A 230,686-nucleotide genomic window follows, 5' to 3' on the forward strand; every position below is an offset into this window, starting at 1 on the left:
CAAACCCTGCTATGGTAGCTCAACTTGGTCCTTTAGCGGGTGCAGGTGCAATCGGAGTAACTATTGTTTATTTACTTTTAGCGTTAATGTATTTCTATCCAAGTTTGCTGCTTTTTAGGTTTTCAAATAAAGGCAAACAGGGAGTTTTATATGGCGATCAAGAAAGTTTAAACGATGCTATGATGAATATGAAATCATTATTTAAATTTTGGGGTATTTTCACCATCGCTATAATGATTTGCTATTTCCTTTTTATGTTGCTTTTTGCAGCAAGTATGGTTAAAGCATAGCTGAGATTGCTTCATACTTCAGTAATTTAGGGAGTTATATCGTCTTTGCGAGGTATGAAGCTATCTCATAAATAATATCAAAAACTATTTAAAATATTTCTTCATACCATCTGGTTGTTTCCATCCAAAATTTGGTTCGTAATGGTTCCATAACAGGTTGCTAAGTTTTCTTATTATTACCCAACCTTCGTTACCATAATTCCAAGAGGTATCTTTTTGATTTTTTGTGGTAATACAAAAAACATAATCGCCATGTGGCGCATTAACCAGCAACACTTCTGATCGGGCAGCATCAACAGCACCCGATTTTGATGCAACCTGAACTGTTGGTGGAATTTGAGATAGCGCTTCAGTATCCCAATAAATGCGAATTAAATTTCTGTAAATCCTTTCTGATGCCGCTGGATTTATCATTTTACCATCTCTAATCAATGTAAGCAAGGTTGCCATTTCTCTAGGTGTTGTTTGTCCCCAACCGTATTTTTTTTGATATTGGCTTCTGCCCGGCGTACGAGAATTTACTTTTGTGTTTTTTAAACCATTAACATCCATAATAGCATTAATCGCAGTTCCTGTTCCGGCTAAAAGTTGCGACCATAAACTGGCTGTATTATCGCTTGTGGTAATCATCAGCATTAAAACCTTACTTAAAGCGATTTTTTCGCTGTCTTTAAAAGATCCTAAAATATCTTCACCAGCATAAAGCAAGCTATCACAATACATTAGTGTGCTATGATAATCAAGCTCACCTTGCTCAATTTTATCAAATATACCACAGGTAATGGGTACCTTAATCATGCTAGCTGTTGGAAAAATAGTATCGGCATTTATATAAGCTATTTTGCCGCTCTTTAAATTTTTAACATAAATACCAACGTCACCATTAAAGCCTTTAACCAATTCATTTAATTTTGACTGAAGTTTTTTATCAATCTTTTCTTGACTAAATGAATACAGAGATGTAATTATAATACATGTTACCAGAACAATTTTCTTCATAAAAAAATGATTTAATATTTTTTGAAAATAAAAAAGTCTCGATTTTCATCGAGACTTTGATTATTGAAATTGTATATACTTAAAAAGAAAAATCGTCGTTTGGTTTGGTGCTATGTTCTCCATTTTCTGAATATTCATAACGTTTTTCAACAACATCCTGGTGAGTTTTAATGTATTCAACAGTTTCGGTTAGGCCTTCTGCAAATTTTTCAAAATCTTCTTTATACAAAAAGATTTTATGTTTTACAAATACTCCGTCTTCTAATCTTTTCTTGCTCTCGGTAACTGTTAAATAATAATCACCTGAACGAGTAGCCTTCACGTCGAAAAAATAAGTTCTCTTACCTGCTCTTACTTTCTTTGAAAAAACTTCTTCTCTCTCTTTATTGTCGAATTCTCCCATGGTTGGTATTGATGTTGGTTTTTGGTTTCGGTAAATATAAAGCAAATATTTAAAGTTCAAAATAGAATTTAACACAAATTAACTACTTCGGGTTTCTTCTTCTAAAAGTTGGTTATGGTATAATTCTGCATAACTACCATTTAAGCTAAGCAATTCATTATGTGTTCCTTGTTCTATAATTTTTCCATTATCTAGCACCAGAATTTTGTCAGCATTTTTAATTGTTGATATTCTGTGTGCAATTAAGATACTGGTTTTGCCATTCATTATTTTACCCAAATTTTGCAAAATTTCTTCTTCAGTACGGGTATCAACGGCCGAGAGACAATCATCAAAAATTAAAATTTTAGGCGATTTAATTAAAGCCCTTGCAATCGAAACACGTTGTTTTTGGCCACCAGAGAGTGTTATTCCCCTTTCGCCAAGCATGGTTTCAAATTTTTCGTCAAAATCGATAATGTTGTGGTAAACCGATGCGTTCTTTGCTGCATCATATACTTCATCATCTGTAACGGTATCTAAACCGAATGCAATATTATTCTTTATCGTATCAGAAAAAAGAAAAACTTCTTGAGGTACAAAACCAATCTGACCGCGGTAGTTTTTTAAATTCAACGATTTTAAATTTTCGCCATCAATGGTAATCGAACCATTTTCCACATCATACATCCGCATAATTAAATTGGCTAATGTTGATTTTCCTGAACCAGTTTTACCGATGATGGCTACAAATTCACCATTTTTAATTTCGAAACTAACATTTTTTAATGCTTCAATACCAGTATCAGGATATGTAAAACTGACATTTTTAAAGCTAATGTTTCCATTTAAAGTTATTTCTTCTGAGTTAGTTGATTGAATATCAGAAGGGATATCTAAAAACTCATTAATCCTTCTCTGCGATGCTGCAGCCCGTTGAATAAGTGATGTAACCCATCCGAGCATCGTTACCGGAAATGTTAATTGGTTGATATAAATTATAAACTCTGCAATGTTTCCAGCCGTTATACTGCCGTTCATTACTTGGATACCACCAATATATATGGTTAAAATAGTGCTTAAACCAATTAATAAAAGCATTGTAGGGTAAAATAATGCTGAAACCTTTACCAAGCCCATCGAATCTTTTTTATACCTGTTACTTTGAGCTTCGAACATATTTCTGGTATAATCCTCACGAACGTAGGATTTAATAATTCTAATGCCCGAAAATCGTTCTTGAACAAAACTTGAAAGATCTGATAAGCGTTCCTGAATTCTACCGCTTTTCTTAAAAATTAACGTATTTACATAATAGATAATAATCACCAAAAATGGAAGCGGTAGCAGGCAATAAATAGCAAGTTTTGCGTTTACATCAAACATCGACCAAATAATTAGCACCGATAAAACAAAAGTATTTATGGTGTACATTATTGCCGGCCCAACATACATTCTAACTCGATTTACATCCTCAGTAGCTCTATTCATTAAATCGCCAGTGTTGTTTCTACGATAAAAGCCTAAACTCAACTTTTGATAGTGTTGATAAATATCGTTTTTCATGTCAAATTCTATATGCCTCGACATAAGAATAATGGTTTGGCGCATGAAAAATAAAAACAAGCCACGTAGTATGTACAATATGATTACTAAAAGCCCGAAGTACAAAAGGCTGTTACTGAAAATGTCATAAATTACTTGCTGGCGATTAAAGCCGTTAAATAGATTGTATATCTGAATGTTTTCTGTAATTAAATCAAACGCATAACCGATAACCTGAGCAGGTACAACACCAAAAACGTTAGATATCACAACGAAAATGCTTCCAGGAATAATCCACCATTTGTATTTAAGGAAGTATTTATTTAAGCGACTCAGATGTTTCATACTCCACAAACTTAGCCAATGCGCAACAAATTTTGTTATAGTTTAGTTAAAATCATGTAATAATGGTTTTTTATTTTATTTTTGCAGCAGGTTAGCCGAACGTTCATTATGCCAGCAAATTCTTCGTCAGATTCATCAATACTAGAGCAATTAAGTGCTTATGGGCATAAAAAATTGGTTTATTGTAATGATCCCGATTCAGGTTTAAAAGCTATTATCGCTATTCACGATACCACTTTAGGTCCGGCTTTAGGCGGAACCCGCATGTGGAGTTATGCCACCGAAGGCGAAGCCTTAGAAGATGCATTGCGTTTATCAAGGGGAATGACCTACAAATCTGCCATTACAGGCTTAAATTTAGGTGGTGGAAAAGGCGTTATCATTGGCGATTCGAGGAAAGACAAAACAGAAACTTTAATGCGTAGCTATGGCAGGTTTATCAAAAATCTGAATGGCGAATTTATAACTGCTGAAGAAATGGGTACCAATACTCGTGATATGGAATTCATTCGGATGGAAACCAATTACGTAACAGGTGTTCCAGAATCTATTGGTGGTGCCGGAAATCCTGCTCCATTTACTGCTCAAGGTGTATATTTAGGTATAAAAGCAAGTGTTAAAGAGGTCTTCGGTACCGATATGCTTGCAGGTCGAACAATAGTTGTACAAGGAATTGGAAATGTAGGCGAACACCTAGTTGCTTTACTAAGAAAAGAAAATGCTGAAGTTTTAATTAGTGATATTAACCAAGAGCAGTTGACTTACGTTGCCCGAAAATATAAAGCTAAACCCATTGAAGCAGATAAAATTTTTGGGATTGATGCTGATGTTTATGCGCCTTGTGCGATGGGAGCAACGGTTAACAATAAAACCATCGAACGGATGAAATTCGCGATTATAGCGGGTTCAGCAAACAATCAATTAAAAGATGAAGTTTTAGATAGCGAGCTGTTAATGAAAAAGGGAATACTATTTGCACCAGATTATTTAATCAACGCAGGTGGCTTAATTTCTTGTTATTCGGAACTAACAGGCTTTGGTAAAAAGCGCACCGTACAGCTAACGGAGAATATTTACGAGGCTACAAGAAATGTTATTAAACTAAGTAAAGCAGAACAAATACCAACAAATATTGCTGTAAATCGAATTGCTGAAAAGCGCATTGCAGATATAAAGAAAATCAAATCAACATATTAAATATTTTATTAATCGGTTACAAAAACCAAACTCGTTCTTACATTCATGTTAAACAGAAGGCACTTAAGAATTAAAGCTTTGCAAAACATTTTTGCATGGCACATGGCAGATAAAAAAGACATCAAAGGTGATCTTAAAATTTTAATGCAAAGCATAGATAGCGTTTACGAAATGTATATCTGGATGCTTTCTTTAATGGTAGAAGTTACCGAATTTACTGCCAATGATGCTGCAGAACGTGCTAACAAGCACATTAAAACTGCAGATGATATCAATCCAAACATGAAATTGCTGCACAACAAGTTTAGTGTATTAATGCAGCAAAATCCTGAATACGTTGCTTCTGTAAAAAAATACAAGGTAGATTGGGGTTTCGATCCAGAAATCCGTAAAACAGTTTACAACTCACTAAAAGCATCAAAGGAATATGCAGAATATCTTGCTAACCCTGATGAAAGTTTAGAATCATCAAAAGACATTATCAAATACATTTTCAGAAAAATTATTTTAAAGAACCAGGCTATTATTCAGGTTTTTGAAGAGAAATTTATCAATTGGCAGGTTGACCATGAAGTGATGAAAGGTATGGTGGCTAAAACGCTGAAAAATTTCGTTTATGATGATCCATTCAAAAATAAGCTTACGGAGATAAGTGCAGATTGGATTGAAGATAGCCAGTTTGTACAGGATCTATTTGTACATACTTTGCAAAATGATGCTAAATATCAAGAAATGATAGCTGAAAGAACTAAAAATTGGGAATCGGAGCGTATCGCTTTAATGGATACAATTTTAATGAAAATGGCAATTTGCGAGCTTCTAAATTTTCCATCAATTCCTGTAAAAGTTACCATTAATGAGTATTTAGAATTATCAAAAGATTACAGTACACCGAAAAGTAATTCGTTTATAAACGGTATTTTAGATAAAATTTTAGGCGATTTAAAGAAAACCAATACCATTAAAAAAATCGGTCGCGGATTAATTGAAGAATAAAATGAAAAGAGTATTTATCCTTTTTATAGCTGCAATATCTTTTGCAGCTTGTCGTAATTCAAACACAAATGCTTCAGAAGGTTCAAGTGTTTCTGTTGGTAACGATACATCTAATGTATCTAAAATTGCTCCGGCAGATGCTGCGGTAATAACTTTTGAACGTGAGATTTTTGATTTTGAAAAAATACAGCAGGGAGAAAAGGTTCAGCATGATTTTAAGTTTAAAAATACAGGTAAAAGCCCTTTAATCATTTCGAATGCTACGGCCACTTGTGGTTGTACTATTCCTGAAACGCCAAAAGAGCCAATATTGCCAGGTAAAGAAGGTGTAATTAAGGTAGTTTTTAATAGCGAAGGAAAAATGGGTATGCAAGATAAAGTTGTTACTGTAACTTCAAATGCTAACCCTAACGTAAGCACGGTTCATTTAGTTGGTGAAGTGTTAGAAAAAAAGTAATCAAAAGTAAATCATCCAATATCAATAGCCATATTAAATCAATTGGCTAATTAATAAATTTAAATAACAAATAAAGACAAATGATATCAACAGTAATTTTGCAAGCAGCAGGTGGCGGTATGTTAGGTACAATTGTACCAATGGTACTAATCATGGTAGTGTTCTACTTTTTTATGATTCGCCCGCAAATTAAAAAAGCTAAAGACCATAAAAAATTAGTTGCCGAACTCGGCATCGGAGATAAAATCATAACAACAGCTGGTATTCACGGTAAAATTGTTGGTGCAAATGATACAACTTTTTTAATCGAAACTGAAGGCGGTGGTAAAATCAGATTTGATAAATCTGCGATTTCGTTAGATGCTACAAAAGCTTCTACAACTCCGCCAAAAGCTTAATCAAACTCATAAAAATTAATGTGCAGTTCCGAATGTTTTCGGGACTGTTTTTGTTTTACTACATTTGGTAAAATGGATTTCGGGCTGTAAAAAGGTCTGCATCATATTTTTAAATTAATTATTTATGCCTTTTATCAAATTAACTAAAATAGAAAGAAGACGTGTTTTTAGCCTTTTAGCTTGTTTGCTACTAGCTATAGCTTCATGGCTTTTTATGGCATTAAATAATAAATATGTTTACACTGCTAAAACAGTTTTAATTTATAAAAATTTCCCTCAAAATCGTGCCTTTCACCCTTTACAATCAGATACAGTTGATTTGCAAGTAGAAGGAACGGGTTGGCAATTGCTTTTTGCAAGGTTAAGAATCAACCCTCAATCTATTGCGGTAAGTTTAAATCAACTGAGCACTCGAGATTTTGTGGTATTTTCAGCTCAATTGTATAACGTAAATAAGCAACTAGAAACTTCGCAAAAGGTAATTTCTGTAAAACCTGATACCTTATATTTCGATTTTACAAAACGAACTGTAAAGAAGGTTCCTGTGAGGTTAATTCAAAAAATTGAGTTTTTAAAACAGTACGGCGTTGCTAGTGAAATTAAATTGAATCCAAAGTCTGTTACTGTTACGGGGCCGATTGAGGAATTGCTTAAAATTAATGAATGGTCAACCGATACGCTTAAACTAGATAGAGTACAGAATAGTGCAACGTTTAGGGTAAATATGCAGCATAGCACACATAAAAATGTAAGTATATTTCCATCATCTGTTGAAGTTCGTTTACCTGTTGATGAATTTACAGAAAAGACGGTTGAAGTTCCTTTAAAAATTATTAATAACAGAAATTTTTATGGCGTGAGGCTTTATCCTAAAAGAGTTAAAATTACGTTTTTAGTTGCGCTAAGTTATTTTGAACAGGTTGATGAAAGTTTTATAACAGCTGTAGTTGATTTAGATGAATGGTCTGTATTACACCATAATCAATTTACGGTAAAGCTTACTGAATTTCCTGAATATTGTAAACTGATAAAGATAAGTCCATCGAAGGTTGATTTCATAGTAGAGAGATAATGTATAAAATTGGTATAACAGGTGGCATTGGCAGCGGAAAAACTACCGTATGCAAGGTTTTTGAAGTTCTGGGTATTCCAGTGTTTTATGCAGACACAGAAGCCAAAAACATCATGATTAAAGATGCCGAACTTATTGAAGGTGTAAAATCTACATTTGGTAAAAACAGTTATTTCGATGATGGAATATTAAACAATAAACATATTGCTGCTATAGTTTTTAATAGTGAAATAGAATTGGCAAAATTAAATGCATTGGTTCATCCAGCAGTTTTCCGAGCCTTCGATGCTTGGGCAAATGAGGTTAAAAATAATGTTCCATATACGCTTAAAGAAGCTGCATTGCTTTTTGAAAGTGATTCATATAAAATGTGTGACACCTCAATTTTAGTTACAGCACCAATGGAAACTAAAATCAATCGTGTTATACAGCGTGATAATGTTTCAACAGAACAGGTAAAAGCCAGAATGAGCAAGCAAATGACTGATGAGGATAAAGCTAAAATGGCCGAACATTTTATTGTTAACGATGAAGAACATTCGATTATCAAACAAGTTTTAAGTCTTCACAAGCATTTTTTGCAGCTTGCTTCAAAAGTTCAAACCATTTAAAAACGTTTTCAAAAAACCTCGTCTTTTTAATGTTTCAATCTTTCCTTATTCTTAAATCTTATTAATCCTGGTAAATGATTCTAAACGATTTTATTACCCTTACTTCAACAGGATTATACTGTGCTTACGGCGATTTTTATTTAGATCCTCAGCAACCTGTTACCGAAGCCGTTGTATCTCATGCCCATGGCGACCATGCAATTGGTGGAAGCCATAACGTATATTGTACAGCTGCTACAGAAAGTTTTATGAAACACCGCTACCGCAAATTTGCTGCTGAAGATTTCCATATAAAACAATATCATGAAACTTTTAAAATTAAAGATGTAGCTATAACTTTTTATTCTGCAGGACATATTTTAGGGTCAGCACAGGTTTTAATGGAATATCAAGGTGCAAAATATCTATATACTGGAGATTACAAAATCGAACCCGATGCCACTTGCGAGGCTTTCGAATTTATAAAAGCTGATGTATTAATTACTGAAAGTACATTCGCTAACCCTGAAACAAAACATCCGTCTGCAATTGAGGAAATTAAAAAACTTAATGATACGCGTGCTAACATTATGTTAGGTGCTTATGCTTTAGGTAAAAGCCAAAGGATTATTCAGTTGCTGAATGCACATTGCCCATTAAAAAATATAATGGTGCACCATAGCATTATGCCTTTTGTAAAAATTTATGAAAATTATGGAATAAAAATTGGCAACTATAAAATTTATGATAGAAAAGTGATGAAGAACATTCAGGAAAATCAAGTTTATATAGTACCACCGATGGTGTTTCACAGTTACCATAAGGCCATAAATGTAGTTCGCGTTTTCGCTTCAGGCTGGAAAAATTTACAACAACAAAATGGTATTTCACTATACATTTCCGACCACGCCGATTGGGACGCAATTTTAGAAACCATCGAAAAAGTACAGCCAAAACAAGTTTGGACTTTACACGGCGATGGGAAACATTTAAAAGAATATTTTGAGGGTAAGTTGGAAGTGAAAATCCTTAACAATAAAATGATTGATTAAGAGCATGATAGAATTATTGAATGCAGAAGCCGCATTCTTTTCTTCAAAACTTACTATTTTCAAATGAAAGAAGGCGAAGATTTTTACTTTAACGAAGATGGACTGATGGTATTTACTTCAGCATATCATTTAAAAAGAGGCTATTGCTGTAAAAATAAGTGCAAGCATTGTCCGTGGGGATACGGCAAGAAGAAAGGTAAAAAGTAGTTTATTCTTTATTTAATTTAACTCTACTGTAAATATCAATTAAAGCTACTTCAAAACCCATTGAAATAAATTGTAAAGTATGGCTAATTTCTTTATGCTTTTTCAATGCCCATTGCTGTTTATCATTTAAGTAGAACGCTTCAACCATTACTGATTCAGAGTCAATTAGAATGTATTCTTTTAAAGTCGGGATATCTTTGTAAAGCTCAAATTTATGACCTCTATCATAATTTTTAGTAGATGGTGATAAAATTTCTATAATAACGGTGGGTTCAATAAAACTTTCGCTATCAGCTTCACTTTGTTTTGCATTATTGCAGTATATCGAAATATCTGGGTAAGTAAATAAGCCATTTGTAGGGATCTGCATCCGCATATCGCTGCCAAAAGGTCGACACTTCTTTCCTCTTAAATTATTGCCTATTTCTACAAATAAATTAGTGAAGATTTCATTGTGATTTGTGCTAGCACCAGACATAGCAAATATTTCTCCCTGAAAATATTCATGTTTTTCTTGTGAAGCTTTTTCCATTTCAAGATATTCCTCAACAGAAAAATGCCTTTTTTTATATGCTACAGTGGGCTCATTTACAATCAAATCCATACTCTAATTTAACTAAAAATCTCCAATTCCAATAACATTACGTTTTAAGTAATTGAATAGGAATTTTATTTAATGCGCATGCCCGGCAAAAAATCCTATCAGTGCAACACCAATACCCAATAAAACGGCAATCATTTTTCGGGTATTAATTTTATGGTCGGCGCTCGATTCGAATAAAATTGTAGTAGAAATGTGTAAGAAAATACCAATTACAATACCCATTATTTTGTTAAAGTAAGCATCTATGCCTCCAATTGTGCCATTGCTTAAACCAATACTTACGTAAAAGCCTAATGGAGCCATTACTGCAAAAATTAACAGATAAATAATAATGCTGCCTTTTTTAAAATGGTTTTGCATTAAAATACTTGCTAAAGCAAATGCAGCAGGGATATGATGTAAAGAAATGCCAAAAATTAACTCATTATGTTGGTCTTTGGCTAATGGCATTCCCTCTAAAAATGCATGCAAACAAAGGCTAATCATAATTCCGAAAGGAAAAAGATTGCCATCTTGATGTTTGTGGATATGACCATGTTCTACACCCTCCGAAAATTGCTCTAAGAAAATTTGCAGCAAGAAACCAATTAAGATAAAAATCCCAATCTCTCCCTTATCTGTTCCACTATAAGCATCAGGAATTAAATGTAGAACGGTTATAGCAAAAAGGTAAGCACCACTGAAGGATAGTATCAACTTCAATAATTTGGATTTATCGCTTTTAACTAGAAATATAGCGGTGCCTCCTAAAAAAGCACAGAAAAAAAGTACGGCAAATTTCCAAGCTTCCATTAAAATTCGGGTTGTAGTTTTTTAAATATTAAAGAGCATATAAAACCAATCATCGTTCCAAGCAATGCACCAGCGGTAACATCAATAGGGTAGTGCACACCAACATAAACCTGTGCAAAGCTAACACTTGCTGCCCAAAATATCCCAGTGGGTAAAATTGGTTTCCAGCGGCTGTAAAAAACGCAAATTAGAAATGCGGCAATACCAAAATGATTGGTTGCATGGGCAGACGGAAAACTTAGTCCACTTCCGCATGGTACACGATGAATTATAAAATTAGCTAAACCAAAATCATTACAAGGCCTAACTCTACTTACAAAGGGCTTTACCAATTTCGAAGCTGTAAAATCGCTTAAGGCAAAAGTTAAAATTATCATTCCGATAATGTATAAACCTTGTTTTTTGTATTGCTTAATGCAAAAAACTACAATAAAAATATAAACTGGCGACCAAAAAAATCGGTTGCGCAATAGCGGCATCAGCCAATCGAAAAAGTTGTTTGAAAGTCCTCTGTGGATTCTCAAAAACAACTCAATATCAAATTGCTGTATGCTTTCTATCATGCTTTTTTGCAGATTAAAATCAATCGGTCTGAATTTACTTCATCAAAGTCTTCAAGCATATAGCTGCCAAATCTTTTCTGTATCACCATTCCCGCTTTAATTAACATCCTTTCAAAATCACTGAAACTAAATGCCTGAACTCGCTCTTCGAAGTTGTAAATCTTAGCATTATCTTCAAAATTTATTTTTTTGATGATTTTACCATCCGCCACACTTTTAGTTATTTTAAAAGCGATGCCATTAAGCGACTTAATTTCGCATGAATTTAAGTTCCTGATAATTTTCTCGGTATTAAAATAATCTAAAACCAGTATTCCATCTGTTTTCAAACACTTTCTAAAAGTTTTAAGGGCATTTACATGTTCTTGTTCGGTATCAAAATAACCAAAACTGGTAAATAAATTAACAGCAACATCAAAGTAATTAATGTAGAAAAGCTTGCGCATATCGTGCACCAAAAAATGCAGTTTGCTGTTTTCGAAAGATTTGGCGTATTTTATGCTTTGTTCCGATAAATCTATTCCGGTTACATCAAAGCCCTTTTTGTTAAGATAAATCGAGTGTCTACCTTTACCGCAGGCAATATCAAGCATTTTCGATTCGGCTGCAGGTTGTATAAATTCTGTAATGTTATCAATAAAAAGTTCGGCTTCTGCGTCGTTTCTTTGTTGGTAAAGTATATGATAATATGGAGAATTAAACCAATATTGAAACCACTTGCGCTGCATAAAAAAAGCCTTTTGTTTTCGAATTTGCAAACTTAGATAAATTTGGGTTAATCGTTACACATTAATCTCATGGCTACGCAATTTTATTAGTTTCAAGTATTTAATTCAAAATTTACCTTATTTCTATTTTTTGGAAATTACCGTCAGCATTTCATGGGTGCTTGCAGCCCTGCCAACCGCTGTAGCACTGGTAGAAAAACTCGGGGCTGCCGCTATTGTCAGGTTTAGAAACAGCGGTTGGTTAGGAAAGTTGGCTAAATAATTTATCGTTTTAGTTTTTTATTTTGGAAATTATCGTAAGCATTTCATTGGGGATTGCAGCCCTGCCATTCGCTTTATACCGATGAAAAATCGGTATGCTCGCTGCTGTCAGGTTTAGAAACGGCGGTTGGTTATGCAGGTGGCTAAATAATTTTATCATTTTAGTTTTTTATTGTGGATATTACCGTCAGCATTTCATCGGGATTTGTAGCCTGCCAACCGCTGTAGCCCTCGTCGAAAAACTCGGGGCTGCCGCTATTGTCAGGTTTAGAAAAAACGGTTGGTTATGCAAGTAGGGAAATATCCATATTCGTCATTTTGAGCGAAGCCGAGAATTTCAATACTCTAGTTTCAACTTTAAGAGGCTACAATTTTTAAAAACAAATTTTCAGAAGTTAAAAACTAATCAAACGTTTTACTTTACCAGTTGACTCAATTTCTACCAAATATATCGTGTAAATAGATATAAATACAATGTAAATTAACTAGGCAACCGTTGCTTAAATGCCCGCTATCTTGATTTTTTTCTTATTTTTGAAGTTCATACAAAATACACAAAGTGACTTTAATAAAATCAATTTCAGGAATAAGAGGAACTATTGGCGGACAAGCAGGAAATGGCTTAACACCAATTGATATAGTAAAATTTACAGCAGCTTTTGGAAGTTGGGTAGTGCAAAAAACCGGTAATAAAAGAATCGTTTTAGGTCGCGATGCCCGAATTTCTGGCGAAATGGTGAATAATTTAGTTATCGGTACCTTACAGGGTTTAGGTATTGAAGTTATCGATTTAGGTCTTTCTACTACACCAACTGTGGAAGTTGCAGTTCCAGATGAACAAGCTGGTGGAGGTATTATTTTAACGGCAAGCCATAATCCTAAACAATGGAATGCGTTAAAGTTACTAAACCAAAACGGTGAGTTTATTAGCGATTTAGATGGGAAAGATGTTTTGGATATCGCAGAAAATGCCGCTTTTGAATTTGCTGAAGTTGATAAATTAGGTAAGGTTATTAAAAATGATACCTATCTGCAAAAGCATATTGATAAAGTTTTAGCATTGCCATTAGTTGATGTTGAAGCAATTAAAAATGCTGATTTTAAAGTTGTTATCGATTGTGTAAATTCTACAGGCGGAATTTTTATCCCAGCATTATTAAAAGCTTTAGGTGTAACCAGAGTTACAGAATTATATTGTGAGCCAAACGGCCAATTTCCGCATAACCCTGAGCCACTACCAGAAAATTTAACGGCAATTTCGAAAGAAGTACAAAAACAAAATGCGGATTTAGGTATTGTTGTTGACCCCGATGTAGACCGTTTGTGTTTCGTTAACGAAGATGGAAGCATGTTTGGCGAAGAATACACTTTGGTTGCGGTTGCAGATTACGTTCTAAAAAATACGCCAGGAAATACCGTTTCTAATCTATCATCAACCAGAGCCTTACGCGATGTGACAGAAAAAGCAGGTTCTGAATATAATGCTTCGGCGGTTGGCGAAGTTAATGTAGTTAACAAAATGAAAGAAACTAATGCCATAATCGGCGGTGAAGGAAATGGTGGTATCATCTATCCCGAATCTCATTACGGTAGAGATGCTTTGGTTGGAATTGCTTTGTTTTTAACGCATTTGGCAAAGTTTGGTAAATCAATTTCGCTATTAAGAAGCAGTTATCCGCAATATCATATCTCTAAGAATAAAATTACACTTACGCCAGAAATGGATATCGATAATTTATTAAAAAAGGTAGAAGAAAAATATAAAAATCAGCCTTACAGTACAATAGATGGTTTAAAAATCGAGTTTGATAAAACATGGGTACATTTACGTCGTTCTAATACCGAGCCGATTATTCGCATTTATAGTGAGGCAGAAAACGAAACGGTTGCAGAGAGTCTGGCTAACAAAATCATATCTGATATCAAAGAAATCCTAAAACTAAACTAGCACATGAAAAGAGTTTATTTAGATAATGCAGCTACAACGCCTTTAGATGCAGCTGTAATTGCAGAAATGACGAATGTGATGGAAAACTACTTTGGTAATCCATCGGCTATTCATGCGCTTGGCAGAGAGGTAAGAACTTTAGTAGAAAAGGCACGTAAAACAGTTGCAAATCTTCTAGGTGCTTCTCCATCCGAAATCTTTTTTACATCTGGCGGTACCGAAGCCGATAATACAGCAATTCGTTGCGGTATTTCTGCTTATGGAATTAAACACGCCATAACTTCCAAAATTGAGCATCATGCGGTAGAGCAAACGCTAAACATCATGCTAAAGAATGGCGAAATTGATAAATTAAGCTTTGTAAATATCGATGAAAAGGGAAATGTAGATTATGCTCATTTAGAAGAATTGTTACAGCAAAATGAGCGTACATTTGTATCATTAATGCATGCAAATAACGAATTAGGTACCTTAACAGATATGGTTAAAGTGGGCGATATTTGCGAAAAATATAACGCAATTTATCACGCCGATACCGTTCAAACCATGGGGCATTACACCCATAACGTTCGCGAATTAAAGGCACATTTTATAGTTTGCGCTGCACATAAATTGCATGGACCAAAAGGCGTTGGTTTTTTATACGTTAATAGCAATGTAAAAATTCCACCGATGATTTATGGTGGTGCACAAGAGCGTAATATGCGTGGCGGAACAGAGAATGTTTATGGTATTGTGGGCTTGGCAAAAGCGTTAGAAATCGCCTATGCCGAAATGGAACAGCATCAAAACCAGATTCAAAGTTTAAAAGATTACTTAAAAAATGCTTTAATTGCTGAAATTCCTGGTATAGCATTTAATGGTGAAACTGATGCAGATAAAAGCCTTTATACGGTGTTAAACGTTTCATTTCCTGAAATGGATATGGCTGATATGTTATTGTTTAATTTAGATATCAATGGTATATGCGCATCAGGTGGAAGTGCTTGTTCATCAGGCTCTAACATTGGCTCACACGTATTAAATGGTATAAACGCTGATCCAAATCGTCCATCTGTACGCTTTTCTTTTAGTAAGTTTACTACAAAAGAAGAATTGGATTATGTAATCGAAAAAGTAAAAATGGTGGTTAAGCAGAATGCATTAGCCTAAAATATCAATAACCAAATAGGAACAGTCTCGGAGCAATTCGGGACTTTTTTATTTGGATTTTTTTTTATCCCTTCGAAACTTTTCAAAGAACTCATCCATGATAGCAAATATTTTTTTTGGAAAGCAATTGCATCACATCTTTTTAAGTTAGTCCTGCTTTTCGTTCCAAGTCCGCTCCCGACGAAAAATCGGGATTGCGGGCTTTACACTTCAATCAGGTTTAAATTACGCAGGCTTTGTAATTCTTGGGCTGGGAAATCTTTCTTTTCTAAAATCTAAAGTATTTAAAATTATAAAGGAGACAAACATTCAAACTCCTACCAATATTCCTAAGAACGCATCTGGCATAGCTAATGATTTATCGCCAACCTAAAAGTTGTTTATTTGCATAAAGTACAAATGAATAAATTCTTAAAATATCATTATTCTCATTCCTAAAACAGCTATCAAAAACAATATTATTTTTCAAATGTTCTATCATTACATCAAATCAAAATACCATGGAAAATAATAAAGAAAAAGGTAAAGTTGTTGAGAATGAATTGCTTGATAAAACAGCAGAAGACATTAAACAAGATAGAAAATTGGATGAAAATAAATCATCAAAAGTTGGTACTAACTTGTTTGAAAAAGATAAAGGACGTAAAAACAATTCATTTGGTCCGGGACATGAGCCAGGAACAACTCCTGGTTCAGGTATTTAATACCGAACTAAATTAAAATATTACTAAATTTAAGCCACAACATTTGTTGTGGCTTTTTAAGTTAACCCTAAAATGGAAAGAAGAAATTTTATCAAGAATTCGGCATTAGCGATGGCACTACTATCAGTTTACAAAACTGATGTGTTTGCACAAAAAGAACTATTAAGAGCATATAATTTTAAAGCACTTCGAAATAATGTTGGTGTTTTTACCGAGCAAGGCGGAACGATAGGATGGTTAAATTCATCGAGTGGATTCGTAGTAGTTGATTCACAGTTTCCAACATCCGCACCTCACGTTATCGATGAATTAAAAAAACTAGGTGAGAAACCTTTTAAATACCTCATTAATACTCATCATCATGGCGATCACACTGGCGGAAACATTGCTTTTAAAGGCTTAGCGGAGAAAGTTGTTGCTCATCAAAATTCCCTTGTGAATCAAAAAAGAGGAGCGGAGAAAGCAAATAATTTAGATGAACAACTTTTGCCAGATACTACATTTGGAACAGGTTGGAAGGCACCAGCTGGTGATGAAAAAATCAGTGCTTATTATTACGGCTCAGCTCATACCAATGGCGATGCTGTTTATCACTTCGAAAATGCAAACATCGTTCATGTAGGCGATCTGGTTTCGAATAGAAAATACCCTTACATTGATAGAGAGAATGGTGCCCATATTGAAAATTGGATTACCGCTTTGGAGAAAATTCACAATCAGTTCGATAACGATACGATGTTCATTTATGGCCACAGTCGCGAGCCAGAAAAGATAACAGGAAACAAAGCCGACATTAAAGCTTTCCAAAATTATCTTCAAAATTTACTGGCTTTTGTTGGCACAGAAATAAAAGCAGGAAAAAATAAAGAAGATATTTTAAAAGCAACTTCAATACCTAACGCACCAGAATGGCAAGGAGAAGGAATACAAAGAAGCTTAACAGCTGCTTATGATGAATTAAAAGGAGCTTAATAACTGACTCAAGTTTCGCAGATTGTGATTAGCACAATTTGCGAAATTAACTCTTCACGGTTACCTAAATGTTTTGTTAATTTATAAACATTCTATATTCTAAATAATTCCGCTAGTGCTTTATAAATCAGCAAGAAGGTAAACCTTAACTGCTATCTTTGTGTTACACAAAATCCAAATCAGATATGGATGATTTTTTAGCAGCTCGCTCCCAAATGGCCTTATCTTTAGGCTTTCACATTATATTTTCTTGCATTGGTATGGTTATGCCATTCTTTATGGCTGTATCTCATTACAAGTGGTTAAAAACCAATGATGAAGGGTATAAAAACTTAACGAAGGCCTGGAGCAAAGGTGTAGCCATCTTTTTTGCAACCGGGGCAGTTTCAGGTACCATGTTATCCTTTGAATTAGGTTTATTATGGCCAAAGTTTATGGAACATGCAGGGCCAATTTTCGGAATGCCATTTTCGTTAGAAGGAACGGCATTTTTTATCGAAGCCATTGCATTAGGTTTTTTTCTATACGGTTGGAACAAATTAAACAAGTGGTTCCACTGGTTTACCGGAATGGTTGTGGGTGTAAGTGGTTTAGCTTCAGGTATTCTAGTTGTTGCCGCAAATGCATGGATGAATGCACCAACTGGTTTCGACTTTGTAAATGGAAAATATTTAAATATCGACCCAATACAAGCCATGTTGAATAAAGCGTGGTTTTCGCAAGCTTTACACATGTGTTTAGCCGCTTTTACGGCTACAGGCTTCGCGGTTGCCGGTGTACATGCATTAATGATATTAAGAAATCAAAACAAAGACTTCCATTTAAAAGCATTTAAAATCGCTGCTGTATTTGCTTGTATCGGGGCATTGTTACAGCCTTTAAGTGGCGATATATCTGCAAAAGATGTTGCTAAAAGGCAGCCAGCTAAGCTTGCCGCAATGGAAGCACTTTATAAAACCGAAAAGCCTGCGCCATTATTAATTGGTGGCATCGTAAATGAAAAAGATAAAACCGTTAAAGGTGCAATTAAAATTCCTGGTGCGCTAAGTTTTCTGGCTCATGGCGATTTTAAAGCAGAGGTTAAGGGTTTAGATCAAATCCATGCGAACGAGCAGCCACCGGTTGCCATTACCCATTATGCCTTTCAAATAATGGTCGGGATAGGTACATTGCTCATGTTTATTTCATTAATTTATTTCTTCAATTTAATAAGAAAGAAACCTCTTTTAGAAAAACGCTGGTTGCTTAAGCTATTTGTATTGGCAATACCGCTTGGATACCTCGCTTTAGAGGCCGGCTGGGTAGTAACCGAAGTAGGTAGGCAGCCTTGGATAATTTATGGTATTATGCGTACAAAAGACGCAGTAACACCAATGCCCGGAATTGCATATTCATTTTATATATTCTCTGCAATTTATTTTTCGTTAAGCATTATCGTTACATTTTTGCTTTACCGACAAATAAAAATGGTTCCTGTGTTGTACAACGATAAATCAATTGTTAAACATTAATACACACAGATGAAAAGAATGAACACAGATGAACATTTTTTAGGAGATATACTAAGCCAAATCAGTGTTAATGTGTGGCAAAAAGATAATTTATGGAATACGTTGTAATCACTTTCTTGTGTTTGGGAATTTTGCTTTACTTTCTTTTAGGCGGGGCAGATTTCGGCGCTGGTATTATTGAATTATTTACTTCTGCTAACAACCGGAGTAAAACCCGTAAAACCATGTATCAAGCCATTGGACCGGTTTGGGAAGCAAACCACATGTGGCTAATCATCGCAATTGTAATACTATTCGTCGGCTTTCCCCACATTTACACAACTATGTCGGTTTATCTTCACATCCCGCTTTTAATCATGCTTATTGGTATCATTGCTCGCGGTACGGCATTTGTTTTTCGGCATTACGATGCAATTAAAGATGATATGCATTGGATTTACAACCGAATTTTCAGGTACTCTAGCTTTATCACACCTCTATTCTTAGGTATTATTGCCGGGAGTTTAATTTCTGGTCACATTGATACTAATGCTAAAGATTTTTCTTCTGCTTATATTTACAGCTGGTTAAACTGGTTTTCAATATCAGTTGGGCTATTTACAGTTGCACTTTGTGGGTTTCTTGCAGCCATTTATTTAATTGGTGAAACTTCTGAAGCCTATGATAAACGCCGTTTTATTAAGAAGGCCGAATACATGAATATCGCTGCGGTAGTTTTCGGAGCTATGGTTTTTATCGCTGCACAATTAGATAATATACCATTAACAGATTGGGTTTTCAAAAACCCGGTAGGACTTTCTGCTATCATTTTAGCAAGTATTTCGCTTATTCTACTTTGGTATTTGTTGATAAAAGGGAAAACACAAGTGCTTAGAATTCTTGCCGGTTTTCAAGTTACCATGATTTTACTTGCAATAAGTTATGCCCATTTTCCAAACTTTATTCGCTTAAAAAATGGCGATGCAATTTCTCTTTTCGAAGCGATTGGTCCGGAGAAAACGATTTATAGTTTAGGCATGGCCTTGTTGCTTGGAAGCATTTTAATTTTGCCTTTTTTAGGTTATTTATTTTACAAGTTTCAGAAGAAAGAAGAATAGAATACATTTTTGTCGTTCTCAAACTTTCGAAGAGGGTAATCACAATTCTGATTCGCTAAAATTATTTGAAAAGCAAATGCAGTAATTCTTCGGTTCCGATAGTCCCGCTATCGTTCCAATCTTTTTGTCTATGCAATGCTTAGCTTGTCGAAACAATGCAACAAAAAGTATTTCCACTTTATCGGGTTTATCGAACATAAGTCTGTACAAGAAAATTAATAGCATAAAAATGGAGCATCTGTTTCCAAATGCTCCGTTTAAAAAAATGTTTAGATGATTTATCTATAATCCACCTTTTCTATTCGATTTTGTTTGAACTGGCCAAGTAACTTGTTTGCCTGTACGTTCGTTAATTGGTAAATCTGTTGCTTTCTCTGTCGATGTTTTTTCAGGGTCTTCACAAGCCATGTAAACCATAATCGCTGCTAAAATTACATTGCTTCGTATTTCATCAAAAACTAATTTATCATAACTATCGCGGTTGGTATGCCATGTGTAAGTTCCATAATCCCAACTGGTAGAACTCAATGAGTACCCCAATGCTCCAGCCGCAACGAAAGATGCAAAATCAGAACCTCCTGCACCTGGCATTCCAGGAAAACTGGTTTTAATTTGATTTTTGATGGTATCTGGTACTGCAGCTAGCCAACGCGTAATGTAATCTTTGGATTTTGCAAATCCTTGTCCGCCAATGTTAACTACTCTACCGGTTCCATTATCCTGGTTAAATAAAGCCTGTAAGTTGCTAACAATTTCCGGGTGGTCTTCTACAAATGCTCTTGAACCATTCAAACCTTGCTCTTCACTTCCCCAATGGCCAACCAAAATTGTGCGTTTCGGGTTAGGATAAAATTTCTTTAAAATCCGCATGGCTTCCATCATTAAAATTGTACCAGAACCGTTATCTGTTGCCCCACTTGCAGCATCCCACGAATCAAAATGCGCAGAAAGCATTACATATTCTTTTGGCTTCTGTTTGCCTTTTATTTCTGCAATCGTATTAAAAGTGGGCACAACACCCAATTCTTTCGATTCTGATTCTATTTTTAGCATTGGCTTATTCCCATTTACTGCTAAACGATAAACCAAACCATAATCCTCAACCGATAAATCAACTGTAGGGATTTTAGTTGTATTTGCACCAAAAACTTTATCTACACCAAAACCTTGCGACCAATTATTGATAATGATACCAGCTGCTCCTGCGTTTTCAATAGCTAAAGCTAAATTTTTGGCATTTAAACCAGTTTTAGAAACCCCTGCAGCCCAAGCTTTTGCTGCATCTGCTTTTTCTTTCTTGTATTTATCGAATAAATCTTTTGTTGCAAATTCTTCCCAATTTTTTTCTGGTCGGCCAGAAATTTGATTCATTGAAATTAAAACTAGCTTTCCTTTAGCATTTGGCAACCATTTTTGAAAAGAAATGGAATCGGTAATTGCAGGTAAAACAATTGCCTCAGCGTTTATGGGCTTTCCATTGGTTGATGGACTCCAAGCCAATTGTGTGCCCTCTAATGTTCTTAATCTTGGACTAACCAAATCTATATGAGTTACGCCTCTTTCCCAGCCACGCCATTCGCCCCATTTTTCATTTTTAGCAGAGATTCCCCAATCGCTGTATTTTTTAACTGCCCAATCGTTTGCCTGTTTCATTTGCGGCGAACCAACCAATCGCGGACCAACAACATCGAGAAGTTCGTGAGCTAATTTTTCTAATTGTGAGTTTTCGTTTACCTCTTTAACGATATTATCGATTACTTTTTTGTCTTGCGCAAAAGCAAAAGACGAGGTAAATAGCAGTAAAGTTGGAAATAGTAATTTTTTATTCATTTCAGTTTGCTTAATTGATAGGCTAATTTAAGGAATAAGCTTTTGGTAGTAGTGATGTTAATGGAAATGTTGCAGATTGATCTATTTTCTTTCCGCCGGAATGGCTCTTTCTTTTTTCCTTATAAAAAAAGGGCGTTTTTTCGAGCTTATCTTCTACCAGATGCGTTTATGAAAGTTTGTGGTGTTGTTAAAGTTTGTTTAAAACATCCGCCATAAAAACATAGCTTATATTTTCGTGACTTCAGTGTTTCCGTGGCAAATCTTAGGAAAGCGTATTAGCACTATAGTTTTTGCGGTTGAATTCCCCTATTGAGGGGGTGTCAAAAGGGTGGGGTATTTTTTTTTTGCCAATCCCAAGAATCACAAAGCCTGTGTAATTTAAACCTGATTGAAGTGGAAAGCCCGCAATCCCGATTTTTCATCGGGAGCGGACTTGAAACAAAAAGCAGGGCTGAATTAACCGAAGCCAAATCGAATCCTGCTTTTCGTATTATATTTTTAACATTAATTAGTCGATTTGCACAAATTAACCAATGACTAATGAACTAATGACTATTTATCCAATGATTATGAGTCTACCTAATTATTCATCATTTTGATAAAAGCGCCTAATTTAGCTTTCATAGCTCTTCTATCCACGATAAAATCAAGGAAACCATGTTCTAAAACAAATTCTGATGTTTGGAAACCTTTAGGCAAATCCTTTTTAATAGTTTCTTTTATAACACGTGGACCTGCAAAACCAATTAAGGCGCCCGGTTCGGCAATATTAATATCGCCTAACATAGCGTAAGAAGCTGTTACACCGCCTGTTGTAGGGTCTGTTAATAAAGAAATGTAAGGTATTTTGGCCTGACTTAATAGAGCAAGTTTAGCTGATGTTTTAGCCATTTGCATTAGTGAAAATGCGGCTTCCATCATTCGTGCTCCACCAGATTTTGAAATCATTAAGAAAGGAATTTTATGTTTGATGCTGTAATCTATAGAGCGGGCAATTTTTTCACCAACTACCGAACCCATCGAACCGCCGATGAAAGCAAAATCCATACAGGCAATAACCAAATCCTGACCTTCTATTTTACCAACACCAGCACGAATTGCATCTTTCAAACCAGTTTTAGCCTGACTTTCGAGAATTCTTTCGGTGTATGGTTTATTATCGTTAAAATTTAATGGGTCGCCAGATGTTAAATTGGCGAAAAGTTCTTTAAAGTCGTTATTGTCGAATAAAACTTCGAAATATTCTTTAGAACCTACGCGAAGGTGATAATCGCAATAATGGCAAACGTATTTGTTTTCCTGAAGTTCGGTTTGATGAAGCGGTTTTTTGCAATTCGGACATTTATTCCATACGCCATCAGGTGCTTCTTTCTTCTCTTCAGTTTTGGTAATAATACCTTTATTCTCTCTCTTAAACCAAGCCATATTTTATTTTAAAGAATTGGATTGCAAAGAAACGAAAAATATAATCAAGTTTATAAATTAGCAGGAATCAAATTTCAATAATCAAACCTAGTAGGAGGGAATAACCAAAAATCAAACTGAAATTAAGAGTAAACCAAAAATCAAGTTTTAATTATCAAGCTACCATTGAGATTTGTAATGTTTGAAAATTGTTTATTGAAAATTGATAACTCACCTTAATTGTTTATTGCCTATTGAAATTGTTCATATTTGATTATTTAGCCCAAAGTGTTTCTTTTACACTAAGGATAATGTGTTTTTTACACTAAACACGCCCTAGTTGGTTGTAAGGCAAATAATTCTGTTGTTACAAAAGCTACATAATGTTAATTTTTTTTATAACTTCGGACTTAATAAAATTAACAAGAGATGAGTTTAAAAGGCTACAAAGGCGTAATTTACGGAGATGCCGTTCAAGAATTATTTGAACAGGCTAAAAAACATCAGTTTGCTTTACCTGCAGTAAACGTAACCGGTACAAACACGGTTAACGCGGTATTGGAAACTGCTAAGGCAGTAAATTCGCCTGTTATGATTCAATTATCTAATGGTGGTGCGCAGTTTTATGCTGGTAAAACTTTAGATAACGAGAAATTGCAAGCATGTATTTTAGGTGCAGTATCTGCAGCTAAACATGTACATTTATTGGCAGAGCATTATGGTGTTGCCGTGGTTTTACATACAGACCACGCCGCTAAAAAGTTATTGCCTTGGATTGATGGCCTTTTAGACCACGGCGAAAAATTCTTCGCTGAAACTGGAAAACCTTTGTTTTCATCTCACATGTTAGATTTATCAGAAGAATCGATAGAAGAAAACATGGAAATCTCTGCGAAGTATCTGGCTCGCATGGCAAAAATGAATATGACTATTGAAATCGAACTTGGTGTTACAGGTGGTGAAGAAGATGGTGTAGATAACAGCGATGTTGATAGCTCGAAGTTATATACTCAACCAAGTGAAGTTGCTTATGCTTATGAAGAATTAAGCAAAGTTTCTCCTCGCTTTACGGTTGCAGCAGCTTTTGGTAATGTTCATGGTGTTTATAAGCCAGGAAATGTAAAATTGCAACCAGTTATTCTTAAAAATTCTCAGGATTTTGTAAAAGAGAAATTTAGCTTAAGCGCTGAAAAACCAATCAACTTTGTTTTTCATGGTGGTTCCGGTTCATCGCAAGAAGAAATTAGAGAAGCAATTTCTTACGGTGCTATTAAAATGAACATTGATACAGATATGCAATGGGCATTTTGGGAGGGTATTTTAGAATATTATAAAAAGAACGAAGCTTATCTACAAGGTCAGATTGGTAACCCTGATGGAGATGATAAACCAAACAAAAAATATTACGACCCACGTGTATGGTTGCGTAAAGGCGAAGAAACTTTTGTTAAGCGTTTAACAAGTGCTTTCGAAGATTTAAATTGCATTAACGTTAACGATAAGCTATAATGTTTTTGGTTGATTCTGATGCTTGATTAATTATACAATCATTCAAAAATCATTCATCCAATAATTAAACAAAAGCGCCATTGGTTTAAAAACTTATGGCGCTTTTGTTTGTTTTATGGTATATTTAATCAAATAATTTGTGATGAAAAAATCCAAGAGTGATTCTAAAAAAAATAATTTTTTTGAGAGGTTTGCTAACGCTGCAACAAAATTCACCGGGAGTTCATTCGCTTTTATTGCTGCAGCAGCTATAGTATTAATCTGGGCAGTAACTGGTCCGTTGTTTAATTATTCTGAAACCTGGCAGCTTGTAATAAATACTGGTACCACAATCATTACCTTTTTAATGGTTTTTTTAATTCAAAAAGCGCAGAATAAGGATGGTAAGGCCATTCAATTAAAATTAAATGAGTTGATTGCAGCACAACAAGGTGCAAGTAACCGTATGGTTGATATAGAAGATTTAAGTGAGCGGGAATTAGATCAGTTGCATAAATTTTACGTTACGATTGCTACACTTGCCAAAAAAGAGGCCGATATTCATTGTTCACATTCAATTGATGTAGCAAAAGAGCTAAATGAAATGAAGTTGAAAACAAATAAAAATCTTAAACCACATAAATAATGAGTTTACTAGTTCAAAAAGTTAATCATCCCGAAGATTTAGATAAAGTATTTGCTATACGTAAAGTTGTATTTGTTGATGAACAAAATTGTCCGCCAGAACTGGAATGGGAACATGAGGATGAATCGACGCATTTTTTGGCCACACAAAACGGTAAACCTTGTGGCGCTTGTAGATGGAGAAAAACTGAAAATGGCTATAAATTAGAGCGTTTTGCGGTTTTAAAGGAATTTAGAGGACAGGGTGTAGGTAGAGCCTTAATTGCAGAAGCATTATCTGATTTACCACCTGATGCACATTATGTTTACTTAAACTCACAATTAAATGCAATGAGTTTATACGCAAAGTTTGGTTTTGTTGCAGAAGGCGAGCAATTTGAAGAGGCTGGAATACAGCATTTTAAAATGGTTAAAAAGATTTAGTATTGATGTTTGCCTTAAAACTTTAAATTATTTACAACTCTGCTAATTTTAATTTATCCCATAAAAATGGTTGTAAGTATTGCCAATATTCCCCTCCCAGAGATAGATTTACTGTGTGCGTCATGTTCGGCTGGGGAATTAAAGTACAAGTGTTACCTGAGTTAATGATAGCTTGCTGCGTTGGTATTGCGTTTTGCGTCCAAGTGTATCCATCTGCGCCAGAGTCATATTCTTTGGCATGAACCATTAATATCGGAGAATCATAGGAATTAAAATTTACAAGTCCGGGCTGGTTAGCAGGATCATTGTTAACAATGGAGGATCCCGTTGAAATAGAGCCGTTTGTTTTGCTTGAAATTCCTGGAAAATCATTACTTCCAAAATTTAAATCATATTCAGTTGCATTTAAAAGGGAAAGCACACCGCCGGCAGAACCCCCAAAAACCACAATTCTATTTGTATCAATAAAATATGTGTTAGCATTGGATTTTAAATATCTTATCCCATTTTGAATATCTTCTAAAGCACATTGAACAGCAAATAACCTTAGTTGTGGACTTTGATTGCCGCCTGATTTAGTTAGTCTGTAATTGAGTGATGCACAAATGTAACCCGCTTTTGAATATGTGTAAGCTTCAGCCTTCCATGCATCCTTATCTCCGCCGGAGAAGCCACCTCCATGTATCATAACTAACAAAGGTTGTTTTTTTGTACTATTGGCGTTTGGTGGAAGATAAACATCCATTATTAAGGATAGTTTACTAATATTTACTTCTGTTTGTTTAGTTTTTTCAGAGGTATATTGTAAGTTTTGAAAATTATTCCTTGTGCCAAAGCTTACTTCTTTAATTTGTATTTGAGATTCTTGATAAACGTTTGTTAAGTATAAACCATCAGGTGCTATCAGCTTGATATCATCATTTTTGCTACAACTTAATAAAGATATTGAAAGCAAGAGATATAATGCAAGAATCCTCATAACTGTGTAGTTTCACATTATGACGTTATAATTTGCTAAAAGTTTAAAAGCACATTTTAAGAAAGCTATTACTTTTACTAATATTTAAACAGAAATTGATTATTCGATTTTAGAAAAAGTAGTTTTAGAACTATAAAGAAACTTCATTTCAAAATGATACTAACTTCATCTAGTTTGATAAAAACGGTATAAATTGAAGATTAATTAAATATTCTTCCAGAGAAATTTAATGCCTCATTCCATTTATCCATGTTCAAATTTAGATTTTCCCCTTTAGAGGTTAAATATTCGAGTACATCTTCCGTAGCGATATTACCGGTTAAGTCATCAGCAGCCATTGGGCAACCGCCAAAACCTTTTAAAGCAGAATCTATTCTTTTTACGCCTGAGTTATAAGCAGCATCAATTTTCTCAAAACGTTCGGCAGGAGTGGAGTGTAAGTGTATTCCAATTTCGGTGTTGCTGAATTTTGTAATAAGTTTAGGTAGAATATCAGTGATGCTTTCTGGAGTTGAAACGCCAACCGTATCGGCAATAGAAATAATCTCAACACCTTTTGATACCAAAACATCAGCCCATTTTTCTACAATTTCATAGTTCCACACGTCACTGTAGGGGTTCCCAAAACCCATTGACAAGTACACAACAGCCTTTTTATTATTAAGGGCACAAAGCGAAAGCATTTCTTCAACAGTATTTAAAGATTGCTCTATGCTAGAATTGGTATTACGTTGCTGAAAGGTTTCAGAAATTGAAAAAGGAAATCCTAGATAACTAATCTCATTATGTTTAACAGCACCTTCAACACCCTTTAAATTGGCTACAATGGCCAAAAGCTTAGTAGATGAGCTGCTCAAATCTAAGTTCGCCAAAACTTCGCTCGTATCAGCCATTTGAGGAATGGCTTTAGGTGATACGAAACTCCCGAAATCCAAAGTGTCAAAACCAACCTGAAGTAAAAGATTTAAATATTCGGCCTTTAATGCTGTCGGAACGAATTCGTGCAAACCTTGCATGGCATCACGTGGGCATTCTACTAATTTAAACTGGTTTAGGCTCATATCGATTTGGTTTCAACTGCAAATTGCTCAAAGTTTTTCACAACGAAAAGATTAAAACAACTATTTAATGGTAAATGAACGATGGTTAATGGGAAATCGAAAGTGGTCAATTAACCATTAATAACTAATAATGGACAATGAATTAATGACAATGAACCAATAAACTAATAACCAATGAACCAATAAACTAGTGAACTTCCTTCGTTTCTTCTCTATAATCGATGCTTCGGTCTTTAGCAAATGTTCTGATAATCAGTCTTGTTCCCCTGTCGTAACTGAAATAACTCCAAAGCCAGTTTATAAAAACAATAATTTTATTTCTAAATCCAACTAATGTCATTAAGTGCACAAACATCCATGTAAACCATGCAAATATTCCCTGAAAATGAATCTTACCTATATCAACAACGGCTTTGTTCCTACCTACAGTCGCCATTGAACCCTTATCGAAATATTTAAATTTTTCAAGTGGTTTTTTTTCTACGATATTCATCAGGTTTTTTGCCAAGTGATGTCCTTGTTGTATGGCTGCTGGAGCAACGCCTGGATGTCCGTTTGGTGTTTCTTCATCAACAATAGCAGCAACATCGCCAATGGCATAAACATTCGGGTAACCAACAACTAAGTTCTGAGTATCTGTCTTCAATCTTCCGCCACGAACAACTTCCGCTTTATCTAAACCAGCTAAAACTTCTCCTTTTACTCCGGCACTCCAAATAACTGTAGAGCTTAAAATTGGCGACTTATCCTGTAAGGTTAACGTATGTCCATCGTAACCCAATACGCGGGTTTCATTCATAACATGAACGCCCATTTGCAATAAAAAATCTTTTGATTTCTGTTGAGCCTGTGGAGACATTGGGCCTAACAGCTCAGGAGAATTTTCAACAAGATATATGTTTACTTTTTTCAAATCCATTTCTGGATAATCATTAGGAATAACATGTTTTTTCAGCTCAGCAATTGCACCGGCTGTTTCGACACCTGTAGGTCCACCGCCAACAACAACAAAGTTTAATAGTGCGCTTTTTTTATCTTTATCTTTTTCTATGAGTGATTTTTCGAAGTTTTGTAAAATTAAGCTCCTTAAATCTAGGGCTTCTGGAATAGATTTCATTGGCATTGAATTGGCTTCAATTTCTTTATTGCCAAAAAAATTACTTGTAGAACCCGTTGCAATTACTAAATAATTATAACTAACTTTTCCAATATCAGTTAGCAAGCAGTTTTCTGAAGCAATAACTTCTTTAACTTTTGTAACCCTAAAAATTAGATTTTTTTGTCCTTTAAAAATTTTACGAAGCGGAAAAGCGATAGAATCTGCTTCCAATCCACCTGTAGCTACCTGATATAATAAAGGTTGAAAGGTATGGTAATTATGTTTATCTAACATAACTACTTGAAATGGCTTGTTTTTTAATCTTTTTGCTAATTCGATTCCACCAAACCCACCACCAACTATAACTACTCTCGGGTATTCACTTTTAGGAAGTTGTAAATCCATTTTTATCTGATTGTTTAATGCTAATGTAACAAAAAGATAGCCAAAAGGTTTAAGATTTGACATTCCGTAATAATCACTCCCTTATATAACTTTGGTATGACGATATGGGTTTTATGGAAGTTTTTAGCATAGGCTTAAGTGACTAAACCTGATGGAAACGAGCATGAAGCGCAGCGAAATAAAGTGTACAGCAGGACTGGTTTAACCCAAGAATTGCTGGTTTTGATTTTCAAAATATGTTTTAGAGCTATTACTTAAACCGTTTGGATGCAAATAGTAATTTTTCGCGGCAAAAAAAACGCCCCGATTAAATCGAGGCGTTCAAATATGTTCTATAAAAATCTTAGTTTTTCTTCTCTGCAGAACTTCCCAAATCGATTACGATAGGAGTAGAGATGCATAAAGATGAGTACGTACCAATAATACGACCAATTAATAATGCAAAGATAAATCCGCGGATACTATCGCCACCAAAGATGAAGATTACCAATAGCACGAAGAAGACAGTTAGTGATGTTAAAATGGTACGACTTAATGTGCTATTTAAAGCAAAGTTAATTAAGTTATTACGTGCTTCACCATGTAAATCTTCCTTGCCCGATTCTTTTAATTTCTCACGAATACGGTCGAACACAACAACAGTTTCTGTCATGGTGTAACCCATAACGGTTAAAATTGCTGCAATAAAATCTTGACCAATTTCTAATGAGAATGGCATAACACCATCTAAAATTGTGTAGAATGATAATACCATTAGCACATCATGGAACAATGCAATTACGGCACCTAAACCATATTGCCATTTTTTGAAACGTACTACGATATAAATAAACATGAACAAACATGATAATAACACCGCGTAAAAAGCACCATTTACAATATCGCTAGCGATAATTGGTGTTACTTTTTGCGAGCTTACGATTTCATATTTAGAACCTGCTAAACCTTTATTTAAAGCGTCTTCTACAACTTTATCCGTTTTTGGATTTTGATCTTCAATGTGGAAAGTGGTTGTAATTTTTACCTGACTATCTTCACCTGCAGTTTTCACTTCAGGTGTTTCGTTCCCAAAAACAGGATTTAATTTTACTTTTAAATCTTCAGTATTAACGGCTTTATCGAAATGAACCAAATAAGTTCTACCACCTTTAAAATCTACACCTAGGTTTAAACCATCGTTTTTAAAGTAGAATACAAAACCTAAAACAATTATTACGGTTGATATAACATAGTATATCTTACGGCGACCAACAAAGTTGAAAGCTACATTTTTGAAGGCATTACGAGTAAAGTTGTTATCAAAGTTGATTTCAATTTTACGGTTAAGCAATGAATCAAAAACAACTCTTGAGATTGCAACAGCTGCAAATAATGACGAAAGAATACCAATACATAAAGTAGTTGCAAAACCTTGAACTGGTCCGCTACCGAAGAACCAAAGAATTGCTCCTAAGATAAATAAAGTAACGTTTGAGTCGATAATTGAAGGCATTGCATGTTTAAAACCTTCTTTAATTGCAGTTGCAACATTCTTTCCTTGAGCAAGTTCTTCACGTATCCTTTCAAAAATTAGGATGTTCGCATCAACAGATAAACCAATTACCAAAACGATACCAGCAATACCAGGTAAAGTTAACACCGCTCCAAGTGAAACTAATATCCCCATAATGAAGAATAAGTTTAACAATAAAGCAAAGTTAGCTACCCAACCAGCACGGTGGTAATACAAAGCCATAAAGACTAAGATTACGATAAATGCAATAATGAAAGATATTAAACCATCGTGAATGGCTTGAGCTCCTAAAGTAGGACCAACGATATAGCTACCAGCAATACGAGCAGGAGCAGGCAATTTACCAGCCTTTAAAATGTTCGATAAATCTTTAGTATCTTCTTGTGTAAAGTTTCCTGAAATAGATGAAACACCATTTGGAATTTCGTTTTGAACGGTAGGAGCAGAGTAAACTGCATTATCTAAAACAATTGCAATAGATTTTTTATTTTGAGGATCGGCAGCGGCTTCAGCAGTAATTTTTTTCCATTTTGCAGCACCTTCGCTGGTCATGTACATGGTTACTTCAGGCTTACCTTTTTGGTCAAAGTCATTACGAGAATCACTAACAGCATCGCCACCCAAATCTGGTTTGCCATCAGCACTTGTAACTTTAATCGCGTAAAGTTCAAAAACTTTAGAGCCTTCCATAGGTTTAACGCCCCACATAAACTTCATTGTAGAAGGTATTGAAGCTGCAACTTCAGGCATTTTGAAATATGCATTTACTTTAGCGGTATCTTTTTGAGCAACCCAACCAACAATTGGTCCTGGGCGTAAAGCCGGCTGACCATTTTCTCCCTGATAAGTAGGAATACTTAAAATTGAAAATAATGGGTTCGATTTTGCTACAGCAGCTTTTGCCGCGGTAGAATCTTTTTTGCCTAAACCAGCTAACTTGCCACCTTTTGTAGTATCTATAGCAGCCTTTTCTAAACCTGCTAATTTTCCGCCTGTAGCCGGAGTAGCTTTTGTTGTATCGGCTGTTGCTGTAGTTGTAGTTTCTTTTAAAGTAGAAGCTAAGGTTTTATTGATGTTTTCTAATAAAGAAACCACTTCCTGCACTTCGTAAACTTGCCAGAATTGTAATTCGGCAGAACCTTGTAATAATTTAGAAACACGCTCTTTATCTTGCACACCCGGCATCTCAATCAAAATACGATTGCTGCCTTCTTGCTTTTGCATGTTTGGACTAACAACGCCAAAACCATCAATACGCGAACGTAAAATGATAAATGAACGGTCGATAGCGCTTGTTGCTTCTTTCTCTAAAAACGTTTGAACTTCGCCATTACTAGCGCTCGATTTTAATTGAGTTGCATTATCCTGGTTAGAAAAATAATCTGCAAGTTTTACACCTGGACTTAGTTTTTCAAACTCATTAACAAACAATTTGATGTAATCTTTACCACCTGCGTTTAATTGAACTTGTGCGTTTTGTAAAGCTTTGTTAAAATTAGCATCAGTTGTATTATCTGCTAACGATTTAACCAATTCTGCTAACGATATTTCCATCGTTACATTCATTCCACCTTTTAAATCTAAGCCTAAATTAATTTCTTTAGATTTAACAGACTGATAAGTAAAACCCAAAAGAGGATAAACTTTCTCGGTACTCATCGAATCTAAATAAGCCTTCTCTTTGGCTAAATCACCTTTCGCATAGTTTTTTGCGTCTTTTTCTACGCTGGATGCTACCAGAGTAAAAGAAAGTGCATACGCACAAACGATAGCTAATACTATCGCTATAAACTTAATAAAACCTTTTCCTTGCATTGTTTGTTTAAAATAATTTGTCTTTCGCTGTTTTTTAACAAGTCGGCAAATCTAATTAAATTTTTAAATTATAGAACCCCTTAATTGATAATTTATTAACATAAATTTTTACGGGGCAATAAAGCCACTTTTGTTACACAGAACTTATTGAAGCTTTTGATTTTGAAGCTGAAATTTATTTGGAAAGCAATTGCAGTAGCTTTTCGCTTTGGTTCGGTCCCGCTAAAGTTCCTGCCGATGAAAAATCGGCATCCACTAATATCGGGCTTAGGTGGCACGGATAGGATAACTATTTCTGGCTGAGAGCAATTATCACCGCTATTTAAAATTGCTTTCACTAATCATAGTTTCTTTTTGTCCTCCGTGAAAATCTCTTTTTCTCTGTGGTTAACAATGATTTATTTCCGTTTTAATACCTCAAAAGTATAATCATACTTGTTCTTTTCATCTGCTTTGTGAGGTTCAGAACTTATCGTTTCCCATTCATTTCTATCTATCGCAGGAAAAAAAGTATCTGCATCGAAAGTATGCTGGATAGTTGTTAAATAAAGTGTATCCGTTTTGGGTAGAGCCTGGCGATAAATTTCTGAACCGCCAACAATGAATACTGGTTTTTCTTCACTTTTGGTTATTTCCAAAGCTTCATCTAAGCTATTTACTACTTCTACGCCATCAATCTGCAATGATGTATCCCTAGTGATTACAATATTTCTACGGTTTGGCAAAGGTTTGCCAACAGAATCAAATGTCTTACGCCCCATAATAACGGTATGGCCAGAAGTAGTTTGTTTGAAAAACTTTAAATCAGCAGGCATATGCCATAAAAGCTTGTTGTTTTTGCCAATTTCGCCATTCTCTCCTATGGCAACAGCTATAGAGATAGATTTTTGTTCATTAGTCATTAGTCATTCGTTAATTAGTCATTGGACATTAGTTCATTAGTTTGCAGGGATTTTAAACACAGTGCAAATTTAACTTGTAATTACTTCGGTTATTGTATTTCGGGCTTTTTTCCGATGTATTTTATATATGCATTCAATTTTAAGTGAATAGTTTGCAAGTCCAAATAAGTGCCTGATAAATCTCGTCTGAGATGAGTTTTCGATTTTTTGATTTCCTTAAAAAAGATTTCACCTCTAAAGTTGAGCCTCGGCTGTAATAACAAAAGTTCTTATTTTCTTAGAAATGATAGCGGCCATATCCCTCAGCAATATTTGCGCTAATTGAATTGGCAGCTCTGCATAATTGTTTTCCGATGGTATCTTTCGAAAAATAATCCCAAGTAATTACAATGTTCCATATCTTATCTCAAATTACTTCAGAAAGATTATAAACTTCTAAGTCTTCTAATTTATAATTCATGTTTTTATTTTTTAAAATGAATTATAAGGATGATTTTTCTTAAGTTTTATTAGACATCCAAACAAATGACTAATGTACTAATGAACTACACCGCCACCACACCTTTAATGTGCGGATGCGCTTCGTAATTCTCTAATGTAAAATCCTCAAACTTAAAATCAAAGATGCTTTTCACTTCAGGATTGATTTTCATTGTAGGCAGTGGTTTTGGTTCTCTGCTTAACTGTAGATGCGCTTGCTCGATGTGGTTGTTATATAAATGTGCATCGCCTAAAGTATGTACAAAATCTCCTGCTTGTAAGTCACAAACCTGGGCAACCATCATCGTTAATAAAGCATACGATGCAATATTAAAAGGTACGCCTAAGAAAATATCAGCACTGCGTTGATATAACTGGCAACTTAATTTTCCATCAGCAACATAAAATTGAAAGAAAGCATGGCAAGGTGGTAAAGCCATATTTTCAATTTCAGCAACATTCCAGGCAGAAACAATAATTCTACGCGAATCTGGATTATTTTTTATGGTATTTATGATGTTGGTAATCTGGTCAATATGTTTGCCATCAGGTGTTGGCCAACTTCTCCATTGAGAACCATAAACAGGTCCTAAATCTCCATTTTCATCTGCCCATTCATCCCAAATACGAACGCCATTATCCTTTAAATATTTAATGTTGGTATCGCCAGTTAAAAACCAAATTAATTCATGAATGATAGATTTTAAATGCAGTTTCTTTGTTGTAACCATCGGGAAGCCTTCCTGCAAATTAAATCGCATTTGGTGACCAAAAACACTAATGGTTCCGGTGCCGGTACGGTCATGTTTTTGTGAGCCATTATCCAGCACATGCTGCATTAAATCTAAATATTGTTTCATATATCCCTAATCCCGATTAATCGGAACTTCCAAAATCTTAAGTAAATAATTAAATACAAATATCTAAAATTTATCATTTGTTGATGCGCATTTTTATGCACACTTACCATTTACTAACATTGAAATGATTTTAGGCGTAACGGTTTTAAAAACTTCGATAGTTGTACAAATTCGCGGTTTAGCCCTGGGTGCAGCGATTACCCTGCAGCGAGGAGGCACGACGAAGCGAAGCGTAAAAGCGAAATACAGGAACAAACTTAAATAGATTTACAGGTTATGCGCTTCAAATTCGGTTTGAGAAAGTAGAAAGAAACATAAATCACTGAGAACACTTTTGTATGTTTGCGCTAAGTTGAAACGGTAGAAAGAAAATCTTGATACTCGATACTAAATACTTGATACTAAAATGCTTTCTTTTCCAAACGCAAAAATAAATCTGGGTTTAAATATCACCGAAAAAAGGGCGGATGGCTATCATAACCTCGAAACTGTTTTTTATCCAATAAATATAAAAGACGCTGTAGAAATTACAGATGCCGAACATACTTCCTGCAAAATTCACGGTATTGATATCCCTGGCGATGCAGAAGATAATCTTTGTATAAAGGCTTATCACCTCATCAAAGCTGATTTTGATATTCCTGCTCAAGAAATAAATCTTTTAAAAAACATTCCGGTAGGTGCAGGTTTAGGCGGTGGTTCTGCAGATTGTGCTTTTGTAATTAAACTGATTAATGAGAAATTCAATTTGGGTTTATCGGTAGAAAAAATGGAAAATTATGCTCGTCAGCTAGGTGCAGATTGTGCTTTTTTTATCGAAAACAAGCCAGTTTATGCTTTCAATAAAGGTGATGAGTTCGAACAATGCGAAATTGATTTGTCAGCCTGGTTTAAAATTTTGGTAAAACCGCCTGTACATGTTAGCACAGCTGATGCATACGCTTTGGTAAAACCCCAAAAGCCTTTGCAATCGTTAAAAGAAATCATACATTTGTCGCCAACAACATGGAAAAATAAGGTTATCAACGATTTCGAAATTTCGGTTTTCGCAAAATATCCCCAAATTCATCAAATAAAAGCCAGTTTATACGATGCAGGCGCAACATTCGCTTTAATGAGTGGTAGCGGTTCGTCGGTATTTGCAATTTTTAACGAACCTGTTAAACTGCCCGAATTGGAAAAAGATAATTTAGTTTATTATAATATTTAAAAAAGGAAGAAGGTTTAGGGTAGAAGGCTTAAGGTCCTGATACTCGATACTGATACTCTATACTAAGAGAATGAATATAAATCTGATCCGCAAGAGCGGAAAATTTAATTTTGAGGCAGTGAATGAAAGTGGCTATACTGTAGAATTGGATGCTAAAGCTGCTATTGGTGGCGAAGGTAAAGGTTTCAGACCAATGGAGATGCTTTTGGTAGGGCTTGGGGGTTGTAGTGGCATTGATATGGTTAATGTTTTAACGAAACAAAAAGAACCTTTAGATGATATTAAAATAGCCATTAATGCTACACGAAAAGACGAAGAGATGCCGCCAATTTTCAATGAAATTGAAATTCATTTTGATTTATTTGGCGATTTAAGCAATGCAAAAGTAGAACGTGCTTTAGCCATGACTTTCGATAAATATTGCTCTGTTTCAAACATCTTAGGTCGCTCTGCAAAAATAAACTTTACTTACAAAATAAATAAGGTTTAGGGTAAATGGTTTAAGGCTTAAAGTCTGAAATCTCATATCACAAATCTTGATACTCAAATCTCGATACTTTAAAATGAAATCCGAAAATTTTGAAACCATAGCGATACGCACTCAAACCGAACGCAGTTCGCACAAAGAACATTCTGCACCAATTTACTTAACATCAAGCTATAAATTTGATGATGCAGAAGAAATGCGGGCTTTGTTTGCGAATGAAAAGGAGGGAAATGTTTACAGTCGCTATTCAAACCCAAACACATCAGAATTTATAGAAAAAATGTGCCTTTTAGAAGGTGCTGAAGATGGTTTCGCTACAGCAACTGGTATGGCAGCTATTTTTACTACGTTTGGTGCTTTTTTAAAAAGTGGCGATCATATTATTTCTAGTCGCTCCGTTTTTGGTTCTACACACCAATTGCTAACCAATGTTTTCTCTAAATGGGGAGTCACTTTTGATTATGCTGATTTAGACAAACCTGAAGATTGGGAAGGTTTAATTAAGCCGAACACTAAAATGATTTTTGTTGAAACGCCATCAAATCCTGGTATCGACATTATTGATTTAGAGTTTCTAGGCGATTTGGCAAAAAAACACAATCAACTTTTAGTCGTTGATAATTGTTTCGCTACTCCATACTTACAACAGCCAATAAAACTGGGTGCTCATATTTCTATTCATTCGGCTACAAAATATATCGACGGACAAGGCCGTGTTTTAGGTGGCGTAATTTTAGGCACCAAAGAATTAATTGCAGAAGTGATAGCTTTTGCCCGCCACAGTGGCCCAGCTTTATCGCCTTTTAATGCTTGGGTTTTATCAAAAAGTTTAGAAACCTTAGCCATACGCATGGATCGTCATTGCGAAAATGCATTAAAAGTGGCTGAGTACCTTGAAAAGCATCCTAGAATTAAGTTGGTGAAATATCCTTTCCTGCCATCGCACCCACAATATGAGATTGCCAAAAAACAAATGAAACAAGGAGGTGGTGTTGTTACCATTGTTGTTGATGGTGGCGTACAAGGGGCAAGCAAATTTATGGATGGATTGAAAATGTTTTCTATTTCCGCCAATCTTGCAGATACACGTTCAATTGCAACGCATCCAGCAACCAGCACACACAGCAAATTAACCGAAGAAGAACGAAACATTGTAGGTATAGAACAGGGTTCCGTTCGCTTATCAATTGGTTTGGAACATATAAATGATATTATTGCAGATATTGAGCAGGCGTTGACCCTGTAGAAAAGCTAAGAGGTGAACTAAAGGCGAGATGGAAAAACAGGTTGGTTTTTCCATCTCGCCTTTTTTAATTTCTAATTTTACATCTCAAAACTTTGAAATGATAGGGCGCTTTAATCTTAAAATCCTATAATCCTAGTCATTACTTACCCTACATCAATGCCTACAAACCAAACGCTCTGTAAATTTGTATCATAAACAAGAAAGGAAATTTATGTCACAGTTTATTTTGCACAAAGAAAACACCAGAGGTCATGCCAATCATGGCTGGTTAAACGCTCATCATTCATTCAGTTTTGCAAACTATTACAATCCTGATAGAATGCATTTTGGAGTTTTAAGAGTTTTAAATGACGACTTAATTGATGGTGGAATGGGTTTTGGTGCGCATCCACACGATAATATGGAAATCATTACGATTCCATTGGCTGGAGCTATTGCACACAAAGATAGCATGGGCAACTCAGCTGTAATTAATGCTGGCGAAATTCAGGTTATGAGTGCGGGTACTGGTGTAAGCCATAGTGAATTTAATGCATTGGAAGATGTTCAGCTAAACTTATTGCAAATCTGGTTGTTTCCAAATAAAAAGAACGTTACTCCACGTTACGACCAAAGAGCTTTAAATGTTGATGCTCGTCACAATAATTTTCAGCAAATTTTATCGCCAAATGCAGATGATGATAACGTTTGGATTCATCAGGATGCTTGGTTCTCACTTGGTAAATTTGATGAAGCATTTGAAACTGAATACAAAATTAAAAAAGCTGGAAATGGAGTGTATGCCTTCGTAATTAGTGGAGAAGTTATCATTGATGGACAAACCCTAAGCAAAAGAGATGCGATTGGTATTTGGGATACTGAAAACATCAGCTTTAAAGCAATTTCTGCTGATGCAGAGGTTCTGTTAATGGATATTCCGATGGAATTTTAAACTCAGTTAAATGTTAAAAGTTGCAGGCTATTGGATTTAAACTTGCAACTTTTAATATTTAGCTTTTAACTCAATTTATATGCAAACTACCATACTTTATATTGGCAGAGATACAGAAATTACCACTGTGATGAATCGCTTACTTAATGCCAGAGCAGAGTGGAAAGGCATTTGCGTTTGTACAGATGAAGAGGCGATTTCAATTTTAGAAACCCAAGATGTTGATTTGATTCTTTTAGGTAATGGTATTGACCAAGATGCAGAGGAAATACTAAAGAAAAATATCTTGTCTATCCAACCGAAGGCTAAAATTATACAACATTATGGTGGTGGAAGTGGATTGCTTTATGGAGAAATTATGACTGCACTGGGCTAACTATAGTTTACCAGGATTACAGGATTTTAGGATGAAGTGAGAAAAATAAAGAAGTCAAGTTAGTCCTGTCATTAAGTAATTCTACCATTCAAGATAATTATTTCTTTTAATTTTTAAACTTATAAAATCCTTTATCAATGCTTATTTTCAATAATTTAATTCTGGATTAATAATTCCACTAACCCTGATTTTTATTGAAAATTAATCCTACAATCCAACAATCCTAAAAATCCTTGTTTAGCTAATATAAGCCCTGTCTTCGTCACTCAAGTCTTTTTTATTTGCGTTAGGATTGTTTTTTTGAATCTCGTCATCATAACTGCTAACTGTTTTCCTAGGTCGGCCGGCAATAAAACCGATTATAAAACCAATAATAATACAAACACCTATTACCAAAAGCTTCGATACTGCAACGGTTGTTACTAAGAAATTGAAATCTACAGGTTCAATATTAAGCATTAAAAATATGGTTAATAATGCGGTTAGGATGATGATAAAAATGGTTTTTCCGTTCATGGTTTTAAAAGCTATAATTAAATGAAAACTCTAATATCGGATTTTGATTGTAAATCTTATTAACAAAAACCAATCTCGCTCCCACATCTACAACAGGTTGATAGCGCAAAATGTTTAAACTACTATTTATTTCTACTCCATAAGTTTTCGGCTGACTAATATCGGTATCTATCCCAATGTTTTCGTAATGACTAAACAAACCTGCTCTGAAATTTCTGATGTAGGCAAGCGAACCCAACTCCCAATCTGGAAATGCAAATGGGAAACGGTAATTGAAAAGCAAAGTATTTTGCAATTTACTCTTCGCTAAAATATTGTTGTAACCATAAACAGTAGAAATTTCTGTAGCATATTGATTTACTCCACTTGCTTTTTGGTAGTTAAAACTTGCAAGGAAGGAATGGTTTTTAGCCAGGCCTGGGAAATAAAAAAAACTTTCTATTGCCATAATTTCGCCACCTAAATTTTTATCAAAAGGCTGGTGATTGTATGTTGCTCTCAGCACCTGTGCCCACTTTGGAGCAATATCTCTCTCAGTTGTACGAACGCTATGGTTGAAGGTGAAATTATATTCCATCGGGAATTTAAGCTCACGAACAAAATTCGCGGGCATGTTTTCGAGTAAGTACCTTTTGGTAAAACTTGTTGCCGCATTTAGTGTAAATGCATAATTGTGGTTTCTCGCGTTAAAAGAAAGTGGAAGTGCTGCATTTAATTTTACATAATTCTCTCGCCAATCGCCTTGCTGTGTAATGTTTTTAGCTCGATAGAACGTTCGTCTGGGTCGGTTGCGATATAGCAAGCTAAAAATCGGATAAAGTGCTTTATAGCTAATGTCTGCCGTGTACTCAAATCTTTTTAAATCGCGGTGGTATTTTGCTCCTGTGTAAAAATCCATCGTGTTCATTAAATTATTTGATTGAAGTTCTAAACCAAAAACATATTCATTATCAATTACCGGAATTATGCTGTGAAAACTGAAAAGATTTAAGGTCTGATTAAATCGTTTTGATTGGAAGGTACTATCCGGTATGTTCTCAAAAACATTGCCTACATTTTCTTGCTTTTCTGCTGCAGATGAAAAATCGGCGAATGAGTATGCACCAACTGATTTTTCGCTAATGGTTTTTTCTGCAATCTCATATCCATTCATTTTATAATCGTTAAAAATGATGTTGCCATCATCAGTTTCTGTCGGATTAAAAGCCCCATATTTAGCACTGCTTATTGCACTTATTTTTTTTGATTTGATGTTTATGCTGTAAATATTATCGATGCCATTGAAGTGAGCATTAAACACAATTTTATCTCCGATAAAAATTGGTCTATTCAGTTGCTGCCTGCTGCCAGAAATGATGTTAATCTTTTTACCATTTTCCAACAGCCACAAACTTTTTCCTTTTTCGCTCACGCTGATGTAGGTAATCCGATTTCCAGTTTTATCAAAACTTGGTGTCTGTAAAATTTCGTTCTCTAGATTCGGATATGTTTTTAAAATCTCTCCAGAATTAGCGTCGATTTCTACGAGATTAAATTGATTGTTCAAGTTAACTTTTGCCGCTATAATTTTTCTTCCATCTTCAGATAGGCTAGGGGAGAAGAGGCGACTTTTACTGCTCAGTTTTTTAAATTTTTTAGTCTTTAAATTATAGCTACAAATCACACTATAACTTCGTTGTTTGTACCTCGGGTCGTAGCGGATTTCATCCCAAACCAAAAGCCCAGTTTTGTAACTAAACCAAGGCTGCTCCTGATAACCAATTCCAAATAATTTTTGTTCGGTTTTATCTTCGTTTATGATGACAAAATAGCGAGCCTGTTGCTTACTTTCTTTGAGTGCCAAAACCTGATTTTTATTAAAGCGAACCGGTAGAAAGTAGTTGGTAGCTAAGAAGGTTTTTTGATTCAGGCTTTCGTACTTTTCAAATGGAATTTTTTGCTCTTGTTCTTTCCATTTCTCAACTAATTTTTCTTGAGTATTTGTGAAATAATTTTTTGTGTTTTTCCCTGTAAATTTTTTTAAGCTTTGCGAAAATGGATAAAGTCTTAAAGGTCTTTTTCTGATGTCGCCAAGTAAACTGTCTGAAATATATTTTCCATATTTTTCTTTCATGTCTGCAACCATTAAATATCCAGTTTGGTAGTAACCTGGAGTTACATCTTTATTCGAACCAAAATATGCCTTACTGTACGAGAACTTTTCTCCTTCAAGTAATGAGGTTCGATAAGGCATAATCCATCTTGGTTGTCTCCCGCGACCCGAGTTGGTTAAGGCAGTTTCTGTTAGTACTGCATCTCCTTCAAAAAACCAAATCGGAATGCCCGCACCCATGTAAGCAAAGTAAACCAATTCTGGAAATGGATGAGTTTGAGTTCCTGTCAATTTGTCAAATTGGGCTACGTGCCTAAGCTCATGTACAGCAAGGTTATTTAGCCAGTCCTGGCTATCAAAATATTGAGGCGGTGTTGCATAGAACTCCGACTTCTTCGGGCCGAGTTGAACAAAGCCATTTGCAATCGTTCCTTGGTTCTGTAGTAGGATGGGAATAGATGTTTTTTGTTGACGTAAACTCAATCCAATTTTTGGGTAAATGAAGGGTAGGGTATTGGCCATTCTTTGAGCATCTTTTTCCAAATCTTTTGGATAGATAATTTTAAAGCCACCTATGTTTATATAGTTCCATTTTACACTAAGTGGGTTTTGATCAGAACTAAAAATCTGTCCAAAAACCGATTGTGAAATAAAACTTAATATAAGTACACTTAAGTAGTTGATAAATAATGTATTGTTGTTTTGATTCAATTTCATTTATATTGATTACTAAAATATTTAGTTTTTCAGTTTTTGTAAATTATAATTTAATTAATTTAAAGTTTGATGTAAATATTATATAAATATGATTAACAGTATCTTATGTATTTTTATTAAACCTTGTAAATCGATATAATTTAGAATTCATTACAGTTGTATTTAGGACTTTTTCGATGCTGTAGGAACAATATGATTTAATAAAATTGTGGTGCTTAAATTACACTAATTAATCGATTTAAAATGAAAATTTCTACAACAAATATGAATGATGTATGCAATAATTGCTGAGTTTACAAGAAATTTTAAACCATTTTCGTCTTTAAAAATTAAGTTATTGCTCACAATTTTTAGTTAGATATTTCCAATTGTTGAATGCGATCCCGGGAGGTATTCAAAATTGAAAAATATGGTTAGGCCTGAATCATTGAGCATATCAAAAACTACATAATCAAAAAGAAGTTTTAATTAGGTGATATTGCTGTAAAGAAGACTAAAATAATTAAATCTAAGTAGTGACGAATTGTCATTTTTTTTGAAGAGACCAATTGTAATTGTCCATTAGAAAATAGAAAACATTCGGATTTTATTTAATTTCTTAGAGCAGTGATGGTTTACAAATGCTGAAATTTTCTTGTATTAAAATAGATTTATGATGGTTGGAATTTGTAATTTCTTAAAGATACATTATTGAATTTTTTTAAATCCAAATTAGAAATTTACGTAAATAAAGGACAATTGCAGTAAGCAAAAATGAATGATAAGTGTGAAAAGCACTACTCAAAACAAGATATTTATCTAATACGAATAGGTTAATCAGCATTAAATTTTACTACTATTTGCCTCAAAATCATCGATACTTTTAGCTTTTAATGGCATTTCTTAAGGATATATGGATACGATAGCTTTAAAATTATTTTTATTCAATAATTTAATCTTTAAAGCGAAAACCTCGTTTAAAGGTCATTCAAGGCGTTATTTGTTGTAAAATATTAAGCTTAATTAAATTCATCACGCTTTCATAAGAATTGGTTTAAAGCACTTAAAATCTCTTATAACTATCGTGTGAAACCTAAATTATTACCAATTCATTCTATGTTTTATTGTCGGGTAATTGGTTTGTATCAAGCTTATTCTAACAATAAAATTAGGGTTGACTTTGCTTGTTTTTATAGATAGGATATAGAAAGATTGAAGTCAAAATAATAGCAGAGCCAATGTAAAATCCAGTAGTCATTTGTTCTTTATCCTTAAAGAAAATGAAGGCTAAAAGGATGCCATAAACTGGCTCTAAATTGGTAACTAATGCAGTGCGAAAAGCTGATAAAGTCCGCATAACAGATACACCAGCAACATAAGCAACTGATGTACAAAGCGTGCCTAAAATTGTTAAATAAATCCAATCGTTTGTACTTAAATTAAAAGGCATATTTACAAATGAGCCATCGTAAAGACGATATAAAGTTATCCAAAATAAACCACCAGAAAGTTCGTAAAATCCTATAATAGAAGGCTCAATTTTTTGTACAAATGTTGAATTAATCGTGGAGAAAATACTAGCTGCAAATGCTGCCGAAAGTCCGAAAATTATGCCTAATGTATATTGACTTTCGAACTTAAATATCATGTAAATACCTGCAATAATTAGTAAACCAACTATAATATCTCCTTTATGTATTGGATGCTTTTTAATTAATGGTTCTAGTATTGCCGTAAATAATGTGAAAGATGATAGGCAGACTAAGGTAACTGAAACTGTAGAAACCTTTATCGCGTGGAAGAAAAATATCCAATGAATGGCTACAACTCCACCCGTTAAAAATAGTTGAATGAATTGTTTTTTTGTAATTTTTATATTGGTTTTAGTAATAGTAAACCAAGCAAATAATGTTAACGAAGCAATCAAAACTCTGTACCAAACCATTGGTACAGCATCAATCGAAATCATTTTACCAAGCACTCCGGTAAAGCCCCAAACGAAAACGGTAAGATGAAGGATTAGTAAGTTTTTTTTATTCGCATCCATTACTTAGGGGCACGTTTTAGTAGGTAAAAACCTAACAATCCAAACACAATTGTTGGTGATAAAACGGCAATAAAAGGAGGTAAGCCTCCCTTGGTAGAAAACATTTGTGTGAATTGATTAAATACGATGTATGCGAAGCTGATAAATATCCCAATACCTAACGAAACACCAACGCCACCACGTACTTTTCTTGAAGATAATGCAACACCAATTAAGGTAAGTACAAAGGCTGATAATGGATGTATGTAACGTTTATATTGTTCGAACATTAAATCGTTCATAATCCCCGTTCCACGTATTTTTTCTTTTCTGATTTTCTCTGCCAGTTCGTGGGTTGAAAGGTTTTGTACTACGTTATCATAAGCCGAAAAATCATCAGGACGCATATCTAAAATGGTATCTTTTAACTTACCATTCCCATAAATCATCGTTTCTTTAAGCCCATCAATTTTTCTGATGGAGTAGTTGCTCAGCTGCCATTTTCGTTTTGTAGAATCCCATTTAATGTTATCAGCAATTATTTTTTTTGTAAGCACATCACCATCAAAATTATCCAGTGAAAAGCGATATCCATAATTGGTTTTGTTATCAAAACTTTGAATGTAGATATAGGTTTTATTATCCAACTTCATATGAATGTTTGATTTTGTTGATGGATCGTTCCGTTTAACAAAATTATTTTCGAAGCTGTTTTTTAAAGTATTTGTATAAGGAAGAATGTAAAGGTTCGAAACTAAATTGGCCGAAAAGATTATTGTTGCGGAGATAAAGTAGGGCCACAAAAATCTGTTAAAACTTACTCCGCCACTTAAAATTGGAACAATCTCCGTTTGATCGGCCATTTTCGCAGTAAAAAATATAACCGCAATAAAGTTAATTAAAGGAGAAAGCATGTTGATGTAAAATGGGATGGATCCGGCATAGTATTTAGACAAAACACCCCAAAAGCCCAAACCACTTTTTAAAAAGTCATCAAGCTTTTCTGATAAATCGAAAACGATAATTATAATAACAAAAATAGCTAGGGTATAAATAAAAGTGCCCAGGTATTTGCCAATAATATATCGGTCGATAATTTTTATTCTGCTTGTTATGAAATTCATGTTATAGCTTATTGCCTAGTACTTTAACCATTTGGTTTTTCCATTCGTAAAACTCGCCGCTTATAATTTTTTCTCTGGCTTGCTTAACCAACCACAGATAAAAATGCAGATTATGTAAGGTAGCAATTTGTGCGCCAAGCATTTCTTTGCTATGTACCAAGTGTCTAAGGTAAGCTTTGCTTGTTACCAAATCAACATGCAAATCGCTATCAGGTTCAATTGGCGAAAAATCATTTTCCCACTTTTTATTGCGAATGTTAATAATACCATTTTTTGTGAATAACATACCATTTCGGGCATTTCTGGTTGGCATTACACAATCAAACATATCAATACCCAAGGCAATGTTTTCCAAAATATTAATTGGCGTACCAACGCCCATTAAATAACGCGGTTTTTCGTAGGGCAATATGTCGCAGACTACTTCAGTCATGGCATACATTTCTTCGGCAGGTTCGCCTACTGACAAACCACCAATCGCATTGCCCTCACGATCCATACTTGCAATAAATTCTGCTGATTTTACCCTTAAATCTTTATATACAGAACCTTGTACAATAGGGAAAAGGGTTTGGTCAAATCCATATTTTGGTTGGGTATTATCAAAACGAGTACAGCAACGCTTTAACCAGCGATGCGTCATTTTGATGGATTCAGCCGCATATTTATAGTCGCAAGGATATGGTGTGCATTCATCAAAAGCCATAATAATATCAGCTCCTATGGTTCGTTGGATATCCATTGCATACTCGGGGGTAAAAAGGTGTTTGGAGCCATCAATATGAGAATTAAAAGTAACGCCTTCCTCTTTAATTTTACGTACTTTACTTAAAGAATAAACTTGGTAACCACCACTATCTGTTAAAATTGGTCTGTCCCAACCTATAAATTTATGCAAGCCGCCTGCTTTTTCCAACGTATCTAAACCCGGTCTTAAATAAAGGTGATACGTATTGCCTAAAATTATTTGTGCATTAATATCTTGTTCTAATTCTCGCTGATGAACCGCCTTAACTGTTCCTGCAGTACCAACGGGCATAAAAATTGGGGTTTGTATTTCGCCATGAGCAGTAGTAACTGTTCCGGCTCTGGCTTTGGAAAGTGGATCTTTAGCCTGTAAAGTAAATTTCATCTGTAGTGTATAAATTGTTGATGGAAAGACGAATCCCTATAAATAAAACGATCACAGAGCGTTATTAGGCATTATCTATCGTCGAAAAATCTGCCAAAAATAACAAAATTTGAGGGTTTATTTTTGTTTAATTTTTTATCAACATAAAAGTGTATTACAGATTAAAAATGAGAAATTTGCGCCTATTTATTTTGATACTGTGATATTAACCTTAACCGAGATTTGTTTACTTTCTGCATTAGCTGTTTGTTTGATTGTACAATTGTATTTTGTTCTGTTTGTACATTTAAAACTTGCTAAAGTTGCTGTAGAAGATTTACCACAATCGGCTAAATTTCCAGTAAGCGTTATTATTTGTGGAAGAAATGAAATTGACAATCTTAAACAATATTTACCATCGATATTAAATCAAAACTATCCGGATTTTGAGGTGGTGGTTGTTAATGATAGATCTTGGGATGGCACGGAAGAATATTTAGAACAACTAGAAACTCAGCATCCTAATCTTAAAATTGTAAAGATTTTAGACAATGATAAATTCATCGCAGGGAAAAAATTTGCAGTAACAATGGGAATTAAAGCTGCAAAAAACGAGTGGCTGGTTTTTACAGATGCAGACTGTGTACCCGAAAGCGATAATTGGTTAATGTACATGCAGCAACCCGTAGATGAACAAACGGAGATTGTTTTAGGTTATTCGCCATATTTAAAAAAGCGAAGCTTATTAAATTCACTTATCCGTTTCGAAACATTTTTTACTGCGGTAAATTATCTTTCTTTTGCTTTAAAAGGCATGCCATATATGGGCGTAGGTAGAAATTTGGCGTATAAAAAATCTCTTTTTTTTAAAAATAAAGGCTTTGCAGCTCACATGCATATACCATCTGGCGATGATGATTTATTTGTAAACGCCCATGCTACTGCTCGCAACACAGCAATCAGAATAAATAAAGAAAGCCAAATGTGGAGCGAACCCAACAAAACCTGGGCAGGCTATCTACGACAAAAGAAACGTCATTTTGGTGCCGGTAAGTTTTATAAGCCAAAGCATAAGTTTATTCTTAGCCTGCAAATTATAATCCAATTTTTATTTTACGCTATTTTTGCAGCATGTATGTTTTTAAGTAACGAAGCAAGATATATAGCAGTCGGCACATTATTTTTTAGCATAATTATAAGATGCATGATTTATCCAAAACTCCTGAAACGTTTAAATTATAGTGATTTACGTTGGTGGTTCCCAATTTTAGATATACTTTTGTTCTTCTTTTTGATGCTTAACGGCTTTTTATCCATGTTTGGAAAAAAGAAAGTAAGCTGGAAATAATTTTAAATTATACACAATAACAACATGTCCGAAATAAAGCCTGATATAATTTTTGAATATTTCCCTGATTTAACGGAAAAACAAAAAGAGCAATTTTCGCAATTATTTGATTTATATAGTTACTGGAATGCCCAAATAAATGTTATTTCTAGAAAGGATATTGAAGAGTTGTATGAGCGCCATGTACTGCATTCGTTAGCAATTGCAAAAGTTTGCAACTTTAAAGCAGGAGAAAGTATATTAGATGTTGGTACAGGAGGCGGTTTTCCTGGAATTCCACTGGCCATCTTATTTCCCGAAACACAATTCTATTTGGTAGATTCCATCGGCAAAAAGATAAAGGTAGTTAAAGAGGTAGCTTCTGCTTTGGGTTTAGATAATCTAAAGGCCGAACATTTAAGAGCTGAACAGGTTAAAGAAAAGTTTAATTTTATAATTTCCAGAGCGGTAACTCGTTTAGGAGATTTTTATCCATGGATACAAGGTAAGTTCAAAAAAGATTCTTTAAATGCCATTCCGAATGGGATATTATATTTGAAAGGTGGCGATTTGGCCGAAGAGATAAAAGAATCAAAATTGAAGGCAGAGTTATATCCGCTATCCGATTATTTTGAAGAAGATTTTTTCGATACCAAATATGTGGTATATGTACCGCAATAAATAGGTTTAATTGCTTATTATCATGCTCTATTATCTCCTAAAATATTTCTAAAAACCACTGCAACTTATAGATCTTTTATTAATTACAACCTTTTGTATTGCTTGTTGTTATTAAAACAAAAATAAATATATGTGGGTTTTATGGGCAGTGCTAGCGGCAATATCGGCGGCACTCGTAATTGTATTAACTAAGGCTGGCTTAAAGAATGTAGATTCTAGTCTTGCATTTGCAATACAAGCGGTGTTGATTTTATTGATTACATGGGCTGTAGTAATTTACCAGGGCAATTTTAACGAATGGAAAAACATCGAAAAAAATGCCTGGATTTTTTTATTGGCAGCTGGTGTTTTCACGTCGCTTTCCACATTATTTTCATATAAAGCTTTATCATTAGGCTCCGCATCTGCAGTGGCAACAATAGAACGTTCCTCGTTGGTAATTGCCATTGTTTTATCTGTTATATTTTTAAAAGAAAAACTAACCTGGCAGATTGTAATTGGAGGTACGGCTATGGTTGCCGGTGCTTTGCTAATCGCTCTATCAGATAATGGCGAATAACCTAACCTGAATTTAGTTTTCTGAACTAATACAATTTTGAAGGCATCCCGTTTTCTGTATCAGGGTCGTTTTCTCCGTTTTCTTGCATTTTATTTAAGGACAATTCATGGCTTAAATTCTCAGGCTGTGTTGTATTTCTGTGAAACATACCTCTATCGAAGTTATGGTGATTATAAAACGTATTCCTGTCGAATGCTACAGTTGCCTGCTCCATTCTTAGCGCTGCAGGGCTGCCAACTACATCTCTAATTAAAACCTCTATTTCTTCACCAAAGCTTTCCTTATTATATTTCGGCCAAGCTCTGAATTGCTCCGTGTGAATATCTGGTAGTGTAACTTGATCATTTTCAGTATGTAATCTGGCTAAACCAATCGGAACCGCAACACTGGTTTCTTCATTCAATACGCCAGTTCCTTCGAGTTCAACAATAATGTATCGTACGGCCTGACTAGACGGGTCGAACAACAGTTCTCTTACTGATCCAATATGAGCGTTGCTCTCATTTTTTACTTCCCAACCAATAATATTCGGCTCGTTTCCTACAATTTGAAAATCGCTTTTAGAAAGTTCTTGTAAGTTATTGTGGTTATATTCTTTATCAGACATATTTAATATTTAGAAATTATAAATACAGTAGGAAGCGTTGTTATTGTTGAAGATTTATCTAAACTCATTTTACTGAAATTGATATTTGAAGTATTCAATTTGGCGTTGGAGATAGAATCTGCAGATGATGTTTCACCATTACTATTGTATCTGTTAAATATTAAAACAGCTAATGCGATAAGTAATAAAATTATTAATAACCAAACCCACCAAGGGCGTTGTGGTTTTCGTTCAACTTCAAGATGTGCCATATTTTAGTTATAAATCTCATTTACATTTATGAGACATGTGTAGAACATTAAGCTAAAAGAAAGGTTTGCGAAAAAATAGCTTTAGGTTTTAATGATGGTATAAGAAAATCGATAAAACTTTAGCTGAAAAAATATGTTGGAGGTGTATAAATAATAATTATGGAAAGCTTTAACATCACAGTAAACAATACAGAATATTTAATTGAACCTCAGGATAATGGTACCTACAGAATAATGGATGGTGAAGAAAAGATCGGTGTAATATACGCTGAACCTGTAGATGAAGGATCAGAATGGAGAACTTTAGATGATCTTGATTCTGAATTTGTATCAGCTATTGGAGAACTAATCAAAAGCCACAATAATTAATCTTTGCGCTCAACAAAAAATTATCATTAATACAAGTATTATCTTTTAAATCGAAAAAAGTCTGCTAAACAATAAAGATAGCAGACTTTTTTTTATCAATATATTTCTGACGTAGGACTATGAATCTAATCCTCTTCCAGTTTTGTGCTGTAATTCATCAATTCGTTTTGAAGCTTCGGATTTCGAAAGCTTTTCGTTAAATTCTTCTCCAGCTTCATCAGAGAGTGTTTTTAAATATGATTCTTGTGCACCTGTCATAGGTTCATCTCCTGTTGTCCACTCATCAGGATCTTTAATCGCATTAGAACCTTTAATGTCCGTACTTTTTTGGTTGTTATCCTCTTGCTCATCGAACAAGCCTTGCTCATCTTTATTTATCATGATCTTATAATTTAGTTTCTATAAATAAACACCAGGTAACATACCATTGTTTTAATGTGCAATGCTTGTTCCTAACCATTAAAGTTGTATAAGAAATTTATTTGCGCTATTTAATATTCTATTATGTTTATCTGAAGATTAATAATACAACGAGCAAATTACATTGTAATCGATAAACTATTTTTAGCTCATGGTGTTAGTATTAAAAAAAAGCACTTTGGAAAATTCACACCCTCAAGATCTTGCTGCATTGGTTTACAATAAGTTAAAAATCAATAAGGACATGGCTTCTTTACCTGGTTTAAAGGTATTGGAAGAACTGTTCGATTGCCTTTTTTATGCAAGTATGTGTAAGGAAGAGAGTGAATTGGTTAAGGTTACAATTACTTTTATCGATCCTAAAAATCCAGATCCTAATCCTCCCGTTTACATTGTTCCAGAGCGATGGAGCTTCATTGCATTCGATAAGCCTGTTGCAATGACGACAAAAGCTTTAGCGAAGCTATCCAAAGCTGCCGATCCTTCGTCTTCTACGTTAGCGGTTTATTTTGGTGATGACAATAAACTCTATGTTTGGGGTATGATAGATCAAGCGATGCACTATCAAAACTTCCTTAATTATGAGTCTGAAACAGATTCTGAGCAACCAGGACTTTTTCAGGTTTCGGTTAGCGATATAGGTACGCTCCATGTTCTTTTTGATTACGAATTACTAGCCACATTGAAGCAAAATGTCTTAGTAAAAAGATATCCGGATGTTTTAACAATCGGTCCGATTTCTAAAATATTGAAAAAGAATGCCGAGTTTTTAAAAACTGCAATAAAGGATTATTTATTAGCGAAACATCCATTAGAGCCTTATACAGAATGGGAAAATTTTTTAGATAATCTTTGGATTCAAACATTTTCAAGGATGCTGATAAAAATACAAGATTATCAACATGGAGGTGCGATTTTGATTGCCGATGATAGTATCGATTTAGATGTTAAATACCGAATTCATTATGAAAGATTAACATTAGCTATGATTGCCCATGCGAAAGCAGCAATTGATAATTACATTTCTGAATCGGAAATTCAAAATAATTTTAAAGCAGGAAGGCGTTCAGTTAGTAAGCAATCTTACGTTGCCGAACTACAATCTACACATCAAAAAAAGGGAACAAATGATTAAATTAAAGGCGCAATAAGTTTCATTTCATCACAAAGTTGCGTGGATGGAGTTGTGTTATTTAATAGAAATATGGTAGCTAACGGATTTGGAGGTGTACTTCGTGCTAAAAAAATGCCAGGCAAAATTTATATTTCACAAACTGCAACTGCAAATTCAAAATCACTTATTCCTCATGACCCTAAGCATTATGGAACCCGACACCGCTCTATGATTGCTTATTGTTGGAATCATCCAACGGCACTTGGGTTAGTTATTTCGCAAGATGGAGATATTCGAGTATTTACAAGGGTAGAGGATAAGCTAATTATGTGGGAGAATATTAAAACACAACAGTATTTAAGAAATAAATCTCAACGTAAAATGCAGGTTTAAAACTTCATAAAGTGCTAGACGTGCCCAGGAGTTGCTAAATGCATCAAAATACTTGTTAATCAAACATTTATATGAGTTGTTCGTTAATCATACATAACCTCAACTATAAATGATTCACGTTTCCAAAAATACCAATGCAGCTATACTTGACCGTGTAAAAAAAGGAGATGTGATAAGTTTTGCTAATGGTAAATCAGGAGAAGTCTTAGCCGTGCAGATACTAGAACATAGCACTCAAAAAGAATACTACTACAAAATTAAAAATGACGGAATTGTATTAGTCATTAAATAAAAATAATAAAAATCGATTTGTGTTTTAAACAAATCCGACCTCGTCAAATAAAATTTATCTATAACTTTTCATAGTCTCTAGGCATTGGTTCTGCCGAGTAATAACCATAAAGCATAATACAGAGAGAGATAATATAGAAGGAACCAACAATTGAAAGGAATGTGCTCATAAAAATAATTATTTGGTTAATATTACTATAACGTTAAGGTAATGAGAATTATTTTAACATCAAGAATTATTTTCTAATGTATTGGAATGATTACAAAATTCTATAAACAGAACTTAATAAAATCTTCCTTAAATAACTCAATATACGCTTTGTGTAGATTGAAGATATGGAAATTTGAATACAAAAAGAAACTATGTAACTTTAATTATTACAACTAACAATTATAATAGGAAAACATTGATTTACTTTAACCAAATAAATGATTACTAATGGCTACAATTCACACATATTTAAATTTTAATGGGAACACAGAAGCAGCATTTAACTTTTATAAATCTGTTTTTGGAGGAGATTTTATAATTATTCAGCGCTTTAAAGATGCTCCTGGTTGCGAAGGAATGAAAACTGACGACCTGGATAAAATTATGCATGTTGCATTATCCGTTGGCGGAAGCATCTTAATGGGTACAGATATTACCGACCCAATGCCTCCAGCAACTTATGGTACGGGTATTTCATTATCTATAGATGCCCATAGCGAAGAAGAAGCACATAAAATATTCAATAGCTTGGCAGAAGGTGGCCTTACTACAATGGTACTTGAAAAAACTTTCTGGGGAGCATTATTTGGAATGTTAACCGATAAATTTGGTATCCACTGGATGGTAAATTATGATTATAAAGAAATTTAGAATAGTAACCTTCATCACTTAACTAAACATATTATGAAAATTGCCGTAATTATTATCCGCGTTTTGCTAGGAGCAATGTATTTGTTTGCATCAATAAGTTATTTTGCTAAATACATGCCCGAACCACCTGAAATGTCTGCCGAACAAACAACCTTTATGGCTGGTGTTGCGGCTTCGGTATATTTAATGCCTTTGGTAAAAATAACAGAATTAATTGCTGGCGCTTTACTTCTTATTGGAAGAACTGCACCTTTAGCTGCATTAATTATTTTTCCTATTACTTTAAACATTTTCTTATACCATTCTTTTTTAGGTCCGAAGGAATTGCCAATAGTAGCCGTTATGCTAATTTTTAACTTATTTCTTTTTTACGCTTATCGCCAAAAGTACCTGCCCATTCTTTCTAAGTAGTTTATTTGCAAAACATTTTAGTAGTTTTTATCTTTATTATGTTTGCATAGGAAATGCAAATTACTATCTTTAAAAACACTAAATAGAAATCAATTATGAGAAAATTCCAAGTTTTGGTGCTGCTATTTGCAGCAATAAGTTTTAATGCAATTGCACAAAATAAAGATGCTGTTGTTGGTAAATGGTTAAACCCATCAGGAGAGGGACAAATAGAAATTTATAAAAAAGGTGCAAAATACTATGGTAAATTAGCTTGGTTGAAGGAACCCAATATAAATGGAAAACCAAAAACTGATGTTAACAATCCTTCATCATCATTGCAAAGCAGACCATTATTAAATTTAGAAATTTTGAAAGATTTTGTTTATGAGGATGGAAAATGGACCGACGGAACAATTTACGATCCCAAAAGTGGCAAAACGTACAGTTGTAACATATCGCTTAAAGGCAATGATGTAATGAATGTTAGAGGCTATATCGGTATTTCACTGCTTGGCCGTTCTGAAACTTTTAAAAGGGTAAAATAAAAATTAAATATGATGAAATTAATATGGTGCCTAATTATGGCACCTTTTTTTTGCTTTGCGCAAACCTATTCACTAAAGCCCCTTAACAAGAATACCAAAACTAGCTTAAGAGGTTTGAGTGTTGTGAACGATAAAATAATTTGGGTAAGTGGAAGTAGTGGATCGATAGGCAAAACTGTTAATGGTGGAGAAACCTGGACTTGGATAAAACCTGTAGGTTATGAAAAATTAGATTTCCGAGATATTGAAGCTTTTAATGAGAAAGAAGCAATCGTGGTAAATGCTGGTTCGCCTGCTTATATTTTGAAAACCATAGATGGTGGTTTGAATTGGGTTGAAACATATAAAAATACCGATACTGCAATATTTTTAGATGGTTTGGGCTTTTGGGATAAAACCAAAGCAATTATTTTTGGAGACCCCATTAACAATAAATTGCAACTACTTAAAACCAATGATGCAGGTCAAAATTGGGTAGATATATCTTCTAACCTAAAACTTTCATTGGCAAGAGGCGAAGCGGGTTTTGCTGCCAGCGGTACTACTATAAAAACCTTGCCTGGAGGAAAAGTTTGGATAGCAAGCGGTGGAACAGTGTCAAACATTTACTATTCTGCTGATTATGGTTTAAACTGGCAAACTTATAAATTGCCCATTTGGCAAGGTGAAAATAGCACTGGTCCGTTTTCTATAGATTTTTATAATACAAAAACTGGTGTAACCGTTGGAGGAAATTATGTTAAAGATAAAGATAACAGTAACAATATTTTATTAACTAATGATGGTGGTAAAACCTGGCGAAAACCTCAAACACCAGTTTTTGGCTACCGTTCGGGTGTAGCGTATATTAATAAAAATACTTTATTCGCTACCGGAACATCAGGTACAGATGTTTCTATTGATGGTGGAGCAAACTGGAAACATATTTCAGATTTAAGTTTTAATTCTGTTCAAAAAGCAAAAAAGGGTAGTGGGGTTATTTTGGCTGGAAATAATGGGCTTATTTATAAATTGGAGGTTAATCCTTAATTTACAACGCATTAGGCAGTTCCGCCGTGCTCAGCTTGACTCGGCATCTTAATGCATTTTAAAAGAAATAATTCTAAAAATTTATTGTACTACAATTCCTTTTTTAATGAGGATGACGCCTGCCCAAAGGATTATCTGTTTTTAGTCTTAAAGATTAATTCGTTTAACTCATCGTTAGAGGTATAATTTATTTTTCGGTCTGTGGAGACACAGACCGAGGTTATTAGGATTTTTCGTCACGCTCAATTTGACTGAGCATCTAATTATTTTGAAAAAAATAATCTTCAATATTTATTGCATATTCAAACCTCAAATCTTTTCAATAAATATTGGTGTTTCACTTACCTCAATTTTAAGTTTTCCATCTTTTGTGTCGGTGGTTTTTGCAAGCATTTGCTGTTTGCCAATCTGCAAAGAGTGTATTATGGCTTGTTTCGAAGTTCCTAAATCTAATTCGTAGGTAACTTTTAATCCTTTTTGGCTTGGTAGCGTTAATACATAAATTTCTTTATTATTGAGTTTGTATAAATCAACTATTGGTTGATTACTTAAGGTTTTAATGTAGAAATAGTTTCCAAGTAACTTTTTTGCCTGAAGCATGTAATCGGCCGAGGGACGTTTGGTTCCATTTTCGTTCACAAAACCCGATGAACTGTATTGCACAGGATTATTTACACCACCAGCATCGTCAAGCATATAGAACATGCATCTTGCAATTCCATGCCTTGCGTATAAAAGTGAGGTTCTTAAATTCCAATCTGCTTGAGTAATGAGCGATGATTTCGACCCAATTGAAATTGCCGATTGAGGTGTTTTGCCCACATCGTAACCAGTTTCAGTTACCCAAACCGGTATATCCGGTGCATTTTTATCTCTCATTTTAATAAAATTATCGGCCATTTCACCAAGCTCGGATAGTTCAGGAGCGATACCGCTGGTTGCTTTTCCGCTGTTTACAAATGCATCGTTGGCATATATGTGATAATTAATAACATCGAAGCATAAATCTACTTTACCATCAGGTTTAAAACCTCTATTTTTTTTACACCATTCAATCATTTGTGCTACAAACTCTGGTTTTGGGTCGCCTAAACCGCCCATAACTACCATAATATTTTTATCAGCTGTTTTAACACCAGCGTTTTTACCTAATTTACCTTTATGTCCATCATAAAATGCAGATAAATTTGCTGCATACTCCTCTGCAGTTTGCTGTGCTTTTTTGCCTGCCCACCACTTATCAGGTTCGTTATTGCATTCTATATATTTAATTAAACCCATTCCGATTTTTAGCTGGTTAACATCATCGCCTGTCCATCTTTTGCTCGTATCAATAGATACTAAACTGGGATTAATATTTTGATTTGAGCCATATCTGGCTGCAAACTGAAAAGCCATTTGTGCTTGAGCCAGATAAGATGTTGGGTCATTCTTGGCAGCATTAAAGGGCACAGGTGTATTATCGCCACCTCGTTCATTTTCTGGGTAGCCTTCTACAAACCACTTAGGAACATTTTTTAAGCAAACTAAAACATCTATATTTTCTTCTTTTAACTTTTGATACATAATATCATAATAAGCGCCTCCCGCATGTGTAGGGTTAAAGGTGTACTTACCTTGGTTAGATTCCATTCTTTCCCAATCCAAGTAATGCCGAATGGCACCGAACGAGCGTATTACTTCTATTTTTTTATTACTGATTATGTTGGCTTGCTTTTCTTCAACAAAATCCCATTCAAATGCATTAACACCTAAATAATCTCGAAAGGGAAATGGTGATGGCTTGCTCAATTGACTGCTTAAATCAATTTCTTCAGGTTTTAAACTTTTTTTACAGTTGCAAAAGAACAGTAATACTGCTAAAGCAATAATTGCATTTTTCATAACCCTAAACAATTAACTCAACTTTTGCTTAAATAATTCTATTGTTCTACTCCAGGCCAATTTTGCAGCAGCTTCATTGTATCTTGTTGGCGATGTATTGTTGTTAAATGCATGGTTTACGCCATCGTAAATAAAGATTTTATAATCTATATCAGCGGCTTTTAACGCAGCTTCGTACGCAGGAATACCAGCATTAATACGCTCATCTAAACCCCCGTAATGCATCATTACACTTGCTTTAATTTTTGCAACATCATCAGGATTTGGCTGAGCGCCATAATAAGCTACGGCAGCTTGTAAATTCGGATCGTTCACAGCAAGTTTATTTGACATGCCGCCGCCCCAACAAAAACCAACACAGCCAACTTTACCATTTCCACCTTTAATTTTGCGTAGGTATTCCAAACCTTTTAAATAATTCTGAAGATTTTTCTCTGGGTCTAACTTTCCAATCAATTCACGTCCTTTATCTTCATCGGCAGGTGTGCCGCCTAATGGCGATAATGCATCAACGCCTAAAGCTATAAATCCTTCTGCTGCAACTCTTTTGGTTACATCAATAATTATGTGGATTTAATCCTCTGTTTTCATGAATAACCAATACTGCACCGAAATTCTTTTTGCCTTTAGGTTTTGCCAAAACAGCTTTCATTTCACCATCAACACCTGTAAAAGTTATTTCCTCTGATGTTATCTCATCGCTTGTAAATTCGGCTGCGGCAACATAGTTGTTTTCTAATAAGGTTAAAATTGTTGCAGCTAAAGCAGTACTACCGGCAAGGATAGCAAGCTTTTTCATAAATTCTTTTCGGTTGATTTGACTGTGCGTGTATTTATCGTACAGATTGATGATTTTTTGGTTCATGAGGATGATTTAAAAAAGTGATTTAGCTAAGATAACATTCTGATAATTAATAAACTGTGTTATACCAATAAATTATTTGCGATTAGAAATGGGACCAGTTTGAAATTTTATTTAACTGATAACAGTTGATAATAGTTAATGAAACAAATTTGTAAAATTGTGAAACGCCATCCAATCTCTATGCTGTTTAAGGAATTACCAGGAGATAAAAATAATGCGTTCAATTAGAATTGTTGAACGCATTATTTTTGATAAAAGAACTGAATTAGGAACCCTGATGAAACTAATTTGCCTCTGTGTAATTTTTAAAATTATCTAGAATAGCTTGCCATCCACCTTTCTGCATTTCTACAGGGTTTTGCGTTTCAGGGTCAAAAGTTTCTATAATTTTAGTAGTTTGTTCATCACCATCGAAAATGATTTTTACATTCCTGCCATCTTCCAAAACATATTCTATTAATTTGTTTTCTTCAACAGTTGTATATGTTCCAACAAAATCAAAACTCATACTGCCATCTTTTGCCGCCATGGTTGTGGTAAATTTACCATCAACTTGTAAATCATTTTCAGCGTGAGGTGCATGCCAATCTGGAGTAGCAAATGCCCAGTTTTTTATGTGTTCAGGGTTATTCCAAAATTCCCAGACTTTTTCAATTGGGGCATTTACAGTTGATTCTATTGTAATTGGTTGTAGTTTTTCAGTAGCCATATTTGGTTAAGATTGATGGCATAAATATAATAGAGATTTTATGATATAGAAATCCTTAAATAAATTAGCTGAAAATAGGGGGTTGATGGTTAATTTTCTGACAGCGGAATTTCAAAATAGAATGTAGAACCTTTATCAACTTCGCTATCTACACCAATTATTCCATTATGGCGTTGGATAATTTCTGCACTTAGGTACAATCCAATACCAAAGCCAGAAACGGTATGGTGTTTACCAACACGATAATACCTGTCGAAAAGTTTTTCTAAATCTACCTTATCAATACCAATTCCATTATCGCTAACGCTCACAAAAGCTTTGTTATTTAAGATTTTGCAATTAACATCTATTCTGGTCCCTGCAGGTGAATATTTTACCGCATTACTTAATAAATTGGATACAACACTTCCAATTTTATCGCGGTCGGCATTTACTTCTATTGGTTCATCAACCGTTAAAACAATTTGATGTGAAAATTGAACAACATCACTTTCTTCAATCAGTTCAACAAGTAATTCATCTAACCTAAATGTGTTTTTTTCTATTAAAAGCTTACCTGATTCTAGTCGGGAAACATTAAGGAAGCCATTAATCATGGTTGTCATTTTCCTTATTTGATTATATGCTCGGTTTAAGGCGTTTAATGCATAAGTATCTTCACTTTTTCTGGCTCTAGATTGCAATACCTGAACAAATCCACTTATGGCGGTTAATGGAGTTTTAAGCTCGTGACTTACCATTCCGATAAAGTCATTTTTTCTTAATTCATCTTTCTTAAGCTCGGTAATATCTACACTAGAGCTAATGTAGCCCATAAAAATCCCATCATTATTAAATCGAGGAGTTCCTTTTGCCAAAAGCCATCTGTATTCGCCATCCAAACCCATTAATCTAAATTCGCCGGTAAATGGGGCTTTTTTATCGAACGATTTATTGTAAGCATCCATATAAATATTTCTATCCTCTGGATGGACCAAATCTAAATAGCCAGACTCTACCAGATCTTTCATAGAGCGACCAGTTAGTTTTACCCAGGCGTTATTAAAGTATGTTGCATTTCGAGATAAATCACCTACTGAAATGTAAACATCTGTAGCTTCGGCCATATTTCTAAACCGATCTTCACTCTCTTCAATTACCAATCTGTGTTCAACCTCTTTGGTAATATCAATTATAACACCTAAAAAACGAGCGGCTTTAAATTTAGTTTTCGGAATACTTTTGCCTACAACCCTAATCCATTTTTTAATTCCTGTAGAACCTTGAATAATAGGATATTGTACATCAAAAGGTATGTGTTTAGCTAAAGCTTCTGCACGGGCCTTCTCAATTACCGGTAAGTATTCTGGCACAACCGTTTTTATTACATCGGTCCACAAAATATCAGCAAGAAGAGGTAAACCATAAAATTCTCTTGCTTTTGTAGAAATATCAAATTTACCTGTTGATGGGTCGATACTGTAAATTCCTAAATTTCCTGATGCTAATGCAAGATTTAAGTTTTCTTCAGTTTCAGCTAGCTCTTCATTTTTGATGAGTAAGCTTTCTTGTGCTTCTTGTAATTCTTCATTTGTAGTAGCCAACTCTTCATTTGTGGCCGATAATTCTTCATTAGAAGCAGCCAATTCTTCGGTTATGGCCTGTAATTCTGATTTTTTTTGCTCTAGTTTGGTTAAACTTTCAACCTGTTTGGTTACATCAATAACAGTTGCCATGATGTATTCTACATTTCCGTTCGAATCAAATATTGGGTCGTAAGAAAAATCAACATAAATTTCATTGCTTTTACCTTTCGTATCTACAACAACGGCCGGAATTTGGTTCATTGCAACACGATTGCCAGTTTCGAATGCATCAGTCAAAAGCTTTGGGAAACGCTGAAATTCCAACTCCGGGAAAACATCAACCAACTTTCTGCCTACAACATCTTCTAAATTGCGTTGCCAAATGGCGAGCATTTTTGGGTTAGGCATTTCAATAACCAGATCTTTACCTTTTAAAAGTGTTATGGCAACATTAGCAGTTGCTATAATATTTTCTAATAAAAGTCTGCTAGATTGTAGATCTTTTGTGCGTCTTTCGATGCGATTCTCCAATTCAGTATTTAACAGTAACAGCTCATCTTTCGAATTGGCTAAAGCATCATTAGTAGCTAGCAAATCTTCAAGGTTTGCCTGTAATTCCTCATTCGATGCAGCTAATTCCTCGTGTGTATTAGATAGTTCGCGGCTTAAGGTTTCTTCGCGTTCTTTATATTTATTTAAAATTTTATTACCAGAAATTTGCTCAGTTACGTTTTTGCTTTTCAGATGTACAAATTCAGCCTTACCATTCGCATCTAAAATAGGCTCAATTTCAACCTGCCACCAAACCATCTCTATCGAATTTAAATCCGACGAAGGAACACTATATTGAAAAGGAGATAATTTAATTGGTTTAAGTGTGTTTATGGCTTCAAGCAGACCTTTCTCAAGCGAATCTGCACCTTCAACATTATCTTCCCTGGGGTAAGCTAACCACAGAGACATGCCTTTTATATCTCTATTAATGGTAAAGGTTGCCTCTTTATGAGCCTCATTGTAGGTTACGATTGTAAAATCAGGAGTATTTGCTTCAAGAATAATTCTTGGAACATCATCATTAAAAAGTGTGTTAAAAATAGAGGACTCTAAAAAACTCATTAAAAAAATTACTCTTTAGAAATTAGAATTGTGCGAATATAACAAGATGTTGCAAATTATTATTTTAATAGCAATCTTTTATACAAAAATATGCCTGAAGGTTGTGATTTTCCGCATTTCCGCCTTTAGTATTTAATATAAAATAGTTACAATCCAGGCTTTATAAAAATTAGTAATTATGCTTTTTGAACATTTTTAATTGTTTGATGTTAGTTTCTACAATAAATTGTAATGGCACAACATACACAACAATGTGTTCTATTTATAATTCGGGTAAAGGGATAAACTAATATAATATGAATAAACGTGGCTTAGTTTGGTTCAAAAATGATTTAAGATTGCATGATAATGAAGCCCTAAGCAGGGCCCAAGTGGAATGTAAGGAGTTGGTATTTTGTTATTGCGTTGAAAAAAGTGATTTTAAGAAGTTGGATATTGGTTTCCGCAGAGCAGATGTAATTAGATTTAAATTCCTTGAACAATCTGTACTTAACTTGAAAACTAACCTTGAATCTTTGGGCGGCAATCTATATGTTGGAGATGATTCAGCACTTCTTACTTTGCCCCAGTTGGTTAAAGAATATAACATTACGGATATATATGCGGAAGAGGAATATGCGAGTTATGAATTGAGTTTAGTTAATGAGGTAAGGAAAGCTTTGCCAGATATTAAATTTCATTTTTATTGGGGTAAAACTCTTTATCACAAAGATGATATCCCTTTTGAAATTGCAAAAATTCCATTAACAAGCAAGGCTTACCGAATTCCTGCGGGACGAGAATCTGAACCACGACTAACGTTTCCAGAACTCAAGCAATTAAACTGCATTCCCGGTATCAAAATAAAGGAATTTCCTTCCTACAAAATATATGGCTTTACTAAAAAGGAGTATGATACCGCAAAGCCACTTGTAGAAGGTGGAGAAACTGCAGCTTTAGAAAGGTTAGAATATTATACCTTCAAATCTGAACTTTTAACGGGATATAGATGGAGCAGAAACAAATCAGACGGTTTGGATTATAGCTCAAAATTTTCCCCATGTCTAGCATTGGGCTGTATATCTGCCAGGGAAATATATCATAAGGTAAAAGACTACGAAGAAAAGGTTAAGAAAAATCAAAGTACTTGGTGGCTCGTTTTTGAACTGGTTTGGAGAGATTTTTTCACCTTCAAAGCAATGCGTATCGGTAACTCAATATATAAAACCGATGGTTATAAAAATAAACACATCGATTGGGAAAATGATACGAAGAAGTTTCAACGATGGTGTGAGGGAAATACAGGAATACCTTTTATTGATGCGCACATGAGGCAACTGAACGAAACAGGGTACATGAGCAATCGTGGTAGGGTAAATTGTGCGAGCTACTTTGTGCATGATTTAAAAATAGATTGGACTTGGGGAGCATCGTATTTTGAAGCAAAATTAATTGATTACGACGTAAGCTCAAATTGGATGAATTGGCATATGCAAGCATTTGAAATTTGGTACACCAATCCGGTTCATCAGTCTAACAAATACAAAGCGCAGGATTTTATTCGTAAATGGATACCTGAACTTTCTGATAGGAATGATATCGAGGTTTTGGTTCCGTGGGAATACGATATTCCTAGATACCCGAAGCCCATTGAAGTGTATAAAAAGTGGAGTAGAGCTATTAATTTAATTCAGAAATCTGATAAGTAAAAATTAACCTTTGGCCTTTTATATGCAACAAAACGTAAACATATCAACCACCATTTTAGCTGTTGCAACAAAGCGTGGTTTGGAGAAAAGCACTTGTCCATCCGAAATCGCTCGAATGCTGTTTCCAAAAGACTGGCGTAAACACATGAAAGATATAGTTGACGTTGCTATAGATTTGAATAATCAAGGTAAAGTTGCCATCACACAAAAGGGGATACCTATTGATGTAAATCATATAAAAGGGCCAATACGAATTAAGATTGTATGAAGTGATGTAGTTCTTACCGTTAGTTTCAAAACCATCATATACTAAAAAAGCCATCATTTCTGATGGCTTTTAATTCGATTTTTTTTTGAAGTACTCGGGGCGGGAATCGAACCCGCACGCCTTTGAAAGCACAGGATTTTAAGTCCTGCGTGTCTACCAGTTCCACCACCCGAGCAGGCGATTAACCTTTAAAATAAATGCCTTCCGGTAGGAAAGGCATTTAGAGCGAAAGACGAGATTCGAACTCGCGACCCCGACCTTGGCAAGGTCGTGCTCTACCAACTGAGCTACTTTCGCAAAATGTGTTACCGTTTGTTTTTGGTGATGCAAATATAGTGAGATTTGTAATTCTGTCAAGAACTTTTTGATAATATTTTTTTAAAACCTTATAAATGGCTGTTTATCATAGAAATAAATTTTATAAATTTAATTAAGATATCATTAAATGTTGGTTAATTTAATAGAATGGCACAAAATCTATTCTGATTTTAACACTTCATAAATTAAATCTCGCTCAAAACCTCTTCCTTGGAGATATGCAATCAACTTATATTTTCGTTTTATTTTATCTTTTTCTGTTAAGCTTTCTTCTTTTTTGATAGCAAGCTGGCGTAAGGTCCGTTCATAATCGTCATCATCTAAACTATATAGAGCTTTTTGCAAAATTCTTTCTGGCACACCTTTTAGCTTTAAGCCTTGTTTAATTTTTACACGTCCCCATTTTTTAATGTTAAATTTACCAGAGGCGTAAGATTTGGCAAAACGTTCTTCATTAAGGAAATTATTAACTATTAAATCACTTAAAATTTCTTCCAGTTCATCGCCACGAATTCCCCATTCTACTAATTTATATCGAACTTCTTTTTGAGAGCGCTCTTGATAAACGCAAAAACTTTCAGCTTTTGCCAAAGCTTGCTTTTTATCTAATATTCTTGGTTCACCGTTACCGCTTTTCATAATTAATTACTGAAATTCGTAAAAATAAAAACGATTACCGTATTTATCTGAAACTAATACAATGCTGAAACCAATCTATACCATTTCCAGAATTGCAGAAATATTAAAAGCCGATACGAAATTAGTTGAAGAACAAAACGTTATCGAATATTTGGTTATCGATAGCCGCTCAGTTTTGGTGCCAGAAAATTCTTTGTTTTTTGCTTTGGATTCGCATCGCGATGGACATGAGTTTATAAAAGATGCTTACGCAAGGGGCATCAAAAATTTCGTAATGACAGAAAAAAAATACGTAGCCAACCATCCTGATTGTAATTTTTTATTGGTGGATGATGTGTTGAAAGCGTTACAAAGTTTAGCCACTTATCACCGCAATCAGTTAGATTTAAAAACCATCGGAATAACAGGGAGTAATGGTAAAACGATTGTGAAAGAATGGCTCTATCAGCTTTTAGCAACTGATTTTGATATAGTGCGAAGTCCGAAAAGTTACAACTCTCAAATCGGTGTACCGCTATCTGTTTGGCAAATTGATGCAGATAATACGCTCGGGATTTTCGAGGCTGGTATTTCTGCAGTTAATGAAATGGAAACTATTGCAACCATTATACAACCTGAAATTGGTATTTTAACTAACATTGGCGAGGCACATGCAGAAGGTTTCGGTTCTAAAAGGGAAAAATTAATAGAAAAGTTAAAGCTTTTTAAAAATTCAGAACTGTTTATTTATGCTCCAGATTACGTAAGTGAAATCGAACTCAAAGATTTACCAGGCAATAAAAAGTTTAGCTGGAGTGGGATACAAGCAGCCGATTTACGTATTATTGAGGTTGAAAATATTCATGAACATTGCCATATAAAGGCGATTTATCTTGATAAGGAAATCGAATGTTTGTTGCCTTTTGTTGATAAAGCATCTATCGAAGATGGCATTATTTGCTGGGCCACTTTGCTGGCTTTAGGCTACTCGCCAGAAGAAGTGGCTTTGCGAATTAAAAAATTAAGTCACGTTACGATGCGCTTGGAACTCAAAAACGGCATTAATCAGTGCTCTGTTATTGATGATTCTTACAGTGCAGATATTTCTTCGTTAGCTATAGCTTTGGATTTTTTAAATCAGCAAAACCAACATCCTAAAAAAACGGTTATCCTATCTGAATTATTTGAAACTGGCAAAAATGATGCGGATTTATATGCCGAAATAGCAGGTTTGCTAAGGCAAAAGAACGTAAATCGATTAATAGGTATCGGAACACATATTTCGAAGTTTTCAAACTTATTTAAGTTAGAAACGCAATTTTTTAACGATACAGATGCGTTTATTGAAGCTTTTGGTGATCTATCCTTTAGCCATGAAACAATATTAGTGAAAGGTGCCAGGCGTTTTGAATTTGGCAGAATCAGCAAATTATTGACTCAAAAAATTCATGATACGGTTTTAGAAATCGACTTAAATGCCATGGTTGGCAACCTACAATTCTATCGTTCTAAAGTTAAACCAGGCGTTAAAATTATGGCCATGGTAAAGGCTTTTTCTTATGGTAGCGGAAGTTTTGAAATCGCCAATTTGTTGCAATTTCATAAGGTTGATTATTTGGCAGTAGCTTACGCAGATGAAGGCATCGCATTACGAAAAGCAGGAATAACCTTGCCGATAATGGTAATGAGCCCTGAAGAATCTGCTTTTGATGCCATTATTGAGCATCATTTAGAACCTGAAATTTACAGCATCGAAATTTTAAATAGCTTTTTAAATGTGGTTTGCAATTATGATTTCATCTATCCAATCCACATTAAAATTGATAGCGGAATGCATCGTTTGGGATTTGATAGGTCAGAAATCGATACCCTTTCTGCTATTCTAAAAGACAACCAACACATAAAAGTTCAAAGTATATTTTCGCATTTGGTTGCCAGTAGTGAGTCGGAACATGATAACTTCACAAAACATCAAATTGATGAATTTAACCATATTACAGTTGAATTAATCGAAGTTTTAGGATATAAACCGCTGCTGCATATTGCAAATACGTCGGGCATTAGCAGGTGGGCAGAAGGCCAAATGGATATGGTTCGTTTAGGAATTGGTTTGTACGGTTTCGATTCGACTTTGATAAATAACCGCGGATTACAAACCACAATGGTGCTTAAAACTACTGTAACGCAAGTTAAAACATTAAATGCTGGCGAAACTGTTGGCTACAGCAGGCGAGGTGTTATGCCGAATGGCGGTAAAATTGCGACTGTAAAAATCGGTTACGCCGATGGTTACAGTCGGGCTTTTGGAAATGGAGTAGGGAAAATGCTCATCAACGGAAATTTAGTTCCAACAATCGGCTCTATTTGTATGGATATGACCATGCTTGATGTAAGCGGAATCGAAGTAAAAGCTGGCGATGAGGCAATCGTTTTCAACCAGGAACATAACATCATGGAGCTTGCAAAACAAATCAACACCATTCCCTATGAAATTCTAACCAATATTTCGCAAAGGGTTAAGCGGGTTTATTTTTATGAATAAATTGGTTTATTAGTCATTTGTCATTAGTTCATTTGTCTGGGTGCAGATACGCCACGCGAAATAACAACTCGTAAATAATGAACTAATAAACATATTCAATTTGGACACTAGACACATATAGACCATGCTAACTAATTACTAGTGAACCAATGGCTAATGAACCATTAAGCTAATGAACCAATAAACGAATGAACCAACAAACTACCAACTATTGAACATTTTTGAATAAATTCGCAGCATGAATAAAGTCGGGAAAGCTATTTTAAACTATTTGATTAAAGGTTTATTACTCGTTGTGCCCATTGCTGTGAGTATTTTTATTGTGGTTTGGGCAGTTACAACTGTTGATAGCTGGTTGAACGTTAATAATATTTTAGGAGTTAATCCACGTACAGGCGAAAGCAGAAACATACCTGGTTTTGGTTTGCTTACAGTTTTGACGATTATTTTGTTAGCCGGAATCTTCGTAACCAATTTGGTTACCGAACCAATGTACAATTGGTTTCAGCGAATGATGCAACGCTTACCGTTGCTCAATTTCATTTATACATCAATTAAAGATTTAACAGAGGCCTTTGTTGGCGATGAGAAAAAATTTAATCATCCTGTTATTGTCGAAGTAGAAGGAGGGATGAAAAAAATTGGTTTTCTTACACAAAATGATTTGCACAAACTCGATTTGCCAGATGAAGTTGCTGTTTATTTTCCTTTGTCGTATTCCTTTGCAGGTCAGCTATGTATTGTAAAAAGGGATAAAGTTAAAGATTTAAAAATGAGCGCTGCCGAGGCGATGAAACTGGTGGTAAGTGGTGGAGTTAGTGGCTTGTAAGGAATTGAATCACATTAAAAAAAGCTTCTTCCTGTAAATAAAATGAATGTTAGAATCACGAATGCAAAAAGTATTCTGGTATAATATTCTCTGATAAAAAGTCCAGTCAATATCAGTAAATCATCATCTACATTGCTATGAGTCAAACCATTTCCTGTAGAAGAGTTGTAAATAACTTGTTTGTCTTTGTGGTTATTTATTGTCCATCTGCTTAACCAGCTATTTTGAAAGCTCCAATCAAATTTTTCGCCTGAGGTAAAAAATATTTGTGCTTTGAAGCCTAACCAATCATAACGAATCACAGCCAAAACCTCATTTTTATTGTTCAGTATTTTTGTTTCCGGATTAGAATATCCTTCACTTTTTAAAAGATAAATGCCTTGCTGAGTAGTTGCAATTGCAGAATTTTTAAGCGAGCTAAAATTGATAGAAAATTTCAGCAACGCATTGCCAAATACCTGATAATTGCTATCAAATAAGCCTTTTCTCCAATTTAATGTTTGCTCCATATTTTAAAAATTATCTTTTAGTTCCCTTTGAACTTGTAATAAACAAAAAAGAGCGGTTTTGTTTTGTAAAGGTTAGAGTTAAGGATTGGTAACATGTTACAACGAATAACTACGCAACAAAAAAAGCACCTGTGTAAACAAGCGCTCTCTCTAAAGGTTATAAAATTTTGAATGATTGAATCTTCAAATAAATCTTAAATGCTGGTAAAAATCCTATTCATCCTGTAATCCTTAAATCCTGATCAAAAATCCTGGTAAAAATCCCTGTTAAAAGTTAGGTTTAAGCACATACTTATCATAGAACCTGAAAATATGCTCTGCAGCTTCTTCGGCGGTATCTACTAAACGGAATAAGTTTAAATCTTCTTCGTGGATGTTGTGTTCTTTCTGCAGCATTGTTCCTTTAATCCAATCGATTAATCCGCTCCAATAATCTTTACCTAATAACACAATCGGGAAACGGGCAATTTTACCAGTCTGAATTAATGTCAAAGCCTCAAAAAGCTCATCCATTGTACCAAAACCACCAGGCAATACCACAAAACCCTGACTATATTTCATAAACATCACTTTGCGAACAAAGAAATAATCAAACTCTAAAAGCTTGTTATGGTCGATGTATTTGTTGTGAAATTGCTCAAAGGGCAACTCGATGTTCAAACCAACGGATTTACCGCCATTGGTATGTGCGCCCTTGTTACCAGCCTCCATAATACCCGGGCCACCGCCGGTAATCACGCCATAACCACGGTCGGTTAAAAGTTTGCCGCATTGTTCGGCCAATTGGTAATATCTGTTCGTTTCTGCGGTACGTGCTGAACCATAAATGGTTACACATGGACCAATCTTCGCCAGTTTTTCGAAACCATCTACAAACTCGGCCATTATTTTAAAAATCTGCCAAGAATCGGTTACCTTAATTTCCTGCCAATCTTTATTTTCAAAAGCACTTCTAATTTTTTCTTCACTCGTCATAAACTATATACTAAATATTAAAATTTGGTTTGCGCATCAGTTTTTTTGCTGATGAAAAGCAAGCCGATAAATGTGATTAAACCGTTAATTAAAATCAGTTCGACACTAAAAACGTAACCACCGAATAATGTGGTAGAATACGATGAAAGCAAGTAACATAAAAAAGGCGATAAAATGCAAACTATAGGCACTAATTTATCATGTAAACCTCGTTTTTTTACAAACAATCCAAAACTGTAAAGGCCGAGGAGTGGCCCATAAGTATAAGAAGCGATGGTGAAAATTAAACTCACCACCGATGCACTGTTGAAGGCATTAATTACAATAATGACTAAAAACATTAAAATAGAAAATGCTACGTGGACGGTGTGGCGTTTCTTTACTGCATCTTTTGCATTCAAGTTTTCTGCCTTTGCCATACCCAAAAAATCTACACAGAATGAAGTTGTTAAGGCGGTAAGTGCCGAATCTGTTGTAGCAAAAGTTGCCGCTGTTAAGCCTAGCATAAAAATAATGGCCGGTAAAGCACCCAAATTATTTAAGGCAATTTCTGGGAACAATAAATCGGTTCTTGGTTTGCCAGTAATATGGTCTAGCGGAATTTCAATACCGTTTTTTGCAGCGAAAATATACAGCAAAGCACCAACGCTTAAAAAGAAAATATTTAAAATTACAAATACACCCGTAAAGGTGAACATGTTTTTTTGTGCCTCTTTTATGGTGCCCATGCTCAGGTTTTTCTGCATCAAATCTTGGTCTAAACCCGTCATGGCGATGGTTACAAAAATACCGCCGATAAATTGCTTGCTGAAATAGAATTTGTTGGTTAAGAAATCATCTAGAAAGAAAACTTTTGAATAACTGCTGTTTTTAATCGTTTCAAATGCTTGAGGGATACTAAAATCCAGACTGTTGCAAATGAAATAGATGGTTAAAAAAACAGATAAAACCAGGAAAAAAGTTTGCAATGTATCTGTAATGATGATTGTTTTTAAGCCTCCTTTAAACGTGTAAGACCAAATCAAGGCCAGTGAAATTAGCACTGTAAGCCAAAACGGAATGCCATAATTATCAAAAATAAAGCGTTGTAAAACAATAACAACCAGGTATAAACGGGTAGCTGAACCCAAAGTTCTACTTAGCAAAAATATCGATGCTGCGGTTTTGTAACTGTAATGCCCCAAACGCTGTTCGATATAGCTGTAAATGGATGTGAGTTTCATCCGATAATACAGCGGCAGTAGAACTGTACAAATGATAATAAAGCCAACTGCGTTACCTAAAACGAACTGAAAATATTGAAATTGGTTTCCTCCAGGTGCGCCAACTTCGCCCGGAACGGAGATAAAAGTTACACCCGAAAGTGCGGTTCCTATCATCCCGAAAGCAACCAAATACCATTTTGAGTTTTTATTTGCAGTAAAAAAGGTTGAATTATCTGATGAGTTTTTAGAGGTAACAAATGAAATAATAATCAGCACTAAAAAATAACCGATTAAAAAACACAAGAGGATGGTTGGCGACATAGTTTTGTTTTAAGCTGCTAAATGTAAAGAAAACGATTTTTATAATCAATATTTTGACTTGGAAATCAGGTTTCCAGTTTCAATGGGTTAATGTAGCTCCGTCATTCCTGACTGTCCGGCAGGTGCTTTGCTCACCCGAAAATTCCTTTGGATAAGGAAAGCATATCTAAAACATAAAGGCAGGTGCTTCAATCGGGATTTGTGCTCGCTGCTGCCGGGTTTATGTTACTTAGGTTTGCCTTGCTATTTTAAACCTGACAGCAGCGGAAATACTTTTGGTTTGTACCAAAGAAATAGATTCTTAAATAGTTGCTTATTGCAGTGATGAAATTGAGTAGCACGAAACACCGTACCAAAAGATTGTAGCAAATGGCAGGACTGATGAAACCTAAGAACTACTGATACTGCTTTTCAAAAAATAAATTTGTTTTGCTTAGTGATTAGTTGTTCGGTTTATTAGTTTTTAGTTGTTTAAGCAAAATAACTAAAAAACTAAACCACTAAAAAACATATTAACTATTTCATATTTTTGCGGAATGAATTTTTCTTCCAAGCTGCTAGAAGATGCAGTAAACGAATTCTCGAAATTACCCGGCGTTGGCCAAAAAACGGCTTTACGCTTGGTTTTACATCTTTTAAATAAAGAGCAAGAGGAAGTAAATCAGTTTGGAAATACTTTTATTAAGCTTAAACAGCAAATAAAACATTGCAGCATTTGCCACAACATTTCTGATTATGTGGTGTGCGAAATTTGTACTTCGCATAAGCGGGATAAAGAAACCATTTGCGTGGTAGAAGACACCCGTGATGTGATGGCGATTGAAAATACATCGCAATATTTTGGCGTTTACCATGTTCTGGGTGGTTTGATTTCCCCAATGGATGGCGTCGGACCAACAGATTTATTTATTGATGGATTGGTTTCGAGGGTAGCTAAGGGCGGAATTAAAGAAATAATTTTGGCTTTGAGTCCGAATATGGAGGGCGATACCACGCTGTTTTACTTATACAAACGATTAAAAGAATTTAATGTACCGGTGACTACCATTGCCCGTGGAATTGCTTTTGGTGGCGAGTTGGAATATACGGATGAAATTACATTAGGTCGCTCGATTATCACTCGTGTTCCATACGAAACAGCAATGATGAAATAGGGTAGTTGTTTTGGTAATTAGAAAAAGTCTCCAAAACTCAATTGTACTCTATCTCCCAAAAAACTAAATAACGAAAAAACCAACTAACTATAAATGAAGGATAAAGTTATCATTATCACTGGTGCATCGAGCGGAATTGGTAAAGCTTGTGCCGAAGAATTTGCAAAACGTGGTGCTAATTTAGTTTTAGCTGCCCGTCAATATGTTACACTTTGCGAAATTACAGCCGATTTAGAGAAAAAATATAACATCAGGGCTGTTGCCGTTCAGGCTGATGTAAGTAAAGAGGCAGATTGCGAATTAATAATCAAACAAACATTGGTTTCATTCAATAAAATTGATGTTTTGGTGAACAACGCAGGTTTATCTATGCGTGCTTTGTTTAACGATTTAGATTTATCGGTACTTAAAAACTTGATGGATGTTAACTTTTGGGGAACGGTTTATTGTACCAAATATGCCTTGCCTGAGATCTTAAAAACCAAAGGAACAGTAGTTGGAATTTCATCTATCGCAGGTTACCGCGGTTTGCCAGGTAGAACAGGTTATTCTGCCTCAAAGTTCGCTATGAATGGTTTCATGGAATCTTTACGAACTGAATTATTAAAAACTGGCGTTAATGTTTTAGTGGCTTGTCCTGGTTTTACAACTTCAAATATTCGTGTTGCAGCTTTGGCAAAAGATGGCAATGCCCATGGCGAAACAAGTATGGAAGAAGGTAAAATGATGACATCGGAAGAAGTGGCAAGCATCATCGCTGATGGAATTGAACAACGCAAACGCACTTTGATAATGACCGGACAAGGAAAATTGGCGGTATGGATGAATAAATTGTTTCCTGCCTTTGTTGATAAAAAGGTGTTTGATTTATTTGCAAAAGAGAAAAATCCACTGATAAAGAGGTAAGATGGAGAAGTGGAAGATGGAAAATGGTGGATGGAAGATGGTGGATGGAAGAGAGGAAATGGAAGAGAAAGTTTCATCGAAAGTCAGGGCGGCATTTTGACCCATCATCCATCTAACATATTCCATTATATATTCATTTTCCATTGTACATCCATCTACCGTCATCCATCATAAATCCATTTTCCATTAACCAACATCCATTATTCCAGCAATTTCGTTTGTTTACTGTTGAAAAGAAAAAATCTTTTATGCTTAAAAACTTAGTTTTAATAATGCTCTTGTTTCAAACCATTATTTCATCGGCACAAGTAAAAACAGCAAAAGACATTAATTACGCTGGCAATGCTGAAGTAGCAAATACGCTTAATATTTTTTACAAAAAAGATGATATAAAGGATAAACCTGTGCTAATTTTTATTCATGGTGGTTCCTGGAGTAGCGGCAAGAAGGAAACTTATTGGTGGTTGGGTAGAAATTTTGCCCATAAAGGTGTGGTAACCGTCATTATAAATTATCCTTTGGCACCAAATGCTCAATACGAAAAAATGGCCGATGATTGTGCCTTGGCGGTAAAATGGGTTCAGGAGAACATATCAAACTACACCGCTAGTGGAAATAAAATATTTGTGATGGGACACTCTGCCGGTGCGCATTTAGGAGAGCTTATCAATGCCGACCCAAAATATTTCAAGCATGCGGGAATTGAAAACCCAATTAAGGGAATGATTTTAAACGACCCTTTTGGATTAGATATGCATGAATATTTAACCACAGCAGAGAAAGATGATTTCTATTTTGATTTCCTCAGAACGTTTACCGATAAACCTGAAGTTTGGAAATTGGCATCGCCATTGGATTATGTAAACAACATTAAAAATTCACATTTACTTTTTTATGGAGGTAAAACTTACGGTGCTATCCGTATTCAAACACCAAGATTGTATGAAAAGTTAAAAGCCAATAAGGTTCCTGTAGAAATTAAAGAAATAAAAGGTAAAAGCCATGTTCCAATGATTAGTCAGATGATATTTGGCGGTAACGACTTGTATAAAGATATTCTGGAGTTTATTGAAAAATTTTCAAAGATTAGATAAATTAATGGCGGATTAAAAGCGTTTAGTGAAATCTAATAGTCAAACTCTTATTTACTTATCAAACTCAATCTACAACCACTTTTTCGGTTTTGTCGAATAAACTATAATCCAAAACCGTTTTTCCAACCTCGTTGTGATAATGCATCATTTTAAATTTTGCATCCATCTCAATATCTTCATCCTGATAGCTCGTTCTAGTATGAATGGTTTGCGAAAATGTATCATCAAAAGCTTTTATGATTACAAAGATTTCTACCTCGGCAGCTTTCAAATCATCTAAAGTTTTATTAAAAATCGGACTGTCTTCATTAATCGGATGCACTAATGTCCAGTTTAAAGAGAGTACGCTAATTTTACTGCGTTCTAGTTCCAATGGGTAAAAGCTTCTTTTCAATTTGCCGTTATCTATTTCGTTGAAACTCATAACCATCTGCACTTCAACATCAATCAAAGAATTTTTTCGCAAATTAACCATACGAAACATCAACGCTTTTTGGTTTTGATAAGGTGCAATAACCATCTTCTTAATAAACGAGACTTTAGATGTTGGTCGGCTAAAACGGCCATATAATAAACCAGTTGCTAATGCAAAAGCCAATAAACCCAGCATACTTTCGAAAGCGGCTAAAATACTGGTAATAAAACCTTGCGGCGAAATATGTCCGTAACCAACCGTAGAAATGGTTTGAGCAGAAAAGAAAAAGGCATCAAAAAACTGGTCGCGGATGGTTGTGCCGTTTGCACCGTTTAAATTTTCTATGCCAACAATATTGTACGCAGCGGCAAAAAGTGTGTTCACAATAAGGTAGGCAATTAAAATAACGAGGAAAAACCTCGGCCAACTGATGGTAACAAGTCGGGTATAGGTATCATCAAATTTAAACCAGGGTAAACCTACACGTTCTATATTTGGTGTGCCATCTGTATTTAAAACACGCTGATTCTTGAGAACGGGAGCTGAGCCGAAGCCCAAATCATCATTAAACTGTACTTTTCTTTTAAAGAAAGCCATATAATTTAGAAAGATTTTGGAATTATAAAAATTATATCAATATTTGTTCGATACAAACATGATAATTAAAAACTTAAATAACAATTGGTGGTGGCATAACGAAATTCGTTAGGCAAATTCTATTGTTATATATTTTAAAATATTTTATAAACGACGAAAAGGATTGCCCAAAAAGCAATCCTTTTTTTATTTGCATTTTTTAACATCGAGCAAAATATTAACCACAGATGGAAAGAATGAACACAGATGATTAATAAACATGGAAAAATCTGTATTTATCAATGGTTAAACTAAAGATGGAAAGAATGAACACAGATGATTAATCAGCATGAAAAAAATCTGTGTCTATCCATGTTCATCTGTGGTTAAAATAAAACATAAACATGAAAAAGATATTAAATCATTTATTCGAAAATAAAAGTTTCAGTAGGGAAGAGGCCAAAAATATCCTTATTTCGATTACGCAAGGTGAATTTAATTCATCGCAAATTGCAGCTTTTATTACTGCCTATGCTATGCGGAATATTACCGTTGATGAATTGAAAGGTTTCCGCGATGCGATGTTGGATTTAGGTATCAAAACAGATTTTTCTAATCACGAATTGATTGACCTTTGCGGTACAGGCGGCGATGGAAAAGATACTTTCAATATTTCAACGCTTTCATCATTCGTGGTTGCTGGTGCTGGTCATAAGGTTGCAAAACATGGTAATTATGGAGTTTCTTCGGGTTGTGGTTCATCCAATGTGATGGAATATTTGGGCTATAATTTCACCAACAATCAAGACACATTAAAACAAAATTTAGATTCGGCAGGCATTTGTTTTTTGCATGCCCCCTTGTTTAATCCTGCGATGAAAATTGTAGCCCCAATTCGGAAAGATTTAGGTATAAAAACCTTCTTTAATATGTTAGGGCCAATGGTTAATCCATCGCAGCCTAAATACCAAATGGTTGGGGTTTTTAGTTTAGAATTGGCTCGTTTATATAATTATTTATATCAGGATACGACTAAAAATTATACCATAGTTCATGCATTGGAGGGTTATGATGAAATTTCATTAACATGTGATGTGAAAACTTTTAATAACAAAGGCGAAAGTATTTTAACGCTAAATGATATGGGTTTTGAAAAGGTTTCAACCTCAGATATAAAGGGCGGCGACACGGTAGAATCATCGGCTAAAATATTTATGGATGTTTTAAATGGCGACGCTACGGATGTACAAAATAATGTGGTGCTGTGCAATTCGGCTTTAGCCATTAAAACCATTAAACCAACGGCAAGTTTTGCAGATTGCTTTTACGAGGCCGAAGAATCTTTAACCAGCAAAAGAGCTTTAGAAAGTTTTAAAAAATTAGTTGCCTAATGAATAATTTAAAACTAAAAGTATGCGGAATGCGACTGGCGGCAAATATTGCAGCTGTTGCAGCCTTGCATCCTGATTATATGGGTTTTATTTTTTACGAAAATTCGCCAAGGTTCATAAGCGATGTTTCAGCAGAATTAATTAAATATATTCCTGCAGAAATAAAAACGGTTGGTGTTTTTGTGGATGAGGATTTAGAAACAGTTAAGAAAAAAATAAATCTTTATCAGTTAAAAGCTGTTCAATTACATGGGAATGAAAGTGTAGAATATTGTTGCAAATTGAAATCGGCATATAATAGTTTAGAAGTGATTAAAGCTTTCGGGGTGGATGAGGATTTTGAATTTGCAGTATTGAATGATTATGCTACTATAGTTGATTACTTTTTATTTGATACGAAAACTAAATCACACGGAGGTTCAGGTAAAACTTTCGATTGGAAAATTTTAGAAAAGTACACACTCAATAAACCTTATTTTTTAAGTGGTGGAATTGATTTAGAACATGCTACTGCCATTTCTGGAATAGATGATGCTCGATTATATGCGCTGGATATTAACAGCAGGTTTGAAATTGAACCTGGTTTAAAGGATGTGGAGAAGATTAAGGAGTTCGTAGCTACGCTAGGTGGGTAGTTGTGGGATTATGCTCCTTTGGTTTGAACAACGGAAATTTTTTGTCCTGGCCGGACGGGCTTTTTTCTTTTTGACAACACTGCCGTCGGTTTAAACCGAAGGTATAGTATATAAAAAATAGCCCACGATTTCAATCATGGGTAATATAATAAAATTCATTGCCGTCGGTTACAACCGGCGAATTGATAAAAAAAGATATGAAATACAAAGTAAACGAAAAAGGATATTACGGAGATTTTGGTGGAGCGTACATCCCAGAGATGCTTTATCCAAACGTAGAAGAGTTGCGTCAGAATTATTTGAAAATTATTGATGACGCCGATTTTCAAAAGGAATTTCATCAGTTAATGAAAGATTATGTGGGTAGGCCTTCGCCATTATATTTGGCGAAAAGGTTATCAGAGAGATATGGAGCAAACATTTTCCTTAAGAGAGAAGATTTGAATCACACTGGTGCTCATAAAATCAACAACACTATTGGGCAAATCCTCCTTGCCGAAAAGCTTGGTAAGAAAAGAATTATTGCCGAAACTGGTGCTGGCCAACATGGTGTAGCCACTGCTACGGTTTGTGCTTTGCGCAACCTGCAGTGTGTGATTTATATGGGTGAAGTGGATATCGAACGACAAGCACCAAACGTTGCCCGGATGAAAATGCTTGGTGCAAAAGTGGTTCCTGCAAGTTCGGGTAGTAAAACCTTGAAAGATGCAACCAACGAAGCCATGCGTGACTGGATTAACAATCCTGTAGATACACACTATATTATTGGGTCGGTGGTTGGTCCGCATCCATATCCCGATATGGTGGCAATTTTTCAATCAATTATTTCAGAAGAAACAAAAAAGCAATTGATAACGCAAACTGGAAACGACCAGCCCGATTATGTTTTGGCTTGTGTAGGTGGCGGAAGTAATGCAATGGGCATGTTTTATCATTTCATGGATGATGAAAATGTAAAACTTATCGCCGTTGAGGCGGCCGGAAAAGGGGTTTCGAGCGGGTTTTCTGCTGCCACAACTTACCTAGGGAAAGAAGGTGTTTTACATGGTAGCAGGAGTATTTTAATGCAAACTCCAGATGGACAAGTGGTAGAGCCACACTCCGTTTCTGCTGGATTGGATTACCCAGGTATTGGTCCGCAACATGCACACTTATTTAAAACTGGTCGCGGTAAATACGTTTCTATTACCGATGAAGAAAGCCTTGATGCAGGTTTATTGCTCACTCAACTGGAGGGAATTATTCCTGCTATTGAAAGTGCGCATGCTTTGGCTTATTTAGACAAAATGGAATTTAAAGGCGGCGAAAATGTGGTGATTTGTTTATCAGGCAGAGGCGATAAAGACTTAGACACCTATATTAAATATTTTAATTTATAGATATGAGATAACAGATATGAGATATTAGACTTCCCGTCTGGCTCTCAATCTAAAGTCTCAATTCTAATATCTCAACAATGAACAGAATCAAACAACTCTTCCAAGAGAAGAAAAATATATTATCAATTTATTATACAGCTGGTTATCCGAATACTGGCGATACCATTAAAATTGCAGAGGCTTTAGAAAAATCTGGTGCTGATATGTTGGAAATTGGTTTCCCATATTCTGACCCAGTTGCCGACGGACCTGTTATCCAGGCAAGTAGCAAGCAATCATTAGACCAAGGCATGACGCTGAATTTGCTTTTTGAGCAATTGAAAGATTTGCGCAAAAATGTTACCATTCCGGTTTTATTAATGGGTTATGTGAATCCTGTTTTGCAATTCGGAGTAGAAAATTTCTGTAAAGCCTGTGCTGAAGTTGGTGTTGATGGTTGCATCGTGCCAGATTTGCCGATGGTAGAATACGAAGAGTTTTACAAAACCTGCTTTGAGGAACATAATTTAAGCAATGTGTTTTTAATTACACCTCAAACTGCAGAAGAGCGCATTCATAAAATAGATGGACTAACCAATGGATTTATCTATCTGCTATCTTCTTCGGCTACAACAGGTAAAAACCTTGAAGTTGGTGATACAACGGAAACTTATTTCGGCAGAATTAAAAATATGAACTTAAAAAACCCAACCATGATTGGCTTTGGAATTAGTGATAAACAGACTTTTGATAAGGCTTGTGCTTATGCGAATGGAGCAATTATAGGAACAGCTTTCGTTAAAGCAATTGAAAATGGTAATTTGGAGGAGAGTGTAAGTGCTTTTATGAAGAAGTTTAAAGGCTAATTGGGCGTTGAATTATTGCGAGGTGGTAAGTAATCTCTTTACTCTTTGTTTTTTCGTCCTGGCAGGACGGGCTTTTTTCTTTTGACCGCAAAAGAAACAAAACTCCCAGCTGAAAATTTATTCATATTGTTTAAGTTAATTTAATGGTATTCATGAGGGCTTCGCCGTTTTCTATTAAAGTCAGTGGTTTGGCTTGAATAAGCTATACCGAAAAATTTGTTAGGCCGGATTAGAGTAGAACGAAGATGTAGTGGTAGGGCTTAACTAAGCGGAAAAACAAATTGTTTAGTAAATTTACTAAAGTAATATAATACGTTCTAACAAATTTGTCATTGCGAGGCACGAAGCAATCTCTCTTTTTTGCTGTCCTCTCCGGACTATCTCCCTTCGGAGGGAGCAGGGGGAGGTTTTTGTTTTTCAAAGTAACTTAATTATAGCACCGTTCAATAAAATCCTTGTTTCTTACATTGCATTTCCAACCTAAACCCGACCGAAATGGAAATACTTTTTTTAAGCAATACCATGAATATTTCTTAAATTCAAACGATGAAATACAGACTTCAACAAACATCTGCAGAAGGTGAAAAAAGATTGTAATAAAGGGCGGGGCTGCTGTTTCATAAAGTCTTCAGTCATTGCTTTCCAAACCAAATAATAAGCAGTTGGAAATAGCAATTGGAAAACTTATTTCGAATCATTAAAAATAATCTGCTTTTACAATCCTTCTTTAAATCATCAAGAACCCAATTTTAAAGCACCTAAATTCTATTTGACAATTAAATGATTGTTGATTTCAGGATTGGTTATACATTTGCTTAACGGTGTTAGATTATTTATCACCTTACATTCCACATAATGGGAAGCAAAGAAAGAATTTTACGACTAAAAGATGAAACCAGAACAAAAATTCTGGATGCAGCCTTGAACATTGTTCAAACGGAGGGTTGGCAAGCATTGAGTATGCGTAAAATTGCCGACCAGATTGAATATACAGCACCAATTATTTATGAATATTTTTCTAACAAGGAAGGTATTCTGCTCGAACTAACCAGAAGAGGTTACCTGATTTTAGGTAAAGATATTAGAGAGGCGAGGGATAGCAATAAGTTGCCGGAAGACCAAATGCAGGCCATGTGGATTGCATATTGGAACTTTGCTTTTGCGCATAAAGAGTTTTACCAGTTGATGTACGGTGTTGATATGGTTTGTTGTACAGTGAAAAGCACAATGGCCGAAGCTGAAAATGTAAGCAATATGCTTGGCGACGTTATCGAATCACTTTTTAAAAAGAAGCCGGTATCAGAAAATGATATTTGCACAAAATACTACACTTATTGGTCTATCATCCATGGCTTAATTTCCATTAATTTGGTTCGCCCAAATGGTAGAACAACTGATGAATTAAACCAACAAATTTTAAAAGACGCCATCAAAGGTATCACCCTATCTATTAATAGTTAATTTTTTTACCTAATGATTTAACGCTGTTAGATTATTTATACAACATAAATCCACTATAATTTTTATAATATGAATGCTATCCATCGTTTGTTTATTTTACTTAACACTGTTAAACCATTTAATCAGGTTAAGTCAATGTTAATTTTATCTACACTAGCTATCGTTTTAGCTAGTTGTAAGTCTGCACCCGACCAATCGGCTGCTGCACCACCACCACCAGTTTTGCCTGTAAGTTTGGTCAGCGAAAGCGCTCAAACTACCTATATTGATTATCCAGCCGCTATTCAAGGTGCCGTTGATATTGATGTTAGGCCACAAGTCAGTGGTTACTTACAAAGTGTTTTGGTTAATGAAGGTGCTTACGTAACCGCCGGACAAACATTATTTAAGATTAATGAAAACCCTTATCGCGAAGCTTTAAATAACGCAAAAGCAAGTTTGCATGCCGCCGAAGCTGCCATTTTAAACGCCCAATTAGAGGTTGACAAATTAACGCCTTTGGTACAAAATAAAGTAGTATCAGAATTTCAATTAAAAACGGCAAAAACTGCTTATAAAATTGCTCAGGCCAATGCAGAGCAGGCAAGAGCAGGTGTTGCTTCAGCTAAAATTAACTTGGGCTATACCAATGTAAAGGCTACGGTTAGTGGCTATATAGGTCGTATCCCTAAAAAACAAGGTAGCCTGGTTTCTCCAACCGACCAGATTGCACTAACACAATTATCTGATATTCATGAAGTTCATGTTTATTTTGCTTTGGCTGAGAATGACTTCAACAGCTTTAATGTTAACTATCCAGGTAAATCTCCTGCGGATAGAATTAAACATTTGCCTGCTGTAGAATTGCTTTTATCGGATAATACAACATATCCTATCAAAGGAAAAATCGATATGATTGATGGTCAGTTCGATAAAAATACTGGCGCTATTACTCTGAGAGCCACTTTTTCAAATTCAAGTGGAACATTACGTTCTGGAAACACAGGTAAGGTTAGGTTAGGTTTGCAACATGATGATGCGATTTTGATTCCACAGGCGGCAACTGTAGAAATGCAGGATAAAGTTTTCGTTTTTGCGGTAAACAAAGATAACAAAGTGAGCAAAATGCCAATTAGGGTTATAGGGAAAAGCGGAACCAATTATCTGGTGAAAGACGGTGTAAAAGCTGGCGACCAAATCGTGCTTAGCGGTTTAGACCGCTTGCAAGAAGGACAAGTGATTCAACCTGAAAAAAGAACGGATAAGGCAGCAAGTTTAAAGCTGAAAGACTAAAGCTGAAAACGCATAATTATATAATAAATAATAAAAAAAATGTTCAAGATATTTATACAAAGGCCCGTATTGGCAACCGTAATTTCCATTTTATTGGTGATTTTGGGTGTACTTGGTCTTACAAAATTGCCTTTACAACAGTTTCCTGATATTGCACCACCATCAGTTTTGGTAACAGCAGTTTATCCGGGAGCAAATGCCGAAACGGTTTTACGTTCGGTTGCACCATCGCTGGAAGAATCGATAAATGGCGTAGAAAACATGACTTATATGAGCTCTACAGCCAGTAATGATGGCTCGTTGGCAATTACAGTTTTCTTTAAACTAGGTACAAATGCCGACCAAGCTGCGGTAAATGTTCAAAATCGGGTGGCGCAGGCAACCAGTCAGTTGCCTGCAGAAGTTGTGCAACAAGGTGTTACAACGGCGAAGCAGCAAAACAGTTTCATCATGGCAATTGGTTTGTACACGGAAGATGAGGCAAAATACGACCAAACATTCGTAGCCAATTATGCGCAAATCAACATCATTCCTGAAATAAAACGTATTCCGGGTGTAGGTTCTGCTGCAATTTTTGGCGGTGTTAAAGATTATTCGATGCGTGTTTGGTTAAATCCTACACAAATGACAACCTACAAAGTTACCCCGAATGAGATAATGAAAGCCATTCAGGATAAAAGTTTAGAGGCTGCACCAGGTAAATTTGGCGAGAAAAGTAAGGAAGTTTTTGAATATGTAATTAAGTACAAAGGTAAATTAACCAAACCCGAAGAATATGAAAATATAGCTATACGTGCCAATGCTGATGGTTCTATATTGCACTTGAAAGATGTTGCTAGAGTAGAATTGGGCGCATATTCTTACAACAGCATCACCCGTTTAAATGGTAAAAAAGGAATCGTAATTGGTATCATTCAGTTGGCGGGATCAAACTCGAACGATATTCAGGTGGCGATTAATAAACTGATGGAAAAATCAGAAAAAACCTTTCCTGTCGGGATAAAGAAGAATATTTTTTATAGCACCAAAGTTTCTTTAGATCAATCGATTGAACAAGTGGAGCATACTTTGATAGAGGCTTTTATTTTGGTTTTCATCGTAGTATTTATCTTTCTACAAGATTTCAGGTCGACATTAATTCCTGCTATTGCCGTTCCGGTAGCCATTTTAGGTACGTTTTTCTTTATGCAATTGTTTGGTTTCTCGATAAACTTATTGACTCTATTCGCTTTAATCCTGGCCATTGGTATTGTGGTAGATGATGCGATAGTCGTCGTTGAGGCAGTGCATGCGAAAATGGAACACAAAGGTTTAGGTCCGAAAGCAGCAACTCACGAGGCGATGCACGAAATTACTGGAGCAATTATTTCCATTACTTTGGTTATGGCTGCGGTGTTTTTACCGGTTGGTTTTATGGAGGGTTCTACAGGTGTTTTCTATCGCCAGTTTGCCTTTACCATGGCCATCGCAATTGTAATTTCTGCGGTAAATGCGTTGACTTTGAGTCCGGCTTTGGCTGCCTTATTTTTAAAAGATAACCATTCTGCACATGCTGCGCATCCGGCTGCAAAACCGAATTTCAAACAGCGTTTCTTCAACGGATTTAACCATAGCTTCAATTCCTTAACCAATCGTTATGTGGGAGGTTTAAAATTTTTAGTCCGCAATAAATGGTTAAGTTTAGGTGGTTTGGCGTTAATCACTTTGGTTACCATTTTTATGGTTAAAACTACACCAGCGGGTTTTATTCCAACAGAAGACCAGGGATTTATTGCCATTGCGGTAAACACCCCATCAGGAACTTCTTTGGATGGAACACAAAAAGTGATGACTCAGGCAGAAGAGGTTTTGAGTAAATTGGATGCCTCGAGAGATGTAACTGCGGTATCAGGATTTAACCTGTTAACCAACTCTACAAGTCCATCGTCGGCAGTAGTTTTCGTGCTGCTTAAACCCAATGAAGAACGCGGTGCAGTCAAAAACATCGAAGAGATTATGAACCAGGTTCGTGGAAAACTTGGCGCCATTTCTGGTGGAAGTTTCTTTGTATTCAGTTTCCCTACTGTTCCGGGTTTTAGTAATGTAGAGGCTTTGGATATGGTTTTACAAGATAAAACAGGCGGTAAGCTGGATAAATTTAGTGGAATCTCTCAACAGTTTATTGGCGAGTTAATGAAACGCCCGGAAATTGCAGTAGCTTTTACCAGTTTTAAAGCCGATTATCCACAACTGCAATTGGATATAAATGATGAAAAGGCCGATCAATTGGGTGTAAATGTGAAAGATATTTTGCAGACGATGCAAACCTATTTTGGTAGCGCACAGGCATCAGATTTTAATCGTTTTGGTAAATATTATCGTGTAGTTGTTCAAGCAGATGTGCAGGATAGGGCAGATCCATCATCTATCGACCGTGTGTTTGTAAAAAGTAACCGTGGTGAAATGGTTCCAATGAATACTTTAGTGAAACTCACCCGGATTTATGGTTCGGAAACGGCATCGAGGTATAACCTATTTAATTCAATTTCCATCAACGCTATACCTAAGCCAGGTTTTAGTTCGGGTGATGCCATTAAAGCTATTGAAGAAGTTGCCGAAAAGCAATTACCAGCAGGCTATAGTTATGAATTTTCTGGTCAAACTCGTGAGGAAATATCTTCAGGCGGGCAATCGACAGTGATTTTCATGTTGTGTTTGGTGTTTATTTACTTCCTGCTTTCTGCACAATATGAAAGTTATATTTTGCCTTTGGCAGTAATTTTATCTATCCCTGCCGGAATATTTGGTGTGTTTGTAGCCATCGGTTTAACTGGAATTGAGAACAATATTTATGTTCAGGTGGCCTTAATTATGCTTATCGGTTTGCTAGCCAAGAACGCCATTCTGATCGTAGAATTTGCGGTTCAAAGGCGAAGAGGCGGACAGCCACTGGTTGCATCGGCTTTAGAAGCGGCAAAATCAAGATTGCGACCAATCATCATGACATCCCTGGCTTTCATTGTAGGTTTAATCCCGATGATGGGCGCTACAGGTCCGTCGGCTCAAGGCAACCATTCCATTAGTATTGGTGCTGCCGGAGGTATGATTTCAGGTGTAATTTTAGGCCTGTTTATCATTCCGGTGCTGTTTATCATCTTTCAATCTATACAAGAAAAAATTTCAAAAAAATCACAAGAGGTTGTTTCTCAACAGGACGAACCTATAAATCACGTTGTTTATGAAACGGTTTAATATTATTACCATTCTGCTCCTTGCTATTATATGGAGTGGATGTTCGATTTCTAAAGATTTATCTTTGCCTAAAGTAGCGCCAGGATTATTTAGAAATACATTGCAAAAGGATTCTTCAAGCGTTGGCGATTTGCCTCTAAAAAGCTTTATCAACGACCTAACAGTACAGAATTTAATTGATACAGCTTTGCTCAGAAATTACGATATGCAAATCGCATTGAAAAACATTGATGCTGCTGAAGTACTGTTTAAGCAATCGAAATTAGGCTATTTACCTGAATTGAAATTGCAGGTTGCGGCGAGTTCTAGCCGCCCATCTGATAACAGTTTAAATGGATTAAGCCTGAACCAATTTACCGGATCAACACACATTGAAGATTACAGCGCTAATTTGGGCGTGTTTTGGGATGCTGATATTTGGGGGAAAATTCGCAATCAAAAAGCTGGCGCTTTAGCAAGTTTTTTGCAAACCGAAGAGGCTCGGAAAGCAGTTCAAACCCGTTTGGTTGCTAATGTGGCGCAAGGTTATTACAATCTGTTGATGCTTGATGCACAGTTGGAAATTGCGAAGAAAAACTTAAAATTAAATGATAGCACTTTAAGAATCATCAATTTACAATTTGATGCCGGACAGCTTACTTCTCTTGCAATTCAACAAGCAGAGGCACAACAACTAAATGCTGCACAATTAATTCCTCGTATAGAACAAAATGTAACCTTGCAAGAAAATGCATTAAGCGTTTTAATCGGAACCTTGCCGCAGGCGATAAATCGTTCGAGCCGATTAGATAAAATGAGTTTGCCTCAGGATTTAAATGCTGGTTTCCCATCTTCATTATTAAGTCGTAGACCAGATATTAAATCGGCTGAATTGGCTTTAAACGTAGCCAATGCAAGAGTAGGCGTAGCCAAAGCAAGTTTATATCCATCGTTGGTTATTACAGCAAGTGGCGGTGTGAATTCATTCAAAGCCAGCAATTGGTTTAGTATGCCCGCATCTTTATTCGGTATGGTTTCGGGTGGTATTACGCAACCAATTTTTCAACGTGGTCAGTTGAAATCTAATTTGGAATTAGCAAAAATCGACAGGGAGAAAACAGTAATACAGTTTCGTCAATCCGTAATTAATGCTGTAGGAGAGGTTTCTGATGAATTGACTAAAGTTGAAAAACTGAAAACGCAATACAGCATTGCCGAAAAAAGAGCGCTTACCTTACAACAAGCCTCTAGAAATGCCAGCTTATTATTTAAAAGTGGTATGGCAAATTATTTAGAAGTGATTACTGCTCAGGGTAATTTATTGCAAAGCGAATTGGAATTAACTACGATTAAAACTGAACAGCTGAATGCGGTAGTGGGCTTATATAGGTCGTTAGGTGGTGGATGGAATTAGGAAGGTTTCAGGCTGCCGTCCTTTCTACTTTAGCGGATAAATCTTTGTAATTATCCTTGCCGGACGGGCTTTTTTCTTTTCCTTGATGAAAAGACCAGCGGAGCTAGCTTGAACACAAAAACAAATAAACAAATGGTGAAAAAACAAAACCGAGCTTTTCAGCGAGTTCATGAATACAATTAAAGATTTCTACAGAAAATGAATAAATCAAGGCTTGGAACTGATGTTGAAAAAGCCATTGGAAACTTAACTGGTAACAGCGGATTAGGTCCGATGAAGAATCGGACTTACCGCTGTTTTGGTTATTCGCGATATGAATGTTTGTGCACCAGTTTCAACTGCTTATCCTGCCATCATTTCCTAGGCCAGATAGCAGGGTGGAAATAGCAAAGCTTTTTGATGTGTCCGTGATGCGATTATTCAAAATTTATTTTAAGCGCAGATTACTGGAATTTTGGTTAAAAGCACAATACTTAATTCCCTCTCTTCTAGGAGAGGGATTACAAAAAGTAGAAAAACCACTGCCATTAACATGGTGAGGTTTAAGAAGCCAAATTTAATTATATTCTCAAATGGGCATCGTTTCCTAATCCAGATAGCATAGTGGAAATAGCGAGATTTTAAATTCAACTTTCTTTAACCGATTTTAAAAACACAAAACCCACCACACCTGATAATATAGAGGCAGTGAGTATGGCAAACTTCGCCTCAGAAACATGCAATACTTCACTGAAAGAAAGTAACGCGATAAATATCGACATGGTAAAACCGATTCCAGCTAACATACCTAAACCAAAAATATGTTTCCAGCCTGCTCCAGTAGGCAAATCGGCCCATTTTAATTTTACGGCTAACCAAGAAAAAAAGGTAACACCTATAGTTTTGCCTACAAATAAACCCACAACAATGCCCAAACCTAATGGAGAAACCAAACCAGCAATCATCTCTCTTTCGAAGGTGATATTAGTGTTTGCCAAGGCAAAAATTGGCATAATCAGATAGTTTACAGGGATGCTTAAAGAATGCTCCAGTTTTTCTAAAGGAGATAAAATATTTGTTTCGTTTGTAGGTATAGTGAAAGCCAAAAGTACGCCTGCAATAGTAGCATGAATTCCCGAATGATGAATGAAATACCAAAGAAATATTCCCGGGATTAAATAGAAAATCAGATTTTTTACACCAAAATAATTCAACAGTGTCAATAAAACTAATATTCCGCCAGCCATTGCTAAGTACTCAAAATGAATTTGATTGGTATAGAAAATGGCAATTACCAAAATGGCACCCAAATCATCAACAATAGCTAAAGCGGCTAAAAAGATTTTCAAACTTGTTGGTACGTTTTTGCCAAGCATAGCAATAATTGCTAATGCAAAAGCTATGTCGGTAGCCATTGGTATTCCCCAGCCGCTAGCAGTTTCGGTTCCGTTATTGAATATTGTATAAATTAAAGCAGGAACCAACATTCCACCTAAGGCTGCGATTACAGGTAAAGCGGCACTTTTAAGGGAAGATAGTTCACCCTCAACCAGTTCTCGTTTAATTTCTAAACCAACAAGCAAGAAGAATATTGCCATTAAGGCATCATTTATCCAGGCTAAAATGGAGTAATTAATGGCGCCAAAGCCAAGTTTAATTTGTAAAAATGTTTCAAAGGTTTCTTTCGATGATGAGTTTGCAATTAATAATGAGATGACAACGCAGATTAAAAGTAGAAAGCCACCAATTTGTCCGGATTTAAAAAAACGTGTGAATATTTCGAGGTTGATAATTTTTGCCATCGCTGTAAAAATAGGGAAATTTTGTTGCTTAGCTGCTTTATTGATGTTAATAGGAGTGGTTTTTAAGTCGTTATTTCTCTTGAATAAAAGAATGCTTTTGCTTTTCTTAGATAGTTTAATAAACAATTTTTTCTTTGCCTTGATGAAAAGAAACAAAAATCAAGGCTTGGAACTGATGTTGAATAAGCCATTTGAAACTTTATTGGCAAAAGCGGATTAGGTCCGATGAAGAATCGGACTTACCGCTGTTTTGGTTATTCGGGAAATGAATGTTTGTACACAAGTTTCAACTGCTTATTCTTCCATCATTTCCTAAGCCATATAGCAGGGTGGAATGGCAGTGTGTTAAGCCGACCGTCATTCCCATCCCAACAAGTGTATCTGAATAATTTACTACTTTCAATAACTAATTACTATTTCTTCTTACCAATATTTACCCTCACATTTACTTCGAAATCACCATCTGTATAACCACTAATAGCCGAAGTTGCGGTATTGTAATAGGCCATAAAATAAATTGTCGATTTGTAATTCATACCAAAGCCAACGGTTGCATTTTGCGTATTATGGTACATTGCCATCACATACAATTTATCGTTTGCAAAATTGGCGTTCAAACCTGCATCCCAAAGGTTTTTGTAATTTTTAATTCCCCTAAAAACACCTTTAGGCTCAAGGCTAATACCATTTATGCCCGTTCCGAAATTTATTTTATAACTTACTGCCGAATAAAAAGTTGGTTTATCGGCGAAGTTTAAATCATCATTTCTAAAAACTGAACGCATATTTGGAATGGCTCCCTCAACGGTTAATCCTTTCGAGGTATAAGACACTCCAAAGTCGCCATCTAAATAATAACCTCTATCGTTAAAACGGGCAATTGATGGGTCGTTAATATCACTATTTCTTATGCTGCTTAAGTCCAATTTATCCTGACTAGCACCAAACGAAATACCGAAATTTAATCTCTGGTCGTCGCTGCTCAATGGTAAATGATAGGCAAACGTTCCAACTGCTTTGGTGCGCTGAATACCACCTGATTTTTCATTATAAATATTCACACCCCAACCCACTTTATTCACTTGTTGGTCTAACGTTACGCTTTGTGTAATTGGAGCACCCGGAATATTTGTCCACTGTTTGCGAAAACTTCCATTGATGTTAAAACCCTCATTTATACCAGCCATTGATGGATTGACTAAGTATCGGTTTTGAAAATATTGTGCGTTTAAAGGTAAAATCTGAGCCTTCACTTTAGTAAAAAATAAAGTGCAAATAGCAAATAGAAACTTTACGCGACTTATTTGTTTTATGTTTTTTGTAAGTATTTTCATGTCTGTAATTAGTCTCTAATAATGTTGATAAATCCTTTAAATGTTCCAATTCCTGTTCCTAAATCGATAATGTAATAATAGGTGCCCTCAGCTAGCGGACTTCCATTCACAGTTCCATCCCAATCGTTGGTGTAAACTTGTTTAGTGTATAAGATTCGTCCGGCTTTATCAAAAATTTTCAATGTATTGTTGGGATAGTAATCAATATTTTTAATAATAAATTTATCGTTGAAGCCATCGCCATTTGGCGTTAAAACATTGCTGGCCTCTAATTTATAGTCGTTGATTACAGTTATAGCGATAGTTTGTTCTGAAATACAACCACTAGCATTTGTAACCATAACCTTATAATTCCCGCTTTGCTTTGGTCGGATGGTAAGGGCGGCCGAATTCTGACCACTTGTAATATCCGTACCAGTCCAGCTGTATTGCGAACCTCCCGATGCAGTTAAAACAATAGCATCACCTTTAGAAATTGATATGCCTTTATTGCTGTTTATAGTTATAATAGGTAAAGGGTTAATTACCACGGTAGCATTTCCAGTTTGTGGTTGAGTAGCATAAGCATCAGCAACACTTATCAAACTATATACGAAACTTCCGTTTGTGCCTGTAGGAACACTTACCGTTGCTGTAGTAGAATTTGTGGTTACTGTACGGTTTGTGCCTCCGTTTATTGCGTAAGTAAAGGTATAAGGCGCTGTTCCAATCGAACCTGTAAAAGTAACCAAAGGCGAAACGCTTAAGTTACAAACTGAAGTTGAACCAGTAATTGTGGCTACTGGTAGCGGACGAATCAAAATTGTTGCCGAGCCAGTTTGGGGCTGACTACAGTTTACATCAGCTACGCTTACTAAATTATATGCATAAGAACCTTCATTTGCTGTTGGTACAGCTACCGTTGCGGTGTTTCCTATGGATGTTACCGTTCTATTTGCGCCACCGTTTATGTTATAAGTAAATGTATATGGCGCCATACCATTTGCGCCTGTAAATGTAATGTTTGGTGCAGATGCATTTTTTGGAACAGCAGTTGAACCAGATACAGTTGCAGTTGCTAAAGTTCTAATGGTTACGGTGGCTGCACCCGATTGATTTTGACTTGCATTTACATCTGCAACCTGTAACAAGTTGTAAGTAAAGGTTCCGGCTACATTGCTCGGTGCGACCAAAATTGCAGTAGTATTTGTGCCAGTTGTGCTTATTGTTTGGCTTGCACCTCCATTAATATTATAGGTAAAAATATAAGGACTTGTTCCATTAGCACCAGTAAAAGTTACTGTTGGTGGAGTTCCGCTTAAACAAATTGCAGTTGTACCTGAGATAGTTGCTACAGGTATTGGATTAACTTTTACAGTTGTAGATACGTTTTGTAATTGCGTACTAAAAGCATCGGTAATGCTGGAAATGGTATAAATAAATGTGCCTACCGTTGCTGTTGAAGCATTTATCGTAGCAGTATTGGTTGTGGATGTAATTGTTTGACTTGCACCTCCGTTTATATTATAAGCAAATGTAAATGGCGCAGTTCCACTTGCGGCAGTAAAAGTAATTGCAGGATTAGTCGCATTTAATGGTACAGAAACGTTCGTACTTATCGCAGCCGCTGGTTTAGCGTATATGCGTAGGTTGGCAGGTTTATAAATAATGTTATAATTGGTAGTTAATGCTAAGGTTCCTTGTGTTATGGCATAATCGCCAGCTGTTTCGCCAGGATTTCTGCTTAGTGCACCCGTAAAAGCATCTGCTCCAATTAGCGTTGGTGTAGATGTGTATGTTAACATTGGGTCAACCGTCGATTCTACTTTGGTTTTTGCATCAGCTGTTACCGTAATGGGTTTTGGTGCAATGGTTAAAACTTGTTGTTTCGCTGTAGCGGGATTAAAAAATGTATCGCCCGCCTGATTTGCAGTAATGGTAACAGTTCCTGCTTTTACAATGTGTATATCGTTATTGCTAATGGTTGCAATATTGGTATCGCTACTGGTGTAAGTGATGTTGATGTTTGTATTATCACTTGTTGCACCTATAGGGAAATCAGGGTCTCCGTAGGTTACCGTTTTAGTTGGGACGAGTGTAATGGTTTGAGTTGCTTTAACCGTTGCATCATCTCTGGTGTACCAAATTGGAGAGGTAATAATTCTACTTCCATCGGCTTCTAAAATATCAGCGTAATAATAACCAGTAACCAAGTTTGATAAGGCATTGTGTGTATAAGTTAAACTAGTTGTTGCGCTTGTTGCTATTTCAACCGGATTAGTTCCACTTCCTGGTATGCCGTACAAAATTTTAATGTTGGTAACAGGACTTGTGGTTATCGAACTTACTTCGATAGTAGGAGTGCCTGCTGTTTTAAATACACTACCAACCGGCTGTTTGTTTATGGTGAATACGATTTTTGCTGCAGAATCTTGTGATGCATAAAAACGCATTTTCTTAATTGCATCCAACAAATCATTTTCTGTTAGGGCAGGAGCTAGCACTACCAGCCTAGCTCGCGTGTGCCTACCAAAAGTTAAATTGTGGTTATCGTGGTCGATACTTGCACCAAGGTGATAACCTCTTGCCAGCATTCGGTTGTAATAACTCAGGTAACTCATCGAGCTTGCCGGGTCAGAGTAGGTTACATTGGTAGAAAACGCAGGTCCGCTTTCTAAAGCTGTACCAACAATGGCACTATCGGCACTTAAATCATAATTGGCTAAAACGTTGTTATAATCAGTTGTATTTGGGTGAGCAAGTGTTGCAACAGCATTTAATCCATGTCTGTTGATTATTCTAAATAATCCGGTTGTACCTGTGTAAACACTTTTCGGAACGTAGATTTGGTTTTCACCTGGTTCCCAACCAATTAATGAATCGATGCCATACACAATAACGTGTCCACCACCGCTAATTACACCCCATTCCATACCATGCAATGCAACAAAGTTAGATGTTGTTGCTTTCTTAGCTGCATCAATTCCTGGCTGCCAGCTTGCTAATGACATTCCGGCTTGGGTATGGTTGTGTTCTGATATTCCTAAAAAATCCAAATTCATCGAATTCTTTGCGAAGGCATAATCATCTTCTGGTTTCTTAGTTAAATCATCTTTATTTCCATCAGAATAACTACTGTGACTGTGTAAATTTCCGTAGTAAAAATTCAGTTTGTTAACATCTAAAATGCCTGTTTTTAAATTTCCTAAGAGTGGCTGGGTAGTTAAATACAACGGACCGCCGCTGCATGCACTATTTACAGAATAAATGAAAAAATAATAATTTGTATTTTGTGATAATCCATTTCTAATAAAGGTACCCCCGGTTCCTCTTTTTACTACGATACCGCCCCCAAACTGGTCGCCAACATTGTAAGTGGTTTGGTTTACCGGAGCGGCTGATAGCGCATTGCTGGTGCTCATTACCACGAGGTATTCATCGGCGCCATTTGCTGGTGTAAATGCTGCTTGTATAAAATTGTAGTTTGATGAAGTGACAACAAAATTTGTAGGCTGTGCTACAGGAACCGCACAAGGCAATAAAGCTTTGGTAAGCTGACTAGCCGTTAAAATTCCTGTGGTTAAGTATTTTGGTCCGCCAGTACAAGAAATGTTATTTAATGGAATAATGAAATAATTGTAATTTGTATTGTCGGATAAGCCGTTATCTGTAAAAGTGTTGGTTACAATTCTGTTTACAACAATACCGCCACCAAAAGCAGAGCCCACATTGTAAACTGTTCCATCAACAGGTAAAGCAGATAAGGTTGAATTTAAACTTCTGATAATTAAATATTCATTTGCATCGGCAGATTTTGTAAAACTTGCAGAGATGCTATTAGTTGTAACGCTATTAAATGCTAATGCAGTTGCCGGGCTTGATGGTGCTGCACAAACAGGCAAATTTGGCGGAAAATGAACACCCAATCTATTTACGTCATCATCATCAATTGCATTTTGTACAACGGCTAAAGTTGTACGAGTCCAATCATCATCTACATAAGTTGGGTTCGGAGCTGTTACGTTTAAACTCCTCACATACGAAACATCTTTGGCGTTTACACCTTGTCCGAATGCATCGATAATATTATTATTGGCATCAAGTAAAGCCACACCATCATTACCATTAAAATTAATTACCGAATTGCTGTTTAACACAGCACTCGTGCTATTTAAATATGGAACTTCTGTGCTGCTATTGCCAGTGTTGCCAAGCAAAACCGAGCCACGTGCAGGAATAGTGAAATTTAGATTTACAATTTGTGATGGAGTACCTGTGATGTTAATGGTTCCAGCATCGCCAGAAATATTATATAAAGCTAACTTTAGTTGTGGTGATGAGGTATTAATTGGCTCATTACTTAAATTGGTTAATTCAATCCATTTGTTTGTAGATGTGCCTTCGTAATACTGACTGATGATTATTGGTGCGCTAACCAATGGCGGGTTTGCCGTTATGGCACCAACCGTAGAAACTGTAGTTTGCAAATTCCCTGTAGCATCTTGCGCAGCTACATAAATAACATAAGTGGTTCCTGCGGTTAAACCTGCAATGGTGGTTGTTGCATCCACATTTGCTGTATTGGCAAACGAACCAAATTTAAATGCGGCGGCACCTGTAGAGCTTTGGCCTGCTTTTACCTGTGCTGGTGTTGGTGCAGCTGCTCCTGATGCTAGAAGCACATAATAACTTGTGCCAGCTTCGTTTATGTTATTTGTTAAATCAATTGATGTTAAGGTTGGATTAGTTGTTTTTGGGTAAGTTGGTGTTGTTACGGGAGGGGTTAAATCGCCGGCAACTCCGGTTCCTGTTAACGAAACATTAATTGATGTAGCGCCAGTACTTGAGATAGCTACATTACCAGTTGATGCGCCAGTTGTTGCAGGACTATACCTTACATACACTGTTGGCGTGGCTGATATTTCAGCAGTTGTATATGCTATTGATGTTGTAAAGGTTGTGTTGTCTTTTGAAAGTGAAAAAGGCGCAGCCGTAGTTAAATTGGTATTTGCAGTTGTATTCGTCCCGCTTAAAGTAAAACTTTGAGCAGCAGAATTTGTAGCAACACTTTGGTTTCCGAATGATAAGCTACTTGGTGAAATAGCAAGAGCAGGTGTTGTTGTGCCACCGCCAGCAGAGAATGTCAAATTAAAATTATCAATTCCTGTCGATGGTCTAGTTCCTGAACCTGTGGTTGCACCGATAGAAACAATTCTTATCCAAACTGGGCCTGCATTATTGTCTAAAGTCGTTCCGAAATCAACGTTAATTGTATTATTTGAAAATAGCGAACCACCGGTTGTTAAAGTCCCGGTAGTTGTAGCAGCAGTAAAAGTTGTTGGTGAAGCTCCTATGCCATAATCAACACGCCAAGTTGCAACTCTTGTAGAAGATGCATCAAGAGATTGCAAATTGAAACTTAATTTTAGTGCTGTTTTGCCAGTGGTGTTGGCCAATTGAAATACAAAGGCTCCACCAGGGTCTCCTACAGGACCTGTTTGTCTTAAGCCAATTGATCTATTCGTAGCGGCATTTTGTTGAGTGGTAGTAGCGGTATTTCCTATAGAACCTGATGCGAAATTTTTATAAGCACCTGCAGTATTGTTCCAAGCTACAGGTGTAGTGGAAAAGTTTGCGAACTCTCCTATAGCACTAGCTGTTGCACTAGTACGAACAGTAAAACCGATTGGAAGGGCGGTGCCAATGCCGTCAAAAGTTTCTACATATGGAGATGTTGTTAGCGAAACCTGACCAAACATTTTTCCTGCCATAAAAAATAGCAGCGATAGGAGTAAAATTTTTTTCATACAAATTTTATAGGGATATAAAATAATTTAGAGCAATTGTTGCATTGCGAAATGCAACATGATATTTATGGTATAGTGCTTTGCTTTAAACTAATTGTAGAACGTTCATGCAAAAACAGTTATCCACGGCAAATTATTTTGCTAGGAGAATAGTCAGGTGAATGCGTAGTTAAAAAATCAATTTGCAAAGCAAACGATACAGCCATGAACGGCTTTATTGATGTAGATGTTTCGTCATATAGGGATGGTTTAGGATACGAAAATAAGTTTCGAATATTAATTTAATATTGAGGGGATGTTAAATTAGTTTGTTTATAAAATGGTAGTTATCCATTTATGGTATAAATTTAAAGATTTGCAGGGGCTTTATTGCAAGTGTTGAAAAGTAATAAAGTGGTGAATCTAGATTGCTAAGAATGAATTACAGAAAATCTTCAATATTTCCTTTACCCTCACGGATGATTTCAAATTCGCCATTGGTACAATCTATAACGGTCGATGCTTCATTGTCTCCGTAGCCACCATCAATTACCAAATCAACCAAATCTTGGTATTTCTCATAAATCAATTCAGGGTCGGTAGAATATTCAATCAGTTCATCATCATCTTTTATTGAAGTAGAAAGGATTGGATTACCCAGTTCTTTAACTATGCACCTAGCAATATTATTATCGGGGACACGAATACCAACCGTTTTTTTATTCGAACTTAAAAGTTTAGGAACATTGTTGTTGGCATTAAAAATAAAAGTAAAAGGTCCAGGTAATGCCTTTTTCAAAACCCTAAAAGTTGTGTTGTCGATAGGTTTGATAAAGTCGGATATGTGGCTTAAATCATGGCAAATAAAGGAGAAATTGGCTTTTTCGGGTTTTATCCCGCGTATGCGGCAAATTTTTTCGATTGCTTTTGGATTCGAAATATCACAGCCCAAACCATAAATTGTATCTGTAGGATAGATGATTAAGCCACCTTTTTTTAGCACTTCTACAACTTGCTCAATGGCTCTTTCGTTTGGGTTTTCTGGATAAATCTTAATAAGCATAATGCAAAAATAACAATTTAATACTGTCTGTTGTTTAGAGATTCATTAAATCGCATCTATTTTAAATCTATGCAAATGATTGTACAGTAGTGTTATTATCTTTAATTTTGAAAATTATTAATTGCATTGTCTAAAAATCTTCATCAACAAATTTAATTGAAGATAATTAAGAATATTGCAGGGTTTACGAAGTTGATAATCATGAATTTACAACGTAGATTTTAGAAATAATTAAATATAATATGAGAAAAGCATTCGTAGCCATTGCTGCCTTTTTAATTGCCTTAACCATAATGTTAGGCTTATATCATCCATTTTTATGGTGGACATTCCTATTCACCGGACCGTTTGTAATTCTCGGTATTTATGATTTATATCAACCCAAACATAGTATTGTTAGGAACTACCCGGTATTTGGCAGGCTAAGGTATTTTATGGAAGAATTGAGGCCAAAGGTTTATCAATATTTTGTAGAAAGTGATACCAATGGAACACCATACAACCGTTTAAATCGCTCATTAATTTATCAACGGGCAAAAAAAGATAACGATACCATTCCTTTTGGTACCCAGTTAAATGTTTACGAAAATGGGTATGAATGGTTGAGCCATAGCATTGCTGCTATTTCACACCATGAATTAAATTTAGATCCACGCGTTTTAGTTGGCGGACCGGATTGTAAAAAACCTTACTCTGCAAGTATCTACAATATTTCTGCCATGAGTTTTGGCTCTTTAAGTCAGAATGCGATATTGGCCTTAAATGGTGGTGCAAAAATGGGCAACTTTGCTCATAATACTGGCGAGGGGGGTATTAGCGATTATCACCGTCAGCCAGGTGGCGATTTAATTTGGCAAATTGGTACAGGTTATTTTGGCTGTAGAAATGATGATGGCACATTTAACTATGATGCTTACGCTGAACGGGCAAAAACCGAACAGGTAAAAATGATTGAAGTTAAATTATCGCAGGGAGCAAAACCTGGTCATGGAGGTATGTTACCAGCCAGAAAGGTTACTGCTGAAGTTGCCAGAATTCGTTTAGTATCAGAAGGTAAAGATGTTTTATCGCCTCCGGCACATTCAGCTTTCAACTCACCCATTGGATTGTTAGAGTTTATTAAAAAACTTCGCGATTTATCAGATGGAAAACCTGTTGGATTTAAATTGTGTATTGGTAGAAAAAGTGAGTTCTATGCCATTTGTAAGGCGATGGTAGAAACGGGAATTTATCCTGATTTTATTACCGTAGATGGTGGTGAAGGTGGAACCGGCGCAGCACCGCAAGAGTTTTCTAACTCTGTAGGTATGCCTTTGCGTGAAGGTGTTGCCTTTGTTTATGATGTTTTAAACGGGTTTGACTTAAAAAAGCACATTAAAATTATTGCATCTGGTAAAGTAGCAACAGGATTTGATTTAGTAAAAAATATTGCCCTTGGAGCCGATATGTGTAATGCTGCTAGAGGAATGATGTTTGCTTTGGGTTGTATTCAAGCGCTTGAATGTAATAGCAATACTTGTCCAACTGGTGTGGCCACGCAAGACCAAAGTTTAATGAAAGGTTTAGTGGTTGAAGATAAGACCGTTCGCGTTAAAAATTTCCATAATTTAACGGTTGCCAGTGCGGTAGAATTGTTAGGTGCCGCTGGGCTTAAAGAACCACATCAATTAAGCAGAGCTTACATAAATAGAAGGGTTAGTTCAAGTTTTATTCAATCTTATTTAGAAAGTTTCCCATATATCCCGGCTGGTAGTTTATTGCAAACGCCTTATCCAACACGATTTGAATTGGGTATGGCATTAAGTTCATCAAAAAGCTTTGCCCCGACCGATTATAAAGTTTCTGCGGTAGATTATTCACATGCAAATCCGTATAGCGATACGATGCATGAAGAAGGTAGGTAGGTTTTTGTGGTCACGCTAGACTTACGAAGTTTTGACAGGCGTTGAGCAGAGGAAACTTCGCCGACACGCTTGACTTACGAAGTTTTAATAGGCTTTGAGTAGAAGAAACTTCGTAAGTCTTATGCCACTAAAAAAGCTCGCTTGTGCCTAAATAACCATTAATAGATTTTAAAATTTCGCCACCTATTTCTACCGCATTCCCAATTCCTACGCCTTTTATAGCCGCTAATTGCTCCGTGTTTTTTGGTAATTTATTTGCAATTGAAAGTAAAGCTTGTTCTGATAGTACATTATGTTCAGCAACGTTGCGTTTTTCGCTAATTATCTTTCTTAGTTTTAAAAGTTCATTAAAAAGTGGCAAATTAGAAATTGCTTTTAGCTCAATAATAATTTTTGGCTTTCTGCCAGTTTGAACAGGCTCGTATTTACCACTTGCTTTATGGTAGGTTTTGGTGTAGTCTTCAACCCTAAATTTATCCCAGGCTAATTTAAATAACGATAATTTTAAGGTTAAATCATTAATCAAATCGCTTATTCGATTTAATATTTTTTCGGTTCGGTCGTCTATGTATACATTAAGCTCATTAAATTTATCGGCTTCATTTAAAACCATCTCCAATTTCGGAATGAAATATTTTGAAGCTTTGGTTAATCGCTCAATAAATTCTTTCTCATCACTCACATTTTTACTTTTGGATACACCATCAAGTTCCTTTTTAATAAAGCGATGGGCAATGGCAATGATTTCATCTTCTAAAACGGTACTTATTTTTCCCACTATTTCATGGAATGCATCGTTTCCAGTATTGTTTCCAAAGTTCGATTTTTTTAGAAATAACCAGTTTTGTGCTATGCCTGTAAAACCCAGTAAATCACTAATTAGTGTCCATTCGTAATTTTTTGAAGCGTTTTCTAACGTTTCAGCATTTGGTTTAGAAACGATGGCGTCTTTTGTAAATTTAATAACCCTTGCATCAGTAATTAAGTTATTTGCCGCTACCGGAGCCTTTAAAACCAAGCCTTCCAAACTTCGGCATCTGCTTAATGCTACGTAAGCCTGACCGTGTGTAAATGAAGAACTTACATCAACAATGGCTTTATCAAATGTTAAACCCTGACTTTTATGTACTGTTATTGCCCAGGCTAGCTTAAATGGATATTGCGAAAAAGAACCCGTATTAACTTCGTTTATTTTATTGTGAGTAGGATTTAGGTTGTATTTTATATTGTCCCAGTCCTCTCTAACTACTTCCAAACTTGTTTCTTCATCGTTAAATTTAACTTTTACACTATCATTTTTTATTTCTGTAACAATGGCGGCTTTACCATTATAATACAGTTTTTTACCCGATGAATCATTTTTTAAAAACATAACCCTTGCACCAACCTTTAGTTCCAAAATTTCATCAACCGGATAGGCATCTTTAGGGAAATCGCCAGTTATTTTGGCCTGAAATTGGTGAAGTTCGCCATCTAGTTTTTCTAAGTATTCTTGGTTGATTTGCGTTACCAGGTTATTGTGTGTTGTTAATGTGATGTATTCCTCCTGTTTTATCTCTTTTAAGCTAGCAATGTGCCGTTCATTTAATTTTGTAAATAAATCGTCAGATAAATTATTTTCTCTAACTCCGTTTAAAATATCTAGAAACACAGGGTCGGATTGCCGGTAAACTTTATCGAGCTGAAATGTGGTGAGTTGATGATTGCGAATAACAAGGCTATCAAAAAAATACGGACTTAAATAATGTGCTTTTAAAATGTGCCATGCATCATGTGCAATGGGCGAAAGTTGATATAAATCGCCAATCATTAACACCTGAACACCGCCAAAAGGCAATTGAGATGATTTTACTTTGCTCAATGCTGCATTGATAAAATCAAGTACATCTGCCCGAACCATACTTATTTCATCAATAATTAAAAGTTCAAGGCACTTTAAAAGTTTTATTTTATCTGATGAATATTTTATTTCATCGCCAAAACTATTTGGAATTAACGGACCAAATGGAATTTGAAAAAAGGAGTGAAGCGTAACACCACCGGCATTAATTGCAGCAACAGCAGTTGGCGCAACAACGGCATAATTTTTTGTGGTAACTTCTCTAATATGCCGAAGCAGGGTGGTTTTACCTGTACCAGCTTTTCCGGTAAGAAAAATAGATTGATTGGTAGATTTTAAAAAATCGAGTATGAGCTGATGTTCGTGGGCCAATTTGTAAATTTTATCTGCAAGCACATTTAAGCGACTTACAATTCAAAAGTACGATGATTTTTTTACTGCTACTAAGAATGTTAGTATCTTATTAGTTTACCACCAAGCTAAGGGAAATTCTATTTCATCTACAGAACTGGCAATTAAATCGGGCTTAAAAGCATAATGGCTCAACCTATCCTTACTTGAAATACCCGAAAGCACCAAAATGGTTTTGTAACCCATTTGTACACCGCCTTGTATGTCGGTTTCCATGGTATCGCCAATTACTGTAGTTTCTGATGTTTCTAAACCTAAAAATTTACGAGCAGAACGCATCATAACCGGACTTGGTTTACCAGTTACAAAAGCTCTCCTTCCCGTGGCTTCCTCAATCATGGCTGTTGTGGCAGCTATACCCAAATTGTTCCATCCAGGTTTTTTTGGTGATGGATCTCTATTGGTAGTAATAAATTTAGCACCAGCTAAAATCATATCAACCGCTCTTTGTACCATTTCTAATGTAAAATTTCTTCCTTCACCAAGTACAACAAATTCGGGGTCGGTATTTACAAGGGTAATTCCATTTTCATGTAAACTACTTAATAAACCACCTTCGCCTAAAACATAAGCGGTACTTCCAGGGCTTTGGTCGGCAAGGAATTTTCCAGTAGCCATAGCGCTAGTGTAAACATGCCTATCTTCTACTTTTATACCCAAACCCTTTAATTTACGGCGAACTTCAAGGCTTGTTCGTTGGCTATTGTTGGTCATAAAAGCGAATGGAATATCCTTTTTTATTAGATTGTTGATAAATCTATCAGCCCCAAAGATTAGTTCTTCGCCGCTGTAAATCACGCCGTCCATATCTATTAAAAGTCCTTGTTTCATAGTAATAATTGTAGCTTGCTTTAACGTTAATCGCAAATATAGGCTTAAAATAACGGTTAGTTAAACAATAAGAACTGTTTAACATTAGCTTAATATTAGCAAGTGATTTAGGATATTTAAAATATGGAATAATCGTCTTAGTTACAATTTAGATACAAGCAATATCTAATTATAGCAATCTATATTTAATTTTTGAACACAAAATGTTTTTTCCTCTAAATTAGGAAGATGTATTGAAGAGATTCTTGAATTAGCTATTCGCTATAATTTCTCTTGTTCGCGTATGAAATTTGCCACAAATAAAGTATCCATACCATGGTAATGGTGCTGAAAATCAATTCAGGTTCATAATAATCATAACCTATAAGTAATATAACTGTGGAAATTAAAACGGTCAGGAAGAAATAGAAAAAATTTTTCATAACTTCTTGATTTAATGTTCGTTGAATACTGTGAATATACTCCAAATAAGTTTAGAATCAAAACTTAATTGATTTTAAATTTAAAATTCAAGCTTGGAAGGTTGAGTTTTACCGAAATTTTGATTTAAAATACTATTTAAGTCTAAGTATTATATAGAAAATTACGGTATTAGATATTCTAGGTGATTTAATTGAATTCAGCGCAGCAAATTCCTTGTTAATTTACCACCACTTAGATAATAAAATAGAAATGTGCGTTTATTTACGTCCCATTTTTTTAAGCATATTAAAATGCGATTGTAAAGCCAATGGAAATGTTTTGTTTTCGTGGTAAACAATTCCATATTCTAAAGCTGTTGATTTAACAATTTTAGAAATACTTCCATAGTGAATGTGACATATCTTAGGAAATAAATGATGTTCAATTTGTCGGTTTAATCCACCCAGAAAAAATGCTGCAAATTTGCAATCTGTAGCAAAGTTTGCCGTTGTTGCCATTTGATGTTCTGCCCACGATTCTTGCATGTTTCCTGCTAAATCTGGCACCGGAAATTCAGTCCCTTCAACAACATGAGCCAATTGAAAAACCAAACCCATGGTAAAACCTTGCGATAAATGTAGTATCACGAAGCCCACAATTACATGGTACCATGCAATATCCATCAATATAATAGGTAAGGCTAAGAATAGAAAATAATAAATCGCCTTAAAAAAGAAAAGATTGAAATATTCTATTTTCGGATGTTTGTTTGCATGTGCACCAACTGATGCCTGGAAAAACTTTTTATAATCTTTCCTTAAAACCCATGAAAGTGAGGCGAGCCCATAAAGTGGAAACGCATACCATTGTTGATATTTGTGGAAACTTTTTAATTCATCAGAATCTGATATTCTAATTAAACCTGGTGCAACCTCAATATCTTCATCATGGCCGGCAATATTGGTGTAGGTATGATGAACAACATTGTGTGTAATGTTCCAGACATAAGGACTTGCACCAAGTAGATTAAAAAGGAAACTAAGCAAATGATTTACCTTTTTTGATTTGGAGAATGAACCATGGATGGCATCATGACAAATATTAAAACCAACGAAAGCAGCCGTCATTCCAAGTAGAATGGTTAAAGAAGCTAACGAAACTAAATTTAAAGGAAGCAACAGAATTACCAAATAGAGTGAAACGTAGCTGGATAGAAAAACAATTGTTTTTACCCACATACCAGAATTAGCATTGGGAGAAATTCGGTTTTCTGTAAAGTGCTTATTAACTCTTGCACGCAAAACAGAATAAAACGGACCAGATGCCGCTGACGGAAATTTAGCTTTTAACTTCATTGAAATTGGGTTAAACAAATTGTTTCACCACTATTTCTTTAAAGCAGCTATATAACTCATCAGGTGTTAAGGGAAAATTCCCTGCAGTTTTTAATGCTGCTAATATAGATACGAAACATAGTTTAATACAGTTTGTTTGGAAATATAAATCTTAAATATATACTACTCTTTGTTGTTGTTCAACAAGAAAGTAAGCTTCGCTATCATTTAACAATTAAAACCCAAGCTTTACTTTTTTGTTAGTTTGGAGAAACATACCTTAAATATGAAAGAAATACATTTACCTAAATGGACTATGCTTGTGCCTATTGCTGCTATAATTTTATATTTTGTTGCAGGGGCCGATGCTGGTATTTTTTTAAAACTTATCTTAGCTGTACTGCTCATCGGTTCGGTAATTGCATCGGTGCACCACGCCGAAGTTATAGCGCATAGGGTAGGAGAACCTTTCGGTACGATTATTTTAGCCATTGCCATCACCACAATCGAAGTTGGTTTAATTGTATCGTTAATGCTTGCCGGTGGCGATGGTGTTAAAGAATTAGCAAGAGATACCGTGTTTGCAGCTGTAATGATAATTTTAACCGCAATAGTAGGGATTTGTTTGTTAAAAGGCGGATTGAAATTTAAAGAGCAATTGTACAAACTGCAAGGTGTAAGTGCTGCTTTAATAACGTTGCTGGCCATTTTTGTACTAACACTTATTTTGCCTAACTACACTAGTGGAGCAAAAGGTGAATATAGTGTAAGTCAACTAATTTTCGTTTCTGTAGTTTCTCTTGTACTTTATGGAGGATTTATTTTTATGCAAACCGTTAGGCATCGTGATTATTTTCTTCCAAAAGAGTCACAATCTGAAGATGATCATGCCGAAGCACCAAATAACATTACAGCACTATCCAGCTTGGCTTTTTTAATTTTAAGTTTAATAATTGTGGTTTTATTGGCCAAATATTTATCAAAAGATATTGAAACCATAGTTGTAGAAATGGGCGCACCAAAATCTGTTGTTGGGGTAATTATAGCAGCAATTGTTTTGCTTCCAGAAGGGCTGGCGGCCTATAGCGCCGTTAAATCTAACCGTTTACAAACCAGTTTAAATTTGGCGCTGGGTTCGGCACTTGCAAGTATTGGCTTAACAATACCTGCCGTGGCAATGGTTTCTATTTTTGCAGAAATGCCCATTGTATTGGGGATAAACACAACATCAACCGTTTTGCTCTTGCTTTCGATGCTGACCATAATGTTTTCGTTAGCTACCGGAAAAACAAATATTCAGCAGGGTATTGTATTACTGGTAATATTCTTTTCTTATTTGTTTTATACAGTTGTACCTTAATTATTTATGGTTATAAAATTTAAATGATAAATATAATTAAATCAACTATGGTAATTGCAAGGTATGAATCAACCTCGTGATATTCCAGCATGATAGTCTAAATTTTAAGATTGCTTCGTGTCTTGCAATGATGTGGTGGTAAGTAAAATCTTTATCAAATTGTAAACTGATCCATTATTTTCATGGTTACTAAAGCATCAATGCCACTACAAGGATTTGTTCCTTTATCCAGAAAGTAATTTACTACCTGTTCTATCATAGGTTGTTGAACATGTTGCAATGGTTCGAAATTGTAATCGGTTTCTTTGTTATCAGTAACAATTGTAATTGAATGCCCAAACATGGGGAACGTGATTTTTCCTTTGTTACCATGTATTTCGCAAATATCACATTGGTCCGCTTCGGCTACTGAAAAGCACCATATACCGATAAATAAAATTCCGCCATCAAAAAGAATGTTTCCAGCCACCAAGTCATCAGCAGTTGCATTTTGTTGCTGTTTAATTGCCAATCCTTTTGCTTTTTTTACGACACCAAAATAATAAGACATTAAATCAATCTGATGTGGTGCTAAATCATGAAACAAGCCTCCTCCAGAAATTGCCGGATTGGTTCGCCAGTTATCATCACTTTTAGCAATAAGATTTGGGTTTGGCGGTTGAAACATTTTTAGATTAACGAAGCGAATGTCTCCAATAATTTTCTCATCTAAAAGAGCTTTAACTTTTAAAAACATAGGCTGTAACCTGCGGTAATGTGCTATTGAAAGCTTTACGTTATACATTTCAGCTGCATCAATCATACGCTGCGCAGAATTTGCATCCATAGTCATGGGCTTTTCAACATAAACAGCTTTGCCTGCCTTTAGCGCAGCAATGCAATACATTTCATGTTGCAATGGTGGCGTAGCAATATATATGGCATTTACATCAGGGTCATTAATCAGTTTATCGGCATCATCGTACCATTTTGGTACACCATGTCGTAAAGCATAATCTTCTGCTTTTTGTGCGTTTCTTCGCATAACAGCAACTAATCGAGAGTTGGATACTTTATTAAATGCCGGACCGCTTTTCACTTCAGTTACATCACCGCAACCTATTATGCCCCAATTAATCTGTTCCATGTGCTATTTTCTATTCTTTAATTTTTGTTTAAAAGCTTTTTCTAACTCATTTAATGCTTGCAGGTAACCATTTCTATCTACAAAAACTTCAGGGTGGTAGCCATCAGTTGGTTTGTGTTTTTGGTGTAAATTGAACTGACTTGCATGGGAAGCCAACCAAATATCGAAGTTTAACATCTTCATCGATTTAAAAGTGTAAGCGTAATCTTTAGCAATTTCAGGATACTCTTTCACATCTTCAAAATTCTTCTCTGTAACAATTGATGGCATGTTTGCAATCAACACTTTGTAACTACGGTTTTTATCTAAGGTAGAGAAGATAAAACTGCAAGAACCTTTTGTATGTCCAGGATGATGAAGCATTTTAATGCTAAAATTTCCTAAAGTAATTACATCGTTGTTTTTCAATAACTTATCGGCAATAATTGGTGCGTAACTACTTTCTTTTCCACCGAGAGCATAGTCAGATTTTCCACCATCCTTTAAAACTGATGCATCGCCCTCATCTACCATAAATTTGGCACCAGTTAATCGCTTAACTTCTGCTATAGCACCCATGTGGTCGTAATGTGCTTGTGTAGTTAGTAAAATTTTAGTGTCGCTAAATTTAAATCCTAATTGCTCGATGTTTTTCTTTATCAAAGCAGCCGACGAAGATAAGCCTGTGTTTATCAGTATGTTTCCTTTTGTTGTGGTGATGAGGTAGCAAGCTAAATCGTAAGTGCCAACATAATATAAATTGCCTGCAATCCTAAATGGTGTATATCCAGCAGACCATTCTTTTGGTGTGCCTGATGGTTCTTTAACATTTTGAGAAAAGGCACTAATACTAATGAAAAAGGCTAAACAAACTAAAAATATATTTTTGAATTTTAACATGAGGGTAGAGTTGAGCGCTAAGATAGCAATCAACCAGGAAAGTATTTATATTTCTAAATATTAATAACATCTTAATTTGAGCGTATGCTGCTATTGAATTAATTATTTAAACACACAGGTTTTGAATTGTAGTATAAGTTATACTAATTAATATTACAATTATTTATATTTTTGCAATGCAAAAATCGTCCCTTTGTATTTTATTAATTATGCTTAGAAATGGTATTATAAAATCATTAAATGATGATTATTCAGGTGTTATTACCGATGAAAATCAACAGGACATTCCTTTTAAAATTGATATTGATTTTCTGAAAAATTTAAGAGGCAAAAATGTTAACTTTCAGATTGAATTATCTGCAACCGGCCTAATGGCTGTTGGCGTTCAATTATTAAATAGCACGATATAATATTTTTAACTGTGCTTATAAGATTTTAAGATTTTAAACATGTGGTCAAAATCTTCACCACTAACATTTGCAAAATCGGGCATACTTAAATTATTTATTGATAAGTAATTAAGTAAAGCTCTAATGGTTTGGTTTACACATTCATTACTATTTGCGTGTTTTAAAATATCAATTTTTAATAGTCGGTAAGAAATTTCAAGTATCCTAAATTGATGTCCTTTTAGCGATTCTAAACCCTTTTCTATTTCTACTAACGCATTAGCGTAATTGTGCGTATGATTTAAAAAATTGGCTTTACATATATAATAAGCCGATTTTATGTAAGGTGTAAAGTATCTTTTGTTTTCATAAATAATTTTATCTAACAGCTGTATTATTCTTTTCGCTTTTTTATTTTGGTTAAGTTTAATATAGGTTTGAACCAATATTATTAAAAGATATGAAGAAAAGACAGATGACCTTAAATAGAATATTTTTGGATATTTTCTCAATATCGCCTCGATAAAACGACCACAGGCTTCATAATTTTTATTGGTGAACAATACAACAAAGGCCAGCCTGTAACACATTATTTCTACGCTTGTAAGCTCATCGTTTGTATGCGGACGACTCTGGTCTAGTTGCTGCTGTAATACATTAATTTTATCAAATACACTTTTACCATTATTTGGTTTATTTGATAAATTATTGGATAGAAATAAGAGTAAATCGCTGGGGTTTATTGGAAACAAATTATATAATTCTTTGGGATATCTTTTCAATAGATGCATGCTCTCGCTTAAGCCCTTTTCATCCATATCAACTACGCAAATGCTACATTCTATAACATTCAACATAATCTGAACATCTTCATTTACTATCTTTTCGGCTATTATTTTTATGGTTTCTTTATAATGTTGGCTTACGATTTTACCCATAACCATAATATCAATAAAATGCATATCAATGGTTTGAGAATTGAAATTAGAACCCGATCTATTTAATTCAAATACAGCAACATCGCATATAAAATCAAAAGCCGAATTCTTTTCATCGTTCGTAAATGGCAATTTGAAAATATGCTTTAATGCCTGCACTTCGTTTCTATTTATGCAAAAGCGTATGCTCCAGTTTAGCATTAAACTACGGAGGTGAGACTGTTCTGAATAAACGGTTAATATTTCTTTAAAAAAATGAACATCTGGTTTAAAACTAAACTTCTCTTTTAATTGCAGAAATAAAAAATATGTATAGATATCATCATTTAAAAATCGAATAATTTCTGTTGGAATGGAGGTTGTTAAACGCTTCTCTTCGATAAGAATTCCGCCATAAATAAGCTCATCATAAGCTTCTGGAAACAAAGCAAATGAGTTTAGAACCTTTTCTTTTGCCACTCTTTGGCGAACACTACCTTTAGAAATTGAATTGCTCAGTTCTTTTAAAATGATAATTTTTTCTGTGCTATTTTTGGATAAAAATATCTTATTCTCTAAAAAATAGTTAATGAGTTCTATGCATAAAAGGTAGTTGTTAAGCCTTATGGTATTGTTTTCTTGTTTAAGTTTATAGTAAATCTGCAGCCAAAATGGTGTTCTAAACTGATTGAGTAATTCTGGATGAACATCTTTAACAAGAATAATTTTCTCTTCTAACCTGGATAGCGTGTAAAGGATTTCATCATTATTAAGCATTGGTACGTTTGTACCTTTTTCATCATCAAAAAATAGGCCTTTGTACCAAGCCTTGGTTAAAAATGCCGAACCAGAAATCATTGGTTGCATATTAACCCAATTATTTACCCTTAAGCCCAACACAATTTTTAAAAAATCGCTTTCTTCTACACTAAGCAAAAAATCTGTAAAAACTTTAGAATATTTATTGCGAGATAAAAACTGATCTACACCATCAACAACAAGTATAAAACGGCCTTTACATTCGGTTGGATTTTTTTTGAAATGCGTATTTAAATCGCTTAAACTACCAAATTTAAATTCTTTTCTAAACCAGTCTTTTAACGATAAATCATTCTGAATAATTTCATTAATCGTACCCGAATTGATTAGTAAAACGATGTCATTATTATAAACTGCATTTTCACCATAAAAAAAATGTTCAACCAAATGGGTAATTAGAATTGATTTTCCTTGCCCAGGTTGCGCACTTATGGTTGTAAATTGATAATTGTTCTTTAAAAAGTAATCGAAATCGTTAAAAAGAAAACTTCTGTTTGATGTGGCATCAAAAGGAACACCCGAATTGTTCTTTTTGGCGATGATAGACATTTCGGTAATTGCCCTGCATCTGATTTGTAGGTCGGTCCATACATCATCTACATTTTCGGATTGACCTTGTTTATCCTTACAAAAAGATTCCCAATCGGAAAAGCCAACATATTGAGATAGGCTATTAAGTGTGAACAACGAAAATTTATGAATAACCTGTGCAAAACCAAAGAATCTTTTAACGGTAGTTTCGCTAACATAATTCTTAGTCTCTTTAAATATATACTCTGAGATTGTCTTACAATGAGCAGGGTCGATATTTCGCAAGCCCGATTTTATAAGCACAAACTTTCTGAGCTGAGAGATTAATTCATTTGTATTCATCGTAGAGGATAATAATGCTAATGTCATAAAAATTATCTGTTAGCAAAAATCATTTAGGTAACAAAAGTTTGATGAATGAAATGAATAGACGCCCTGAACGAATAATGAACGATAATGGATAAATGCTATTAGAAATGACTGATGTAGATTTATCGCTAATCACAGGAAGTTTAAATACGCAACTGCGATTAAAAAATCAAACCTACAAGCGCCTGACATGATGAAAATCTTTACTCTCAATTCCCGATTGGGAAAACATTGCATGCTTAAACTATTTGCAATACTATCTCTATTAACGATTCTTAATCAAAAATCGTATAGTCAAACTAAAATTTATGCAAACACAGTTAGTGCCGTTACCGGAAACGGGCAATCAACATTAACAGGTTGTGGTGGGTTTTTAAATGCGAATCCGTGTTTCACTCCAACAGTTGAAAATCCGGCAAATGCACTAACGGCAGACCCAAATACATTTGCAACTGTTAAATCATCCGGCGGAATAATTTTAGGGGTAGCAGCATATTCTGGAGAATTGGAATTGAAGTTTCAAAGTACGATTCCTGCTGGAACAACATCTTACATTAGAATAGATGCCGACCCAACTTTACTAAATCAGTTATTGGGTGGCAATTTAGGAGGTTTACTAGCAGGGGTTGCGGGAGGAGTAGTTTTAGGTAATCATTCTATAGAAGTTGGTGCTCGGAATGCAACTGGTACAACTGTATTAAGCGGTTCGAGTACGGGAGCATTTACAAGCCAGAATTTACGCTTAGTGAAAGATGCAAATGGGTTTTTCTATGTTGCCTTACGCCCCACACAAGATTATGATAGGGTATATGTTAGAGATATAACCAATGCATTATTGTTGGGTACATTAAATAATACAAAAGTTTATAATGCATTTTATACCAGCGGGATTGACCCATGTGCACAAGTATTCGCAACCGGTTTTGAAGATAGTGGTTTAACTGTTGATGCTTTAGGAATAGGCAAAGCAGGTGTAACCAATTCACAATTCGCAATTGATGCGAATACAACCAATTACTCTGAATTGAGCTTAGGCGCACTTGGTGTAGCAGGCTCGATTAGTCAGAATTTTTATTTTAACACCGCAGCAAGTGCAGGTGATGATTTTAATTTAAGGTTTAGTACCTCCCCAGCTTTATTAACAGCAGGCTTGCTAAATAATTTAACGGTTACAGCTTATAATGGTAGTAGCCAGGTGTATTCAGCTTCAGCATCAAACCTATTAAATTTAGATTTATTGGCTTTGCTGAATAATGGTCAGCCAGTTACCGTTCCATTTTCGCCAGGTGTTGCATTTGATAGGGTTCAGGTTACACTTTCATCCTTACTAAATGCCAATTTAACACAAACAATACAAATCTATGGCTTAACAAAATCGGCAGGGCGACCAACTTTTACTTTGCCAGCAACCAATAATGTCGCAGCTTGTTATAATGCCTCCGCAGCCCTAACTGCCACAACGCCTAATACAAACGATTTAAGGTGGTACGACGCAATAGAAGGTGGAACGGCATTGGCAACTACTGCTTTTAATGGCACATTTCAAACTCCAGCACTTACTGCGAATAAGATTTATTACGTAGCAGCGAGAAGATTAGGTTGTACGGATGAATCCGTTCGGGTACCAATTACTGTGACCGTAAATCCGGCGATAGCTTTTAATACAACAACTCTGGTTAATGCATCAAACGGATTTGTTTATGCAAAGCAAATTGATGCCGCTACAGGCGGAACACCAGGATTTACTTATACCTTAGCTAGTGGAAGTTTACCTGCGGGTTTAAGTTTATCTTCAACAGGATTAATATTAGGAACACCAACAGCCACAGGCGATGCAACATTCTCTATAGTTGCAACCGATACCAAAGGTTGCACGGCTACTGCAAGTTATACGCTTAGTGTTACTGCGGCATTAACTTTTGCCCCAGGCGCTTTACCAAATGGCGTAACAGGAACACAATATCCCGCTCAAGTAATTCCTGCGGCAACCGGCGGCACAGGACCTTATGTCTACAGCGCTATAAATTTACCTCCGGGATTAGCATTTAACGCTACAACAAGGGAAATTACCGGAACGCCTACACAAACGGGCAACTATAGTATTCCGGTTACGGTAACCGATGCGACTGGAAACAGCTTAACTGCTATATACACTGTTAAAATTACTAATCCATTGGTTTTGCCAGCTGCAACTTTAGCAAGTGGAGTTACTGGGCAGGTTTATACGCCACAAACAATTCCATCTGCAACAGGTAGAACTGGACCTTATATTTATGCGGCCACCAATCTGCCACCCGGATTGGCTTTTAATACAACAACTAAAGAAATTACGGGTACACCATCAAGCTCAGGTACCTTTACATTTCCTGTTACGGTAACGGATGCAGATGGGACTATAGCGAGTACGAATTATACTATATCGGTAACAGACCCGCTATTGCTACCTTCAGCAACATTGGCGGGCGGAGTTGCGGGCACTGCTTATACCACACAAGTATTGCCAGCAGCTACAGGTGGTGTTGGTCCTTATACTTATGTGGCAACTGGTTTGCCGCCAGGTTTAGCGTACAATGCTAGCACCAGAGCAATAACCGGAACGCCAACTCAAGCTGGTAACTATACCATTTCAGTTACCGCAACCGATAGTGAAGGAAGAACTGCTTCAAATACTTATCCATTAAGTGTAACAGGTGTACTTTCATTACCAACCGCTAGCTTACCTAACGGAGTTGTAGGAAGTGTTTATCCAACACAAACGCTACCTGCTGTTGCAGGTGGAACACCACCTTATAATTATATTGCGAGCAATTTACCTCCGGGATTAAGTTTTAATACAGCAACTCGAGAAATTTCAGGAACACCAACTTTAGGTGGAACATTTGTTGTTTCGGTAACAGGAACTGATGCAAATAATAATACAGTTAATTCTGATTATACCATCATTGTAAACGTAAATCAACCAGTTATAGCCAATGCGGCGGTTTGTGCCGGCAGTACTGCTACGCTAACAGTAAGTAATTTGCAATCGGGCGTAACCTACAATTGGTATGGTTCTACCGGAAGTACAGCTTTAGCAACAAACAATACCGGAGTTTTTGTAACACCGATTGTAAATGCGCCTGTTACATATTACGCCGAAGCTGTTTCAGGAACAGCTGTAAGTGCCAGAACAGCGGCTAATGTTACCATAAATCCGGCTGCTAATCCTGCTGTTATAACTACAAACAATCAGGTGGTTAATGCTGGTCAGAGCACTACACTAATTGCTACCGCAGATGCAGGAAATACAATTAATTGGTATGCAGCAGCAACTGGAGGTTCAGCGCTTGCAACAGGTTCTAACTTTACAACTCCTACACTTACATCTACTACAACTTATTATGTAGAAACCATTAATGCCAATGGTTGCCTTAGCAATAGCAGAGTTCCGGTAACGGTTACTGTTATTACTGGTGGTGGTAGTACAGCTTGTAATGTTGCAAACAGTCAGAACTCTTGAATTACAGGAATATGCTTATTGTGTAATATATCAGGAGCAGGAAACTCAACCGATTCAAATCCAAATAATTTTACCAGAATATCGCTTGCAGTTGGCGTTACCTCAACAGGTTTCCAACAATTAATATTTCCGACTGGAGGAGCAGCAACGGATAGTATCCGATTAGATTTAGGTTTACCTACAGGGCTATTAGACTTATCTGCCTTAAGCAATATTACCGTAAATGTATTAAACGGTGCATCAATTGTTTCAAGCTATCAACTTAATTCATCCGTTTTAAATCTAAGATTACTTGGTGGAACCAGATTTACGGCCACACTTCCTTCATCAGGGGTTTATGATAGGGTAGAGCTTAGGTTTGGTGGATTGGTATCTGCGATTAGCAGTTTAGATATTTATGGTGCTACCGTAATTTATCCAAATCCAACACTTACCAGTGGTTCGCAAACCATCTGTGCCGGAAATACAGCAACACTTTCGGCTACTGCAAATGGTGGAACCAATCTAAAATGGTTTGATGCACCAACAGGAGGCAATTTATTAAGTAGCGGTGCTTCTTACACAACACCAGCGTTAACTACGACTACTACTTATTACATCGAAGTTGCCAACGGAACTTGTGCAAATACAACCAGAGTTCCTGTTGTAGTAACAGTAACACTAGCAGTTGCGCAACCTGTTTTAGGTCCGATTGCTAATGTGTGTTCAGGTTCAACCGCAACTTTAACAGTTAATAATCCAGATGCTGCCTTAACTTATAATTGGTACACTGCAGCAACTGGTGGAACAGCTGTATTTAGTGGAAGCACTTTTATAACTCCAGCATTAAACGCAAATACAACTTATTACTTAGAAGCTGCAAATGGAAGTTGTTTGAGTGCAAGTAGAGTTGCGGCATCAATTACCGTAAATCCTCGTCCGCTATTGCCTACCGTAACAGCATCAGCTACTTCAGTAAATGCTGGTCAGACGGCAATATTAACCGCAACTTCAACAGAAACAGGTGTTACTTTTAACTGGTATGATGCTCAGGCATCTACAACTCCGGTTTTCTCTGGTTCAACTTTGGTAACGCCACCTTTAACTGCAACAACAAGCTATTATGTTGAAACAGTTTCTGCTTTAGGTTGCGCTTCATCTACTCGAGTTCAGGTAACAATCACCGTAAATGGCACAGGTACACCAGTACCAATTCCTTGTGAAGTTGCATCAACCCAAGTAAATGGTGTAACAGGAGTTGCTTTACTAGCTGGTGTTTTTAATGCAGGCTTGGCAATAGATAATGATGCGCAAACTTCATCATCATTGGTTATGCCTGTAGGTGCCTTAGGTGCCAGCGTTTATCAAACTTTATATTTCGGAAGTTTATCCAATGTGGGCGATACTTTAAGAGTTTTGGTTTCATTCCCTCAAAGTTTAGCATCTGTTGGGGTTTTAAATAACGTTTCTATTACAACATATAATGGTGCTAATTCGAATAATGATGCTACTTTATTAAATAACGGATTACTAAACATCAGGTTATTAAATGGAAACACTCAGGCTTTAATTACATTAATTCCAGGTGTTGCATTTGATGGAGCAAGATTAAGTTTGAATTCGGGTGTATTGGGTGCGTTAACATCTGTTAACTTAAACTACATGCAACGTTCTTTACTAGCGCCACAAGTTACATCAGCGAATGTAGCTGGTTGTGCAGGATTAACAAGTACGTTGTCAGTTTTAAATCCAATAACTGGCGTAACTTATCGTTGGTTTGATGCTGCTCAAAATGTATTAACTGATGGACCAACTTATACAACAGCGGCATTAACAGCCGATACAAAATATTATGTTGCAATCGTTTCGGCTTCGGGATGCTTGAGTGCAAAAACAGAAGTGAACGTTGTAGTTCAACCAGCACCTTCAACGCCAGAATTATTATCGCCTACAGTTAGCGCTTGTGCTAGCACAGCAATAATATTACAAGTTAAAAATCCGGTTGTTGGCGTTACCTATAAATGGTATGATTCGAACGGAATAAGTGCTGGACCTGATGGCACAACCTTAACCGTTACACTAACAGCCAATACAACTTACACCGTAGAAGCTGTAAATAGTTGCGGAACGGCATCAGCAAGAGCAACTACCACGGTAACTATTGGTGCAAACCCACAAGCTCCGGTTATTACGCCATCATCAGCCATAATTGTATCGGGTACAAGGGCGGTGTTAAATGCAACATCATCAGTTGCTGGTGCTACTATTAATTGGTATAACGATGCATCATTAGCTCCTGCAACTCTTGTAAATACAGGCCCATCTTTTACAACACCAATATTAAATGCCAATACAACTTATTATGTAAATACAACAGTTCCAGCCTGTGGTACTAGTTTACCTGTATCTGTATTGGTAACCGTAATACCTCAAACCCCAGGAACAGTTGATTGCGGTTTTGCAACAATAAACACTACAAAAGGTGTAAGCGGTGTAATTGTTGGTGCAGATGTATTCAACGAAGCTTCTGCTGTTGATGACGATGAAAATACGGGTTCTACTTTATTTATTCCGGCAGGGGCTTTAGGAGCATCTGTTTTTCATCGCTTAGGATTTACAGGTGGTTTATCAAACATCGGTGATACCTTGCGAATTAAAATCTCCTCTCCAGGAAAATTATTATCAGCCGCTGTTTTACCAAATTTAACTTTAACCACTTACAATGGTTTGGTAAGCAATAATGATGATGTTACACTTAACAGTCAATTCATTCAACTTGATTTAGCTACCGATGGAAGTGAAGCTACTTTATCATTCATTCCAACGGCTCAATTTGATGGCGTAGAATTAAGATTAAGTTCGGGTTTAATTGGTGTTTTAACGTCTGTAGATTTTAATTATGCCAGACGAATCATAACTAAACCAGAAATCGTTTCTACTGCAGTATCGGCCTGCTTCGGTTCTTCTGCTACATTAAGCATAAGTAATCCTAAACCAAATATCACTTATAAATGGTACCAAGGCTCGGTTTACCAGATTGGAAAAAATGGTGTTAATTTCTTAACAGATGCGACCCTACCCGCTGGGACTTATGACTTTTTTGTTACCGCTACAGACTTTTTGAATGTTTGCGAAAGTCCTAAAGTTAAAATAACGATAACCATAACTTCGCCACCAGCACCACCTGTTCCTGCTACAACAAATCCTGTATCAACCTGTATCAATACTCCGGTTACCTTAGCTGTTCAATCGGTTGCTGGTGTGGTTTACAACTGGTATGATGCAGCAACTTCAGGAAATTTATTGGTGAGCAATAGCAGTAGTTTTGTAACTTCTGCAAATCTGTCGCCAGGTAGTTATACCTATTACGTAGAAGCTGCATCAAGCGGAGGTTGTACAAATGCTACACGCACACCGGTAACTATTGAGGTTAACCAAAATGCAATTGCTGCAGATATCGTAATTTCTGGTAACACAGCATTATGTAATGCGGGTACAACAACCCTAACAGCAAGCAGCACAACAGTTACAAATCCGGTATTTACCTGGTATAGCGATGCATCACTAAGCACTCCGGTTTTTGTTGGTGCAGCATTTACCACTCCACAAATAAATGCGAACGTAACTTATTATGTTACGGTAAGCGGTTCAAATCGTTGTCCAAACCCTGTAGGTAATGCGGCCAGCGTATCCATTACCATAAACCCTGTAGCTTTAGCATCAGATATAAATGTTACTGGTGCAAGTAGCCTGTGTGCTGGCTCAACAACAACATTAACAGCAACTTCTGCAATAGCAAACCCAATATTTACATGGTATAGCGATGCTGCTTTAACCACAGTTGTATCTACAGCACCATCATTTACAACGCCTGCATTATCAACAGCAACAACTTATTACGTAACGGTAAAAGGTAGCAATAGATGCGAAAATACGCCTTCTACTGCCAAAGCTGTTTTAATAGACGTTAATCCGCTGGCAACCACAGCAGATATAAACATTACAGGCTTAAATATTATTTGTAGCAACGCTACAGCTTCATTATCTGCATCATCAGCAACGGTAACCAATCCAGTATTTACCTGGTACAACGATGCGGCATTAACCAGCGTTGCTTTTGTTGGCGCATCGTTTACAACACCAGCTTTAACTGCTACAACAACCTATTATGTTACAGTTAGTGGTGATAACAATTGTGCAAATTCGGCAACGAATGCAAGAGCAATTACAGTAACAGTAAAAGGTTACGCTACAGCAGCAGATATTTCGGTTAATAACGCAAATATTTGTTCAGGTAGCACTGCAACTTTGTTGGCATCGAGTTTAACGGTAACACAGCCTGTATTTACCTGGTATAGCGATGCATCATTAACGGTTCCTGTATTTACCGGTCCAACTTATAATGTTTCCGTTTCTGCTACAACCACATTTTATGTTACCGTAAAAGGTACAAACAAATGTGAAAATGCTGCCGCAGATGCTAAAGTGGTTACCATTAATGTAAATCCACTTGCTACATCTACCGACATTATCGTAGCTGGAAATACAGCAGCCTGTGCTGGTTCGTCAGCTATTCTTACTGCAAGCTCAACAACAGTAACTAATCCGGTATTCACCTGGTATAGCGATGCATCACTTACAAACATATCTTTTGTAGGTGCAAGTTATACTACACCGGTTTTAAATGCTAACACAACTTATTATGTAACTGTTAAAGGCGATAATAAATGTGAAAATGCACCGTCAACCGCAAGAGTGGTTGTAATAACTGTAAATCCTGCTCCGGCAAGTCCTGTTGTTTCATCAACTGGTACAACAATTTGTTCTGGTAATACCACAACAGTTAGCATTCAAAATCCGCAAGCTGGCGTTACTTACGAATGGTATAATGCCGCAACAGGTGGTAACCTTATATCAACAGGAACTTCATTTACAACGCCAACATTAACTGCAAATACCAATTACTATATTCAAGCAATTGGAGCGGGTGGTTGTGTAAACGCTTCGGGAAGAACACTGGTTACCATCGTAGTTAATCCTACACCAAATAACCCGGTTGTTGCTACAACTGGTACTGCAATTTGTTCGGGAAATTCGACCACACTTACCATACAAAATCCTCAAAGTGGAGTAACCTACGAATGGTACGATGCAGCAACAGGAGGAAATCTTTTAACAACTGGTAGTACTTTTACAACTACGGTTTTATCTGCAAATGTTAATTATTATATACAAGCAGTTGGAAGCGGAGGTTGTATAAATACTGGTGGAAAAACGGTGGTTGCAGTAACGGTTAGTACGGCACCATCTAATCCTGTCGTTTCATCAGCTGGAACGACAATTTGTTCCGGCAATGTCACTACTTTAAACATTCAAAGTCCACAAGCTGGTGTAACATACGAATGGTATAATGCTGCAACTGGAGGTGATATTTTAACAACCGGAACTTCATACACAACTCCGGTATTAACCAACACCGTAAATTATTACATCCAGGCAATAGGCGCTGGCGGTTGTGTTAATGGTGCAGGCAGAACCTTGGTTACAGTAACCGTTAATCAACAACCTTTCGTTCCAATCGTAGCAAGTTCTACACTTAACGTATGTTTTGGTAGTGCTGCAAACCTATCGGTAACAAATGCTCAAACTGGTGTAACTTACAATTGGTACACGAGTGCAACCGGAGGTACAATCGCTGGTTCGGGAAGCACATTTACTTCTCCATCATTAACCAATAATGTTACGTATTACGTTGAGGGCGTTGCGGGTACCTGTATCTCAAGTAACCGAACTCCTGTTACCATTACGGTTTTACCATTGCCTGTAGCACCACTACTAGTTAGCGCAACAAATGGTACAATCTGTTCTGGAACAACAACTGTACTAAACGTTAATTCGCCAGAACCTGGTTTAACTTACAGATGGTATGCAACAAGTACCGGTGGAACCGTATTAGGACAAGGAACGACATTTACAACACCGTCGCTAACGGCTAACACAACATTCTATGTAGAGAGCTTTAGTGCGGCAGGTTGCGTAAGTGCAGTAAGAACGCCAATAACCGTTACCGTTTTGCCAGTTTTATCGATACCAGTTGTTCGGGTAGAAACTACTACACCTGCAAGCGTAACATTTAGTTGGAATGCTATTTCTGGCGCAAGTGGTTATGAAATATCGCTAAATAATGGCGCCACATGGCAATCGCCATCAAATGGAGCAAACGCTACCAGTCACTTAATTATTGGCTTAAAACCAGACCAAGCCGTTACAATTATAGTTCGTGCTTTGGGGCAGATTGGTTGCCAAACCAGCGCCAATTCAACCCCTGTAACTGGAAAAGCTGCTAATCCGATTGGAAACGACATCTACATACCAAACATTTTTAGTCCAAACAACGATGGTAAGAATGATATCTTCTTGGTTTACGGAACTACAATAGCGACAGTAAAAATGAATGTTTACACCCAATGGGGACAATTGATTTATCAAGTAAATTCTACCACCACAGGATGGGATGGAACCTACAAAGGTATCCCTCAACCAAACGGTGTGTATGTATATATGATTGAAATAGAATCGACAGATGGCACCAAGGTGATGAAAAAAGGTACAATAACCTTAATCCGATAATTAACAGATAATATACCGCTATAAATTACATCTTATGAAAATCCTAAAATCCCTAAAAATTTGTGTTGCAATGCTGATATTCAGCTTAGCAACACAAAACCTGAAAGCTCAAACCGATCCTCATTTTTCTCAGTATTATGCCTATCCTTTATGGTTAAATCCGGCTTTAACAGGTGTTATCGATGGCGATTACCGGGCATCAGTAAATTTTAAACAACAATGGGGCGCAATTTCTAATTCATTTTTAACAGGTGGTGCATCTTTTGATTTGGCTCCAAAAAAGAACTTTGCCTTCGGTGCTACCATTTTAAATCAAAGGGCAGGCGAACTCGATTTTAATTACTTAACGGCATTGGTTTCTGGTTCTTACCGATTACGCTTTGGTTTAGAAGGTTTACAAATGATAAGTTTTGGATTGCAAGCTGGGTTTGTAAACAGGAGTTTTGATTTATCGCAAGGCAGATTTGGTAACCAGTTTAATCCGGTTACAGGTTATGATGGTGGAATGGTTAGCGGAGAAAATTTCTCATCAACTTCATCATTTGTGCCAGATGTTAATGCCGGTATTATGTACTTTGATGGTAATCCGAACCAAAATGTAAATGTATTTTTGGGTGCCAGTGCCGCACACTTAAATCGTCCTATAGAACGATTTTCTGAAAATAGCACCCGTACACCAATCCGTTTTACAGGGCATGGAGGCGCAAGAATCCGAGCTTCTGAGATGTTGGATATTGTTCCGAATGCTTTAGTAATGTATCAAGGCAATACAAATGAAATATCTGTTGGGGCTTATGCCCAATTTATGGTTAATAATCAATCCAATATCCTTTTTGGAGGCAACTATAGAGTTAAAGATGCTGCAATTGCTTTTGTAGGCTTACAGTTTAAAAATATGGTTGTTGGCTTAAGTTACGATGTAAATACTTCGACCCTACAGCGGGCATCCAATAGTAATGGCGGTTTAGAATTATCCATTTCACTTATTGGTCGTAACGGTATTATTGGTCCAAACTTTTTCTGTCCCCGTTTATAATTCTTAGCTATGAAAAAATTAATCCTCTTTTTGATTGTTGTATCAGCTATTAATGCTGAAGCTCAGTATGTTGTTAATTATAAAAAAGTGGCCGATGCCTATTTTCAGAGTAAAGATTATTACGCAGCTTCTACGTTTTATAAAAAGGCTTTAAAAATTACAACCGATAGTACACAGGTTGTTTTGCCTTATGGTAAAGATAAAAAACAAGGTAGCGAAGAAAAGCTAATCGAAGATTATGAAGGCTCGTTGTACAACCTAGCCGAAGCTAGCCGAATGTACCGCGATTATACCGAAGCTGAAAAATACTACGAGGTTGCAAGCACATTTAGTAATCCTAAATACTACAAATCATTATTTTATTATGCCGAAAGTTTAAGGGCAAATAAGAAATTTCCGCAAGCAATAACTGCTTTTGAAAAATTTATCGCCAACCATAAAACAGATGAATTGGTAAAAACTGCAAATTTAGAAGTGCTATCATGCAAATTCGCAATGAAAGAAATGCGTTTCCCAAGGTTGGTTCAAATTAAAAAAGTACCAGCAGATATAAATGGTTTAGGTTCTAATTATGCCCCATTTAAGCTGGGCAATGCATTTTATTTTACCTCTTCAAGGCCAGTTGCGGTATCTGGTAAACCCGATGTAGTAAAAGTTGTAAAAGGCGAAACACCAATTTCTACAAAAGCAAATCCGTTTATAAATAACCTTTACAATACAGTTTCAAACTTGCAAGAAACTGAAGTTAACGTTAAAAAAATCGATTTTAATTTACCTAACGATATGGAGTATGCTGCGGTAAGCTTCAATCCTGAAGGAAATGTTGCCTATTTTACATCGTGGAAAGGGCAAGAAAAATACGCTATTTATTCTGCTACCAAAACAGATGATAAATGGTCGGTTCCACAATCGGTGGGTTTGCAAGTTAATAGCAAAGATTTTAATGCAGCGCAACCCTTTGTAACCAGCGATGGTAAATTTCTAATATTCTCATCTGATAGGATGGGTGGTTACGGAAAATACGATTTGTGGTATGCTGCGATAAGAAGCGATGGTACAATTGGTCAGGCCGTAAATTTTGGTCCTGAAATTAATACCGAAGCCGATGAAAAGGCGCCTTACTATAATACGCTTACCAAAAAATTAATATTTAGTACAGATGGTAGAATTGGTTTTGGCGGAATGGATTTTTTCGAATCGGAAGGTGATTTAATTAATTGGACAAAGCCTAAAAATATGGGTTATCCATTTAATTCATCAAAAGAAGATGTGTATTTTACACAAATAAATGCCGATGCAAGCAAAGGTTACATCAGTTCGGATAGGGAATCTGCTTGTTGTTTAGAAATATTTGAGGTTAAACGAGAATACATTTCTGTATCAGGCATCATCACCGATTGTAAAACTAAAAAACCATTGGATGGCGTACTTGTAAAAATGAACGACCAGGAAAATGATTATAGTTTTACTACCAATAATACCGGGAAGTATGATTTTAAAATGGATAGTAGAAGACCGGTAAAGTTAAACATGACTAAGGATAATTATTTCGCCTTAAACAAAAGTTATGCTTACGAGGAAATTGCTAAAGCTGATACTTTAATGTATGCCGATTATTGTATTAATGCCTTTAAAATAAATGTGCCAATCGTTTTAGATAATATTTATTACGAATTTAATAGTGCAGAATTAACAGAATCATCTAAAAAAGTTCTCGATGCTTTGGCGTTGATTTTAGATGATAACCCGGAGATGGAAATAGAACTTGGGGCGCATACAGATGATGTAGGAACCGATGTTTACAATCAGGAATTATCAGAAAGAAGGGCGAAATCTTGTGTTGATTATTTGGCAACTAAAAATATTTTGCAAAGCCGATTGGCATCTAAAGGTTATGGCGAAAGTATGCCTATAGCACCGAACAAGCTAAAAAAAGGAAAGGATAATCCTGAAGGCAGAGCAAAAAATAGAAGAACAGAATTTAAAGTAACTAAGAAATAGCGGTTGTAATCTTTGGTTTAGTTGAGGTAGGAGATTGAGAGCTCCTGCCTTTTTTTGTTATTAATGCGTTTAGCTCAAACGCAATATTCCGTGAATGCTTTGTTTCTGTGGGAATCTGAATAGCATGATTTTTTGGAAACTTACTTTCAGTAATTCTTTGGGTTTTCAGTCCTGCTTTTCGTTTCAAGTCCGCTCCCGAAGAAAAATCGGGATTGCGGGCTTTACACTTCAATCAGGTTTACTTAATAAAGTATGCTGCTTTTTGGTGTTATTCTTAAAACGCATTATTCCGTAAATTCCGCGTTTCTGTGGCAATCTAGGTAGCATGATTTTTTGGAAACTTACGTTCCGTAATTCTTTTGGTTTTCAGTCCTGCTTTTCGTTTCAAGTCCGCTCCCTAAAAAAAATCGGGATTGCTGGCTTTACACTTCAATCAGGTTTACTTAACAAAGTATGCTGCTTTTTGGTGTTATTTTTCAAATGCTATGTTCCGTGAATTTCGTGTTTCTGTGGCAATCTGATTAATATTAAACTCTACATTTATTTTTTCGTTTTAAAACTATTTTGTGTATTGCTGGTTTTTTGATGAGATTTGAAGTGATTTAGATAATTCGTTTTAACTTTGAATCCACAATTAACAACATTAACTAATAAATATGGCATCAGGTTTTTTTGCAATTTTAGATGATATCGCGGCTTTAATGGATGATGTGGCTGTGACAGCCAAAATTGCTACACGAAAAACAGCTGGTATTTTGGGCGATGACTTAGCGGTTAATGCAGAAAAGGCTACAGGCTTCCTATCATCAAGAGAGCTACCAGTGTTGTGGGCAATAACAAAAGGTTCGTTCATTAACAAACTCATAATTGTACCAGTCGCTCTACTTTTAAATTCCTTTTTCCCGGTAATTATTACTTATATCTTAGTTTTAGGTGGTTTTTATCTGGCCTACGAGGGTGTAGAAAAGATTGTAGAATACTTTTTTCATCGTTCTGCTGTTCCTAATACTGCGGCGAAAGTTATTGTTCAGAATGATGCCGAAAACGAGAAAGTAAAAATTAAATCTGCTGTAACAACCGATTTTATCTTATCTGTTGAAATTGTAATTATTGCATTAGAAACGGTTTTAGATAAAAGTTTAACCTTACAAATATTAACAGTTTCGGTGGTTGCATTATTAGCCACAGTTGGTGTTTATGGCATTGTTGCCCTTATTGTTAGAATGGATGATGCCGGACAAAACCTTATAAAACGTTCTGGAGATAAAGGTTTTTTTGGTTCTCTTGGAAATTTACTAGTAAAATCTTTACCTGTGATAATCAGGATTTTAAGTATAGGTGGTACAATAGCTTTAATATTGGTTGCAGGTGGTATTTTCGTGCACAACGTAACTTACATTCACGATTTGTATCCAAACGTACCTTCGATAATTAAAGAATTTGTTGTTGGTTTAATAGCAGGTTTGGTTGCCTTAGGAATTATTACATTGGTTAAAAGGATTATTTCCTCATTTAAAAAGTAGTTATCGCATTGCGGTACCAACCGTAAGATTTTTGATATATCTATAAGCTTCTGTAATTTGCAAATCAAATTGGTTATCTTCAACTTGCTAAATACCTGAGGGTTTTAGTATAAATCACCTAACCAAAATATCTTTTTTGCAATTAGAATTATCCCCGCAGCTTATGAAATCCAAGTATGTATTATTTTTTCCTATCGTAGTTTTAATCGTTTACGCGTTCACTTTTAAAAGCCAACAAAAACCTGTATTGGGTATTGCTGCTGGGTTGGGTAGAGATAGCCTTGTTTACGCATCTGGTTTTAGAGTGCTTGGCGAATCCGTTAGAAAGATGCTGGCTCCTTCATTAACCGACCAAGAGTTTAACACCAATCTTGCTCGAATAAAATCAGCAAAATGTAAGGTACTAATGTGTAACCTGTTTTTTCCGGGCACACTAAAAATTGCCGGACCAGACATTGATGAAAAAAGGGTTTTAGCTTATGCAGATTCTGTTCTGAATAGGGCAGGGCAAGCTGGTGTGAAAATAATAGTTTTAGGTAGCGGCGGTTCGCGAAGAATTCCCGAAGGTTACGATTTACAAAAAGCAGAAACTGGTTTTATCAATTTATCTAAAAAACTTGGTGCTGCAGCAAGAAAATATAATGTTACCATTGTACTCGAAAACCTGGAAACTACAGAAACTAATTTTATAACATCTTTAAAATCAGCCGCATCTATCGTAAAAAAAGTTAATGATCCTAATTTTAGGTTAAACGCCGATATCTTCCACATGATGCGTGAAGGCGAATCCCCATCAGAAATTACTGCAGCGGGGAAATTATTAGCATTTTGTGAAATAGCCGAAAAGGAAAAAAGAACATTGCCAGGTGTTAGCGGCGATGATTTTAAGCCTTATTTAATTGCTTTAAAGAAAGCCAATTATAGCGGATTTATTTTTATAGAAGGAAATATAGGTAATGCAGCGGTAGAAATTCCGCAAGCCTTTGTTTACCTCACCAAACAAATTGATGAGGTATATTAAAAGGAAATTAAGCTATATATTTAACTGAATGTTTCAATTTTAGAATCTAACAAATTTTTAATTGTTAAAAGCATATTATCAAGTTTGTAAGGTTTGCCCATTATAGCATCGGCATTGCAGATAATTTCTCCAATTAAGTCGTAATCTAATCCAGTCAGTAATATTATAGGGATGTGTTTAGTATTTTCTGATTCTTTAATTTGATTGCATAAAATTCTTCCATCAGCTTTATTTAACTTAATATCCATGATAATTAAATCGGGATTAAATTCTGCTATTGAAGGGAAAATCATTTCAGTTAAATGAACACTTTTAACGTTGTAGCCTTCATCATTTAACATTGAATTTATAACTTCTAAGGTAAGAATGTCATCATCAATGACCAGTATTTGTTTGTTCATGGTTCTTTAACAATTAAATTGAAGATTTGTTGTACTATACTTAAAATTAAGTATTTAAAAACTGTTTTTATTTTAATTCCGTATATATTTTCTTTAGCTAATTAATTATCCCTCTAATAAACTGCGATGTTATGGTACTTAATAACGATGTTACTTTGATAAAATTAAATTCACTTCAAATTGGTGATTTTATTGAGCATAAAAGCGGTTCAAAAGGTATTATTGAGCAAATTAATGTTTATAAAACCGAAACTACTGTAGAATATTGTTTTCAACTATTTGATGGCAAAGGTATTGTGCTAGTTGTTAAAGATAAAGCCCTAAAATAATTGACCTAATATAACCACATAAAGCTACTTTCACTTCTTATTTAATCACCCTTTATTGTTAAATATTATCATTTAACATATTCTATAAGCTAATTTTTGGTTTATCTGTTAAGTAGAAAATAATTTCGCCACCCTTAATTAAATCTTTATGACTAACGTGATTTACGTTATAACTTTTTCCATTTAACGATATCCTTTTAATGTAGATAGCGTTTTTGGTATTTTTTACCGCCTTTATGTTTAGCTTATTTCCATTACTAAATGATATTTGTGTTTGTTGAAACGCAGGACTAGTTAACTGATAATTTCCAGAAACTGGGTCAACAGGATAGAATCCAATTGCTGCAAAAACATACCACGCCGACATTTGCCCGGCATCATCATTTCCACTTAAACCGCCCGCACCTTCATCATATTCTTCATTTAAAATTCGGTTTACTTGTAATTGGGTTTTCCACGGAGATGCTGTAAAGTTATAAAGGAATGGAATTTGATGACCAGGTTCGTTGCCATGCCAGTATTCTTTTTTACCAAACAATGAATCTAATTCGTTTTCTAAAACTTTACTTCCACCCATCAATTTCATTAACCCGGGCATATCATGCGGTACGTAAAAAGTATATTGCCTTGGTGTTCCTTCAGTTATATAAGGCTCGCGATGGTTGGGGTAAAAAGGATTGTACCAATTGCCATTTTCATATCTTCCTCTAACCATTCCTACTTTGGTATCGAAAACATTCTTATAATGCAATGACCTTTTAGATAGTTTTTCATAATCTTTAGTTTTCCCTAAATCTTTTGCAATCGTAGCTAAGGCATAATCATCGTAAGCATATTCTAAAGTTCTGCTTACTTGTTCTTTTTTGTGAAATGCATTGGGTATGCTATCTTCCATTGGTATGTAACCATATTTCAAATAACTATTTATGCCCCGGCGACCTTTTCCGTTTAAATAATCAACAGAATCTGGCATTTCAAAAGCATTTTGCCTCATCAATCGATAGGCCTCTTTTACATCGTAATCTCTTATTCCTTTATTGTAGGCAGAAGCTAGAAAAGCCGTGGCATGGTCGCCAATCATGGCTGCGGTATAACTGTTCCAACACGGGAAAATTGGCAACCAACCACCTTGTTTGCCTTTTAGCACTAAGGAATTTGCAAAAGAATTTGCTAAATCTGGTCGCAATAATTCTACCAATGGAAGTTGAGCACGATAAATATCCCACATTGAAAAATCATCGTAATAGTTGCCTTTGCTTAGTTTTTGCGTTTGATAGTTTCCTGCATATTGCGGATAGGTGCCATTTACATCGTTAAACAACCTTGGATGTTGTTGTGCATGATAAAGCGCAGTATAGAAAATCCTTTTTTTCTTTTCATTCGGGTCGGTAATTTTTATTTGAGATAAAGATTTCTCCCAGGCTGCATTTGTTTTACTTAAAACTGAATCGAAAGTTTCATTTTGTATTTCACTTTCCAAATTCTGTTTTGCGGCATCAATGCTGGTAAAAGAAGTACCGGAATATATAATTACTTGCTCGCCTTTTTCAAGCTTGAAGCCGGCGTAAGCTCCAATGTTTTTTTTGTTGCTAATGGTGTGATTGTTAGCAATATTACCGTCACTATAAACGCCACTTATTTTTATTGCTTTCTTAATTCTAATAAAAAAATAACCACTAAATCCTGCAGTTTCGCCCCATCCCTGATAAATTCTATGAACGGGATTATAACCCGATATTTCACCTTTTGCTTCATCAATGTGAATATATCCTTTCTCTTTATCGCTATTCGGACTGATTAACACATAAACACTATCTATTTTCAAAGCAGTAATTCTCGTCACACCACATCTTAATGTAGCAGTTAATTCTACTTGTAATTTGTAGCGGTTTAAATTCAATTTATAGTAGGAAGGCGTAGAAACTTCATTTTCATGATTATAGTCTTCAGCATAATCAGTTGTATTGGTTTTTAGTTTGCCAGAAATTGGCATAATGGTAAAGCTGCCATAATCTTGTGTGCAAGAGCCGCTTATCCAATGGGTTGCTCTAAAACCATATATTTTTTTATTGTTGTAATAATAAGGCGCCAAACATTTTGTTTCTGTTAATTGGGTTTGGGGCGTCCATTGGGTCATACTAAAAGGCGGTGCAACAGCCGGGATGGTGTTTGCTAAACGTTCGGTTTTGTCTTCAATATGCTGACTGGCCATGGTTGTACTGGCCGATGTACCTGAAAATGGCTGAACATATTTTATTAAAGCTGATTGCTGAGCGAAAACTGAAATGCATTGTATGCAGGTAAGCAACATTATGCCAACCATATTAAGGCAAACCAATTTGGTCTTATATTTTCTAGCTATCAAATTCATTTTAATTGGATAAATTTTGTTCCTATTAAGCACAGTAATTAAATTTAAGGAAGTTCCTTAATCGATTCTTTTTTATTAGAAGGGAATTTCGTGTTTTTGATGGAAACACCGCTCGTATTTTTTAATACCATTACATTTGGATGTTCAGATTTATCAACTTTTAATCCATCTACATCGATTCCTTTTACATCATCAAAAATTACTGCTGGCCTAAAATCGCTCTCCTTATAATTTAATTTTACATTTTTAAAGGTAATCCCTGTTGCGTGGCGAACATAAAATCCCCATGCAGGCAATTCGCCAAACATGCTAAATTCCGGGTATCCGGCTTCGTTTTCAGTAACCTTATCCAACTCACTAATTGGGATATTTGCTATTTGCTTTGAAGCACCGCCACCGTAAGTAATTTCTATATTTTGGAGCAATACGTTTTCTATTAAATGCCCAGGGATGCCAACAATTGATGCTGGAAGTAAGTTATGAGGCGGAACTTTTGGTAATGGTCCTTCGATAGGGTAGCCAGCATCTGGTTTTGTATTTGGAATATCTGCTTTAACGTTAGCAATCCTAATGTTTTTAATGGTACTATATTTATCGGTTTTGTTTCTATGTCCTAAGCGGATGAAAATTGCATTACCTGTGTATTTGGCAACAACACCTTCAATATCAACATCTTCAATGAAGCCGCCATCAACAGCTTCTAATGCAATTGCGGAGCGGTAAGTGTTGTAAACGGTAATGTTTCTAACTTTAATATTTCGAAATCCTCCGTAAGATCCAGTTCCTAATTTAAATCCACTAGCGCTCGATCGGATGATGCAATTCTCTAAATATACATTCTCACAAATACCAAGCATTCCTTCAGATTTTAAGCAAATTCCATCATCTGCGGCATCTACGTTGCAATTCGTTATACGAACGTTTTTGCTGTTTACAATATCAATTCCGTCATTGTTCCAATATTCGGTACTTTCAACTGTGATGCTATCTATATTCACATTATTACACCTTACAAAATCCTGTACCCAGCCTGCACTGTTTTTTAGCTTTACATTTTTTACCGAAACATCTTCGCAATCCGTAAAAGCGATTAACCTAGGTCGGTTGCTTTCTGATGGTCGCTTTACTTTCCAGGTCTCGTCTTCTAAAACACCTTCATGTAATAAGGAAAGCAAGTTTTTAACTACCTCGCGACCTCTACCATTAATCATTCCGGTACCATTTATGGCAATTGAATGCTGTTTTTTAGCAGAAATTAATGCTTCTGCATTTTTCTTTCCATAATCTAATCGATTTACGCTTCCAAGCAATTCTGCACCTGCTGCTAAATACAATTCTACACCAGATTTTATTTCAATTGGCCCTGTAACAAACTGTCCGTCAGGTATAATTACCTTACCACCATTTTTTGAAGCAGCATTTATCGCATTTTGAATATTCCTGGTATTTATAATATTTAATCCAGTTTTTGCACCAAAATCAACTATGTTGAAGGTTTTATTCTGCGCAGATGCCTGAAAAATAGATACTAATAGAATCGTTAGATAGATAAGGTTTTTCATAATTCATTTTTAATTTTTGTTCGCAGCATATTTTTCAATTAAGCCACGATATTTTTGATGCATTTGTTTTGCTACATCAACAGGATTGCCAACTGTTTTTATTGGATAATCTTTTCTTTGATTTACCCATTTCCATTCCCAAGCGCTGATATCTTCATTAAATTTCTCTATGCTCAATCCTTTTTTGTTGATTAAATCATCCTCCATCCGAGAGAAGAAAAGTTGCCATCTGGGCTTATAAAAGTCAGTCATTAATCCACTCCATTGCCTGCATGCATACTCGTTAAGCGGATTTTTAGTATCACCCCAAAGGGTTATTAAATCTTTCGCATTCATTTCGTATCGTGCTTTTTCTTCGGTATTTGTACCCCAGGCTCTAGCATCAGCTACCCACGGACCTAACATAAAGTCTTTCCTAGTTGCAAGCAATTTATCCATATCATCAATAACTTGAATAAAATTTTCACGCTCTTTTTTAAATGCAACCAAATCCTTTTTTTGATAAGCCAATACAATTTTTCGCTGAATTGGCAGGGCCAAATTTGCCATTACCTGTCTGGTTACATCAACAATATCGTATTGATAACCTTCACTATTTCGGCAAAAAGGTGCAGCTTTAAGCAATTTATCCCAGGCTGGGAGCAATTCTGATTCATTATAATTTAAGGTTGTTTTTGCCCAACGGCTTAATGAATCTAAAGTTGGGCGAGCTTGTATTATCGATTCAGCACCATCTCTAATGTATTTATCAGCAGGTACAGTGTAAACCGTTTTCCGAAGAATATCCCATGCTTTTACGGCATTTGCATTGTTATTTCCGTATCGGTTTAACACAAATTGAGGGAGCCAAGTATCCAAGTTAATCGGCTTCGATTGCCAAACATTAGCCATCATTAGTTCGTATAAAACCGGATTTTGCTCAATGCCTTCCATGGTTAAACCAATACCTTTCATTTTGCCACTTTGAGGATTGTTTAAAGCTTCGGCTGGTGCGGTGGCAACAACATCCATTCGGCCGAATAAATTTGTGTTACCACCAAAATTGTGAAGCATATTCCAAATCCATGGTTTGCCATAAAATCCTTCGGTACGTTTCCAAACGGGTTCAATTTCTGTTGCTAGGTCGAGCAAAATCATTTTATCGTTTGGTACTGCTTTCAAAAGTGCTTCTGTTTGTGGTTCTTTCCAAAACTTTCTATCGCTGTAAAAAAGCCATCCCTGCATTACCCAAATTGCTTTTGGGTCGGCGGCCGACATGCCATCGTAAATTCTTGCACTTAACTTGCTCAAAAATTCTGGCTCTGCCGATGGCGGTTCATTTTCGTTAAAAGTATCGGCAGAATACAAATGGTCAGTGCCCAAAAGTTCGGTCTGTTTTTGAAGGAATTTTTTTCCTATTGAAGCGAACATCGGGTCCTCAGAATCAAGAATATAAGTATCGGCAAAGCCGTTTGTCCAATTGGTTGCTTTTAGTTTAGCATTTGGAAATTTCTTTTTAAAGGCTGCCGGTACGTGACCTGTAAAAGCCGGGAGAACAGGTTTCATCCCTAGAGAACGTTGTCTGGACAGAATTTTCTTTTGCAATTCGAAATGGCTTTTCATCCAACTCAATGGGAGCGGACCACCCCAGCCATCGATGTTGCCCATCCAAAACCAAGAGAAATAAGCCGGGCCAGTAAAGAAATCTTTCAAATCGTTATCTGTAAAGCCCATTTCTTTATACAGCAAATACCAGGTATATTCTTCACCAGTAATGGCAAGTGGCATATTAATTCCATGTAACGCCATCCAATCAATTTCCTTTTCCCATCTTGGCCAATCCCACCAACTCATGCTATAATTAAAAGTGCAGTAGTTTAAATAATAACGGTACTCGTAAGGCGTGTTTTTTCTAACCTTAGTTTTTACTAATGGTAATTTTTCAGGTGTTTTTAAGTTTGTACCATTCCAAGTGATTTGACAATGCGCATATTCGGTTAAATAGTAATAAAATGCCGAGGCAAGCGCTACACCACTACTGCCTCTTAATACGATTTTATTGTTTTTGCTTTCAATTTCGAAAACATCCATTCCATTTTCAGATGCAATAATTTCTGTAGAAAAATAACCACTTTGTTTTGGCAAAACCCTGGCAATTAAATCGTTAGAAGCGGTTATAAACTCCTGAGCATAAATGTTGCTAGAAAAGAGGATTATAAACAATCCTGATAGTATAATCTTAAACCTCATATTAAATTTTTAGGAACAATTTTTTATCGTAGAGAAATTTTAGGAGAAACAACTGAATAATTAAAACACCCGTCCAAACGCCTGCTTGCTGATAAACATTAGGGATTTTATTAATTATTCCACCGAAAAGAAAGGTAGCAGTAGATTCGAAATTGAATAAACGATGTGCAAAAACGTAAATTAATATAGAATTTGTACCGAACCAAACGAAAGGCATACTCCATTTTTTGAATGATTTTACATCGATAACAAAATAAAACGCAGCAAATAACAATATGCTAAACCCGCCGGCAAACAAAACAAAAGAGCTTGTCCACATGGTTTTATTTATTGGGAAAATTAAGCTCCAAGCTAAACCTATCGCAATGCTTAACAAACCTGCTACAAATAAGGTTATTACCTTTCTTTCAGGAATTAATTTTATGGAAGTAGATTTTATGAAGGTACCCACAAAAACACCAATTAGCGCAGAGCAAATGGCTGGAATTGTACTTAACAATCCTTCCGGGTCGTAAACTATACGGTGAAGTTTTCCGGGCAAGAACTGTCTGTCTATATAAGCTGATAGATTTCCTTCTGGTGTAAATATGCCTGCTCCAAAATTAGGTACAGGTATAAATTTCATTATAAGATAATAACCGATTAGAATGGTAGAAAACCAAATAATCTGTTTGCGTAATGAGCAGTTTAAATAAATTATCGCTGCAAAAAAGGTAGAAAGCGCTATTCGCCCAAGTACACTTGCAAAACGAGTATTTTCATAGCCATTCCATTTAAATAAGCCATTTATAATTATCCCTAAAATTAGGAGTATTAGCGTTCTCTTTATTAATGCTGCATAAATTCTCTTGGTTGAATCTTTATTTACCTTTTTGTCTTCAAAATATTGTTGATAGGAAAAAGGCATAGAGATACCCGAAATAAAAATGAACAAAGGGAATATTAAATCGTAAAAGGTAAAGCCATTCCAGGGTGAATGGTGTAGTTGATTGCTTAGGCCAACTAGAAATTTTTCAAAAACAGAAAGGTTATCATTGGTGGCAATCACCCAGTTTGTTGGGTTTCTCACCAATTCATTTTCATCTTTTATTCCGTTAGCTAAACCGTGGAAAATTCCTTCGCCACTCACAATCCAAAACATATCGAAACCACGAAGCGCATCTAAAGAAATTAATCTCTTGCTTTTTGTAGCAGGTTTTTCTTCATCAATCACTTTGTTTAAGCTCATTATATGTTGATTATTTTTTAATCACGGTTGAGTAAATGATGTAACCTTCATCATTAATCATTTGTACACGTAGTTGTTCTTTATTTACCGAGAACAGCATAAAACCATACTCTGATGCAACCACTTGTGCATCAGGAATTAATTTTACAGGAGTTTTTTCTGATGCTGCACCAGAAATAAAATGATGTGTTTTGCCTTCGGGCTTAATGTACTGTAAGCTGTGTTCGTGACCGGTGAGGTAAACATCTACCGCATATTTATCTAAAACAGGTTTTAGCGAATTGCGAATTGCTTTTGTGTCATAGCCTTCAGTTCTGCTACCACCGGTAAACATAGGGTGGTGACCAACAACTATTTTCCATTTTATAGATGCATCCTTATCATCGAGTGTTTTGGCTAGCCAACGTTTTTGTGCGGTCGTATCTTGTCCTTTCACATTCGGACCATATTCCGAATTTTTGTAAAATTCTGGTATCAACGGATTTGTATCAATAAAGGCAATCAAAACCTGATTGTTTAAATCGCCGTTTATTGGGAATTTCTTTGCAAAATAACGAGCTGGCATTTTCCATCTTCTGCTTATTTTAGAATAGGCAACCTGTGCATTAGGATTTGATTTATAGTCATGGTTTCCAAGAACCGAATACCAATCCCATTGTAAGGAAAAATCGGTGTAAATGTCTTCAAATGAATATTTAAATAATGGATCTTGTTCGCTAATTACACCACTTGGATAAAAGTTATCGCCTGTAGAAATGATAAATTGAGCTTTAACATCAGAAGCCGTTATGCCCATTTGTTTGGCTACCTGCTTTTGGTGGTCTGCACCATTGCGGCCCCAATCGCCCATGGCAATAAAGTTTAAGGAAGTTGGGTCTTTAGTAAGGGTTTTTGATGCTGGTGTTATTGCTGACGAAGAATTTGTTAAAACCTGCGCATATAAAGAAACGGAGATAAATATCTGTAATATAAAAAGTAGTGGTTTAACCATAGAGTTGAAATACGGATGTGGATTAGAAAAAAGAAATTCCTCTAAAATAGCAATTAGAGGAATTTCTTTTTAGAAAAAGGTGATTAATTGTAACCCGGATTTTGTTTTAATTTAGGGTTTAGTAAAGTTGCCGTAGCAGGAATAGGGAACAGGCGATGGAACGTTTGTGCATCTGTTTTGAAACCCCAGGTTCCTTCGAATTTGCCAAAACGAATCATATCATTTCTGTGCCAGGTTTCCCAAGCCATTTCTCTGCAACGTTCTTTATATAGGTCTTCTAAAGTTACTGCAGTCCACGCTGGTGAAGTTGTTCTTACAGCACGTAATTGGTTCACTAATGATAACGCAGTTTGACCTTGCGTTGGTGTCGCTCCACGAAGAATAGCTTCTGCTTTCATCAACAAAATGTCTGAATATCTAAATATCGGTAAATCATTATTTTGATTTCTGTTTGATGAAGTACTATCGCAATAGAATTTATTGTTTCGGAAACCCATGTTCCAGGCAATTTCATCATTTCCTGCATCAAAAGGACGAGTTGCATCTCTTAAAGTTACATTTGGTGTAATGTTAACCTGATAAGTTAAAGGAGCCGCACCATCAGAACCTGTATAAAACTGATCGTATCCTTTTTTGGTAGTCGTTACCGTAACAGGTGTTCCGTCGTTATTAAACTGTAATCCTCTAATCCATTGCGCATTTCTCTTATCGTTAGGATCATTAAAGTTTGCGTAATATTCTGGTAAAGTACTCATTGGTGCACTTGGTGTATGTTTTAAGCTAAACTTTGCTTGTAAAGAACGTGGCAAAGAATACCTTGCATAAAACATGTAACCGCCGCTAAACGAAGCATCGTAAGGAATAGCAAAAATAAATTCTTTGGTTTGAGGACCGTTATCAATAAAGAACATTTTACGATAATCGGTTTCTAAACTAAATGGTGCACCGCTAGCAGTAATAATGTTATCGCACATGGCAACAGCATCATTGTAACGGTTTGTACCAATGTAAACTTCTGCATTTAAAAACATTTTAGCTAGTAGTGCATAAGCCGCGTATTTTGTTGGTCTGCCATAAGTTGGTACACCTACCACAGAACTTAAATCCGGAAGTGATTCTTTAACTTCTTTCTCGATAAAAGCAAATACCTCAGCTCTTGGTTTGGTATCTGGAGGTGTTACATCACCAAATTGTGTTACAATTGGCACATTTCCCCAAAGGTCCATCATCATGTAAAGCGCTAATGCTCTAACTGTACGCATTTCAGCTGTTGCTGTTTTTTTAGCGGTAGTTTCAGGCGCATCTTTTATTAAAAACAAACTTTGATTGGCTTTACTTATGGTTGTAGAAAGGAAGGTCCATACGCCGCCGATGTGTGCATTATCTTTATCCCAGGTATGTTTAGTGTGTTGTTCGTAACGACCGCCATCGTACCAGTTACCACCTCTTGCGGGCATAATCGCTTCATCGGTACTTAAGCTTTGTAAGAAAAAATATTCTACACTAATGCCACGTAGCTGAGCATAAACTTGCCCTGTTAATTGTATATAATGTTGATCTGTTTGTGGAAAGGTTTCTGGTGTTAGTTGTGTTTTTACATCCACATCCAGTTTTTGGCAGGAAGAAAAACTAGCCATGGCTAATAAGGCTCCTGCAGTTATATTGATAAGATTTTTCATCTTCTTATATGGATTAGTTAAATGATACATTTAAACCGAATAAAAATGTTCTGGTTTTTGGATAGAAGTTATTGGTATCTACACCTGGAGCAATACCGCCTTGGTTAATCTCGGGGTCGATACCTTTGTATCCGGTAATTATAAATAAGTTATTTGCTGTGGCGTACAAGCGTAAAGATTTAACTCCCGGAATACCTTTTCTGAAAGTATAACCTAACGTAGTGTTATCTAAACGAAGGTAACTTCCGTTTTCTACAAATCGAGACGAATATCTGTAGGAGTTAAAATCTGCTGTCGATTCATCTGCAACTTCTACCGGTATATTTGTAAACTGTGCCGTGTTCGGACGGAATAAATCTGCTCTGGTGATATTCATAATTTTATTACCCAATACCGCTCTCATGAAAACACTGAAATCGAAATTGCGGTAACTGATGTTATTTGTCCAACCAATTAATGCTTTAGGCTGTGCATTGCCAACTGCATAATAATCTGTTCTGTTAGATGGGGTAGTAGTTAAATTGCCTTTTGCATCATAATATTGAGATACACCCTCAGCATTTTTGCCGGCATATTTAAAAGTATAGAAAGTTCCGATTGGCAATCCTGGTTCCAAAAGTTGTACGGTAGCTCCGGTTTGACCTCCACCATCAGGTTGAACGGTAAACACTTTTGCTAAAGCTAATCTGCTATCAGATAGACTTACAATTTTATTTACGTTTCGTGCTAAGTTTATTCCTGTTGTCCAGAAGAAATCCTTACCTGAAACCGGTGTAGCATTTAATACAAACTCAAAACCTTTGTTGCTCATTTTACCAACGTTTGCTGTTAATCTTCCAACAGGATAGATGTTAGGATCTACATCGTATTCGAAAATTAAATCGCTTGTTAGCTTGTTATACCAATCGAATGAACCGCTTAATCTGCCTTTAAATAAACTGAAATCAGTTCCGATGTTAGTAGTTGCTGTTTTTTCCCAACGTAAATCCGGGTTTTCATTTTGAACTGCTCCAATGGCCGATTCGTTAATTCCGTTGTAGTAAAACTGACCTACACTACCATAGATTAATTTTGTGGTAAGTGGATTAAAGCCAGCTGAGTTACCTGCAATACCATAACTTGCTCTCAACTTTAAGGTTGTTAAAAGGTTTTGGTTTTTCATGAAGTTTTCCTGATCGATATTCCAGGCACCTCCTACAGAAGGGAAATATCCCCATTGTTCGTTTCTTCCAAATACAGATGAACCATCTTTTCTAATCGAACCCTGTAAAACGTATTTGTTTTTGTAGTTGTAATTTACCCTAGCAAAATCAGAGATTAATAAAACTTCTTGATAGGTATTGCCTCCGTAATCTACTCTAAAATCTTTCACTGCATAAGGGTTTCCTAAACTAAGGTTATAATAACCAACCTGGTTAATAGGAAAGTTTGTTGATGATGCCTGAACACCATCTCCGATTACCGAATTTTGGTAAGAATAGCCAATTACAGCGTTAATAGAGTGGTCTCCAAACTTACGATCCCAAGTTAAATAGGTTTCGATAATTTTATTTGTGCTTTGATAAGCATTTCTAACACCTACACCATTTTGACCAATCAATGAAACAATTGAAGGATTTGCAGGTGGATCTGGAGTGTTACGAACGTTGTTATATCTCGAAGTATAAATGCTGTTGTAAAATGCACCATAAACCGTTTGATAGTTTTGATACGAAGCTGCTACATCATAAGAAAAGCCGAAAGGAAGTTTTAAGTTAGCCGTAAAACTACCAAGTAAGTTTTTGTACTTTAAATTCTCTTGAGCATTTTCCAGCATTGATACCGGATTGTAATAATTCGATTGAGTTAAGTTGTCAAAATATGAACCATCAGCATTTTTAACTGGGGCAGTTGGCAAATAAGTTAGCATTTGCGATAAAATCGTATTGCGATAAGGCACTAGATTTGAATTGCTTACAGAGTTTGTTAAGCTAAAACCTAATTTTAATTTATCGTTAAGGGCTTTTTGCTCTACACCAACGCGACCAATAAAACGATCTAAATCACTTGTTTTAATGATACCTTGTTGCTTGAAATAATTTAAACTAGCATTGTAAGTCGTTCTTTCTGTACCACCACTAAAAGAAATATTATGGTTGTAAGAAATCGCATCTGTACGTTGCACTTCGTTTTGCCAATTGGTATTGGCACCTTTATCATTAGCTGGCGTAAGTGATGAATTATTTTTAGCTAAAAATGCTTTCAGCTGCTCAGAATTCATCATGTCATACTGATTTGAAACGTTTTCTACACCGAAATAGCCACTGTATGATAATTGTGTTTGTCCGGCTACACCTTTTTTAGTAGTGACCATAATCACTCCGTTTGCAGCTCTGTTACCGTAAATTGCGGCAGCAGCAGCATCTTTTAATACATCGATAGATGCAATATCATCAGGAGCAAGGATAGAAATATCAGCACCAACCACACCATCAATTACAAATAATGGCGATTGTGCACCTTCACGCAAAGTAGAAGCACCACGTAAAATAATGGCTGCTGAACGGTTTGGGTCTCCACTTCTGGTAATGTTTAATCCTGGCACTTTACCTTGTAGCATTTGTCCAACATCACTTATCGCACCTTTGTTTAAATCATCTCCCTTTATGGTTGATATTGAACTGGTTAAAGCTTTACGGGTACTTTTGCCATAACCCACAACCACAACATCTGTTAAGGTAGCACTGGCTTCGGCAATGGTTACTTTGTAAGTAGATGCAGCAGTTACAGTTAATTCTTTTGTTTCGTAACCCATAAAGCTAAACTGAATTACATCTCCTGTTTTTGCCATAATACTGAACGATCCATCCGTACCGGTTGATACTGCTTTGCTAGTACCTTTTACCGAAACCGAAGCACCGATAATAGGCTGATTGGTGTTATCTAATAAGTTACCCGAAATTTTTCGGTCGGTTTGGGCGTATGCAAAGTTGAAAGATTGTCCAATAAGTAAGAGCAGCAAAAGAATGCTACCATACTTTAAACTTGTACATTTTAATCTCATGATTTTTGTAAAATTAGGTTCATAAATTGTTTGTTATTTGGTTATAAAAAAATTGCTTGTTTGTAGTTAAAATTTAATGTTGGTTGGTAAATACTTGCTTACCAATGCTTCATAATAAGGTTTTAATTCTTCCCAGCTTTTTTGATTTGGGTTTTTCGAGTATAAATCATAAGGATTAAAAAGCCTAACCCATTTAAACATCTCATGGTCTTTTTCACTCAGTAAATGGTCGTAAGCATTTTCGCGGTGTTGCGAATAAAACGAATGGTAACGAAGCATGTATAAACCAGGTTCTGGTATGTATGGCTTCATCATATGGTAAACATATTCATCGTGTCCCCATGACATGTCAACGTTATCCAAACCGCAGTTTTGGCTGTAAACACCTAATTTGGTTTGGTAAGTTGGGTTGTGAAAATCGGGGTTTAAGCTAAAAAATTCAGGATATACAATTTTATCTGAGTAAGCACAGCCTACCGGGAATGTATCGCCAACAACTGCCCATTGAGGTTCGCCATACAAGCAAAGCACTTTGCCCATATCGTGTATTAAGCCAACCAAAACCATCCAATCAGGATGTCCATCATTACGAATGGCTTCAGAAGTTTGAAGTAAATGTTGCATTTGGTCTAAATCTGTATCCGGGTCCGAATCATCTACCAACCTGTTTAAGAAATCAAACGCACTCCAAATTGGCATTTCTTCTTTATCAAACTTTAAATATTCTGCCTTTTTCTTTTGAACGAAATCGTAAGTTTGATACGTGTGGTTTAACTTGTAAAATTCTTTTACGCCATCTTTCTCAGTTTCATCATAATTTCTAAACTGTTCTTCTGTTTTATCAGAATTAATGTTGGCTGGGTCTGGATAACGGGTTAATATATCCTCTTCCCACTGATCAAGATTTTTCAAAGGATTTTGGTCTTCCCCCGAAACTAGGTTTTCGTTTCTCATAAGGCTAGAAATGATTTGGTTAAAAATTGCTTTTTTTGAATAGTTAAAGTTGAGTTTTTGAAAACACAAACCTTAATAATTTGCCAAGTTTATTTACTTAAACGATTACGTAATTTTATAAATATTTATATATTTATCTGTAAATCAATTAGTTGATTTTATTTAAGATGGGTTCTTTAAATACTACTTTTTATAAATTTATTCTGCATTATCGGTAGCATATTAAATAAATGTTAATACGACTATTATTTTATAATTTCGTAACGGCGAAATTGTTGTGTAGCGCAACACAACAATGTTTATTAACCAAATAATTTCTGACACATTTTAAATTATTTAAAAGATTAACTAACTTTTAATGCACAAATGCTGATAGAGATGGTTTTTAACTGCAGCTTTTGCAATGGTTGATAAGATGAGAAGCGTAATTACTAACAAACTTTAATAAAATGGCGGGAGAGGTAAATATTAAAAGACTTGCTCAGGAATTAAACATTTCTATAGCAACAGTTTCTAAGGCACTAAACGATAGCTATGAAATTAGCCTAAAAACCAAAAACAGGGTTTTATCGCTTGCTAAAGAACTGAATTATACACCAAACCCGGCAGCTAGTAATTTAAGAAGTAATAAAACCAAAACCATTGCCGTAATTGTACCCAACGTAGCTAATAATTTCTTTTCGTTAGCCATTAAAGGCATTGAAGAAATAGCCCGAAAATACGGTCACCATGTTTTGATTTACCAAACGCATGAAGATGCCGAAATGGAGAAATCATTTACCAATAGTTTGTTAAATGGTAGGGTAGATGGAATTTTAACTTCAGTATCGAGCAACGAATACAATAGCGATTATTACCGCGATTTGGTAAAAAAGGTCCCTTTGGTATTTTTTGATAGGGTTTATGAATCTTTGGATGCTTTTAAAATCACTACTGATGATTACCAAATATCTTTTACAGCAACTGAACATTTTATCGACTGCGGTTGCAAAAGCATTGCGTTTTTATATGGCTTAGGTAAACTTCCAGCTGGGAGAGCAAGGCTTTCAGGATATCAAGATGCTTTGGAAGCACATGGTATTGAATTCCGTGACGAGCTCGTACTAGATTATAGTGAAGATGAAGAAGTAAATTTCTCAAACATTAAAACGCTGTTTAAAGAGTATAAACCCGATGCTTTGTTTTCATCGATAGAAGAATTCATAATTCCAGCTTATATGGCTTGTGCCGAACTGAAGTTTCGTATTCCTGAAGACGTAAAAATATTGAGTTTTTCTAACATGAGTTCGGCTAAATTGCTAAATCCATCGCTTACAACCATCACTCAGCCTGCTTTCGAAATCGGTAATGAAGCGGCAAAATGCCTGTTTAAAATTTTAAATAAAAGAGGTGTTGATGATGATAAAGACATCGTTTTAAAATCAGTACTTATCAAACGTGCTTCAACAGGTTGTTAGGTTTATTTGTACTTAAAATTCGCCTTTTATCCGAAAACGTTTAAGTAATTAAATAAAAGTATATCTCCCTTAACATTAGTATTTTTTCTGATTTTTAAAAAAAACCAAATATTATCTTTCCTATGAATCATCTTTCGGCGCTAGATTGTGCAGTCTTTTTTATCTACTTTATCATCGTTTCTGCTTATGGGTATTGGGTTTACCGAAGTAAAAAACAGAAACAAACCGATACTAAAGATTATTTCCTGGCCGAAGGTTCACTTACATGGTGGGCAATCGGTGCATCTATTATAGCATCTAACATCTCTGCAGAACATTTTATTGGCATGTCGGGCTCTGGTTTTGCAATGGGATTGGCTATTGCAAGTTACGAATGGATGGCTGCGGCAACATTAATTATCGTTGCCATATTCTTTTTACCTATATATTTAAAAAACAAAATTTACACCATGCCGCAATTTCTTTCTACGCGGTATAACAACACAGTAAGCACATTAATGGCAGTTTTCTGGCTCTTAGTTTATGTGTTTGTCAATTTAACTTCCATATTTTTTCTTGGTGCAATTGCAATCGAAACCATTACTGGTATCCCATTTAGCACATGCATAATCTTTCTCGCTATTTTTTCGGCAATAATTACACTCGGCGGTATGAAGGTTATAGGCTATACCGATGTAATACAGGTTGTTGTTCTGGTTGTTGGTGGTTTAATTACGTGTTACATGGCGTTAAAGTTGGTTTCAGAAAAATTAGATACGCAAACTGTTTTTGGCGCATTGCCGCTTTTGCGCTCAGAAGCATCAGACCATTTCCACATGATTTTTAATAAGGGTGATAAGTTTTACAACGAATTACCTGGTATTGCAGTGCTGGTTGGTGGCCTTTGGATTAATAATTTAAATTATTGGGGTTGTAATCAATACATTGTACAGCGGGCATTAGGTGCTGATTTAAAAACTGGCAGAAGCGGATTAATCTTCGCCGCTTTTCTAAAATTGTTAATTCCTGTAATTGTAGTAATTCCGGGTATAGCGGCATTTGTATTGTATCAACGTGGATATTTTCAGGCGGAAATGCTTGATGCAAGTGGAACGGTTAAGCCAGACCATGCCTATCCGGTTTTAATGAATTTATTGCCAAGAGGTATCAAAGGAATAGCTTTTGCCGCACTAACTGCTGCTATTGTTGCATCACTTGCCGGAAAATCGAACAGCATTGCAACTATTTTTACCCTAGATATTTATAAAAAATACATTAAGCCAGATGCAACAGAAAAGAAACTAGTTAATGTTGGGAGATGGTCGGTTGTAGTAGCATCGCTTATTGCAATTGTAGTGGCGCCCGCTTTGCGAAGTTTTGATCAGGTTTATCAATTTATTCAGGAATATGTTGGTTTTATTTCGCCCGGCGTATTTGCCATCTTTTTATTAGGCTTTTTCTGGAAAAGAACTACTTCAAGGGCAGCACTTGCTGCGGCATTGTTAACCATTCCCTTATCAATTCTGCTCAAGTTTTTACCTGTATTAACCGATGGCTTTATAGCTGATATTCCATTTCTGAATAGAATGTCCTGTGTTTTTGTAATCATTGTAATTATTATGGTTGCAGTAACCCTTACCGACCCTAAAAGTAAAAATAACGAGCAAGGATTGGAAATTGATAGTAGTATGTTTAAAGTAACACCAGCATTTGCAGTTTCATCTGTTATAATCTGTGGTATTTTAGCAGCACTTTATACGGTTTTCTGGTAACAAAAATTTATCCACAGAAGCATTAAGTATTATTTTTGGTTCTTTTAGATTACAGCCAACCAATTACAGCTTCTTGTAACAAAGCTAATTCAAAGTTATTTTAGCTCACAAAAAGAATAATTTGCATTAATTGAATCCATTTGATGCAACATTTTATACAAATTTGAACCAATATAAATATAGAATGAAAATTAAAGTACTATTTACATTTGCATTGTTGCTTTCCTTAAATGTATTTGCACAACAAAAATTTAACATCAAAAATTATGGTGCTATTGGCGATGGTAAAACAAATGATGCCACAGCCATTCAAAAGGCAATAAATGCTTGTTCGGCAGCCGGTGGCGGACAAGTGCTTGTACCAGCAGGACATGTTTTTTTAGCTGGACCATTTGATTTAAAATCCTTTGTAGAGTTAAGGGTAGAAGGTGGCGCAAAAATATTAGCTAGTCCTGATGAAAGCATTTATACTAAAAGTGCATTTCGCGAAAATAAAGGTGAAGGAACCATTTGGATTGGTGGTGAAAAACTAGAACAGGTAAGCATTACCGGTTCAGGAATTATTGATGGCAATGGTATTTCGTTCATGGGCGAAGAATTATCTGATTCTTATGTGCTGAAACCTTTTAATGTTATTGATCCTCGTCCGCATTTACTTACACTAATTGGCTGCAAAAAACTTAACATAGATGGTGTTACCTTTCAAAATTCTGCTTATTGGACGGTCCATCTTATTGGTTGCGATGATGTTTCCATCTCGAACATTACTTTGCTTAACAGTATAAAAATCAGAAACAGCGATGGAATTGATCTCGATCATAGTAAAAATGTTAGAATTACCAATTGCTATATCGAATCGGGAGATGATTGTATTTGCTTAAAAAACCGACGCGAATTTGAGGAATACGGCGCATGTGAAAACATTGTTATTAGCAATTGCACCATGACTTCTAGTTCTTGTGCCATAAAAATAGGCTCAGAAAATATGGATAGAATTAGTAATGTGCTTATTAACAATTGCAATATTAGGAACAGCAATAGGGGCCTGGGCATTCAAAACAGGGATGAAGGAACAGTTAGCGATGTTACATTTTCTAATTTGATTATCGAATCGAAACTTTTTAGCGATGTTTGGTGGGGAAAATCAGAGCCCATTTATATAACGGCTTATCCACGAGCTACAGCAAATAATAAAGATGCCGGATGGCGACTGCCGAAAGGACAAACAAAAGGTAAAGTTGGTGCCGTAAAAAATATTTATTTTAGCAATATTCGCTGTACAGGAGAAAGCGGCGTTTACATTAGCGGCGAAAGTCAGGATAAGATTTCTAACATATATTTCGACCAGGTGAGCGTTACATTAAATAAAACTACCAATGTGAGCGGTGGTGTTTACGATAGAAGACCAAGCAATGTAGAAGGATTGGTAAAGAGTCCTATCGCTGGGTTTTATTTTGAAAACATCGGTTACATTAGTTTGCTAAACAGCGAGGTAATTTGGGGTTTAAAAAAACCAAGTTATGCAGGCAAGGCAATTGAGCAAAAGAACGTTGCTAAGCTTAGAACAGTAAATTTTCAAGAAATGAACAGCACATTTTAACAAAAAATTGTTTGGATTTTATATTATAATTTCCATCCTCAATCTAACTTTATGAAAACTGAATATAAAAAATTAGAACAAACTTGGCGCTGGTATGGGCCAAATGATCCTGTTAGTTTGCAAGATGTAAAACAAGCGGGTGCTACAGGAATTGTTACTGCTTTGCACCACATTCCACATGGCGAAATTTGGCCGGTTAATGATATTTTAGAGCGTAAATCTATTATCGAAGCTGCTGGTTTAACTTGGTCGGTAGTAGAAAGTGTACCTGTGCATGAAGCCATTAAAACTCGTGCTTCAAACGCCGATGAATATATAGAAAAGTATAAAAAATCCTTGCAAAACTTATCGCATTGCGGCATTAAAACAGTTTGCTATAATTTTATGCCGGTGTTAGATTGGACACGTACGCAACTCGATTTAGAAATGACAGATGGTTCCAAAGCCTTGTATTTCAATTGGATAGATTTAGCAATTTTCGATTTATATGTTTTAAAAAGAAATGCGGCAGAACTGGATTATTCTGAATCTATTCTAAACCGTGCGAAAGATAAGTTTGCTACATTAAATCATCAGCAGCTAAATGATTTGCAAATTAACGTTTTAATGGGCATACCAAATGAAAAAGAAATCGAATTGGAAACCCTTCGAAATAGCATTATAGCGTATAAAAAAATTGGTTTTGATGGTTTAAGAGAAAATTTGGTTTATTTTTTATCATCAATAGCTGATGTTTGCGAAACCGAAGGAATTAAAATGACCATTCATCCCGATGACCCTCCTTATCCAATTTTAGGTTTGCCAAGAATTGCAAGTACGATTGATGATTTTAATTATATATTTGAAAAGGTAGATAAACCATTTAATGGAGTTTGCTTTTGCACAGGTTCGTTGGGTGCAGGTGTAGATAATAATGTACTCGAAATTTTTAACGCAGTTAAAGAACGCGTTCATTTTGCTCACTTAAGGAACGTAACTAAAGATAGCGACGGAAGTTTTTACGAAGCAGACCATTTGGGCGGCGATGTAAACATGTACGAAATTATGAAGGCTTTATCTGAAGAGAATGCTTTAAGAACAAAAACTATTCCTTTCAGACCAGACCATGGGCACCAAATGCTTGATGATTTAGCTAAACAAACCAATCCGGGTTATTCAGCAATCGGTCGTTTGAGAGGTTTGGCAGAACTTCGTGGACTTGAAATTGGCGTAACCGGAAATTATTAAAACATAAACCTATCTGTAAAAACAATTTATTATTATATACTAATATTTTTAATGCAAGAAAAATTATCAATAAAACATATTGCAAACCTGGTAGGCACATCAATTACAACCGTTTCATTTGTATTAAATGGCAAGGCCAAAGAAAAGCACATTAGCGAAAAACTAACCGAAAAAATACTGCAGGTTGTAGCTGAGCTAGATTATCAGCCAAATTCCATCGCCCGGAGTTTAAGAACCGGTAAAACTAAAATAATAGGCTTTTTGGTTGATGATATTTCTAAGCCATTTTTCTCCGGAATTGCAAGAGTTATTGACCAAAAAGCTTCTGCCCGTGGTTATAAAATCATCTTCAGTAGCACGGGAAATGATAAAAAGAGAATATCTGAAATACTAAATATTTTTAAAGATAGGCATGTAGATGGCTATATTGTTGCCATTGCCGAGGGTTTGGAAGAAGAAATTGGTAAACTAATATCTGGTAAAGCCCCGGTAGTTTTTTTTGACAGGTATTTGCCAGAACTTGATGCCGATTATGTGTTAACAGATAATTTTCAATCTACTGCAACGGCATCACAACATTTGTTAGATAATGGCTTTAAAAACATTGGGTTTGTAACTATCGATACCGAGCAGCAACAAATGCTCGATCGTTTACAAGGCTATACCGACACCGTAAAAAGGGCAAAAGCTAAGCCACAGGTTTTGAAAATAAAATACACAAATTCAGAAGATTCTACAGAGAAAATAAAATCATTTTTACAGGATAATCCTGAATTAGACGCCGTTATTTTTGCAGCGAATTATTTAACGATGGATGGCTTAAGGCTTTCAAGAATAGGTGAGGAGCAGCTTTTATCCAGCAAGGCAATCCTATCTTTCGATGATTTTGAACTTTTAGAATTTATTAGCCCATCTATAACAGCGATAGAACAACCGATTGAAGAATTGGCAGAAAATATCGTTCAGCTGTTGCTTAAAAAATTAAATGCCGGCGATGTTAAAAATGGTGGAGAACGTAGTGTTTTGAAAATAAATGCAAAGTTAAACGTTAGGCAATCTACTAAAGGTTTAGTAAACTAGTTTCTATCAACTCCTCGGTCTGTGTCCCCACAAACTGAAACAAATTAGCTAATGGTCAGGAAAACACAGACCGTGAACTTTTATATAAATATTATAAAATTCTTAAATTTTAGAAGAGCAATGTCTGAGGCATCTATTAATGTTCGTCCCGCTATCTCTTCAAGTCCTCATCCTCGTTCCTCGGCTTCCGGGCTTTCCGCTCTATCGGGCCTAGTTAAATTCGCTTCTGCAAGTATTAAAGTTAAGTCAAACCCACCGTCATTGCGAGCGACGCAGTCTGTTTACGGCTATTTCGTTCATCATTGCGAGGCACGAAGCATTCTCAAAGGTTCAATTTATTCAGTTTATACTCCTCGGTCTGTGTTCCCACAAACTGAAAAATTAAGCTAATGGTCAGGAAAACACAGACCGTAAACTTTTATATAAATATTATAAAATTCTTAAATTTTAGAAGAGCAATGTTTGAGGCATTTATTAATGTTCGTCCCGCTATCTCTTCAAGTCCTCATCCTCGTTCCTCGGCTTCCGGGCTTTCCGCTCTATCGGGTCTAGTTAAATCTGCTTCTCCAAGTATTAAAGTTAAGTCAAACCCACCGTCATTTCGAGCGAATCAATCTCTTTACGGCTATTTCGTTCGTCATTGCGAGGCACGAAGCAATCAAAGGTTCAATTTATTCAGTTTATACTCCTCGGTCTGTGTCTCCACAGACCGAAAATAAGTATATTAGTCTAGCGATAAAATTACCCTAATAATTACAATTTCTCCAAATTTTTAAGATAATAATCTGCTCTTGATAGCACTTTTGATTTTAAATCAGGTTCCATTTTATCCCAAAGGCGATAAACCATAGAAAGACGTGGATTCCGTTGCAGTTTTTCTTTATGCTGATCATGAAAGTTCCAGTACAAGCTATTAAATGGACAAGAATTTTCGCCAATTTTATCATTCTTATCGTATTTACAATGCTCGCAATAATTACTCATTTTATTGATGTAGTTTGCAGAAGCTGTATAAGGTTTAGAACCCACAATCCCACCATCGGCGTATTGGCTCATGCCCCGGGTGTTTGTAATTTCAACCCATTGTATGGCATCAATATAAATGCTTAAATACCAAAAATCTACCTCATCAGGATTTATACCAGCGAGTAAAGCAAAGTTCCCGGTAATCATCAATCGTTGAATATGATGCGCATAAGCATAATTTAAAGATTGGTTTATGGAGTGTTTCATGCAATTCATATCCGTTTTGCCCGTCCAAAACCAATCTGGAAGTTTTTCTGTGTTATTGAAATAGTTTAAAGTTTCAAACTCAGGCATTTTCATCCAATAAATACCACGCATGTACTCTCGCCAACCTAAAATTTGCCTAACAAATCCCTCAACTTGGTTAAGTGCAATGTTCTTTTTATCATTTTTCCAACAAGATATTGCAGCATTAACCACTTCGATAGGCGAAATTATTTTTGTGTTCATGCTAAATGAAAGTCGCGAATGGTAAAGCGACCATTCATCGGTATGCATCGCGTCCTGAAATGTTCCGAAAAGATGCAGGCAATTCGTGCAAAAGTATTCTAGCAGTTTTAAAGATTGTTTTCTGTTAATCGGCCATTGCAAATACGCTGGTTCAATACTACCAATGGTTCGAATTTTTGCTTCTGTAATTCGGTTATATTGTTCTGTAGCATCGTTATCGAATAACAATGGCGCATTTGGTTTATGTCCTTTAGGTAGTTTTTTTCTATTCTCAACATCAAAATTCCACTTATCACCTTCGGGGTCATCACCATTATTTATCAAGATGTTATGTTTTAAACGCATTGCCCTGTAAAAGCTTTCCATAAGCAAAGTTTTCTTGCCAGAAAAGAAATCGCCTAATTCATTTCTACTGGTATAAAAATGCTCTGTATCAAAGCATTGGTGCAGAATGGCAAGTTCATCACACAAAGTAATCAGTTCTTGGTCAAGTCTGTATTCATCGGGCATTTGATACTGAAATTCTTCAATCCCAAATTTTTTAATCAAATGAATGATGTTTTTAGAAAAGCTTTGCTGGTTATCTTTATCATCTAATTTAAGATACAGCGTATCAAAACCATCGGCATTTAAGGTTTTCGCAAAATTTTCCATTGCAGCAAAAAAAGTACAAGCTTTCTGGATGTGGTGCCAAACGTAATCGGTTTCTGTTCTAATTTCCATTAAAACATGAAGTATTGATGGGTCTTTTTCTTTAAACCAAGAATGATTTAGATTTAGTTGGTCGCCTAGAATTAACCTTAATTTTTTGTACTTATTTTTCATTTAAAGACCAAGGATATGAGTATCGTGTTTAAAATAGAAAACATATTATATTGTTTTTTGAAAAATTCATTATTCAAAACCAATAACAAAATTCAACCACGGAAATTTACGTATATATTTTATGAAGTAGAGATAGATAATTTAATTGCTTTTTTCGCAACAGATATTGATTTATAAATATAAAACTATTGATGCCTTCGGTTGTTTTTCCCACTTATAGCATAATTTTCTGATTGATTTAAAGCTTTCAAAACGCACATTAAAAAAAGATAAATGGACAATACCTTTGGAAAAAACATAATTCCTGATAATGATGAATTGCGTATTGAAGCACTAAAGCGTTATAAAATACTTGATACACCACCAGAAAATGCATTTGATAACGTAGCAAAACTAGCTACTCAAATTTTTGATGTTCCAGTTTCACTAATTTCCCTCGTAGATGCCGAGCAGGTCTATTTTAAAGCTAATGTGGGCATGGGAAATGTTAAAAGCACATCAAGAGGTGTTAGTTTATGTTCACTTTCTATATTAGATAAAAACGTAACAGTTTTTGAAAATGCTCCAACAGAACCCTGTTTATTAACCAACCCTAATGTTGCCGGTAGTTTTGGCTTAAGGTTTTATGCCGGTGCACCACTTACAACTGCAGATGGTTTCAGAATAGGAACCCTTTGCATAATAGATAAAACCCCAAGAACATTCGATGAAAAGAGCCGTTTTATTTTAGAAAGTTTAGCTAAAATTGTGATGGATGAAATAGAGCTTAGACTTTCATCTATAGAAGAGGCTGGAAAGCAGCACACGATTTCTGAAAGTGCCGAAGCCGTTAATGAAGAACTAAAGGCTACTAATGACGAATTATTTTTTAGCCAAAGGATGGTTGAAGAGTTGAATGAAGAACTTTCGACTACCAATGAAGAAATCACGGCAGCAAATGAGGAGTTAATTGCGCTTAATCATTCGCTAAAGGTTAGTCAAAGAAGTTTATACCTCAGTAATGCTAAACTTGCCGAAAGTGAAGAGATAAAAAATCTTGCTATAGATCAGGCTGAATTGGGTATTTGGTATATTGATGCAGATACTCGAGAGTTTGTATCATCACCTCGGCTAAAAGATTTTTTTGGTTATGAAGCAAGTGAAACTATGGCTTATGACGCTGCTCTTAATCATATTCGTGAAGATTACCGGAGTATTGTAGGTGCTAAAGTAGAGGAAGCAATAGCTTCTGGAGAAGCTTATGATTTGGAGTATCCAATCATATCTAAAAAAGACAACAGGTTACGCTGGGTTAGGGCAACAGGAAAGTTAAATCCTGCGGATAATGGTCGTAGATCTTACTTTTCGGGTACTATAATGGATATTACGGAACGTAAAGAAGATGATCAGCGTAAAAATGGTTTCATTAGTATTGTAAGCCATGAGCTTAAAACGCCATTAACTTCAATGAGTGGTTACATACAAGTTCTGCAACTAAGAGCTACCAAAAATGGCGACGATTTTAGTAGTGGAGTGCTTGGTAGAGCACTTCTGCAAGTTCGAAAAATGGGTTCGTTAATTGATGGCTTTTTGAATATGAAAAGGGCCGAAACAAGAAAAATTCCATTAGATGTTACAGTTTTCGATATGGCCGAATTGGTTAAAGAGTCAGAGGTGGAGTCGATGGCTACAATTTCATCACATAATGTAATTTTTGCACCTGTAGAACGCACAATTGTTAAAGCCGATAGAGATAAAATTGGTCAGGTTATTACCAACCTAATCAATAATGCGGTTAAATATTCGCCAAGAGGTACAACAATTAATGTTGCCTGCGTAACGATTGAAACCAATGCTGTTATTAGTGTTAAAGACCAAGGAATTGGAATTGCAGCACAAGATTTAAAGAAATTGTTTGAGCGCTTTTATAGGGTAAATAGAAAGGATATAGAAACAGTAAGTGGTTTTGGAATAGGCCTTTATCTTTGCGAAGAAATTGTACAAGCACATTCTGGTAAAATATGGGTAGAAAGCGAATTGGGTAAAGGATCCACATTTTTCTTTTCTATACCAACTGAATCGTCAATTACTAAACTGGAAGAATCTTAAACCTTCTAAACTGGTTATCCAAAACTGCCAACTAGAGTTATGATATGATTAATATCAAAAGGTTTAGATATAAAACCATCTGCTTTACATTGCGCCATCATATTAGAAATACCAGCATGGGCACTCATCATAACTACCGGAACATGACTGGTTTGAGGCTGATTTTTTAATTCATTGCAAAGTTTTAACCCATCGCCATCTGGCAACATTACATCTAATAGATAAATATCTGGTACGTTGGTAGAATTCCCAATTATGAAATCATTTACGCAAGAAAAGCCATTAACTTCATAGCCTTCCGCAGATAATATCATATCTACAACTTCCAATATTCCTTCGTCATCCTCAAGCACACTTATTTTCTTCCCGTTCATAAATCTCAACCTTAATGCTAAATCATCCACAGCTAGAACCTTTAACTAAAAGGCTTTGTTTTTAAAAAGCCTTCAAACACCGAAAACAGGTATTTACCCCCTAATGGTTGTTAATTAATTTTAGCAATTTAATCTCTAAGTATGTTAATAAAATCAAAAGTCGGTTTGTCAATCCTTATGGTTACCTTTAAAAATATCGTTTCTTTTATTACGCTGAGTTCTGACCTCACAATATCACTAACAATTTACACCTCATAAATAATAGATTGATATGCAAGAGCCCGAATACATTATTGCAATTGGCGCCTCGGCAGGTGGATTGGAAGAAATAAACATCTTTTTCGATCATACACCATTAGATGGTGTTTCGTATGTGGTAGTTCAGCATCTTTCTGCTGATTTCAAGAGCCGAATGAGCGAAGTAATTTCGAAGCACAGCAAGCTTTCTGTAGAACAAGCCACCGAAGGAATCCCAGTGGAATGCAATAGAGTTTATTTAATACCAAATGATAAATACATGACCATTCGCGACAATAAACTCTTTCTTACACCAAAAGAGAAAGTAAGTAGTCCGCATTTAAGCATTAACACATTCTTTCAATCACTTGCTGCCGATTGTGGTAGAAAAGCAATTGCTGTTGTGCTTTCTGGTTTAGGCAGCGATGGTGCAGAAGGAATAATAGCGATTAAAAAAGAGGGGGGAATGGTTATCGCAAGAGAGCCTGAAACTTCGGCTTTTCCGAGTATGCCTTCAAAATCGATATCAACAGGAATGGTCGATTTTATACTGGAACCTGCCAGGATGCCTGATGCTATTGAAGATTATGTAAAATATGAAGGCATACTAAAATTAGATACCGCAGAAGATGATAAGTATTTAACGCAGATAATTAATGTGATAAAAGATCGCTCACCGCTGGATTTTTCTGATTACAAATCATCAACTATTTTACGCAGAACCAAACGCCGGGCAGCCTACAACAACCTTGGTACACTTAAAGATTATCATAATTTCTTACGTGATACACCAAGCGAAATAGAAGCGCTTTCGAAAGATTTTTTAATTAGTGTAACCGCATTTTTTAGAGATCCTTTAGCGTTTGAATATCTTGAAGAGCATGTTGTACCACGTATGCTCGAAAGGCTTTTACCACGAGAAGAATTGAAGATTTGGGTTGCTGGTTGTGCAACAGGAGAAGAAGTTTATTCTATTGCTATCTTAATTTGTGAGCAGTTGGTAGACGCTTATACAGATGTTGTGGTTAAAATTTTTGCAACAGATATAGACAATAAGGTGCTTGTGCATGCTAGTAAAGGTTTGTATAGCCAAGAAGTTATTAAAAATGTTTCTGCAGAAAGATTAGATAAGTATTTTATTGCCGATGGCGATAGTTACCGTGTAAAACCAGTTTTACGTAAATTGGCTATTTTCGCCCAACATGATTTGGTGAAAAACCCTCCGTATTGTAATATGCACATGATTAGCTGCCGAAACCTGCTAATTTACATGGCACCTGTTCTTCAGAAAAAAATATTTGGAATGATGCTTTTTGGCCTTAAACAAGATGGCTATCTTTTCTTAGGGTTAAGCGAAAATCCAATGCCGATAATTAAAAACCTGGAAACAGTTAGTAAGGTTTATAAAATTTATCGTAATCTAAAATCCAAGCGTTCGGTTAGTTTTGATGCTTTTTCTATGCCTGAAACCATAGAAACCCGTTACCGTCCATCGGTTGTTGCAGCGGTTGCACCAGGCGATGTTGGCAATTTTGCATTGTCCGATATTATGCATGAAAATTTAGCGCATGAGCTTAATTATTTAGTGCTTTGTATTGATGAGCAACAAAATGTTATTGAAATCTTATGGTGATACTTCTAAATTTCTATTGCCCAAGCATTTTACCACCAACCTGGAAACACTTTTGCCAAAGAAGCTTGCAATGGTGTATCATTCGCTTAGAAATAATGTTTTAAAATCTAAAGAAAAGCTGAGTATTTATAAAGTTAAAGTAAAGCATAATGACGAATTTCTTCGGGTTAACCTAACCTTAACACCATTGGCAAATGGTGGCAGCAGACAAAAATTAATGATGGTTACCTTTAGTGAGGATAAATCTTATGCATCATTTTCTGAAGCCGGTAATGAATTTGATGAAAAAAAATACCATGATGAATACACTCGGAACCTAGAAGATGAGTTGCGTTCATTAAAAGAAAAACTGAATTCTACTTACGAACAACTCGATGCTTCGAACGAAAATATGCAATCTTTTAACGAAGAAATGATTTCTGCGAACGAAGAAATGCAGAGTACAAACGAGGAAATGCAATCTGTAAATGAAGAACTCGATACCATAAATTCAGAATATCAACTTAAAAACAGAGAACTTACAGAAATTAATGATGACTTAAATAATTATTTCAGAAGCAATATTAACGGACAATTATTTATCAACAAAGAACTTTTACTGATGAAGTTTTCGCCAGGAACAGTTAAACAAATTAATTTGCTCGAAAGTGATATTGGAAGACCATTAAGCAACATTACAACCAATATAAAATTTGAAACATTAATAGAAGATGTTAGAAATGTGCTTAACGAAGGTTCTGTTATTACAAAAGAAATAGAAACCAATAATGGGAAATGGTACCAGGTAATGACGATGCCGTACATCAGGCAATCAGATCATACAAACAGCGGTGCCATAATTACTTTTAATGATATTACAGAACTTAAAAAGGTTCAAAAGGAACTAGATAATAGCAATAAAGTGCTTGGAATGGCAATTGATGCCGCTGAAACTGGTACGTGGACTATTAAATTAGATACGGGAGAGTTTACCGCCTCGCAACGGTTAAAAGAACTTTTTGGCTTTAACTGCGAAGATGAAGTAAACTATGCTGCGGCACTATCTAAAATAAAGCAAGAATCGAGGTCGGTTTTTGAGCAAGCCGTAAGTGATACGATTAAGACTGGGCAAAAATTTGATATTGAATTTCCTGTTGCATCTAGCGATAATAGATTTGACACCTGGGTGCGGGCAATTGGAAGTTTATCACTCGATAATGATAACAAACCCGAATATTTTACCGGCGTTTTGAATGATATTACCATAAATAAACAGGATGAAGTTCGTAAGAATGATTTCATTGCAATGGTTAGTCATGAATTGCGATCGCCTTTAACTACATTACAAGCTTACATTCAGTTATTAATGTCGAGGTCTGAAATACCTAGTCGGGCCTTTACACTTTCGGCTTTGGAGAAAGCAAATACGCAGATTAAAAAAATGACTTCTCTTATTACAGGTTTTTTAAATGTTTCTAGTTTAGAAGCCGGAAAAATTAAACTTAATATAGAGCCATTTGAGCTTAATGATTTAGTTAAAGAAACTATCGATGATATTTTATTCCTGAAATCGTCTAATCAAATTATAGTAAAAGAAAGCCCGCTTTGCGAGGTAGATGCAGACCGCGAAAAAATTGGGCAGGTTATTACAAACTACATTAGTAATGCCATAAAGTACAATAGAGCCGAAAGTGAAATTGTAATAGAAGTTAGTTGCTCAGAAGACGAAGTGCAAGTTGCTGTTACTGATAAAGGATTAGGCATAAGCAAAAATGATCAAGCCAGGCTATTTGAACGCTACTATCGCATTGATAGCAATTCTACTAAATCAATTTCGGGTTTTGGCTTAGGCCTTTATTTATCAGCCGAGATTATAAAGCACCACAAAGGAAAAGTATGGGTAGAAAGCGAATTAGGAGAAGGTTCTACCTTCTATTTTAGCTTGCCGAAAAAGGAAATGGATAGTATTAAAAATACATTAAAAGTTGATGTTGTTTCATCTTAGTTTGGCAGATTTAAACTATCGTTATTGCCAATTAACCAGAAATTGTTAGGTGCTATATTAGGCGAATTAATTGTGTTTTCCATAATATGATTTATACAATGGCTACAGCAAATCTCTTTTCGCCTGCAAATGAGTTTTTAAAAATCCTAGGATAGGTTACCAAGTACTTCATTCAAAAATTTAAAGTGTTAATGCTTGCCTAATTTCAAGAAAAGTTAATAATAGTCATCTATTTAGCTCAATAGAAAAGGTATTTTGATGCAGGTTAACATTTATACACCTATTATAAACATTTGCACATGCACTAATCTTCTGTCTTTAGTATTTTTAGCTTATCAATAATCAAATATTAATTAACCGCCAAGCTGCGGTTTTCTATAAGCTTTATGAGAAAAAATTTTACCCTTTTAAATACAACGGTATTTTTATTAGCCTTTCCTGTTTTTTGCTTTTCGCAAAACGTTCATTATGTAAAAACTGATAATGGTATTATTGTTAAGCCAATTATAAATAACACTGGTATTGGTAAGCAAATCAAAATAGAAGTAATTACAGATAAAATTATGCATGCAGTAATTACCGTTGCCGATAGATTTTCTTTGGATCCAAGTTTAATGGTTATACCAGTAAAATCTAAACCCGGATTTTCTATTTCCGAATCTGGAGATAATATCGAGCTTTTAACAAATTCGCTTAAGGTAAAAGTTAATACTAATTCAGGGCAAATTCAATATCAAGATGTTACAGGTAAAAGCATTTTAGAAGAAAAATCATTTTCTGCCAGAACTTTTAAATCGGTTTCTAACGATGGCGAGGCAAGCTATCAAATTGAGCAAGTTTTTAATTCTCCTGATGATGAAGCTATTTATGGATTGGGTCAGCATCAAGATGATATGATGGATTATAAAGGCAAGCAGGTTTTATTGCTTCAAAACAATACCGATGTTGCCATTCCTTTTCTGCTAAGCAATAAAAATTATGGTATCCTGTGGGATAACTATTCAATCACTAAAGTTGGCGATACCAGAGATTATCAACCGTTATCTAGTTTTAAACTGTTTTCTAAAAACGGCGAAAAAGGTTGGTTAACTGCTAGTTATGCTGATAAGAAAACTGGTGTTGTTGCTATTACAAGACCCGAATCAGATATTGACTATTCCTTTTTAAGCGATATGAAAAAATTTCCTGATAGCTTTAAAATGGCCAACGGGAAGGTAACGTATGAGGGCAAAATCTCTTCAGGATTTGCCGGTCTACAACATTTTAATGTTAAATATGCTGGTTATATCAAAATCTGGATTGATGGTAAAATGTTGGTTGATAAATGGCGTCAGGCATGGAATCCTGGTTCTGCAGTTGTAGAAACAGAAATGTTAAAAGACAAAAAATATGATATCAAAATAGAATGGATTCCGGATGGTAACGAATCCTATCTTTCCATTAAAGCCTTAACACCAATACCAGCTGCTGATAAAAATCAATATGCTTTTGCATCAGAATCGGGCGATGAAATTAACTATTATTTTGTTTCTGGAACAAATGCCGATGAGGTAATTAGTGGCTACAGAACTTTAACGGGTAAAGCTGTTTTAATGCCAAAATGGGCTATGGGTTTTTGGCAAAGTCGCGAAAGATATAAAACCCAGGATGAACTTTTGGGTGTGGTAAAAGAATTTAGAAACCGTAAAATCCCGATAGATAATATTGTACTCGATTGGCAGTACTGGAAACCAGATAGCTGGGGAACACATGAGTTTGAAAAAAGTCGTTTTCCTAATGCTGATGACATGATTAAAACGCTGCATGATACGTATCACACTAAATTGATGATTTCTGTTTGGCCAAAATTTTACTCTGGCAATGACAATTATAATCTGATGAATAAAAATGGCTTTTTGTATAAACGCAATATTGCCGATGGTAGAAAAGATTGGTTGGGATATCCTTCTACTTTTTACGATGCTTTTAATCCGGAAGCTCGAAACCTTTTTTGGGATTTAATGAACAAATCTTTATACAAAAAAGGAATTGATTCATGGTGGATGGATGCTACAGAACCTGATATACATTCTAACCTGCCAATTTGGGAAAGAAAACAAAATATGACACCAACTTACCTTGGTTCGGGTACAAAATATTTCAATGCTTTTCCTTTACAAAATTCAAAAGGAGTTTATGAAGGGCAGCGTAAGGAAAACCCAAACAGCCGTGTATTTATTTTAACGCGTTCGGCTTATGGTGGCTTGCAAAGGTATGCTGCTGCTACCTGGAGCGGTGATATTGCATCAAGATGGGAAGATATGAAGGCTCAAATTTCTGCTGGTATAAATTTTTCCTTATCTGGTTTACCATATTGGACGATGGATATTGGTGGTTTCTCGGTAGAACGAAGGTATGAAGATCCAAATACCGAAGATTTAAAGGAATGGAGAGAGCTCAATACAAGATGGTATCAGTTCGGGGCATTCGTTCCATTATTTAGAAGTCATGGGCAATTTCCATTTCGTGAAATATACAACATTGCACCAGAAAGTCATCCTGCATATAAAAGTATGCTGTTTTACAACAAGTTACGCTACCGTTTAATGCCTTATATATATTCACTTGCTGGTGCGAGTTATCAAAATGATTATACCATAATGCGTGGTTTGGTAATGGATTATGGCAGCGATTCAAAGGTAAATTCTATTGCCGACCAGTACATGTTTGGCCCATCAATGCTTATTAATCCTGTTTATAAATATGGTGCAACAAGCAGAAAGGTTTACTTGCCCGAAGGTAACGGATGGTACGATTTCTACAACGGAAAATATGTAAAAGGTGGTCAAACAATTACTGCAGATGCGCCATATAATCAAATGCCAATTTATGTAAAAGCTGGTGCTATCATACCATTCGGACCAGAAATTCAATACACTGATGAAAAACCAGCAGATGCAATTACTTTACACGTGTACGCAGGTAAAGACGGAACATTTACTTTATATGAAGATGAAGGATTGAATTATAACTACGAAAAAGGTGAATTTTCTAAAATAACATTCAATTACAACGATCATTTAAAAACACTAACCATTGCAGATAGAAAAGGGGCATACAAAGGAATGTTGAGCGATAGAACGTTTAATATCATTTACATAAATCCTAAAAAACCAATTGCATTAAATTTTAATCAAAAAACAAATAAAACCATTCAATATAATGGTAAACAAACCATCGCCAATTTATAGATTAACATTTTTACTAAAGACATTAAAATCTTCAAAAAATTATCCTAATTAATAAAATATGATTCGTAACCTGTTTTTAATTGCCGTAACCGCTTTACTTTCGCTGCAAGCAATTGCTCAAGATACTCAATATCAATACCTATCCGGAACGGATAAGGATAAAACTGTTACCTGGGATTTCCTAATCAATACCGGTATGAAAAGTGGTTCGTGGAATAAAATTCAAGTTCCTTCTAATTGGGAACAACAAGGTTTTGGTACCTATAATTATTATAAGGATACTCAAAACCCTGAAGAAACCGGGCAATACAAATACAAATTCAAGGTTCCGAGGAGTGGTGCCGATAAAGAGATTTTTATCGTCTTTGAAGCAGCAATGACCGAAGCTGAAATTAAAATTAATGGAAAATTAGCTGGACCAATACATCAAGGTGGTTTTTATACTTTTCAATACAACATCACCTCTTTACTGAATTTTAATGACGAGAATTTGCTCGAGGTAAAAGTAAGTAAACAATCAACTGATAAATCTGTAAATAACGCCGAAAGAAAAGCTGATTTTTGGTTATTCGGTGGTATTTTCCGTCCGGTGTATTTAAAAATTTACCCAAAAACACATATCGATAGAATTGCGATTGATGCAAAGGCAAATGGCTCATTCAATCTTGATGCCTATACCGAAAATGCAGTGGCTGGTTCAGTTGCAAAAGCACAGGTACAAAAGTTAAATGGAGAAAAAGTTGGGGTAGAAATTTCTTCTAAAATCATCGGGCAAAATACTGTAACAGCGCTTAAAGGTCAGTTCAAGGAGGTGAAATTATGGAACGCCGAATCGCCAAATTTGTATCAGGTTGTGGTTACTTTAAACGATGCAAATGGTCGATTAATCCATCGCACTATACAAAAATTTGGTTTTAGAACAGCAGAACTTCGTCCGCATGATGGCTTTTATGTTAACAACAAAAAGGTAATTTTTAAAGGTGTAAACAGGCATAGTGAATGTCCAGAATCTGGAAGAACTTTAAGTAAAACCTTAAACATTGCAGATGTAAAATTAATTAAAGAGATGAATATGAATGCCGTTCGTATGTCTCATTATCCTCCAGATCCAAGCTTTTTAGAAGCTTGCGATTCTTTGGGTTTATACGTTATTAATGAATTAACGGGCTGGCAAGCTAAATACGATACTGAGGTTGGTACAAAATTAGTTAAAGAACTCGTTGTAAGAGATGTTAATCATCCTTCAATTGTTATGTGGGCAAACGGAAACGAAGGCGGTTTTAACTTCAATTTAGATACGCTTTATTCAAAATACGATAACCAAAAACGTTTAGTTATTCATCCATGGGAACGCTTTAATGGTACCGATACCAAACACTACCCAGATTATAATTATGTAGTGAACACCGTATTATACGGAAATGATGTGTTTTTTCCGACGGAATTTATGCACGGTTTGCATGATGGTGGACATGGTGCTGGTTTGGATGATTTTTGGAGTATGATGATGAAACATCCTTACGCAGCGGGTGGATTTTTATGGTCGTTCGCCGATGAAGGTGTAACCCGCTTAGATAGAAATGGCGAAATGGATATTCAAGGCAATGCAGCTCCTGATGGAATTTTAGGTCCACACCGAGAAAAGGAGGGTAGCTTTTACACCATCAAAGAAATATGGTCGCCGGTGCAAATTGCTATGAAAGATTTGCCGTCTAACTTTGATGGAAAGGTTTCAATAGAAAATCAATATAGCTTCACAAACCTAAATCAATGCAGTTTCGAGTGGCGTTTGTCCAAATTACCAAATCCAGCAGCGAATAATCAGCAAAGTATTGTCGCTTCTGGCAAAATCAAGGGCATTACTTTATCTCCCGGTGAAAAGGGTTTTTTAAGCATTCCGCTTCCCGCAAATTGGAAAAGCAATGATGTTTTATATTTAACAGCTTTTGATGCTTTCAAGCAAGAAATTTATACCTGGAGTTGGGCAATTAAAATACCTGCTCTTCCTCTGATCAATAATGCAATAACAAAATCAAAAATTGAAGTATCAGAAAATAATAAAGCATTAACGCTTAGTGTTGATGGAATTTCTTATCAGTTCGATAAAAAAACTGGTTACATCCAGAACGTGAGAAATGCAAAATCCGAAATTTCAATTTCTGGCGGACCAGCTTTAGCAGGCGTAAAATGCGAACTTAAAGAATTTAAGCATTATGTTTCAGTCGATGATTACATAATTGAACCCGTTTATAATAACGAAGCAAAGTTTAAGGTAAAATGGATTTTCTCATCAGGCAAACATGCTAAACTGGATTATGAATATAGTGTAAGCGGAGAAGTTGACTTCATGGGTATTACTTTTAACTATCCGGAAGAAAATATTACTGGAATGAAATGGGAAGGAAATGGTCCTTATCGGGTTTGGAAAAATAGATTGAAAGGCACAACTTTTGGCGTTTGGAATAATGATTTTAACAACACCATAACCGGAGAAAGTTGGAAATACCCAGAATTTAAAGGCTATTATGCAAATGTGTTTTGGGTAACGGTAAAGAATAAACAATCACCATTTACAGTTTACACCTCAAAAAAAGGTACATTTTTTCAAATGCTAAAACCTCAAAAAGCAGCTGGAGCCACAAATAACAATACAACTCCTGCATTTCCTGATGGCGATTTAGGTTTCTTAGATGGTATTAGCGCAATAGGAACAAAGTTTCAAGCTGCTGAAAAGCTTGGGCCACAAAGCCAAAAAAATATTCAGCTAAATTACACCTGGAATAAGGGTAGCCTTTGGTTCGATTTTAGATAAATTTAGAAAATTTAATTAATATTATTCGTAACTAAGATTGCCTCGTTCCTTGTAATGACGACCGCTTTACCGTCCTTGCGAGGTACGAAGCATTCTCGGAAGCTATTACATTTTAAATAAGTCCTTAAATAATTTTGATGTATTAATTAATAGAATTATAACTTTACTTAATTCTCTTAGATAGGAACAGATTTTGAATAATATTACATGACTAAAACACCATTTTCGAATATTATTGCCGGCACCATGACTTGGGGCGTTTGGGGTAAAGATTGCAATACCAAACAAATGATAGGATTAATGAACTGTTGCATTGACAATGGCATTACAACATTTGATCATGCAGATATTTATGGCGATTACACTACAGAAGCTGCATTTGGTATAGCACTTAACGAAAGTAAAATAGAAAGAAATAAGATACAATTGATTTCTAAATGCGGCATTCAAATGGAATCTGTAAGCCGAAATAATTTAATAAAGCATTACGATTATTCAGCATCATACATCATTTGGTCAGCTGAACAATCTTTAAAAAACTTAAAAACCGATTATCTCGATTTATTATTGCTTCATCGCCCTAGTCCTTTGATGAGGGCAGATGAAATTGCCGAGGCGATTGAAAAGCTTAAAAACGAAGGCAAAATTGTAGATTTTGGAGTTTCAAATTTTACACCTGCACAAATAGATTTAATTAACACGAAAATTAAAATAAACTATAACCAAATCAAGTTTTCTATAACCGATTTTAATGCAATGCTTGATGGCAGTTTAGCACACATGCAAACGAACAATATCAAGCCAATGTGTTGGTCTCCATTGGGTTCGGTGTTTAAAAATGATAATGAGCAATCTCAACATTTAATTAAAACGGCAACAACGCTCTCAATAAAATATGATGTGCCTGTTGATCTTATATTTCTTGCCTGGATTTTAAATCACCCTGCAGGTATTTTACCTGTTTGTGGTACTGCTGATAAAAGCCGAATTGCAAAATTAATGAAAGCAACTTCAATACAATTAGAATTGCAAGAATGGTTTACATTATGGTCTGCTAGTGCTGGCGTAGCAGTTCCTTAACGATTTTTTTTAACTATTAAACTTTTGCAGATTTCATTTTGATATTCTGCATATCGCGGTATTGATTCGGTGTAAGTCCAGTTTTATCTTTAAATATTTTAGAGAAATAAAAGTTAGATTCAAAGTTTAAATCATAAGCAATTTGTTTAATTGATTTCTCGGGATTTAGCAAATGTTCTTTAGCTCTTTGTATTTTTAATTGAATCAAATACTGCCCTGGAGATATTCCAACGTAGGTTTTAAATACTTTTCTAAAATAAGAATAACTCAATTTCAGTTCGCAGGCAACTTGTTCTGGTGATATATTTTCATCGATGTTAGCCCGTAAAATTAACCTGGCTTTATCTATCATTTTTACCAGTTCTTCCTTGCCATCAAAGCCAATTTGTTTTGTACTGCTGTGGATGTGTCCTAACAAATACAAAACCGCACCAGAAATTAAAGATTGGTAGCCAGATCTTTCCTCTTTCGAGCGTTCTATAATCTCTAACAACGAATTCAAAATCCGTTCATTAAAGCCTAAATTTGTTATCGGAATTTCTTTATTGAAAAAGTTGTTCGAAATTAAGTTTTCTACAATTCCGCCTTTAAAACCGATCCAATATTCATCCCAACCGGTTTCTCTATTTGGTTTATAACGATGCCTTTCTCCCGGAAACAAAAGAATGATATTCCCCGCTGCAATTTCTTGCTTACCAGCAGATTCTGATTCGAAACTGCCCTGACCTTTTGTAATGTAAATAAGCTGAAATTCGTTTAATACGCGGCCATTATCCCACGTAAAATTGTGATGAGAAGGATGATTTTTATAGGGATAAGCCTGTTCGGGTTCTATTCGGGTACAACCTGCATTTAGTACATATAAGCCCCAAATTTTTTCCTCATCACTTACAGGAAGGTATTTAAAATAGTTATTCATATTCTTTAATCGAATTAATGCAACTTATTACTCGCTATAATTTTTTCAAATTAGCGAACTCCTTTTTAAATGATAAGCAAAAGTCAAAATTTATAACGGAATTATCAAATCGTGTATTTCTGCACAATTCGCAACGCATAATTTTATCATAATAACTAAATCAAATAGTTGCTAACCAAATACTAAAGAATTCATGGAGATTTTTACATTTAAAAACCTTTTTAGGAAGGTTATGCTCAATTACTTAATTGGCATCTGCGCAACCGCGTGTTTCTTTCTAATTTCTGAGCCTTTACTAGCTCAAACACAATCTATTACTGTTTCAGGTAAAGTAACCTCTACAAGTGGCGATGTATTACCTGGCGTAAGTATTTCTGTTAAAGGAAGTCAGAATACAGCAAGTTCTGATGGAAACGGAAATTATAAAATTACTGTTCCAGATAATAATGCCGTCTTGGTGTTTTCTTTTATCGGATACAAAGCAAGTGAAATAAGGGTTGATAACAAAACCGTTATTAACGCACAACTTACCGAACAGAGCCAATCTCTGGATGATGTTGTAGTAGTTGCTTATGGAAGTACCACGCAAAGAAGTTCTACCGGGGCATTGCAAACGGTTAATTCTAAAGAACTTCAGGATATTCCTGCTGCTCAAATTACACAGAAACTTCAGGGTAAATTGGCTGGTGTTCAGATTAATCAGGCATCGGGCAAACCTGGACAAGGTTTACAAGTTCGTATTCGTGGTGGGGCATCAATAACAACAGGTTCTGCACCATTATACGTTGTAGATGGTTTCCCTATTGCCGGAGATATCAGTAACATTAACCCTGATGAAATTGAGAACATTACTGTTTTAAAGGATGCAGCATCAACTTCATTATATGGCTCTAGAGCTGCATTTGGTGTTGTGGTGGTAACTACAAAAAGTGCTAAATCCGGACAAACAAACATTTCTGCAAGTGCGTACACAGGTACACAAAAAGTGCCACAAAAAGGTCGCCCAGATATGATGAATGGCACCGAATGGGCTCAATTTAAAAAAGAATATTTCGAAGATTTGGGTCAGCCTGTACCTGCAGCATTGCAAAATCCGGCACAATATGGCGAAGGTTATGATTGGTACGATGCAATGTTACGCTCTGCGCCAATAACCAATTATAGTGTATCTATAAACACAAACAAAGAAAATTTTAGCAATGCTATAGTTGCTGGTTACTTAAAGCAAGATGGTGTTTTGCTAAATTCTAACTACGAAAGATTTTCATTACGTATTAACTCAACTTTTAAATTAAATGATAAGATTAGGTTAGGTTTTAACTTAGCACCAACACATACGGTAAACAATTCTCCATCAACTGATGGGATGTTTTTCGGCGGTGGCGGTTTAATTAACAATGCATTGTTAACCCCGCCTATATTAAACTATCAAAACCCAGATGGAAGCTATCCTGTATCGGTAACAACTCCCGGAATTACCTCATTCCCAACACCTAACTGGGTAAGGTCTATACAGGATATTACCAATAAAAGTAAAGACAATAGAATTTTATCAAACGGTTATGTCGAATTTGAGCCAATTAGTAAGCTGATTTTAAAGTCAAGCATTAATGTAGATTTTGCTCAATCGTTATTCCATTCGTTTCAGCCTTCTACAGCATCAAGAGGATTTGCTTCTGCACCAAGTGCGCTTACAGCAAGCTTGTTCGATTCTAATTACCAATATCTTTCATGGTTATCGGAGAACACCATCGGATATTCGAAACAAATAAACGATCATAATTTTGATATTTTAGGTGGTTTTACCAAACAGAAGTTTCGTAGTGATTACAGCACCATCAGCGGTTCTAACTTTCCTGATGACAGGATTGAAACCATTGGTGCAGCGCTGGTAAAAAACAATTCAACATCTGACATTCAGGAATGGAGTTTAGTTTCTTTTCTTGCAAAATTTAATTACAGCTATAAAGGCAAGTATTTATTTGCGGCAAGTATTCGTCGAGATGGTTCTTCACGTTTTGGGATAGATGAAAAATGGGGTAATTTCCCATCTGTTTCTGCTGGTTGGGTTATTAGTGAAGAATCTTTTTTAAAGGGCATTAAACCAATTTCTTTTCTAAAAATTCGAGGTAGCTACGGTACAACCGGAAATAATAATTTAGGTAACTACGAACAATATGCAACTGTAGCCGGTGGTGTAAACAATCCTTTCGGCTCTACAATTAATAGCGGCTCGGCAGTAACCCGATTAGGAAACACAGAATTAGCATGGGAATCTACTAAACAATTTGATTTTGGTGTTGATTTAGCTTTATTCAACAACCGAATTAATTTTACGTACGATTATTACACCAAAAAAACTTCTAATCTTTTATTTTCATTGCCAGTACCTCGTGAATCAGGCTTTTCATCATTCTTTGGTAATGTTGGTTCAATTAAATTCTGGGGACATGAATTTGCAGTTACATCCAACAATTTAGTAGGCAACTTTAAATGGAATACAAACTTTAACATCGCTTTTAGCGATAATAAAGTGCTTGCTTTATCTTCTTTAAGCAACGATTTATATGTTGCTGATGGTACTGCCCGTACAATTACCCGAGTTGGAGAAAGACTTGGCCAGTTTTGGGGTTTAATACAAGATGGTGTTTATAAAGATCAGGCAGATTTTAACAACTCTCCAAAAAGTGTAAACTCACAAGTTGGTACCATAAAATTTAGAGATTTAAATGGCGATGGCGTTATCAAATATGGTGATGCAGAAGGTGATAGAACGGTTATCGGCAATCCGTTTCCAAAATTTGTTTTTGGTTTTACCAACAGCTTTGCTTATAAAAACTTCGATTTAGCAATTGTAGCAAGTGGTTCTTATGGTAATGATATTGCCCGAATGATGGATGAAGGTACCACTAATTTAGATGGTGTGTTTAATGTACTAAAAGAGGTAAAAGACCGCTGGCGTTCGCCTCAAAACCCTGGTGCAGGTAAATATGGTAAAACTACTGCATCAACCGGAGATGATCGTGCTCAGTTTCATACACGTTTTATACAGGATGGAAGCTATTTAACTATAAAGAATATAACGTTGGGATATACCTTACCAACAGAAAAAATTACCTGGTTAAAAAGCGTCAGGTTATATACCAGTGTTCAGCAAGCATTTACGTTTACAAATTACGATGGTATAAACCCTGAAATTGGTACCGATTTAAATGGTAATGCACCAAGCTCACTAAAGCAAGGTTTAGACTATTCAGCTTATCCGGTACCAAGAACATTTACGCTTGGTATTAATGTAAATCTTAAATAAATTTTAATCAGAATAATCATGAAAAAATATATAATCTTATCATTTATCCTGGTAATAGCGTTGGCAGGATGTAAGAAATCTTTTTTAGAAATCCCTCAAAAAACAGCATTAAGTACAGCAACTTTCTTCAAATCGGAAAGTGATTTTCAACAGGCAATAAATGGCGCTTATGCACCTTTGAGAGGTCTTTATAGCGGTAACAATGGTGCATGGGCAATGGGAGAACAGCGTTCGGATAATACGACTTACAAATACAACCCGAACGATAGAGGTTCTATACAATCAGAATACATTAAAGATTTTACTGATGATGCCAATAGTCCGGTTACGGCAAATAAATACTTTACAGATTATACAATCATCGCCAGAGCAAATCAGGTTTTAGAACCTATAGATGCAGTAGAATTTAGTGCTGCATCAAAAAATAATATTAAAGGTCAGGCTTATTTTTTAAGGGCATTTGCTTATTTCGATTTAGTACAATATTTCGGTCAAGTGCCATTACATTTAAAACCTGTTAAAACTTTAGATGAAACATCACTTCCATTATCATCAGTAGAAGCTGTTTATACGCAAATTATTGCCGATGCAAAACAAGCTGCTACATTATTGCCAAACAAAGCAACACAAGAAGCAGGTCGTGCTACATCTGGTGCAGCCAAAACTTTATTAGGAAATGTTTACATCGTACTAAAAAGATGGGCAGAGGCCGAAGCGATACTAAAAGAAGTAACAGGATACAGCTTGGTATCAGATTATAACAACGTATTTAATCCTTCGCAAAAAAACAATAGCGAATCGGTTTTCGAGGTTCAGTTTAAAGAAGGTCCGGAAGGTTTATCGAGTAATTTCTTTTATACTTTCTTAGTTCAGCCCATTTCTGCTGCAGAAATTACCGCCGTAACCGGAATTGCAGAAGTACCAAGAACCATACAAGGTTTTAACCTACCAACACCGGATATTATTGCTGCTTACGAGCCGGGCGATAAACGTAAAGATGCTTCTATAGGTTTTTTAACCGCAAGCGGAGTTACCTATCCTTACATTAAAAAATATGCGCATGCACATGCAAATACCAACAATACCAACGATAATTGGCCGGTTTACCGTTATGCAGAAGTATTATTGTTCTTGGCTGAAGCTGCAAATGAGCAAAACAGACCAGGCGAAGCACTTACTTATTTAAACCAAGTGAGAGCAAATCCACGTACTGGTTTAGCGCCAAGTGTTGCCGCCGGACAAACAGCGGTTAGAGATGCAATTTTAGCTGAAAGAAGGATAGAATTAGCATTTGAAAACAAACGTTGGTTGGATTTAGTAAGAACTGGCAAAGCCGATGAAGTGATGAAAGCATTTGGTGTACGATTTAAAGCAAATCCGATAAGCTATTATTTTCCTGCAGGTATTACACCATCACCTGGTTCATACACTAACATTAGGTTATTGTTCCCATTGCCAGCTTCTGAAGCAGCATTGAGTCCGTTTTTTTAGTGCATAGCAAAGGCGTAATATCGCCTTTGGCTACTAAACTTAAAAATAAAGATCGTGTCGTCATTCCCAATTTTAAAGCTTGGGAATGACGCTCTTATTTTACTAACATAAACAAATTACAATGCATCAACTTCGAAAATATTCTTTAGCAATTCTGCTTTTAATGGTGTATTCTGTTTGCTTTGCCAAACCTGTTACATTAGAACCCATAAATTTAAAATGCGAATTGTACAACAATCCGCTTGGGGTAGATGTGCTGCAACCGGGTTTGAGTTACATCATAAAATCAGATTTAGATAGCAGAGATGTTGAGCAAACCGCTTATCAAATCATCGTATCAAGCACAGCGCAAAATCTGCAAAAAAACAATGGAGATTTGTGGAATTCGGAAAAGGTTGTTTCGAGCCAAATGGCGTTTATTAAATATGCAGGCCTAAACCTAAAATCGGGCAGAAAGTATTTTTGGAAGGTTAGGATTTGGGATAATCAAGGTAATGTATCTAAATGGAGTTTACCCGCCAACTGGACTATGGGAATTTTGGATGATAAAGATTGGACTGCAAACTGGATAAGTGCCAAAGGAGCAGATAAATTCTCGCTTACACCTTTTGGCTACAGAGCAGAAAGCAGTTCATCGCAAACAAAAACAAAATGGGTACAGGTTGATTTAGGTAAAACAGCTCCAGTATCAATGATTAGGCTAACACCAATGTTTTTTGAGGATAGAGCAGGCTACGGTTTTCCATCTCATTTTAAAGTAGAAATAGCTGATGATGAAAAATTTAATAACGCTGTTGCTTTAGTATATTATACAGAATCTGGCTATAAAAACCCTGGTTGGAAACCGGTTTCAATTCCTTTAAAAAATGTACAGGGAAGATTTATTAGGCTAACAGCCAGTAAATTATGGGGTAGAGATAGAAATTATCAATTCGCTTTAAGGCAAATCGAAGTTTTCTCTAACGGAAAAAATATTGCAGCTGATAAAGCAGTTCAGGCTTCTGATAGCAATGAAGAAAATGGCTGGTCGAAAAAGAATTTAACTGATGAACCCGAAGACCGCAAAGCACTACCGAATTATTCATCTATGGCTTTGCGAAAAGATTTTCAGGTAAATAAAAACTTGGTTCGGGCGGTGGTTTTTATAAGCGGCATGTCTGAATTTGAATTGAGCATAAATGGAAGTAAAGTAGGCAACGATTTACTTGCTCCAGGTTGGACTGAGTACAAAAAAACTATTCTTTACAACACTTACGATATAACCAATAAACTTTTATCAGGCACCAATGCCATCGGGATTATTTTGGGCAACGGGATGTACAACATTCAGCCCGATTCTATCCGCTACGTAAAATTTTTAAATGCTTACGGACCATTAAAAGCTATAGCGCAGTTGCGTTTAGAATATGCTGATGGTAGTGTAAAAACCATCGGCACCGATAAAACTTGGAAGGTTTCTCCAGGACCAATTACCTATTCTAACATGTTTGGCGGCGAAGATTACAATGCCAATCTGGAAATTGCCGGATGGAACAAACCAAATTTTAAAACTGGCACCAAATGGACAACCGCACTTGAAACGGAAGGCCCTGGAGGTAAATTGAAAGGCTTATCATCTGCTGCGCCACAGGTCAAAGTTATCGAAACAAAGAAGGCAGTTAAAGTTACAAGGATTAAAGATAACGTATGGATTTACGACTTTGGGCAAAATGCATCGATGATGCCAAAACTTACTGTTACAGGTAAAAAAGGTGATTATGTTCGCATGATTCCATCAGAACTTTTAGGAACAGATGGGCTTGTAGATCGTAAATCGGCAACTCAGGATGGAGCACGCCCAGCTTGGTGGCAATACACACTTAAAGGTGGCAAACAAGAATCGTGGAAACCAAAATTCTTTTATCAAGGCGCAAGATATGTGCAGGTCGAATTATTTAGCGCAACCAAAGGCAATAAATTACCCACTGTAATCGAATTGGAGGATTTAATTGTTCATTCATCATCTACACCAACAGGTAGTTTTGCAACTTCTAATCAATTATTTAATCAGATTTATGATTTGGTTAGATGGGCACAAAGAAGCAATATGCAAAGTTTAATGACAGATTGCCCACATCGCGAAAAAATGGGCTGGTTGGAAGAAAATCATTTAAACGGACCATCGCTAAGATATAATTTTGATATGTCGCCGCTTTTCAGAAAAACCATGAGCGATATGGCTGATGCACAGTTGTCGAACGGGTTTGTACCGAACATCGCTCCAGAATATTTTATTGCCGGTTCATCTGATTTAAGCAATGGCTTTCGCAACTCAACAGAGTGGGGCAGTTCTTTTATTATCGTTCCATGGCAGCAATATTTATTTTCTGGTGATATTTCGCTGTTAGAACGCTACTACGATAGAATGAAAAGCTACGTAAACTTTTTAGCGTCAACAGCAAAAAATAACATTATTACAACTGGTTTAGGCGATTGGTACGATATCGGTCCAAAACCTGCTTGGGGCTCTCAGTTAACGCCCGAACCTTTCACCGGAACGGCCATATATTATTATGATAACCTCATCATGTATAACATTGCCAAACAATTGGGTAAAGATGATGATGCGGCTGATTTTAAAAAATCAAGCGACCAAATCCGAAAATCTTTTAACGACAAATTCTTTAATAAAGAAACCGGTTTATACGCTACAGGTTCTAACACAACATCGGCTATGCCTTTGTTTTTAAACATTGTCGAACCTCAAAATCGTACCAAGCTGTTTAATTCTTTGGTAGATTCTATTCGTAAAAACAACAATAGTTTTAATTCTGGTGAAATTGGTTATCGCTTTCTATTGCGGGCTTTAGCAGATGGTGGCCGTTCTGATGTGGTTTATGATATGAATAACCAATCAGATAAGCCAGGTTATGGGTATCAGATTGAAAAAGGTGCAACCAGTTTAACCGAAAAATGGGATGCTGGTGTGGGTGATTTCGGCTCACAAAATCATTTCATGTCGGGCCAAATTAATGAATGGTTCTTTAACGATTTAGTGGGTATCAGTCCAGATGAAAGCGGGCCAGGATTTAGAAAAATAGTGATTAAACCAGCCTTGCTAAACGACCTTAATTGGGTAAACGGCGAATTTAAATCCATTAGTGGGAACATTAATTGCAGCTGGAAACGCAACACAAATGGCATAAATCTCGATGTTAAAATTCCTGCTAATACAAGCGCAATCGTTTATATTCCTTGTACTGATGTTAACTTATTAACTGAAAACGGGCTGCCAATAAACACTGTTAAAGGATTAAAATTTATAAAATCAGAAGGTGATAAATTAGTTTTTGAAGCAAAATCAGGCAATTATCACTTTACGATAAAAAACAAATCCTAAAACTTCTACTAATTGAATTACACACATCTATTATGAATAAAAATACATTTAAGGTTGGTTTGTTTGCTATCGGTTTAGATACCTATTGGAATCAATTTGAAGGATTGGAAACCCGATTACAAGGCTATCTTTCGGTTATTGAAGAAAAGATTTCGGCTATCCATCCAAATGTTGTAAACCTGGGACTAATTGATAACATAGACAAAGCATTTGATGCCGGCGATAAATTTAGAGTAGAAAATGTAGATATAATCTTTTTATATGTAAGTACTTACGCTTTATCATCTACAGTTTTACCTATAGTTCAACGTGCCAAAGTTCCTGTGATTATCTTAAATATTTCTCCCGAGCCAGCTATTGATTATGAAAAATTTAATCAAATGGATGATAGGGTAAAAATGACTGCCGAGTGGTTGGCCTATTGTTCTGCTTGCCCGGTACCCGAAATTGCAAATGTGTTTAACCGTACGGGTATTAAATTTTACCAGGTAACCGGCATGCTGCATAATGATGAAGAATGCTGGCAGGAAGTTGCACAATGGATTGAAGCCGCAAGAGTTGCAAACACTATGGCTTACAACAGGCTAGGTTGCATGGGGCATTATTACAGTGGTATGTTAGATATATATACAGATATCACTAAGCAATACGCTCACTTTGGCGGACATATAGAACTTTTAGAAGTTGATGAATTGGCAGCGCTAAGAAAAGCAATAACAGACATTGAAATTGATGATAGAGTAACTCACTTTAAAACTCAATTTGAAATTGAAGAAGATTGTGCTTTGCAAGCTTTAAATGATGCCGCCAGAACTTCAGTAGCCCTCGATAAACTGGTCGAAAAATACAAGCTTGGTTCTTTGGCATATTACTACAAAGGCACCGGCAATAAAGATAATGAAGATACCATAAGCTCTATCATTTTAGGCAATTCTTTATTAACTGCGAGAGGAATTCCGGTGGCTGGTGAATATGAAATTAAAAATGCACAGGCAATGAAAATCATGGATAGCTTCGGTGCAGGAGGTTCATTTACAGAATATTATGCTATGGATTTTAAAGATGATGTGGTGCTAATGGGGCATGATGGACCAGGGCATATTGCAATTGCAGAAGGTAAAACAAAAGTTAAACCTTTAAAAGTTTATCATGGTAAGGTTGGTAGCGGTCTTTCTGTAGAAATGTCGGTAAAAAATGGTCCGGTAACCTTGCTTTCCGTTGCAGAAACAAAAGATGGAAAATTGATGCTTTTGGTAGCAGAAGGCGAATCGGTTAGTGGACCAATTTTACAGATTGGCAACACCAACAGCCGATACAAATTTAGCATTGGAGCCAGAAAATTTGTAAATGCCTGGAATGAAAACGGTCCAGCACATCATTGTGCGGTAGGAATAGGGCACATAGCTGATAAGATTGAAAAACTTGGTCAGTTGTTAAATATGCCAGTTATAAAGGTTTGTTAGCAACAGTTAAAAATTAAAAACCAGCGCCTTTTCAATCAGAATTAAACTCGAATATTTTATTGAAAGAATGCTTATCAAAGTACAATGAAACCACAGCACCTAAATATAATCAATATAGAAAGTCAATCCTTTAGTGTAAGGAAAGACTTTTACGCCAACATCAATAACAGGTGGCATTACCATAAACAAATTGAACTAATCACTTTTCATAAAGGCACCGGAACGCAGTTTGTAGGCGATAATATCAGGAAATTTGGACCAGGAGATGTAGTTTTAATCGGCAGTGATTTGCCTCATTATTGGAAATACGATAGCTGTTTTTTAAACGATAAAGAAAATAATGATCCTTATTCTACCGTAATCCATTTTTTTGATAATTTTTTGGGTGATAGGTTTTTAATGCTTCCAGAATCAAGTAGTCTGCGTTCTTTAATGGAACTTGCACGAAGAGGCATCTTAATTAAAGCTGATGATGCTGTTGCAATTGCTGCCAAAATCGAATCGGTTTACAACTCACAAGGCATTGTTAGGATTATTCAACTTTTAGATTGCCTAAATGCAATTAGTAAAATGCCCGAACATACTATGTTGGCAAGCATAGGCTTTAAACAAGATTTTAAAGAATATGAAAACGAGCGGATGGATAACATTTACAATTTTGTAATTAGCAATTTCAAAAATAAAATCGAGCTTGAAGAAGTAGCAAGCATTGCCGGCATGTCTGTAAGTTCTTTTTGCAGGTATTTTAAAACCCGAACCGGTAAAACATTTATGAATTTCTTGGCAGATATGCGTGTTGGTTATGCTTGCAAATTAATTTTAGATAATAAGCTGAATATGAAGAATATATGCCACGAATCTGGGTTTAATAATTTTTCATGCCTACATAAAAATTTTAAAATGATTACTGGGATGACGCCAAAAGATTATAAACATCAACATAATATCAAATGAAATTGACACAGATGGTAATATTAGTATGCTTTAATGGTAAAATCGTTTAATAAGTTGTCAATCTGAGCAAATTTCTGATGCTTAAATCTTGTTTCTTTGATAGTAAATAACACCTAACCAGATATTTCCTTGATTTTACAATCGCTTTTTAGACATAAAAATCAGGTTGTTTTAACATAAGCTAGAAAGATAAAATGGCAAATGCTCAATTCTATTAATTAGCATTTACTTTAATGTTTTCTAAAGCTGATAAAATACGGTTAGGGTTACATTTTGCATCAAAAAAGCGCCCTCAAGTTTGAAAATTTCCGTACTACAGCATGATTAAACTTATACACATACAGCTTTTTTTATTCTTCGTAATTTTCGGCTGCACTTTAAATGTTGAGGCGCAAGTTTCAGCTACAAATAACCCTGAACAAGTATTTTTAAATCCTCCGGAAAGTGCCAAACCTGGTGTTTTATGGATGTGGATGGGTTCCAATCTAAGCAAATCTGGTATCACCAAAGATTTAGAAGCACTTAAAAAGGAAGGTTTTAACAGAACAACAATGTTTAGTTTGGCCGATGTTACAACACCTTGGGCTGGAGAGATAAATAAAAGTCCAACGCCCGAAATCATTTCCTGGACCGAGCCATGGTGGGATTTAGTAAAACATGCAGCTAGCGAATCAAAGCGTTTAGGTATGGATTTTGGCATGTTCAATGGCCCTTCGTACGAATCGAGCGGCGGTCTATGGATTACGCCCGAACTTTCTATGCAAGAAATTTGCTACAATGAAGTTAAGGTAAAAGGGAATACACATGTTAGCATAAATATTGGTAAGCCAAAGGTTAATCCGAGAGGAAAAAGCCCTTTCCCAATGTACAATCCGGAAACCAACCTGGTAGAAAAACCTGAAATTAAAGCCAGAAATACCTATTATAAAGACATCGCATTATTGGCTTTGCCGGCTTCAGGTATTGCTCCAAAAGATAAAATTATTGATTTAACCAGTAAAATGCAGGCCGATGGGCAATTGGAATGGGATGCACCAGCAGGCGATTGGGTTATTTATCGATTCGGACATACTACAAGCGGCACATTAATTCAGCCATCGCAATGGAAAGCTACTGGCTTAGAATGTGATAAAATGAGTGAAGAGGCGGTAGCTTTTCACCTCAACCATGTTGTTGGAGAAATTAAGAAACACATAGGGGAATTTGTTGGCAGTAGTTTTACCCACGTTCATTTCGATAGTTACGAAGCCGGCGAACCCAATTGGACACCAAAAATGAGGTCTGAATTTTCATCAAGAAGAGGCTATGATTTACTTCCTTATTTGGCATCTTTTGCAAAACGCACCATCGGCAGCAAGCAAGACTCGCTTAAATTTAGAGAAGATTTTAGTGCCACAATTAAAGATTTATACCGCGATGTATATTTCGCTATCATCGCAAAAAAACTCAAGGCAGCTAACCTTACATTTTTAGCCGAACCTTATGGCGGGCCATGGCGACAAGATGATGTAATGCCTTACGTGGGTAAAGTGATGACTGAATTTTGGACGCATAAAGGCAAGTATAGTCCGTATGAATTAGACCCAACTGTTGCTGCGCTTAGAAAATCAGGGCAAAATATTATTGAAGCAGAAGGGTTTACAGGCGATCCAACTGATAGTAAATGGGATGAAACTCCTGCCTGGTTAAAATCCATGGGCGATGCCGCGTTTTGTGCAGGTGTAAATCGGCTTATACTTCATCGTTTTGTACAACAACCTTGGGATGATAAATATAAACCAGGTGCAACGATGGGGCAGTGGGGAACACATTTCGATCGTACCCAAACTTGGTGGGAGCCTGGTAAAGCAATGGTTGAGTATTGGAAACGATGCCAGGCTTTATTGCAATGGGGAAATATAAATGATACAAAAGATGATTTTATTGCAATCGAGCAAACGGGAAATGCTGATTTGAAACACATTCACAGAAGCGCGGCTGATGTTGATGTTTTTTTCGTAGCCAATACAAATCGTTCTTCCGGAGCCGCAAAATGCAGTTTTAAAATTATTGGTAAACAGCCAGAGTTATGGAATCCTGTAACTGGTGAAATGAAAGATTTACCTCAATTTGATGAGCAAAATGGCGCTACCAACATTCAATTAAATTTCGAAGATTCTCAAAGCTTCTTTATCGTTTTTAGAAAAACAGCTGCTAAAAAATTAGATGCTGTTAATTTTCCTGCAACACAATTGCTTGCAACTCTAGATGGAAGCTGGGATGTGAAATTTGATGCGGTTTGGGGCGGACCAAAGAAACCAGTGCGCTTTAGTACGTTAACCGATTGGACTAAAAACGAAGAAAAAGGCATAAAATATTACAGTGGAACGGCACTTTACACAAAAGTTTTCAACGCTTCATACTTAAATCTACAGAATAATAAAAATCTTTTAATTGATTTAGGAACTGTAAAGCACATCGCAAGCGTAAAATTAAACAATGTTGAACTGGGTGTAGTGTGGACGGCGCCGTGGAGCATAAAAATACCAGATGGCCTGCTGAAAAAAACAAACAACAAAATTGAAATCGCCGTAACAAATGTTTGGGCAAATAGATTAATTGGCGATGAGCAGGAACCAGCCGATATGGAATGGCTTCCTGGTCACATGAATAGCGGTTCGTTTTTAAAAGAATTTCCAGATTGGTTCTTGAACAACACGCCTCGTCCATCAAAAGGCAGATTCACTTTCACTACCTGGAATTACTTCACTAAAGATTCGCCATTAATTTCTTCAGGGTTATTAGGTCCAGTAAAAATTATTCATTCAGCAAATAAATTGTAATCAAATGAGCATAATGCGATACATTTCTTACAGTATTTTAATTTGTTTTTTCTGCACAAAACTTGCTGCCCAAAAAATGGATTGGCAGGAGATAGAACCTGGTGTTTGGAAAGCAACAATCGGTAAACCAGAGAGATACAATTTATTAACGGCATCTGGCGTTGCGCCTTATCATAAGGGTCTATTAAAGTTAGAACCTTCTAAATTTCCGCTTATAAAATCAGAAATCACGGCAAAAATAGTTGATGGAAAAACTTATTTAAGGTTTCCTTTAGATAAAACGGAGCAACTTTTTGGCTTCGGATTAAACTTTAAATCTGTAAACCAAAGAGGTAAAATCCTCGAACTTCATGTAGATCATTACAATGGAAGCGATAATGGTAGAACGCATGCGCCAACACCTTTTTATGTTTCATCAAAAGGTTATGGGATTTTTATAAATAGCGCCCGCTACCTAAAAATTTATGCAGGTGCTGCGGTTCAAAGAGATAGTAAAAACCCACCCGAAGTTCAGGATAGAAATACAGATGCGAATTGGAACCCACATCCATATTCTGATGGTGTTGAAATTCTTGTACCGGCAGAAGGCGTTGAAATTTATGTTTTAGGCGGTCCAACGTCAATGAATGCTGTACAACGATTCAATCTTTTTAACGGTGGTGGTTGTTTGCCGCCGCGTTGGGGTTTGGGCTTTACACAGCGTATGGAGCGACTTACCAATGCTGCCGAAGTATTTAAAGAAGCTGCAGATTTTGAACAAAGAGGTTATCCGCTTGATTTTATCGGACTTGAACCTGGTTGGCAAAGCAAATCTTATCCAAATACATTCGAATGGGATAAAAAAAGATTTCCAGAACCGGAGAAGATGGTTTCAGCACTACGAAAGAAAAATATCCGACTTAATTTATGGATAAATCCTTACGTTTCGCCTGATGCGCCATTTTATAAAAAACTGCTTCCATACACGGCATCGCACACAGTTTGGGCTGGTGTTGTGCCCGATATACAAACGGATAGCGGCAAAAATATATTATTTGGTGCGCTAAATAAAAACAAGGTAGATATTGGCATCAGCGGCTATAAAATTGATGAAGTAGATGGTGGTGATGGCTATCTATGGCCCGATTTAGCAACATTCCCATCGCGTTTATCGGCCGAACAAATGCGCCAAACTTATGGGGTTTTGATGCAACGATACACCACAGAATTGTATCAGCAGAAAAACCAACGTACATATGGTTTGGTTAGAGGTTCGAATGCAGGTGGCGTTTCTTTTCCTTACGTTATCTACAACGATTATTACAACCATCAGGATTTTATTACTGCTTTAATTAATAGCGGTTTTGCAGGCGTTTTGTGGACACCCGAAGTTAGAGCATCCAATTCTCCTGAAGAATGGGTTAGGCGCTTTCAATCAAATGTTTTTTCGCCAATGGCAATGATTAATGCTTGGGCCAGCGGGACCAAACCATGGACTTTCCCAGAAGTTGCTCCAATAATTAAAGAATTTGCGCTGCTAAGAATGCAAATGATGCCTTATTGGTACAGCGAATTTGCTAAATATCATTTCGAAGGGATTCCTCCTTTTAGGGCCATGAATTTAGAAAATGGTTTTCAAAACATTTTGCCTGTGCAAGAAAGTAAGAATAATAATCTGGAAGAAAATCCTTACGCAAAAGCAATTGTAAAAGAGATTAAAGACCAATACATGGCAGGCGAAAATTTACTTGTTGCACCAATATTTACAGGGCAAAAAAGTAGAACGGTTATACTACCAAAAGGCAAATGGTTTGATTTTTATACCGGAAAGTACGTTGGTGATGGCGAAGTGATAACGGCAAATCCTGGCTTGGATAAAATTCCCGTTTATGTTAAAGATGGTGGAATTATACCCATGATGCAGCCAATGCTTCATGCACCAAAATCAGGTGAAAAAGTAGATATCGAGTTTAGATATTATGGCTCAAAACCAGCCTCATACCAATTTTATGATGATGATGGCGAAACCTATAATTACGAAAAAGGAGAATTTTCAATAAGAACGGTTAAGGTTTCAAAAGTTAATGGGAAATATCTTGGAAGCATAACAAATCCTTTAAGAGGCCAACCCAACACAACCAACAAAATAACCTATAAAATGATGACGCTATAAAGCGAAATCAACCAAATTATAAAACCACATAAATAATTGTAATACAGGTAACAACATTATTTAATTTTTTAACTAACCAAATAATAATTATGAGTAAACTTAAACTTTATTGTTTCAGAAGCTGCAAGATGGCAGCTGTAGTGGCACTGCAGTTATTTCTGCTGCTCGGTTATGCTTATGCCCAAACCAACATTACGGGTAAAGTAAACGATACAAAAGGAGAACCAATTCCTGGGGTTTCCGTTCGGGTAAAAGGTTCGCAAACCGCAACCTCTACCGATACAAATGGGAAATATGTTATTTCTGCATCACCAACATCTGTTTTGATATTTACGCTTGTTGGTTCCAAGCCAAGTGAAGTAACCGTTGGGAACAGAACAACGGTTAATGTTTCATTATCAGAAAGCCAAAACGACCTGAATGATGTTGTAGTAATTGGTTATGGCACCAAGAAAAAAATAGATTTAACCGGAAGTGTAAATTCTTTGCAATCTGATGAAATTACAAAAGCCAGAGCCACAAATGCTCAGGAAGCTATGCAAGGTAGATTGCCAGGTGTTGATATTAAACGTAGCTCGGGCAAACCAGGTGCCGATTTTAGTATCGAAATTAGGGGAGCCAATTCTATTACAGGAAACACACAACCACTATATGTTATCGATGGAATTCCTGTTGGGCAAAATGGTAGCGCTACCAACCCAATTAACGACATCAACCCATCAGATATAGAACGTATTGATGTTTTAAAGGACGCATCATCAACTGCAATTTATGGCTCCAGAGGTTCAAATGGTGTAATTTTGGTAACCACAAAACGGGGTTCTAAAGGTACAACCAAAATAACCTACGATGCATTTGTTGGTATTGTAAATCCTTACAATCTTCCACCGGTAATGGATGGCCCAACGTTTGTAAATTACGTTCGCGATTATTTTTACGAATTGCCTCGTGCTAATGCAATCCGAAATAATCTACCCATCCCAACAACACCAATTGCCGACAATACCATATTCTCTGCAACAGAATTAAGCAATATTGCAAACGGAACTTATACCGATTGGATTGATTTGATAAAAAGAAACGGCATATCATCAAACCAAAATTTAGCAATTAATGGCGGCGATGAAAAAACCAACTATTTTATTGCCGCAGGTTATCAGTTGTATCAAGGTACAATGAAATCAGAAAGTACAAAGAAATACACTTTAAAAGCTGGTTTAGATAAAACTTTAAATAACACATTTAAAGCTGGTGCATCGATGTATGCAACATTTGCCGATATACAACCTGGAAGTTCTGAAGCGTTTAGAAGCGCATATCGCCTTCGTCCAACCGGTAGTGCTTACAACGCAGATGGTTCAGAACGTTTTTTTGCGTACGAATCTGAAGCACAAATTACCAACCCATTATTCGATTTTAGAAATGAAATCAGACAGCAACAATACCTTCATATTTTACCGAACATTTATGCTGAAGCAAATATTATTAAAGGCTTAAAAGTTCGTTCATCTTTTAGTCCTGATATTACCATTCAAAAACAAGGGCAATTTAACGATACCTTCTCAAAATCAAGATTAGGAACTTTGCCAAACAGCGCATCAACCGCTGCAAATCAATGGGTTAACTATACGTGGGATAATTTATTAATTTACAATGCCGAAATTGGTAAACATAAATTTGATGTAACTTTAGGAAATACGTTTGAGTATCACCAACAAGACTTTTTTTCTAATTCGGCAACAGGTTTACCATTTAATTCTTTATGGTACAACTTACAATCGGCAACAACAATAAACGGAATTGCCCCGGTTATTACGGTTGGAAGTGGTTATAACAGGCAAAATATTACTTCATATTATGGTAGGGCGAACTACACTTACAATGATAAATACTTATTTACGGCAACCATTCGTGCAGATGGAAATTCAATATTCGCTCCGGGGCGTAAATGGGGTTATTTTCCATCAGGTGCTTTTGCATGGATTGTAAATAAAGAAAGCTTTTTAAGCAATGTTAAAGCGATAGATTTATTAAAACTAAGATTGAGTTACGGTAAATCAGGTAATGCGGCATTAAGCAATTACATTCAGCCTTACGTAACGCAATCAAGATTAAATCAAACTGTTTACGATTTTAATGGAAGTGGTGCAAATGGTTTTGCTCCTGCTTTTGGAAATCAGGATTTAACCTGGGAAAAAACCGACGAATACAATTTAGGTTTGGATATGCAAATGCTAAAAAACCGAATTGGTTTGCAGTTGGATTTGTATCGCAAAACTACCAATGGTTCTATTCTAAATCAACGTATTCCTGATGCTAATGGATACCAAAACACACCAACAAATCTTGGTTCAATCCGCAATCAAGGTATCGAGGTTGGCATAAACACAGTAAACGTCCGCTCTGAAAAATTTACGTGGAATACCAATTTCAATTTTGCCATCAATAAAAACAAAATTTTAGAATTGTATGGTGATGGAAAAGATGACGTTGGTAATGGATTTTTTATCGGGAAGCAATCTCGTGTAGTGTATCGTTACAAAATAATTGGGGTTTGGCAAAATGAAGAACTTGCGGCCGCAAAAAGCTACGGAAGAATACCCGGACAATACAAAATTGAGGATGTTAGTGGCGCTGCCGGTGTACCAGATGGCAAAATCGACCAGAACGACAGGCAAATTATTGGTAGCGATATGCCAAAATGGTTTGGTGGTTTAACCAGTACCATGAATTACGCAAACTTCGATTTTAGCATAACACTTTATACCCGTCAGGGAACTTTTGAAAATAGTGTTTTCTTAGAACAAGCAATGAATGGCGACCAAACCAGAGCTCGTTTTGGGGCTTTTGATAGAGATTACTGGACACCAACTAATCCAAGTAACACATGGGCAAATACAGCTATTGAAACAGATGGAGATGCAAGAACGGTAGCACAATTTCAAAATAGCTCATACACCAAAATTAGTAACATGACGCTGGGCTACACATTGCCTAAACCAATGCTAAATAAAATTGGTATTCAGGGACTTAGTGTTTACGCCAACGCATTTAACCCTTTCATATTTACCAAATTTATTGGTTGGGACCCTGAAAATCCAAGTGGCAACTCATTCCTGAATCAGGATTTTAGAACGCGTACGTTCATGTTTGGTTTAACATTAACATTATAAATAGCAGTCATAATTTAATCAAGATATGATGAAAAATATAAGCACAAAATACTTACTCATTGGTGCATCAGCCTTGCTGCTAAGCATAACTGGCTGTAAAAAATTTACAGATGAATACAATCCTGCAAACCGCACCGCCGAAACCTATTACAATAAATTTGCTGGTTTCGAAGATTTATCAAAATCTAATTACGCCACTTTACGAGGTATAATTAATTTCCCTACGTTTTTTAATCTTGGCACCGATACCTACAGCACAGCCAATATTAATGATAACAACGGTGAGAATTTGTACAACATTAACCTAAATTCTTTTAATGGTAGTGCGGCATCTTTATATACTCAAATGTATTCTTCGATTAACATCGCAAACAATACAATTTATTGGGCTACGCAGGTTACTGATGGCAGTGCAGCAACGGTAAATACAAGAGTTGCAGAAGCAAAAGCATTACGAGCATTTTATTACTATTACTTGGCCGAAACTTTTGGTGATGTTCCAATCGTACTTAACCGTACAACTGGAGTTACGTTGGCTTATACCAGGGCACCTGAAAAAGATGTTTACGACCAGGTGATTAAAGATTTAAACGAAGCAATTGCAGTCTTGCCTGCCACAACTCCAGATTTCGGTCGTGTTACAAAAGGTTTTGCACAACATTTACTTGCTAAAGTATATTTAACCAGAGGCTACAAAACTTATGGTGGCGGCAATGCCGATTTTACACTCGCAGCAGCCCTTGCAGAAACTGTAATTGGCTCAGGTACTTATGCTTTAAAACCAAAATTTTCCGATTTATTTGACCCAAATGTTCCAAATTATCAAAGCAATAATGAGGTAATTTTTTCTGTACAATACAGCATTAATGCATTATTTAACGGAGGCGGAAATACTTTGCAGCAATGGTTTCTTTGGGATGTGCAGAACTCAGCACTTTTAGGTCGAAGTGTATTTTATGGCAAAACAAATAATGCTATAGCACCAAATCCATATTTCTTTAGCTTGTTTAATAAAAACAGCGATAGCAGATATTTGGCAACAGTTTACGATGCCGTGCTAACTCAGGTAGCAGGTTCGTTCAATGGAAAATCTTTTGCCGTTGGCGATACTTTAATTTATTACCCAAATGTACCTTTTACGGCTGCTCAAAAGGCACTTAGAAAATACATTGTAATCAATCCTGACGAGTATAGAACTTCGCCTTTCCTCAACGGTGTGCGCAACTATCCGCAATTCAAAAAGTTCCGCGATCCTTTTGTAAGTGGTTATGTAGATAATGGTGGTGCTAGAGATACCTATGTTTTCCGCTTGGCAGAAACTTATTTGCTTGCGGCGGAAGCTTATGTGAAATTAAATAACCAAGGTAAAGCATTGGCTTATATGAATGTGTTACGCACAAGAGCTGCTAAAACCGGAACAAATCCGCTAACAGGCGTACTTTATGCAACAGAAATGCAATATACTGGTACTGTAACTTTAGATGCAATACTAGAAGAACGAGCGAAAGAACTGGTTGGCGAAGAATTTAGATGGTACGAACTAAAACGTATGTATGAAACCGTTGGAAGTGTTTCGACCAATAAATTGCTTACGCGTTCTTTATTGTATAATGATGAATTAAAAGCTGCTCAGGCTGGCAAAACCATTCTCGATGCTAAATATTTGTTAAGGCCAATTCCTCAAACGCAAATAGATTTAAATAGAGGATCGTTTCCACAAAATCCTGGTTACTAAAAAAATGCAAAGAAGATTGTTAAAAAATGGTTTGTTTGATTTGTAAGTGCACAATAGATCCGGGTTTTACCTGGGTCTGTTGTTTTGTCAAATCCAATTAAATAGTTCAACATAAAAATCATAACTTAAAGGTCTTACTGCTTATTTTATAATCATTTAAAAAATTACCCTATGTACAAATTCTCTTTTTTTAGCTTGTTACTTTTCGTTTTTTATGTTAATAAAGCTTCTGCTCAACAGCTTTGGTATGCAAAACCAGCCGTTCAATGGACGGAAGCACTTCCCATTGGAAATGGCCGATTAGGTGCAATGGTTTTTGGAGGTGTAGATGAAGAGTTGCTACAATTAAATGAGGCTACACTATGGTCTGGCGGACCAGTAAAAGAAAATGTAAACCCAAATGCTTTCAGTTATCTAGCTCAGGTTAGAGAAGCGCTATTTAAAGAAGATTATGAGTTGGCAAGAAAACTCACTCAGAAAATGCAAGGTGTTTACTCAGAAAGTTTTTTACCTCTGGGAGATTTAAAAATCAAACAAAATTTCGGAAACAACCAGGCTGTTTCATACAAAAGAGATTTAGATATTCAGCGTGCCGTAGCAACAACTAGTTTTACGGTGAATGGGGTAAGTTATAAAAGAGAGATTTTTTCAAGCGCACCAGACCAGGTTATTGTGATGAAGATTTCGGCAAGCAAACCGAAAATGCTTAACCTTTCTATTAATACTAATTCGCAAATTAGGTTTATCAAAAACGTGCTACCTGGAAATATTTTATCCTTGGGTGGTAGAGCTCCGATACACGCAGATCCGGTATATGTTAATAATACGAAAGATCCAATTCGTTACGGTACAGACCAGGATTGTGCTGGAATGCCGTATGAATTACTAGCCAAAGCAATTACTAATGATGGTGTTGTTAAACTAGATACAGGAGGAATTACCGTTAGCAATGCTACTGAGGTATTAATTTTTATTTCTGCTGCAACTGGTTTTAATGGATTTAACAATTGCCCTAATTTAGATGCACAAAAAATTGCGAAGGAAAAGCTTGATTTAGCAATAAGAAAAACTTGGAGTGATTTGTTGGCTGCTCACCTTAAAGATTTTCAAAAATATTTTAATCGCGTTAGCCTGAAACTGAATGCTGGCGAAAAATCTAAATCAAATATACCAACCGATGAAAGGTTGGAGGCTTACACCAAAGGCGAAACCGATTCGGAACTGGAAGCCTTGTATTTTCAATACGGTAGATATTTATTAATTAGCAGTTCAAGAGTTGCTGGTGTACCCGCAAATTTACAAGGCATTTGGAATAATGAAATGCGACCACCATGGAGTTCTAATTACACTACAAATATTAATGTGCAAATGAATTATTGGATGGCAGAAAACTGCAATCTATCAGAAATGCATACACCTCTTTTTGGTTTAATTAAAAATCTTTCGGTTACAGGAAGTAAAGTTTCTACTTCGTTTTACAAAACTAAAGGCTGGGTAACACACCACAATAGCGATATTTGGGCTTTAGCAAATCCTGTTGGCGATTTGGGTTCTGGCGACCCGAAATGGGCAAACTGGCCTATGGGCGGCGATTGGTTAACCCGTCATTTATGGGAACATTATGCCTTTACCCAAGATAAGGAATTCCTAGCCAAAACGGCTTATCCTTTAATGAAAGGTGCTGCAATTTTTACATTAGATTGGCTTGTGCCAGATAAGAATGGATATTTAGTAACCGCACCATCTTTCTCTCCAGAAAATGATTTTATTTACGGACCTAAAAAAGTTGGTCAGGTTTCGGTAGCAACCACAATGGACCTTGGGATTATAAAAGATCTCTTTGATAACCTGATTTCGGCAAGCAACATTTTAAATATCGATAAAGCCTTTCGAGATACCTTAATCGCAAGAAAAGCTAAATTATTGCCTTATCAGATTGGCAGCAAAGGGCAGTTGCAAGAGTGGAATAAGGATTACGAATCTCCGGATCCTCACCATAGACATGTTTCGCATTTGTATGCCTTGTATCCTGCAAATCAAATTTCTCCTTTAACCACGCCAAAATTATCTGATGCCGCCAAAAGAACATTAGAGTTACGTGGCGATGATGGCACTGGTTGGAGTTTAGCGTGGAAAGTAAATATGTGGGCAAGGCTTTTAGATGGAGATCATGCTTATAAACTTTACCGAAACTTATTTAGAATAACCCGCGAAAATGATACAAATTATAGAGGCGGTGGCGGCATTTATCCAAATATGTTTGATGCGCATCCACCTTTTCAAATTGATGGAAATTTCGGGGGCACATCTGGTTTAGCCGAAATGCTACTTCAAAGCCAGGATGGTTATATCCACTTGCTTCCTGCATTACCAAAAGTATGGCAAAATGGAAAAATTAATGGTCTGATTGCACGTGGAGCCTATACTGTAGATATCGATTGGGCAAATGGAAAACTTACCTCAAGTAAAATTGTAGCTAAAAAATCTGGCATTTGTAAAGTCCTATCTGCACAACAATTAAAAACCAACGGCATAAAAGTCATCAAAAAATCTAAAATGGCGCTTGGTTATTTATACGAATTTAACACAAAGGCAGGTCAGGTTTTAGAATTATCAGCCTTATAATGGTTGATGTTAAATCTGCTTGCTAAAAACACAAACACACTATGAAAAAACTGATTCTAACCTTCATCGCCATTGCATGCTGTTTAAAGGTATTCTCTCAAAATATTCCTTCAACAAGGGATGATAAAAAAATGGAATGGTGGAAAGACGCTAAATTCGGCATGTTTATCCATTGGGGCATTTATTCTGTTCCGGCAGGGATTTATAAAGATAAACCTGTAAAAGGTATTGGAGAATGGATAATGAATACAGCAAAAATTCCGGTAAAGGAATACCAAAGTTACGCTCCACAATTTAATCCCGATAAATACAATCCAGAAGCTTGGGTTAAAATGGCAAAGGATGCAGGGATGAAATACATCATCATTACCTCTAAACACCATGATGGTTTTGCAATGTTTGATTCTAAAGCAACCGATTGGGATATTATGGATGCATCACCATATAAAAAGGATATTTTAAAACCATTGGTTGATGCGTGTAGAAGGGAAGGAATTAAAATTGGGTTTTATTATTCTCAGGCTCAGGATTGGGTACATCCCGGTGGTGCAGCAAGTGGAGGCTCTTGGGATGAAGCTCAAAAAGGCAGTTTTGACGCTTATCTTGATAAAATATCCATTCCTCAGGTAAAAGAAATATTATCCAATTACGGCGAACCAGATATTTTATGGTGGGATACACCGCAGAATATGACGCCTGAGCGTGCCGCAAAATTCGATGCGATTGTTAAGCAACATCCAAATTTAATTACCAATAACAGGTTAGGTGGTGGCTTTGATGGCGATACGGAAACACCCGAACAATTTGTTCCTTCAACAGGTTTCCCCGGCAGAAATTGGGAAGCGTGTATGACCATTAATGATACCTGGGGATTTAAATCAACAGATAAAGATTGGAAAAGTGCTAAAACCTTAATTCGTAATCTTACCGACGTAGTTAGCAAAGGTGGTAACTTTTTATTAAATGTTGGTCCGGATGCTCATGGAGAAATCCCCGAAGTAAGCATAGCACGCCTTGCTGAAATTGGCAGCTGGCTAAAAGTAAATAAAGAATCAGTTTATGGCACCACGGCTAGTCCGTTTCCTTTTCTATCCTGGGGTAGGGCAACCCGAAAACAGCAAAAACTTTACTTACATATTTTCGACAATCCTGCCGATGGAAAATTAAAAGTTCCGATGTTAAACAGAGTTACAAAAGCATACTTACTTAGCGATTCTACTAAATTATTGCAGACAAAAGGGATAGGTAAAAACTTAGAAGTAATGGTACCAAAACGGCTTCCTGATACGATAAATACAGTTGTTGTTTTAGAATTTACAGGCGAACCAAATGTAGCTCCATCTCCGGTTGCGGGCAAAGAAATTACGGCCTCATCTGAACAGCCAAATGCAAACGCTAAAAATCTTTTAGATGGCAACAGATTGACAAAATGGGAGGCTGCTAAAGGAAAAAAAGACGCTGTTTTGGAAATCGATTTAAATACGGCTTTTGATATTTCAACCCTTATTGTTGATGAACCTTGGCATCCTTGGGAAGATAAGAAACAGGATATAACTTTAGAATACAAACACGGAAACAACTGGTTACCTGTGCTAAAAGCAACTACTGGTGGTATTGGAATGATTAAGAATTTTAAACCGGTTAAAGCCAGGTATTTTAAGCTTACAATTCATAATCAAAATATGCAACCAACGCTTTTAGAATGGCAGCTTTATGGCAGCGAATAGTAGATATTTTCTAATAAAATGTATAAAATGAAATCTCAATTTAAAATACTTTACCTGCTTGTATTTGGTTTGTTTGCAGCAATAAATGTAAATGCTCAAAGTTTAACAGTAAGCAATTTGCTTTGCGAATACAAAAAACGCCCGGTTGGTGTAGATGTTCAAAAACCGATATTAAACTGGCAGATAAAAAGCACCAAAAGAAATGTAATGCAAGGTGCTTATAGAATTTTAGTGGCTGATGATTCGCTTTTACTATCTAAAAATATTGGAAATATTTGGGATACAAAAAAGGTAAATTCCGATGGTTCCATTCAAATTAGGTACAACGGAAGAGCTTTATTGCCAGTGAAAAACTATTTTTGGAAAGTGATGGTTTGGGATAAAACTGGTGCAGTAAGTAGCTGGAGTAAAATTTCGGCATGGCAAACTGGCTTGTTTAATAAAGGTGATTGGAAAGAAGCACAGTGGATTGGCTACGAAAAACTTCCTGAATCAGAAATCATTGTTCCGGCCCAACCCGAACTGGGCGATTTAGGTAGTAAAGGAAAAAACAATATTCTTCCGTTGTTAAGAAAGGAAGTTATCGTAAAAAAACAGGTTAAAAAAGCCACTATTTTTATTTCTGGTTTAGGTCATTTCGAACTTTCGTTAAATGGTACAAAGGTCGGCGATCATTTTTTAGACCCAGGCTGGACAAAATACGATAAGCATGCTCAGTATGTTGCTTTCGATATCACCAATAAAATCAAAGCTGGTTCAAATGCTTTTGGCGTAATGTTGGGTAATGGTTTTTATTATGTTTTATCAGAAAGGTATAGAAAACTAACAGGCGCCTTTGGTTATCCCAAAATGATTTGTAGAATCGCATTTGAATATAATGATGGCCCTACCGAAGATGTTGTAAGTGATAATTCCTGGAAAACAATTGCTGGTCCAATAACCTTTTCAAGCATTTATGGTGGCGAAGATTTTGATGCAAATCTACTTCCAAAAGGTTGGGATAAACCACAGTTTGATGATAAAACCTGGCGAAATGCTTTGGTAGTTGGAGGCCCGGAACAATTAGATGCACAGGCACAAGAGCCTTTAAAAATATTCGATAATTTTAAAGCTGTAAAAGTTACCCAACCTAAACCGGGCTTGTGGGTTTACGATTTCGGTCAGAATGCATCTGGGATACCGTTTATTAATGTTAACGGTTTGAAAGGTAAAACCATAAAACTTATTCCAGGCGAACTGCTTGCAAGCGATGGAACGGTTACACAAAACGCTATTGGTAGTCCGGTTTTCTTTAATTACACTTTAAACGGAGCCGAAACAGAAAGTTGGCAGCCTAAATTTATGTATTATGGTTTCCGTTATTTACAAATAGAAGGTGCTGTACCAATTAACGAAAATAACAGCGGTAAACTTCCGGTTGTGCTGCAAGCTAAACTGCTTCATAGCCGGAATGCTGCACCAACAATTGGCACATTTACAAGTTCAAACACGTTATTTAACAAAACATTCGATTTAATTGATTGGGCTGTAAAGAGCAATATGGCTAGTGTTTTTACTGATTGTCCGCACCGAGAAAAATTAGGTTGGTTAGAGGAGGCACATCTTGTTGGCAGTTCTATCAGATACACGTATGATATAGCTACATTAAGCAAAAAGGTGATTTCGGATATGCGGATGTCGCAAACTGCTGATGGCTTAATTCCAGATATTGCGCCCGAATATTCACAATTTGGTGGTGGATTTAGAGATTCTCCAGAATGGGGTAGCAATGGAATTATTTTGCCATGGTACGTTTACCAATGGTATGGCGATAAGCAAGTGCTTGAAGAGAATTACGATATGATGAGCCGATACATCAGTTATTTAGGAACAAAGGCCAACAATCATATTTTAACGCATGGTTTAGGCGATTGGTACGATATCGGTCCGAAAACGCCAGGTGTATCTCAACTTACACCAAAAGGCGTAACGGCTACGGCAATTTATTATTACGATTTAACCATACTTACCAAAATTGCTCGGGCATTAGGAAAAGGCGATGATGTAAGAAAATATGAGGCATTAGGAGCGAAAGTGAAATCGGCCTTCAATAAAAAGTTCTTCAATTCAGAAACCAACCAATATGCCACTGGAAGCCAAACGGCCAATGCAATGGCACTGTATATGAATCTTACTGAGCCAGATAGAAAACAAGCAGTTCTGGATAATTTAATTAAAGATTTAAGAAAAAGAGATAATAGTTTAACTTCGGGTGATATTGGTTATCGCTATTTATTGAGGGCTTTAGATGATGCGGGCCGTTCGGATGTTATTTTCGATATGAATAGCCGATCGGATGTTCCAGGGTATGGTTATCAGATTGCAAGAGGTGCAACTGCATTAACAGAATCTTGGCAGGCTAACAAAGATGCATCTAACAATCATTTTATGCTGGGGCATTTAATGGAATGGTTTTACAGCGGTTTGGCAGGTATTAGGGCAGATGAAAATGATGTAGCCTCTGGCAATATAGAAATCAGACCAGAACCAGTTGGCGATGTAACTTTTGTAAAAGCCAGCTATTATGCTCCAAGAGGATTAATTAGTGTAGATTGGAAGAAAGAGAAAAATGTTTTTAATCTAGATGTGGAAATTCCGGCAAACTCGAAAGCTACTTTGTATTTGCCTGCAAACGAAAGCGCAAAGGTTTTCGAAAATGGTAAATCAATAGCAATAAATAAGGCAATTAAATATTTGGGTTATAAATTGGGTAAAAAAATATTTCAGGTTGGTTCGGGAAACTATCGTTTTCAAATAAAACAGTAAACATTATGAAAAGAAGGACTTTACTAAAAGCTGCAGTTGGTGCAATTCCAGCTTTGTATTTGCCAGGATTGCTTAAAGCAAATGATTTCATAAATCCTTTGCAAGTTAGTGGAGAAACGATGCAGAAAGGACCATTTAAACCAACTTGGGATTCTTTAAGTAATTACCAGGTGCCAGATTGGTATCGTGATGCTAAATTCGGTATTTGGGCGCATTGGGGTCCGCAATGCCAACCCGAACATGGTGATTGGTATGGGCGCAAAATGTATCTTGAAGGAACAGATACTTACAAATATCATGTTCAAAAATATGGGCATCCATCAAAATTTGGATTTAAAGATGTTATAAACGAGTGGAAAGCCGATAAATGGGAACCCGAAGCTTTATTAGAAATGTACAAAAAAGCCGGAGCTGAATACTTCTTTGCTCTTGCAAATCACCACGATAATTTCGATTTATACCCAAATAAATACCAGCCTTGGAATTCGACTAAGTTTGGTCCGAAGAAAGATTTAATTGGGGGTTGGGCAGAGGCAGCAAAAAACCACGGTTTGAAATTCGGGGTAAGCGTTCATGCTTCACACTCATGGACCTGGTATGAATCTGCTCAATTTGCAGATAAAAATGGTCCGCTCGCTGGGATTCCATACGATGGAAATATTACTAAAGCAGATGGTGTTGGCAAATGGTGGGAAGGGATGGATCCGCAAGAATTGTACGCCCAGCAACATGGTTTAAGTACAAACGAAAATACAGCATATTCAAATACAAAAATCTGGGAGTGGCAAAAAGGCGTTAATGTTCCACCAAAGGCCTATTGCGATAAATTTTACAACAGAACAATCTCCCTAATTGATAAATATGAACCAGATTTGGTTTACTTTGACGATACTGCATTACCACTATGGCCTATAAGTGATGCCGGACTTAAAATAGCAGCACATTTATACAATAAAAGCATTAAGAAAAATGGTAAACTCAATGCAGTTCTTTTTGGTAAAATATTAGATGAACAGCAAAGAAAATGCATGGTTTGGGATATAGAACGTGGACAAAGTAATGTAATTGAACCAATCCCATGGCAAACCGACACTTGTATCGGCGATTGGCATTACGACCGTAGAATTTACGATAGAAAAGGGTATAAGAGCGCCAAAACCGTAATACAAACACTTGTTGATGTAGTTAGTAAAAATGGAAATCTTTTATTAAGCATTCCATTAAGAGGAGATGGATCGCTTGATAGCCAGGAAACAGAAATTTTAGCTGAAATTTCTAAATGGATGGCGATAAATAAGACCAGTATTTTTGGAACACGACCATGGAAAATATTAGGCGAAGGGCCAGCTTTAGAGAATCTACAACCCTTAAAAGCTCAAGGTTTTAATGAAGGAAAATCGAAACCGTTTTTATCAGAAGATATTCGCTTTGCGACAAAAGATGATGTTATTTTTGCTACCGTACTTGGAGCAATTGTATCAGATAAAGTGTTGATTAAAACTTTCTCTACAAGCAAATATACTAACAAGATTAAAAAAGTAACACTTCCTGGAGATAGTAATCCGTTAAATTTTACCCATAATGAAACCGGATTGATTATCGACGTTCCAGAGCGCTTAAGAGGTTGCTATGCAACTGTTTTTCAGATAGTTTAAAAATCTAAAAGTAGTATAGATAGTTTTTTTATTTATAAAAGCCATGTTTTGAGGTATGGTATAATCTCAAAACATGGGCTAAATTGTCTGTCATTAAAATGCCTTAATGCTTTAAAAATCAAGCTTTAATCTAATACCTCCGTTGGTAAGGTTTAAGTTATCTCTCGAAAAATCTTTCATTGGCAACCTCAAAAATGGTTCTACAGCGATGTGTTTTTTTGGTGATATTTTCTGCTTATAACCAAAGTTAAAATTATAAAAACCTAAATATTTTTCCGGAGCGATCACAGCCTCACTTTGTTGCTCCGAAACTCTTTCTGTAACCACCTGCATTTTTTGCTCGGCATAACCCATTGTATTTATCACGGTAGCGTTTTGTGCCTGGCTTACGATATAATTATTTTGCTGTTTATTGTTAATTATAGCTAAGGCGGAAACACCAATCCCAGTATAAAATTTATTGCTGATGTTATATTTCAACTCTAGTGGGATATTAATTCCACGAACACTTGCATCAACAGATTGAAGACTCCGATTGCTATAAGAACTTGCCAATGCCATTGCAGAGGACGAATTTTGAGCTGCTGAAAAATCATTTTTATTGGGGTTACTTGTAGAACTTAAAGCAGTATAGGCAACTCCTGAACTAATAGACAGCTTAGTTGCTAAATTATATGAAAGTGAAAAACCATAATTCATATTTACTTTATTGTCGTTTCCTATTGTAGGCGCAACAAATATTCCAGGTTCCCATTTGGTATTTCCTTTAATTTTTTGTGTTTTATTTATGTTATTGGCATAACTATCCTGAGCTAAAAGTTCTTCAAACGTAGTTTTTGGTTTCTCCGTTGGTTTTTTATCTGCAACTATTTCTCTGTCATTAATTTTTGATGAAGAAGCAATTCGATCTGTATATAATTTTCCGATTAAAATATTTTCAAGCGATGCATTATCAGAAATTGTAGTCGTTTCAACCTTATCCGAAGTGATTAATGGGTTTGTATTTAAGATGGTTTTCTCTTTTTCTATTGATGATGAAACAGCATTATTATCGTTTTTACTATTTAACGATGCGCTTTCTAAATTTTGAGTTTTAGGTTGTAGAAATGGAGTTTCTTCTATAATTGAAGAACTTTTTGTTGAATTATTTTCTACTTTTTTATTAACTGCTTTATGTTGATTTACTACAGTTTTATCACTTTTAATTTCATCTTTTTGCAAGAAAAATAGACCGCCAAAAACTAAAATTACTGCAGCAGCCGACCAGAATGGCCAATAAACAATTCCTCTTCTTTTCTTTTTTTCGGGCATAGAGAAGCGCTCCCAAGCTCCGGGAGTGTATGCTTCTTCATGTGCCTGAAGATTATCTTTTATATGGTCAATTAATTCTTTATCCATTTTTCTCATACGAATTAACCAGTGTTTTTAAATACAGTGTTCGTAGCTTATTTTTAGCTCGGGTTAAATATACCCTGCTCGAACTTTCGGGTATGTTCATCATTTTCGAAATCTCATCGTGAGCGAAGCCTTCAATTTCGTATAAGTTAAAAACCAACCGATGTGTTTCAGGTAAATGATTTAACAGTTTCAGAATATCTTGTACATGTAAATCAGATGCTACGGAAACGTTGGTAACAGGATGTTCAGCTTCAGATAAATCATCTACATAAGCCTGGTTTTTTAAAGTTCTTAGTTTATCAATCGCTGTTCTCGAAGCAATTTTGGCAATCCAACCTTTAAATATTTTTTGTAAATCGGCAGTATTATTTGGCGCTTGAAAACCATTAATACTCTTGAAAATTTTTATAAAGCTGTCATTTACAAGTTCTTCTCCATCATAACTATTGTTTACATACCTTAAAATTATACCCATTAAGTAGCCATAAAATGATTTATACATCATTTCTTTGCAGCTGTTATCATTCCTTTGGCAGCCTTTTATAATTTCCTCAATACTGAGTATTTTTTTTATCAACCTTTAAGAACTTATTAGAGATGAGTTAATGATTTGCTATGGGACGCAATTTTTACAAAGTTAATGAAAATGACACCATCCTTTTTAATGGATGATGTCGATTTTCGTTTCATATGTAGGTGTTATTTGTTCGTAAGAATGCTTAGTCCAAATTTGGTGCTATCTGTTTTACTTTTTAAACCTTTTGCCCAAAGTGTGTAAATTTTTCCGGCTTCTATTTTTGTGCTTGGAAGTGTAGCAGTTACATTATTGCTCTCTTTAATTTGAAACGTATAGCTTGCAGATGGATCTATTGAGATGAAAGGTGAAGCTTCTTTGTAAGCTTTTCCAGTTACTAAAGCGGCATCTTTACCTACAACGGCTAAATCTAAAGCCGCCGCATCTGGACTTAAGTTTATAAATCGAACTTTAGCTTTGCCAGTTTCGGGAGCTTTTAAATCATCTTCAACTACTAATATTTTTGGTGTTGGCAATACGTCAACCACAAAAGCCGAATAAAACAAACCCGATTGCAGGTTTACATTCGCTGTAGAGATAAATTTAGTTGAATCTTTTTTTGTTATACCGAATAATCTTGAGCCAGGATAAGCACCAAAGTAACCTAAATCGTTGGTGTAGTTGAAAGCTTTGTTGTTGGCTTTTTGATTATCTACAATAAAATCTAAGGCGCCAGTACCTGGAGATGCATGTACAAAACCAATACCTGCAACGGTAACGGTGTCGTTATTCCAATCTTTTTTACAGGCTGATATAAATACTGTGAATAACAGGAGTGAGCATATAATTTTTGTCGTTGTGCTTAACTTTTTCAGATTAGTTTTCATTTTAATGTTTTTAAATCAATTTTAAATTAAAATTGGTTAATGGCCATTAACACTTTTTCTGATAAAACGAAGCAGGGAAGAAAAACGCTACAGTAAGGGAAAATTATTTACATTAATGTTTTTAGAGTAAAATGTATTTACAAATATCTTAAAAAAAAAAAGGAGCTTTGATAAAAATCAAAGCTCCATATTTAATAAGATTTACAATAAATTTAAGAATACATTTCTGCTCGCAGTTTTGCAACATCAGCACTATTGATGTATTCATCATAAGTCATTAACTTATCTATAGTTCCTTTTGGTGTAATTTCGATGATGCGATTTGCAACAGTTTCTGTTAATTGATGATCTCGCGAAGTAAATAAAATAGTCCCTTTAAAATCTTTCATACCGTTGTTTAGCGCTTCGATAGATTCTAAATCGAGGTGATTGGTAGGTTCGTCAAACATCAACACATTTGCTTGTTGAAGCATCATTCTAGAAAACATACAACGCATTTTTTCTCCACCAGAAAGCACTTTTACATTTTTCAAAACCTCTTCGCCAGAAAATAACATACGGCCTAGAAAGCTTCTTACAAACTGTTCGTCAGCATCCGTTCCTGAGTATTCACGTAACCAATCAACTAAATTTTCGTTCTTATTGGCAAAATATTCTGCGTTATCGTTTGGTATATCAGCAGTGCTTATGGTAACTCCCCACTTAAATTCGCCTTTAAAGTCGGTATCTCTACCACTTAAAACATCATAAAACGCTGCGGTTGCCAAACTATTTTGCGATAAAACAGCAATTTTATCTCCTTTATTTACCATGAAAGTAACTTTGTCGAATAAGATACCGTCATTGCCCGATTTGCCTAAAGCATCAACCTGTAAAATCTGGTCGCCTGCTTCTCTGCCCGTATTGTTAAATATAATTGCCGGATATTTTCTGCTCGATGCTTTAATCTCCGTGATATCAATTTTATCAAGGGCCTTTTTACGCGATGTTGCCTGCTTTGATTTTGATGCATTTGCACTAAATCTGCGGATAAACTCCTGCAATTCTTTTACTTTTTCTTCCGTTTTCTTGTTCTGGTCGCTACGTTGTTTTAATGCCAACTGACTAGATTCGTACCAGAATGTGTAGTTACCAGAGTAGATGTTCATTTTCGCGAAATCAATATCTACAATATGTGTACACACCGCATCTAAAAAGTGCCTATCATGGCTTACAACCAATACAATGTTTTGGTAATCAGCTAAAAAGTTCTCTAGCCATGCAATTGTTTCAATGTCTAAATCGTTGGTAGGCTCATCTAGCAATAAAATATCAGGATTACCAAAAAGTGCTTGTGCCAATAATACACGTACTTTTTGTGTGTTATCTAATTCTTTAAGTAATTTATAGTGGTTTTCTTCAGTAATACCCAAACTGCTTAACATGGTTGCTGCATTACTTTCCATGTTCCAGCCATCTTTTTCAGCAAAGATATTTTCCAATTCGCCAGCACGTTCGCCATCTTTTTCGGTAAAATCTTCTTTCATGTAAATGGCATCTTTCTCCTTCATAATGGCATAAAGTTCTTTATGTCCCATCATTACGGTTTCCAAAACCGTCGATTCATCAAATTCGTGGTGATTTTGTTTTAAAACTGCCATTCTTTCACCCGGTGTAAAAGCTACACTGCCAGATGTTTGACTTACTTCGCCCGATAAAATTTTTAGAAAAGTAGATTTTCCTGCACCATTGGCTCCAATTACACCGTAGCAATTGCCTTGGTTAAATTTAAGGTTAACATCTTCAAAAAGTGTGCGTTTGCCGTAGCGTAAGGAAAGATTAGAAACTGAAATCATACTGTAAATAAATAAGCCGCAAAGATATGGAAAAAGGTTGAGGGTAGAAAGTTAGAAGGCAAAAGGTTCTAATTAATAATTAAGGTTTCATTTCTCAACTTTTCCATACTCCACGGTCTTTCTCCTCAAATACTTAGTTACAGGATTGAATAAATTTGAATAGGTTTTTATATTTTGGAAACGAAGGTTCAGTTTTTCATGGCGAAGGCAGCCCTGCTTTCACTGCAATCTTTTTGTTATCGGTCTGTTTAAAGTTGAAGGAATTCTGCAACAAAAAGTATTTTCGTTCTATCAGGTTTATTTAACTTATTAAGAAGCTCTTTTAAAAAGTTGTTAATAATAATTGTAGGGTACGCTCCTCGGTATGTGTCCTCACAGACCGAAATTAAATTGAAAGTTTTTTTTTGGAAATGAAGGTTCAGTTTTTCATGGCAAAAGTATTCCTGCTTTCACTGCAGTCTTTTTGTTATCGTTCTGCTTTAAATTGAAAGAAATTCTGCAACAAAAAGTATTTTCGTTCTATCAGGTTTATTTAACAATGGGAGAAGCTCCTTTTGAAATGTCTGAATCAAGGCTTGTAGAAAATTATATTTTTATAAATTAGTCTTCAAAAACTGGTTATTTATGCAATACTTAATCAACTTACTAAAAAATCCAATTGGTGTAATTCAGGTTGAGGAACTCGCCGCTTTATCATTAAAGGATTTTTATACTATAACCGATTTAATCAACTTAAGCTTTCATAAAGAAGAACAGATGGCTTTTAGAGCGGCCTGGGTTTTAGAACGTATTTATTCAAATCACCAATCAAAATTTTTACCACATATTTCTTTATTTTTGGAAAGAATCCCTCATCAACAAAATTTATCGGCACTTAGGCATTATGTAAAAATCCTTGCTTTTATGACCAAGAAAAATGCTGCTGAAGATGTACAACAAATTATAAATGAGTACGATACAAATAACTTAGCAGAAATTGTATTTGGTTGGTTAATTGATGAGAGAATTCCGGTAGCCGTAAAATCGCATTGCTTAAATATATTGGCTAATCTTTGCCATAAACACAGTTGGATAAAAGATGAGCTTCCTGAAACCATGGACTATTTAATTGATAAAGAAAGTATTGCGTTTTTTGCAAAAGTGAAACAAATAAGAAAGCAGTTGAAGAATAAAACACTTATCAAGAGATTGTAATTTGTAGGTTTAATACATCAAAAAGTCACATATTTCTTTTTTAGCAATTTTAATAAAAGCTTTCAGCTTTGTTCTTTTAGCTTTTATCTATTTTTACCAAATGAGTACGGATTACGAAATTGTATCAAAAATTATAAAAGATAGGCGTAGCATTTTTCCTGCAAGCTACATTAAAAAGGAAATTCCTGTTGAGGTTATAAATCAGATTTTAGAAACTGCTAATTATGCACCAACACATAAATTAACGCAACCCTGGCGTTTTGTGGTGATAAGGAAAGCTGCCTTGGCTAAGTTGGGTGAAGAGTTAGGCAGATTGTATAAAAACCTAGTTAGCCCACAACAATTCTTGCAAAAAAAGTATGATAGCTTTGCCGAGAAAACAAGTCAGGCCGATTGCATAATTGCTATTAATATGCAGCTTAGTGGTAAAATACCAGAGTGGGAAGAGTTGGCTGCCGTATCTTGTGCGGTGCAAAATATGGCTTTAACCGCCGAAAGTTTAAAGGTTGGTGCTTACTGGAGTTCGCCACCACTTATCGATGATTTATGCGAATTTTTAAGCTTGCGAGAAAACGAAAAATGTATTGGCTTATTTTATATGGGTTATCATAATGAAAAACCTTGGGAACCTAACCGAACTCCAATTGAAGAAAAGATACGTTGGATGGAAGATTGAGGCTTTTAACATATTTTAATAAAATCCTTAAAAATTTGCGAACAATTAAACAATCTGATTTTAAGTTCTCAATTCCATTATACATCTCACATTTTCCATCAACAAATATGTCATCTTTAAAACCTCAATTATATCAGCTTTGCTTAACTTTTATTCAAAACAGAATAGAAAACATAGAGTACTCCTTGCAGCAGGCCAGGCAAGCATCGAATGATGATACCAAAAGTAGTGCCGGCGATAAGTACGAAACAACCAGAGAAATGATGCAGCAGGAGATGGACCGAAATAGCAAATTATTGTATGAGGCTGGTCAGCAAAAAATAACTTTACAACAAATAGAAAATGTTGAAGCTGCCAAAGAGGTTAAAAATGGCAGTTTGGTTATCACCTCTAGTGGTAATTTTTACATCAGTATAAGTGCAGGTGAATTAAAACTTAACGGACAATCCTACTTCGCCGTTTCTCAAGCTGCACCAATTGGCAAAACTCTTATCGGTAAAAAAATTGGTCAGGAATTAATCTTTAACGGAAAAAGCTATCTAATTTCAGAGATATTATAAAGGCTTATTATTGTATTTTCAATAGGATATATGACGACTAATTAATATTAGTTTAAGGTTTTAAATTGCTAAACCTATTTTAAAATTCTGGACGAGAAATTAGGCGTTAAATATGGTTTTAGCTCAGCAAAGGGAATAAAAACTACAATTTGGCCTTGTGCATAACTTGCAACTTCATAAGGATTATACATAAATGCCAAACCGTTTTTGTTGAAGTAAAAGTTATCATTTGGTTTTAAGAAATTATCGAAAAATACGGTGTTTAATTCATCGCCAGCCTTAATATTATATTGTTTACGTAGGTTTTTCTCCAATAAATTTTGTAGCGAATTAGAATCTATTTTAACAATATCGCTCAAAGCCATCTGCTTTTTACTTTTTACATCTAAACAATACATTAAACTACTGTAATAACCATGCGCTCCACCAGTATAAGTGTCAGCTAGAAAATCAATTACAACATAATCATTATCATTGTATAGAATTGATTGCTGGCTATTGTTGGTGTAATTCATCCATTCCATGTATCCTCTATCGGGTCCGGTTCGTTGTTGTTCTGCAATTTCCTTTTTATAATCAGCAAAATATGCATCAGCAATTTTTTTAAATGCCGGCACTCTATCCATATTGGTTGATTTTATTCCTGAAATTTTTTTCAGTAGATTATTCAACCAAAGTCCAGATTCATCATTTACATTAGCTTGTAAATATTCGAAAGAAATTTCTGCAGTTGGGGTTTTTGGCTTGTCGGCAAACGCTTTTACCGAATCTCTATAAATACCAGGTGTAAAAGCAAAACTTCCTTCTGGATATTTTTCTTTTAATGATATTGGATATGTTTTAGATTTATCGCCACTCTGCCAAATTCCATTAAAAGCAGAACCATTCCACTTTACAGACAAATGAGGCTGCTTGGCGTCTTGGTTAAAATAGTAATCATTAAAACTATTTTCTGTAAGTATTAAACTGTCTTTTCCAATCAATGTATCGGCCGACAAATTAAGCCATGCACCATCATAATAATATTCGCCATCAATGCTACCATCTATTCTTTGCAAATGCATTACAACAGATTTACCGGCAATTGTTCCCTCCAATCTCTTATAAAAATTTTGGGGCAATTCTAAATTTACCTTTTCTGTACTATCGGCAATTTCGCTATTATTATTGCTGTTTTTAGGATTTTTACAGGCAGAAAGCACAAATAATCCACTAAGGAAAACAAGAATTAGTTTTTTCATAAAGCATTATTGGGATGAATAATTTATTTACATTCGAAACTATGTTTTTGTTTTGTTAAAGCTTTTATTTATGCTGTAATACAGGTTTTTGGCTGTGTATCTTCCTGGGTCTATAATCCTGCGGATGGTGTAAAGTGGAAAATTTTCATCTCGTGGTGTAGATAAAATAAAGGCAGCTTTAAAACCATGCTCTTTAAGTTTGTGCAAATTAGCAGCTTTGTAAACGCCATATGGAAATGCAAAATATTCTACTTTTTTACCTGTTATGGTTTCCAGTTTTTTAGTTGGTTCATCTATTTGTGTTGCCCAATCTTCATCCTTAAATTGAGTGAAGTTTTTATGATCGTACGTGTGGCTTGCAATACAATTCCCTTCATCAGCTAATTGTTTAATTTGTGCGGTCGACATATAATTTATTCGTCCTTTGTGCCCAATGGAAACCGTCATGATGAAATAAACGCCTTTAAAGTCATACTTTTTCAATGTTGAAGCACCAACAGTAAATTGGTCTTCATCGGTATCATCAAAAGTTATCATAATTGGTTTTGAAGGTAATTTTGCGCCATAAACCAAATAATTATAAAGCTGATCGGGCAAAATGGTATGGAAACCACTATCCGCAATCATTTTAATGTGTTCTCTAAATTTATCGGGAGCGATAATATCATCATGAGCCCTTTTACTATCACTTGCAATATTATTTCTGATTTGATGATAGCATAAAACAGGAACTTCTTTACGGGCGAGAATGGTTTTATTATCTGCTGGTTTTGTCGCAGTCGAATCTGCTTTTGATGTTGCTGTTGTATTTTGTTTGGTTTTTTCTTTATCGCTATGGCTTATACACGAGCTTAAGAGAGAAATCAATAATACTGCTGTTTGGAGGGGATGAGCTAGGTTTTTTACTTTTCTATTCAATGTTTTAAGAAATTATTTAATTAAATGTACAGCATTTTCAGATTCAATAAAATCTTTTTCATAGGTATCCCATTCATTTTTTGTAACACCTGATTTCAGTGCACAATTTTTAAAGAAAGTATAATCTGTTACTTCATTTTTAGTCGTTAAGCAGGTATTTAAAAATTTAAACATTCGCTTTTCGCCAATAATTTGTTCAAGTCCTCGTAATAAGAATGGTCCGTAAGAGTATCTGTATGTGCCAGAAATGCTATTCATATCTTTTATGGCATTTAATGGAACAGCCTTAAAATCCTTCAATTGTTTTGCTCTGTTTTGAAAATATCGAGTTGTAAATGCTTTACCAAACTTATTTTCTGCAGCTTTAACTGATAAATATTCTGCGGTTGATTCCAAAAAGAACCAAAACAGGGTTGAATTTGGCTGTAAGACATTTCCGAAATAATAATGGCCAATTTCATGAGCAATAAAAGGATAATCTGTAGAGTCTTTCAATTTTGAATGCTCTTCGTCAATCATATCTCCCAATTTTAAGCCAGCAAATGCTATTACCGGAAAGGATACAAAACCCCAACTTCTGCCTTTATTAAATTTTTCCACAGGAGTATGTTCGATAAAAACATTTTTGGTATCATATGGAATCTTTAACGATTTATAGAAGTAAGTTTTAATATCTGCAATGTTTTGCTCAAAAATCGAAAGTTCCTTCTCATTCATAGATGTGTTTAAGAATAATGCTCCCTTGGTTTTTTGTATTTCATAATCACCAGCAAAAAGAAGTGGGGCTATAGCAATGTCTGATTTAAATTTTGCAACCGGACCTGGTTTTGGCACATCGCCGTTTATAAATATGGTTTTAGAATCTTTACTTTTTACTTCTATTTCATAGGTCATTTGCTCAATAAGCCTATCATTTTTAACATCATAAATTATTGGATACCATTTCGATTGGTCAGTTGCCCGAACTGTTTTTCCATTAAATGCGATTAATCCTTTAAAATCAATAAAATTTAGGGTATCCGAATAAATAGGAAACGCCCCGGTATAAGTAATATGAAGTTGCTTTGGATTTTTTAGCGTGTCATTTCCATTTTGTGGGACGTAAATCAAACCTTCGCCACGCATTTTTCCATTATAAAAACCCGAATAGCTTAATGTTTTATTTGCAGAATCTTTAATGGATTTTATGTTAAACCCTTTATTTAGTAGTATTTGATAGTCTTTTCCTAAATCAGGAATATTGCTTAAAACAAAATCGCAAGTTATTTGCCCGGTAGCCATTATCACATCAACATTTCCTTTTAAATGGGGTGTTTGACACCGAAGATTTAAAAGTGTAAACGTTAAGAATGCCGCCAATAAATATTTTTTCATACCTGTTGATTATTCTTTTAAATTACTAAAAGTTCAACACTTAAATGGTGATTAGAAAATTAAAAACTATTTTTAATGCTATTGCTTAACGTTTTAGGACTCCAGTAACCACTTGCAATAATCCTTCTGATGGTAAATAAAGGATCTTTTTCATCACGTTTTGTAGATAATTGATAAGCCATTCTAAAACCTCGTTTTTTCAATTCTGGAATTCCTTCTGCATTCCATAAACCAAACGGGTAAGCAAATTCTGTCATTTTTTTACCGGTAATTTCTTCCAGTCTTTTTGTTGGTTTATCCAGTTGTTCTTCCCAATCTTTCCCGGCATATTTCTTAAAGTTTTTATGGTCGTAGGTGTGAGAACCAATTACATTTCCTTCATCAGAAAGTTGTTTAATTTGTTCTGAAGTCATATAGTCTACAAATTTTCCTTTTCTGCCGATGGAAACCGTCATGATAAAATATACTGCTTTATATCCTAATTTATCAAGCGTTGGGCGAACAATTGTAAACTGATCCATATCCGTATCATCAAAAGTTAGCATAATTGGTTTGCTGGGCAAAGCAGCACCAGTGTTTAAATAAGCATAAAGTTGGTCGGGCAAAATGGTATGGTAGCCACTATCTGCCAGCATTTTCATTTGGTCTTTAAAATTTTGAATCTCAACAATGTAATCCTTACCAACTTTACCGTCTGTAGGTTTCCAGTTTCTTACCTGGTGGTAGCATAAAATTGGAACTTGTTTTCTTGCCAAAATGGTTTTAGCATCAGCAACTTTTATTTTTGATACATCGATTTTACCCGATTCGGTTTTAATTTCCTGTGAAGTTTTATCAGTAGAATCTGTGCTATTACTAGCTTCTGTTTGTGATTTAGATTGGCAACTGGCAAATAACATTGCTGCAGCTGCGATTGTTGTTAAGATGTTAATTTTCATGTAGAAATATTTCTTGCAAAACTATAAATTCTGCGAAAAAGTACGTGCAAATTTATCATGTGTTGATAAATAAATCGACATCAAGTTTTCGGGTCAAACTATCGCATTTATTACATCCAACATAAAGCTAATTTCCTGTTTATTGAATATTTTAGGGCTCTTAAAATCAAACCTGAATGAATAAATTTTACAAACTCGTTTTATGTGCTCAGCTCTTATCATTCGCAGTTATTGCACAAAATAAAACTTTTACAATTACAGAAAACGTACAAGCTCAACCAAAAGCAAATTACCAATTGGCATCGCGGTTTTCGCCAAATAAGTTGAAAAAGATGGTGTACTCAACCGCAGTAGATCCACATTGGCTGAAGTTAACAAACCGTTTTTGGTACACATTCGAAAGCCCAAAAGGTAAGTTTTGGTACTTGGTAGACCCTGCTGCGAAATCAAAAAAACTGATGTTTGATAACGCTAAATTGGCGGCAGACATTACATTAATTGTTCGCGATCCGTTCGATGCCGAACATTTACCATTAGAGAATTTAAAGTTTGCTGCTGATGAAAAAAGCATCTCTTTTGAAGTAAAAAGTTCTATCGATGAATTGAAAAAAGATAGAAAGGATAAAAAAGCTGCAGACTCTATGCAAAAGAAAATTTATTCTTTTAAGTATGATTTAGCTACAACCAAACTAACGGAAGTTGCCAATTTCAGTCGCCCAAAACCTAAACCAATGTGGGGTTCAGTGGCTCCGGATTCATCAGCAATTATATTTTCAAAAAATTATAATTTGTATTGGATGGATAAAGAAAACTACAAAAAAGCTGTAAAGAACGAAGATGATAGTACGATTGTGGAGCATCAGCTTACAAAGGATGGTGTTAAATTTTATTCTTACGGTAGTGATGGTGATGGTGAAAATAACGTGGAGAATGAAAAAAACAATAAAAAAAGGAGAGGAGCTTATGTGCTATGGTCGCCAAATGCTAAATACTTTGTTTTAGATAGAACGGATTCTCGTAAGGTAAAAGATTTATGGGTTATAAATAGCGTTACGCCAGGTCGCCCAACTTTAGAAACCTACAAATATCAAATGCCGGGAGAGGCCGAAGCACCTCAGGATGAAGTATTGCTTTTCGATTTTCCTGCTAAATCTTATAAAAAACTAAATGTATCGGCGTTTAAAGATCAGAGCATTTCTGTTTGGAGCAAGCCATCATTAAATAAAGACAGAGATAACGAATTCCGTCCTTCTGTTTGGTTGGGTAACGATAATAAATTTTATTTTTCTCGTACCAGTCGCGATTTAAAGCGAATAGACATCGCTACCGTAGATATTTCGACAGGAAAAGTTACACCTTTAATTGATGAGCGTTTTAACACTTATGTTGAAGTAAACCGACCAGGCTTGGTTAATGATGGGAACGAATTAATACATTGGAGTGAACGCGATGGTTGGGCACATTTTTATTTGTTTGATGCAAATGGAAAGCTTAAAAATCAAATTACAAAAGGCTCTTTTCATTGCGAAAGTATTGTTAACATCGATGAGAAAAATCGTGTATTGTATTTCACAGCAAATGGTAGAGAAGGTAAAGAAGATCCATACTATTTGCACCTGTACAGCATCAAATTTGATGGTACAAATATGAAATTATTGAACCCAGGGGATTTCGATCACCTAGCAAATCTTAATGATAACAATACTTATTTCGTTGATAATTACTCGAGGGTAAATACGGTTCCAAAATCTACCTTATACAATAAAGATGGTGTAAAGGTTATGGATTTAGAAACCACCGATTTATCATTATTAATGGCTGCTGGTTATAAATTTCCTGAACCGTTTAAAGTAAAAGCCGACGATGGTGTTACCGATTTGTATGGTGTTATGTACAAACCATTTGATTTCGACCCAACTAAAAAATATCCAATTATAGAATATGTGTATCCTGGTCCGCAAACTGAAGCAGTAAACAAGGCATTTACCAAAAGCATGGATCGTACCGAGCGATTGGCTCAATTTGGCTATATCGTAATTACAGTTGGTAATCGCGGTGGAAACCCATCTAGATCTAAATGGTACCACACTTATGGTTATGGCAATCTTCGCGATTATGGCTTGGCTGATAAAAAAGCAGCAATTGAGCAACTAGCAGCAAAGTATTCTTTTATTGATGATGATAAAGTTGGTATAACTGGTCATTCTGGTGGAGGATTTATGTCAACTGCCGCAATGTTGGTTTATCCAGATTTCTTTAAAGCAGCAGTTTCTAATGCTGGTAATCATGATAATAGCATTTACAACCGTTGGTGGAGTGAAAAGCACCATGGTGTTAAAGAAACCGTATCATTAAAAGGCGATACCTCATTTAAATATAGCATTGATAAAAATCCGGATTTGGCTAAAAACTTAAATGGACATTTATTATTGATGCATGGCGATGTGGATAACAATGTTCATCCGGCAAACTCTATTCGGGTAGCAAATGCGTTAATGAAAGCCGGAAAACGCTTCGATTTTTTAATTATTCCTGGTCAGCGACATGGGTTTGGCGACATGACAGAGTATGCCTTTTGGAAACTTGCCGACCATTTTAATAAGTATTTAATTGGCGATTTCTCTGACCCAAGTGAAGTTGATTTGGTTGAAATGGATAGAGATATAGAACAAAACGGGAAGTAGATATGAACCTCACCCTATTAACGTTTGGAGTAAAAGCACAGCCTTTGCTTTCCCTCTCCTGAAGGAGAGGGAGGTAAGGACAGGAGAAAACCTACAAACATCGATAGGGTGAGGTTTAAGCTTTAGAGATTCCCACCTGCGTGGGACAAAGGCACCTTCTAATTCAACATTTAGCAAATTTCTAAATCTATCTTCTTTTAATTGCCTCCAACTTATCTCATCACTTCTATCAAATCCACAAAAATTCATAAATTACCATCTCAATAAAAATTTATCAAGAAAAACCTCTTTTATTTTTCGGCATTTGCGATCTGTATGGCTTCTTGTAAGCAGTCTTCAGAAAGCAATTTAAACGGACCTGATTCATCAGCCATTAAAGAAATCAATGCTGCAAGCCTCACTAAATATTTATCCATAATTGCAGCAGATAGCTTGGAAGGAAGAAAGCCCTTTACAAAAGGCGAAACAAAAACCATTAACTATTTAAAAACAGCGTTTGAAAAATTAGGTTTGCAACCGGGTAATGGCGAAAGTTATTTTCAGGAAGTGCCAATGGTTGAAATTAAATCCATCCCGGATGATAAAATGATAATCAATGGAAAATCGGGCAGCTTATTTTTAAACTACCTAACAGAATTTGTAGCAGGCTCTCGCCGTGTTCAAAATGAAGTTAGCATCAAAAATTCTCCTTTAGTTTTTGCCGGGTATGGAATTGTAGCACCAGAATATGGATGGAACGATTACAAAAATTTAGATGTAAAAGGCAAAATAGTAGTCGTTTTAATTAACGATCCTGGGTTCTCCGATTCGACTTTGTTTAGAGGTAAAAATATGACCTATTACGGGCGGTGGACATATAAATTTGAAGAAGCATCGCGACAAGGTGCTGCTGGTGTTTTAATTATACATGATACAGAACCTGCAGCCTATCCTTGGACAGTTGTTAGAAGTGGATGGTCTAAATCTAAACTTACTCTTCAAACCGCAGATAATGGTATGAACAGAACCGTTATAGAAGGTTGGATTGGTTTGGATGCCGCAAATAAATTATTCGCAATGAGTGGGAAATCATTCGAAACTTTAGCTGCAAGCGCATTAAAGAAAGATTTTAAAGTTGTTGATTTAAATGTTACAACATCACTGAACATTAAAAATCAAACCAAAAAATCAGTTACTTACAACGTTTTGGCTAAAATTGAAGGTGAAAAATTAAAAGATGAAGCCATTATTTATTCTGCACATTGGGATCATTTAGGTGTTGGTGAAAAGGTTAAAGGAGATTCTATTTACAATGGTGCGGTAGATAACGCTACAGGAGTTGCCTCTTTATTCGAAATAGCTGCAGCATTTAAAAAATTGCCTGAAAATCCTGCAAGAACCATTCTATTTATTTCTTATACAGCAGAGGAGCAAGGTTTATTGGGTTCGGAATATTATGCCAAGCATCCTGCTTTCCCTTTAGAAAAAACTGTAGCTAATATTAATATGGATATGATGGGGCTTGCTGGTAAAACTAAAGATATTGTAGTTTATGGCTTCGGACAATCAGAATTAGAAGATTATGCAGCCGCTTCAGCTAAAAAACAAAACCGTGTTATTGTTCCAGATCCGGTTCCATCATCAGGCTTATATTACCGCTCCGATCACTTTAATTTAGCTAAAGTTGGTGTTCCATCTTTATTTACAGGTTCTGGAGTTGATAATATTAAGAATGGAAAATCTTGGGGTTTAAATCAAGTTGCTGATTTTACCAAAAATCGCTACCACTCTCCACAAGATAATTTTGACGCTAAAACCTGGGATTTATCTGGCATTGTTGAAGATGTACAAATGTTATTTGATTTAGGTTACCGCTTAAGTAACGAAGCAACCTATCCAAAATGGAAAACAGGTTCGGAGTTTAAATCAATAAGAGAGAAGAAATAGTATACAGCAAAAAGCCACAGATTAACAGTTTATTTTCATCAGCGTTTAAGGATGAATAATCTGTAAATCTGTGGCTTAATATTTATTTTGAGTTACTAAAAGTGAAACATAACACCCAATTTAGGCGCAAATGTATCAGCTTCTAAACCGAATGAGTTTGTAGTTACTTTAGCACCGTTTGCTTTATTTTTAGCTTGGAAATTTTGGTAACCTAAACCATTAACTGAAACTTCAATGCCAATTCTTTTAGTTGGGAAGAATGCAAAACCTGGCGCAACATTAACACCGATTGATGTTGTAGAAGCAACTTTAGCACCTGTATCGCCATTTGCAGCAACTACTTTGTTAGAACCAAATGCCATAGGAACTGATAATTGTCCGAAGAACTTAAATTGGTCTGATAAACCAACATAATAACGACCAAATGGAGCAACAACAAATGCTTCATTTTGATTTAGGTTACTAACTTCTTTATTGTGAGTGTAACCAAGACCTGTACCGATAGCAAAGTTATTGTCAACAAAAAATCCAACACTTGGAATTACATTAAAGCTTACATCTGATTTTGCTGCACCTTCCACTTTACTAGAATTGAAACCCACACTACCACCTAAAATTACTTTTCCTTTTTCTGTTTGTGCATTTGCACCATAAACTAAACCTGCAACGGCTACTACTGATAATAATAATTTTTTCATCTTTTTATTTATTAATTTGTTTGAAAAATAAGCCAGTTTTTAACTTTTAATTCCTGACTATATTCGCCTAAAAGTCAACACTTGTGCCAAAAGGAATTTCAGTTAGTCATTAAAAAATCAGGTTTTTGCTAATTGGCTTTATGTTAAGATGATATAAAATTGAGGTTAAATCAATATTATTTTTGTGTGACTAAAAATCAATCGTTTGATTAATTTTTTAAGCGTGACAAATTGACAATCTGACTTTTTTAGAATAAATGTCAGATTTAAATAGGAAATTCTGACACCTTTTAGGAATATTTTTTTGATAATATGATGGGTATTTTTTCTTTAAATCTGACGTAAAAAAAAGCGGCAGATTTAAAGATTAAATACATAATCTATAAATCTGCCGCTATCAATATATCAGAATTAACTATTTTGATTTAAAAACACAAAATTGTTATCAAACATATCTAGTTTAATTTTGCTATCCTTATCTACTTTTCCAGAAAGGATTTCTTTTGATAACTCATTCAAAATGCGTTTCTGAATCACTCTTTTCAGAGGTCTTGCACCAAACTGCGGGTCGTAACCTAATTGTGCTAACCAATCTAAAGCTTCTACCGATGCGTCCATTTCAATTCCCATTTCGGCAAGTGTTTGTTGCACCTGTTTAAATTGTAAGCTTACAATATCTCTAATCTCGTTACGATTTAATGGCGTAAACATAATCAGTTCATCAATGCGGTTTAAAAATTCCGGACGAATGGTTTGTTTCAATACCTCAAAAAGCTCATTCTTAGTTTTCGCTATTACTTCATCTCTGTTCTCATCATTTAAATCTTTAAAATTATCCTGAATTAAATGCGCACCAATGTTCGATGTCATGATGATTATGGTGTTCTTAAAGTTTACCGTTCTGCCTTTATTATCGGTTAATCGACCATCATCCAAAACCTGCAACAAAATATTAAAAACATCCGGATGCGCTTTTTCAATCTCATCAAGCAACACCACCGAATAAGGTTTACGTCTTACAGCTTCGGTTAATTGTCCGCCTTCATCGTAACCCACATATCCCGGAGGCGCACCGATTAAGCGTGAAACTGCATGCCGTTCCTGGTATTCACTCATGTCAATACGTGTTAAAGCATTTTCATCATTGAATAAGAATTCTGCCAAAGCTTTCGCCAATTCCGTTTTACCTACACCGGTTGTACCTAAGAATATGAACGAACCAATCGGTTTACGTTTATCTTGTAAACCTGCACGAGAGCGACGAATGGCATCAGAAATGGCTTCAATAGCTTCATCTTGTCCGGCAACACGTTTATGTAATTCTGCTTCTAAGTTCAGTAATTTTTCACGTTCGCTTGCAATTAGTTTAGTTACCGGAATACCCGTCCAACGTCCAACTACACCTGCAATATCATCCGCTGTAACTTCTTCTTTTAGCATCCTGCTGTCGCTCTGCTGACTTTCTAAAGTAACTTTTAGCTTATCAAAAGTATCTTGTGCCTCTTTAATTTTACCATAACGAATTTCAGCCACCTTACCATAATCTCCAGCACGCTCGGCTTGTTCGGCTTCTAATTTATAATGCTCAATCTGCTCCAGTTGATTGTTAATGTTATCAACCAAATCCTTTTCGCCTTGCCATTTGGCCTTCAATTCATCACGCTCTGCCGATAAGTTTGCTATTTCTTCTGATAAGTCTTTTACCTTTTTATCATCTTTTTCCCTTTTAATGGCTTCGCGTTCAATTTCCAAACGCATAATTTCACGGTCTAATGCATCTACATTTTCTGGTACAGAATCCATTTCCATCCGCAATTTCGATGCGGCCTCATCCATTAAATCAATCGCTTTATCAGGTAAGAAACGGTCGGCAATGTACCGCTGGCTCATTTCTACAGCCGCAATAATCGCCTCATCTTTAATCCTAACTTTGTGGTGTGTTTCATAACGCTCTTTCAAACCACGCAAAATCGAAATTGCATCTTGTGTATCTGGTTCATTCACCATCACTTTTTGAAAACGACGTTCCAAAGCTTTATCTTTCTCTAAATATTTTTGGTATTCATCCAAAGTAGTTGCGCCTATCGCCCTCAATTCTCCTCGGGCCAAAGCGGGTTTTAAAATATTTGCGGCATCCATTGCACCTTCGCCACCACCTGCACCAACTAAAGTGTGTATCTCATCGATAAATAAAATAATATCTCCATCACTTTGTGTAACCTCTTTAACTACAGCTTTTAAACGCTCTTCAAACTCGCCTTTATACTTTGCACCTGCAATTAAAGAGCCCATATCTAAAGAATAAACCGTTTTACTTTTTAAGTTTTCAGGTACATCTCCTTTAATAATTCTGAAAGCAATTCCTTCGGCAATGGCTGTTTTACCCACACCTGGTTCACCTATTAAAATCGGGTTGTTTTTAGTTCTACGCGATAAAATTTGTATAACACGTCTAATTTCTTCATCGCGACCAATCACTGGATCAAGTTTGCCGCTTTCTGCGTATTCATTTAAATTACGGGCATATTTATTTAAGGCCTGATAAGTTGCCTCTGCATTTTGGTCGGTTACACGGTTGTCTCCACGTAATTCTGTTATGGCCTTTTTAAGGTCTTTTTCATTTACACCTTGCTCTTTAAGTAATTTCGAAGTGCTATCGTTAACGGCTAATATGCCCAATAATAAATGCTCTACAGATACAAATTCATCTTTAAATTCTTTTAAAAATGTTTGGGCTTTTTGCAAAACGCTATTTGTATTAGATGCCAAATAGACATTGCTTCCGCTAACTTTCGGGAATTTGGCAATCTCTGCATCTAAATTTTGATTTAACGAGTTAAGGTTTACGTTTAATTTCTTCAATACATAAGAAACCACGTTTTCATCAACAGTAAGCAAACCTTTAAGTAGGTGCGCTGTCTCAATAGCTTGTTGCTGGTTGCCTTGAGCTATTTCAGAAGCCTGTTGAATTGCTTCCTGGGCTTTTATCGTAAAATTGTTGAAGTTCATATCTCGTTATGCTCAAATCAAATGCCATGGCTACATAAACTTTATAATCGGAAATTTTGTCGCTCGGATTTATTTTTAAATGACTAAATTTCTGATAATTAGGTATTTATGCTGAAATTTTGACAGCGTTTAAGAGTTTTTGGAAAGCAATTGCAGTAATTCTTGGGTTTCGGTAGTCCTGCTTTCCTTTCTGCCTGAAAAAGGCATTCATGCAATCAGGTTTAGGTGGGTAGGTTAGTAAAGCTATTTATGGGAATTCATAACGCATAAAAAAAGCATCTGCCGATTTAAATGCAAATGCTTGTATATTTATTTAAGTACATTTTTATGGTGAAATGGTAACTAAATACCCAAAAAACAAAACAACTAAAAAACTAATCAACCAAAAAACCAATTACGCTAAAATCTCTTTTAACTTTTCTGTTTGGTGGTCTGCTAATTTTTGCAACGGCCCGGATGCCAACATTTTCATCATCATATTTAAATCTGCCGAGATGATGTGTTTTGCTGTTGTAGTTCCATTTCCATTATCTTCAACCGTCCATTTTAATTCTACATCAAACGGTGCTTTTTCCGATGGGATTGCAGTTAATTCTTGGTTTTCTACACGATTGGATATCTTAATGGCCAATTTAGCCATGTTTTGAATGGTAAAGCGAGCATCATCTTCTGTCGATTCCCAATTGTAAATATTTTCGGGCATCAATTGTTGATGATTGTTCATATTTGAGAGAAAAGTATAAACCTCATTTACAGGCTTATTTACTTCTACAGCGCTTTCAATAATTGTCATTTAGGTAAATATTTGAGTTTAGGAATTCTTTTTTGATAGTAATATTAGAGTTGGTTTTGACCCCAGTTAGAGGGATCTAAACGCCATTTGCTTAATAAATCCATATCGCCTTTTGCAATAATACTATGCTCGGCTGCATAATCAATCAATGCCTCGTAATTAGATAAAGTAAAGTATCGGCATTTTGCAGCGCTAAAGTTTTCTTCAGCTTGTGCAAAACCATAAGTAAATATTGCTGCCAAACCAGCAACCGATAAACCGGCAGCTCTTAATGCCTCAACAGCTTGTAAACTACTTTTTCCAGTAGAAATTAGATCTTCGATAACCACTACACGTTGACCTTCTATTACTTCGCCTTCTATTAAACTTCCGGTACCGTGGTCTTTTGCTTTAGCTCTAACATAAATAAAGGGCAAACCTAATTCTTGTGCTACCAACACACCTTGTGGAATGCCCGCAGTTGCAACTCCGGCAATAACATCAACCGAACCAAATTCTTCTTGAATGGATTGTGCAAGTTTCTGGCGAATGTACGTTCTAACCTGTGGATGGGAAAGGGTAATTCGGTTATCGCAATAAATTGGCGACTTCCAACCAGATGCCCATGTGAAAGGATTATTAGGTTGTAATTTAATTGCCTTTATTTGTAATAAAAATTCCGCTACCTTTAATTCAATATCACTTTTATTATACATGGCCCAAAATTACAGAATTTATATTAACGATAACACCTTGTTTATCTCAGATGTTTTACCTGAGCAAAAAGAAAAAATTCAACAACTTGAATTACAGGATTTTGATTTACAAATTTTTTACAAAAAATTAAAAAATGGGTCTAAAAAAAGCTACATTTTCTTAACTAAAAACCCGAAAGAAACCTTCAAGAAGTTAAAAAAGGATTGCACCATCATAAAAGCCGCTGGTGGTTTGGTAGAAAGTGCAAATGGTAATTATCTTTTTATTTTTAGAAATAAGAAATGGGATTTGCCAAAAGGTAAGCTTGAAGATGGAGAAAATATGAAAGAAACCGCGGTTAGAGAAGTAGAAGAGGAGTGCGGAATAAAAGTTGCAAAACGTGAAGAAAAGCTCTGCAAAACGTATCATGTTTACCCAATGGGTTCGAAAATGGTGATTAAAAAAACCAATTGGTATAAAATGAAAGTAAAGGGCGAACCTAAACTGATACCACAAAAAGAAGAAGGAATTGATGAGGCAGTTTGGTTGGATAAAAACCATATTGGACCTGTAATTAAAAATACTTTCCCATCTATTATGGATGTATTAAAGGCCGGAGGGATTTTGTAGTCGTATTAATATTAAGAGTTATTTTGTTACGTTTTATACGATTAGTAAGTAGATAATATTGGTTGAAAATTAAGTGTTTTGTATTTGTTATAAATATGGTTTCAGTTACTATTCGGATGTGAATTTTAAAGGATTTTACAACTTAATTACTTTTGCGTTTTGTTACATTTAGCTTTTCGAAACTCCTAGAAATAAAACTGTTAAATACGAATTTCATTATTAAAATCAATTATTAGTTTTCAAAATCCAATTCATCTACAATTTTTTGTACTTGTTTTAAATGCTTGCCATAATAATACCATGCCCACAACTCGGTTATCACTCCAATAATTAAAATGGTAACAAAGCAATTTATAATTAGATAAACAGGAGAGAGCTTATTTACCATTTTAACGAAAATTGAAGATTTTTCTACATAAAAATAGGCTCCGATATATGAAATGCCAATAAAAGCAATGATGTAGGTGAGTGCTTTATACAATTCTATATTCATTTTCATTTCATAAAAAAACCACAAAATGCTTTTTCTAGAATCTAAACTCATATCATAAGAATTTTTATAAAATCTGTAAAATTTAATAAAATAATAAGCTGTAAAACCACACGTTACCGCATAAAATGCAGCATATACCATTGTCATATCTGCTGAAAAATGAAGAATATATGGAAATAGTGCAACTATAATTAATGATACGAGTTGGTAAAAAAACTCATGTTTCATTTTTTTTCTAATAATATCAATTGGTGTTCTAGCCTGTCTTATCTGAAGCATTTCAGCAGAAATGTTGCTTTCATTTACTGCGTCAGCACTCCATTCGTTTTTTAATTCGTCAAAATTCATAACCATTTCTTTTAATAATGAGTTGTAATTTTTCTTTTGTTCTGTTCAATTTTACTCTGGCATTTACTTCACTGATACCTAAATTTTCTGCAATTTCTCTGTGCGTTTGATTTTCCAAAAAGAGAAATATTAAGGCTTTTTCTACTGAATTTAATTCTTGAACTGCTTTGTATAAATAGGCTAATTTTTCTTCTTTTAGTTCGCTTTCATTTGTATCAGGCACATCAATATTTTCAGTTAAAGGTATCTTATCAACCTTTCGATTGTCTTTTTTGAAGTAAACTAAAGCTGTGTTTAAAGAAACCCGATACATCCAGGTAGAAAATTTGCTGTTCCCTTTGAATGTTGGGTAGGCTTTCCAAAGTTGCAACACAATTTCCTGAAATAAATCCCGCTGGTGCTCGGCATCATCCATATACATTTTCGAAACTTTATGTATGATAGCTTTGTGCTGATTAATCAGGGATAGAAAAAGCGTTTCAATTTCTTTCATTTAAGACTTGCTGTTAGACTTAATGAATTGAATGAATAAGATGTAAGAAGGATTTTATGCTCATTAATCTTTCACTATTTGAGTTTTCATTTGCTATTTATTTACTCAATTGGTAATCGATTCTTTGAAACGTTACAAAATAATTGAAAAGAATTTTCTGTAGAAATATTATGGCTTATTTAGAAAACCTAAGGCCTCTTTTGGCACAAACGGACTTACGTCGCCATGGTTTCTCAAAATATCTCTAACGATGGTTGAACTGATGGCAGAATATTCTGGCTTGCTTAGCAAAAGTATGGTTTCTACTTCAGGCATCATGGTTTGGTTAATTTGAGCGATAGCCCTTTCGTACTCAAAATCTGATGCCGAACGAATGCCGCGAACCATGTAAGTTGCATTAATTTTGCGGCAAAAATCGACTGTTAATCCCTCGTAGGTTTGAATTTCTATGTTTTTATAACCAGTAAAAACGGTTTCTAATATTTGTAAACGCTGTTCAGCGGTAAGAAAATTTTGCTTTGAACTGTTTAATCCGATACCTATAATAATCTTGTCAAAAAGTGGAGTAGCTCTTTGTAAGATGTTTACGTGAGCAATAGTTATCGGATCGAATGAGCCAGGAAATAGCGCTATTTTCATAAATCAAATATAGATTTTTAAGTGGAAAGGAGAAAAGTTTAAGATAATTGCTTCTCATTCCATGGTCTGTGTCCCCACCGACCATTATTTCTTTGAATGTTGTTTCGGTCTGTGGGGACACAGACCGATGAGTATAAACTGAATGATTGAACCGTTATGAGATTGCTTTGTACCTCGCAATGACGGTAGCTCATTTACCCGCAACCTTTAATACTTGCAGAAACAGATTTAATTAGACCCGATAGAGCGGAAAGCCCGGAAGCCAAGGAACAAGGATGAGGACTTGAAGAGATAGCGGGACGAACATTAATAAAAGCTTGAGGTATTGCTCTTCTAAAATTTATGAATTTTATTTAAGTCTTCCATAGTCTGTATCCCCAAAGGCCAATTAAATGTTTTTTCGGTCTGTGGGGACACAGACCGAAGAGTAGTATAAACTGAATGATTGAACCGTTATGAGATTGCTTCGTATTTCGCAATGACTGTAGCTCATTTACCCGCAACCTTTAATACTTGCAGAAGCAGATTTAATTAGACCCGATAGAGCGGAAAGCCCGGAAGCCGAGGAACGAGGATGAGAACTTGAAGAGATAGCGGGACGAACATTAATAAAAGCTTGAGGTATTGCTCTTCTAAAATTTATAAATTTTTATTTAAGTCTTCTATGGTCTGTATCCTCACAGGCCATTTAAATGTTGTTTCGGCCTGTGGGGACACAGACCGAAGAGCAAACGGGATTTTTATATTAACCATGGTTTGAGTCCTCACAGACCATTTAAATGTTTAATTGCTGTTTCTATTTACTTAAATCAACCACTGAATTCAGTCTGATATCTTTAGAAGAAGAGCCAACGTTTATCATAATCTTGCCTTGCTCAACTTGCCAACCTTTTTCAATAGACCAGAAAGAAATATCATCTTCACTAAATTTTAAATCTACTTTTGTTCTTTGACCTTTAGCTACAAATACTTTTTTAAAAGCCTTTAATTGTTTTAAAGGAACTTCATGCTGCGAATTGGGATAACTTGTGTAAAGTTGTACTACCTCTTCTCCATCAACATTACCTGTATTTACAATTTCTACTTCAACAGCAATCTGCTTTTTGCCATTTTCTATCGTTCTTTTAACTTGTAAGTTTTCGTATTTGAAAGTCGTATAACTTAAGCCATATCCAAATTCATAAAGTGGTTTGCCGGGATAATACATATACGTTCGGCCTTCATTAATCTCATATCTATTCATTGCAGGCACTTTATCCAAACTTTCGTAATAGGTGAGGGGCAATTTTCCGGAAGGATTATATTTACCAAAAAGAACTGAGGCAATTGCATTTCCTGCCTGTTCGCCACCAAAATAAATGTTCACAATACCTGGAATATTTTCTTTAATCCAACCAATAGTATGTTGACTGCCAGTAACCATAACCACTACAACATTTGGGTTAGCTTGGTAAACAGCTTTAAGCATAGCCATTTGGTCGCCAGGAAGTTCTAAATTTTCTTTATCGTGCCCTTCACGTTCATTATAAAGTCCGCTACCTATAACAGCAACCACTACATCACTTTTTTTAGCAGCATCTATCTGTGCGGTGTAAACCTTATCTTTTGCAAATGGTGTACGCCACCAAAACCTGCATACTGCATCATTTCCAGTATCGTAATATTCTATTTTTACAGCGTATTTTTTTCCTGCTACCAAATTAACTCTAAAGCTATCTAAAATCTCACCTCTATCTTTCCAGCTATTGGTAACTTGTTTACCATCAAACCAAGCTCTAGAACCATCGTCAGAACTTACAGCTAAAGTATATTCACCACTTTTTGATGGCACTAACCAACCGGTCCAACGCATAGATTTTTTGCCTGCCGGAATAAATGGATCAGGCGGATTCTCCTTTGTGTTAAAATTAACTTGAGGGTCTGTTCTTTTTTTCGGGGTTCCTTCTAAAAATTTATTATCGAAATATTCTGCATCAAGTCCGTGCTGCCCGTTAGCCGCCTGAAGTTCATCTGATGGAATCATCTCTACATTAAATAAATCTAATTTTGTTGGAGCATAATTTATTTTAACAGCATCACCCACAACATTTTTTATCCCTTGCAAAGGTGTAATTGGTGCATTAAGCGGAACTCCACTATAACCTCCAAAAACATTAATATCAGCATTATGACCAACCACGGCGATGGATTTTAAATCATTAAGCTTAAGCGGTAAAATATTCTTAGCGTTTTTTAAAAGTATAATACTTTCTTGGGCAGCTTTTAAAGCCAGTTTTTGGTGTTCTTCACTTCCGATTACTTTTGGACTAATATTATCGTAAACACCATTACCAGCTTTATCAAATAAGCCCAGGCGAATACGAACCCTTAATACATTTCTTACCGAATTATTTAATTCTTCATCTGTAACCAGTTTTTTCTGCCAAGCTAGTTTTAAATATTCCTTTATCAGATTACAACCTGCCGCACATTCCATATCCATACCAGCTTTTAGTGCCGCGGCTGCAGCTTCTTCCATTGAGGCTGTAAATTGATGTTTTGTGAAGATGTTACAAGCTGCACCACAATCGCTCACTACATAACCATCAAAGCCCCATTCTTTACGAAGTACATCCGTTAGTAACCATTTACTTGCTGTAGACGGAATCCAATTTACTTTGTTATAAGATGACATGATGCTTTGTGCGTTGCCTTCCATAACACTACTTTTAAAAGCAGGAAGATAGTATTCTCTTAAAGTTTTTTCGGAAACAATGGAGTTTGCTGACAGCCGATTATTTTCTTCATTATTAGCTGCTAAATGCTTTGGCGTAGCAACTACTTTTATGTAGTTTGGATCGTTGCCTTGTAAACCTTTGATATAAGCTACTGCAAAACGTGAGGTAAGAAATGGATCTTCTCCATAGGTTTCGGCTGTTCGGCCCCATCTTGGGTCGCGGGCCATGTTTATAGTTGGCGACCATAGTGTTAGCAAATCGCTAAATGGTGCCTTTTGATTTTTTCCTTTATTTAATTCATTCCATTTACCACGTGCTTCGTCAGATATTGCAGTTGCTACACTATTTATTAAAGCCGGATTCCAGGATGCGGCCAAAGCTATTGATTGAGGAAAAACGGTAAACTTGCCAGGTCGCATTACGCCATGTAATCCTTCATTGCCATAAAAATATTTATCAATACCAAGTCTTTCTACTGCCGCCGAAGTTTCAGAAAGCATTCCGATTTTTTCATCAATAGTTAAGCGTTTTATAACATCATCAAGTCTTTTTTCAATGGGTAATTTTGCATCATTAAAAGGAAAATTTTTAGATTGTTGTGCAAATCCCCAAAATGGAAACAGACTTAAAATAAGTATTCTGGTTAAAAGTTTGGTATTGAAATTCATTTGGTTAAAAATCTTTATTGAGGTTAAAGTTGCTGTTTTGATGTTGCAAACAGCAATTTTGAGGCAATTTTATTTACGTAAACGATTACGTTCGAACATAATTTAATCTGTGTCCTGATAAAATAAATTAAAATCATGTGAATGGTCGAAATTGAAGTTTCTTAATCCTCAGTTTGTTTTCTCATAGACCTAAAATAAAATATTATATCAAAATGTATGTTGAACTAGACCATAGTTAGTTTTATTCACTTCAGTTGTCCGAAACGTCATTGCGAGGCACGAGGCAATCTCCAAAAGTGAATTCTAAATTGATAAGATTGCTTCGTGCCTCGCAATGACGACTATAAGATTTACAACTAATGTTAATTAAAAAATTATCTTTTCAGCTAAATGAATATTTAAAGCTTTTGTAGCTTATTAAGTTCCTGCTTTGTTATTTTGAAAATGGTTCCGTGTCTTAAACCTTTTGGTAGCGAAATCTTATCTGAAACATCTACCCAATTCTGTAAATCAGTAGATTTTATTGCGCCATATTTGTGTTGTGTATATTTATCAAAGTACACCAACCACTCGTTTCCAATTTTTACCGATGCTGGACCTTCAGCCCAAAAATTGCCTGTAATTGGTGCACTAGCATTAGAATATGGTCCGGTTAAATTATCGCTAAACGCTATTTTAATGTTTTTTTGAACAGGTTCTCTCGTTTCATCTTTTAAAAATAGAATAAACCTATTGTTATCATTTACAATAGATGCATCTATAACATTAAATCCTGGCTCATAAAGTAACTTTGTAGGCGAAAAATTTTTAAAATCTTTTGTAGTTACATAATAGATTCTGTTATTATTGGTATCATCCTTTTTTAATAAAGTTTCAGGAAATTTTCCTTTAATCGTACTCGACCAATAAATCATATACGTTTTGGTTTTCTTATCATATGTGATTTCCGGTGCCCAAGAATTTCCTACACCTTCTTCCTTTTCCATAACAGGTAAAAATTGCTGTTCACTCCAGTTGATTAAATCTTTAGAGTTTGCGTAACCAATTCCGTTCGATTTCCAGCTAACGGTCCATACCATGTGAAAAAGTCCATCTGCACCACGTAAAATACAAGGGTCTCTCATCAATTTATCTTTACTTACAGTTGGTGTAAGGAATGACTCATCATTCTTTAGTGCTGTCCAGTTATAGGCATCCATGCTGTATGCAAAATGCAAACCGTCTTGTCCATTATCCTTAAAATATGCAAATAGGTAAGCCTCTTTTTTCGATTGTGCTATTGCATTCATCAGAATAAAGAAAAATAAAGCACAAGTAATTAATGTTTTTTTCATATTATTTATTCAATTACCATTACAAATCCACCGAAAGGTTTCATGGTAACTTGATTATTTGTTTTACTTTGGATGTTACTTTCTTTAAAAGAATATTTTTCATTTCCATCTTCTATCAATGTACCAGTTTTACCCCCAAAGTCTGATAAATTTAGGTTGATGTTTTTAGCCTTATTCTCGCCATTTATACCAGCGATGTACCATTTACTTCCGGCTTTCCTGGCCATTACAACAAACTTTCCTGGGTAGCCATCTATAAGTTTTGTATCCGACCAACTGGATGGAAATTCTTGTAAAAATGATTTAATAAAGGATGGCATTCTAACCATTCCATCAGGTGCTTCGGCTAAATGTTGTACACCAGATTGGAAAATTACAGGTAATGCAAGTTCAAAAGCACTCGTTGTTTTTTTATTTATTTTGTCGATTTCATATAAACGCATCGGTGTAAAATCCATTGGGTCGAAAACGTTTCTGGTAAATGGAATTGTTGTCGCATGCATCGGTTCTTCATCTGCATTTTCCTGTTTAAAAGTGATAAACTCCATGCCTTTAATCGATTCCATTGTCATTAAGTTAGGATAAGTTCTTTGCCAACCTCTTGGTAATGTTGCTCCATGACAATTAACACTTAAATTAAAGCGAGCGGCATCTTCAAATAATTCCAGGTAATATTTAATCATGGATTGGCCATCGCCACCAAAAAAATCTACTTTGATACCTTTAATGCCCATTTTTTGCAGGAGAGCAAATTCTTTCAGGCGGTTTTCGTGTGTGATAAGTTTATTTTTTGGTGTGTATTTTACGGTATTCCAATCTCCTGCAGAGTTGTACCATAACAATAACCCAACATTTTTTTGCTTTGCGTAATTGGTCAAATCCTGCATCTTATCATAACCAATTTTCGTATCCCAGTCCACGTCAATTAGGGTGTATTCCCATTTCATCTCGGCAGCAAAATCAATGTATTTTTTCTGAGTGTTGTATGTAATTAAGCTGTCTTTCAACATTATCCAACTCCATGAAGCTTTGCCCATGTTAAATAATTCGGGCTTTATATTTGATTTTGCAGGATAAGCCAAATCTGTACCTAAGGTTGATTCAGTAATTTTTTTCAGATTGCCTATTGCGATAATTCTCCAAGGCGTAAACCACGGAAGTTTAGATTCGGGATTTACATTCTGACCTGTAAAAGCTTCTCTTTTATCTGGAAAACCAACTTTATAATTTCCATTTTCAGATTTGGATTCCAATCGGGTAGCGCAATAATTCTCATCTAAACCAGATTCTGAAATTAGTAACCAGGTGTTTTTATATTTAAAAAGCGCCGGATAAACCCAACCTGCATTTGTTGGTGCAGGTGTGCCAACACTTATTTCTTTTTGATAATATTCTTCATATGATGGATTTGTACTTTCCCATCCGGTTTTGGCTACAGACATTGGCTGCATCCAGGCTTTTGTTTCCTTAAAAAAATGGAATGTAGTTTTTTCATCGGTTATGCTTTTAATTTTTTCATCTCTTTCAGGAAAATAGTACCTGAAAGCAACACCATCATCGGATACCTGAAAAATCACATCTATTTTATTACCAGCCGAATTTTTTAAATGAATTACTTTTTTATTAGCCAGATAATTGTGGTTTAGGCGTTTTGAGTTTTTAAGCACATATGAATCTCTAACCAGCTCATTTTTAGATACCGAGATTAGCGATAGCTTTTTTGATAAGTCTTCATCTGCCCTAATTAGCCCAAGATTAGATTGCTGCAAAACCAAGTCTGCTTCTTTTTTTATGGAATAATAGGCTTGTCCATTTTTAATAAAAACATCTGCTTTAATTGTATTATCAGGGCTGGAAATGGTAATATACGATTGAGCTTTAGTTATTTGAGATGCTGCCAAAGTAAGCATGAGCAGCAATACAGGGTATTTATTTATCATTTCTTATTTTAATTCGAGTACAACTACGGATTGTGACGGCATATCAATTTTTAATAGATTGCCCGCTTTTTTTGCGCCTGTAAATTTGGCATTATGAACTTTATCAGGGTTGGTAAACGTATTAATGTCTGTAATTTTTTCAGAGGTTAATATTTGTCCAGTTACGGTTTTCCATTTTAGTCCGTTTAAATCTGTACTAATTGAAATTTTATGATTTGGGTCTAAATTAACCAACGAGATATGAACTGCTCCGGTAGAATCTTGAGAAGCAGATACATTCAGCGCCGGGATTTTAGCATTTCCAAAACCATATTCTGGGCTATTGAAAGTTATCGGTAAGTATTTTGCATCTTGATGAACTTTAAATAAATCGAAAACGTGGTAAGTAGGCGTGAGGAGCATTTTATCTTTTTCTGTAAGGATGAGTGCCTGCAAAACATTTACGGTTTGCGCCAGATTGGCCATTTTTACACGGTCGGAGTGGTTATTAAAAATGTTAAGCGTTGTGCCTGCAATTAATGCATCGCGAAGACTATTTTGCTGATATAAAAATCCCGGGTTAGTTCCAGGCTCTACATCAGTCCAAATTCCCCATTCATCCACAACAAGGGCAACCTTTTTGTTTGGATCGTATTTATCCATTATTGCAGAATGCTTGGTTACCAGTTCTTCCATTTTCAAGCAATTTTTCATGGTGTTGAAATATTGCTCTTCATCAAAATTCGTTGCAGAACCTTTAGCTTTCCAATTATTGGTTGGTATGGTGTAATAATGTAAAGTAAGTCCCCACATTCTCGAACCAATTGCTTTCATCGACGTTTCTGTCCAATTGTAATCATCGGCATTGGCACCACTTGCAATTCTCTTTAAAGGCGCACCGGAATAATCTCTGGCGTAGGTAGCATAACGTTTGTATAAATCAGAATAGTAGGCAGGCGTCATATGTCCGCCGCAACCCCAGCTTTCGTTGCCAACGCCCCAAAAAGTAACTTTCCATGGCTTTTCTCTTCCATTTTGAGCACGTATTGTTGCCATTGGGCTTACACCATCAAAGTTTAAATACTCTACCCATTTTGCCATTTCTTCTACCGTGCCGCTACCAACATTGCCTGCAATGTATGGTTCGCAGTTTAGCATATCGCAAAGTTCCAGAAATTCGTGGGTGCCAAAACTATTGTCTTCCGTTACACCTCCCCAGTTTGTATTGACCATTTTCGGGCGTTGGTTTCTTGGTCCAATTCCATCTCTCCAATGGTATTCATCGGCAAAGCAACCGCCTGGCCAACGTAGGTTTGGTATGTTTATTTTTTTTAGTGCATTAACAACATCAAGCCTGATTCGGCCTTTATTAGGGATTGGAGAATTTTCATCTACCCAAAAACCATCATAAATACATCGACCTAAATGTTCAGAAAAATGACCATATATGTGCTTGCTGATAATTTGATTTCCTGCTTGTTTTATGTTTAAGTTTACTTCATTTTGGGCATTTGCATTGGCCATAAAGCATATTGCAATGAAGAATAGCGATAGTTTTTTCATTTAACAATTATTTAGTGAATGGAATTTTAATAACGTTAAACGAGTATGGCTTTAAAGTGATAGCCAATTTTTTGTTTTTTACAACAATAGCATTTCGTTTAGGACTTACAGCATTAGGATTTTCGAATGAGTTTAGCTGATTTAAATTTTCACTAGCCATTTCATCAACGTAACCTTTACTTTTTAAGCTCTTTTTTCCTTCTAAATCGAAGCTAATATTTTGAGCTTTGTTGGTCGTGTTGGATATTTTGATGATAACTTCTTTGCTTAGTTTATCGCTAACTGCTGATGCATATAATCCATCTTGCCCGATGATGTTTTTGCCATCTAATTTTGCAGAGATTACATCAGTACCTTTATTGGTAGAAAAAAGTTTTTGAACATAATAATCTGGTGTGCCGTAGCAGTTTAAATTATCAACCCAAATCATATCAGGCGCCCATTGCCAAGCATCAATATGGGCAAAAAGCGGCGCATACGATGCCATTTGAACTACATCTGCATTTCTTTCAAGGCCTGTCATTAATGATGCAGAAGCCAAAGCGCTTTCCCAATTGTTTTTGCTGCTGCCAGTTAGGCTTTTATCAGCATGTACGGCATATTCGCCAACAAAAACTTTCGTATCATTTCTTGGGTAATTATCATATCTACCAGCATTTTTCAAAAACCAATCTGCAGGGCGATAATAATGCTCGTCGATAAAATCTGCTTTTGTACTTCGTAAAGATGTATTTAACGCATTAAATCTTTCTCCTTCCGGATCTGTACCAGAGCTATTTATGATTTTAAAATCCGGATATTTTGCTTTTATCGCTTTGGTAAAAATAGCCAAGCGCTCGAGGTATTGAGGTCCCCAGTTTTCATTTCCAACACCCATCATTTTTAAATTAAAAGGTTTTGGGTGCCCTAATTCTGCTCTCTTCTTACCCCAGGTTGTGTTCGTATCGCCATTGGCAAATTCAATTAAATCTAAAGCATCCTGAACGTATGGGTCCAATTCATCTAAAGCAACAACTTCACCGGTATTAAATTGGCAGGCCATACCGCAGTTTAAAATGGGAAGTGCATCAGAACCGATATCTTCTGCGAGCTGAAAGTATTCGAAAAAGCCTAATCCAAAACTTTGGTAATAATCTGGTGCGGGGCGATGGGCAAACTCTACATTCCAGCGGTTCATTAATAGTTGTCTTTCTTCAATAGGGCCAATAGTTTTTTTCCATTGGTAGCGGTTTGCAAGGTCGGTTCCCTCTACAATACAACCACCCGGAAAACGAATAAAACCAGGTTTCATATCAGCTAAAATCTTAACCATATCTTTCCTTAAACCTTGCGGTCTATTTTTCCATGTATCGCTCGGAAACAAGGAAATCATGTCTAAATCAATTTTTCCTTTTCCATCAAACAGTATTACAAATCTTGCTTTTGGATCGGTTTCAGTGGCTGTAAAACTTGCAGATTGCTTGCTCCATTCGCTTCCAGTTTTTTCGGGTGTTAAACTTCCTTCGCCGATTATTTTATTATCTGATGATATTAATTGCAAGCGAAGCTTTATAGCTGCAACTGGTTGGCGGTACATTATAGAGAAATCATAGCGAACTCCTTTTTTTACGCCAATGCCTTTAAAGCCTTCATTACTTAAACCAAAAGTTTCCTTTTCGGTATTTATTTGCACGTACCTCGGGTTGGCGATATTTGCTTCTTTACGGTTTACAACCAAAATTTCGCTTTCATTTGCTTTTGCCCGTTGTATGGTCCAACCCATTAAAGGTTTAGCAAATTCGAAAGAACGGTTTTTTATTAACTCAGCATAAATTCCACCATCTGCACCAAAATTAATATCTTCAAAAAAGACACCCCACATATTCGGTTGCACTTTTGCAATTGAATTATCGATGTTAATTTTTATGGTTTTAGCAGTTTGTGCAAATAGATTAATAGGAGATAGGCCGACTGATATTAAGGATAACAATACATAGAATACACTATTGGCAGTATATTTTGATTTCATAAAAAGCATATTTGGTGAGAATCTTTAAGTAAAAATAAAAATTTAACTATAATAAACGTTATTTATACGATTATTATTTAAGAAATCGTTTTCTTAAATAATTTGCTTTTGTTTACAAATGCAATTCTTAGCAGATATTTTTTTATTAAAAAGACCATATTTACCTTAAAATGCTATGTAATTAATGATGCTATTGGGCGTTTTAATAATTTCGGAAAAAGGTTATAAATATAAAATTGTTACAAAATTGGTTCGAATTAATAGTCTAAATATTATAAACTTGAAACAAAGTTGGTGTCCGTAAGAATATTCGATAACGATCGCTTAAATCCGTCTTTGAAAAACATCAGCCTGTAACAATATAAATTATCATTCCTAACCAAGTTATGCGTAATCATTATCGAATCTTTTATTTGTTCTCGCAGGGAATAATGTTTTTTCGCAAACATTTAAAAATCCGTTATTATAATCGGGTGCTTAATATCTCTTCAAATTAATCTATAAACAATGAGCATCAAACACAAAATATTGGCAATCTTTCTGCTAATTTCTTTCTCAATTAATGCGTTCTCTCAGCAAGATAAAAAAGTTTTAGGTCAGGTTTGGTCTTTAGAAAAGGCAAATGCTTGGTATAAAAACCATAAGTGGCTTACGGGTGCAAATTACGTTCCGGCAAATGCCATTAACCAACTCGAAATGTGGCAGGCCGATACATTTAGTCCATCATTAATTGATAAGGAATTGGGATGGGCAAACAGTATTGGCTTTAATACCTTGAGGGTTTTTTTATACAGTAAGGCCTATAAACAAGATCCGCAAGGATTTTTAAAAAGAATGGATCAGTTTTTAGCTATTGCTGAGAAACATCAAATCACCCCGATGTTTGTTTTTTTTGACGATTGCTGGAACAAAACTTCAGCTATTGGAAAACAATTAGAGCCAAAAACAGGCATTCATAATTCAGGTTGGTTGCAAGACCCTGGCGACCCAGCTTATAAAGAAGAAGCTAATTTCCCTGAGTTAGAGATTTACGTTAAGGCGGTTCTTAAACGTTTTGCTAATGATAAGCGAGTGCTTTTGTGGGATTTGTACAATGAACCTGGAAATAGCGGAAAACTTGAAACAAGCATACCATTGCTAACCAAAACGATAACTTGGGCCAGAGCAATTAACCCCAGCCAGCCCATTACAATAGGTTTATGGAGCTGGGATTTTGAAAAGCTAAATGAAATACAGCTACTAAATTCGGATGTGATAAGTTACCACAATTACGAAGCACCTGAATGGCATCAACGTACCATCGATTTGTTGAAAGCCAGCGGTCGCCCTTTAATATGTACCGAATATATGGCCCGTACCCGAAACAGTCGGTTTTCAAATATCCTCCCATTACTTAAAAAGGAAAATGTTGGTGCAATAAATTGGGGTTTTGTAGCAGGTAAAACAAATACGAAATATGCCTGGGATACTCCACTAGCCGATGGAAGTGAGCCAATTGAATGGTTTCATGAAATTTTCAATCAAGATGGAACACCTTACCGAAAGGATGAAACAGATTTAATTAAAAAATTAAACGGAAAATAAAAGACGTATTTTAGTTATCTCTAAAAACATTTATAAATCATCCATCTAAAAATTAATCGTTCATGCACTTTAAGAAATTATTATTAACACTTATTGTATTTGCTGGAATTACCAAGATAGCTTCGGCACAAAAATCATACGAACTTAAATCACCAAATGGAGCTATTAAGCTTGCTGTAAATGTTGCTCAAACGATTCAGTATAGCGTTTTTTATTCTGCAAATGAATTAATGACCAACAATAGTATTTTGATGGAGCTTAAAAACGAAACTCTTGGAAAAGATGCTAAAGTAATAAGTGCCAAATTTTCAAAAGGTGATGAAGTTATCAAGCCTTACGTTTCGCTAAAATATGCCACGGTTAACTCTAAATACAATAAGTTACTGCTTAATTTTAAAGGTAATTACGCTATCGAATTTAGAGCATTTGATAGTGGAGTGGCTTACCGTTTGATAACAAGTAAAAAAGGTGATATTGAAGTATTGAATGAAGAAGTTGGTGTAAAATTTCCTTCCGATTATGATTTGCATATACAGCAACCAGCAAGTTTTAAAACAGCTTACGAAGAAAATTATTCTACCGTTAATGCTGCAGACTGGAACACTAAAATGAGTACGTTGCCAGTGCTTGTCGATACTAAAAAGCAATACAAAATTTTAATAAGTGAATCAGACTTAAGTGATTATCCTTGCCTGTTTTTAAAAGGAAACGGCAAAAACGCTGTAATTTCTACTTTTCCAAAAGCACCTTTAACGTTTGGCGATGATGGCGATAGAAGTCTAAAAATTACAAAAGAGGCAGATTATATTGCGAAAACAAACGGTACACGAAGTTTTCCGTGGAGGTATTTCGTCCTATCTAAAGATGATAAAGAACTTATAGAAAATACCATGACGCTTCAGCTTGCATCGGCCAGTGTTATTAAAAATCCGAGTTGGGTAATTCCTGGGCAAGCAAGTTGGGAATGGTGGAATGATGCGTCACCTTACGGTCCGGATGTTAATTTTGAAGCAGGCTATAATTTGCAAACGTATAAGTATTACATTGATTTTGCTGCTAAGTTCGGCTTAAAATACATCATTATGGATGAAGGATGGGCAAACAGCACTACAGATCCTTATACGCCAAATCCAAAAGTCGATGTTCATGAACTGATTCGCTATGGTAAAGAAAAAAATGTTGGTGTGGTACTATGGCTAACTTGGCTTACAGTACATAAAAATATGGATTTGTTTAAAACTTTTAAAACCTGGGGTGTTAAAGGTGTTAAAATTGATTTTATGGATCGTAGCGACCAGTGGATGGTAAATTATTATGAAACAATAGCTAAAGAGGCTGCAAAGAACGAATTATTTGTAGATTTTCATGGGGCTTTTAAACCGGCTGGATTAGAGTATAAATATCCAAATGTGCTATCATACGAGGGTGTGAGAGGTATGGAACAAATGGGAGGGACTTTGCCTAAAAACAGTCTTTATTTGCCATTTATGAGAAATGCTGTTGGTCCGATGGACTACACACCTGGCGCAATGATTAGCATGCAGCCAGAATCTTATCGGGCAGAAAGACCTAATGCAGCAAGCATTGGTACACGTGCTTATCAAATGGCACTATTTGTAGTTTTCGAAAGTGGAATCCAAATGCTTGCAGATAATCCAACCCTTTATTATCGCAATTTAGACTGTACAGAATTTATAACTTCTGTACCTACAACTTGGGATGAAACTAGAGCGCTGGCTGCAAAGGTTGGCGAATTAGTTGTTGTTGCAAAACGCAAAGGCGGTAAATG

The 230,686-nt window shown here is 35.7% G+C and carries 167 protein-coding genes and 2 tRNA genes (2 of these 169 cut by a window edge); 91 read left to right on the forward strand and 78 right to left on the reverse strand.

Annotation, left to right across the window (positions count from 1 at the left end; translation table 11 throughout):
* On the forward strand, positions 1 to 290 hold the 3' portion of the coding sequence (locus ACFOWA_RS02925) for a hypothetical protein (protein WP_378981611.1). Its footprint begins 169 nt before the window's first position; 290 of the gene's 459 nt are visible here — the last part of the coding sequence; its start codon lies off the left edge, out of view; its stop codon occupies positions 288 to 290.
* An 84-nt stretch (positions 291 to 374) separates the two neighbouring features.
* On the opposite strand, the gene ACFOWA_RS02930 is transcribed toward ACFOWA_RS02925, so the two are convergent.
* From ACFOWA_RS02930 to ACFOWA_RS02940, 3 genes are all read right to left on the reverse strand, one after another.
* Complete coding sequence (locus ACFOWA_RS02930; protein ID WP_378981613.1) at positions 375 to 1,289, reverse strand: serine hydrolase; 915 nt, start codon at positions 1,287 to 1,289, stop codon at positions 375 to 377.
* Between the two features lie 79 nt (positions 1,290 to 1,368).
* A complete protein-coding gene (locus ACFOWA_RS02935) occupies positions 1,369 to 1,692 on the reverse strand; it encodes a DUF3276 family protein (RefSeq protein ID WP_123205263.1) in 324 nt (107 codons plus the stop codon).
* A gap of 78 nt (positions 1,693 to 1,770) precedes the next feature.
* The gene (locus ACFOWA_RS02940; protein ID WP_378981616.1) at positions 1,771 to 3,561 is read right to left on the reverse strand and encodes an ABC transporter ATP-binding protein; all 1,791 of its coding nucleotides are present in this window, start codon (positions 3,559 to 3,561) and stop codon (positions 1,771 to 1,773) included.
* Positions 3,562 to 3,669: 108 nt separating this feature from the next.
* On the opposite strand from ACFOWA_RS02940, the gene ACFOWA_RS02945 reads away from it, so the two are divergent.
* The 8 genes from ACFOWA_RS02945 (at position 3,670) to ACFOWA_RS02980 (ending at position 9,530) form a co-directional block, all read left to right on the forward strand.
* Positions 3,670 to 4,758, forward strand: coding sequence for a Glu/Leu/Phe/Val family dehydrogenase (locus ACFOWA_RS02945; protein ID WP_378981618.1), 1,089 nt, complete (start codon positions 3,670 to 3,672; stop codon positions 4,756 to 4,758).
* Positions 4,759 to 4,803: 45 nt separating this feature from the next.
* Entirely contained in the window at positions 4,804 to 5,754 is a 951-nt protein-coding gene (gene nusB / locus ACFOWA_RS02950) for a transcription antitermination factor NusB (protein ID WP_378981620.1), read from the forward strand.
* 1 nt (position 5,755) lies between these two features.
* The gene (locus tag ACFOWA_RS02955; RefSeq protein ID WP_378981622.1) at positions 5,756 to 6,211 is read left to right on the forward strand and encodes a DUF1573 domain-containing protein; all 456 of its coding nucleotides are present in this window, start codon (positions 5,756 to 5,758) and stop codon (positions 6,209 to 6,211) included.
* Positions 6,212 to 6,291: 80 nt separating this feature from the next.
* The gene (gene yajC / locus ACFOWA_RS02960; RefSeq protein WP_378981624.1) at positions 6,292 to 6,609 is read left to right on the forward strand and encodes a preprotein translocase subunit YajC; all 318 of its coding nucleotides are present in this window, start codon (positions 6,292 to 6,294) and stop codon (positions 6,607 to 6,609) included.
* Positions 6,610 to 6,733: 124 nt separating this feature from the next.
* On the forward strand, positions 6,734 to 7,681 hold the full coding sequence (locus tag ACFOWA_RS02965) for a CdaR family protein (RefSeq protein ID WP_378981626.1): 948 nt from the start codon (positions 6,734 to 6,736) through the stop codon (positions 7,679 to 7,681).
* The gene (gene coaE, locus ACFOWA_RS02970; protein ID WP_378981628.1) at positions 7,681 to 8,292 is read left to right on the forward strand and encodes a dephospho-CoA kinase; all 612 of its coding nucleotides are present in this window, start codon (positions 7,681 to 7,683) and stop codon (positions 8,290 to 8,292) included. Before ACFOWA_RS02965 ends, coaE begins: the two co-directional genes overlap by 1 nt.
* 74 nt (positions 8,293 to 8,366) lie before the next feature.
* Positions 8,367 to 9,323 carry an exonuclease gene (locus ACFOWA_RS02975; RefSeq protein WP_378981630.1) on the forward strand — a complete coding sequence of 319 codons (957 nt, stop codon included), beginning with the start codon at positions 8,367 to 8,369 and terminating at the stop codon, positions 9,321 to 9,323.
* A gap of 63 nt (positions 9,324 to 9,386) precedes the next feature.
* Positions 9,387 to 9,530, forward strand: coding sequence for a DUF5522 domain-containing protein (locus ACFOWA_RS02980; protein ID WP_378981632.1), 144 nt, complete (start codon positions 9,387 to 9,389; stop codon positions 9,528 to 9,530).
* 1 nt (position 9,531) lies between these two features.
* Here ACFOWA_RS02980 and ACFOWA_RS02985 read toward each other — a convergent pair whose 3' ends face one another.
* The 4 genes from ACFOWA_RS02985 to ACFOWA_RS03000 form a co-directional block, all read right to left on the reverse strand.
* The gene (locus ACFOWA_RS02985; RefSeq protein ID WP_378981634.1) at positions 9,532 to 10,134 is read right to left on the reverse strand and encodes a Uma2 family endonuclease; all 603 of its coding nucleotides are present in this window, start codon (positions 10,132 to 10,134) and stop codon (positions 9,532 to 9,534) included.
* Positions 10,135 to 10,203: 69 nt separating this feature from the next.
* On the reverse strand, positions 10,204 to 10,926 hold the full coding sequence (locus ACFOWA_RS02990; RefSeq protein WP_378981636.1) for a ZIP family metal transporter: 723 nt from the start codon (positions 10,924 to 10,926) through the stop codon (positions 10,204 to 10,206).
* The gene (locus tag ACFOWA_RS02995; RefSeq protein ID WP_378981638.1) at positions 10,926 to 11,489 is read right to left on the reverse strand and encodes a phosphatase PAP2 family protein; all 564 of its coding nucleotides are present in this window, start codon (positions 11,487 to 11,489) and stop codon (positions 10,926 to 10,928) included. The genes ACFOWA_RS02990 and ACFOWA_RS02995 overlap by 1 nt, the downstream gene beginning before the upstream one ends.
* Positions 11,486 to 12,217 carry a class I SAM-dependent methyltransferase gene (locus tag ACFOWA_RS03000; RefSeq protein WP_378981640.1) on the reverse strand — a complete coding sequence of 244 codons (732 nt, stop codon included), beginning with the start codon at positions 12,215 to 12,217 and terminating at the stop codon, positions 11,486 to 11,488. Before ACFOWA_RS03000 ends, ACFOWA_RS02995 begins: the two co-directional genes overlap by 4 nt.
* An 820-nt stretch (positions 12,218 to 13,037) precedes the next feature.
* On the opposite strand from ACFOWA_RS03000, the gene glmM reads away from it, so the two are divergent.
* The 6 genes from glmM to ACFOWA_RS03030 all read left to right on the forward strand — a co-directional run bounded on the left by glmM (position 13,038) and on the right by ACFOWA_RS03030 (position 19,862).
* Positions 13,038 to 14,426 carry a phosphoglucosamine mutase gene (glmM, locus tag ACFOWA_RS03005; protein ID WP_378981642.1) on the forward strand — a complete coding sequence of 463 codons (1,389 nt, stop codon included), beginning with the start codon at positions 13,038 to 13,040 and terminating at the stop codon, positions 14,424 to 14,426.
* Between the two features lie 3 nt (positions 14,427 to 14,429).
* Positions 14,430 to 15,578, forward strand: coding sequence for a cysteine desulfurase family protein (locus ACFOWA_RS03010; protein ID WP_378981644.1), 1,149 nt, complete (start codon positions 14,430 to 14,432; stop codon positions 15,576 to 15,578).
* 500 nt (positions 15,579 to 16,078) lie between these two features.
* The gene (locus tag ACFOWA_RS03015; RefSeq protein WP_378981646.1) at positions 16,079 to 16,282 is read left to right on the forward strand and encodes a hypothetical protein; all 204 of its coding nucleotides are present in this window, start codon (positions 16,079 to 16,081) and stop codon (positions 16,280 to 16,282) included.
* A gap of 72 nt (positions 16,283 to 16,354) precedes the next feature.
* Positions 16,355 to 17,254 carry an MBL fold metallo-hydrolase gene (locus ACFOWA_RS03020; RefSeq protein ID WP_378981648.1) on the forward strand — a complete coding sequence of 300 codons (900 nt, stop codon included), beginning with the start codon at positions 16,355 to 16,357 and terminating at the stop codon, positions 17,252 to 17,254.
* A 185-nt stretch (positions 17,255 to 17,439) separates the two neighbouring features.
* Complete coding sequence (locus ACFOWA_RS03025; protein WP_378981650.1) at positions 17,440 to 18,765, forward strand: cytochrome ubiquinol oxidase subunit I; 1,326 nt, start codon at positions 17,440 to 17,442, stop codon at positions 18,763 to 18,765.
* A gap of 92 nt (positions 18,766 to 18,857) precedes the next feature.
* Positions 18,858 to 19,862 carry a cytochrome d ubiquinol oxidase subunit II gene (locus ACFOWA_RS03030; RefSeq protein WP_378981652.1) on the forward strand — a complete coding sequence of 335 codons (1,005 nt, stop codon included), beginning with the start codon at positions 18,858 to 18,860 and terminating at the stop codon, positions 19,860 to 19,862.
* Between the two features lie 282 nt (positions 19,863 to 20,144).
* On the opposite strand, the gene ACFOWA_RS03035 is transcribed toward ACFOWA_RS03030, so the two are convergent.
* Together ACFOWA_RS03035 and accD are read right to left on the reverse strand one after the other, a co-directional pair.
* On the reverse strand, positions 20,145 to 21,692 hold the full coding sequence (locus tag ACFOWA_RS03035) for a M20/M25/M40 family metallo-hydrolase (RefSeq protein ID WP_378981654.1): 1,548 nt from the start codon (positions 21,690 to 21,692) through the stop codon (positions 20,145 to 20,147).
* Between the two features lie 579 nt (positions 21,693 to 22,271).
* Entirely contained in the window at positions 22,272 to 23,117 is an 846-nt protein-coding gene (accD, locus tag ACFOWA_RS03040) for an acetyl-CoA carboxylase, carboxyltransferase subunit beta (RefSeq protein ID WP_378981656.1), read from the reverse strand.
* Between the two features lie 408 nt (positions 23,118 to 23,525).
* Here accD and fbaA point away from each other — a divergent pair, with 408 nt between their 5' ends.
* From fbaA to ACFOWA_RS03055, 3 genes are all read left to right on the forward strand, one after another.
* Positions 23,526 to 24,605: a class II fructose-bisphosphate aldolase gene (gene fbaA, locus ACFOWA_RS03045; RefSeq protein WP_378981658.1), complete on the forward strand. Its 1,080-nt coding sequence runs from the start codon at positions 23,526 to 23,528 to the stop codon at positions 24,603 to 24,605.
* A gap of 142 nt (positions 24,606 to 24,747) precedes the next feature.
* Positions 24,748 to 25,230: a low affinity iron permease family protein gene (locus ACFOWA_RS03050; RefSeq protein ID WP_378981660.1), complete on the forward strand. Its 483-nt coding sequence runs from the start codon at positions 24,748 to 24,750 to the stop codon at positions 25,228 to 25,230.
* A complete protein-coding gene (locus ACFOWA_RS03055) occupies positions 25,230 to 25,652 on the forward strand; it encodes a GNAT family N-acetyltransferase (RefSeq protein ID WP_378981662.1) in 423 nt (140 codons plus the stop codon). Before ACFOWA_RS03050 ends, ACFOWA_RS03055 begins: the two co-directional genes overlap by 1 nt.
* A 31-nt stretch (positions 25,653 to 25,683) precedes the next feature.
* Here the strand turns inward: ACFOWA_RS03055 and ACFOWA_RS03060 are convergent, their stop codons facing one another.
* From ACFOWA_RS03060 to ACFOWA_RS03090, 7 genes are all read right to left on the reverse strand, one after another.
* Positions 25,684 to 26,631, reverse strand: a complete 948-nt coding sequence (locus tag ACFOWA_RS03060) for a carboxylesterase family protein (RefSeq protein WP_378981664.1) — start codon at positions 26,629 to 26,631, stop codon at positions 25,684 to 25,686.
* A 200-nt stretch (positions 26,632 to 26,831) separates the two neighbouring features.
* Positions 26,832 to 27,692, reverse strand: a complete 861-nt coding sequence (locus tag ACFOWA_RS03065) for a hydroxymethylglutaryl-CoA lyase (RefSeq protein WP_378981666.1) — start codon at positions 27,690 to 27,692, stop codon at positions 26,832 to 26,834.
* 187 nt (positions 27,693 to 27,879) lie between these two features.
* Positions 27,880 to 29,196: an NAD(P)/FAD-dependent oxidoreductase gene (locus tag ACFOWA_RS03070; protein WP_378984106.1), complete on the reverse strand. Its 1,317-nt coding sequence runs from the start codon at positions 29,194 to 29,196 to the stop codon at positions 27,880 to 27,882.
* Positions 29,197 to 29,539: 343 nt separating this feature from the next.
* Positions 29,540 to 32,524: a protein translocase subunit SecDF gene (gene secDF / locus ACFOWA_RS03075; protein WP_378981668.1), complete on the reverse strand. Its 2,985-nt coding sequence runs from the start codon at positions 32,522 to 32,524 to the stop codon at positions 29,540 to 29,542.
* Between the two features lie 398 nt (positions 32,525 to 32,922).
* Entirely contained in the window at positions 32,923 to 33,426 is a 504-nt protein-coding gene (locus tag ACFOWA_RS03080; RefSeq protein WP_378981670.1) for a dihydrofolate reductase, read from the reverse strand.
* Positions 33,427 to 33,703: 277 nt separating this feature from the next.
* Positions 33,704 to 33,826 carry a four helix bundle protein gene (locus ACFOWA_RS03085; protein ID WP_378984109.1) on the reverse strand — a complete coding sequence of 41 codons (123 nt, stop codon included), beginning with the start codon at positions 33,824 to 33,826 and terminating at the stop codon, positions 33,704 to 33,706.
* A gap of 145 nt (positions 33,827 to 33,971) precedes the next feature.
* A complete protein-coding gene (locus ACFOWA_RS03090) occupies positions 33,972 to 34,766 on the reverse strand; it encodes a thymidylate synthase (RefSeq protein ID WP_378981672.1) in 795 nt (264 codons plus the stop codon).
* 406 nt (positions 34,767 to 35,172) lie between these two features.
* Here ACFOWA_RS03090 and ispE point away from each other — a divergent pair, with 406 nt between their 5' ends.
* The 5 genes from ispE (at position 35,173) to ACFOWA_RS03115 (ending at position 39,016) form a co-directional block, all read left to right on the forward strand.
* Complete coding sequence (gene ispE, locus ACFOWA_RS03095) at positions 35,173 to 35,976, forward strand: 4-(cytidine 5'-diphospho)-2-C-methyl-D-erythritol kinase (protein WP_378981674.1); 804 nt, start codon at positions 35,173 to 35,175, stop codon at positions 35,974 to 35,976.
* 70 nt (positions 35,977 to 36,046) lie between these two features.
* Positions 36,047 to 36,466: an OsmC family protein gene (locus ACFOWA_RS03100; RefSeq protein WP_378981676.1), complete on the forward strand. Its 420-nt coding sequence runs from the start codon at positions 36,047 to 36,049 to the stop codon at positions 36,464 to 36,466.
* A 73-nt stretch (positions 36,467 to 36,539) separates the two neighbouring features.
* The gene (gene metZ, locus ACFOWA_RS03105; protein ID WP_378981678.1) at positions 36,540 to 37,709 is read left to right on the forward strand and encodes an O-succinylhomoserine sulfhydrylase; all 1,170 of its coding nucleotides are present in this window, start codon (positions 36,540 to 36,542) and stop codon (positions 37,707 to 37,709) included.
* A gap of 211 nt (positions 37,710 to 37,920) precedes the next feature.
* The gene (locus ACFOWA_RS03110) at positions 37,921 to 38,640 is read left to right on the forward strand and encodes a pirin family protein (protein ID WP_378981680.1); all 720 of its coding nucleotides are present in this window, start codon (positions 37,921 to 37,923) and stop codon (positions 38,638 to 38,640) included.
* 79 nt (positions 38,641 to 38,719) lie between these two features.
* The gene (locus ACFOWA_RS03115) at positions 38,720 to 39,016 is read left to right on the forward strand and encodes a hypothetical protein (protein WP_378981682.1); all 297 of its coding nucleotides are present in this window, start codon (positions 38,720 to 38,722) and stop codon (positions 39,014 to 39,016) included.
* A 237-nt stretch (positions 39,017 to 39,253) separates the two neighbouring features.
* On the opposite strand, the gene ACFOWA_RS03120 is transcribed toward ACFOWA_RS03115, so the two are convergent.
* The 5 genes from ACFOWA_RS03120 to tgt all read right to left on the reverse strand — a co-directional run bounded on the left by ACFOWA_RS03120 (position 39,254) and on the right by tgt (position 46,602).
* Positions 39,254 to 39,532 (reverse strand): hypothetical protein, encoded by a 279-nt coding sequence (locus ACFOWA_RS03120; RefSeq protein ID WP_378981684.1) that lies wholly within the window; start codon positions 39,530 to 39,532, stop codon positions 39,254 to 39,256.
* Between the two features lie 4 nt (positions 39,533 to 39,536).
* A complete protein-coding gene (locus ACFOWA_RS03125; protein ID WP_378981686.1) occupies positions 39,537 to 42,341 on the reverse strand; it encodes a TolB family protein in 2,805 nt (934 codons plus the stop codon).
* Between the two features lie 1,147 nt (positions 42,342 to 43,488).
* On the reverse strand, positions 43,489 to 44,367 hold the full coding sequence (locus ACFOWA_RS03130) for a DMT family transporter (RefSeq protein WP_378981688.1): 879 nt from the start codon (positions 44,365 to 44,367) through the stop codon (positions 43,489 to 43,491).
* Positions 44,367 to 45,470: an LptF/LptG family permease gene (locus ACFOWA_RS03135; RefSeq protein ID WP_378981690.1), complete on the reverse strand. Its 1,104-nt coding sequence runs from the start codon at positions 45,468 to 45,470 to the stop codon at positions 44,367 to 44,369. Before ACFOWA_RS03135 ends, ACFOWA_RS03130 begins: the two co-directional genes overlap by 1 nt.
* Before the next feature lies 1 nt (position 45,471).
* A complete protein-coding gene (tgt, locus tag ACFOWA_RS03140; protein WP_378981692.1) occupies positions 45,472 to 46,602 on the reverse strand; it encodes a tRNA guanosine(34) transglycosylase Tgt in 1,131 nt (376 codons plus the stop codon).
* Positions 46,603 to 46,801: 199 nt separating this feature from the next.
* Here tgt and ACFOWA_RS03145 point away from each other — a divergent pair, with 199 nt between their 5' ends.
* The 3 genes from ACFOWA_RS03145 to ACFOWA_RS03155 all read left to right on the forward strand — a co-directional run bounded on the left by ACFOWA_RS03145 (position 46,802) and on the right by ACFOWA_RS03155 (position 49,148).
* A complete protein-coding gene (locus ACFOWA_RS03145) occupies positions 46,802 to 47,929 on the forward strand; it encodes a glycosyltransferase (RefSeq protein WP_378981694.1) in 1,128 nt (375 codons plus the stop codon).
* Positions 47,930 to 47,953: 24 nt separating this feature from the next.
* Positions 47,954 to 48,589 (forward strand): 16S rRNA (guanine(527)-N(7))-methyltransferase RsmG, encoded by a 636-nt coding sequence (gene rsmG / locus ACFOWA_RS03150; RefSeq protein WP_378981696.1) that lies wholly within the window; start codon positions 47,954 to 47,956, stop codon positions 48,587 to 48,589.
* A gap of 130 nt (positions 48,590 to 48,719) precedes the next feature.
* On the forward strand, positions 48,720 to 49,148 hold the full coding sequence (locus ACFOWA_RS03155) for an EamA family transporter (RefSeq protein WP_378981698.1): 429 nt from the start codon (positions 48,720 to 48,722) through the stop codon (positions 49,146 to 49,148).
* Positions 49,149 to 49,173: 25 nt separating this feature from the next.
* Here ACFOWA_RS03155 and ACFOWA_RS03160 read toward each other — a convergent pair whose 3' ends face one another.
* Together ACFOWA_RS03160 and ACFOWA_RS03165 are read right to left on the reverse strand one after the other, a co-directional pair.
* The gene (locus ACFOWA_RS03160; RefSeq protein ID WP_378981700.1) at positions 49,174 to 49,755 is read right to left on the reverse strand and encodes a PRC-barrel domain-containing protein; all 582 of its coding nucleotides are present in this window, start codon (positions 49,753 to 49,755) and stop codon (positions 49,174 to 49,176) included.
* A gap of 2 nt (positions 49,756 to 49,757) precedes the next feature.
* Positions 49,758 to 50,006 carry a hypothetical protein gene (locus ACFOWA_RS03165; RefSeq protein WP_378981702.1) on the reverse strand — a complete coding sequence of 83 codons (249 nt, stop codon included), beginning with the start codon at positions 50,004 to 50,006 and terminating at the stop codon, positions 49,758 to 49,760.
* Positions 50,007 to 50,165: 159 nt separating this feature from the next.
* On the opposite strand from ACFOWA_RS03165, the gene ACFOWA_RS03170 reads away from it, so the two are divergent.
* Positions 50,166 to 50,375 (forward strand): hypothetical protein, encoded by a 210-nt coding sequence (locus tag ACFOWA_RS03170; protein WP_378981704.1) that lies wholly within the window; start codon positions 50,166 to 50,168, stop codon positions 50,373 to 50,375.
* Positions 50,376 to 50,492: 117 nt separating this feature from the next.
* Here the strand turns inward: ACFOWA_RS03170 and ACFOWA_RS03175 are convergent, their stop codons facing one another.
* Complete coding sequence (locus tag ACFOWA_RS03175; RefSeq protein ID WP_378981706.1) at positions 50,493 to 50,756, reverse strand: DUF3072 domain-containing protein; 264 nt, start codon at positions 50,754 to 50,756, stop codon at positions 50,493 to 50,495.
* A gap of 217 nt (positions 50,757 to 50,973) precedes the next feature.
* Between ACFOWA_RS03175 and ACFOWA_RS03180 the strand changes: the two genes are divergently transcribed.
* From ACFOWA_RS03180 to ACFOWA_RS03210, 7 genes are all read left to right on the forward strand, one after another.
* Positions 50,974 to 51,930: a putative sensor domain DACNV-containing protein gene (locus tag ACFOWA_RS03180; RefSeq protein WP_378981708.1), complete on the forward strand. Its 957-nt coding sequence runs from the start codon at positions 50,974 to 50,976 to the stop codon at positions 51,928 to 51,930.
* Between the two features lie 69 nt (positions 51,931 to 51,999).
* Positions 52,000 to 52,302, forward strand: coding sequence for a hypothetical protein (locus ACFOWA_RS03185; RefSeq protein WP_378981710.1), 303 nt, complete (start codon positions 52,000 to 52,002; stop codon positions 52,300 to 52,302).
* A gap of 109 nt (positions 52,303 to 52,411) precedes the next feature.
* A complete protein-coding gene (locus ACFOWA_RS03190) occupies positions 52,412 to 52,594 on the forward strand; it encodes a hypothetical protein (protein WP_378981712.1) in 183 nt (60 codons plus the stop codon).
* A gap of 438 nt (positions 52,595 to 53,032) precedes the next feature.
* Positions 53,033 to 53,455 carry a VOC family protein gene (locus tag ACFOWA_RS03195; RefSeq protein WP_378981714.1) on the forward strand — a complete coding sequence of 141 codons (423 nt, stop codon included), beginning with the start codon at positions 53,033 to 53,035 and terminating at the stop codon, positions 53,453 to 53,455.
* Between the two features lie 33 nt (positions 53,456 to 53,488).
* Entirely contained in the window at positions 53,489 to 53,866 is a 378-nt protein-coding gene (locus tag ACFOWA_RS03200; protein ID WP_378981716.1) for a DoxX family membrane protein, read from the forward strand.
* A 95-nt stretch (positions 53,867 to 53,961) separates the two neighbouring features.
* Positions 53,962 to 54,393 carry a DUF2147 domain-containing protein gene (locus ACFOWA_RS03205; RefSeq protein ID WP_378981718.1) on the forward strand — a complete coding sequence of 144 codons (432 nt, stop codon included), beginning with the start codon at positions 53,962 to 53,964 and terminating at the stop codon, positions 54,391 to 54,393.
* A gap of 9 nt (positions 54,394 to 54,402) precedes the next feature.
* Complete coding sequence (locus tag ACFOWA_RS03210; RefSeq protein WP_378981720.1) at positions 54,403 to 55,422, forward strand: WD40/YVTN/BNR-like repeat-containing protein; 1,020 nt, start codon at positions 54,403 to 54,405, stop codon at positions 55,420 to 55,422.
* Positions 55,423 to 55,731: 309 nt separating this feature from the next.
* Here the strand turns inward: ACFOWA_RS03210 and ACFOWA_RS03215 are convergent, their stop codons facing one another.
* From ACFOWA_RS03215 to ACFOWA_RS03235, 5 genes are all read right to left on the reverse strand, one after another.
* Complete coding sequence (locus ACFOWA_RS03215; protein WP_378981722.1) at positions 55,732 to 57,306, reverse strand: hypothetical protein; 1,575 nt, start codon at positions 57,304 to 57,306, stop codon at positions 55,732 to 55,734.
* Positions 57,307 to 57,318: 12 nt separating this feature from the next.
* Positions 57,319 to 57,879 (reverse strand): dienelactone hydrolase family protein, encoded by a 561-nt coding sequence (locus ACFOWA_RS03220; RefSeq protein WP_378984111.1) that lies wholly within the window; start codon positions 57,877 to 57,879, stop codon positions 57,319 to 57,321.
* Positions 57,863 to 58,171, reverse strand: coding sequence for a dienelactone hydrolase family protein (locus ACFOWA_RS03225; protein WP_378981724.1), 309 nt, complete (start codon positions 58,169 to 58,171; stop codon positions 57,863 to 57,865). The genes ACFOWA_RS03220 and ACFOWA_RS03225 overlap by 17 nt, the downstream gene beginning before the upstream one ends.
* A gap of 283 nt (positions 58,172 to 58,454) precedes the next feature.
* A complete protein-coding gene (locus ACFOWA_RS03230; RefSeq protein ID WP_378981725.1) occupies positions 58,455 to 58,880 on the reverse strand; it encodes an SRPBCC family protein in 426 nt (141 codons plus the stop codon).
* An 89-nt stretch (positions 58,881 to 58,969) separates the two neighbouring features.
* Entirely contained in the window at positions 58,970 to 61,561 is a 2,592-nt protein-coding gene (locus ACFOWA_RS03235) for a PAS domain S-box protein (RefSeq protein WP_378981727.1), read from the reverse strand.
* 296 nt (positions 61,562 to 61,857) lie between these two features.
* On the opposite strand from ACFOWA_RS03235, the gene ACFOWA_RS03240 reads away from it, so the two are divergent.
* Both ACFOWA_RS03240 and ACFOWA_RS03245 read left to right on the forward strand, forming a co-directional pair.
* A complete protein-coding gene (locus tag ACFOWA_RS03240) occupies positions 61,858 to 63,249 on the forward strand; it encodes a DASH family cryptochrome (protein ID WP_378981729.1) in 1,392 nt (463 codons plus the stop codon).
* Between the two features lie 22 nt (positions 63,250 to 63,271).
* Positions 63,272 to 63,517 (forward strand): DUF3253 domain-containing protein, encoded by a 246-nt coding sequence (locus ACFOWA_RS03245; protein ID WP_378981731.1) that lies wholly within the window; start codon positions 63,272 to 63,274, stop codon positions 63,515 to 63,517.
* A 91-nt stretch (positions 63,518 to 63,608) separates the two neighbouring features.
* Here ACFOWA_RS03245 and ACFOWA_RS03250 read toward each other — a convergent pair.
* The 3 genes from ACFOWA_RS03250 to ACFOWA_RS03260 all read right to left on the reverse strand — a co-directional run bounded on the left by ACFOWA_RS03250 (position 63,609) and on the right by ACFOWA_RS03260 (position 64,474).
* Positions 63,609 to 63,692 (reverse strand) — tRNA-Leu (locus tag ACFOWA_RS03250).
* 49 nt (positions 63,693 to 63,741) lie between these two features.
* Positions 63,742 to 63,814, reverse strand: a tRNA-Gly gene (locus ACFOWA_RS03255).
* A 180-nt stretch (positions 63,815 to 63,994) separates the two neighbouring features.
* Positions 63,995 to 64,474, reverse strand: a complete 480-nt coding sequence (locus ACFOWA_RS03260; RefSeq protein ID WP_378981733.1) for a regulatory protein RecX — start codon at positions 64,472 to 64,474, stop codon at positions 63,995 to 63,997.
* A 61-nt stretch (positions 64,475 to 64,535) separates the two neighbouring features.
* Between ACFOWA_RS03260 and ACFOWA_RS03265 the strand changes: the two genes are divergently transcribed.
* Positions 64,536 to 66,995 (forward strand): bifunctional UDP-N-acetylmuramoyl-tripeptide:D-alanyl-D-alanine ligase/alanine racemase, encoded by a 2,460-nt coding sequence (locus tag ACFOWA_RS03265; RefSeq protein WP_378981735.1) that lies wholly within the window; start codon positions 64,536 to 64,538, stop codon positions 66,993 to 66,995.
* Between the two features lie 238 nt (positions 66,996 to 67,233).
* Positions 67,234 to 67,824 (forward strand): DUF502 domain-containing protein, encoded by a 591-nt coding sequence (locus ACFOWA_RS03270; protein WP_378981737.1) that lies wholly within the window; start codon positions 67,234 to 67,236, stop codon positions 67,822 to 67,824.
* A 14-nt stretch (positions 67,825 to 67,838) separates the two neighbouring features.
* Here ACFOWA_RS03270 and ACFOWA_RS03275 read toward each other — a convergent pair whose 3' ends face one another.
* From ACFOWA_RS03275 to ACFOWA_RS03285, 3 genes are all read right to left on the reverse strand, one after another.
* Complete coding sequence (locus ACFOWA_RS03275; RefSeq protein ID WP_378981739.1) at positions 67,839 to 68,333, reverse strand: hypothetical protein; 495 nt, start codon at positions 68,331 to 68,333, stop codon at positions 67,839 to 67,841.
* A 267-nt stretch (positions 68,334 to 68,600) separates the two neighbouring features.
* Complete coding sequence (locus ACFOWA_RS03280; protein ID WP_029289075.1) at positions 68,601 to 69,308, reverse strand: LOG family protein; 708 nt, start codon at positions 69,306 to 69,308, stop codon at positions 68,601 to 68,603.
* Between the two features lie 17 nt (positions 69,309 to 69,325).
* The gene (locus ACFOWA_RS03285; protein ID WP_123206486.1) at positions 69,326 to 70,834 is read right to left on the reverse strand and encodes a sodium:solute symporter; all 1,509 of its coding nucleotides are present in this window, start codon (positions 70,832 to 70,834) and stop codon (positions 69,326 to 69,328) included.
* A 536-nt stretch (positions 70,835 to 71,370) separates the two neighbouring features.
* Here ACFOWA_RS03285 and recR point away from each other — a divergent pair.
* The 3 genes from recR (at position 71,371) to ACFOWA_RS03300 (ending at position 73,988) form a co-directional block, all read left to right on the forward strand.
* Positions 71,371 to 71,988, forward strand: a complete 618-nt coding sequence (recR, locus tag ACFOWA_RS03290) for a recombination mediator RecR (RefSeq protein ID WP_378981742.1) — start codon at positions 71,371 to 71,373, stop codon at positions 71,986 to 71,988.
* 93 nt (positions 71,989 to 72,081) lie between these two features.
* Complete coding sequence (locus ACFOWA_RS03295; protein WP_378981744.1) at positions 72,082 to 72,894, forward strand: SDR family oxidoreductase; 813 nt, start codon at positions 72,082 to 72,084, stop codon at positions 72,892 to 72,894.
* A 248-nt stretch (positions 72,895 to 73,142) separates the two neighbouring features.
* Positions 73,143 to 73,988: an alpha/beta hydrolase gene (locus ACFOWA_RS03300; protein ID WP_378981746.1), complete on the forward strand. Its 846-nt coding sequence runs from the start codon at positions 73,143 to 73,145 to the stop codon at positions 73,986 to 73,988.
* 64 nt (positions 73,989 to 74,052) lie between these two features.
* Here ACFOWA_RS03300 and ACFOWA_RS03305 read toward each other — a convergent pair whose 3' ends face one another.
* Positions 74,053 to 75,000 (reverse strand): ion channel, encoded by a 948-nt coding sequence (locus ACFOWA_RS03305; RefSeq protein WP_378981748.1) that lies wholly within the window; start codon positions 74,998 to 75,000, stop codon positions 74,053 to 74,055.
* A 383-nt stretch (positions 75,001 to 75,383) separates the two neighbouring features.
* On the opposite strand from ACFOWA_RS03305, the gene trpD reads away from it, so the two are divergent.
* The 8 genes from trpD (at position 75,384) to ACFOWA_RS03345 (ending at position 86,586) form a co-directional block, all read left to right on the forward strand.
* On the forward strand, positions 75,384 to 76,370 hold the full coding sequence (gene trpD / locus ACFOWA_RS03310) for an anthranilate phosphoribosyltransferase (RefSeq protein WP_378981750.1): 987 nt from the start codon (positions 75,384 to 75,386) through the stop codon (positions 76,368 to 76,370).
* Positions 76,370 to 77,005: a phosphoribosylanthranilate isomerase gene (locus tag ACFOWA_RS03315; RefSeq protein ID WP_378981752.1), complete on the forward strand. Its 636-nt coding sequence runs from the start codon at positions 76,370 to 76,372 to the stop codon at positions 77,003 to 77,005. The genes trpD and ACFOWA_RS03315 overlap by 1 nt, the downstream gene beginning before the upstream one ends.
* 197 nt (positions 77,006 to 77,202) lie before the next feature.
* Entirely contained in the window at positions 77,203 to 78,384 is a 1,182-nt protein-coding gene (gene trpB / locus ACFOWA_RS03320; RefSeq protein WP_378981754.1) for a tryptophan synthase subunit beta, read from the forward strand.
* A gap of 77 nt (positions 78,385 to 78,461) precedes the next feature.
* Positions 78,462 to 79,229: a tryptophan synthase subunit alpha gene (gene trpA / locus ACFOWA_RS03325; protein WP_378981756.1), complete on the forward strand. Its 768-nt coding sequence runs from the start codon at positions 78,462 to 78,464 to the stop codon at positions 79,227 to 79,229.
* An 855-nt stretch (positions 79,230 to 80,084) separates the two neighbouring features.
* Positions 80,085 to 80,690, forward strand: coding sequence for a TetR/AcrR family transcriptional regulator (locus ACFOWA_RS03330; protein WP_378981758.1), 606 nt, complete (start codon positions 80,085 to 80,087; stop codon positions 80,688 to 80,690).
* 69 nt (positions 80,691 to 80,759) lie between these two features.
* Positions 80,760 to 81,962, forward strand: coding sequence for an efflux RND transporter periplasmic adaptor subunit (locus tag ACFOWA_RS03335; protein WP_378981760.1), 1,203 nt, complete (start codon positions 80,760 to 80,762; stop codon positions 81,960 to 81,962).
* A 39-nt stretch (positions 81,963 to 82,001) separates the two neighbouring features.
* Positions 82,002 to 85,193: an efflux RND transporter permease subunit gene (locus ACFOWA_RS03340; RefSeq protein ID WP_378981762.1), complete on the forward strand. Its 3,192-nt coding sequence runs from the start codon at positions 82,002 to 82,004 to the stop codon at positions 85,191 to 85,193.
* Entirely contained in the window at positions 85,180 to 86,586 is a 1,407-nt protein-coding gene (locus ACFOWA_RS03345; RefSeq protein WP_378981764.1) for a TolC family protein, read from the forward strand. Before ACFOWA_RS03340 ends, ACFOWA_RS03345 begins: the two co-directional genes overlap by 14 nt.
* Before the next feature lie 626 nt (positions 86,587 to 87,212).
* Here ACFOWA_RS03345 and nhaA read toward each other — a convergent pair.
* From nhaA to ACFOWA_RS03365, 4 genes are all read right to left on the reverse strand, one after another.
* Positions 87,213 to 88,367 (reverse strand): Na+/H+ antiporter NhaA, encoded by a 1,155-nt coding sequence (nhaA, locus tag ACFOWA_RS03350; protein WP_378984114.1) that lies wholly within the window; start codon positions 88,365 to 88,367, stop codon positions 87,213 to 87,215.
* Positions 88,368 to 88,780: 413 nt separating this feature from the next.
* Entirely contained in the window at positions 88,781 to 89,701 is a 921-nt protein-coding gene (locus ACFOWA_RS03355) for a PorP/SprF family type IX secretion system membrane protein (RefSeq protein WP_378981766.1), read from the reverse strand.
* A gap of 8 nt (positions 89,702 to 89,709) precedes the next feature.
* Positions 89,710 to 95,487: a T9SS type B sorting domain-containing protein gene (locus ACFOWA_RS03360; protein WP_378981768.1), complete on the reverse strand. Its 5,778-nt coding sequence runs from the start codon at positions 95,485 to 95,487 to the stop codon at positions 89,710 to 89,712.
* Between the two features lie 421 nt (positions 95,488 to 95,908).
* The gene (locus ACFOWA_RS03365) at positions 95,909 to 96,529 is read right to left on the reverse strand and encodes an L-threonylcarbamoyladenylate synthase (RefSeq protein ID WP_378981770.1); all 621 of its coding nucleotides are present in this window, start codon (positions 96,527 to 96,529) and stop codon (positions 95,909 to 95,911) included.
* 242 nt (positions 96,530 to 96,771) lie between these two features.
* Here ACFOWA_RS03365 and ACFOWA_RS03370 point away from each other — a divergent pair, with 242 nt between their 5' ends.
* Complete coding sequence (locus tag ACFOWA_RS03370; RefSeq protein ID WP_378981772.1) at positions 96,772 to 98,433, forward strand: FMN-binding glutamate synthase family protein; 1,662 nt, start codon at positions 96,772 to 96,774, stop codon at positions 98,431 to 98,433.
* A 127-nt stretch (positions 98,434 to 98,560) separates the two neighbouring features.
* Here ACFOWA_RS03370 and ACFOWA_RS03375 read toward each other — a convergent pair whose 3' ends face one another.
* From ACFOWA_RS03375 to ACFOWA_RS03385, 3 genes are all read right to left on the reverse strand, one after another.
* Entirely contained in the window at positions 98,561 to 100,669 is a 2,109-nt protein-coding gene (locus ACFOWA_RS03375) for an AAA family ATPase (RefSeq protein WP_378981774.1), read from the reverse strand.
* A 72-nt stretch (positions 100,670 to 100,741) separates the two neighbouring features.
* Positions 100,742 to 101,515, reverse strand: coding sequence for an HAD-IIA family hydrolase (locus ACFOWA_RS03380; protein WP_378981776.1), 774 nt, complete (start codon positions 101,513 to 101,515; stop codon positions 100,742 to 100,744).
* Positions 101,516 to 102,195: 680 nt separating this feature from the next.
* Positions 102,196 to 103,272, reverse strand: a complete 1,077-nt coding sequence (locus ACFOWA_RS03385) for a fatty acid desaturase family protein (protein WP_378981778.1) — start codon at positions 103,270 to 103,272, stop codon at positions 102,196 to 102,198.
* Positions 103,273 to 103,537: 265 nt separating this feature from the next.
* Here ACFOWA_RS03385 and ACFOWA_RS03390 point away from each other — a divergent pair, with 265 nt between their 5' ends.
* The gene (locus ACFOWA_RS03390; protein ID WP_378981780.1) at positions 103,538 to 104,611 is read left to right on the forward strand and encodes a calcium:proton antiporter; all 1,074 of its coding nucleotides are present in this window, start codon (positions 103,538 to 103,540) and stop codon (positions 104,609 to 104,611) included.
* 154 nt (positions 104,612 to 104,765) lie between these two features.
* Here ACFOWA_RS03390 and ACFOWA_RS03395 read toward each other — a convergent pair whose 3' ends face one another.
* Together ACFOWA_RS03395 and bla are read right to left on the reverse strand one after the other, a co-directional pair.
* On the reverse strand, positions 104,766 to 105,737 hold the full coding sequence (locus ACFOWA_RS03395) for a Gfo/Idh/MocA family protein (protein WP_378981782.1): 972 nt from the start codon (positions 105,735 to 105,737) through the stop codon (positions 104,766 to 104,768).
* Between the two features lie 3 nt (positions 105,738 to 105,740).
* Entirely contained in the window at positions 105,741 to 106,616 is an 876-nt protein-coding gene (gene bla / locus ACFOWA_RS03400; protein ID WP_378981784.1) for a subclass B3 metallo-beta-lactamase, read from the reverse strand.
* Between the two features lie 209 nt (positions 106,617 to 106,825).
* On the opposite strand from bla, the gene ACFOWA_RS03405 reads away from it, so the two are divergent.
* The gene (locus ACFOWA_RS03405; RefSeq protein ID WP_378981786.1) at positions 106,826 to 107,026 is read left to right on the forward strand and encodes a hypothetical protein; all 201 of its coding nucleotides are present in this window, start codon (positions 106,826 to 106,828) and stop codon (positions 107,024 to 107,026) included.
* Between the two features lie 5 nt (positions 107,027 to 107,031).
* Here the strand turns inward: ACFOWA_RS03405 and ACFOWA_RS03410 are convergent, their stop codons facing one another.
* On the reverse strand, positions 107,032 to 109,641 hold the full coding sequence (locus ACFOWA_RS03410) for a hypothetical protein (RefSeq protein WP_378981788.1): 2,610 nt from the start codon (positions 109,639 to 109,641) through the stop codon (positions 107,032 to 107,034).
* A 235-nt stretch (positions 109,642 to 109,876) separates the two neighbouring features.
* Here ACFOWA_RS03410 and ACFOWA_RS03415 point away from each other — a divergent pair, with 235 nt between their 5' ends.
* The 6 genes from ACFOWA_RS03415 to ACFOWA_RS03440 all read left to right on the forward strand — a co-directional run bounded on the left by ACFOWA_RS03415 (position 109,877) and on the right by ACFOWA_RS03440 (position 125,330).
* A complete protein-coding gene (locus tag ACFOWA_RS03415; RefSeq protein WP_378981790.1) occupies positions 109,877 to 113,140 on the forward strand; it encodes an Ig-like domain-containing protein in 3,264 nt (1,087 codons plus the stop codon).
* Between the two features lie 18 nt (positions 113,141 to 113,158).
* Positions 113,159 to 119,749 carry an Ig-like domain-containing protein gene (locus tag ACFOWA_RS03420; protein WP_378981792.1) on the forward strand — a complete coding sequence of 2,197 codons (6,591 nt, stop codon included), beginning with the start codon at positions 113,159 to 113,161 and terminating at the stop codon, positions 119,747 to 119,749.
* Positions 119,750 to 119,783: 34 nt separating this feature from the next.
* A complete protein-coding gene (locus ACFOWA_RS03425; protein WP_378981794.1) occupies positions 119,784 to 120,785 on the forward strand; it encodes a PorP/SprF family type IX secretion system membrane protein in 1,002 nt (333 codons plus the stop codon).
* 9 nt (positions 120,786 to 120,794) lie between these two features.
* Positions 120,795 to 122,786, forward strand: a complete 1,992-nt coding sequence (locus ACFOWA_RS03430; protein ID WP_378981796.1) for an OmpA family protein — start codon at positions 120,795 to 120,797, stop codon at positions 122,784 to 122,786.
* A gap of 656 nt (positions 122,787 to 123,442) precedes the next feature.
* On the forward strand, positions 123,443 to 124,309 hold the full coding sequence (locus ACFOWA_RS03435; protein ID WP_378981798.1) for a DUF808 domain-containing protein: 867 nt from the start codon (positions 123,443 to 123,445) through the stop codon (positions 124,307 to 124,309).
* A 163-nt stretch (positions 124,310 to 124,472) separates the two neighbouring features.
* Positions 124,473 to 125,330, forward strand: a complete 858-nt coding sequence (locus ACFOWA_RS03440; RefSeq protein ID WP_378981800.1) for a sugar phosphate isomerase/epimerase family protein — start codon at positions 124,473 to 124,475, stop codon at positions 125,328 to 125,330.
* A gap of 20 nt (positions 125,331 to 125,350) precedes the next feature.
* On the opposite strand, the gene ACFOWA_RS03445 is transcribed toward ACFOWA_RS03440, so the two are convergent.
* Positions 125,351 to 125,731, reverse strand: coding sequence for a response regulator (locus ACFOWA_RS03445; protein ID WP_378981802.1), 381 nt, complete (start codon positions 125,729 to 125,731; stop codon positions 125,351 to 125,353).
* Between the two features lie 131 nt (positions 125,732 to 125,862).
* Here ACFOWA_RS03445 and ACFOWA_RS03450 point away from each other — a divergent pair, with 131 nt between their 5' ends.
* Complete coding sequence (locus ACFOWA_RS03450) at positions 125,863 to 126,060, forward strand: hypothetical protein (protein ID WP_378981804.1); 198 nt, start codon at positions 125,863 to 125,865, stop codon at positions 126,058 to 126,060.
* Positions 126,061 to 126,142: 82 nt separating this feature from the next.
* Here the strand turns inward: ACFOWA_RS03450 and ACFOWA_RS03455 are convergent, their stop codons facing one another.
* The 8 genes from ACFOWA_RS03455 to ACFOWA_RS03490 all read right to left on the reverse strand — a co-directional run bounded on the left by ACFOWA_RS03455 (position 126,143) and on the right by ACFOWA_RS03490 (position 140,117).
* On the reverse strand, positions 126,143 to 128,431 hold the full coding sequence (locus ACFOWA_RS03455) for a GH92 family glycosyl hydrolase (protein ID WP_378981806.1): 2,289 nt from the start codon (positions 128,429 to 128,431) through the stop codon (positions 126,143 to 126,145).
* A 44-nt stretch (positions 128,432 to 128,475) separates the two neighbouring features.
* A complete protein-coding gene (locus ACFOWA_RS03460; RefSeq protein ID WP_378981808.1) occupies positions 128,476 to 129,993 on the reverse strand; it encodes a glycoside hydrolase family 28 protein in 1,518 nt (505 codons plus the stop codon).
* A gap of 9 nt (positions 129,994 to 130,002) precedes the next feature.
* Positions 130,003 to 132,222, reverse strand: coding sequence for an alpha-N-acetylglucosaminidase (locus ACFOWA_RS03465; RefSeq protein WP_378981810.1), 2,220 nt, complete (start codon positions 132,220 to 132,222; stop codon positions 130,003 to 130,005).
* 1 nt (position 132,223) lies between these two features.
* A complete protein-coding gene (locus tag ACFOWA_RS03470; protein ID WP_378981812.1) occupies positions 132,224 to 133,450 on the reverse strand; it encodes an acyltransferase family protein in 1,227 nt (408 codons plus the stop codon).
* Positions 133,451 to 133,460: 10 nt separating this feature from the next.
* Positions 133,461 to 134,441: a purple acid phosphatase family protein gene (locus ACFOWA_RS03475; protein WP_378981814.1), complete on the reverse strand. Its 981-nt coding sequence runs from the start codon at positions 134,439 to 134,441 to the stop codon at positions 133,461 to 133,463.
* Between the two features lie 83 nt (positions 134,442 to 134,524).
* The gene (locus tag ACFOWA_RS03480) at positions 134,525 to 136,120 is read right to left on the reverse strand and encodes a RagB/SusD family nutrient uptake outer membrane protein (protein ID WP_378981816.1); all 1,596 of its coding nucleotides are present in this window, start codon (positions 136,118 to 136,120) and stop codon (positions 134,525 to 134,527) included.
* A 13-nt stretch (positions 136,121 to 136,133) separates the two neighbouring features.
* The gene (locus ACFOWA_RS03485) at positions 136,134 to 139,163 is read right to left on the reverse strand and encodes a SusC/RagA family TonB-linked outer membrane protein (protein WP_378981818.1); all 3,030 of its coding nucleotides are present in this window, start codon (positions 139,161 to 139,163) and stop codon (positions 136,134 to 136,136) included.
* Between the two features lie 66 nt (positions 139,164 to 139,229).
* Complete coding sequence (locus ACFOWA_RS03490; protein ID WP_378981820.1) at positions 139,230 to 140,117, reverse strand: inositol oxygenase family protein; 888 nt, start codon at positions 140,115 to 140,117, stop codon at positions 139,230 to 139,232.
* Between the two features lie 449 nt (positions 140,118 to 140,566).
* Here ACFOWA_RS03490 and ACFOWA_RS03495 point away from each other — a divergent pair, with 449 nt between their 5' ends.
* From ACFOWA_RS03495 to ACFOWA_RS03515, 5 genes are all read left to right on the forward strand, one after another.
* Positions 140,567 to 141,574, forward strand: a complete 1,008-nt coding sequence (locus ACFOWA_RS03495; RefSeq protein ID WP_378981822.1) for a LacI family DNA-binding transcriptional regulator — start codon at positions 140,567 to 140,569, stop codon at positions 141,572 to 141,574.
* 122 nt (positions 141,575 to 141,696) lie between these two features.
* On the forward strand, positions 141,697 to 143,325 hold the full coding sequence (locus ACFOWA_RS03500) for a sodium/sugar symporter (protein WP_378981824.1): 1,629 nt from the start codon (positions 141,697 to 141,699) through the stop codon (positions 143,323 to 143,325).
* A gap of 184 nt (positions 143,326 to 143,509) precedes the next feature.
* Positions 143,510 to 144,925: a glycoside hydrolase family 28 protein gene (locus tag ACFOWA_RS03505; protein WP_378981826.1), complete on the forward strand. Its 1,416-nt coding sequence runs from the start codon at positions 143,510 to 143,512 to the stop codon at positions 144,923 to 144,925.
* A gap of 51 nt (positions 144,926 to 144,976) precedes the next feature.
* On the forward strand, positions 144,977 to 146,152 hold the full coding sequence (gene uxuA, locus ACFOWA_RS03510; protein ID WP_378981828.1) for a mannonate dehydratase: 1,176 nt from the start codon (positions 144,977 to 144,979) through the stop codon (positions 146,150 to 146,152).
* A 51-nt stretch (positions 146,153 to 146,203) separates the two neighbouring features.
* Positions 146,204 to 147,232, forward strand: coding sequence for a LacI family DNA-binding transcriptional regulator (locus ACFOWA_RS03515; RefSeq protein ID WP_378981830.1), 1,029 nt, complete (start codon positions 146,204 to 146,206; stop codon positions 147,230 to 147,232).
* Positions 147,233 to 147,985: 753 nt separating this feature from the next.
* Here ACFOWA_RS03515 and ACFOWA_RS03520 read toward each other — a convergent pair.
* Complete coding sequence (locus tag ACFOWA_RS03520; RefSeq protein WP_378981832.1) at positions 147,986 to 149,533, reverse strand: cryptochrome/photolyase family protein; 1,548 nt, start codon at positions 149,531 to 149,533, stop codon at positions 147,986 to 147,988.
* Positions 149,534 to 149,806: 273 nt separating this feature from the next.
* On the opposite strand from ACFOWA_RS03520, the gene ACFOWA_RS03525 reads away from it, so the two are divergent.
* A complete protein-coding gene (locus ACFOWA_RS03525) occupies positions 149,807 to 151,621 on the forward strand; it encodes a GAF domain-containing sensor histidine kinase (RefSeq protein WP_378981834.1) in 1,815 nt (604 codons plus the stop codon).
* Between the two features lie 14 nt (positions 151,622 to 151,635).
* Here the strand turns inward: ACFOWA_RS03525 and ACFOWA_RS03530 are convergent, their stop codons facing one another.
* A complete protein-coding gene (locus tag ACFOWA_RS03530) occupies positions 151,636 to 151,995 on the reverse strand; it encodes a response regulator transcription factor (protein WP_378981836.1) in 360 nt (119 codons plus the stop codon).
* A gap of 271 nt (positions 151,996 to 152,266) precedes the next feature.
* On the opposite strand from ACFOWA_RS03530, the gene ACFOWA_RS03535 reads away from it, so the two are divergent.
* The 5 genes from ACFOWA_RS03535 (at position 152,267) to ACFOWA_RS03555 (ending at position 162,971) form a co-directional block, all read left to right on the forward strand.
* Complete coding sequence (locus ACFOWA_RS03535; protein WP_378981838.1) at positions 152,267 to 153,865, forward strand: chemotaxis protein CheB; 1,599 nt, start codon at positions 152,267 to 152,269, stop codon at positions 153,863 to 153,865.
* The gene (locus ACFOWA_RS03540; RefSeq protein ID WP_378981840.1) at positions 153,843 to 155,849 is read left to right on the forward strand and encodes an ATP-binding protein; all 2,007 of its coding nucleotides are present in this window, start codon (positions 153,843 to 153,845) and stop codon (positions 155,847 to 155,849) included. Before ACFOWA_RS03535 ends, ACFOWA_RS03540 begins: the two co-directional genes overlap by 23 nt.
* A 386-nt stretch (positions 155,850 to 156,235) precedes the next feature.
* Entirely contained in the window at positions 156,236 to 159,079 is a 2,844-nt protein-coding gene (locus ACFOWA_RS03545; RefSeq protein WP_378981842.1) for a glycoside hydrolase family 31 protein, read from the forward strand.
* Between the two features lie 58 nt (positions 159,080 to 159,137).
* Entirely contained in the window at positions 159,138 to 161,891 is a 2,754-nt protein-coding gene (locus ACFOWA_RS03550; protein ID WP_378981844.1) for a glycoside hydrolase family 2 protein, read from the forward strand.
* A 207-nt stretch (positions 161,892 to 162,098) separates the two neighbouring features.
* On the forward strand, positions 162,099 to 162,971 hold the full coding sequence (locus ACFOWA_RS03555; protein WP_378981846.1) for an aldo/keto reductase: 873 nt from the start codon (positions 162,099 to 162,101) through the stop codon (positions 162,969 to 162,971).
* Between the two features lie 16 nt (positions 162,972 to 162,987).
* On the opposite strand, the gene ACFOWA_RS03560 is transcribed toward ACFOWA_RS03555, so the two are convergent.
* Entirely contained in the window at positions 162,988 to 163,890 is a 903-nt protein-coding gene (locus tag ACFOWA_RS03560) for an AraC family transcriptional regulator (RefSeq protein ID WP_378981848.1), read from the reverse strand.
* 193 nt (positions 163,891 to 164,083) lie between these two features.
* Between ACFOWA_RS03560 and ACFOWA_RS03565 the strand changes: the two genes are divergently transcribed.
* From ACFOWA_RS03565 to ACFOWA_RS03625, 13 genes are all read left to right on the forward strand, one after another.
* Entirely contained in the window at positions 164,084 to 167,200 is a 3,117-nt protein-coding gene (locus ACFOWA_RS03565) for a SusC/RagA family TonB-linked outer membrane protein (RefSeq protein WP_378981850.1), read from the forward strand.
* A gap of 18 nt (positions 167,201 to 167,218) precedes the next feature.
* A complete protein-coding gene (locus tag ACFOWA_RS03570) occupies positions 167,219 to 168,691 on the forward strand; it encodes a RagB/SusD family nutrient uptake outer membrane protein (protein WP_378981852.1) in 1,473 nt (490 codons plus the stop codon).
* Positions 168,692 to 168,812: 121 nt separating this feature from the next.
* Positions 168,813 to 172,070 carry a family 78 glycoside hydrolase catalytic domain gene (locus ACFOWA_RS03575; RefSeq protein WP_378981854.1) on the forward strand — a complete coding sequence of 1,086 codons (3,258 nt, stop codon included), beginning with the start codon at positions 168,813 to 168,815 and terminating at the stop codon, positions 172,068 to 172,070.
* Between the two features lie 32 nt (positions 172,071 to 172,102).
* The gene (locus tag ACFOWA_RS03580; RefSeq protein ID WP_378981856.1) at positions 172,103 to 173,533 is read left to right on the forward strand and encodes an arabinose isomerase; all 1,431 of its coding nucleotides are present in this window, start codon (positions 172,103 to 172,105) and stop codon (positions 173,531 to 173,533) included.
* An 84-nt stretch (positions 173,534 to 173,617) separates the two neighbouring features.
* Complete coding sequence (locus tag ACFOWA_RS03585; RefSeq protein ID WP_378981858.1) at positions 173,618 to 174,487, forward strand: AraC family transcriptional regulator; 870 nt, start codon at positions 173,618 to 173,620, stop codon at positions 174,485 to 174,487.
* Between the two features lie 320 nt (positions 174,488 to 174,807).
* Positions 174,808 to 177,309: a glycosyl hydrolase gene (locus ACFOWA_RS03590; protein WP_378981860.1), complete on the forward strand. Its 2,502-nt coding sequence runs from the start codon at positions 174,808 to 174,810 to the stop codon at positions 177,307 to 177,309.
* Between the two features lie 4 nt (positions 177,310 to 177,313).
* Positions 177,314 to 179,461, forward strand: coding sequence for a glycoside hydrolase family 31 protein (locus ACFOWA_RS03595; RefSeq protein ID WP_378981862.1), 2,148 nt, complete (start codon positions 177,314 to 177,316; stop codon positions 179,459 to 179,461).
* 89 nt (positions 179,462 to 179,550) lie between these two features.
* Positions 179,551 to 182,634, forward strand: a complete 3,084-nt coding sequence (locus ACFOWA_RS03600) for a SusC/RagA family TonB-linked outer membrane protein (RefSeq protein WP_378981864.1) — start codon at positions 179,551 to 179,553, stop codon at positions 182,632 to 182,634.
* Between the two features lie 25 nt (positions 182,635 to 182,659).
* Positions 182,660 to 184,369: a RagB/SusD family nutrient uptake outer membrane protein gene (locus tag ACFOWA_RS03605; RefSeq protein WP_378981866.1), complete on the forward strand. Its 1,710-nt coding sequence runs from the start codon at positions 182,660 to 182,662 to the stop codon at positions 184,367 to 184,369.
* A gap of 171 nt (positions 184,370 to 184,540) precedes the next feature.
* Positions 184,541 to 186,994 carry a glycoside hydrolase family 95 protein gene (locus ACFOWA_RS03610; RefSeq protein WP_378981868.1) on the forward strand — a complete coding sequence of 818 codons (2,454 nt, stop codon included), beginning with the start codon at positions 184,541 to 184,543 and terminating at the stop codon, positions 186,992 to 186,994.
* Positions 186,995 to 187,035: 41 nt separating this feature from the next.
* Complete coding sequence (locus ACFOWA_RS03615; protein ID WP_378981870.1) at positions 187,036 to 188,721, forward strand: alpha-L-fucosidase; 1,686 nt, start codon at positions 187,036 to 187,038, stop codon at positions 188,719 to 188,721.
* Between the two features lie 27 nt (positions 188,722 to 188,748).
* Positions 188,749 to 191,526, forward strand: a complete 2,778-nt coding sequence (locus ACFOWA_RS03620; RefSeq protein ID WP_378981872.1) for an alpha-L-rhamnosidase — start codon at positions 188,749 to 188,751, stop codon at positions 191,524 to 191,526.
* Between the two features lie 5 nt (positions 191,527 to 191,531).
* Complete coding sequence (locus ACFOWA_RS03625) at positions 191,532 to 193,181, forward strand: alpha-L-fucosidase (protein WP_378981874.1); 1,650 nt, start codon at positions 191,532 to 191,534, stop codon at positions 193,179 to 193,181.
* Between the two features lie 111 nt (positions 193,182 to 193,292).
* On the opposite strand, the gene ACFOWA_RS03630 is transcribed toward ACFOWA_RS03625, so the two are convergent.
* The 4 genes from ACFOWA_RS03630 to ACFOWA_RS03645 all read right to left on the reverse strand — a co-directional run bounded on the left by ACFOWA_RS03630 (position 193,293) and on the right by ACFOWA_RS03645 (position 197,815).
* Positions 193,293 to 194,579 carry a hypothetical protein gene (locus ACFOWA_RS03630; protein ID WP_378981876.1) on the reverse strand — a complete coding sequence of 429 codons (1,287 nt, stop codon included), beginning with the start codon at positions 194,577 to 194,579 and terminating at the stop codon, positions 193,293 to 193,295.
* Positions 194,572 to 195,156 (reverse strand): RNA polymerase sigma factor, encoded by a 585-nt coding sequence (locus ACFOWA_RS03635; RefSeq protein ID WP_378981878.1) that lies wholly within the window; start codon positions 195,154 to 195,156, stop codon positions 194,572 to 194,574. Before ACFOWA_RS03635 ends, ACFOWA_RS03630 begins: the two co-directional genes overlap by 8 nt.
* A 122-nt stretch (positions 195,157 to 195,278) precedes the next feature.
* Positions 195,279 to 195,980 carry a DUF4397 domain-containing protein gene (locus ACFOWA_RS03640; protein WP_378981880.1) on the reverse strand — a complete coding sequence of 234 codons (702 nt, stop codon included), beginning with the start codon at positions 195,978 to 195,980 and terminating at the stop codon, positions 195,279 to 195,281.
* A 212-nt stretch (positions 195,981 to 196,192) separates the two neighbouring features.
* Positions 196,193 to 197,815 (reverse strand): ABC-F family ATP-binding cassette domain-containing protein, encoded by a 1,623-nt coding sequence (locus ACFOWA_RS03645; RefSeq protein WP_378981882.1) that lies wholly within the window; start codon positions 197,813 to 197,815, stop codon positions 196,193 to 196,195.
* Between the two features lie 624 nt (positions 197,816 to 198,439).
* Here ACFOWA_RS03645 and ACFOWA_RS03650 point away from each other — a divergent pair.
* The 3 genes from ACFOWA_RS03650 (at position 198,440) to ACFOWA_RS03660 (ending at position 200,245) form a co-directional block, all read left to right on the forward strand.
* Entirely contained in the window at positions 198,440 to 199,009 is a 570-nt protein-coding gene (locus ACFOWA_RS03650) for a hypothetical protein (protein WP_378981884.1), read from the forward strand.
* A 100-nt stretch (positions 199,010 to 199,109) separates the two neighbouring features.
* Entirely contained in the window at positions 199,110 to 199,685 is a 576-nt protein-coding gene (locus tag ACFOWA_RS03655; RefSeq protein ID WP_378981886.1) for a nitroreductase family protein, read from the forward strand.
* Between the two features lie 107 nt (positions 199,686 to 199,792).
* Positions 199,793 to 200,245 carry a 3-oxoacyl-ACP synthase gene (locus ACFOWA_RS03660; protein ID WP_378981888.1) on the forward strand — a complete coding sequence of 151 codons (453 nt, stop codon included), beginning with the start codon at positions 199,793 to 199,795 and terminating at the stop codon, positions 200,243 to 200,245.
* A gap of 74 nt (positions 200,246 to 200,319) precedes the next feature.
* On the opposite strand, the gene ACFOWA_RS03665 is transcribed toward ACFOWA_RS03660, so the two are convergent.
* The 4 genes from ACFOWA_RS03665 to ACFOWA_RS03680 are packed head-to-tail and all read right to left on the reverse strand — an operon-like array spanning position 200,320 to position 204,716.
* The gene (locus ACFOWA_RS03665; protein ID WP_378981890.1) at positions 200,320 to 201,486 is read right to left on the reverse strand and encodes an RsiV family protein; all 1,167 of its coding nucleotides are present in this window, start codon (positions 201,484 to 201,486) and stop codon (positions 200,320 to 200,322) included.
* A 39-nt stretch (positions 201,487 to 201,525) separates the two neighbouring features.
* Complete coding sequence (locus ACFOWA_RS03670) at positions 201,526 to 202,404, reverse strand: polysaccharide deacetylase family protein (protein ID WP_378981892.1); 879 nt, start codon at positions 202,402 to 202,404, stop codon at positions 201,526 to 201,528.
* A gap of 12 nt (positions 202,405 to 202,416) precedes the next feature.
* Positions 202,417 to 203,778 carry a M1 family aminopeptidase gene (locus ACFOWA_RS03675; RefSeq protein WP_378981894.1) on the reverse strand — a complete coding sequence of 454 codons (1,362 nt, stop codon included), beginning with the start codon at positions 203,776 to 203,778 and terminating at the stop codon, positions 202,417 to 202,419.
* 59 nt (positions 203,779 to 203,837) lie between these two features.
* A complete protein-coding gene (locus tag ACFOWA_RS03680; protein ID WP_378981896.1) occupies positions 203,838 to 204,716 on the reverse strand; it encodes a polysaccharide deacetylase family protein in 879 nt (292 codons plus the stop codon).
* Between the two features lie 176 nt (positions 204,717 to 204,892).
* On the opposite strand from ACFOWA_RS03680, the gene ACFOWA_RS03685 reads away from it, so the two are divergent.
* Positions 204,893 to 207,400: a S9 family peptidase gene (locus tag ACFOWA_RS03685; protein WP_378981898.1), complete on the forward strand. Its 2,508-nt coding sequence runs from the start codon at positions 204,893 to 204,895 to the stop codon at positions 207,398 to 207,400.
* A gap of 315 nt (positions 207,401 to 207,715) precedes the next feature.
* Positions 207,716 to 209,326 carry a M28 family metallopeptidase gene (locus ACFOWA_RS03690; RefSeq protein ID WP_378981900.1) on the forward strand — a complete coding sequence of 537 codons (1,611 nt, stop codon included), beginning with the start codon at positions 207,716 to 207,718 and terminating at the stop codon, positions 209,324 to 209,326.
* Between the two features lie 95 nt (positions 209,327 to 209,421).
* Here the strand turns inward: ACFOWA_RS03690 and ACFOWA_RS03695 are convergent, their stop codons facing one another.
* The 4 genes from ACFOWA_RS03695 to pyrE all read right to left on the reverse strand — a co-directional run bounded on the left by ACFOWA_RS03695 (position 209,422) and on the right by pyrE (position 214,521).
* A complete protein-coding gene (locus tag ACFOWA_RS03695; protein ID WP_378981902.1) occupies positions 209,422 to 210,024 on the reverse strand; it encodes an outer membrane beta-barrel protein in 603 nt (200 codons plus the stop codon).
* Positions 210,025 to 210,435: 411 nt separating this feature from the next.
* A complete protein-coding gene (gene clpB / locus ACFOWA_RS03700; RefSeq protein ID WP_378981904.1) occupies positions 210,436 to 213,033 on the reverse strand; it encodes an ATP-dependent chaperone ClpB in 2,598 nt (865 codons plus the stop codon).
* A 394-nt stretch (positions 213,034 to 213,427) separates the two neighbouring features.
* Positions 213,428 to 213,826: an SRPBCC family protein gene (locus tag ACFOWA_RS03705; RefSeq protein WP_378981906.1), complete on the reverse strand. Its 399-nt coding sequence runs from the start codon at positions 213,824 to 213,826 to the stop codon at positions 213,428 to 213,430.
* 44 nt (positions 213,827 to 213,870) lie between these two features.
* Complete coding sequence (gene pyrE, locus ACFOWA_RS03710; RefSeq protein WP_378981908.1) at positions 213,871 to 214,521, reverse strand: orotate phosphoribosyltransferase; 651 nt, start codon at positions 214,519 to 214,521, stop codon at positions 213,871 to 213,873.
* Here pyrE and ACFOWA_RS03715 point away from each other — a divergent pair.
* On the forward strand, positions 214,520 to 215,131 hold the full coding sequence (locus ACFOWA_RS03715) for an NUDIX hydrolase (protein WP_378981910.1): 612 nt from the start codon (positions 214,520 to 214,522) through the stop codon (positions 215,129 to 215,131). The genes pyrE and ACFOWA_RS03715 overlap by 2 nt on opposite strands.
* 232 nt (positions 215,132 to 215,363) lie before the next feature.
* Here ACFOWA_RS03715 and ACFOWA_RS03720 read toward each other — a convergent pair whose 3' ends face one another.
* The 8 genes from ACFOWA_RS03720 to ACFOWA_RS03755 all read right to left on the reverse strand — a co-directional run bounded on the left by ACFOWA_RS03720 (position 215,364) and on the right by ACFOWA_RS03755 (position 227,313).
* Positions 215,364 to 215,972 carry a hypothetical protein gene (locus tag ACFOWA_RS03720; RefSeq protein ID WP_378981912.1) on the reverse strand — a complete coding sequence of 203 codons (609 nt, stop codon included), beginning with the start codon at positions 215,970 to 215,972 and terminating at the stop codon, positions 215,364 to 215,366.
* Positions 215,962 to 216,465, reverse strand: coding sequence for an RNA polymerase sigma factor (locus tag ACFOWA_RS03725; protein WP_378981914.1), 504 nt, complete (start codon positions 216,463 to 216,465; stop codon positions 215,962 to 215,964). Before ACFOWA_RS03725 ends, ACFOWA_RS03720 begins: the two co-directional genes overlap by 11 nt.
* Before the next feature lie 168 nt (positions 216,466 to 216,633).
* Positions 216,634 to 217,104, reverse strand: coding sequence for a pantetheine-phosphate adenylyltransferase (coaD, locus tag ACFOWA_RS03730; RefSeq protein ID WP_378981916.1), 471 nt, complete (start codon positions 217,102 to 217,104; stop codon positions 216,634 to 216,636).
* A 796-nt stretch (positions 217,105 to 217,900) separates the two neighbouring features.
* Complete coding sequence (locus ACFOWA_RS03735; protein WP_378981918.1) at positions 217,901 to 220,489, reverse strand: glycoside hydrolase family 3 protein; 2,589 nt, start codon at positions 220,487 to 220,489, stop codon at positions 217,901 to 217,903.
* Between the two features lie 398 nt (positions 220,490 to 220,887).
* On the reverse strand, positions 220,888 to 221,823 hold the full coding sequence (locus tag ACFOWA_RS03740; RefSeq protein WP_378981920.1) for a glycoside hydrolase family 43 protein: 936 nt from the start codon (positions 221,821 to 221,823) through the stop codon (positions 220,888 to 220,890).
* Between the two features lie 5 nt (positions 221,824 to 221,828).
* Positions 221,829 to 223,763: a glycoside hydrolase family 97 protein gene (locus ACFOWA_RS03745; protein ID WP_378981922.1), complete on the reverse strand. Its 1,935-nt coding sequence runs from the start codon at positions 223,761 to 223,763 to the stop codon at positions 221,829 to 221,831.
* Between the two features lie 3 nt (positions 223,764 to 223,766).
* Positions 223,767 to 225,305: an alpha-N-arabinofuranosidase gene (locus tag ACFOWA_RS03750; RefSeq protein ID WP_378981924.1), complete on the reverse strand. Its 1,539-nt coding sequence runs from the start codon at positions 225,303 to 225,305 to the stop codon at positions 223,767 to 223,769.
* A gap of 7 nt (positions 225,306 to 225,312) precedes the next feature.
* On the reverse strand, positions 225,313 to 227,313 hold the full coding sequence (locus ACFOWA_RS03755) for an alpha-L-arabinofuranosidase C-terminal domain-containing protein (RefSeq protein WP_378981926.1): 2,001 nt from the start codon (positions 227,311 to 227,313) through the stop codon (positions 225,313 to 225,315).
* Positions 227,314 to 227,820: 507 nt separating this feature from the next.
* Here ACFOWA_RS03755 and ACFOWA_RS03760 point away from each other — a divergent pair.
* On the forward strand, positions 227,821 to 228,897 hold the full coding sequence (locus tag ACFOWA_RS03760) for a cellulase family glycosylhydrolase (protein ID WP_378981928.1): 1,077 nt from the start codon (positions 227,821 to 227,823) through the stop codon (positions 228,895 to 228,897).
* Positions 228,898 to 228,959: 62 nt separating this feature from the next.
* On the forward strand, positions 228,960 to 230,686 hold the 5' portion of the coding sequence (locus ACFOWA_RS03765) for a glycoside hydrolase family 97 protein (protein ID WP_378981930.1). It continues 232 nt past the right edge of the window; the window shows 1,727 of its 1,959 coding nt (coding positions 1–1,727); it begins with the start codon at positions 228,960 to 228,962; its stop codon lies beyond the right edge, outside the window.

Origin of the sequence: Pedobacter lithocola, from assembly GCF_042650845.1 — a bacterium.
Classification (GTDB): Bacteria; Bacteroidota; Bacteroidia; order Sphingobacteriales; family Sphingobacteriaceae; genus Pedobacter; species Pedobacter lithocola.

Coding starts and splice junctions, on each gene's coding strand:
- ACFOWA_RS03555 (WP_378981846.1), top strand. CDS start 162,099: ATGACTAAAACACCATTTTCGAATATTATTGCCGGCACCATGACTTGG.
- ACFOWA_RS03185 (WP_378981710.1), top strand. CDS start 52,000: ATGGTAGCTAACGGATTTGGAGGTGTACTTCGTGCTAAAAAAATGCCA.
- fbaA (WP_378981658.1), top strand. CDS start 23,526: ATGAGTTTAAAAGGCTACAAAGGCGTAATTTACGGAGATGCCGTTCAA.
- ACFOWA_RS02990 (WP_378981636.1), bottom strand. CDS start 10,926: ATGGAAGCTTGGAAATTTGCCGTACTTTTTTTCTGTGCTTTTTTAGGA.
- ACFOWA_RS03630 (WP_378981876.1), bottom strand. CDS start 194,579: ATGGATAAAGAATTAATTGACCATATAAAAGATAATCTTCAGGCACAT.
- ACFOWA_RS03620 (WP_378981872.1), top strand. CDS start 188,749: ATGAAATCTCAATTTAAAATACTTTACCTGCTTGTATTTGGTTTGTTT.
- ACFOWA_RS02995 (WP_378981638.1), bottom strand. CDS start 11,489: ATGATAGAAAGCATACAGCAATTTGATATTGAGTTGTTTTTGAGAATC.
- ACFOWA_RS03285 (WP_123206486.1), bottom strand. CDS start 70,834: ATGTCGCCAACCATCCTCTTGTGTTTTTTAATCGGTTATTTTTTAGTG.
- ACFOWA_RS03120 (WP_378981684.1), bottom strand. CDS start 39,532: ATGAACGGAAAAACCATTTTTATCATCATCCTAACCGCATTATTAACC.
- trpD (WP_378981750.1), top strand. CDS start 75,384: ATGAAAAAGATATTAAATCATTTATTCGAAAATAAAAGTTTCAGTAGG.
- ACFOWA_RS03010 (WP_378981644.1), top strand. CDS start 14,430: ATGAAAAGAGTTTATTTAGATAATGCAGCTACAACGCCTTTAGATGCA.
- ACFOWA_RS03230 (WP_378981725.1), bottom strand. CDS start 58,880: ATGGCTACTGAAAAACTACAACCAATTACAATAGAATCAACTGTAAAT.
- ACFOWA_RS03605 (WP_378981866.1), top strand. CDS start 182,660: ATGATGAAAAATATAAGCACAAAATACTTACTCATTGGTGCATCAGCC.
- ACFOWA_RS03175 (WP_378981706.1), bottom strand. CDS start 50,756: ATGATAAATAAAGATGAGCAAGGCTTGTTCGATGAGCAAGAGGATAAC.
- ACFOWA_RS03360 (WP_378981768.1), bottom strand. CDS start 95,487: ATGAAAAAAATTTTACTCCTATCGCTGCTATTTTTTATGGCAGGAAAA.
- ACFOWA_RS03270 (WP_378981737.1), top strand. CDS start 67,234: ATGAATAAAGTCGGGAAAGCTATTTTAAACTATTTGATTAAAGGTTTA.
- ACFOWA_RS03300 (WP_378981746.1), top strand. CDS start 73,143: ATGCTTAAAAACTTAGTTTTAATAATGCTCTTGTTTCAAACCATTATT.
- ACFOWA_RS03070 (WP_378984106.1), bottom strand. CDS start 29,196: ATGGATTTACAACTTCCTAAAAGTGAATACCCGAGAGTAGTTATAGTT.
- ACFOWA_RS03580 (WP_378981856.1), top strand. CDS start 172,103: ATGAATAAAAATACATTTAAGGTTGGTTTGTTTGCTATCGGTTTAGAT.
- ACFOWA_RS03640 (WP_378981880.1), bottom strand. CDS start 195,980: ATGAAAACTAATCTGAAAAAGTTAAGCACAACGACAAAAATTATATGC.
- uxuA (WP_378981828.1), top strand. CDS start 144,977: ATGAAAACTGAATATAAAAAATTAGAACAAACTTGGCGCTGGTATGGG.
- ACFOWA_RS03465 (WP_378981810.1), bottom strand. CDS start 132,222: ATGAGGTTTAAGATTATACTATCAGGATTGTTTATAATCCTCTTTTCT.
- ACFOWA_RS03495 (WP_378981822.1), top strand. CDS start 140,567: ATGGCGGGAGAGGTAAATATTAAAAGACTTGCTCAGGAATTAAACATT.
- ACFOWA_RS03715 (WP_378981910.1), top strand. CDS start 214,520: ATGGCCCAAAATTACAGAATTTATATTAACGATAACACCTTGTTTATC.
- ACFOWA_RS03570 (WP_378981852.1), top strand. CDS start 167,219: ATGAAAAAATATATAATCTTATCATTTATCCTGGTAATAGCGTTGGCA.
- ACFOWA_RS03110 (WP_378981680.1), top strand. CDS start 37,921: ATGTCACAGTTTATTTTGCACAAAGAAAACACCAGAGGTCATGCCAAT.
- ACFOWA_RS03515 (WP_378981830.1), top strand. CDS start 146,204: ATGCAAGAAAAATTATCAATAAAACATATTGCAAACCTGGTAGGCACA.
- ACFOWA_RS03390 (WP_378981780.1), top strand. CDS start 103,538: ATGAAAGAAATACATTTACCTAAATGGACTATGCTTGTGCCTATTGCT.
- ACFOWA_RS03235 (WP_378981727.1), bottom strand. CDS start 61,561: ATGAGTTTTTTAGAGTCCTCTATTTTTAACACACTTTTTAATGATGAT.
- ACFOWA_RS03165 (WP_378981702.1), bottom strand. CDS start 50,006: ATGGCACATCTTGAAGTTGAACGAAAACCACAACGCCCTTGGTGGGTT.
- tgt (WP_378981692.1), bottom strand. CDS start 46,602: ATGAAATTTACTTTACAGGCTAAAGATCCACTTTCCAAAGCCAGAGCC.
- bla (WP_378981784.1), bottom strand. CDS start 106,616: ATGTTAAAATTCAAAAATATATTTTTAGTTTGTTTAGCCTTTTTCATT.
- nusB (WP_378981620.1), top strand. CDS start 4,804: ATGTTAAACAGAAGGCACTTAAGAATTAAAGCTTTGCAAAACATTTTT.
- ACFOWA_RS03115 (WP_378981682.1), top strand. CDS start 38,720: ATGCAAACTACCATACTTTATATTGGCAGAGATACAGAAATTACCACT.
- ACFOWA_RS03245 (WP_378981731.1), top strand. CDS start 63,272: ATGCAACAAAACGTAAACATATCAACCACCATTTTAGCTGTTGCAACA.
- ACFOWA_RS03740 (WP_378981920.1), bottom strand. CDS start 221,823: ATGAAAAAAACATTAATTACTTGTGCTTTATTTTTCTTTATTCTGATG.
- ACFOWA_RS03015 (WP_378981646.1), top strand. CDS start 16,079: ATGGAAAATAATAAAGAAAAAGGTAAAGTTGTTGAGAATGAATTGCTT.
- ACFOWA_RS03545 (WP_378981842.1), top strand. CDS start 156,236: ATGAGAAAAAATTTTACCCTTTTAAATACAACGGTATTTTTATTAGCC.
- ACFOWA_RS03445 (WP_378981802.1), bottom strand. CDS start 125,731: ATGAACAAACAAATACTGGTCATTGATGATGACATTCTTACCTTAGAA.
- ACFOWA_RS03050 (WP_378981660.1), top strand. CDS start 24,748: ATGAAAAAATCCAAGAGTGATTCTAAAAAAAATAATTTTTTTGAGAGG.
- ACFOWA_RS03305 (WP_378981748.1), bottom strand. CDS start 75,000: ATGGCTTTCTTTAAAAGAAAAGTACAGTTTAATGATGATTTGGGCTTC.
- ACFOWA_RS03720 (WP_378981912.1), bottom strand. CDS start 215,972: ATGAATTTTGACGAATTAAAAAACGAATGGAGTGCTGACGCAGTAAAT.
- recR (WP_378981742.1), top strand. CDS start 71,371: ATGAATTTTTCTTCCAAGCTGCTAGAAGATGCAGTAAACGAATTCTCG.
- ACFOWA_RS03215 (WP_378981722.1), bottom strand. CDS start 57,306: ATGAAAAATGCAATTATTGCTTTAGCAGTATTACTGTTCTTTTGCAAC.
- ACFOWA_RS03680 (WP_378981896.1), bottom strand. CDS start 204,716: ATGAAAATTAACATCTTAACAACAATCGCAGCTGCAGCAATGTTATTT.
- pyrE (WP_378981908.1), bottom strand. CDS start 214,521: ATGTATAATAAAAGTGATATTGAATTAAAGGTAGCGGAATTTTTATTA.
- ACFOWA_RS03585 (WP_378981858.1), top strand. CDS start 173,618: ATGAAACCACAGCACCTAAATATAATCAATATAGAAAGTCAATCCTTT.
- accD (WP_378981656.1), bottom strand. CDS start 23,117: ATGGCTTGGTTTAAGAGAGAGAATAAAGGTATTATTACCAAAACTGAA.
- ACFOWA_RS03520 (WP_378981832.1), bottom strand. CDS start 149,533: ATGAAAAATAAGTACAAAAAATTAAGGTTAATTCTAGGCGACCAACTA.
- ACFOWA_RS03240 (WP_378981729.1), top strand. CDS start 61,858: ATGAATAAACGTGGCTTAGTTTGGTTCAAAAATGATTTAAGATTGCAT.
- ACFOWA_RS03470 (WP_378981812.1), bottom strand. CDS start 133,450: ATGAGCTTAAACAAAGTGATTGATGAAGAAAAACCTGCTACAAAAAGC.
- ACFOWA_RS03610 (WP_378981868.1), top strand. CDS start 184,541: ATGTACAAATTCTCTTTTTTTAGCTTGTTACTTTTCGTTTTTTATGTT.
- ACFOWA_RS03645 (WP_378981882.1), bottom strand. CDS start 197,815: ATGATTTCAGTTTCTAATCTTTCCTTACGCTACGGCAAACGCACACTT.
- ACFOWA_RS03355 (WP_378981766.1), bottom strand. CDS start 89,701: ATGAAAATACTTACAAAAAACATAAAACAAATAAGTCGCGTAAAGTTT.
- ACFOWA_RS03690 (WP_378981900.1), top strand. CDS start 207,716: ATGGCTTCTTGTAAGCAGTCTTCAGAAAGCAATTTAAACGGACCTGAT.
- ACFOWA_RS03755 (WP_378981926.1), bottom strand. CDS start 227,313: ATGAAATCAAAATATACTGCCAATAGTGTATTCTATGTATTGTTATCC.
- ACFOWA_RS03590 (WP_378981860.1), top strand. CDS start 174,808: ATGATTAAACTTATACACATACAGCTTTTTTTATTCTTCGTAATTTTC.
- ACFOWA_RS03155 (WP_378981698.1), top strand. CDS start 48,720: ATGTGGGTTTTATGGGCAGTGCTAGCGGCAATATCGGCGGCACTCGTA.
- nhaA (WP_378984114.1), bottom strand. CDS start 88,367: ATGGCAAAAATTATCAACCTCGAAATATTCACACGTTTTTTTAAATCC.
- ACFOWA_RS03170 (WP_378981704.1), top strand. CDS start 50,166: ATGGAAAGCTTTAACATCACAGTAAACAATACAGAATATTTAATTGAA.
- ACFOWA_RS03415 (WP_378981790.1), top strand. CDS start 109,877: ATGCTTAAACTATTTGCAATACTATCTCTATTAACGATTCTTAATCAA.
- ACFOWA_RS03650 (WP_378981884.1), top strand. CDS start 198,440: ATGCAATACTTAATCAACTTACTAAAAAATCCAATTGGTGTAATTCAG.
- ACFOWA_RS03380 (WP_378981776.1), bottom strand. CDS start 101,515: ATGAAACAAGGACTTTTAATAGATATGGACGGCGTGATTTACAGCGGC.
- coaD (WP_378981916.1), bottom strand. CDS start 217,104: ATGAAAATAGCGCTATTTCCTGGCTCATTCGATCCGATAACTATTGCT.
- ACFOWA_RS03260 (WP_378981733.1), bottom strand. CDS start 64,474: ATGAAAAGCGGTAACGGTGAACCAAGAATATTAGATAAAAAGCAAGCT.
- ACFOWA_RS03745 (WP_378981922.1), bottom strand. CDS start 223,763: ATGATAAATAAATACCCTGTATTGCTGCTCATGCTTACTTTGGCAGCA.
- ACFOWA_RS03705 (WP_378981906.1), bottom strand. CDS start 213,826: ATGACAATTATTGAAAGCGCTGTAGAAGTAAATAAGCCTGTAAATGAG.
- ACFOWA_RS03725 (WP_378981914.1), bottom strand. CDS start 216,465: ATGAAAGAAATTGAAACGCTTTTTCTATCCCTGATTAATCAGCACAAA.
- yajC (WP_378981624.1), top strand. CDS start 6,292: ATGATATCAACAGTAATTTTGCAAGCAGCAGGTGGCGGTATGTTAGGT.
- ACFOWA_RS03080 (WP_378981670.1), bottom strand. CDS start 33,426: ATGACTAATGAACAAAAATCTATCTCTATAGCTGTTGCCATAGGAGAG.
- ACFOWA_RS03660 (WP_378981888.1), top strand. CDS start 199,793: ATGTCATCTTTAAAACCTCAATTATATCAGCTTTGCTTAACTTTTATT.
- rsmG (WP_378981696.1), top strand. CDS start 47,954: ATGTCCGAAATAAAGCCTGATATAATTTTTGAATATTTCCCTGATTTA.
- ACFOWA_RS03200 (WP_378981716.1), top strand. CDS start 53,489: ATGAAAATTGCCGTAATTATTATCCGCGTTTTGCTAGGAGCAATGTAT.
- ACFOWA_RS03430 (WP_378981796.1), top strand. CDS start 120,795: ATGAAAAAATTAATCCTCTTTTTGATTGTTGTATCAGCTATTAATGCT.
- ACFOWA_RS03475 (WP_378981814.1), bottom strand. CDS start 134,441: ATGGTTAAACCACTACTTTTTATATTACAGATATTTATCTCCGTTTCT.
- ACFOWA_RS02935 (WP_123205263.1), bottom strand. CDS start 1,692: ATGGGAGAATTCGACAATAAAGAGAGAGAAGAAGTTTTTTCAAAGAAA.
- ACFOWA_RS02955 (WP_378981622.1), top strand. CDS start 5,756: ATGAAAAGAGTATTTATCCTTTTTATAGCTGCAATATCTTTTGCAGCT.
- ACFOWA_RS03135 (WP_378981690.1), bottom strand. CDS start 45,470: ATGAATTTCATAACAAGCAGAATAAAAATTATCGACCGATATATTATT.
- ACFOWA_RS03595 (WP_378981862.1), top strand. CDS start 177,314: ATGAGCATAATGCGATACATTTCTTACAGTATTTTAATTTGTTTTTTC.
- ACFOWA_RS03130 (WP_378981688.1), bottom strand. CDS start 44,367: ATGGATGCGAATAAAAAAAACTTACTAATCCTTCATCTTACCGTTTTC.
- ACFOWA_RS03020 (WP_378981648.1), top strand. CDS start 16,355: ATGGAAAGAAGAAATTTTATCAAGAATTCGGCATTAGCGATGGCACTA.
- ACFOWA_RS03675 (WP_378981894.1), bottom strand. CDS start 203,778: ATGAAAAAATATTTATTGGCGGCATTCTTAACGTTTACACTTTTAAAT.
- secDF (WP_378981668.1), bottom strand. CDS start 32,524: ATGCAAGGAAAAGGTTTTATTAAGTTTATAGCGATAGTATTAGCTATC.
- ACFOWA_RS02985 (WP_378981634.1), bottom strand. CDS start 10,134: ATGGATTTGATTGTAAATGAGCCCACTGTAGCATATAAAAAAAGGCAT.
- ACFOWA_RS03695 (WP_378981902.1), bottom strand. CDS start 210,024: ATGAAAAAATTATTATTATCAGTAGTAGCCGTTGCAGGTTTAGTTTAT.
- trpA (WP_378981756.1), top strand. CDS start 78,462: ATGAACAGAATCAAACAACTCTTCCAAGAGAAGAAAAATATATTATCA.
- ACFOWA_RS03480 (WP_378981816.1), bottom strand. CDS start 136,120: ATGAAAAATCTTATCAATATAACTGCAGGAGCCTTATTAGCCATGGCT.
- ACFOWA_RS03735 (WP_378981918.1), bottom strand. CDS start 220,489: ATGAATTTCAATACCAAACTTTTAACCAGAATACTTATTTTAAGTCTG.
- ACFOWA_RS03600 (WP_378981864.1), top strand. CDS start 179,551: ATGAGTAAACTTAAACTTTATTGTTTCAGAAGCTGCAAGATGGCAGCT.
- ACFOWA_RS03035 (WP_378981654.1), bottom strand. CDS start 21,692: ATGAATAAAAAATTACTATTTCCAACTTTACTGCTATTTACCTCGTCT.
- ACFOWA_RS03000 (WP_378981640.1), bottom strand. CDS start 12,217: ATGCAGCGCAAGTGGTTTCAATATTGGTTTAATTCTCCATATTATCAT.
- ACFOWA_RS03655 (WP_378981886.1), top strand. CDS start 199,110: ATGAGTACGGATTACGAAATTGTATCAAAAATTATAAAAGATAGGCGT.
- ACFOWA_RS02965 (WP_378981626.1), top strand. CDS start 6,734: ATGCCTTTTATCAAATTAACTAAAATAGAAAGAAGACGTGTTTTTAGC.
- ACFOWA_RS03090 (WP_378981672.1), bottom strand. CDS start 34,766: ATGAAACAATATTTAGATTTAATGCAGCATGTGCTGGATAATGGCTCA.
- ACFOWA_RS03345 (WP_378981764.1), top strand. CDS start 85,180: ATGAAACGGTTTAATATTATTACCATTCTGCTCCTTGCTATTATATGG.
- ACFOWA_RS03490 (WP_378981820.1), bottom strand. CDS start 140,117: ATGAGAAACGAAAACCTAGTTTCGGGGGAAGACCAAAATCCTTTGAAA.
- ACFOWA_RS03525 (WP_378981834.1), top strand. CDS start 149,807: ATGGACAATACCTTTGGAAAAAACATAATTCCTGATAATGATGAATTG.
- ACFOWA_RS02945 (WP_378981618.1), top strand. CDS start 3,670: ATGCCAGCAAATTCTTCGTCAGATTCATCAATACTAGAGCAATTAAGT.
- ACFOWA_RS03025 (WP_378981650.1), top strand. CDS start 17,440: ATGGATGATTTTTTAGCAGCTCGCTCCCAAATGGCCTTATCTTTAGGC.
- ACFOWA_RS03410 (WP_378981788.1), bottom strand. CDS start 109,641: ATGACATTAGCATTATTATCCTCTACGATGAATACAAATGAATTAATC.
- ACFOWA_RS03560 (WP_378981848.1), bottom strand. CDS start 163,890: ATGAATAACTATTTTAAATACCTTCCTGTAAGTGATGAGGAAAAAATT.
- ACFOWA_RS03500 (WP_378981824.1), top strand. CDS start 141,697: ATGAATCATCTTTCGGCGCTAGATTGTGCAGTCTTTTTTATCTACTTT.
- ACFOWA_RS03760 (WP_378981928.1), top strand. CDS start 227,821: ATGAGCATCAAACACAAAATATTGGCAATCTTTCTGCTAATTTCTTTC.
- ACFOWA_RS03535 (WP_378981838.1), top strand. CDS start 152,267: ATGCAAGAGCCCGAATACATTATTGCAATTGGCGCCTCGGCAGGTGGA.
- ACFOWA_RS03565 (WP_378981850.1), top strand. CDS start 164,084: ATGGAGATTTTTACATTTAAAAACCTTTTTAGGAAGGTTATGCTCAAT.
- ACFOWA_RS03665 (WP_378981890.1), bottom strand. CDS start 201,486: ATGAAAAAACTAATTCTTGTTTTCCTTAGTGGATTATTTGTGCTTTCT.
- ACFOWA_RS03055 (WP_378981662.1), top strand. CDS start 25,230: ATGAGTTTACTAGTTCAAAAAGTTAATCATCCCGAAGATTTAGATAAA.
- ispE (WP_378981674.1), top strand. CDS start 35,173: ATGCTTTCTTTTCCAAACGCAAAAATAAATCTGGGTTTAAATATCACC.
- ACFOWA_RS03065 (WP_378981666.1), bottom strand. CDS start 27,692: ATGAGCCTAAACCAGTTTAAATTAGTAGAATGCCCACGTGATGCCATG.
- ACFOWA_RS03205 (WP_378981718.1), top strand. CDS start 53,962: ATGAGAAAATTCCAAGTTTTGGTGCTGCTATTTGCAGCAATAAGTTTT.
- ACFOWA_RS03435 (WP_378981798.1), top strand. CDS start 123,443: ATGGCATCAGGTTTTTTTGCAATTTTAGATGATATCGCGGCTTTAATG.
- ACFOWA_RS03190 (WP_378981712.1), top strand. CDS start 52,412: ATGATTCACGTTTCCAAAAATACCAATGCAGCTATACTTGACCGTGTA.
- ACFOWA_RS03625 (WP_378981874.1), top strand. CDS start 191,532: ATGAAAAGAAGGACTTTACTAAAAGCTGCAGTTGGTGCAATTCCAGCT.
- ACFOWA_RS03530 (WP_378981836.1), bottom strand. CDS start 151,995: ATGAACGGGAAGAAAATAAGTGTGCTTGAGGATGACGAAGGAATATTG.
- ACFOWA_RS03210 (WP_378981720.1), top strand. CDS start 54,403: ATGATGAAATTAATATGGTGCCTAATTATGGCACCTTTTTTTTGCTTT.
- ACFOWA_RS03335 (WP_378981760.1), top strand. CDS start 80,760: ATGAATGCTATCCATCGTTTGTTTATTTTACTTAACACTGTTAAACCA.
- ACFOWA_RS03540 (WP_378981840.1), top strand. CDS start 153,843: ATGTTATTGAAATCTTATGGTGATACTTCTAAATTTCTATTGCCCAAG.
- ACFOWA_RS03460 (WP_378981808.1), bottom strand. CDS start 129,993: ATGAAAAACCTTATCTATCTAACGATTCTATTAGTATCTATTTTTCAG.
- ACFOWA_RS03455 (WP_378981806.1), bottom strand. CDS start 128,431: ATGAATTTGATAGCTAGAAAATATAAGACCAAATTGGTTTGCCTTAAT.
- ACFOWA_RS03295 (WP_378981744.1), top strand. CDS start 72,082: ATGAAGGATAAAGTTATCATTATCACTGGTGCATCGAGCGGAATTGGT.
- ACFOWA_RS03370 (WP_378981772.1), top strand. CDS start 96,772: ATGAGAAAAGCATTCGTAGCCATTGCTGCCTTTTTAATTGCCTTAACC.
- metZ (WP_378981678.1), top strand. CDS start 36,540: ATGAAATCCGAAAATTTTGAAACCATAGCGATACGCACTCAAACCGAA.
- ACFOWA_RS03030 (WP_378981652.1), top strand. CDS start 18,858: ATGGAATACGTTGTAATCACTTTCTTGTGTTTGGGAATTTTGCTTTAC.
- ACFOWA_RS03340 (WP_378981762.1), top strand. CDS start 82,002: ATGTTCAAGATATTTATACAAAGGCCCGTATTGGCAACCGTAATTTCC.
- ACFOWA_RS03365 (WP_378981770.1), bottom strand. CDS start 96,529: ATGCTTATTAAGATTTATCCAGAAAACCCAAACGAAAGAGCCATTGAG.
- ACFOWA_RS03160 (WP_378981700.1), bottom strand. CDS start 49,755: ATGTCTGATAAAGAATATAACCACAATAACTTACAAGAACTTTCTAAA.
- ACFOWA_RS03575 (WP_378981854.1), top strand. CDS start 168,813: ATGCATCAACTTCGAAAATATTCTTTAGCAATTCTGCTTTTAATGGTG.
- ACFOWA_RS03405 (WP_378981786.1), top strand. CDS start 106,826: ATGCTTAGAAATGGTATTATAAAATCATTAAATGATGATTATTCAGGT.
- coaE (WP_378981628.1), top strand. CDS start 7,681: ATGTATAAAATTGGTATAACAGGTGGCATTGGCAGCGGAAAAACTACC.
- ACFOWA_RS03060 (WP_378981664.1), bottom strand. CDS start 26,631: ATGAGGATTCTTGCATTATATCTCTTGCTTTCAATATCTTTATTAAGT.
- ACFOWA_RS03385 (WP_378981778.1), bottom strand. CDS start 103,272: ATGAAGTTAAAAGCTAAATTTCCGTCAGCGGCATCTGGTCCGTTTTAT.
- ACFOWA_RS03485 (WP_378981818.1), bottom strand. CDS start 139,163: ATGAGATTAAAATGTACAAGTTTAAAGTATGGTAGCATTCTTTTGCTG.
- ACFOWA_RS03100 (WP_378981676.1), top strand. CDS start 36,047: ATGAATATAAATCTGATCCGCAAGAGCGGAAAATTTAATTTTGAGGCA.
- ACFOWA_RS03195 (WP_378981714.1), top strand. CDS start 53,033: ATGGCTACAATTCACACATATTTAAATTTTAATGGGAACACAGAAGCA.
- ACFOWA_RS02975 (WP_378981630.1), top strand. CDS start 8,367: ATGATTCTAAACGATTTTATTACCCTTACTTCAACAGGATTATACTGT.
- ACFOWA_RS03275 (WP_378981739.1), bottom strand. CDS start 68,333: ATGGAGCAAACATTAAATTGGAGAAAAGGCTTATTTGATAGCAATTAT.
- ACFOWA_RS02930 (WP_378981613.1), bottom strand. CDS start 1,289: ATGAAGAAAATTGTTCTGGTAACATGTATTATAATTACATCTCTGTAT.
- ACFOWA_RS03440 (WP_378981800.1), top strand. CDS start 124,473: ATGAAATCCAAGTATGTATTATTTTTTCCTATCGTAGTTTTAATCGTT.
- ACFOWA_RS03425 (WP_378981794.1), top strand. CDS start 119,784: ATGAAAATCCTAAAATCCCTAAAAATTTGTGTTGCAATGCTGATATTC.
- ACFOWA_RS03225 (WP_378981724.1), bottom strand. CDS start 58,171: ATGAACCAAAAAATCATCAATCTGTACGATAAATACACGCACAGTCAA.
- ACFOWA_RS03750 (WP_378981924.1), bottom strand. CDS start 225,305: ATGAAAAAACTATCGCTATTCTTCATTGCAATATGCTTTATGGCCAAT.
- ACFOWA_RS03280 (WP_029289075.1), bottom strand. CDS start 69,308: ATGACGAGTGAAGAAAAAATTAGAAGTGCTTTTGAAAATAAAGATTGG.
- trpB (WP_378981754.1), top strand. CDS start 77,203: ATGAAATACAAAGTAAACGAAAAAGGATATTACGGAGATTTTGGTGGA.
- ACFOWA_RS02980 (WP_378981632.1), top strand. CDS start 9,387: ATGAAAGAAGGCGAAGATTTTTACTTTAACGAAGATGGACTGATGGTA.
- ACFOWA_RS03265 (WP_378981735.1), top strand. CDS start 64,536: ATGCTGAAACCAATCTATACCATTTCCAGAATTGCAGAAATATTAAAA.
- ACFOWA_RS03685 (WP_378981898.1), top strand. CDS start 204,893: ATGAATAAATTTTACAAACTCGTTTTATGTGCTCAGCTCTTATCATTC.
- ACFOWA_RS03315 (WP_378981752.1), top strand. CDS start 76,370: ATGAATAATTTAAAACTAAAAGTATGCGGAATGCGACTGGCGGCAAAT.
- clpB (WP_378981904.1), bottom strand. CDS start 213,033: ATGAACTTCAACAATTTTACGATAAAAGCCCAGGAAGCAATTCAACAG.
- ACFOWA_RS03615 (WP_378981870.1), top strand. CDS start 187,036: ATGAAAAAACTGATTCTAACCTTCATCGCCATTGCATGCTGTTTAAAG.
- ACFOWA_RS03330 (WP_378981758.1), top strand. CDS start 80,085: ATGGGAAGCAAAGAAAGAATTTTACGACTAAAAGATGAAACCAGAACA.
- ACFOWA_RS03450 (WP_378981804.1), top strand. CDS start 125,863: ATGGTACTTAATAACGATGTTACTTTGATAAAATTAAATTCACTTCAA.
- ACFOWA_RS03505 (WP_378981826.1), top strand. CDS start 143,510: ATGAAAATTAAAGTACTATTTACATTTGCATTGTTGCTTTCCTTAAAT.
- ACFOWA_RS03550 (WP_378981844.1), top strand. CDS start 159,138: ATGATTCGTAACCTGTTTTTAATTGCCGTAACCGCTTTACTTTCGCTG.
- ACFOWA_RS03125 (WP_378981686.1), bottom strand. CDS start 42,341: ATGAAATTGAATCAAAACAACAATACATTATTTATCAACTACTTAAGT.
- ACFOWA_RS02940 (WP_378981616.1), bottom strand. CDS start 3,561: ATGAAACATCTGAGTCGCTTAAATAAATACTTCCTTAAATACAAATGG.
- ACFOWA_RS03395 (WP_378981782.1), bottom strand. CDS start 105,737: ATGGAACAGATTAATTGGGGCATAATAGGTTGCGGTGATGTAACTGAA.